This is a genomic window from Pseudorhodoplanes sp. (genome assembly GCA_032027085.1).
Classification (GTDB): Bacteria; Pseudomonadota; Alphaproteobacteria; order Rhizobiales; family Xanthobacteraceae; genus Pseudorhodoplanes.
Window position 1 is genome coordinate 1,781,509 of the sequence record JAVSMS010000001.1, and the last position, 226,202, is coordinate 2,007,710.

The window sequence follows — 226,202 nt, forward strand, 5'->3', positions numbered from 1 at the left end:
GACACGAAGGGAATCGCCTTGCCGTCCTTTGGCGGGCGCCCGGTCTGCAGCACGTTCAGTCCTTCGACGATGAGGATGTCGGGCCGGTCGATCTCAATCCATTCATGCGGCACAACGTCATAGACGATGTGTGAATAGATCGGTGCGCGCATCGGCGTCTTGCCGGCCTTGATGCCGGACAGAAACTTGAGCAGCTCCGGCAGATCATAGCTTTCCGGAAAACCCTTCTTCTCCATCAGGTCTTCCTGCTGCAGCACCGCGTTGGGATAGAGAAAACCGTCGGTGGTGAGGAGATCGACCTTCGGCGTGTTGGGCCAGCGTGCGAGCAGGGCCTGCAGCACGCGGGCGGTGGTCGACTTGCCGACAGCGACCGAGCCGGCAACGCCGATGACATACGGCACCTTGGCATCCTCGGTGCGCAGGAATTTCTGCTGCACGCGGAACAGCCGCTGCGATTCGGCGACATACATCGAGAGAAGACGCGACAACGGCAGATAGATTTCCTCCACCTCCGCCATGTCGAGACGATCGTGCATGGAGCGCAAGGTGGCGACTTCCGACGGACGCAAGGTCATCGGCGTGTCTTCGCGCAAGCTTGCCCATTCCTGACGCGAGAAAGTCTTGTAAGGCGAGACTTCAGGCTCGATACGCTTTTCCATGCGGGGCTTCTTTCAGTCCGGCTTGCGGGAGGCTTTTTCCTGCAGCCCGGATTGCGACATGCGCTGTTCCAGTTCCGCCTCGACTTCGGCGAGCTTCACGCCGCGCGCCTGCAGCACCACCAGAAGATGGTAAAGAAGGTCGGCTGTCTCGGCGATCAACTTGCTGCGATCCTCCGCAACGGCGGCGATGACGGTTTCCGCAGCTTCCTCGCCGAGTTTCTTGGCGCAATGCGCCACGCCCTTGTCCAGCAGCTTGCGGGTGTAGGAGACATCCGCGCTGGCGCCGGCGCGCTCCTGCACGCGGGCTTCGAGATCGGAGAGCGTCGGGGTCGTCTTGGTCGTCACGATTGGAGTTCCAGTCCTTGGCCGGCGGCCTTGTAGCATGATCGAAAAGCTCGCGCCGCACTCATTCACCCCTCCACGGGAGGATAAGGACGCGCGTCATCGCCCGTATTGTTTGAGGCGCCGGGATCGCCTTCCTGCTCTTTCCCTCACTTTCAATAAGTGAGGGGGATGGCGCGCCGGGCGGCGCAACCTTCCTTTTTCAGTGTGCGATCCCGTTTCCGGAACCGCCGCGTCGTCCGACGCGCCATCGCGGCGTTTTCACTACGATGCCGGGCCGCGCTTTCGTGGGTGATCCAGTGTGGGCCCACGGCAGCCAGCTCCTGGCGGAGGCCCATCAGTGGCCTCGGGCGGAGCCCCGGCATAGCCCGAGTGCGAGCTTGCGAGGCTCGCCCGCGGGCGCCGCACCGGCCGAGGCCCGGAATTACCGGGCGCCGTCCAGAAAGGTCCTGCGGCGCATCTCCGCCGCAGCCCTTCCTTCGTCCCGCCTCCATGACGCCTCATGAGAGCGCCCCTCGGCGGACGAGGTGATATGCTTATAGTCCTATCTAGGAATATTGTCAAGGGTTTTGTTTGGCCTCGTGTCCCGGGCGAGCGAAACAAAACACGGGCCCCAAAAGCGAAGCATGGCCGCGCAGGTGATTGTGGCCCGGCTGGCGGGCTGGGCGTCGCGGGATAGGAGCCTGTGTTTGCCACCACCCAAACGACCCTGCTATCTCCCCCGCATGCCCTTCCTGCCCGCGCCCGACATCCTCCTCGCCTTCACCGCCGCCTCGGTGCTGCTGATCCTCACGCCGGGGCCGGACATGACCTTCTTTCTCGGGCAGACGCTGACCGCGGGACGCGCGCGCGGTTTCGCCGCCTTGTTCGGCGCCATGACCGGCCTGTGCGTGCATTCAATGCTCGCGGCGTTCGGTCTGTCGGCGTTGCTGGTGGCGTCGGCGGAGGCCTTCGCGATTCTGAAAATCGTCGGCGTCGCCTATCTGCTCTGGCTGGCGCTGCAGGCGATCCGCCAAGGCACAGCGCTGACGCTCGCGCAAGGCGCTGCGAAACCGCAATCACTGCGGCGCGTCTTCCTGACCGGCGCCGGCATCAACCTGCTCAATCCGAAGATCGTGATGTTCTTCCTGACCTTCCTGCCGCAATTCGTCTCGGCGTCGGATCCGCAAGCGAGTGGCACGCTCTTCTTCCTGGGACTGTATTTCATCGTGCTGTGCCTTCCGATCTGCATCCCCATGATCCTGATGGCCAACCGCTTCACGGGCGCGCTGCGGCGCTCGCCGCGCATCATGCGCGCCTTCGACTGGCTGTTCGCCGGATTGATGGGTGCGTTCGCGGTGCGGCTGCTGCTGGCGCGCAGTTCGTAGGGTGGGTTAGGCGCGCAAGCGCCGTAACCCGCCATAGCTGGGTGCGGCCGGTGGGTTACGCGCCTTCGGCGCTAACCCACCCTACGTGCTGGCATTTGTAGCCCGCATGGAGTGAAACGGAATGCGGGGGACGGCACCCGGATTACGCTTCGCTTCTACGCTAGTTGCTGTCATTGCCGGACCTGATCCGGCAATCCATTCGTTTTTTGAAAAGATGGATGCGCGGATCAAGTCCGCGCATGACGAAACCTCACATATCCCCGACCGGCGCCTTCCACTTTCCGGCGCTGCGGCCGGCGATCAGCCAATAGACAAAGCCGCCGATAATGCCGGAGGCGGCGACCAACTGCAGCCCGAAGGCGACCGGCGGCATGTCGGTCGTCTCCTCGATCTGCACCGACATGTTGGTCCCGAACCAGGCGATGAGCCCAATCGCGGCGCCGCCGAGCGCGTAATAGAAGATCGATCGGATGTCGAAGGCTTCGGCAATTGCGATCAGCGCCAGCGCGGGGAGGAAGGCGTAAGCCCCGACCATGCTGGTGGTGAAGAAGCCGACGAAGAAGAAGGCGAAATGCTCGACCGGATCGGTGGTAACCGTCACCCAGTCGGGCACCATGACGCCGATCGCGAGCGCAAGACCCGCGGCAAGGATGGAGATCAGCAGGGCGAAGAGAATGACAATGAGGCGGAAGAAAAGGGACATGTTTTCAAACCAGTCGTTCCGGCCGAGCCAAAGCGAGAGTCGGAACCCATAATCACAGAGATTCGAACTTCGGCAAGGCCGGTGTTTCCGGTTTTAGCCGGCTTGTGAAATGCAAAATCCGATCTCGAGTGAAGCTCGGGGGCGACCGGTAAATCAGTCCGTCATCGCCATGGCGCGCAGCGTCATGCGTTCGCGTGCCGAGAGCTTTTCGGTAGCGCTCTTCAATTGCCCGCAGGCGGCAAGGATGTCGCGCCCGCGCGGGGTGCGCACCGGCGAGGCATAGCCGGCGTTGAAAACTACTTCGGAAAATTTCTCGATCTGCTCCCAGTCCGAGCACTCATACTTCGTACCCGGCCAGGGATTGAAGGGAATGAGATTGATCTTGGCCGGAATGCCTTTCAGCAAGCGCACCAGCTCCTTCGCGTCGGCGAGCGAGTCGTTGACACCTTTCAGCATCACGTATTCGAAGGTGATGCGGCGCGCATTCGACACGCCGGGATAGTTGCGGCAGGCGTCGAGCAATTCGGCGATCGGATACTTGCGGTTGAGCGGCACCAGCTCGTTGCGCAGATCGTCGCGCACCGCATGCAGCGAGATCGCCAGCATGCAGCCGATCTCCTCGCCGGTGCGCGCGATGTTCGGCACAACGCCGGAGGTGGAGAGCGTGATACGCCGGCGCGACAGCGACAGGCCTTCGCCGTCGCTCGCGACCAGCAGCGCATCGCGCACCGCCTCGAAATTGTAGAGCGGCTCGCCCATGCCCATCATCACGATGTTGGAGACGAAACGCTCGCCCTCGGTCGGCAGGCCGGGACCCTTCGCGTGCTCCTGCCCGAGAAAATCGCCGAGCCGGTCGCGCGCCACCATGATCTGGCCGACGATCTCGCCGGGCGTGAGATTGCGCACGAGGCGTTGCGTGCCAGTGTGGCAGAAGGAGCAATTCAGCGTGCAGCCGACCTGGCTGGAAACGCAGAGCGTGCCGCGATCGTTCTCCGGAATGTAGACGCATTCGACTTCGTGCGGGCGCTCACCCTGTGTGCCGGACGGCAGACGCAGCAGCCATTTGCGGGTGCCGTCGTTCGACACCTGCTCGGCGACGATCTCCGGACGCTCGAGCGTGAAATGATTTGCGAGCTCGGCGCGCAGGTCTTTCGACACCGACGTCATGTCGGTAAAGTCGCGAACGCCGCGTACATAGAGCCAGTGCCAGATCTGCTGCGCGCGCATCTTCTGCGCGCGCTCAGGCACGCCGATGCCGCCGAGCATCGCGGCAAGCTCGGCGCGCGAGGCGCCGACAAGCGAGGGCTTGTCCGGGGCGACGTATCGCTCCAGCGGGGTTTTTTCGAGCAGAGTCGTGGTTTCGGCGGTCATTGATGTCGTCAGGAATTGGCGCGGCTCTTAGCACAAATGGGGTTCGCCGCGCCAAATATCACGGGTCGTTCCGGCCGAGCGAAAGCGAGAGCCGGAACCCATAATCACCGGACGTGCGATTACGGAAATACTGGGATTATGGGTCCCGGCTCGCGCGCTGCTTCGCAGCGCTTGGCCGGGACGACGCCAATGTGAATTACCGGCATTCCTGCGCGGTGCGGTCGAGCGCCTGGGAAATGCCCTTCAGCGAGAAGGTATCGGTCGTCTTGGTGCCGCGGGTGGATTCGCCCTTGACGGTGACGTCGGAGCCCTTGCGCAGAGCCTCGACCAGCCGCGCCTCTTCCGCCGCGTTCTTCACCCAGGCGCCGTCATTCTGCGTGTACATGGCAAAGGTGGCGCCGCCGACCTCGACGCTGGCGTCGGCGTTCGGCTTCAGCGGATAGCCGATGATGACCGACACCTCTTCCTTCACCTTCTCGGCCGGGCGCGTGGACACGAACAGCCAAGCCGGATCGCGCGGGCGATTCGGCGGATTGGTGGCGGACGAGGTGGGCTTGGCGAGCGCGAAGCACACCTTCTTGCCGCCGGGCGAAGCCGTATAGGCGCCCCAGTCGCCATACTGGCCGAGCAACGTCGCGCCCGACGTGGGCGAGGCCTGGCCATAAGCCATGGTCGCCGCCACCGAGACGGCGGTCATCGTCCCACCAAACCCACCCAGTACCGGAATTTTCCGCAAGAATGTCATGCCCGCACCTTTTCGTTCCGGCGTGCGCCGAAGCGGCCCCGGTTCGCGAATAATAAGCCAAAATTGGCAATGTGAAGGCGATTTCCACTACAGATTGCCGCAGGCCGCATCCGTGATAGGAGACGCGCGGAAGGAAAGGCCTGCAATGAAAGCCATTCTCTGCACCAAGCCGGGCGGCCCGGACGACCTGCAACTCACAGATATTCCCGATCCCGTGGCCGGGCCCGGCGAAGCCGTGGTCAGGGTTGCCGCCGCCGGCCTGAATTTTTTCGATACCCTGATCATCGCCGACAGATATCAGGTGAAACCACCGCGCCCGTTTTCGCCGGCAGCGGAATTTGCCGGCACGATCGAGAGCCTGGGCGCCGGCGTGAGCGGCTTTTCCATAGGCGAGCGCGTGATGGGATACACGCGCTATGGCGCGGCGCGCGAACGCGTCGCCGTGAGCGTGAACAAGCTGGTGCACATTCCCGACGCGCTCGATTTTGATCATGCCGCCGGACTGAGCGTGATCTATGGCACGACCTATTACGCGCTGCATGACCGCGGGCGATTGAAAAGCGGCGAGACGCTGGCGGTGCTCGGCGCCGCCGGCGGCACCGGGCTTGCGGCGGTGGAGATCGGCAAGCTGATGGACGCGCGTGTGATCGCCTGCGCCTCCAGCGATGAGAAATGCGCCTTCGCGCACAAGCACGGCGCCGACGAGACCATCAATTATACGGCGCAGGATTTGAAGGCTGAATTGAAGCGGCTGGGCGGCGCACGCGGCATCGACGTGATCTACGATCCGATCGGCGGCGCTTATTCGGAAAACGCGCTGCGCGCGCTCGGCTGGGAAGGCCGCTTTCTGGTGATCGGATTTGCGGCGGGCGAGATACCACGAATTCCGCTCAATCTCGCGCTCTTGAAAAGCTGCGACATTGTCGGCGTCGCCTGGGGCAATTTTACCGAACGCTTTCCAGAGCAGAATGCGAAGAACATGCAGCAGGTTGTGCGCTGGGCGAGCGAGGGAAAGCTATCGATGCATGTGCACGCGGTCTATCCGCTCGCCGACACGTCACGCGCCTTGCAGGACATCGCCGCGCGCAAGGTGATGGGCAAGGCGATCATCCGGCCATAAAACATGCCACCTTCGCCACAAACTCCGTTCATTCCCGCGCAAGCGGGAATCCAGCGTTGCTTGACTCCGGGTCCCCGCTTCCGCGGGGACGAACGGAGGAAATACATGAAAGCGAGCTGAGGCGTGGAGCCCCTCTATCTGGTCATCGCCGTGGGCGCGGTGGTCGCCGGCTTCGTGCAGGGCCTGTCGGGCTTCGCCTTTTCGCTGACGGCCCTAGCCATCTGGGCCTGGGCGGTGGAGCCGCATCTTGCAGCCGTGCTCGCGGTGTTCGGCGCGCTGACAGGACAGATCGTCGGGGTGTTGTCGGTGCGCAGAGGCTTCGATCTCAAGCTGCTGCTGCCCTTCCTGCTCGGCGGCATTGCCGGCATTCCGATCGGCCTCTGGCTGCTGCCGCTACTCGACGCCAACCTGTTCAAGGCAATGCTGGGGCTGCTGCTCGTGGTGTGGTGCCCGATCATGCTGGCGGCGCCGCAATTGCCGAGCATCACTTTCGGCGGACGCATCGCGGATGGTTTTGTCGGATTGATCGGCGGCATCATGAGCAGCATCGGCGGGCTCGCCGGCGCGGTGCCGACCCTGTGGTGCAGCCTGCGCGGACTGAAGAAGGATGCCCAGCGCGCGGTGATCCAGAATTTCAATCTCAGCATCCTGGCGATGACGATGCTGACTTATGTCGCGACCGGCGTCATCACCCGCGACATGCTGCCGGCCTTCGCCATCGTCGCGCCGGCGATGCTGATACCGACCTTCCTCGGCACGCGGCTCTATATCGGAATAAGCGAAGCGACGTTTCGGATCATCGTGCTCGGCCTGCTCACTCTGGCCGGCATCGCGCTGCTCTTGTCCTCGCTGCCGCATCTCCTCGGCAGGATGTGACAATCAATCCTGGGACAATCTCTGCCGCGCCGCCTCGCGATGCTCGGGGCGGATGGAATCGATGACGAGCTTCATCGCGGCGGCAAGCATTGCCGCGTCGTCGGCGAAACCGAGCGCCGGCAGAAGGTCGGGCATGCCATCGAACGGGATGACGAAATAGGCGAGCGCGCCAAGCAGCACGGCGCGCACCTGCAGCGGCGTCTCCCGGTCGAAGGCGCAGTAATAGGCGGCGAGCAGATCCTCGGCGAAAGGCAGTTTGCCGGCGTGGCGCGTCAGCTTGCGCCAGAAGCCCGCGCGCACGACGCGCTCGTCCCCGGCTGCGTCCTGCGCGGCCCTGGCATCTTCGCCGAAATTCGCCCGTCCTGCCCACATGGCCCTTACCTCCACTCGACAGTCCAAGACCGCTAGATGGCCCCGGCAAGCCCGCCGCGCAAGCTTTATGACGCAGTTGACGGGCGGCCGGCCTACGGTGAACCTCCCCTGCAACAAGACTTTCGCAACAAACCGAGGAAACATCCGATGTCATCATTCTGCCGCCGCGCCTTTCTGGCCGCCTGTGTGTCTGTAGTCGCCTTTGCCGGCACCGCGGCGGCGCAGGATTTCCCGTCCCGCCCCGTGAAGATCGTGGTGCCGTATCCGGCGGGAGGTTCCAACGACATCATCGCCCGTATCATGGCGCAGAAGCTCTCGGAGCGGATGGGGCAGCAATTCTTCGTGGAGAATCGTGGCGGCGCCGGCGGCAATATCGGTGCCGAAGCTGTCGCGAGTTCCGACCCGGATGGCTATACGCTGCTGCTCGCCGCGCCGGGACCGCTGACCTCGAATGCCTCCCTGTACAAGAACCTGCCCTTCGATCCGGCCAAGGCGTTTGCACCGGTGGCGCTGATCGCGTCGGTGCCGATTGTGCTGATGGTGCATCCGACGATCGAAGCGAAGAACGTGAAAGATCTGATCGCGCTGGCGAAGGCGAAGCCCGGCACGCTGAATTTCGGTTCCTCGGGCATCGGTTCGACCAACCACCTTGCCGGCGAATTGCTCAAGAGTATGACCGGCATCAACATCGTGCACGTGCCCTACAAGGGCGCGGCGCCCGCGATGAACGATCTGGTCGCCGGGCACATCCCGATGATGTTCGACAACATGCCGGCGGTGCTGCCGCAGGTCGCGGGCAAGCGCGTGAACGCGATTGCCGTTGCAGGCGCGCAGCGCGCCAAGGCGATGCCCGACGTGCCGACCGTGGCGGAATCCGGCGTCCCGGGTTTTGATGCAGCCGCGTGGTTCGGACTTGTTGCGCCGGCCAAGACGCCGCCTGCGGTGCTGAAGAAGCTTGAAGGCGAGGTCGCCGCCGTTCTGAAAATGCCGGATGTGCAGAAGCGCTTCACCGAGCTTGGCGCCGAGCCGGGCGACGTAACAGGCGCCGCGTTCGGCAAATTCCTCGCCGACGAGATGACGAAATGGACGAAGGTGATCCAGGCGTCAGGGGCGAAAGTGCAGTAACACTGCGCCTTGTTCTGCGCCCTCTACCCAGGCAGAGGGCGCAGACGCAAGCGTCGCGCGTCAGGGCTTGATCCGATCAAAGAACGCGCGCACCAGCGAGGCGCATTTGTCCGGATCGGTGGCGGCGACGTGATAGGAATCTCCGGGCAGCACTTCGAGTTTCGAATTCGGAATCGTCTCCTGCCATGCCTTCACGGACTCGACGCTGCCGAGTCCTGACCCCGTCGTGGTGATCACGACGGCAGGGCATTTGATGCGCGGCAATTCGGCGGTGACATCCACCGTCGGCACCATCTGCAGGAACGCTTCCAGCGTCGAGGCCTTTGTCTTCGACATAAGTTTCACCCACCACTCGATGGCCGCCGGCGGCAATGACGTACCGAGCCGCCCGGTCGTGGTTTCGCGAACCCAGCGCTCGATACCTTCTTCGCGAATCTGTTTGCGCCAGGCCGGGGCACGGTCCACGAAAGACGTGAGCGAAGCCGGCGCGCCGACCGCCGCCAGCGCGACAACGCGCTCCGGATACGTCGCCGCGATATGCATCGCCAGCGTGCCGCCGATCTTGCCGCCGATCAGCAGCACGCGCTCAAGCTTCAAGGCATCGAGCAGCCGGATGATATCTTCGCCGAGCCGCGCGAAGCGGTAGGTGTAGTCGCCTTGCATCGGCGTCGAATCGCCATAGCCGCGCAAATCCGGCCGCACGACGAGATGATGCGTGGCGAAATAAGGCACCCACCGCCGGAACGCCTCGCCGCTTTCAGCGAGGCCATGCAGCATCAGCACTGGAGGCTTTTCTTCCCACGGTAGAGTGTAGTCGTCGAGGCGGACCGCAAGCTCGCAGTCGTCGCTGACACGGATTTTCGAAATTTCAGTCGCCATCAGATGCAACGCGTCCCACCGCCGTCGATGTTGATACAGGTGCCTGTGATGAAGGACGCGCGCTCCGAACACAGGAACGCCACCAGCCCGGATATTTCGTCCGGTCGCCCAACCCGTCCGAGCGGCACCGATGCAATGGCCGCGGCATTCACCGCGTTCGCGTCCTTGCCGGCAATCGCCGCGCCCTGCGCGATCAGCGTGTCCCAGCGCTCGGTCTGCACCGGCCCTGGATTGACGCCGGTGACGAGAACATTGTCGGGCGCGCATTCTTCCGCGAGCGCCAGCGTGAAATTGAGCAGCGAGGCATTCACGGCGCCGCCCGCCATGTAAGCCGCGCGCGGCTGGTGTCCGCTGCGGCCGATGATGTTGACGATGCGGCCCCAGCGTCGCTCGCGCATGCCGGGCAAGACGTCGCGGGCGCAGCGCACATAGCCGAGCAGTTTCAGATTAAGCGATTTTTCCCACGTCGCATCCGAGGTTTCGGCGATGCGCCCCATCGGCGAGGCGCCGGCATTGTTGACAAGAATGTCGATTCGGCCGAGCGCCTTGCACGCCGCATCCATCGCCTTTGTCACATCGGCAATCTGCGTCATGTCGCCGACGCAGGCGACCACGCGGCGGCCGCTTTGCGTTGAAATCTCCCGCGCCGCCGCTTCCAGCCGTTCGGCATTGCGCGCCACGATGACGACATCCGCGCCTTCAGCCGCTAGTTCGGCGGCGATCGCACGTCCGATCCCGATGCTGCCGCCGGTGACGACGGCCGCCTTGCCCGTCAAATTCAATTCCATGAAATATCAGCCCGCCAATTTATCCATTGCTGTCGCGAGCGTGATGTCCTTTTCGGTCAGCCCGCCGGAGTCGTGTGTCGAAAGCGTCACTTCCACCGTCTTGTACACATTCAGCCATTCCGGATGGTGGTCAAGCTTCTCGGCCAGGAGCGCCACGCGGGTCATGAAGCCGAAAGCCTCGTTGAAATCCTTGAACACGAATTTTCGGAAAATGGCGTCGCGGTCCATCAGCTCGGTCCAGCCGGGCAGAGTGGCGAGAGCGGATTTGCGGGCGTCTCCGGCGAGTTTCTGCGGCATGGCGCACCTCACGTTTTTGGCCCGGTTGCGGGCCTCGAAAAAGAACCCGACTGATATTAGCTTGTTCCAGAAGGCAGCGTCAGGGATTGCAGAACAGGCATTACGGACAGCGAGGATTATATGGGCTGGTCATTGAATATCGGATCGATCGCAGGCACCGCGGTCCGCATCCACATCACCTTCCTGCTGTTCCTGATCTGGATCTTCGGCGCCTCCTATGCCACCGGAGGCTCCGACGCCGCCTGGCGCGGGCTGATTTTCATGATCCTGATCTTCGCCTGCGTGCTGGCGCATGAATTCGGCCATATCTTCACCGCGCGCGCGTTCGGCGTCATGACGCCTGACGTAACGCTGCTGCCCATCGGCGGCGTGGCGCGGCTTGAACGCATTCCGGAAAAGCCGGCGGAGGAATTTCTGATCGCCGTGGCCGGCCCCCTGGTCAATGTGGTCATCGCGATTGCGCTCGTGCTTTTTCTCGGCGCCGACGCGACGAACGGCTCTGCCGCGCTGGTCGACAATACGCAGACGCCGCTGGTCGACCGGCTGGCGATGGTGAATTTGTTTCTTGCCATCTTCAACATGATCCCGGCCTTTCCGATGGACGGCGGCCGCGTGCTGCGCGCACTGCTCAGCGCCAAATTCGGCTTCGTGCGCGCGACCGAGATTGCCGCCTCGATCGGACAAGGTTGTGCCTTCCTGCTCGGCTTCATCGGACTGTTCTACAATCCGATCCTGATCTTCATCGCGATCTTCGTTTATCTCGCGGCGTCCTCGGAAGCGCACATGGTGGCCCTGCGGTCGGTCGCGCGCGGCATGCCGGTCGCGGCGGCGACGATGACGCAGATCGCGACGCTGACGCCGGAAGCGCAGATCGACGACGCGGTGCAGACCCTGCTGCAGACCAGCCAGAGCGAGTTTCCCGTGATCGATCACGCGCAAAAGCCGGTGGGCCTTCTGGGCCGCAGCGATATCATCCGCGCGTTGAAGGAACTTGGCCCGGACGCACGGGTGAGTGAGGCGATGAGCACTACGCTGCCGACGGTCGATCGCCGGCGTCCGCTGGACGATGCGGTGCGCCTGCTGCAGGAAAAATCGGCGCCCGCGGTCGCCGTGGTGGAAGCCGACGGGCGGTTCCTCGGCCTGATCACCACCGAGACCATGGGCGAATTGCTGATGGTGCGGGACGCCCTGCCCAGCGGCCTGAAAGTCGGGCCTTGGGGACGGGCGGCGTAGGGGTGTGGCCTCACAAGTTGAAACCCTCCCCTGCAAGGGGAGGGTCGGATCGCCGAAGGCGATCCGACGAGGGGTCATCGTAACTCCATCCAACCCTCACCCGGCGCGCCTTCGCCCTTCGGGCTACGGCGGGCGACCTCCCCCTTTCAGGGGGAGGTAAAGACCGGCCGCATTGCCAGCGGCCCTCGCCTCCCCTATATCCCCCGCCATCGCCCACAGTGCATTCGGATCGCGGCCCGGCTTCGGCCCGCCACGGCTTTTTGGACCCTGAAAGAATGAAGCTCCGCAACGTCGCCATCATCGCTCACGTCGACCACGGCAAAACCACGCTGGTCGATCGCCTGCTGCAGCAATCCGGCGCGTTCCGCGAGAACCAGCGCGTCGCCGAACGCGCCATGGATTCCAACGATCTCGAACGCGAACGCGGCATCACCATCCTCGCCAAGGCAACTTCCGTCGTCTGGAACGACACCCGAATCAACATTGTCGACACGCCGGGCCATGCCGATTTCGGCGGCGAGGTCGAGCGCATCCTCAACATGGTGGACGGCGCGATCGTGCTGGTCGACGCCGCCGAAGGCCCGCTGCCGCAGACCAAGTTCGTGGTCGGCAAAGCGCTGAAGATGGGCCTCAAACCCATCGTCGCCATCAACAAGGTCGACCGTCCGGACGCGCGCGCCAATGAGGTTGTCAACGAGGTGTTCGATCTGTTCGCCGCGCTCGACGCCACCGACGAGCAGCTGGACTTCCCGATCCTCTACGGCTCGGCGAAGGAAGGCTGGATGGCCGAGAAAGAGGAAGGCCCGAAAGACAAGGGCATGACGCCGTTGTTCGATCTGGTGCTGCGGCATGTGCCGGAGCCGAAGATCGAGCAAGGCCCGTTCCGCATGCTCGGAACGATCATGGAATCCAACCCCTATCTCGGCCGCATCATCACCGGCCGCATCACCTCCGGATCGGTGAAGCCGAACCAGACGGTGAAGGTCCTCGACCGCGACGGCAAGGTGGTGGAAGAAGGCCGCGTGTCGAAGGTGCTCGCTTTCCGCGGACTGGAGCGTCAGCCGGTCGATGAAGTGGAGGCCGGCGACATCGTCGCCATTGCCGGCCTGCCGGAGGCAACGGTCGCGCACACGCTCTGCGCGCCTGAGGTGGAGACGCCGCTCGCGGCGCAGCCGATCGATCCGCCGACGCTGGCGATGACCTTTCGCGTCAACGATTCCCCGCTCGCCGGCACCGAAGGCAGCAAGGTGACCAGCCGCATGATCCGCGACCGCCTGCTGCGCGAAGCGGAAGGCAATGTGGCTTTGCGCGTCTCCGAATCCGACGAGAAGGATTCGATGGAAGTCGCCGGCCGCGGCGAATTGCAGCTTGGCATCCTGATCGAGACCATGCGCCGCGAAGGCTTTGAGCTGTCGGTGTCGCGTCCGAAGGTCGTGCTCCGCCGCAACGACGCCGGGGAACTCGAAGAGCCGATCGAGGAAGTCGTGATCGACGTCGACGAGGAGCATTCCGGCGTCGTGGTGCAGAAGATGTCGGAGCGCAAGGCCGACCTCCTGGAGATGAAGCCGTCCGGCGGCAATCGCCTGCGCCTCGTGTTCCATGCGCCGACGCGCGGGCTGATCGGTTATCAGGGCGAATTGCTGACAGATACCCGCGGCACCGCGATCATGAACCGGCTGTTCCATGGCTATGCGCCCTACAAGGGCGAGGTGCAGGGCCGCCGCAACGGCGTGCTGATTTCCAACGAACAGGGCGAGGCAGTTGCCTATGCCATGTGGAAGCTGGAAGACCGCGGCCCGATGATGATCGAGCCGGGCTGGAAGGTGTATCGCGGCATGATCGTCGGCGAGCACACGCGCGACAACGACCTTGAGATCAATGTCCTGAAGGGCAAGCAGCTTACCAATATCCGCACCACCTCGAAGGACGAGGCGGTGCGGCTGACGCCGCCGATCCGGATGACGCTGGAAAAGGCGCTCGCCTATATCCAGGACGACGAACTGGTCGAAGTGACGCCGAAGTCGATCCGCCTGCGCAAGAAGCTGCTCGATCCGAACGATCGCAAGCGCGAGGAGCGGCGGAAGGAAGCGGAGGCGGTCTGAGCCGCTTCAGGAAGCAAACACCGTAAGATTCTGCCGCCGGTTCGGCAGGCCCGCATCCGCAAGGTCGATCGCATCGCGCAGGGCGGCGATATGCGGGCCGTGATAGCCGCCGTCGCCGGCGACATCCCAGTAATCGCGGTGTGAAAAGAAATCCGGCTCGTTCTGGTGGTTCTTGCAGACCGGCACGTCGAACACCGCCTCGCCGAATATGTCGCCCATCGGCCCGCCAATGGCGTCGCCCCAGAACAACTGCGATTTCGGAAAATAGAGATTGGTCCAGCGCGTCAGCGCAAAGATGGCGCCGTGATGGAAGCGGCGCTCATTCGAGCGGCTGTGCACATGGGTCAGCATGCCGTCGCCGTCGATCAGGCGCGGCGGGCAAGTCGGCAGTTCGCGCTCCATCACCTTGCGCCGGAAATCGGCTTCCAGCGCTGCATCGTCGTCGCCGCGGCAGAGAAAATAATGCGCGTGCGTGAGCGGGCTGCCGAGCGTGATGAAGTCGGTGACGAGCCATGCCTGCGTTTCCCGGTTGCCATTTGCCTGGCGGTCGCTCGCGACCTTCGCCATGCGCGCGATCAGCGCGCGGCCTTTCTCGCGCAAGGCTTCTTCATTCAGCGCGCCCGCGTCGATCTCCCCGATCAGGGGTTTCAGCTCCGCGGCATCCGCCGGAAGGTGACGGAACACGCGGCCGAAATAGGCGCGCAGCATGTCATAGGCGATGACGCTGCCGAGGCTGTGCGCGACGATGACGATGCGGTCGTATTTGCCGGACTGGTGCAAAGCCTCCAGCGTCGCCACCGCCTGGCGGCGGATCTCGCGGCGCACCGCGACGTTAGACGGCGCATTGCGGAAATAGCGCGCGGCGTCGCCGAGATAGGGCTGCAGGAACGCCGCGTTGATGGAGAGATAGATCGCGATGATGATCCAGGCAGCGAAGGCGCACCATTCCGAGGTCAGCGTCCAGGGCAGCCATTCCGTGCCGCCGGTAAGCACCTGGCGCAGCAATTCGAAGCTGAACGCCATCGCATAGGCGACGGCGAAGGCGGGCAGGCCCCACCGCGCCCCCATCAGGATAACGGTGGCCATGAGCGCCACGCCGGCCGGCAGCAGATTGGTAACGAACTGCTCGGTTTGCGGCGTCAGTGTTGCGGCGGCATAGACGACGGCAAGACCAAGCGTGAATGCGCCCGCCCATTTTGCAATCCGCATCGACCCCTGCATCATGAAGCCGATACAGGTCGCCACGCCGAGGATCAGGAACATCTGGATCGGCGCGATCAGCAGCGAGGCGGGCTGATCGACGATATGCGTCGAGCGCGCCACCGCGAGCAGCAGCAGCAGCGAGATCGACTGGATGACCAGCACCATGAAGATGGCGCCGGCCCACCACAGCTCGTTCATGCCGCGGTTGAGGCGCGGCCCCTTGCGCACAAGCTCGAACAGCCAGAACAGCACGGCAACCGCGCGCGTCTCGCTCATTAGGTGCGACCAGTACAATTCGTGGAAATCCGCGCGCCGGCCATCGGTGCCTGGAATGGCGCTGGTGGTGATTACCGGAAGGTCGATGTCGGCGCCCGACCGCTCGGGATGCGCCCAGATCTTCTTCCCGGCGCCGCTTTCGGCGCCACCGAGCCAGACCGCGTCGACGAGTTCGCGGACGGTGTCGAGCGGACGCTGCAGTCCCATGCCGTGGACGACGAGGACGGCAGTCCGTTTGCGGCCGCTGGTCTTGTCTTCAGTCATGTGAAACGGCCCCACCCGGCCGGTAATGTCATGAAAACCAAATGGAAAATGGGCCGCTGGCCGAACCTGCGGCCGCGGCTGGGCAATGCCCGCTCTTTTATCACTGTCGCTTCAGACTGATCAGAAGTTCATCGACGATGCGCGACCATTGGGGCAGGCCGTCGCGCGCTCCAAACAGGCGATGGCCATCTTCGCCGAAGGCCGGAAGCAGGCGATAATCCATGTTGCCGCCCGCCTTGCGATAGGCGTCAGCGATCTGCCGCGACAGCGCGGCGGAAAAGTAGGAATCATTTTCCGTGTAGACCGACAGCACCGGAATGCGCGCCGTCGATCCGAACAGAGCCGCAGCGGAAACAAGTCTGTCAGGCGCGCAATTGTTGTTGGGCCGGTTATGCACGCGTCCGCCGCGGCCGGCGCCGAAGGTCACGATCGCCTTGACGTTCTTCGGATTGCGGCTGGCGAGCGCCAGCGCGCCCCAGCCGCCAGCGGATTGACCGACAACGACGACACTGTCGCGTTTCACGAAGGATTGCCGGGTCATGTAGACGATCGCGGCCTCGATCGAATCCGCCACCGCCAATCCGGATCTGACATAATCTGCGCGCTCGCAGGGACCGTCGCGGCCTTCGAAATACGGTCCGCCGGTTTCGCCATGGCCTGGCCGCTGCGGCACGATGACCGCATAGCCCCGCCGCACGAAAAACTCCGCGCCGACCGCGAAGGTCGGCTGCAGGAATTTCCGGCGCTGCTCGGCATTCACCACCGAGCCGTGATTGATCACCACCAGCGGAAAAGGCCCGGCGCCTTGTGGACGAAAAACCGTCGTCCGCATCAGAACGGACTTGTCCTGAGATGGGACAAGCCAGAGCTGCCTCCGGTAGCGGCCCTCTTCCGGACCCTGCGGTCCGGCCGCGGCCGGGCGGGCGCCGTCCTGCGCCGGGACAGCCGCCGCGAAAATCACGAAAAATATCCCGAACAGGCCGGCGAAGAGCCGTTTCATCGCGGGAACCCCTGAAATTTATAGCTCTTCCAGACGTGTTCATAAACCGGTGCAAAAAATCCACACCGTTAACTGATCGTTAAATACGGTCTTGAAGCGCGACTCACCGCTTGCTCTTATGACCGCATGAGTACGGTCCTTATCGAGATCCGCCGCGCCAAGCCTACCGACGCTGTCGCCGTCGCGGAGACCCACGATGAAGCCTGGCGCAATGCCTATCAGGGAATCATTCCTGGCGCGGAGCTCGAAAAGCTGATCGCGCGTCGCGGTCCGGACTGGTGGGATTCGGCGATCCGCAAAGGCAGCCGTATCGCGCTCCTGCAATTCGGCGACCTGATCGCCGGCTACGCCAATTACGGCCGCAACCGTGCGCGCAGCCTGTTCTATGACGGCGAAATCTACGAACTTTATCTGAAGCCGGAATTCCAGGGGCTGGGCTTCGGCCGCCGCCTGTTCTCCGCCGCGCGCAAGGACCTTGCGCAGAGCGGACTGAAGAGCATGGTGATCTGGGCCTTGTCCGACAACGAGCCGGCGGTGGATTTCTACAAGGCGCTCGGCGGCCGGGCGGTTGCCCGTTCGTCGGAACGCTTCGGCACCAAGGTGCTCGACAAGGTCGCCTTCGCCTGGCGGGCGTGACATTGACTCGTCATTGCCGGGCTTGACCCGGCAATCCATCAAACAAGAAATGTCTTGCGAAGGGGATGGATGCGCGGGTCAAGCCCGCGCATGACGACAGTCGAAGCTATTCTGCTTTATCCACCCCGCACTTGAACATGCGCGCCTTTTCGTCCGCGAGCTTGCGCGCAGCTTCATTGGCGCCGGGCGTGCGCGCATCGACATAACCGACGTGACAGACGCCGCCGGGATTGAGCCGCGTGACAACCAGTGTCCGGCCGGTGGACTTGCCGTCGCCGCGCTCGACATCCTCCGCAGTCATCACATTCCAGCGCAGAATGGTGGCGAAGGGCCGCGTCTTGCCGTTCGGCAGCTTTTCGATGCGCCATTCGATGGTGCCGCGATAGACGCTGTTGAAGCCGGGGAATGTCTCTTCCGCGGCCAATTCATTTCCTGCCGCCTTGGCATTGCGGCCGAAGCTGACCCGCATGCGCTGGTCGCCGGCGCTCAGAAATACAATCAGCCCGCCATAGCCGGGACAGCGCCAGGAGCCGTAATCCTCGACGTCGCGGCCGCGCGTATGCTTGCAGGTCTTGTCAGTATCGAACGTCGTGTAAACGCTCGAAATTTCCTGCGCATGCGCAAGCCCAGCGCTCAGTGCAACGGCGGCAGCGCCAACTATTCCCAAAAATGTATTGCGCGTGAGGCAATTTTTCCCCGCAGTCATTTTCATTTGTCGGAGATACATCAAGACCGGTTCAGAACACCTTCGGCTCCGACAAACCGGCTCCCGCGCAAGCGGCGCGCAATGTGTTGAGGATGACGCAAGCGATGGTCATCGGACCGACGCCCCCCGGCACCGGGGTGAGGGCGCCGGCGACTTCCTTCGCTTCGGCAAAGGCGACGTCGCCGACCAGCTTTGTCTTGCCGGCTTCGCCCGGCACGCGATTGATGCCGACATCAATGACGGTGGCGCCCTTCTTGATCCAGTCGCCGCGCACCATTTCCGGGCGGCCGACGGCGGCGAACAGCAGATCCGCGCGGCGGCAGACATCCGGCAGATCCCTGGTTTTCGAGTGCGCGACGGTGACGGTGGCATTTTCCGCCAGCAGCAGTTGCGCCAAGGGTTTGCCGACGATGTTGGAGCGGCCGATCACCACCGCGTCCATGCCGGCGAACGAGCGATGAATCTTCTTCGCCATGATCACGCAGCCGAAGGGGGTGCAGGGCACCAGCGCGCGCTGGCCGGTGGCGAGACGCCCGGCATTCACGGGATGAAAGCCGTCGACATCCTTGCCGGGATCAATGGTGTTGAGGACGAGCGTCGAATCGATCTGCTTCGGCAGCGGCAACTGCACCAGAATGCCGTGCACATTCCTGTCCGCATTCAGGCGTTCGATCAGCGCGATCAACTCGGCCTGCGATGTCGTGTCCGGCAATTTGTGATCGAAGGAACGCATGCCGGCGTCGGTGACGGCCTTGGATTTCGAGCGCACATAGACTTCGCTCGCCGGATCATTGCCGACCAGCACCACCGCAAGCCCCGGCACGATGCCGCGCTCCCTGATCAAGGCCGCCGTCGCTGCCGCGATATTAGCGCGCAGCTCCTGTGCAATCGCCTTGCCGTCGATGATGGTTGCGGTCATGCATTTCTCTCCGTCGTCATGGCCGCACTTGTTCGGACAATCCGCGCCTTTCGGTTCCTGGCCGAGACGTGGATGCCACCGCGGGCATGACGTTGTTGTTAATTCTTGCCAATCACTTTCTCAAGCTTCGCCATCAGCGTCGCCACATCGCCCTCAATCACAACACGCTTGATGCGCGAGGTTGCGCCGGCCGCCAGATTCACGCTGCGCGGCGGAACGTCAAGCGATTTGGCAAGGAGTCTGACCAGCGCCTCGTTGGCTTCGCCCTCGGTGGGCGCGACCCGTACGCGCGCTTTCAGGACGCTGCGCCCATCCGACATGGTTTCGATCCCATCGATGGAATCGCGTCCACCTTTCGGTGTCAGACGAACAGCGACAACGACGCCGGTTGCCGTCGCAGACCAAGGACGCTGGCCCACGGTGCAATATCAGAAGACGTTGGGATAGATGTAGCGGACGATCACGCTCTGAATGAAGAAGATGATCAGGATCAGGATGACCGGCGAGACATCGATGCCGCCAAGATTGGGCATGAAGTTGCGGATCGGCCGCAGCACCGGTTCGGTGATGCGATAGAGGAAATCGCCGATTACCGCGACGACCTGATTATGCGTATTCACGACGTTAAAGGCGATCAGCCAGGACAGGATCGCAGCCGCGATCAGAAGCCACACATAGATTTGCAGAACGACAAGGATGACATCGAGGAGCGCGCGCATGTGCCGATTCGCTTGTTGGTGGGACCGCCCGGAAACGCATCAAACATGTACCGGGTCGCCGTGAAAGGAACAAGTCGGCTGTCGTCATCCTGACGTGGCGGCGAAGCCACCCTTAAAGGATGACGACGAAACAGGCCGTTCCCTTCGAGGCTCGCCTCGCTCGCATCTCAGGTAACGGTACTTTTCCCCTTATCCTTGACAGTCCCACCCCTGCGGCCTAAATGGCCGGCACTCAGGGATTGGGGCCGTAGCTCAGCTGGGAGAGCGCCTCGTTCGCAATGAGGAGGTCAGGGGTTCGATTCCCCTCGGCTCCACCATCCTCCGCTCTTCGAGCTGCGGATGGCAGGCCACCCGGAGATCGCGCGAAGGGTGCCTCCATAGCTTGGCGAAGGAGGGCCGCAAAATCGGACCGCCCTCCGCTGCTTGAATGGAATTGTGACCGGATGACATCCCCGCTCCTCACGCCGTTCCGGGAGCGCCGGCCGCAATGACCACCAAACCACCTGCCGATACCCCAATAGGTCGCCACCGCCCGTTCCAGCTCTTCTGGCTGGCGCGCGTCTTTGCGACCGTGGCGCTGCAGATGCAGGTGGTTGCGGTCGGGTGGCAAATCTATGCCATGACCGACAGCGCCCTCGATCTCGGGCTTGTGGGATTGGCCCAGTTCATTCCGGCCTTCCTGCTGGTGTTGATCGCCGGGCATGTCGCCGACCGCTACGACCGCGGTGTGGTGCTGCGTCTGTGCCAGATCATCGAAGGACTTGCCGCAGCGGGCCTTGCGCTCGGCACAGCATCGGGCTGGCTGACGCGTGAATGGATTTTCTTCTTCGTGTTCATTCTCGGCGCCGCCCGCGCCTTCGAGGCGCCAACCCTGCAGGCGCTGCTGCCCGGCATCGTGCCGATGCCGCTGCTGCCCAAGGCGGTGGCCGGATCGGCCTCCGCCAATCAGGCCGCCACCATCGCCGGTCCGGCCGTCGGCGGCCTGCTCTATGCGTTCAATCCCACGCTGGTCTACGCAATCTGCTGCGCCCTGTTCATTTCGGCAAGCTTCCTGATCTCGCTGATCAATGTCGCCCGCGCCGCGCCCAAGCGCGAAAAGATCAATCTGCAGGTGCTGTTTGCCGGCATCACCTTCATTAAAAAGAAACCGGTCATCCTCGGCGCCATCTCGCTCGACATGTTCGCGGTTCTGCTGGGCGGCGCCACCGCGCTGCTGCCGATCTATGCCAAGGATATCCTGCATGTCGGCCCGCTGGGCCTGGGCCTGTTGCGCGCGGCGCCCGCGATCGGCGCATTGATGATGGCCATCGCGCTGGCCCGCTGGTCGCTGAACAGGAACGCCGGACGCAAGATGTTCGCCGCGGTGGCGATCTTCGGCGTCGCGACCATTGTCTTCGCGCTCTCGACATCTTTCCTGCTGTCCATCGCGGCGCTGGTGGTGCTCGGCGCCGCCGACATGGTGAGCGTCGTGGTGCGGCAGACGCTGGTGCAGATGCAGACGCCGGATAACATGCGCGGCCGCGTAACCGCGGTGAATACGCTGTTCGTCGGGACTTCAAATCAGCTCGGCGAATTTCGCGCCGGCACCATGGCTGAATTCACCGGCGCGCTGATCGCGGTCATTGCCGGCGGCGTCGGCACGTTGCTGATCGTCGCGCTCTGGATGAAGATGTTCCCGGCTTTGCTGAAGGTGAACGATCTCACCCGCAGCGAGACGGCAACCGAGAAACCGAAACGCCAGCGCAGAAAGGCGCCTGCCAATGTCAAATCCGAAAAGCCCGCACGTGGAAGTGCTGCGCTCGAACGCAGTGCTGACGAAGGGCCTGCCGTTTCCTGACGGCGTGCGCGTCGGCGATCTCGTGATCCTGTCGGGCCAGATCGGCATCAGGCCGGGCACGCTGGAGCTGGTGCCGGGCGGCATCGAGGCGGAGACGCGGCGAACGTTCGAGAACCTGACGCTGGCGCTGGCCGCGCATGGCCTGTCGCTTGGCGACATCGTGCGGGTGCAGGTGATGCTCGCCGACATGGGCGAATGGCAGCGTTTCAATCAGGTCTATCTGGAATTCTTCCCGGACGCGGCGCCGGCGCGCAGCGCCTTCGGCGCGACCGGACTCGCGCTCGGCGCACGGGTGGAAGTGGAAGCTTTTGCTGTGAGGCGATAGCCTTCATGCTCCGCGAAAGCGGGGCACCCAGCAATCACCGGACTTCATGAGATACTCTGGATCGTCCATCACAAAGTCGGCTATAGCCGACTTGCGCACTTTAAAAACCGATTTGAGGTAAACCCGAGGTCGGGCGCGGCGATGACGGCAAAGAGCGCTGATAGCGCTATTCAAGCGCGCCACGCGCTCAGCGTCTTCTCCTCCTGCTCGTGCGCCGCCTCGCGCACATGCCGCAGCCAGTGATCGAGAAAGGCCGACAGCCATGCCCTCATGCCATGGTCATAAACCCAGCGGTCCTCGAAATGCGCGGCGCGCTGCTTTGCGCCCGGCAATTCCATGCGGTGCGCGCCGCGCACCACCCAGCGGCACATCATCGCGTGCGTGACCTCGGGATGAAATTGCAGGCCGAAAGCGTGGTCGCCATGGCGAAAGGCCTGGCACGGGAAGGTGTCGCCCTCCGCCAGCAGGACTGAGTCCGCGGGCAGATCGAAACCTTCGCGATGCCATTGATAGACGTGGTCCGGCCACATGACGCTGATCCGGCGCCCGGCTTCAGTCGGGCGGATCGGATAATAGCCGACCTCCACATGCCCCTCGTCGTGAAAGCCGACCTTGCCGCCGAGATTGCGCGCCATCATCTGAGCGCCGAGACAGATGCCGAGCAGCGGCTTGTTTTCCTTGAGCGGTACGGACATCCAGTCGATCTCGCGCCGGATGAAGTCGTCATTGTCGTTGGCGCTTTGCGGGCCGCCAAAGACGACGGCGCCGGAATGCTGCGCCAGCGTGTCCGGCAAGGGATCGCCGATGCAAGGCTTGCGGATGTCGAGCGGGTAGCCGCGCTGGCGCAGATAATTGCCGACGCGTCCGGGCGTCGAATTTTGCTGATGCAGGACAATGAGGACCGGCGGCTTCATTGCAACGTGGCCATCAGGTGAGGCGCTGGTAGTTTTGCTGTGATTCCACGATCTTAGCAATGTCGACGGCTGCAGGCCGGCCATGAGCGGGACGCCGCATCAGAGGCGCCGGCGCTGGCGGGCATAGACACCTTCCATCACCCAGGCGCGCGGCGCAAAGCGCGCAAGAACGGCGACAACCTTGGTCAGAAAGCCGGGCACGACGACACGCTTGCCCGCCATCAGCCCGCGATAGCCGTCCTCGGCGACGCGAGCGGCGTCCATCGTCAGAAGCCCGTTCTTTTCATCATTCGCCAGCCCGGCACGCGCCTGAAATTCCGTCGGCACAGGGCCCGGGCACAAGGCAGTCACCCGCACGCCCTTGCGCTTCAGTTCGCGATGCAGGGCCTCGGTGAAGGACAATACATAGGCCTTGCTGGCGTAATAGACCGCAGAACCCGGCCCGGGCAGAAAGCCTGCCACCGATGCGACATTGAGAATGCCGCCCTTGCGCCGTGCCAGCAGCTCGATCCAGCGCAGCGAAAAATCGGTGAGCGTGCGGATATTGAGATCGATCATGTGCAACTGCTCGGTGCGGTCGCGATCCTGCGCCTTGCCGATGAGACCGAAGCCGGCATTGTTGACAACATAGTGCGGCTCAAATCCGCGCGCTCTCAATTCCGCGTCGACCTTGTCGGCCATGCCGGGCTCTTGCAGGTCAAGCGCCAGCACCAGCGGTTCCGCACCGCCCGCCGCGACAATCTCACGGGCCAGCGCGGCGAGCTTCTCGCCGCGGCGCGCGATGAGGACAAGGCGATGACCATTGCGCGCAAAGACGCGCGCGAGCTCAGCGCCGATGCCAGCGGATGCGCCGGTGAGAATGACAACGGGTTCGCGCTCAGCCATCGCCAATATGGTTGCTCACTCTGGGTCTCTCCGTCACCTCGAGGTGCCTGCGCAAAGCGCAAGCCTCGAAGGGACGACGTTCTAGGAATTCAGAAGATGCGAGCCGTCCTCCTTCGAGGCTCCTCCCCGGCTTTCGCCGGGTCGCATCTCAGGATGACAGAGAAAGGACCGAGTAGCCATTCACGCGTCGTTATGCGGCTTGCTTGCGGCCGAAACATTGCGCCGCAGCTCCACGCGATCGCGCGCGGAAATGCCGAGCAGATCGGACGCGCGCCAGACGATGTTGTCCTCGAACTCGTTCATGCGGCCATCGGCAAAGACGATCTGCCACATCATCTCGACCACGCGGCGGCGGCCCCCCTCGTCGAGCGAGCGATTGAGCAGGCTGGTGAAGGAATAGAGATCCACGGCCTCGCGGTCGGCGGCGGTCGCAGCTTCGATCAGTTCCGCGGTCGCATCGTCGTCAAGCGCGAATTCGAGCTGCAGCATATTGCGCAGGCGTTCGCGCTCCCGCGGCGAAATCTCGCCGTCAACCAGACTGATATGAATCAGAAGCGCCGCCGCGGCGAGCCGGTAATCGCCGTCATCGAAGCGGCTTGCGGGCTTTTGTCCCGAGCCCACCTCGCCAAGAAATTCCTTCAGAAGATCGAGCATCTGCCTGTCCTGCCAAGTCCCCGGAATTTGGGGAGCGCGCGCGGCGATGTAAAGCCAAATGCGGCCGGGACCAAGCAGCAGCCGCATTACCTTTTGGCAATCATTCGGCCGGCAGTTCCGGGAGGATCACTGCGCGGCCTGTTTCTCGGCGAGACTCTGATCCAGCAAATCGAGATTGTTGCGGATATAGGGGTTGCCCGGGTCCTTGGCCTGTGCCTGCAGGAGGGTCGCGCGCGCTTTCCGGCGGTCGCCACGCAGCAGATAGGAATAGCCCTGGTTGTTCAGGATTTCCGGCGTCGGACCTGCGAGCCGGATCGCCTGGGCATAGGCGCGGTCGGCGAGATCGAAGCGGCGCAGCTTATCGTAGCTCGCGGCGAGCCCGATCCAGGCTTCCAGACTTTTCGGCCCCTTCTCGACGGCCCGGCGGAAATGCTGCTCGGCGAGGCCGAAGCTGTTCTGGCGATAGTGTTTCTTGCCGAGACTGAGATCGTCGTTGGGGTCTTCGCCGGTCAAGCCAGTGGAGGCCGGGGCCAAAGCCGGCGCCGGCTGCCCGATCGAGCCGGTCACCTCCCCCTCGCCTGCCGCGGTCGGGCTGTTGGGGGTTGTTTCACAGCCGGCGAGCCAGATCAGGCAGGCCGCCGTCGTCACCAAAACGCGGGGAACACGCATTCTACGCTCCGCGCGGCGAAGCAATCCCGCGAAAGCGAGCGCACGCACGCATACACACGGCCCCTACGCGGCCGCAGGCAGAGGTTATGAGATGGTGGTTAAGATTTTATCGATCCGCCCGGCGCCTGCAGCAAAATCGCTAATAGGTCCCGGTCATTACGCGGATCACGACCGGCAGCAGGATGACCACGAACAGGACTGGAAAGATGCAGACCATCATCGGCAGGGAGAGCTTGGCCGGCAGGGAATAGGCCTTCTCTTCCGCGGTCGACAGCCGCTGGTGACGCATATCGTCGGAATAGATGCGCAGCGCCTCGGTGATGCTGGAGCCAAGCTCCTCGGACTGCGCGATCAAGGTCGCGAAGGATCGCGCTTCGTCCAGGCCGAGACGGTCGGACAAATGTTCCAGCGCGTCAGTCATCTGCCGGCCGGCGCGGATTTCAAGATTGGTCATGTGAATATTGGCGGCGAGCGAGGGATAGGTGTCGCACAATTCGCGGCCCACACGATCAAGCGAGGCCTCCATGCTCAACCCGGCATCGGCGCAGACGACAAGCAGGTCAAGAAAATCGGGAAAGCCGACGCGGTGCTCCTGCTTGCGCCGCGCGATGCGGCGGTCGAGATAGAGGCTCGGCCCGAGATAGCCGGCAAGTCCTGCGCCGCCCACGATCAGCCAGTAGACGGATCCCTTGTCGGCCGGCACCAGCATCATCGCGGCTGCGGCAAGCCCGACGGCCAGACCCGTGCGCGCCAGAAAGAAATAGGCCACGCCGCGCGGATCATAGAAGCCGGCCACCACAAGGCGCTTGCGCAGCACCTTCATGTCTTTCGAATCCGACTCCCCGTAATGCTTCTGCGCATAATCGATGACGCGCTGTGCGACCCGCGAATCCTGCAGCGAGCGGCGCCCAGCACTGCCGCCGGCATCCAGGCTGATTCCGGCGGCGCGGCGCTTCATTGATCCGTGCAGGCGCAGCGAGACCATGACCGCAAATGCGAGCATGGCAGCCGCCATGAAGATCAAGAGCGTCAGCATCGTTGACGCGGCATCGCCGAACATGTCGAAAGCGGTATTCATCGCTCAGATCTTGAAATTGACCATACGGTACATGATGAGGATGCCGACCATCATCCACGAGACCGCGAGACCCAAAGCAATCTTGGTGGCGTCGAAATGCCAGACGCTGCGGTAGAAGTCGGGTGCGATGAGATTGATGATCAGAAAAATGCCAATCGGCAATGACGCGAGGATCATCGCCGACGCGCGACCTTCAGCGGCCAGTGCCTTGACCTTGCGCCGCATCTTGAAGCGCAGGCGGATCACCGCCGACAGATTTTCGAGAATCTCGCTCAGATTGCCGCCGGTTGAGCCCTGGATGGCAACCGCGGTGACGAATAAGGGCAGATCTTCCTGTCCGACGCGGAAATAGAGATTGCGCATCGCGGTTTCGAGATCGGCGCCATAGGCCACCTCGTCCGAGACAATTCCGAACTCGCTGCCGACCGGATCGGGCATTTCGCGACCGACCATCGAAATCGCGATCGGCACCGGATGGCCAGCGCGCAGAGAACGGACGATGATGTCGACGGCGTCGGGAAACTGGGCTCCGAATTTCTTGCGCCTTCGTCCGCGCAGGACCCGCAGCCACAGAAGCGGTCCGAGCGTGCAGCAGAACAGCGCAATTCCTGCCGCGTAAAGAATGTCACCGTGGACCAGCATCACGCCGGTGAAGGCGAGCGCGGCGAATATAGCGACATAAACGCAAAGTCGGCCGACACCGACCGACAGGCCCGACTGCAGGATCAGGCGGTTCAGCATCTGCAACGGCAGGCGCAGATCGCCGTCGCTGGTCAATCCACGCTCGCGGCGAAGCTGCACCAGCACGCTTTCGCGGTTGGCCTGATCTTTCATCAGATCGAGCCGCCGGTTGATGCGCTTGCGATAGGAGGCATTGGAAAAGAACAACAGATAGATCGCCTCGACGAACAGGATCACCGAGAGCGCCGCGAAGGCATAGAACACATACTGGCTGTCGATGTTGAACGACATGGTGCTCACAGCGGCTGGCTGGGATCGAAATAGCTGCCGGGAATCTTGATGCCCTTGGCCAGAAGATCGTTGAGAAAGCGCGGACGCACGCCGGTGGCCTGGAAATGGCCCTGCACGGTGCCGTCCTCGGCAGTGCCAGTGCGCACGTATTTGTAGATTTCCTGCATCTGCAGGATGTCGCCTTCCATGCCGGTGATCTCGGCAATGCTGGTGACGCGGCGTTTGCCGTCGGACAGACGCTGCAGTTGCACGATGACGCGAATGGCGGAGGCGATCTGGCCGCGGGTCGACGCGATCGTCATCGGCAGGCCGGCCATGCCGATCATCTGCTCGAGACGCGAAATGGCATCGCGCGGATTGTTGGCGTGAATGGTGGCCATCGAACCTTCATGGCCGGTATTCATCGCCTGCAGCATGTCGAAGGCTTCCTCGCCGCGGCACTCACCGAGGATGATGCGGTCGGGGCGCATGCGCAGCGCGTTCTTGACCAATTCGCGCTGGCGGATTTCACCCTTGCCTTCGGTGTTGGGCGGGCGCGTCTCCATGCGGCCGACATGCGGCTGCTGCAATTGCAGCTCGGCGGCGTCTTCGATGGTGAGCAGGCGCTCCTTCTCGGAGATGAAGGCCGAGAGCGCATTCAGCATCGTGGTCTTGCCGGAGCCGGTGCCGCCGGAAATGATCAGGGTGACGCGTGCTTTCACCGCGGCGGCCAGCAGCTCCGCCATCTGCGGCCGGATCGCGCCGATCTCGATCAGCTTGTTCAGGCTGAACGGCTTCTTGGAGAATTTACGGATCGAGACCAGCGGCCCGTCGACCGCGATCGGACGCACGGCGACGTTCACGCGGCTGCCGTCAAGCAAACGGGCATCGCACATGGGATGCGATTCATCGACGCGGCGGCCGACAGCGGACACGATCTTGTTGACGATGCGAATCAGATGCTGCTCGTCCTTGAAGCGCACCTGCGTGGGTTCCAGCATGCCGCCGCGCTCGACATAAACGCATTCGTGCCCGTTAATGAGGATGTCGCTGATGGTCGGGTCTTTCAACAGTGGCTCGATCGGACCGAGGCCGGTCATCTCGTCGATGATCTCGGAGACAAAGTCGTTCAGCTCTTGCGTGTTCAGCGCCAGCCGTTCATTGACCACATACTGGCCGACCAGCTTCTGCACATGCGCCCGCATGTCCGCCTCGGGCAGCTTTTCCAGCGCCTGCAGATTGATCTCTTCGATCAGCCGGCGGTGCAGCCGCACCTTGGCATCGAGCAGCTTGTCGGTAAGCAGCGGATTGGAGGCCGCCACTGGAAGATCGGGTGCGGGCTCGGCCTGCAGGATCAGTTGCGACGGCGCGTCAACCTCCGGAAGCGCCTGCCAGGAGGGCTCGTCGGCCGCCGGCGCAAGAGGATCAGCGGCGTCCTGTACGCGCTCAGCCGGCGCGCCGCGCATCGCCGAGAAGCGTCCGGCCATGGATTGAAAGCGACTCATGCGACCTGCCCTGTCACCGCGCCGCTGAGACGTTGAGAGGCTTGGGCCGCGCATCCGCCGCCGCCGGCGTCGCCCTGGCGGATTGCGCGAACAAGAGCTTCTTCAATTCGCGCGATATCTTGTTGCCGGGTTTGATTTCGTCGAGCGGCACGCCACGATCGATCGCCTCGCGCACCAGACGGTAGATGTTCGGGATCGCGGCGGTGAAATTCTGACCCAGAGCCTGTTCGATATCGTTCTTCTTGACGCCGGGCACGAACAGCCGCTCCTCAAAGCGGTTGACGATCACCTGTGGTTGCGGCCCATCCGGCATGCGCTCGCGGATCGCGCCGACCAGCTTGCGCGTGTATTTCAGGCTCGGCACCGTCATCTCGCTGACAATGTACAGCCGGTTGGAGCCAAGCAGCACGCTGTCGGTCCAGGAGAACCAGGTGCGCGGCATGTCGATGACGACATTCTCGAAATTCGACGCGACGAGATCGAGCAACCGCGTGACGAGGTCCGGATCAAACGAACGCATCTCCGCCGGCCTGTTGGGCGCCGCGATCACGGCAAGGCCGGAGGCGTGATAGTTCGTCATCACTTCAAGAAGCTGGCGGTCGAGCCGCTCGGGACGCGGCTCGATTTCGGACAGATCAAGGCGTGGTTCCAGATCGAGATAATCGGCGCAGGCGCCGTGCTGGAAATTGAGGTCGACCAGGCAGGTCGAGGCGCGCCGCTTCTGGCCGCTGCTGAGTAGGATCATCGCCGACTGGATCGCCAGCGTGGTGACGCCGGCGCCGCCGACCGCGGGCAGAAAGGTGTAGATCTGGGCGTCGATCTGCTCGGAAGCGGCCGGCTTTGTCACACGCGCGCAGGTGCGTACCAGTTCGATCGGCGGGATCGGCTTCACCAGACAATCGGCAACCCGCATCTGCAGCAGCGTGCGCGCGGCATGGGCGTCGAAATTCGGCGTCACCACAATCACAGGCGGCCAGTGTCCGATACGCAGCATCAGGCGTTCCAGCGCAGCCATGTCCTCGTCGCTGCCGGTGTCGAGATCGACCAGGATCACAGTGGCGCCCTGCGGGTCGATTTTGTCTGCGGCGGAGGTGATCGTCGCCGTCAGCACATGCAATTCGATCTGCTGGCTGGCGCCGAATGTCGTGCGCACGGATTCTTCAAGGTCCGAATCCGCCGTCAGCAAGACCACGTGGGTCTTGCCGTCGTCTGTTGATGTCCGGCCGAGGCGCATGCGTAGGGCCCGTTATCTGGTTTCGCCGGCCGGCGGCGCATCCGCATATTGCGGATCGAACTGGGGCTGGGATTGCGGCTGGGTCTGAGGCTGCGCCGGCGCCGATTTGGATGCCCAGCCCGAAGGCGCGTTGGATGACGTCGATGTCGAGTTGCGGGCCGTCTGCGCTGCATTGGCGACGGTTGCCGCCGCGCGGGCATAGGCGGCCGAGCTGGTGGTGGCGTTGACCGGCGGGATCACCCGGCCTTCGCGATACCGTTCCACCGCCTGCTGCATGACCTCACCGTTGAACGCGATGTTGCGGTTGGCGCTCGCGGCCGGCCAGGGATCGACCATGTGCGTCACGCGATTTGACGCCATGGCGTCGCCTGCATTCGGCACAATGTGCTCGCGGCGATCGAAGTAGATATCGGAACAACCCGATAGCGAAACGGCGAGTACGGTCGCGGCGAGGAAAATCCGCATGTCAGTTCCTGACCGACAGGACATGGCCAACCTCCTTCACCGTGACAGTTCCGAATTGCGGCATATCCAGCATGTGCCCGGTCAACACCCGCTGGGTTCCCGCCTCCAGCTTGGCGACCCGGCGCGGAATTTCCATCTTGCCCATGAGGAAGAGGTCGGCGTCGTTCGGCGGCAGTGAGCCGTCGAGGGGCGTCTTGAGGACATCGCCAGGGCGCGCCGGCCGCACCAGGCGCGGCGTCACGATGATGGCGAGATCTGTTTCCTTCTTCTGGTACGAGCGGCTGGCGAACAATGCGCCAAGAATGGGAATGTCTCCCAGCCACGGCAATTGCTGCGCGGCGCTCTCACCCTGGCTCTGCAACAGCCCGCCGATGACAAAGCTCTGGCCGTCGCGCAATTCCACCGTCGTGGAGGCGCGGCGCACGATCAGCGGCGGCACCGAAATGCCGGCGACCTGAACAGGATTCGACATATCGAGCTGGCTGACTTCCGGCTCGATCTTCAGGTTGACGAGGCCATCCGACAGCACCGTTGGCGTGAAGGCAAGGCCGACGCCATAACGCTTGTATTCAATCGACACCGTCCCAAGCGAGCCGGGCACCGGCACGGGAAACTCGCCGCCGGCCAGGAAGCTTGCAGTGTCGCCGGAAAGCGCCACCAGATTCGGCTCGGCGAGCGAGCGCGCCATGCCTTTCTGCTCCAGCGCATTGATCAGGATATCAGCGGACAACCCATTGGCGATCAGCTTGCCGATCATGAAGCCGAACGGCGCCACGCCGGACAGCACGCCGGCGGCGACCGCGGCGGGTGTCGCAAGGTCAGCGGGCCCGACCGGCAACTTGTTCGCGTCGACACGGTTGCCGATATTTCCGAGAAACTTGCCGTTATTGGAGAAGCTGTTCCACTGCACGCCGAAATCGCGGCCGGCCTTGCGATTCACCTCGATGAAGCGCACCTCGAGCATGACCTGCTGCGGCGACATCACCGACATCGAATTGATGACTTCCGGGCCGAACTGCCCGGCCAGGGTCATCGCCTTGTCCACCGTCACCGCATCGCTGACGGCGCCCGACAGCAGCAGGCGTCCATTGACCGATGATACCTTGATCTTCTCGTGCGGGAAACGGCGCGCAATCGCGGCCGAGATCAGCGACGTGTCCTGCACAATCTCGATATCGAAAATTCCGACCAACCTCTTGTCATCCGCATAGGCTGATACGCGGGTGGTACCCGGCTTGCGACCCAGGATCGAGACTGACTTGTCGGTCAACGGCTTGACGTCCGCCACTTCAGGATCGCCGACGACGAGCTCAACGAAGCTCGCGTCAGTGCGCACATCCTCGGTCTTGCCGACAGCCACCGTCAGCAGCGCGGTCTTTTTGGCCGCATTGATCTGCACGATACGCTGCGCCATTGCGACGCCGAAACCCAGCGGAAGCGCCGGCTCCATCATCAGCACCGCCACACCGGCGGCCAGCGCGCGGAATGTCCGCGCCCGCCGCCGGCCCGTACTCCTGTCCGAATGCCGCTTCTGCGGCATGTCGCATGTGATCTTCTTCACAGCACTCTCCCCCGATGATCCTGTCCTACCGGCGCCCGTCTTCCCCCGAAGCGGATCGCCGACCGTCTGTGCCCTCCACAGGCACCTGGTATTCTTGTCTGTTTGCGCCCCGTTGAACCGAGATGTTGGTGACGCTGCCGTCCCTGGTGCGCACCATGCGCGCCGGCTTACTGAGATCGTCCAGCGTCACACGCCGCGTCAGCTCAGCGGTGTTTTCACCTGCCTTGCGCAGCAGTAGCGAAAGATTTCCGACCGTTGCGGCGAGCCACACTTTCTGTGCGGCGACCGTATCCACCTCAAGCGTCACCGCCTTGGCGACCGACGGCTTGGAACTGCGTTCGTCGGCGCTCTGGTCGACCGCCAGCACGCGCGCATTCTGCAACACGACTTCTGTCGTGGCGTTACCCTTGTCGATCTGACGCGTCAGCACGACATCGACGCGGTCTCCAGGCAGCACGAAGCCACCGACGCCCTCAACATCGTTGACGCGCACGGTGACCGCCTTCATGCCCTCGCCGACCAGCGCCGACAAAGTCGCACGCTGTCCCGGACCGGTGACCTTCAAGGCGAGAACCGGTTCGTTCGGTTCGACCGGCGACAGCACCACGCGCTTGCCGGCACCGAGCAGATCCGACACTTTCGCGAAGGCGCCGCTCGGCAGCGCGTCGGACGGCCAGGCAATTTCCTTCAGATGGTTTTGCGCGAGCTCGGTACCATATTGCAGGCGCTCGGCTGCAACCACGATGGTGCTCGTCGGCACTACGGTCTTTTTCGCTTCAAGATTTTTCAGGCGATTGGCGGCGGCGTTGTTCAGCCAGCTCTGCGCGACAAACACCGCGAGCAGGCCGAACACGACGGCAAACGCAATCATCACCAAAGTCGACTTCCGCACGACGCCCGTTCCCGATGCAAACCCGATGCAGCGCAGTTGTTACGCGCACTATTGGAGGCGGGTCGTGTTCAATTGGTGAAGCAAATACCGCTTCTGCGTCTATGCTGAAGAGAGGTTGAATCGTCGTCGTTTATGAAAAATTGCCGCGCGCGCCGAAACGCAAGCTTAACCTTGACCGCGCGCGGCGCGTGTTTGCAAAGCGCCGATAACAGGGCATTTCTGATGACGGCCGCACATGCGCGGTCACAGCCGTTACCGGAACGTCACCGTTTGCGATTCATTCAAAATAAAGCACAAAACTCACACCTGTTTGCGTGCCGCTGCGACGAGCGACGCCGTGCAGAATTCGCGCAACACAGCGAGGTCGCGCTGCGCCTCCGGATCGCCCGCCACGCCGTCGGCTATGTGGCGATAAAGATCAGCAGTGCCCCGGTAGATGCCCTGCCCGCCGGGCGTGTCGCCGGTGAACGCCGCGATCTCTTCCATCTCGGCGATCCAGCGATAGGCCTTGGGAAACATGCCCGGCACCGACCGCTGCAGGAACGACAGGAAATGCGGCTGGCTTTCGGAAAGCTCGCGCGCAAGCACCTCCGAGACGCCCGCCTGTGACGCGCCAAGGATCATGGCCGTGCCGAGCGCGGTGAAGCCTTTGGTCAGCCCGGCATAGGACATCTTCAATGCGGACGCGGCGCCGATCGGGGCATCCAGCACGCGGATCGTCAGCCCATAGGGGGACAAGGCCGCAAACTCTGTCGCGGCGTCCCCAGACGCATAGAGGGTGGTCGCCGCACGCTGATTGTCGGACGGCGGCGGACCGATGATGCCGGCATCGACAAAGCGCGCGCCTGTCGACGCCACGACATCGGCAATCCGCTGCGCCGTAGCCGGAGCCACGGCATTGCAATCGACATAAAGCGGCTTGGGCGCGGCACGCTGAAATGCCGGGCTGAAACGCTCGGCGAGACCGAGCGCGTCCTTCGGAGGGACGATGGAAAGGAAAATGTCGCAGGCCGCGAGCACGTCATCGTCTGCAGCCGTCAAGCCAGCGCGCTTCGCCCGTTCAGCGCTGGCTGCACTGCGACCCTCAAGCGAAGTCAGCACAGTCAGTCCATGCTGAACAAGTTTTCGTCCGACGCCGCCGCCCATTTCACCGGCAGCGACAACCGCAACCTGCAAGCTCATTGAATCGCTCCGCACATTCATCCCGAACAGCGGCGGGAATCCGCCGGCAAAATCAGGCCGGCACGGTCGGCCGGCGTTGCGCCTGCTCGGCCCTTTCCTTCGCCATCTTCTGCAGTGTCAGCAGATCGACCTTGCCGGAGCCAAGCATCGGAAGCTTTTCCATATAGATCACTTCCGCCGGGATCATCAGCTCCGACAGATGGCGGGCGCGCACGAGCGCGATGAGATCGCCGCGCGTGGCGTCCTTCTTCTGCGTATACAGGATCAGGCGCTCACCCTTGCGCGCATCCGGCACTGCGACGACCGCGCAGACGGCATCCGGCCATTCGTCGGCGGCCACCATCTCCACTGCGGCAAGCGAAATCATCTCGCCGCCAACCTTGGCAAAGCGCTTGGCGCGGCCGAGGATATGGATGAAGCCCTGGTCGTCGATGCGGACGATGTCGCCGGTGTCGTGCCAGCCATGTGGGGGACGCTCCAGAACCCCGGGATTCTCCGCCCGCAGATAGCCGAGCATGACGTTCGGCCCCTTCACGTGCATGCGGCCGCCCTCGTCGACGCCCTCGACCTTTTCCAGCCGCGCCTCCATGCCGGGCAGCAGGCGGCCAACGGTGCCGAACTTGTTGAACATCGGCGTGTTAAGCGCGAGCGCCGGCGCGGTTTCGGTAACGCCATAACCTTCCAGAATGCGCAGGCCGAACTTTTCCAGATAGGTGCGGCGGGTGGTTTCCTTCACCGGCTCGGCGCCGGACAGGAGATAGCGGATGGAGCGAAAATCATACGGGTTCGCCGCCCGCGCATAGCCGTTCAGGAAGGTGTCGGTGCCGAACATGATGGTGGCGTTGATGCCGTAGATCAGCTCCGGGACCGTGCGGTAATGCAGCGGCGATGGATAAAGATAGATGCGCACGCCGGAGACCAGCGGCAGGATCAGCCCGACGGTGAGGCCGAAGGAATGGAACACCGGCAAGACATTGAACACCTTGTCGGTGCGGTTGAAATCGATGCGTGCCTTGGCTTGCGCGGCGTTGGTGAGAATATTGCGGTGGGACAGGACAACACCTTTCGGCATGCCTTCCGAACCTGAGGTGAAGAGAATCGCAGCCCTGTCGTCCGGCTTGCGCGGAACAAGCGGTGCCTTATAGCCAAACAGCACCCGCAGCTTGTCGAGGATATTCACCTTCGCGCGAACGTCCTCGAGATAGACGAGCGTCACTTCCTTCTGCAATTGCTCGACCATGGGCTCAAGCCGGCCGCGTTCGATGAAGGCGCGCGACGTGAGGATGGTGGTGACGCCCGAGGCGCGGCAGCCGGCAAGAATGTTGGTCGCGCCGGCGGTGAAATTGATCATCGCCGGCACACGGCCCGCCGACATCAGCGCAAACAGGGTGACGGCAGCGCCGTTGGCATTCGGCAGCATCATGCCGATCGTCTTACCGACCTCCGCGTAGGGCATCAGCTTGCGGCCCAACAGCTTCGTGCCGCGCAGCAGCTTCTTGTAGCTGAGCTCGCCGGTGACCGGGTCTTCGGTCGCCACGCGACCAAGGCCGTTCTTCTCTGCCGCATCGATCAAAGCCTGCACGCAGGTGCGGTTGGTGTTGAACGTGCGGTAGACCATGTCCGACATGATGTCGTAGAGCGCGGCTCCCGCGGCCTGCCGGCGCTTGCGGCCCTTCAATGCGGGATCGAGATTGAGCTTGGTCGGCTCCAACACGGTGACCGTCACCTTCGGGAACCAGCGGCGGCGCACCTGTTCCTTGGTCAGACGCGTGAACGGCGTCTGCTCAAGACCGTCGATATGCACCGGCACGATGGTGGCCTCGGACTTGTCGGCGATCAGGCCGGCGCCGTCATAGACCTTCATCAGCGAGCCGGTGACGGTGATCCGTCCTTCCGGAAAGATGATCAACGTTTCACCCGATTGCACGGCATGAATCAACGTGCGGGTCGCCATCGGCTTCAGCGGATCGATCGGCAAGGCGCGGGTCATGCGCATGAACGGCTTGACCCACCATTTTTTTGCAATCGCGGTATCGACGGCGAAAATCGGATCGCGGCCCAGGAGCGACAAGGCGATGCCGGCGTCGAGGAAGCTCACATGATTGAGCGCGATGATGACGTTCGGGCTCTTGATCTTGTTGAGATTGTCGAGCCCCTTCACTTCCACGCGGAACAGGCAGCGATAGAGAATCGACAGCGCGTCGTTGAACGGCCGGGTCGGCATGGTGAAGCCGATAAGAATCGCAACGGCAAAATTCAGAACGCCAAGCCCGATAAAGAGCTGCGGCGTGGTGATGCCGTTTCCCTGCAAGGCGGCGACAATCAATGTCGCGACCGTCATAAACAAGGCATTGAGGACATTCACGCCGGCCACCACGCGGGCACGCCGGTCGGCGCCGGCCCAGGCCTGCACCGCCGCGAAAGCCGGCACGATGAACAGGCCGCCGCCGATGGCGAGGCCGGCCAGCCCGATTGCGACATTGAGGCCGCGCAGACCCGAGAAGGTCTGGAGCGGACCAACCGCGGTCTGCACAGGCGCGACGCCATAAACGGAGAAACCGACAAACAGCGCCGAAATGCCGAGCAGCACCGCGCCGAACAGGGTCGGAAGCAGAATGATGCGGCCGCTGGCGAGCCAGGCGGCAAGGCCGGAGCCGATCGCCACCGCGACCGAGAAGATTGCGAGATAGGCGGTGACTGTTTCCTCGTTGCCGCCAACGAGATTCTTGACCAGCGGCGGCAGCAGCGACAGCGCGACGATGCCGACCAGCCAAAACCAGCTTGTGACCAGCGCGCCCCACCACAGGCGGCTGTCGCTGCGCAGATGCTGGATCAGCGACCAGGTGGAGGCGGCGATGTTCTTGTTGATCTGCAGATTGGGCGCGGCTTCGCCGGTGCGCGGAATGAGCAGGCTGCAGACCCAGCACAGCAATGCGAACACCATCACAAGGCCGGAGAAGGTCGCCGGATCGCCGCCATTGGCGGCGGCGAGGCCGCCGGCGATCGTGCCGAGCAGAATGGCGATGAAAGTCGCGCCCTCGACCAGCGCGTTGCCGGCAGGCAATTCGCTGCGCTGCAGATGGTCGGGCAGGATGCCGTATTTGATCGGACCAAATAGCGCGCCGATCACGCCGAAGCCGAACAAGGCCACGAACAGCAAGACGATGGAATGCACCGTGAATCCGGCAACCGCAATTCCCGCAACCACGATTTCAACGAGCTTCAGCCGCTGCGCCACCACCGCCTTGTCGAAGCGGTCGGCCATCTCGCCGCCGAGCGCGGACAGGAAGAAATAGGGCGAGATGAACGTGGCGCCGGCGAGCGTGATCAGCATCTCGGCGGTCGAGGCGTTGTCGGCGCCGACCCGGAACAGGATCAGGAAGACCAGGGCGTTCTTCAGATAGTTGTCGTTGAACGCCGAGAAGAACTGCGTCCAGAACAGCGGCGCGAACCGCGACGACAACATCAATGGTTTGTGGGAATGCGACATGGCCCCGCGTCCTTCGCCTCAGTTGGCGCCCTCATACTGGCGCATCGCGGCGGATGCCAGTCTGGACAGTCTAGCAGCAGACCGCGCCGATCGTTACCTTTCCGGCCCGCCCGTAGAAACATTCATTATATTCAATGGCTTATATCCGCCAGGGCTCAGGCCGCTTCGCGCAACAGCGCGGTCGGCTTCTTGCTGCATTCCTCATCCACGCCGTTATGCAGGTGGTACTGGCTGAAGCCCACATGGCTCGCCGGAGAACCGGATACCGCCACCTGATAACAGAACTCGGTGCGGTGGCGCTTGGCTCCGGGGAATATCTCGTCGTATTCGACCCAGCCCCAGATCAAAAGCTTGCCCTGCAGGTCGCGCACCTGGCGCAGAATTGCCGGCTCGAGATTGATGACCGGCGACAACGCCGTCGCCTTCGGTCCCACGATCAGCGGGCGATAGGCGTCGTAGGACAGGATGCGATTGCCGAGATCGTCGAAATCGGCAAAGTCGAAATCGGCCGGCACCGAGCGCTCGAAATATTTCCAGCTGACCTGGCTGCGGCCGTTCTTTGTCGGTGTGGTCCCGGTATTTTCCCAGATCGGCTGCAAGGTGCAGGTCTGGATTTCCTCGTTGATCGGATTCTTGGTCAGGCTGACCTCGATCGCCTTCAGAAAAACATAGGGCCGCTGCGCCGACATCAGCGCCTCGTCCGCCAGAGCCGCCGATTTCTCCGAGGCCCGCGCCGACTTTTCCGACGCCCGCAAGGCGGTGCGAATCCACAGGCTCTGGAAAAATCCGAAGAGAAGCAGGAACACCGCGCAGGCGAGGAAAGCGAGGTCTGTCGCCCTTATCCCGCACACGAAATTCCGCCACCACGGTCCCTGCGGCAGCGCCGGCGCCACGCTCTGCTGCACCAGGATGACCGCAGGTTCGATCGTGTCGCGGATATTCACCGCCCGGATGACATGACCGCCGCCGGGAAGCTCGACCCGAATCTGCGGCGCCTTCACGGCCGGTTGTGCCGGCGCCGCGGCGGTACTGGCGCAAACCCGCTCGAGTCCGAAAACCGATGCGGCGAAAACCGCAACCGCGACAATTGCGGAAATGAGGAAGGCTGCCGATGCTTTCATGTGAGAAAAATGAAACTTTGCAGCGACACTGGTTTCATATCCGTCCGATGCCGCCCGGAGAAAATTAGCCGCGTGAAGGCCGAAACAAGGGCAGAGAGCGGAAATTAGAGAGCGGTATCGTGTCAGTCAAACAATTCAGACTGTTGTCGACGCCGCAGGCCGCAGCATTGTCATAAAAGCCACATGCGACGAAGCTCCTGCGGCACGAGACCAGGCAGAGGGCATGGCTGCCGTTCCGCGCTGTGAATAGCCAGCGGCCCGGCGACGGCGTATGCCGGGCGGTCCATTCGCCGGAGCCTCTGCGTGCATTCACCTTCAGCCTCCTCATGGCTCTCGGTCAGAGTGATCGGCACGCTGTGCGGCGTCGCGGCGGCACTGTGCTGGGCGGCAGGCTTCGTGGCGGCGAAGCATGGCCTGTCCATCGGGCTGACCCCGATGGATCTGGCCTTTCACCGCTTCGTCTGGTCGGGCCTTTTTCTGCTGCCGGGCCTTCTCCGACTGGGGATGGCCGATCTTGGCGGCGCCGGCTGGTCTCGCGGCCTGACCATCCTTGTCCTGGCGGGGCCGCTGCAGGCGATCACCAGCTATTCCGGGTTTACCCTTGCCCCGTTGGGACACGGGGCGGTGATTCATCCCGCTGCTGCCACGCTGGGCGGGCTGCTGCTGGCCACGCTGGTGCTGAAAGAGCCGCTCAGTCGCGCCCGGCTGTTCGGCGTCATCGCCATTGTCGGGGGGCTCGTCGTGTTCGCGGGCGAGGCCGTCACCTCGATCGGCCTGCATGCACTGGGCGGAGATTCGCTGTTCGCCTCCGCCGGCCTGATGTGGGCGGTGTTCACGCTGTGCCTGCGGCGCTGGGGCATGAACGGTATGCATGCCGCCGCCATCGTCGGGGCGCTGTCGCTGTTGATCTACGCACCGGCGCATGCGCTGATCTTCGGCTTCGGCACCATGGTTGCGGCGGGCTGGATGGAAAACCTGATCCAGCTTGCGGTGCAGGGCGTGTTCGCGGGATTGCTGGCGCTTTTCCTGTTCGCGCGTTCGGTGAGCGCGCTTGGCGCCGGCCGCGCCTCGACCTTCCCGGCATTGGTGCCCGGCCTGACCATGCTGATCGGCTTCATCGCGCTCGGCGAAATCCCGACGCCGATGCAATTGCTGGGTCTGGCGATCGTTGTGGTCGGCTTCCGCTTCGCGATGAAGCCGTGAGACCACAGCGCGGACAGTTCACCGTCAGCTTGACTTGATCAGTTGGTTCTGCAGGTTGTCCACTTTGTCTTGGGACGCTTGAGCTGGGCTTCGCTGCCCTTGATCCAGAAAGTGACGCCGTTTTTCTTGTAGCGGGCGCCGGACGCCGAGATCCGCTGCGGCAGCGTAACCGACTTGCCGTCGAGCTGCAGATAGGCGGATTTCGATTGCGGAAAGAAGGCGGCGATGAAGCGGCTGCCATCGGCGCAGGTGTAGTTGAAGAACTTCTGCGCGGAGGCGGGCAACGCGCCGAGTGCAAGAAATATCAGCGCCAAGACAATCTTCGCATTTAGCATCATCAGCTCCGTCAGGCCGCTTTTCTGCTTGCAAGAAAATCCCCCATGCGCGCGAGCGCTTTCAGAATATTCTCGGTCGAATTGGCATAGCTCAGCCGCACATAACCCTCGCCCAGCACGCCGAAATCAGGCCCGCCGATGATGGCAACGCCCGCGTCTTCCAGAAGCGCGGAGGCCAAAGGTTTCGCCTGCCAACCGGTCTTCTTGGTATTCGGGAAAGCATAGAAGGCGCCCTTCGGCGTCGCGCAGGAGACGCCCGGCAATTTGTTCAGGCGCTCGACCACGACTTTGCGCCGCTTGTCGAATTCCGCGACCATGCGGTGCACCTCGTCCTGCGGGCCGGTCAACGCAGCTAGCCCCGCATATTGCGCCGAGGCATTCACGCAGGAATGCAAATTCACCGCGAGCTTGCGCGCATAGTCGTAAAGCTTGCCCGGCCACACCGCATAGCCGAGCCGCCAGCCGGTCATCGCATAGGTCTTCGACCAACCATTGAGCAGGATCAGCCGGTCGCGGATTGATGGATAGGACAAGAGACAGATATGCGTCTCGCCATCATACGTCATCTGGTCGTAGATCTCGTCCGACATAACCGCGACATCGGGAAACTTTTCGAGCCCCGCAACCAGCTTGTCGATCTCTGCTTTCGGCGTGACGCCGCCGGTCGGATTGGCCGGCGAATTCAGAATGAGCAGCCGTGTCTGCGGCGTGATCAGCTTCAGCGTTTCGTCGGCGGAAAATGCGAAACCGTTTTCCTCGCGGATCGGCACCGGAACGGGGCGCGCACCGGTGAACTCGATCATCGAGCGATAGATCGGAAATCCCGGATCGGGATAGAGAATGTCCGCGCCCGGCTCGCCGAACATCAGGATCGACATGAACATGGTCGGCTTGCCGCCGGGCATGATCATCACGCTGTCGGGCGAGACTTCGACCTTGAACCGCTTGTGCAGGTCGCCGGCCACGGCCTCACGCAATTGCGGGATGCCGGTCGCCGGCGTGTAGCCGTGGTGGCCGTCGCGCAAAGCCTTGATCGCGGCCTCGACGATATGATCGGGCGTGCGGAAATCCGGCTGCCCGATGCCGAGATTGATGATGTCGCGACCCTGTGCCGCCAGCGCATTGGCGCGCGCCAGAACAGCAAAAGCGTTTTCCTCGCCGATACGGTCGAACGCCGCGATGGTTTTGAGCATGGTTCTTCCTTTCAGCGTTTCCCGGTCACGCAAACTGGCAGCACGCCGCCATTACCTGTCACCAAACATGGCTAATTGACCGTATCGCCAGAATGAAATCAAACCATACGGCGGAAGCGGTTGCGGCGGGCCGCCGCCCCGTGCCAAACACAGCATTATGACCGTGTGGCTCGAACTGACCATCGTCGTGGGGCTGATTCTGCTCAACGGCTTTTTCGCCATGGCCGAAATGGCGATCGTCTCCTCCCGCCGCCTCCGCTTGCAACAGATGGCCGACGGCGGCTCGCGCGGCGCGGCGCACGCTCTGCGGCTTGCCGAGAATCCCGGCCGCTTTCTCTCCGGCGTACAGGTGGGCATCACCCTGATCGGCATTCTCTCCGGCGCTTTCGGCGGCGCGACGCTCGGCGCGCGACTCGGGGTTATCCTCAACGAAATTCCGGCGATCCATCCACGCGGACCCGAGATCGCATTCTTTCTGGTCGTTGTCGCGATCACCGCTTTGTCGGTGATCGTCGGCGAGCTCGTACCAAAGCGCATCGCTCTGCTGAGGCCCGAACGCATTGCCGCCATTGTCGCGCGGCCGCTGCAGGCCGTGGTCGCAGTCGCGCGGCCTTTGGTCTGGCTGCTGGAGAATGGAACGGCTTTGCTGCTCTGGCTGTTGCGGGTTCCGGAGCGCCGTTCCGACAATGTGACAGAAGAAGAGGTCAAGCTTGCCATTGCTGAAGGCACCGAAGCAGGCGTCATCGACGAGGTGGAGGAAGAGATGATCCACGGCGTGCTGGCGCTCGCCGACAATTCCGTCGCCTCGATCATGGTGCCGCGGCCGGACGTCTACTGGATCGACCTCGACGATGACAAGGAAGTGATCACCCGCGAAATCGCAGATTGTCCCTATTCGCGCATCGTGGTGGTACGCAGCGGCGATCTGGGGCGGCCGCTCGGCGTGCTGCAGAAGAAGGACCTGGTCGATGATCTGATGGCCGGCCGCGGCCTTCAGATCGAAAAGCACATGATCGATCCCGTCTTCGTGCCGGAGACGATGCCTGCGTTGCGGCTTCTGGAAACCTTCCGCAAGGTACGGGTGCATATCGCCTTCGTGGTCGATGAGTATGGCGACTTCCTTGGCATCGCGACACTGAACGACGTACTGGGAGGCATTGCCGGCGAACTGCCGGAGGAATATGCGCAGGTTTCCGAAGAGATCGTGTGGCGGGCGGACGGTTCATGGCTTGTCGATGGCCGCGCCTCGATTGCCGAACTCATCGAGAAATTGAAGCTGGAAAATGTCAGCGGCGAATTCCACACGGCGGCGGGCTTCGCCCTGGAACGTTTGGCGCGCATTCCCGTTGAAGGCGATGCTTTCGTGTTCGGCAGTTGGCGCGTCGAAATCCTCGACATGGACGGCAAGCGGATCGACAAGCTCTTGTTCACGCCGCACCACAGCGAGCAGGCCGATTAGCTGCGGCTGCTTCTATGTCGCGCTGGCGTTGCCGCAATGACGCTCTAGATTAAACGGGAGCAGCGGAGGACAGCCATGGCGAAGAAAAAGAGGACGGCGAAGGCGCGCGGACGCAGCCTGCGCTCGCAGCTCTGGTTCGACAATCCCGACAATCCCGGCATGACTGCGCTCTATCTGGAGCGGTATCTGAATTTCGGGCTGACGCTGGAGGAATTGACATCCGGCAAGCCGATCATCGGCATCGCGCAGACCGGCAATGATCTGAGCCCGTGCAATCGCCATCACATCGCGCTTGCCGAACGGGTGCGCGAAGGCATCCGTACCGCCGGCGGCATCGCCTTCGAATTTCCCGTGCATCCGATCCAGGAGACCGGCAAGCGCCCGACCGCGGCGCTCGACCGCAACCTTGCCTATCTCGGCCTTGTCGAAGTGCTCTATGGCTATCCGCTCGACGGCGTGGTGCTGACCACCGGCTGCGACAAGACCACGCCGGCCGCCATCATGGCCGCCTGCACCGTCAACATTCCCGCCATCGTTCTCTCCGGCGGGCCGATGCTGAACGGCTGGTGGAAGGGCGAACGCAGCGGCTCGGGGACCGTAGTCTGGCAGGCGCGCCAGGACCTCGCCGCCGGCAAGATCGACTACAAGGAATTCCTTGCCGTCGTGGCCTCGTCAGCGCCATCGATCGGCCATTGCAACACCATGGGCACGGCCTCCACCATGAACGCACTGGCGGAAGCGCTCGGCCTGTCGCTGCCCGGCTGCGCCGCGATCCCGGCACCTTATCGCGAGCGCGGGCAGATCGCTTATGAAACCGGAATCCGCGCGGTCGAGATCGTGCACGAGGATCTGAAGCCTTCCGACATTCTCACCCGCAAGGCTTTTGAGAACGCCATTGTCGCCTGTTCGGCGATCGGCGGCTCCACCAATGCGCCGATTCATATCAACGCCATTGCGCGGCATATCGGCGTGCCGCTGACCATCCAGGACTGGGAGGAGATCGGCTTTGACGTTCCGTTGCTCGTCAATATGCAGCCGGCCGGATTCTATCTCGGCGAGGAATATTACCGGGCCGGCGGATTGCCGGCAGTGATGAATGAATTGCTCAAGGCAAAGCGCATCCATGGCGATGCACTCACCATCAACGGCAAGACGATGGCTGAGAATGTCCGTCGCGCCAGGGTGCAGGATGCCGATGTGATCAAGCCCTACAGGAAGCCGATGAAGGAGAAATCCGGCTTCCGCGTGCTGCACGGCAACCTGTTCGATTCCGCGATCATGAAGACCAGCGTGATCTCCGACGAATTCCGCGAGCGCTATCTCTCCAATCCAAAAAACCCGAACGCCTTCGAGGGCCGCGCCGTCGTGTTCGACGGGCCGGAGGATTATCATCGCCGTATCGACGATCCTTCGTTGAAGATCGACGAGAACACGCTGCTGTTCATCCGCGGCGTCGGGCCGATCGGCTATCCGGGATCGGCGGAGGTGGTGAACATGCAGCCGCCGGCGGCGCTGATCAAAAAGGGCATCACATCATTGCCCTGCATTGGCGACGGGCGGCAATCCGGAACATCAGGATCTCCCTCGATCCTCAATGCCTCGCCGGAAGCGGCCGCCAATGGCGGGCTGGCGCTGTTGAAGACCGGCGACCGTGTCCGCATTGACCTGAACAAGGGGACGGCCAACATCCTCATTTCCAAGGCGGAACTGGCCGAACGGCGGGCGGCGCTGGACAAACGCGGCGGCTTCCGAATTCCCAAGAGCCAGACGCCATGGCAGGAAATCTATCGCGGCATGGTCGACCAGATGGCCGACGGCCAGGTGCTGAAACCGGCAGTCAAGTATCAGCGCGTGGCGCAGACCAGCGGCGTGCCGCGCGACAACCACTGAAACCCCGCCGTTTCGCAAATGCCTTTGCATTGCTGCCCTGCGGGCCATAGTTAACCGAACGGATTGACACTGCCCAGCATGGGCGTTCGACTGACGCCCCCGTGACCCAAGCCCAGCCGAGTTGATCCGTCATGCCAAGCATTGCCGACAAGCGCCGTGAATTCCGACGTCTGCATGAGAGTGGATGCTTCGTCATCCCCAATCCCTGGGACATCGGAACGACACGCTATCTGCAGCATCTCGGCTTCAAGGCGCTGGCGACGACCAGTCTCGGCTATGCGTTTTCGCAAGGCCTTCCTGATGGCGCGGCGTCGCGCGAAGCGACGCTCGCGCATATTGCCGAGATCGCAGCCGCGGCAGACGTGCCGGTCAACGCCGATTTCGAAGGCGGCTTTGCCGACAACCCGGAAGGCGTTGCGGAGAGCGTTCGTCTTTGCGTCGGCACGGGTGTTGCCGGACTGTCCATCGAGGACTCGACCGGCAACAAGGACAAGCCGCTCTACGATTTCGATCTCGCCGTTGAGCGCATCAAGGCGGCGCGCAAGGCGGTCAATGACACCGCTCCCGATGTGTTGCTGACGGCGCGTACCGAAGGCTTTATCCGCGGCCGGCCCGATCTTGCCGAGACGATCCGGCGGCTCAAGGCGTTTGCCGATGCTGGCGCCGACTGTCTTTACGCGCCCGGCATCAAGGGCCGCGAGGAAATCACCGCGGTGGTGCAGGCGGTGGCGCCGAAACCGGTCAATCTGCTGATGGGCTGGGCCGGCGCGCTGACGGTCGAGCAAATCGCCGAGCTCGGCGTGCGCCGCATCAGCGTCGGCGGCGCGCTGGCGCGCGCGGCCTGGGGCGGCTTTATCCGCGCCGCACGGCAGATCGCGATCGGCGGCAGCTTCGCCGGCTTTTCCGATGCCGCACCGGCGGCGGACCTGAACGCGCTGTTCCAGGACGACGTCAAGCGAAGGACGGCATCGTGAGGGGGGAACTGTCTCTCGGCGAGCCGGTCGACCCGACGCCCGCGCCAAGGCCGGGCGGCGTGCGTCTGCAGGGGCGCTTCGGCTGCGTCGATAGACTGAACGCACAGCGACACGGTCGTGATCTATGGCATGCAGTGCAAGGCCATGATCACATCTGGACCTACATGTCGGCCTACGGACCGTTCGAGACCGAAACGGCTTTCATCCAGTGGCTGCGAAGCCGGGAGATGCTGGGCGACCCACTTTCCTACGCCATCGTCGATGCCGCCGGACGCGCTGTCGGCATCGCTACGCTGATGGAAATCGTACCGGCCATGCGCCGGATCGAGGTCGGCCATATCGTCTATTCGCCCGCCCTGCAGCGCACCCCGCTCGGCACCGAGGCGCAATATCTGCTGGCACGCTATGTCTTCGAGACGCTCGGCTATCGCCGCTACGAGTGGAAATGCAACGCACACAATGCCGCTTCGAAGCGTGCTGCCCTGCGCTTCGGCTTCCGCTATGAAGGGGTGCTGCGGCAGCACATGATCGCGAAAGGTCGCAACCGCGATACCGCCTATTTTTCCATGCTCGACAGCGAATGGCCGGCGCGCAAGGCTGAATTCGAGCGCTGGCTGGCGCCGGACAATTTCGATGCCGATGGCCGGCAAAAAACAAGACTGGCGATGCCGATCATTGAAACCTGACGGAGCCATCGCATGGCGGCGATCATTTGGCTTCTTTCGCTCGTGCTGGTATCAGCCTCGCCATGTCCTCGGTTGTCGGAGCGCAGAGCTGCAAGCGCAGCGGTAACGCCGTGACCTTCGACGATCCGAATGCGCCGAACAAGCGCAATTGCGCCATCCTCGACGGCGTTCCGTATTGTCATTGAGGCCGATATGCACATTCTCATTACCGGCGCCGCCGGCATGATCGGACGCAAGCTTGTCGAGCGGCTCGTCCACGATGGCTCACTGAACGGCAAGCCGATCGAAGCGCTGACGCTCGCTGACGTCGTCGCGCCGGAGAAGCCAGGAAATTTCCCTGGCAAGATCGATATCCGAACGGTCGATCTGCCGGCGCCGGGCGTCGCCGAGCAACTCATCGCAGCGGAGCCGGATGTGATCTTCCATCTGGCCGGCGTCGTTTCCGGCGAGGCCGAAACCAATTTCGCCAAGGGCTATCGCGTCAACCTCGACGGCCTGCTGTTTCTGCTGGAAGCCATTCGCAAGACCGGTAACGACTACCATCCAAAACTGGTCTTCAGTTCCTCGATGGCCGTTTATGGCGCACCGTTTCCGGAATCCATTCAGGACGATTTCCATCTCACGCCACTCACCTCCTACGGCACACAGAAATCGATCTGCGAATTGCTGCTGGCCGACTACACACGCCGCGGCGTTCTCGACGGCGTCGGCATCCGTCTTCCCAGCATCTGCGTGCGGCCCGGCAAGCCGAACAAGGCCGCGTCCGGTTTCTTTTCGGGCATCATCCGCGAACCGCTGGCCGGACAGGAAGCGATTCTGCCGGTGTCGGACACGATCTTGCACACCCATGCCTCGCCGCGCTCCGCCGTTGGCTTCCTGCTGCATGGCGCGGCCCTGACCCGCGAACAGCTCGGACCGCGCATCAATCTCACCATGCCCGGCGTTTGCTGCACCATTGGCGAGCAGATCGCCGCCCTGCGGCGGGTCGCGGGCGACAAGGTCGCCGCCCGCATCCGCCATCAGCCCGACGAGATGATCATGCAGATTGTCGGCGGCTGGCCGCACCGGATGGATGCGAGCCGCGCGCGCCAGCTCGGGTTCCAGGTGGAAAATACCTTCGACGAGATCATCCGGATCCATATCGAGGAGGATCGGGGCGGCAGTTTTGTGCCTTAAGTCCGGCCCGCTTGCGCTCGGCGGTCGATTCCTTACATTGCGGCGAGATCATTGAGGATTTGCATGAGCTATGTGGAAGCTGCGCTTGCGCCCTTGCGCAAGACGGGCCAGATCAAACTGCACGGCGCCGAGGCTTTTGCCGGCATGCGCAAGGCGGGCCGCCTGGTCGCCGAATGTCTCGACATGCTGGTCGGCGAAGTGAAGCCGGGCATTCCGACCGAACGCATCGACAAGCTGGTCTTCGATTTCGCGATGGATCATCGCGCGCTGCCGGCAACGCTCATGTATCGTGGCTACCGCAAGTCGACCTGTACCTCGATCAACCACGTGGTCTGCCACGGCATCCCGAACGATAAGCCGCTGAAGGAAGGCGACATCGTCAATATCGATGTAACGCTGATCGTCGACGGCTGGCACGGCGATTCCAGCCGCATGTATGCGGTTGGAGATATCCCGCGCCGCGCCGAGCGACTGATCGACGTCACCTATGAATCCATGATGCGCGGCATCGCCGCCATCAAGCCCGGCGGCACCACCGGTGACATCGGGCATGCGATCCAGACCTATGTCGAAGGCCAGCACATGAGCGTGGTGCGCGATTTCTGCGGCCACGGGCTCGGGCGGCTGTTCCATGACGAGCCGAATATCGTCCATGTCGGCCGACCCGGCGAGGGCACGGTACTGCGGCCGGGCATGTTCTTCACGGTCGAGCCAATGATCAATCTGGGCCGCCCGCATGTGAAGGTGCTGTCGGACGGCTGGACCGCGGTGACGCGCGACCGTTCGCTGTCCGCCCAGTTCGAGCACACTGTCGGCGTCACCGACAAGGGCGTGGAAGTGTTCACGCTCTCCCCCAAGGGGCTCGACAAGCCGCCCTATCATTCCGCGGCGTAATTTTCGGATTTTCAAACGCCTGCTTTCGCGGCATCCTGACACCGCTCAGGGTGGCGCGGCGATGGCGGGGAAACGCATCAGCGGCAATGCGGGCACGGGCTTGCAGGATGCAAGCCCGCATTATCACGGCCATCGCGAACGCCTGCGCACGCGCTTTCGCGACGCCGGCATGGACGCTCTGTCCGATTACGAAATGCTGGAATTGCTGCTGTTCCGCGCATTGCCGCGCCGCGACGTGAAGCCGCTGGCCAAAGAGCTTCTCGCCAAATTCGGTTCTTTCGCCGAAGTCATTTCAGCGCCGGCGCCGCGTCTCGGCGAAGTGAAGGGGCTTGGCGCGGCCGCCATCACCGAGCTGAAGATCGTGCAGGCGGCGGCCAGCCGGCTGGCGAAAGGCGCGGTGCAGAAGCGGCCGGTACTGTCGTCATGGTCGGCGGTGCTCGATTATTGCCGCACGGCGATGGCCTTCGCCGAGAGGGAACAGTTGCGCGTGCTGTTCCTCGACAAGCGCAACCAGCTCGTCGCCGATGAAGTGCAGCAGACCGGCACCGTCGATCACACGCCCGTCTATCCGCGCGAGGTGGTGAAACGCGCGCTGGAATTGTCGGCGACGGCGATCATCATCGTGCACAACAATCCCACTCGATACCCCATCTGCATGCTCGATTACGATCCATCATTCTTAGATAGTGATTGAGCGTGATTCTTATTTTCCGTCGGATGATTCCCACAATATCGCCAAACGCAAGCGGCGCCTGTTCACGCCTGACGGACTATTCCGCGACTGGGACGTAGACAGTTGCTCTCCGAAGGTGGAGGCCGCACGTTCGCATCATGCGGTGCGCCAGCGACAAGCTGTTTCGTCAAATTTCATCGCAAGCGTCCAGCGTTCGTCGACGCAATGTTGCTGTGGCCGAGGCGGCGAAAGCCGCTTACGCGGCATGGATTGCGTTTGTGGCAAACGTTGCATGGGTGATCGCCACGGTGGTTCCTGCGGGACCCGCCACAGTCTCGACAGTAGCACCGAGTTGTTGGGCGAGCGCCTTCACGATGCCCGTGCCGAGCCCGGTTTTCGGTTGAGCAAAGACACCGTCCGGCTTGCCGACGCCATTGTCCGCGACCGAAAGCTTCCAGTTCGTCCCATGGACCTCATATGCGACGGAAATCCGGCAATCGATCTCATCATTTGGAAACGCGTGCTTCAGGGCATTCATGACAAGTTCGGTGACAATCAAGCCAAGACTCTCGGCCTGACGGGACGTCGCGTTGCCTGCCTCCCCGACCACTTTCAGCGAGACGGGCCGCGTATCACCGATCATCGACGTTGCGAGCGTGTCGCATAGCCTGGTCAGATAAGGCATCATCTCAATAGGTCCGCTGGCCCCGGATCCATGGAGTTGTCGCTGTACGGCCGCAACGGACATGACGCGCTTGTGGGCATCTTGCAGGTGGACGCGCGTCTCCTCAGACTCCACCGTCTTCGCCTTCATCAAGATGATGCTGGCGATGATTTGCAGGCTGTTTGAAATGCGGTGCTGAAGCTCATCAAGGAGCATGTCCTTCTCCCGTAGCAACTCGTCTTTCTCGCGCTCCAGGGCGCGTCGCTCCGTGACGTCTTCCATGCCGAGCAGAACGGTTGCTTGGGCACCACCCTCGTAGAACACTTGCCGGGCGCTTAAACGGATTCTGCGGTGTCCGAGATCGGGGAATTCATGCTCGACGTCGTAGCCTTCCATCACACCGTGCTGCGATATGACCTTTTCGAGCAATTCCCGCAGTTTTGGAATGTCCTATTGTCCGTCGCCCAAGGCATACAAATGCCGGCCTTGGGTGTTCTCCGGGCTGACCTTGAATGTCGAATAAAAGGAGCGGCTCGCGGCGACCACGCGCAGTTCATTGTCCAGTACGAGAATGGGCGCGCGGACGGTGTCGACGATGCCCTGAGCGAGCGCGCATGCGTCCGCGACATTGGTGAACTGATCTCTGAAGGCGATGGAATGCATAATTGTCGCAGTCCCCGTACACGCTGCGAAGCCCCGTGGCGACGCGACCGCGCCGGACCTTGCCGGATCAACGCAAGGGCTGACAAACCACCAAAACGTCCAGCAATTGAAGCGTAGCGTCGATGCCGACGGAGAACTGTATAATATTGCTCACGCCCATCGGGCGACGGGCGGAGCTACAAAAAACGTCTCGCCCGAATGCTTCAGGATCATCTAAAGTGCGGACAACATTCAGATTTCTGTCACGCGTCTCCAGTGTGTATGGGAGGCCAGGAAAGAGACCCCATCATGACACGGAAAGCAGAGCCCACGTTCGATCCCAAGGCCTTCCTCGCCAAGGCTAACGGGGGGCGGACCATCTCCAAGCACCAGATAAATCAAGTCATCTTTGCGCAGGGTGATCCGGCCGATTCAGTCCTCTATATCCAACACGGAAAGGTGAAGGTGACGGTGAACTCCGCACAAGGCAAGGAAGCGGTGGTAGCCATCCTGGGGCCAGATGAATTCTGCGGCGAAGGTTGTCTCGCGGGCCAGCCTCGGCGCATGGCGACTGCGACGGCAATGACGGACTGCGAGATCATGCGGATGGAAAAGAGCACCATGATCCGCGTCCTCCACGACGAGCCGGGCTTTTCCGAGATGTTCGTTGCGCATCTCTTGGCTCGAACCATTCGAGTCGAGGAGGATCTGGTTGATCAATTGTTCAATTCTAGTGAGAAGCGCTTGGCGCGGGCGCTCCTTCTGCTGGCCAATTTCGGCAAGGAGGGAAAACCCGAGCCAATCATTGCAAAGGTCAGCCAAGAAACGTTGGCGGATATGATCGGGACCACGCGGTCTCGCGTCAGTCATTTCATGAACAAGTTCCGGGAACTGGGCTTCATCGAGTACAATGGTACTTTGAAGGTTCACAGCTCGCTGTTGAGCGTCGTTCTGCATGATCACCCCCAGATCAGACGGGACGATGAGCAAGATTGACCAAACTGTGCCTGGCTATGTGTTATATTGGCGGATGCCATCGTAGCTCTGGCGTGGCGACGTGTCCTGAATGACACGGACCGCAATAGGCCTCAACCACGCGGTGCGGTAAAGCGCCGGCCCATTCGCGTTTCTCGGCCGGAGAGCGCCATTCAGCGGAAGCCATTAGCATGGATCAACGCGCGACCAATGTCCCCACGTCCGATTCCCGAGCCCTGGCCCGTGCAATGGGCCGCTATCGCGAACTGAATAGCGCGCGCAGCATCTTCGAGACCCTGATCACGGCAGTGCCGTTTTTCCTTCTGTGGGTTTTGATGTGGGCTGCTCTCGATGCCCGCTATTGGATTGGCCTTCTGCTGGCCGTACCGGCTTCAGGCTTCCTCGTACGCCTCTTCATGATCCAGCACGACTGTGGCCACGGATCATTCTTTCGCCATCGTCTCGCAAACGATTGGGTCGGACGCGTTATAGGCGTGCTGACATTGACGCCGTACGATTTCTGGCGGCGCACCCACGCGTTGCATCATGCAAGCTCGGGTAATCTCGATCGGCGTGGAATTGGGGACATCGACACGCTGACCGTCCGTGAATTCAAGGCGCTGTCCAGGGGGCGCCGGCTGCTGTATCGCCTGTACCGTCACCCAATCGTCATGTTCGGCATCGGGCCGGCGTATCTATTCATCTTGCGGCACCGGCTGCCGATGGGACTGATGCGCAGTGGTTGGCAACCCTGGGTAAGCGCGATGGCAACAAATGCTGCAATCGTGGTTTTGATCGCGCCGATGATGTGGCTCGTCGGCGTTGGTCCATTCCTGCTTGTTCAGGTGCCGATCACGCTTCTCGCCGCCTCGATCGGGGTCTGGCTGTTCTATGTCCAGCACCAGTTCGAAGATACATTCTGGGCTCACGAGGAGGGTTGGGATTTTCATGAAGCCGGATTACACGGCAGCTCGCATTATGATTTGCCAATCGTCTTGCGCTGGTTTACCGCCAATATCGGCGTGCATCACGTTCACCATCTATGTAGCCGGATTCCTTATTACCGCTTGCATCAGGTGCTGCGGGATCACCCGCAACTTTCTGCCGTCGGGCGGCTGACGCTCTTCCAGAGCCTTCGCTGTGTGCACAAGGTCCTTTGGGATGAGGATCGACATAAGCTTGTTTCGTTTCGCGAGATGACGTCTGCCTGCTAGCCCTTGTAAACGTTGGGATTGCGCGAGTGAGATGCCTCTTCTCCCGCTTAATAGCGGAACCGCAACATTGGTTAGCGCAGCCCGCGCCAAAGCGGACGCCAGCCGCTTCGTCTCAGCCGCCGGTTCCCCGCGCAAGGATCTGCACCGCCATTAGCCTTCAAGCAGGTGTCCCAAAGGCTTTAGCGGGCGCAGCCGATCGCTGACGATTTTTAGGACGGCCAGCATTGGAACGGCCAGGATCGCGCCTGGCACGCCCCACATCCAGAACCAGAACACCAGCGAGAGGATGACCAGCACGGGGTTGAAGGTGAAACGCCGCGCGAGAAGCATAGGCGTCAGCGTTTCGCCCTCGACGAGATGGATACCGAAATAGAGGGCCGGCGGGAGCAGAGCCCACCACAAGCTGTCGAAGCTCAACATTCCGGCCAGGAGGAAAATGATGGTTCCAAACAGCGGTCCCAGAATGGAACATAGTTGAGCATGAGAAATGTTGCAGATGTTCTAGAACCGGGGCAGTCGAGTTTTCGTTCCGATTATCGCGGAAGAAGCTGCATGTGCCGGAAGGGGCTGCCTGCTGTTCCCTTTGTACAAATTAACGCCACCCACGGGCGCTGTCGGATTTCCGCGTATCGGACCCACCAAACCTACCGCGATCTAGAAATGAACTTATCCATTGCGCCACTGTTGTCGGCATATCCAATGGAGAGTTTCATGCCTGATAACAACAACAAAAATCCGAACGAAAAACAGCCCGGCGAAAAACCGGAAGGCACGTATCACTTCAATCCGGGCAACCAGTCCGGCAAAAGCAAAGCCGTCCCCAAAGATCGATCTGAACCAAGTAACGACAGGGATGCGATTGAAACGAACGAAAAGCGCCCGCGAGAATAATCGTTCGGTGTCAGAAAGAAGCGAATTCAGCAAATGTGGATGAGGTTGGCGCGTCCAGCGTGGACGACCTTAGGCCGAAGCGTAAGACATTGACGCGAGCTGAATACCTTAGCAGCCAGAGACACTTGCGTCGCCTGGACATGAGCGGAGAAGCGACCGATCACGATTTCGACGACGACGACGTCCACCGCTGCAAGTTGATCCCTCTCACCGGGGTGGGTGAGCCTGCTCCTGGCCAGGCCGGAGATCGACAAAAGCGAGCCGATCTCCTTGTTTAGAACTCAGTCGAGGCCCATATAAATAAGGTTCGTTGATTTGGCCGATATGGCTTTTGCGGTGTCAGAGACCCGCCATCCTCTTACGAATGTTCGATAGCGAATGCATGCGCCATCCGGCGCGGCATGTCGCTCCATTCGATCTCTTGGACTGAACTCCGACGCTGACCACGAATGTACTGGCTGCTAGGAGAGCGTTCCGGTCCGAATGGGCACACCGGGCACGCGGTCATTCCGTGGCCCTGCGGAGACCCGCAACCATGGCCAACCGTACGACACAAGCCATCGTCCGCTTTACGAATGCGTTCCTGCTACCAGGCTCTAATAAACCACAACCGGCCGGGGACTATCGCGTCGACCATGACGAGGAGTCCATTGAAGGCGTCTCCCGACTGGCGTGGCGCCGCGTTGGCTCATTTATCCATTTGCCTGGGATCGGCGTGAAAATATCGACTCATCAGATGGTGCCGATCAATGCAGCGGACCTCGATGCCGCACTCGAAAAGGACAACAAGACATCATGAACGATCCGAATCTTTCCCGACGTATCACCCGTCCGATGCGCGCTGACGCCCCGACCCATCTTTACGCCGTGGGGCAGGCAGTCCGGCTAAAGGGCGGTTTCGTGCGGCGGTCCCTAGGCGCCAGCATTTATCACATTACCGGTACCTTGCCGTCGCGTGGAGAGCTTCCGCAATATCGTATCCGCAACGACGACGAACGTCACGAACGGGTGGCGACGCAGGACAGCCTCGAGCCGGTGAGCACTTCGTCTGGTAGCGAAGGCGACACTCTCATCGAGAGAACGTTCGGTCATGGCTAAGGGACAGAAGCGCGGCAATCGCGAGGCCAAAAAGCCGAAGCAGGAGAAGGCCGCCCCTAAGTCAGCGGACCCGTTCGCCAGCCAAACCAGACTCGCCGCGAATACAAACACCAGGCGCGCCAAAGGCAAAGCGCGGTGGTCGTGACGCTGTGTGGCGTCGGGAATCAGCGATGAAGATCGTGATCGAGTTCTACCGTATCCGCGAAACGGACAACGCGCACGCTGTCATTGGCCAGGAGACTGCAGACGCCGCAAATCTCGATGATGCAATCGAGATTGCACAGCGGCTTGCAAAGACTCTCAACATGCCGCAGCAGCCAGACGCCATGTCGATCAGCGATAGCGACGGAAACGAGCTTTATGTTCACAGGTTCCGCGTATTTTAAACACCGGATGAAAGGTCACTACCATGAACGCTCCCGGGACGGAGACCGAACTCGGACGGCATGCCCTCGCGATTGGCGTTTGGGAAAATGAGGGCGGAGCACCGGCGCCCGACACGCTTGACCATCAAGACGGTTGGAAGATAGAGGCGGATCGATCCCGGACGCTCCAGCCCGTGTTCCCCCGCGTAGATGCGCCTCGACTCACGATGACGGCCCTCTGGCGTTGGGCAGTGAGCGATAACCGTTTGTCGCTCGCCGAACGCTACGCTAGCTGCAGAAAGGACCGCAGTGGGCTACCAACGGCCGCCTTGATGCCGGTTATAGCCGCGTGCCGATCATGACACTGGCTTTCCTCAATCCGAGCCGGAGCTTCGATGAGGCGCGCAATGCGGTTGTCTTCTTCGGTCATGACGGCATGTTCGAGATACGGTTTTTTGTCGAGATCGCGGCACTCGCAGGAGGCCAGCCACGGGGCGCGCGAATGTCGGAGGCGCAATATCTTTCGGCGTTCGATGCAATGCGTGCATCCATCCATGATGTTGCACGCAAGGCGTATTCCCACAGCCGCCGCACTTCGAACACCCTGACCGCCACCGATTTCCGGTAGGGCGGTGCGATGCTGATCCGCTACGGCTACGAGATCACCCTGACCTGCACACAACCGACCGCGTTGGTGTGCCTGTTGTCAGTCCATGAGGATCGCGCGGACGAGATCAGGGTTCCCGAGACGACCTTCACGACACCGGATGTGCCGGTGTCGACCTATCGCGACCTCTTCGGCAACCGGTGCCGGCGGCTTGTCGCGCCGGCTGGCGACCTCATGATCTGGGGCGACGCCACGATCGAGGACGATGGCAAGCTTGACCCCGTGGTGCCCGAGGCCCGGGAAACTCCCGTGCCGGATCTGCCGGACGAGTGCCTCGGCTACCTCATGGGCAGCCGCTATTGCGAGACGGATCGTCTCAGCCAGATCGCGTGGGATACATTCGGAAAGATTCCGCCCGGTTGGGGCCGGGTGCAGACCATCTGCGACTTCGTGCAAGCCCATATTCGTTTCGACTATATGCAAGCTCGCGCGACACGCACGGCGTTCGACGCCTTCCATGAGCGTGTCGGGGTCTGCCGCGACTTCGCGCATCTGGCGATCACCTTCTGCCGCTGCCTCAACATCCCTGCACGTTATGTGAATGGCCATCTGGGCGACATTGGTGTGCCGGTCGTCGATCCGATGGATTTCAGCGCCTGGATGGAGGTTTTTCTCGACGGTGCGTGGCATACATTCGATGCGCGCAACAACGTTCCAAGAATTGGCCGGATCGTCGTCGCGCGTGGGCGCGACGCCGCCGACGTCCCTCTCATCAATTCATTCGGACCTCATGTCCTGAAATCCTTCCGAGTCTGGACCTACGAGGTGCAGGCTCCGCTTTAGCTGCAGAACCAGACCGCCGCCGCCGACAAGCAAAGGGCATTTGAAATGAACGAGAGTCTCTCCCGACTCCCGAAAGTGCCTGCCGATCGGCTGACCAAGCCATTCATGCTTTTCCTTCGCATCGAGGCCATGGCCGGCGCCGTTCTGTTGCTGAGCACCCTCGTGGCGCTCACGCTCGCCAACTCGTCGTGGTCGTCTTCGTTTCTCGCCCTGTGGGATATCCACGCCGGGATCAATCTTGGCGGCCTGGAGATATCGCGATCGCTGAAGCATTGGATCAACGATGGGTTGATGACGCTCTTCTTTTTCGTCATTGCGCTCGAGCTGAAACGTGAACTGGTGCTGGGCGAACTGCGCGATCCCCGAGCGGCCTTATTGCCTGTCGCCGCAGCGATCGGCGGGATGGTCGTGCCAGTCAGCGTATTCCTACTGATCGTAGGCGGTGGCCCTGGAGCAAGCGGCTGGGGCACCGTGATGTCAACCGACACGGCCTTCGTGATCGGCTGCCTGGCGGTTCTCGGTTCGCGCATTCCGGAGAGTTTGCGGCTGTTCCTGCTCTCGCTCGCGATCTTCGATGATGTCGGTGCCATCCTGGTCGTGGCGGTCGGCTATGGCGGCGCCTTGAACTGGCTGGCTCTCGGCGCGGCGGGAGCAGGATTGGTCGCCGTGGCCGCGATCGCACGCTTGGGCGTGCGCAGCATCCCAGTCTATTTCGCTATGGGCGGCGTTATCTGGCTCGCGTTCGATGCTTCCGGCATCCACGCGACCCTGACGGGGGTCATCCTCGGATTGATGACGCCGGCGCGGAGCTGGGTGAGCGACAGGCGTCTCCATGCTATTCTTGATCGGGTCGTTGCCTATCCGCCTGGTGACCATTGGAGCAACGACACAGCCGCTCGCGATGATCTCAACAAGGCGGGCATCGCAACGCGCGAGGCGCTGTCCCCGATCGAGCGCCTTGAGATTGCGCTCCATCCTTGGGTCGCATTTGGCATCTTGCCTCTTTTTGCCTTGGCCAATGCGGGGGTCCCAATGATCGCCGCAAAATTCGACCCTACGCTTACGACTGCAATCTTCGCCGCTTTCGTTGCAGGCAAGCCGGTTGGCGTGATCCTCTTCAGCTTCCTTGCTGTGAAATCGCGCCTCGTCATTCGTCCGAGCGAGTTGTCGTGGGGTCTGCTGGCAGCAGGAGGATTGCTGACCGGCATCGGTTTTACGATGGCGCTATTCATTGCCGAACTGGCTTTCGATTCGGCCCTTCTGAACTCGGTCAAACTCGGCGTCATGGTCGCCTCGGTCATCTCGGCCGCAGCGGGATTCCTGGCGTTGATCTGGCTAACGTCCTCTCGCAGGCAATAAGGCGCGTCGAATTGCCTCAGCGTCGGACTTAGGGCGATTGTGACTCTTGCTGTGATCGGCGGAACGTCGCGTGATGCATCTATGAAACGACACGAACCTCGACCGACATGCCAAGGAAGGCGTCGCTCATCCCCACGAAGCTGCCGGCTACGGGGGTCACCTGCCGGATGTCTCGCCCCACTGCAACGGGAATGAGATTGACACCGCCGACGCTGCGGTTCGTCGGATCGAAGGTGATCCAGCCCGCGCCCGACAGATAGACTTCCGCCCAGGCATGGGTTGTGCCTGCCCCGTCGGATCCGACGATGTCCTGAGCCGGATTGTGGAGATAGCCCGACACGATCCTCGCTCCGAATCCGAGCGTCCGAACCGCCTCGATGAAGAGGACCGCGAGGTCGCGGCAGGAACCCCATCCGCGCTCCAGAGTCTGCACGGGTGACTGCGTGCCCTCCTCCTCGCGACCCTGGTAGGAGACCCATGCCAGGATGCCGGCATTGATATCCTTGAGAAGTGAAAGCGTGTCGGTCGGATTGCTGCGGACAAAGGCTTGAACCCATTCTCGCAATCGTCTCATCGGATCGGGATGCTGCGGAATTGCCAGAGCCCCAAGGTCCGTCCATTCATCGTCGCTGTATCGAAATGGATAGAAGATCGCAGACGCCGCGACATCGAAAACCGGCCATGCAACGGCATCGAGCTCCAATTCGGCAACGCTATCGATGATCAGCCTCTCGGCCATGCTCTGGAATGTGGCTGTCGCGACCATGTTGCCTGCAACGTCCTGCGCCCAGGTCACGAACGCATGTGGTTTCACACTCAGTTCCATTGACAGCAGACGGAGTTCGCCGCTCTCCCGCGGCCGAAGCATGAGGCGATGCGGGCGCAGGCTAACGAGCTTGCCATAGCGATAGGTTGTCCTGTGGCTGATTCTGAACTTGATCATAATTCTCTTTCAACCGGGGTACCGCTCCGTTTTCCTTTGCACGGGCAAGCCTGCAGTCGCCGCCCACAACCGCTCAATGAGCATGTCTGATCGTTCTATGGCCGCCGATGCTTTCGGAGCGGATCGCAACCATATCACGGCATATTGCCCTGCATGGCGATCATCCGGCCTGCGAGATTGACCCCAAGAACGGGCGGTTGGCTTCCCAATTTGACCCCTTCATTTGCCACGATCGCAGGTTGTTCGTCATTGATGAAGGAGATGGCCCGGGGATGAAGAGCTTGGACACGATTGGACTTATCCGTCGCTGCTTTTTGAACGGGAGAGTCGGCATCGTAGTTAGACCAGGGCGTCTACTTTGCCCTCTCGGGCCGCCACCTTGGATGGAACAAACCGTCGATTTTGGAACCGGTCTGGTGGGCGCAGGTCAGCATGTGAGACCGTGCTGATTTCTACCGGTCGCCAGCCCTATCATGCAGAACAAATCTTCGCTGACTCTGGTGGACCACCATGCGATGACTGCACTTCTGTGGATAGCAAAGCGACGCCGTCATCACCATATGTTCATTACGAGTGGCCCAGAACTCCCTCACATCAGCCACTAGTCGAGGAGGCCCCTATGCGAGGCCAACGCTTCGGAAGCAAGATCAAGCTCCCCTCAACCATAGCAATCAAACATCAACTTCTGACGATGATGTTCGAGGACGAGATCAGGGCGATTCCACCTGGTGGCGCTTTCAATGAAAACAAATCTCCAGCGCTCGCCATGTTGAAACGACTCAGAGGTTCGCCCCTCGCGCGCGCCCGCTAGCTGAGGGCAGTCATTCCCCTCGCCACCGGCTTTCGTTCTTGGAAACTGCGACGGCGATGCGTCGATGGCGGGAGCGTCAGCTTTCGGGCCGCGCGTTCTTGGAGTGAGCGCTGGCGAGAGTATACGTGGGTGCACTGGTCAATTTTGCACAGATCAAATTACTCGCGGCGCTAACTTAGGCCAGCGGGGCCGGCTCGACCGCTCCGAGGCTCGACGCGTCTGCTCAATGGAGGAAGCCGGTGAAAGTTGTGTGTGCCTTCATGGCAGCGGGTTTGATCATCGTTCCCACAGTGCAGGTCGCGGCCGCAGCAAGCGGTACTGGGGCAAGGCAACGTGTCCTGCAGGACATGGAGTTCCGATCGCAATAGTAGTGAAGCCTCTGCCCGCGTCGCTTGGATTCTCGGCTTCATTACGGCGTTCCACCAGTACGGGCCACGTCCCGAGCGCGACGTCTCCTCCGGTAGCAGTACCCAGCAAATCACTGAGTTGGTCGACCATCATTGTACCCAGCACCCTACCGACGATGTGTATCGCGCGGTGCTTGCGGTGATCGACGAGTACAAGCGTATCCGGAACTAGGCCGTGGACTCATTAACGCGCAGCGATAGCGGCATTGACGCCAGTTGAATAACGGCGAGGTAGTTCGCAGCGAGATAGTCGTAGCGCGTCGCGACTCGACGACGCTGCTTGATCTTGTTGAAGAACCGTTCAACCAGATTGCGCGCAGGGTAGAGAAGCAGACCGAAGCATAGCGCATCGGTGCGCTTCGTTTATTGGTGGGCTACTCGCCCACACGCCGGCTCGCCGCCAGCGAACGAAGCGATTGTAACAAGTGGTGCGCGGACCGAAGTTGACCGGCAGATCACGCCACGGTGCCCCAGATCGCAAGAGACCTAGAAGATGCCATTGAGGACGGGACGGTCGTTCTCCCGCGGCACTCCGCGCGGTTTATTGGCAGCAACGGCCTGATGCCAGTCCGTTCCTCGTCGGTGAGTGCGTAGCGCATGATTTGGCCCCTTCGGTTGGGGCTTGAATCACCGTTCGGCAGGCGGGCTCAACATCCGCGGCCAAGGAACGCTTTGGTCCCGATGCGCCCGAAGCGGACTGGTTATGCTCCCATTGAGTTTTGTCCGTGACCCAAGTGGCCTTGAAAGTCGCCTCCTGACATCCATATACCATCCAACCAGATGGTTATTGGATGGAAGCGCTATGCCCGACAATGTCCGCGAACTCCGGTCGAAGCCCCCCGAGACCGAAAAAATTACGATCAATCTGGGTTATGTCGACTTGGGTCACGTCGATCTTATGGTGCAGGAAGGGTTCTACTCGAACCGGACCGATTTCATTCGGACGGCGATCCGCAACCAGCTCGAACGTCACGCCGACGTCGTCAAGCAATCCTACGCCCGGAAAAGTCTGGACCTCGGCCTGCGGGATTACAGCCGCGAGCAACTCGAAGCGGCGCGGCGAGCCGGTGAGATGTTGCACATCAATGTTCTGGGGCTTGCAAGCATCGGCCACGATGTCACGCCCGAACTCGCTCGCGCGACCATTGCCTCGGTCTCGGTGCTGGGAGCATTGCACGCCAGTCCCCTGGTAAAGGCCGCTCTCGCCGACAGGATGAGGTGAAGACGATGCTCAACCAAGACGCAATTCGCGAAGCCACACGCCTCACGCGCGAGGGCCAACTCGCCGAGGCCACGGCGCTCCTTCAGCGCATGCTGCGCGGTGAGAGCACGCCACCGCGTACGAGCGGGCGCACCGCTCTTCTAGAACGCGAGCCGCCAACCATTGACGCGAAGGCCGATCCTTTCGATGGGCCGGATAGTCCGCACCTCGGGCGGGCCACACCCGCCCAGCCGTCCGTGCTTCGCCCGCTGCTCGACCGCGCGCAGATGCGCCCGGGATTCTCTTTGCGGGATGGGGTCAAGCGCGCCCCGCCGTCCATACGCGACATCGTGCCCGAGGGCGCAAGGTTCATCGAAGGGACCTATAGTAACGCGGCGGGAAGCCGTGCCTACAGGCTCTTCATCCCCAGCCATTATCAGAAGGGGCAACCACTTCCCTTGGTCGTCATGCTGCACGGCTGCACCCAGTCGCCGGACGATTTCGCGGCCGGCACAAGGATGAATTTCATCGCAGAAGAGCAGACATGCTTCGTGGTCTATCCTGCACAGCGCAGCGACGCCAACCACGCGAAATGCTGGAACTGGTTTCGTACGGCCGACCAGCAGCGGGACAGCGGCGAGCCTTCGCTGATCGCGGGTATCACGCGCCAGATCATGCGCGACTATTCGGTTGATCCAAAGCGAGTCTACGTTGGTGGACTGTCGGCCGGAGGCGCCGCTGCCGCCATCATGGGAGCAACGCACAACGATCTGTACGCGGCAATTGGTGTGCATTCCGGCCTCGCCTGCGGGGCCGCCATTGATCTCCCCTCCGCGTTTGTCGCCATGCGGCAAGGCGGCAGGTCCGATGACATGGTCATTCCCGGTGACCGGCTTCCTGTCCCGACTATTGTTTTTCACGGCGATCGCGACACGACGGTCCATCCCAACAATGTCGATCAAATTCGTAAGCTGGTCCTGAGAGCGACGGGCACGCAAAAGAAGGTGCATCGCGGGCAAGTACCGGGGGGGCACGCCTATACCCGCACGATCCATGCCGACGCGGCTGGGCGTGGCATCTTTGAGCACTGGAATATCCACGGAGCTGGACACGCATGGTCGGGAGGCAGCCCTGCAGGGTCCTACACCGATCCGCGTGGGCCAGACGCAACGAGGGAAATGATGCGCTTCTTCCTAGTGCATTCGCTATCACTGCAGCGGGGCTAGATTTCGTCCGATCGTGGCCTTGTCAGAAGTTTGGCGATGTCCGGTTTTGCGCCGCTGTTGGGGGACAAGGACATCAAACGAGCGTCATACGGCTCCGCCGTTATGAGTACACGACCTAGTGAATTGCGCAGCCGGAGCTTGCGGCACCGGAGCACGTCCGGTCGTTTGGCTCCATAGCGGCGCGACTTTCCGCCGGAACTCTCCTGAAGCGCTGTAGATTACGACATTGCGTTCCTTGTCCCGCAGCTACGCGCGCGGCTGCAACCTTTGCCAGGTGCTGCTTGACCATCGATCAGGTTATTGTCTTCGCGGTCATCGCTGGGCTGATGGTCCTCTTCATCTCGGAGAAAATCCGCTACGACTTGGCGGCACTGTTGGGCCTCCTCGCCGCCGTGGGCACCGGGATAGTGCCCGTCGACAAAGCCTTCGGAGGTTTCGGCGACCAAGTCGTCATCATCGTCGCTTCCGCGCTCATCATTAGCGCGGGCGTAAGCAAATCGGGCGTCATCGCGCGCCTGATCAGGAGGGGGGAGCCCTACATGAGGACGCCCGGCACCCAGGTCTTTGTTCTCGCAACCTCCGTCGCTCTGCTCTCATCATTCATGAAGAACATCGGTGCGCTCGCGATCTTTCTTCCCGTCGCTCTGCAAATCGCGCGTCGGAGCGGCACGTCTGCGTCGACACTGCTGATGCCGATGGCCTTCGCCTCGTTGATCGGCGGCGTCGTCACTCTCGTCGGAACCTCGCCCAATATACTGGTTTCTCGGATCCGCCAGGAGGTTCTTGGTAAGCCGTTCGAGATGTTCGACTTCGCCCCGGTCGGGCTCGGCATTCTTGTCGCAGGTCTCGGTTTTCTGGCCTTTGGCTGGCGCCTCCTGCCAGCAAGCCGGGGTGCACAGGCTTCAGCGCAGGACGCTTTCCAGGTTGACGCCTATATCATCGAAGCATCAGTCCCCGCATCTTCCCCGTTTGTCGACAAGACGGTGGAGTCGCTCGAAGCTCTTGGCGACGGTGAGGTGAGCGTTACGGCGATCATCCGGGAGGGCGGGCGTCGCTATATCCCTTCCGGCCACTGGTGGATTTTTGCGGATGACGTGCTCGTCTTGCAGGGCGATGCCCATGCGGTGCGGGAGCTCGCGCAGGAGGCGCGGCTCGATGTGGTCGGCACGGCAAAGACGCCCGACGAGACGCTCGCTCCCGCGCAGATCAGCGTCGTGGAGGCTGTTGTTATGGCCGACTCGCAGCTTGTTGGCCGCACGCCTTCAGACCTGCGGCTGCGCGACCGATTTGGGGTAAATCTGCTTGGTATTAGCCGCCCCGGGCAAGCAGGCAACGCCCGGTTGGACCGGACGCCTTTCAGGGTCGGCGACGTCGTCATCCTGCAGGGAAGCACCGTGGGCACACCGGACATCCTAAGGGATCTTGGCTGCCTTCCCTTGACAGACCGGGCAACGGGCTTTGGTTCCTCCCGTAGAGATTATCTGCCACTCGTGATCCTCGCGATCGCGATCGTCCTCATCGCGGCAAAGCTCGTTCCCGTTACGGCGGCCTTTTTCGGTGCAGCGGTTTTGATCGTGCTTTTACATGTACTCACGCTCGGCGAAGCATACCGCGCGCTCGACCCTCCGATCCTGGTCCTCCTAGCTTGCCTCATCCCGATTAGCGATGCCGTCAGCAGCACCGGCGCGGCAGGCATCGCGGCGGGCGCGCTCTCGGCCGTGGCGGGAGAACTCTCGGCGACCGGCACGGTGGCGCTTGTACTCGTCGCTACCATGGCGATGACGCCCTTCCTTAACAATGCTGCCACAGTCCTCATCATGGCGCCGATCGCGGTCGGCGTAGCCAGAAATCTTGACCTTAATCCTGATCCGTTCCTGATGGCGGTAGCCATTGGAGCGGCATGTGATTTCCTGACGCCGATTGGGCACCAGTGCAACACGCTCGTAATGGGGCCGGGCGGCTATCGGTTCGGTGACTATTGGAAGTTAGGCCTACCGCTCTCCGTTATCGTTATCGTGTTGGCCGTCCCACTGATCACGTTGGTCTGGCCATTGTGAACGGTTCTGATCGATAAGCGTGGTTCGCCGCAGCTTTTCTGAGAAACTGGCAAGCGGCGCTTCTGACAAGTCGCGATCGACCCCGTAGGCAGTCTGCCTGAACTCCGCCCCGTCGAGCAGGCCCTGGATGAAGCCGGATATTGTGTCTGCCGCATACGACCGCGATGTCTGGCGTGTGGATAACGGGCATCGTTTGCCGAGCGATGCATCACTAAGGGCCTGATACTCTTTGTGACTACTGGTTGGCCTACAGTGCAAGCACGGCCGACGGTCCGAGTGATTCGCCTATTTGGAAATATCAGAGCCGGCGTGATGCGTCGAAAGACGTCGCCCAGGTAGCATATCAGCCCACCCAGCTTAGCCGGCTGCCAAGCTGGCTGGGCTGTCTTCCTTTTCCGCGATGACCCGGGGCTCCTATTCTTCGTGATGATCAACCCAATCGTGCAACAAGCTGTTGCACGATTGCAGCTACAAGGAGCGTCCGTGTCGAGTCCCGCCTACCTGACGATTGATGAAGTTATAGAGCGATACCGTGGCCAAATCAGCGAAGGCACGTTCCGCAACTGGCGATCTCTGCGAGTCGGACCGTCATTCATCAAGATCGGCAGAGTGCCTCTTTATCCGATCGAGGAGCTCGATCGCTGGGATCAATCGAACCTGGTCGTTTGCCGACGATCACAAACCTTTCGAACGAACCAGTCAGCCATTACAGAGCTCGAAGCATCCAGCTTTTGAGCATTTCGCTCGAATGGTGTAGAGTTGTTGGTGACCCAACGTGTTCACCGCATCCTCAGAATGACTAGACGTTGTCGAGGATGAAGAACACGTTGGATCACAGACTACCGGCCCCAAACCCATACCCCAGCGATTTCTCGACTTAGCAAGAATTCCTTTTGGTTCAATGCGATATCTTCCGAGGGAATACTGCTGCACAACCATCCTTCCGGCGACCCGACGCCCTCGCGCGCCGATATCCAGATGACGCAATCCATCATCGATATCGCGCGCCCGCTCGGCATCGAGGTGCACGATCATATCATTGTCGGCAAGGAGGGGCATACGAGCTTCAAAGGGATGAAGCTGATCTGACAATTGACCCTATCAGCGACCAGACAGCACTCTACCAATGACATCCGTTGCCGCGCTGCAAATGCTGCTGCGTCGCTTGGGGTACTTTCCAGGCTGGTCGCCACCCCTATAGTGTGAGCAGCGGCGCACCGGATTGAGCAATCCGAAGGGAGGGATCGTGCAGATCGGCCTTCACGGCAAACGGGTTCTGGTGACTGGTGGAAATTCGGGTCCTGGCGCCGCGACGTCGCCGGTTACATGACCGGTACTACCGTATTTGTCCACGGCGGCATGACCGACTATGCCAATTTCATGAGCGGTGGCTAGAGCGAAAGCGAGGGAGGAGCGATGTCGGAGCCGCTGGAGCAATATGGGTTGATCGGCAACATGATTTCCGCGGCCCTGGTCGGGGCCGACGGCTCCATCGACTGGCTGTGCCTGCCCCGGTTCGATTCCCCGGCGTGTTTTGCAGCGCTGCTGGGAACGCCCGACAACGGACGCTGGCTCATCGCACCACAGGATGCGTCCTATCGGGCAACCCAATGCTATCTGCCAGGGACGGCGGTGCTGGAGACGCATTTCGAAGGTCCGGACGGGGCCGTCACCCTGACCGATTTCATGCCGCTGACACATGACGAACAACGCGTCGATCTGGTGCGCATGGTGCGCTGCGCCCGCGGCGAAGTCGTCATGCAGATGGATCTGACGTTGCGATTCAACTACGGGCAGATCATTCCCTGGGTCAGACGGCGCGACTACGGACTGAGCGCGGTTGCAGGACCCGATGCGGTCGAGCTGCACACCCCGGTGCCGCTGGTCGGCCGCAACATGAAAACCATGGCGGAATTCACCCTGCGCGAGGGCGACACCGTCCCTTTTACTCTCTCCTATCATCCATCGCACAAGGACCCGCATTTTGTGCCGGATCGAAGCGAAAGCTTGGCGCGCACGGTGGCCTGGTGGCGGGAATGGAGCGGCCGCTCCACATTTCCGGATGAAGAGCCGCGCTGGCATGACGCGGTCACACGCTCGCTGATCACGCTCAAGCTGCTAACCTTTGAGCCGACCGGCGGCATCGTTGCCGCCCCGACCACATCGCTGCCGGAAGCAATCGGCGGTTCGCGCAACTGGGACTACCGCTATTGCTGGCTGCGCGATTCGGCATTGACGCTCTACGCATTGGTCAATTCCGGCTACCGTTCGGAAGCGGAGTCGTGGCGGCAATGGGTTTTGCGCGCGACGGCCGGCCACCCCAAGCAGTTGCGCATCATGTACGGCATTTCCGGAGAGCATTGGCTGCCGGAGAACGAGATCCCCTGGTTGCCCGGCTACGAAAACAGCCGGCCGATACGCGTCGGCAATGCCGCCTCCGATCAAATTCAGCTCGATATTTATGGTGAAGTCGCCGAGACGCTGTATGCGGCACGCCAGGCCGGCCTCGGTCCAATCGATACCGGACAATTCGAATTGGTGACGCTGCAGCACCTGGAAGGAATCTGGCAGACGCCCGATCACGGCATCTGGGAAATGCGCGGTCCGAAGCGTGATTTCACCCATTCGCGCGTGATGTGCTGGACCGCATTCGATCGCGCAAGCCAAATCGCGGAACAGTTCGGATTGTCGGGACCAATCGATCATTGGCGCGCGCTGCGTGATAGGATCCACGCAGAGGTGTGCGAAAAAGGCTTCAACGCGTCCCGCAACAGTTTCACGCAATATTACGGAAGCACAGCCGTCGATGCGAGCCTGCTCCTGCTACCGCAAGTCGGATTCTTGAAGCCGGATGATCCGCGCATCATCGGCACGATCAGGGCAGTAGAACAGGACCTGCTGCATAACGGGCTTGTGCTGCGCTATGCGACCGACGAGGTTGATGACGGCGTTGACGGAAGCGAAGGACCCTTTCTCGCCTGCAGCTTCTGGCTCGCCGATGCCTACGTCCTGAGTGGCCGTTATGAAGCTGCAGTCGAACTTTTTGAACGGCTGCTCTCGCTGCGAAACGAGCTCGGGCTGCTGGCGGAAGAGTACGATACCGTTCGCAAACGCATGACCGGCAATTTTCCGCAGGCCTTTTCCCATGTCGGCCTGATCAACACGGCACACAATCTGGTCAGACGGCGAGGCCCGGCGCGCCAGCGCGCGGAGCGCATGCCGGAGGCAGCTGTTCAGACGGCTACGTAATCATTTCGCGCCAAGAGACGTTATTTCCGACTCATGGTCAGGCCGCCGGCCGATTCCGGCACCCGCTGCCATTTGTTCGGTTCGAATTCCTCAAAGCGCAGGCTTTGGCCATTGGCCGAGGACAGAACGAGCTCGCCGCGGTCCATGCGCCACACATTCGGGTTGAGACGCGCGATCGCGTCGTCGCAGCCTGCGTGAACCCGTAGCGTAAAACTCATTTCGCCGCCGGCGCCGCTATTGGTCAGCGACAGCGTGCAAATCGTTTTTCCGGCGCGCGCGACCGTCCAGTCGCCGAACATGTCTTCGGCGGTGCGCGCCGTCGGGGGCGTGGCCGATGCATGGCTCTGCAGAAAATAGAGACCTTCGTTCGCACGTTCAGCCTCGTACATTCCGCTTTCCACTTCGGTGAATTCAAATACTGTGCGGCCGCGCGCATCGAGCAGCCGCAGATCGTCCTTCACCAGTGCCCACGCCTCGACATCTTTGGTCGACGGGAAAACCGTGGCGCAGGATTTGTCGAATTCGACTTTGAAGCCGCCTTTCACCGGGTCGGTCTTGAAGGTGAGGTTGCAGGCCTTTTCACGATCGGCGGTGGAGATTTCCCAACCCCCGACGATCGCCTTGACGGCGTCGCTCGGCGTCTGCGCTGCGGCTTGCAGTGGCAACAGCACCATCAGACCAATCGGTAAAATTCTACGCATTCCGACACCCCTCGCGGGGCGGGAACGCTAGCATATCCTGCGAAGCCGTCACCCGCGCTTTTGCGGCGGATAGGGCGTTTCCGGCACCGGCGTTAACGGCGGCTTGCCGGAGAACCAGGCGAGCAGATTGTCCACCACGAGCTGATCCATCGCTCGGCGCGTATAGTCTGACGCCGAACCGAGATGCGGAAACAGAACCACATTGTCCATCGCGATCAGCTCCGCCGGAACATGCGGCTCGTTGACGAACACGTCGAGCCCTGCCGACATGATTGTCTTTGACTTCAGCGCCTCGATTAGCGCCGGCTCATCCACCACCGAACCGCGCGCCATGTTGATCAGGATACCGTCGGGGCCGAGCGCTTCCAACACCTGCTTGTTGATGAGATTCTTTGTGGCGGGGCCGCCTGGCACGATCACCATCATCGTGTTGACTTCGCGCGCCATCACGACGAGATCGGAATAATATTTGTAGCTCACGTCCTTCTGCGGATTACGCGAATGATAGACCACCGGCACGCCGAAAGCGTCGAGGCGCCGCGCAATTGCCCTGCCGATACGGCCCATGCCGACCATGCCGACGGTGCGGTCGCGCAGAGTGGCCTTGCTCAGCGGATAGCCTTTTTCCGCCCATTTGCCGGCGCGCACATAGCGGTCCGCCTGCGGGAACTCGCGCACGGTGCAAAGCAGAAGGCCCAGCGCCGTATCGGCGACTTCCTCGTTCAGGACGTCCGGTGTGTTGGTGACGATGATGCCGTGCTCGCCCGCCCATCTGGCGTCGACATGATCGTAGCCGACGCCGAAGCTCGACACGATCTCCAGCTTGGGAAAACGCGACATGAAAGCGCCGTCGACCCTGTTGGCGGTATAGGCGATGGCCAGACCGCGCACCTTCGGCGCGATCTCGGACAGATAGGTTTCACGGTCTTTCTGCTCGAACAGCTTGTGCAGATTCGTGTGCGGCGACAGTCCGTTGACGATCACCGGCTTGGACGCGCCGATCAACACGATGTCGGCCTTGTCTGCAGCCATTCGTAGTCCTCCCTCAAAGTTCGCGAAACCTGACGCAACTGTCGGTCTTTACCCAAAACCGATTAGCATATGTACGCCTTGTGGTAAGCCCCCGTCCCGACTAGACACAAGCCGCATCGGCTCTCTCAATCATCCGATCGAAACCATGAATATCGCCGCCGTCCAGACAATCCGGAAAATCGTGCTTTTCGCCGCGATCGCGCTCGGGGTCTTGGTTTTTGCCGTGACAAATTCGCGCCACGCCAGCGACGGCACCATTCATGAAATGATTGAATGGATCGGCATTGTGCTGATCGTCGCCTGCATTCTCGGCCGCACCTGGGCCTCTCTCTATATCGGCGGCCGCAAGATCGACGCGCTCGTCATGGACGGGCCATATTCCACTATGCGAAATCCGCTTTATTTCTTTTCGTTTCTCGGCGCCGTCGGCGCCGGCGCGCAGACCGGAAGCGTCGTCATCGCACTGATCTGCGGATTGATTGCCTTTGCCGTGTTCTACATCGTAGTGTTACAGGAAGAAAAACTGCTGCTTGAACGCTATGGCGCGCCTTACCGCGACTACATGGCGCGCGTCCCGCGGTTTCTGCCCAATCCGGCGCTCTGGAAAGACGAGCCGATGCTGACCATCCGGCCGCCACGCGTGCTCATGACATTTGCCGACGCCCTGGTGTTCCTGCTGGCGGTGCCCGCCGCCGAAGGATTTGAATATCTGCAGGAGACCGGCGTTTTCCCCGTTCTCTTCCTGCTACCGTAACCTAACCGCCTCTCACGACGCGCTCGCGGTAGAGCAAATACAATCCCGAGGCCACGACGATAGCGGCGCCCGCCAGCGTCCAGCTGTTCGGGATGTCGCCGAAAATCAGGAAGCCGAGCAGCGTCGCCCAGGCGAGTTGGGTGTAGATGAAGGGTGCAAGGATCGACGCCGGCGCCAGCCGATGACCGACGATCAGAAGATAGTGGCCGAAACTTGCGAAGGCGCCAAAACCTGCCATCAGGAAAATCAGCCACCAGCTATCGGGCGTGGTCCACACAAACGGCAACACCGGCATCATGGCGAACACACCGACCAGATTGGAATAGAACAGCGTCGTTTCCGATGAATCGGTGCGCGAGAGCACGCGCGTGGTGATGATGTAGACCGCATAGCAGAGCGCGCTGGCGACGGAGTAAAGCGCCGCCCAATGGATGCCACCGTAACCCGGGCGCGTCACCAACAGCACACCGGCAAAGCCGACCAGAATCGCCAGCCAGCGCCGCCAGCCGATCCATTCGCCCAGAAACGGGCCGGCCAGGATTGCCACCAGGAACGGCGTTGAAAACATGATCGACAACGCCTGATCGAGCTGCAGATAGCGGAAGGCCAGAAAATTGAACAGGGTCGATCCCAGCAACAGCGCCGAGCGCACGATCTGCAGCACCGGACGCGAGGTCCGCAGCAGGCCGGGATGCGAAACGGGGTTCGAAATGATCAGTGCCAGCACGAAGGCGCTTGCATAGCGCGCCCATACGACCTGCAGGGTATCCATGTGGCCGTTCAGATACTTCGCGGTGGCGTCGAGCACCGCAAAACTCGCAACCGCGCCGCACATCAAGGCAATGCCTGTCATCCGATGCCGGCGCCGTTTATGGGCTTCGGTTTCGGCATGCTGCTGCGGGTCGGATGTCATCTGGCGGCAAACTAGCGAAGGACGACGCGGGATGCGAGCTTCGGGCCGGAAGAGCAGCCCTGTCGATGGAACCATTGAAGGAGCCTGCCGATTGCGCTAGCGTTTGCGTGCGGGGCCTGTGACGGTCGCCCCGCTTCCCAAGGCACGCCACGCCCAAGAACCGTCTCCTTCGCGCATCAAGCGCAGATGGAGGAGACTATGCGTGCTGCACGTTTCTTCATTTCCCCGCAGGAACTTTGGATTCTTCTTGGCGGCCCCGAGGCGCCGCGCATCATTGATACGCGCAGGCACGAGGTCTTGAGCGCGTCGCCGGGCGTTTTGCCAACTTCGTCCTGGCGCGATCCGAGCGATGTCGCATCATGGATGCCGACGCTCGACCGTGATCTGCCTGTCGTTCTCGTTTGCAAGGAAGGTCACGCACGCAGCCAGACCGCGGCCGCTTTTCTGCGCGAACAGGGGTTCGAAGCTTCCGTCCTGTCCGGCGGCTACGAGGCATGGATCGAGGCCGGATTGCCACTGGTGTCCAAAGCCGCACTTGAGCGTTTTGTATTGAAGCGGCCCAGCCTGTGGGTGACGCGCCGGCGCCCGAAAATTGACCGCGTAGCCTGCCCCTGGCTGATTCGTCGCTTTATCGATCGCGATGCGCGGTTTCTTTTCGTCGAACCGCCGGACGTCCGGGCCGTCGCGCAAGAGACGGGCGCGGTGCCGTTCGACATCGAGGGTGTCGAACTCTCGCATGAGGGCGAGCGCTGTTCATTCGACACCCTGCTCAAAGCATTCGGCCTCGAAGACCTACCTGCGCTGGCGCGGCTGGCTTTAATCGTGCGCGGCGCCGATACCGCGCGGCCTGATCTCGCGCCGGAAGCCTCGGGATTGCTCGCGGTGTCGCTTGGCTTGTCCGCCCTGGCCGACGATAACGATCACGGGCTGCTGGAACGCGGCTTCGTCGTCTATGACGCGCTCTATGCCTGGCTGCGCTTTGCAGCGGAAGAGCGTCACAACTGGCCGGCAAAGGCAGCATGATCGAAAAGCCGACCTTCGCAGAGGCTTTCCGGACCTGGTTCAAGATCGGCTGTCTCGGCTTCGGCGGGCCGGCCGGCCAGATCGCGCTGATGCATCGCATTGTCGTCGACGAGAAGAAATGGGTCGACGAGCCGCGTTTCCTGCATGCGCTGAATTTCTGCATGCTGTTGCCGGGGCCGGAGGCGACCCAGCTTGCCACCTATATCGGCTGGCTCCTGCATGGCGTGCGCGGCGGGCTGGCCGCCGGTGTCCTGTTTGTCCTGCCCGGCGCCTTCGTCATGCTCGGTCTGAGCCTGCTCTATTCGCTTGGCCGCGGCGTTCCGCTCATCGACGGCGCCTTGTTCGGCATCAAGGCCGCGGTGCTGGTGATCGTGGTGGAAGCATTGATCCGCATCGGCCGGCGCGCTTTAAAGACGCCGCTGCTGGTTGGGCTCGCGGCGGCGGCCTTTATCGGCATCTTTTTCTTCGATCTGCCGTTTCCGCTGATCGTGATTGGGGCGGCGCTGATCGGCTATGTTGTGGCGCAGGCGGCGCAGGCGTGGCTCGCACTCGCCATGCATCACGGCGCGAACGATGCCGCCGTGGCAGGCCGCTGGCGGCACGCAGGGGCCTCGCTGTTTATTGGACTGGTCGTTTGGTGGGCGCCGGTGGCGCTCGCGATCCTGGTTCTGGGCTGGCAGCACGTCCTCGTCGGCATTGGCACTTTCTTTTCGAAGCTCGCCATTGTCAGCTTCGGCGGCGCCTATGCTCTGATGGCGTACATGGCGCAGCAGGTCGTGGAGACGAATGGCTGGCTGACCGCCGCCGAAATGGTGGATGGCCTCGGGCTTGCGGAAACAACGCCAGGCCCGCTGATCCTGGTCACGCAGTTTGTCGGCTTCCTTGCGGCCTTCCGCGAAGCGGCGCCGTTTACGCCAATCCTCGCGGGTATGCTCGGCGCGGCGATGACGCTATGGGTGATCTTCGTGCCGTCGATGCTGCTGATCTTTGCCGGCGCACCTTTCATCGAGCAGTTGCGCGCCAATCGCCAATTGACGGGTGCGCTCGCCGCGATCACCGCGGCGGTGGTCGGAGTGATCCTCAATCTCTCAGTCTGGTTCGCGCTGCACGTGCTGTTCGGTGAGGTGCAGGAAACACGATTCGGGATTCTGCGATGGTACGCCTTCGATCCGGCCAGTATCGATGCTATGGCGGCGGCACTTGCCGCCATCGCCGCCATGCTCGCATTCCGTTTCCATGTCGGACTGGTGGCGCTGGTCGGCATCATGGCGGCGCTGGGAATCGCCGTCAGACTGATCCCAGGCGCATGACCTTTATGCGTCCTGCTCGGCGGCGCTCTCATGCCAGCGCCGCAGCAGCAGATGCGAGAGCCACGACAGCAGCGCGAAGATGACAATGCCGGTGACGGACAGCAGCAGCAAAGCCGCGAACATGCGCGGGATGTTCAGGCGATAGCCCGATTCAGCGATGCGATAGGCGAGCCCGGAGCCGGCGCCGGCCGAGCCGGCGGCGATCTCGGCAACCACCGCGCCGATCAGCGACAGCCCGCCGGCGATCTTGAGACCGCCCAGGATGTAGGGCAGGGCCGCCGGAAGCTTCAACTCCCATAACACCTGCCAGCGCGACGCCCCGTAAAGCCGAAACAGTTCAGCCAGATTGCGGTCGACCGAATTCAGGCCCAGCGTCGTATTCGCCAGCACCGGAAAGAAGGCGACGATCCACGCGCAGGCCAGCACTGCGGCATGCTGCGGCAGATAGATCAGCAAGAGCGGCGCAATCGCGACCACCGGCGTGACCTGAAGGATCACCGCATAGGGGTAAAGCGAATATTCGACCAGCCGCGACTGGTTGAACAGGATCGCGAGACCGACCCCGCCGAACAGCGCCAGCGCCAGTCCCTGGAAAGTCGTGTTCAATGTCGAGAGCAGCGACGCGAACAGTATGCTCCAGTCGTCGATCAGAGTCTTGAAAACCAGCGCCGGGCCCGGAAGCACATAAGGTGGCAAACCCTTGAGCCGCACGACCAGGTCCCAGACGACAAAACCCAATGCCAGCGCAAGCACGGGAAGCGCGGCGCGCAGCAGCCGCTCGCGGCGGGTGCGTTCGCGGCTTTCCTCCTCCCGCTGGCGCCGAGACTTTCTCATGCCGCCTTGTCTCCGGCCATAGCCTGCGCCAGCGCGTCCGACACGCGCCGGCATAAGGCTGCATATTCCGCCGATGTGCGGAACGATTCAGCGCGCGGATAGGGCGCATCGATGTCGATCTCGGCAAAGACCCTGCCCGGGCGGGGCGTCATGACCAGAACGCGGTTCGACAGGAACACCGATTCGAAGACCGAATGGGTGACGAACACCACTGTCTGGTCCGACGCGTGCCACAGCGCCAGCAGATCGTTGTTGAGCTTGAACCGCGTGATCTCGTCCAGCGCGGCGAAGGGCTCATCCATCAGCAGCAATTGCGGCTGCGTCACCAGAGCGCGCGCGATCGAGACGCGCATCTTCATGCCGCCCGACAGTTCGCGGGGATAGGCCTTGGCGAAATCCGACAGGCCGACACGCTGCAAGGCCTGCGCGATCTGCGGCCGCGCCTGTACGACGCCGACACCCGTCAGCTTCAGCGGCAGATAGACATTCGCTGCGACGGTGGCCCAGGGCATCAGGGTCGACTCCTGGAATACGAAACCGATCGCGCCCGGCGCGCCCTGCCGCTCATCATGCCAGACGACATCGCCTGCCGACGGCTCGCTCAGGCCGGCCAGGATGCGCAAGGCGGTGGACTTGCCGCAGCCGGACGGACCGAGCAGCGACACGAATTCCCGGCGCCGGACATTGAAACTGGTGCCGCGCAAGGCGGTGACGCGATTGGCGAAGATCTTGTCGACGCCTTGCAACGACACAATCGACTCACTCCTGGCCTGCGATTGGATCACCAGCAATCTCTCATGACCGTTGATCGGGCGGAGGTAGTCATCTCGATCTTAACCCCCTTGTGGGGAGGGTTGAGGAAAGCAACAGCGTTGCTTTGACACGAGGCCCCCAACCCCTTCCCCGCAGTCGACGTCGTGTGTTTCCGACTTCGGCCAGTGAATTGGTGGCAGAACCCGGGCAAGCCCAAATTCTGTTGGGGATGGAGGGCACGCGGAGTTCGCTGCAAGGCATTGCATCAAGCCAACCGAAAGCACGCTATTTCGGTCGCAGGTTGACTCCCACGCCCTTGTTCACAAATTGCAGCGTGTAGGATTTTTTATAATCGATATTCGCCTTCACGACGCCGGCACGCACCATCTTGTCATAGAAAGCCTTGATGCGCGCGTCGGTCATGGCGCCGATGCCGAGCTTCTCCGTGTCGCCGGAATCGACAATGCCGTATTCCTTCATTTTCGCGATCGAATAGGCGATGCGCGCGTCATCCATCTCCGGGTTGTCGCGCTTGATCAGCGCATTCGCCGCCCTGTTGTCGCCGTAGAGATAAATGGTCCAGCCGATGATCGAAGCATCGACGAAGCGCTGCACAATGTCGGGCTTCTTTTCCACGAGATCACGGCGCGTTTCGATCAGCGTCGAATAGGCGTTGAAGCCCTGATCCGCGACCAGAAAAATTTTCGGCTTGAACTTGCCGACTGTCTCGATGGCATAAGGTTCGGACGTCACATAGCCCTGCATGGCGCTGCGCTTGTCGGCAAGAAAAGGCTGCGGATTGAAAGTGTAAGGCTTCACCTGCTTGTCGGTGAATCCGAATTCCCGCTTCATCCATTGGTAGTAGCTGGCGATGCCTTCCTTGGAGATGAACAGCGTCAGCTTTTTCAGATCATCGAATGTCTCAATGCCCTGACCCGGATGCGCCAGCAGCACCTGCGGGTCCTTCTGGAACATGGCCGCGACAATGAGCGTCGGAATCTTCTGCTCGACCGCGTCGAAAGACTGCAGCGTGTTCGCGCTCATGAAGAAATCGATCTTGCCGACCGGCAGCAGAATGCGATTGTTCACATTCGGACCGCCCGGCACGATGGTGACGTCGAGGCCGTATTTCCTGTAGGTGCCGTCGGCGACCGCCTGGTAGAAACCGCCGTGTTCGGCCTGCGCCACCCAATTGGTGCCGAACGACACCTTGTCGAGCGATTGCGCGGCTGTGCCCGACAGCACCCAAGCGGTCAGGATGGCGCCGGCGAGGCGGCAAATCTTAAAAGGCATGTCGCGGTCCCTGCTCTCTTCCGGCGATTCGCAGGATAAGCAAGTCGGGCGCCGATGCCCAGCGCCCTCACGCCTTGGTCAGATGCCGGCGGACATTCTCCGCGGTGATCCGATTGGTGCGGTCGTCGGATTCGACCGTGACGCCCGCCACATGCGGGCTGAGCAGCAGGTTGGGAGCGTCCTTGAAGGGCGCCGCGGTCTCGGCCGACAGCGGCTCATTGACAAAGACATCGAGCATGGCGCCGCCGAGCTGACCGGATTTCAGCGCCTCCACGACGGCGGCTTCGTCGACGATGCCACCGCGCGCGGGATTGACCAGCAGCGCCCCGCGCTTCATGCGGCCGATCGCCTTGGCGTCGATCAGGTTCTTTGTCTGCGGCGTCACCGGCAGGTGCAGCGAGATCACGTCCGACGTTGCGATCAGCGGGTCGAGGTCGGCCTTGGTGACGACACCGATGCGATGCGTCCAGGCGGCATCGCTCGCCGGCACGTTCGGATCGTAGGCGACGACATTCATGTCGAAGGCGAGCGCGCGAAACGCGGTCTTGCGCGCGTTGTTGCCGTAGCCGATCAGGCCGAGCTGCTTGCCGGAGAGATCGCGCCCCATCAGCTCGTTGCGCATCCATTTGCCGGCCAGCACACCTTCCGTCGCGGCATAGACGCCCTTGCGCATCATCACCAGGATCGCGCCCATGACATATTCGGCGACCGTAACCTCATTCGCGCCGATCGCCGGATAGACCGTGATCCCGCGCGCCTTGCAGGCGCTGAGATCGATATTGTCGAGGCCGACGCCGAGGCGCCCGACGCATTCGAGCCTCGGCGCGGCTTCCAAAATGGCCTTGGTGACCTTGGTGCGATTGCGAACGATCAGCGCACGCGCATCGCTCAGCAGCGGTGGAATCTTCTCCGGATTGTCGACCAGCGTCTTGTCGTAGTGGACGTCAAAACCGGCGAGAAGCTCGTCGATCGCTTCTTTTTGCATGAATTCGGTGATGACGATGTCGCTCATGAGTCCTCAATGCGGCGCAGCGCGCCGCTGGTTCATCGCAAAAGATGATTGCCCGAAGACGACGCCGTCCACAATACAACGGTTGAAAAAATCCGGGCGTAAATCTCGATGTCGCACCGTCAATCCGTGAAGGCGAGCGGACGCGCCACGCTCTCCAGCGGCTTGCGCTCCGCATTGACCGAATAGCGAAGCGCGACAATGGCCGCGGCAATCATCAGCAAGGCGGCGAAGGCATAGCCGGCGAAAACGCTGGCGCGGGAGCCGGTTTCGATCAGCAAGCCGAAGACAGACGGTCCGATAACACCGCCGATGCCGGTGCCGACGGCATAGAAGACGGCGATGGCGAAGGCGCGGGTTTCCAGCGGAAAGGTTTCGCTGACGGTCAGGTAAGCGGAGCTCGCGGCGGCCGACGCAAAGAAGAAAACGATCATCCAGGCAATGGTCTGAGTCAATGCCGTCAACCATCCGAGCATGAACAGATAGCCGCTCACCGCCAGAAGAAGGCCCGACACGATGTAGGTAAATGCGATCATGCGCCGGCGTCCGATGGTGTCGAACAGACGGCCGAGAAAGACCGGCCCGAGAAAATTTCCGGTAGCAAAGGGGAGGATGTACCAGCCGACATGACTGGCGGCGATCCCGTAGAAATCCGTGAGCATCAGCGCATAGGTGAAAAAGATCGCGTTGTAGAAAAACGCCTGCGCCGCCATCAAGGCGAGACCGACATAGGCGCGGCTGCGATGCGTGTTGAACAGCGTCTCGAACACTTCGGACAGCGGCGTGAAGAAGCGCGTGCGCAAGCGGACTGTCGGTTGCGCCGCCGGCGAGGGCTGCACACCGGACCGTTTTTCGATTCCGGCGACGATGGCTTCCGCTTCATCCACGCGGCCATGCGTCATCAGCCAGCGCGGGCTTTCCGGTATCCACATCCGCATCAGGAAGACAACGAGGCCAAGCGCCGCGCCGATCAGGAAGGCGAGACGCCAACCGATTTCCGGATCGATCACCGCCGCATCGAGCAGCACGATCGCGGCCACGGCGCCGATCGCCGCACCCACCCAGAAACTGCCGTTGATGACAAGATCGGTCCAGCCGCGCACCCGCGCCGGCACGAGCTCCTGGATCGTGGAATTGATGGCGGCGTATTCGCCGCCGATGCCGGCACCGGTGAGAAACCTAAACAGAGCAAAGCTCCAGATATTCCAGGACAGCGCGGTCGCGGCCGTGGCGGTCAGATACACGGACAGGGTGATGAAGAAGAGCTTCTTTCGTCCTAGCCGGTCGGTCAGCCACCCGAAGAACAGGGCGCCGAGAACTGCGCCGGCCAGATAAACGCTTCCTGCGATACCGATATCGATATTGCTGAATTGCAGAACCGGGCTTTCCTTAAGCGCGCCGGACAGCGCGCCTGCCAGCGTCACCTCCAGTCCGTCGAGAATCCACGTGACGCCCAGCGCAACGACGACAAGCGTGTGAAAACGGCTCCAGGGAAGGCGGTCAAGGCGCGCCGGAATGTCGGTTTCGACGATGGTATCGCGCTGACCTGAATGTGATGCCATCGCAATCAATGCCGACTGGGCATTTCGGTTCCCATACGATAAGGCGCGCCTATGCCGCCTTGACCAATTTGAACATATTGGCCGGGTATTGCATGAGCTCTCCCTCGAGTCCCGACATGAATTCGCGTCGCACCTCCGGACTTGCCGCTATGCCAAAGGGCATCCTGGCCGTGCTCGCGGCCGGCGGAATCGTGCTGTCGCTGCTCATGGCGCGGGTCGATACCCAGCAATATCGCGCAATCGAAAGACTGCGAATTGGCGAAGCGGTCGATGCCCATTTCACGGAAGTGACCGACTATCTGACCACGCGCGAAAATCTGGCCGCTACCATTGCGAGGCTGTTCAGGCCGCCTCCCTTATCGGCGCCGCGGCCGCTGGCGCAGTTGGGCACGAAAATTCTGGCGCTGGCCCCCGATATATCTTCCATGGGGTGGCTTCCGCAGGTTGGCCCGAAACAGGTCGAAGATGCGGTGCGTTCGATGCGCGCATCCGGGCTGGAGAGCGCCGCAATCCGCGGCGCTGACGGCAAGCCCGTTGACGTGCAGAATATCGAACGGCAACTCTATCCGATCATTGATGTTGTTCCTGACAGCGCACGCTCGGTCATCGGGCTTGATGTTGCGACATTGCCCGAACGGCTGGCCGCCATCCGGCAGGCACAGCAGACACGCGCGGTCGCCCGCACCGCGCCTACCCCTCTAAGACAGGATGAAGGCTCGCGCGCATTTGTTCTTTATGCGCCGGTCTTCGGCGATGATGACGGTTTTCTTGGCGTCATCGGCTTTGGCTACAAGATCGAGGAACTGATTGGCGGAGCGCTGAGCACAAAGCGCGGCAACCTGCAGTTCAGCGTGCGTGTGGTATCGATGAACGATAACCAGACATTGTTCGAAAGCCCAAAGAACGGACTTGTCGACGCGAATGCGCAAGACATCACGTCCATGCAGCGCACAAGCACTTTCGGCGGGCGTGACCTGACGTTTGTCTATTCTGTTCAGCGCAACCTCACACGTGAGAGTCTGCTGCGCGGAATGTGGGTGGCGGTCGCGGGATTCTGCCTCACCGGTGCCGCCATTCTATTCCTGGGATTCATGGCGAATCGGGCGGCGGCGCTGGCGCAGGAAGTGGCATCGCGGCGCGATGCGGAAGACCGCCTGAAGATCGTCATCCACGAACTCAATCATCGTGTCCGCAACGTGATGACGGTCGCGCAGGCGGTTGTACGGCTGAGCTTCACCTCCGGCTACAATCTTGCGGATGTGCAGAAAACCTGCGAGGGCCGTCTACAGGCGCTGTCGAATGCGATGACGCTGCTCACCGCCAGCGACTGGCGCAGCGTCGGCCTGCGGCAACTTATCACCGACGACATCATTCCTTTCGCGGAACGCATCACCGTCAGCGGTCCGGATATCTCGTTGCGCCCGCGTGCGGCGCAGACTTTCGCCCTGCTATTCTATGAACTCGCAACAAATGCCGCCAAGCACGGTGCGCTGTCGATGCCGCTTGGACAGGTGCATTTGACATGGACGATCGACCATACCGCCGAAGAACCGCTGTTCAAAATGACCTGGCGCGAAACCGGCGGCCCGCCCGTCAATGCGCCAAGCCGGCGCGGTTTCGGCGAGCTGCTGGTGCGGCGCATCGCCCCGCGCGACGTGGCCGGTCGCAGCACGGTCAATTACAACAGCGAAGGGTTTCAGTACGAGCTGGAAGCGCCCTTGAAGGAACTGATCGATCCGAAGGGGGACAAACCCGCATGATGCGCGTGACGTGAAAAGTGGTGCCGCAAGAGGGATTCGAACCCCCGACCCCCTCATTACGAATGAGGTGCTCTACCAACTGAGCTATTGCGGCCAACGCCAGATGCGGAGAAGTGGCCTCTGATACCGGGCAAGCCCGGCCTTGGCAAGCGAGGCTCGGAAAACCGCCTCACCACGTGAAAAACCGCCGCCAGCCGGACGTCACCGGTTCCGGAACCGGTTCCCGTTCCAGATCTGGGTCGGGGCCAGGATCGTCAGGCGCGGGCACCGTGGGAAGCACGATGTCGTCATTGCGGGGCCGAGCGGCGGCTCGCGCCGGACGATTGTCGGCCGATGAAACAGGGGCGGAAGGCGCCGCTGCAGCTTCCGGAGCCGGCTCCGCGGCAAGCGGCGGAGCGACAGGCTTTTCCTCGACAAGGATCGGCGCCTCTTTTGGCAGATCAAGCGCAAGATCGAGGGCGGGGCTTTCCTGTGCAATCTCCGCCAGTGGCACCTTCCATTCGAAGGCGTCGATGCGCCCGCTGACCGGTGACACTGGCATCCAGCGCTCCGACACGATGCCGTCCGCCGTCCAGCGCGGATCGCGGGCGGCGCGCAAGGCGCGCGCGGTCCATTCGCGAGCGCGGCCTTCGTCGCCGAATTCAGCATGCTCCAGATTGGCCATGAGCACGGCGATGCGTTGCGTCGGCTGATCGAGATAGGGAAACAACGCTTCGCGCGCCTGTATGAATTCGCGCGCATCGATGGCCGCACGCGCCAGCGCGATGGCACCTTCCGTGTTAAGCGGCGCTTTCTCATTCAGCCGCTTCGCGCGCGCGAGGCGCTCGCGCGCCGAATCGCCGAGCCGCACATGAATATAGGCATCCGCGAGATCGGGGTGCGGCTGCGTCCGCCAGGCATTCTCCAGCATGCGCGACGCCTTGCGGATGTCGCCCGCCTCGGACAGAAACCGCACCGCCAGCGCCACCGCCGGCACCAGATCGGGCGCGAGCTTGACCGCTTCCAGCACGGCGGATTTTGCCGCGTCGCGATCGGTTTCCTCAGAGGCCATCGCCTGCGCGGTCAACAGCACCGCCCGCTGGCGCCGGTAGGTGTCCTTGTCGATGGCGCCGCTTGTCCTGTTGCGCTCGACAATATCCAGCGCGCCGGCCCAGTCGCCTCGTGCCGAGCGGATTTGCAGCACCGCCTGCCCCGCCCAGGGCAATGACGGATCGAGCCGCGCGGCTTCCTCCGCATAAAGATGCGCGCCGGCGATGTCATCGCGGCGCTGCGCCTCGACATAGAGGCCGCGCAACCCGAGCAGGCGTGTCTCGTCCCGCTCCGTCATCTCGCGAAAGCTGCGCTCGGCCGCCGCGCGGTCGCCGGACAATTGCGCCGCCTGCGCGCCGAGCAGCAAGGTCAGCGGCTCCTGCGATGCGAGCCGCTTTGCTTCATCCGCATATTTCCGCGCCAGACCGGCATCGCCTGCGCCGACCGCCAGCAATCCCCGGGTGATGGCAAGATGCCCCTGCCCGCTGCGCCGCCTGCGCCAGAATTCGGAAATCTGGCGCGGCGAGCGCACGATGCCGCGCAGGATCGACCACAGCAGGATGGACACGGCCAGCAAGGCGACAAAGGCCACGACCGTCACCGTGACCGAGGTCTCGATGCGCAGGCCTTGCCAGGTGACTGCAACCTCACCCGGTCGATCGGCAAACCAGGCGACGCCGAGCGCGAGGAGCCCGACCAGAACAAGATAAAGTGCGACGCGGATCATCGGCGCTGCGGCCTCACGAGTTCGGCTTGCCGATGACGGCAAGCGCGCCGGCGGAAAATTGTCTGGCGGCCGCGAGCGCCGCGTTGCGCGCCTTCATCTTGCCGGCCCAGGCGTCAGCCGGCGCGCGCAGCTGCGGCGGCAATTTCGACAGCTCAGCGAGAGCGCCTTCCAGGTCCGACGCGTTTGCCTTTGCCTCAAGGCGCGCGATGACATCCAGCGGCTTGTCGCCTGTTGTCTCGCCGACGGGTCGGATGCGCACAAGGCGCTCGGCGCTCGCTTGCAGCTTGTCGAGAAAGCCGCCCTCGCGCGGCGCCTCGCTGTCCGCCGCTTTCAGCATCGCCGGGGTGACGGCGGCAAGTTCGCGGGACAAGGCGCGTGCGCTCGGCACGCCGTTCGGTGCGAAAGCGTCGAGGGGCGCCAGCGCCTTCGCGTCCGGCGCCAGCGCTTTCGCGGCGGCAAGCTCGGCCGTGAACGGCGCGCCGCGCTCCACAGCGGTGAGCAGAATCGAGGCCACGACAGCCACGCGACTCTTCCTGTCGTCGGCGGCGCTCGCCGTTCTTCGCGCGAGTTCGGCTTCTGTCGTCTTCAAAGCCTGCTCCAGCGCCGCGATGCGCTGATTGAGCGCATCAACGTCGATGTCCGCGCCCGCGGGCGAAGTCCCGCCTGACAATTTTTGTGCCGCCTCCGCGGAGGCTGCCGCTGCATCGGCACGGCTGCGCGTTTCGCGCACAAGTCCGGACAGCTCCTCCGCGCGGCGCTCCAGGGCGGCGGCATTTTCTGCGGCAAGCTTCGCCGCTGCTTCCGCCGCCGCGATGCGGCTCATCAAGGCTGCATCCGGCGTCCGCGGCGCCGACAGCGCCGTTTCGATCTTCGTCATCCGCTCGCTCAGCTCGTCGATGGCTTGCAACCGGTCGAGCCGCGCGTCGGCAGCGAACTCACGGCCGACAAACAGATATGCCACCGCAAGGCCAAGCAGGAAGAATGCGATGCCGGCCGCAACGGCTGTCCCGATCAGCGGCAATGACAATCCGCCGGGAAGCTGATCCCATATCGGACGTTTGGATTGAGGGGCGCGCGGCGGCACGCTGTCGGCCTTCGCGTCGGATGTCGACTGCGGTGTTTCGGGTTTCGTCGCGCTCTCGGATGCGGCAGCTTGCGCCGGCTCGTCAGCGGGACCGCGCTCGTCTGCAACCGGCTCGTTGGCCAGCTCCGTCGCCTTCAGATCTATGGTCGGCGGGCGGCGCGCGGACGATGACGGTTTCTTCGGGCCGGAGCCCGAACCCTTGTCACCCGTGTCGCTTGTCATGACATGCCGTCTCCTGTCTGGAACGGGAAGCCCGAGTCACGGGATTCGATTCAAGGCCGCCGACATTATCCGATACTGCGTCGGTATTGGGGCGGCAAGCACAGCTTAAAAATGCAGCAAAAGCTCGATTAACGCCTCCTCGTCAGGCCGGCGCGCGATGCGAATATCTGTCGCGCCTATCTCGCGCAGCGGCTCTGCTGCGCGTTGTGACAGACAGAAATGCGTCAAGGCTTTGATCTCGGACAATAACTCGCCGGATTGTCCGCACGCGACAAAGATTGCGCTGCTGCGGCGGGAATAGTGCAGAACGCCGTCGATGCCGCCTTCGCGCATGGCGAGCTGTACCTCCTCGGTGAAAGCATTCGCCGCCGTGGCGCGATATAACACAACCGTCTCAACCTTGACCCCGTCCTTTGCCAGATCACCGGCAAGGTTGCGGGCGACATCGCTCCCCGCGAGATAGAGCAGCGGCCGATCCCGATGCGGCATCCGCTTGCTGATCAGGCGGACCAGATCGCCGCTGTCGCCGTCTGACGAGATCACTTCGGAAAATCCCGCCACTTTCGCCGCTGCGGCGGTCTGGCGGCCAACGGCAAAAACCGGCAGCGCGATGATATCCGAGCAAAGTGCATGCGCCATCAGCGCGCGCGCCGCATTGCCGCTGGTCATCACGATGGCGCTCCAGGGTCCGCGGCCCAATGGGGCGTCGCTGATCAGCTCGATGCGCAGCAGCGGCGCGATCACCGTTTCGTGTCCGAGCGTGCGTAATCTGTTTGCCGTGCGTTGCGCTTCGTCGACCGGGCGCGTGATCAGAATCCGCACGATCTATCCCTGCACAAAGAAGCGGGCACCGCCGCGCCGCTTCAATTCAGCGCCGGCATCCGCTCCGAGCGCGGCCGCATCGGCGACCCCGCCGTCCCGCGTTGTCTCGTGACATTCGCTGCCGTCCGGTTTCAGGATCATGCCGCGAAATCGGATTTGCGATCCGTCGATGATGGCGTGCCCGCCGATCGGCGTGCGGCAGGACCCATCGAGCACAGCGAGGAACGCGCGTTCGGCCGTCAGCGCAATCGACGTATCGGCGTGATCGATCGCGGCGAGATGTTGCCGCGTCCGCTCGTCTTTCTCGCGCGCTTCAAGCACGATGGCGCCCTGCCCGACCGCGGGAAGAAAATCGTCGGTATCGAGGATCGCCGTCGCCGCGTGTTCCAGGCCCAGCCGCCGCAGCCCGGCCAGCGCCAGTAAGGTGGCGTCGAAATCGCCCGCATCGAGGCGGCGCAAACGCGTCTCGACATTGCCGCGCAGAATCTCGACCTTAAAGTCGGGGCGCAGCCGCTTGGCCATGGCCTGCCGGCGGAGCGATGCGGTTCCCAGTCGGGCGCCGCGCGGAAGATCGGCGACGGATTTGGCGATACGGCTCACCAGCACGTCACGCGGATCTTCGCGTTCAAGGCACGCGACCAGCGCCAGCCCTTCGGGCAGCACGGTCGGCATGTCCTTGGAGGAATGCACGGCGAAATCGATCTCGCCGGCCAGCAGGGCCTCTTCCAGTTCCTTGGTGAACAGCCCCTTCCCGCCCGACTCGGCGAGTGAGCGGTCCTGAATACGGTCGCCGGTCGTGCGAATGACGCAGATTTCAACGGCTTCGGGCGCAAATCCGTGTGCGGCCGCAAGCTGCGCCTGCGTCATCCTCGCCTGCGCCAGCGCCAGCGGCGAGCCGCGCGTGCCCAAACGCAGAACGGAAGTGGCGGAGGATTGCACCATCGGACCTCACAATGCTACGCCGGTTCCACGAGACACGGCTGCCAACGGACATGGTTGTACTCGGAATCGAAACGACATGCGATGAAACTGCGGCCGCTTTGGTGGCGCGGGAGGCGGATGGACGCGGCCGGATTCTGTCGAATATCGTCCTCTCGCAAACCAGCGAGCATGCCGCTTTTGGCGGCGTCGTCCCGGAAATCGCCGCACGCGCCCATGTCGAGGTGCTGGATCTTCTGATCGCCCAGGCGATGCGCGAGGCGAGCCTCACGTTTGCGGAGATCGATGGTGTGGCCGCCGCCGCCGGACCGGGCCTGATCGGCGGCGTCATCGTCGGTTTGACCACCGCCAAGGCGCTGGCCTTGGCCAATGACAAGCCACTGATCGCCGTCAATCATCTTGAGGCGCATGCACTCACCGCCCGACTGACCGACGCCGTGCCTTTTCCCTATTGTCTGTTCCTGGCCTCGGGCGGCCACACCCAGATCGTCGCCGTTCGCGGGGTCGGGGACTATGTGTTGCTTGGGAACACCCTCGACGACGCCATCGGCGAGGCTTTCGACAAGACGGCAAAGCTTCTGGGTCTCGGCTATCCCGGCGGGCCGCAGGTGGAAGCGGAAGCCGCACGCGGCGATGCGAAGCGCTTTGCTTTGCCGCGTCCGATGCTCGCGCGCCATGACGCGAATTTCTCCCTGTCCGGCCTGAAGACCGCCTTGCGTCTCGAAGCCGAGAAGGTCGCGCCGCTGAGCGATCAGGATGTCAGCGATCTCTGCGCGTCGTTCCAACAGGCGATTGTCGACATGGTGCTGGATCGCCTGCGCGCCGGATTGCGCATCTTTCGCGAGCGCTACGGCGCGCCGACGGCGTTGGTCGCGGCCGGAGGCGTCGCCGCCAATCAGGCGATCCGAAAAGCGCTGAACCGCAGCGCCTTCGAAATCGGCACCCAGCTTGTCCTGCCACCGCCGGCGCTTTGCACCGACAACGGCGCGATGATCGCCTGGGCCGGCGCCGAGCGGCTTGCCGCCGGTCTGACCGACGGTCTGGAGATCGCGCCGCGGGCGCGCTGGCCGCTGGAAGAGGTGGTCGGGTTGCGGGCGATGGTCGAACCGCCCCATACGCGGCGCGCCTGATCCAGCCGGGGCAGGTCATGTCATTCAACCATATCGCTGTGCTTGGAGCCGGGGCCTGGGGGACAGCGCTCGCCAATGCCGCCGCGCATTCCGGTCGCCAGGTCACGCTCTGGACCATCGACAAGACGGAAGCCGACACGATTGCGGCGACGCGCATGTCGCCAATGCTTCCCGGTGTGAAAATAAATCCCCGTGTCGGCATTACCATGTCGCTTGCGCAGGCAGCGGAAGCCGAAGCGATACTTGTTGTTGTCCCGGCGCAGGCATCGCGCGAGGTTCTCACCAAGGCGAGGTCCGTCATCAGGCCCGGTACGCCGCTCGTCACTTGCGCCAAGGGCATCGAACGCGGCACCCGCAAATTCATGACCGAGGTGATCGCCGAATGCGTGCCGGATGCAGTGCCGGCGATCCTGTCCGGTCCGAGCTTTGCCGCCGATGTGGCGCGCGGATTGCCCACGGCCGTGACCCTCGCAGCGCCCAAGGAGGAGATCGCGGCCGCGCTGTCGCAGGCGCTGGGCTCTCCGAGCTTTCGCCCTTATCACACGACCGACATCCGCGGCGTCGAGATCGGCGGCGCGGCGAAGAATGTTTTCGCCATTGCCGCCGGTATCGTCGCCGGCCGGGGTCTCGGCGACAGCGCGGCGGCGGCCCTGACGACGCGCGGCTTCGCCGAACTTGTGCGTTTCGGCAAGGCGCATGGCGCACGAACCGAGACGATGATGGGACTATCCGGACTCGGCGACCTGATCCTGACCTGCTCGAGCCCCCAGTCGCGCAACTTCTCGCTGGGCGTCGCGCTCGGCCGCGGCAAGTCTCCGCTGGAGGCGCTGGGCGCATCCAAGCTGGCGGAAGGCGCGTATACTGCCTCGGTGCTCACCGACATGGCCCACCAGCGTGGCATTGAGATGCCGATCGCCGACGCCGTTGCAGCCGTGCTGGACGGCAGCGCGAGCGTCGAGGAAGCCATTGAGAAGCTGTTGGCGCGGCCGATCGGATCGGAGATCTGACATGGCCTATTGGCTGCTCAAAACCGAGCCGGAAGAGTTTTCCTGGGACGATCAAGTCAAGCGCGGCGCAAAGGGAGAGCCATGGACCGGCGTGCGCAACTTCACGGCGCGACGTTACTTGACGGAAATGAAGAAGGGTGAGCGCGCATTCTTCTATCATACCGGCGACGAGAAGCAGATTGTCGGTATCGTTGAGATCATACGAGAGAGCTACGTTGATCCGACCGACGAGAAGGGCGTTTTCAAGTCCGTGGACGTCAGGGCGCGCGAGCCGTTCATCACCCCGGTCACGCTGGCGGCGATCAAGGCGGACAAACGCTTCAAAGACATGGCGCTGGTGAAGTTCGCTCGGCTTTCAATCCAGCCCGTCACGGAAGCAGAGTGGAAGACCATCTGCAGAATGGGCGGAATAAAGTAAATTGGCCCGCAAACTGCGGCTGTGGTGCCGAGCAAGGCCGGCTTTCGCGGTGCCATGCCACCAAAGTGGCACGCCTGCCGCCTTGCCGGAGCCCGGCCGGGGCCGCATATTGCGGCAAATCAAGAAGTTGGCAGGCTCGCCGGGCGATCCTGCGTCTAGCGTGGGGAGAGGATCACAGCGATGTCCGACAAGGTTTACGACGTTCCGGCCGAATGGAAGAGCCGCGCTTTTCTGGACGATGCCAAATACAAGGAAATGTATGCCGAATCCGTTTCTGATCCGGATGCATTCTGGGCCAAGCACGCTCTGCGACTCGACTGGATGCGACCTTTTGCCAAGGTCAAGAATACGTCCTTTGCTACGGACAATGTCTCGATCAAATGGTTCGAGGACGGCACGCTCAACGCCGCCTATAATTGCATCGACCGCCATCTGCCGAAGCGCGCCAATCAGACCGCTATCATCTGGGAAGGGGACGATCCGAAAGATTCAAGACACATCACCTACCAGGAACTGCACGACGAGGTCTGCCGCTTCGCCAACATCCTGCGCAACCGGAATGTAAAGAAGGGCGATCGCGTCACGATCTACATGCCGATGATTCCGGAAACCGCCTATGCGATCCTCGCCTGCGCGCGCATCGGGGCGATTCATTCGGTGATCTTCGGCGGCTTCTCGCCGGATTCAATCGCCGGGCGCATCGAGGACTGCAAATCGAATTTTGTCATCACTGCGGATGAAGGCGTGCGCGGCGGCCGCAAGATTCCCTTGAAAGCCAATGTCGACGCGGCCATCGCGAAAGTCGGCGGCGTGGATCATGTCGTTGTCGTGCGCCGCACCGGCGATCCGGTGAACATGGATCCGGTGCGCGACGTCTGGTACCACGAAGCAAGAGACATGGTGACCGCCGAATGCCCGTGCGAGGAAATGAACGCGGAAGACCCGCTGTTCATTCTCTACACGTCGGGCTCGACCGGAAAGCCGAAAGGCGTTCTGCATACCACCGGCGGTTATCTCGTTTTCGTAGCGATGACGCATCAATACGTCTTCGACTATCATGACGGCGACATCTACTGGTGCACCGCCGACGTCGGCTGGGTGACGGGACACAGCTACATCCTCTACGGACCGCTGGCGAACGGCGCGATCACGCTGATGTTCGAAGGTGTGCCGAATTACCCAACCAACTCCCGCTTCTGGGAAGTCATCGACAAGCACAAGGTCAACACCTTCTACACCGCGCCGACCGCCATCCGCGCGCTGATGCAGGCCGGCGACGAGCCGGTGAAGAAGACCTCGCGCAAATCGCTGAAGCTGCTCGGCTCGGTCGGCGAGCCAATCAATCCGGAAGCCTGGGAATGGTATCATCGCGTCGTTGGCGACAGCCGCTGCCCGATCGTCGACACCTGGTGGCAGACGGAAACCGGCGGCATCCTGATCACGCCCTTGCCCGGTGCGACAAAGCTCAAGCCCGGCTCGGCGACGCGGCCTTTCTTCGGCGTCGCGCCGCAGCTCGTGGATGCCGACGGCAAGGTGCTTGAGGGCGCGGCCAGCGGCAATCTCTGCCTCACCGAATCCTGGCCCGGCCAGATGCGCACGGTCTACGGCGATCACGCGCGCTTCATCGAAACCTATTTCAAAGCCTATCCGGGCAAATATTTTACCGGCGACGGCTGCCGCCGCGACGAGGACGGCTATTACTGGATCACCGGCCGCGTCGACGACGTGCTCAATGTCTCCGGTCACCGGCTCGGCACCGCGGAAGTTGAAAGCGCATTGGTCGCGCATCCGAAATGCAGCGAAGCGGCCGTCGTCGGCTATCCGCATCCGATCAAGGGTCAGGGTATCTACGCCTATGTGACGCTGATGGCGGGCGAGCAGCCGAGCGAGGAACTCAAGAAGGAACTCGTCGACTGGGTGCGCAAGGAGATCGGCCCGATCGCGTCGCCCGATCTTCTGCAATTCGCGCCCAGCCTGCCGAAAACGCGCTCCGGCAAGATCATGCGCCGGATTCTGCGCAAGATCGCCGAGGATGAATCCGGAAACCTGGGCGACACGACCACTCTGGCTGATCCCTCGGTTGTCACCGATCTCGTGAACAACCGGCAAAACCGGACGCATTAGTCACGAGTCCGTGAACAGAACGCGGCCGGCATTCACCGGCCGCGTTGCCGTTTTTCAACACTATTTACATTACTTCTGGCGACACTTCCCGGCCTGTAGGGCCTTGCGGTAATTTCGCGAGGTCGCTGGATTCGGCTGGGGTTTTTTTCATGCGGATTGCACGCTTCTTCTTGGCGTCGCTGGGCGCGCTTTTCCTTGCGGCGCAGACCGACGTCGCTTTTGCCCGTGAGAGCGTTCGCTTCGATACCGACGTGTCGCCCGGCACGATCGTGATCAAGACCAATCAGCGCCGGCTGTACTACGTCATGCAAGGCGGACGGGCGATGGTTTACCCGGTCGGCGTCGGACGCGCCGGCAAGACCTGGACCGGCACCAAATACATCAACGGCATGTATCGCAATCCGGCATGGTCGCCGCCGGCGGAAGTTCGCCGTGACAGGCCGAGCCTGCCGGCTGTCATTCCCGGCGGTGCGCCAAACAATCCGATGGGGGTCGCCGCGCTCACATTGTCGGGCGGCGATCAATACGCCATCCACGGCACCAACAATCCGGGGTCAGTCGGCGGCTTTGTCTCATACGGCTGCATCCGGATGCACAACCGCGACATCCTGGATCTGCTCGGCCGCGTCAGCTACGGAACGCCGGTGATCGTGACGCGCTGAAAGCGCGTGGCCAGGGCCGTTTCTTAAATTCGCGTAATGATTTAGCCTCGGCACTGCGGGGTCCGCAGCGCCTTGAATGCGCCCGCATGCATCCCCATTCTTTCAGCCGGAGCCTGGCGCGCATCTGCCATGCGTAAAGGGCGGAGGAGAAAGAGATGAATTATTTCAAGACGGCGATCCTGCTGGCGGGCATGACGGCCCTGTTCATGGGCGTCGGCTATCTGATCGGCGGCCAGAGCGGCGCGCTGCTGGCGCTCCTCGTCGCCGGCGGAATGAATATTTTCGCCTACTGGAATTCGGACAAGATGGTCCTGTTGATGAACGGCGCACAGGAAGTCGACGCGCGTTCGGCGCCGGATCTTTACAACATGGTGGGCGAGCTTGCTGCGCGCGCGCAGCTGCCGATGCCGCGCGTCTATCTCATGAACAATCCGCAGCCGAATGCCTTCGCCACCGGCCGCAATCCGCAGAATGCCGCGGTGGCGGTCACCACCGGTTTGCTGGAGCGGCTGTCGCGCGAGGAAGTGGCGGGCGTCGTCTCGCACGAGCTCGCTCATATCAAGAACCACGACACGCTGATCATGACCATCACCGCCACCATTGCCGGCGCGATCTCGATGCTCGCGCAGTTCGGCATGTTCTTCGGCGGCAACCGCGACAACAATAGCGGCATGGGCATGATCGGTACTTTGGCGATGGTGATCCTCGCGCCGATCGCCGCGATGATCGTGCAGATGGCGATCAGCCGCACGCGCGAATATTCGGCAGACAATCTCGGCGGCCGCATCGTCGGCAATCCGGACTGGCTCGCCTCGGCGCTGGTGAAGATTTCCAACGCCGCGCATGCGATCCCCAACGAAGCCGCCGAGCGCAATCCCGCCACCGCGCACATGTTCATCATCAATCCGCTGTCCGGTCAGCGCATGGACAACCTGTTCTCCACCCACCCGGCAACGGAAAACCGCATCGCCGCGCTGCAGGAATTATCGCGCGAACTCGGTCAGGGGGGCGGCTATTCCCGCGCCGGCCGGCCGTCCGGCAGCGTCCCCGCCACCGGACCATGGTCAGGCAACCGCCGCACCGGCCCCTGGGGCTAAACAGACCTGCAGTCATTCGAAATGACGGCGGAGGCGCCTCTCGCCTCCGCCGTTTTGTCATGTCATGTGAAGGCCGATGACACGTCCTCAACAAAACTCTGTAATCGAACCTCCCGGCCTTGCAACACGCAGGATCGCGGCCGAAATTCTGGAAGCGGTCCTGCGCAACCGGCAGCCGCTTGACGAGCAATTATCCGGCAAGATGGCGCATGCCGGCTTTCTTGCATTGGATGACCGCGACCGTGCGCTGACCCGCAATATCGTCGCGACGTCGCTGCGCCGCCTCGGCAGCATCCGGCACATCCTCAATCTGTTTCTCACCAAGGGATTGCCGCCGGAAGCGCCGCAACTCGAATTCGCGCTGATGATCGGCGCCGCGCAGATCCTGTTTCTCGACGTCCCCGATCATGCTGCCGTCGATCTGTCGGTGCGGCTGGTGCAGGCCAACAAATATCAGGCGCATTACGCGGGGCTGGCGAATGCCGTGCTGCGGCGGATCGTGCGCGAAGGCAAGGCGGCGCTGGCAAAGGCCGACACGACGACACTCGACACCCCCGCGTGGCTGCTGCAGCGCTGGAGCAAAGCCTATGGCGCCGATACTGCGCGCGCGATTGCCGTCGCCAACGGACGCGAAGCCGCACTCGACCTCACCGTAAAGAGCGACCCGGACACATGGGCGGCGCGTCTCAACGGTCAGGTGATGCCGAATGGAACCGTCCGTCTGCTGGCGCAAGGGCCGGTGCCGGCCTTGCCCGGCTATGACGAAGGCCAGTGGTGGGTGCAGGACGCCGCGGCGGCGTTGCCGGTCCATCTGTTCGGCGACGTGAGCGGCATGACCATCGTCGATCTCTGCGCCGCGCCGGGCGGAAAAACAGCGCAGCTTGCACAGGCCGGGGCGAAAGTCATGGCGGTGGATCGTTCCAAGGTGCGGCTGGCGCGGCTGCAGGATAATCTGCAACGCTTGAATCTTGCGGCAGATGTCGTCGTCGCCGATGCGACGGCCTGGGAGGGCGGACCCTTCGACGCCGTGCTGGTGGACGCCGCCTGTTCCGCAACGGGCACCATCCGGCGGCATCCGGATATCCCGTGGCAGAAGCAGCCAGCCGACATCGCGAAACTGTCCGCCTTGCAGCAGCGCCTGCTCGACAATGCCGCGCGAATCACCAGACCGGGCGGCACGATCGTCTATTGCACCTGTTCGCTGGAGCCAGAGGAAGGCGAGGCCGCGATTGCCGCATTCCTCGAGCGGACGCCGGCAGTCGGCCGAAGGCCGATCACGCCCAATGACATTTTCGGCCAGGCCGCGTTCCTCACGGCGCAAGGCGATCTGCGGACTTTGCCCAGCCATTGGCCGAGCGCCGACCCTCGCATGGGCGGTCTCGACGGCTTCTTTGCTGCGCGGCTGACAAAGCAATAGCGCGATCAGGAAATGTGGGTGCCGGTTTTCCGCCAGAACGCGGGCTAAACCATTAACCTGCCGTCTGATCTTCCAGGGAAGATCAGACGGTAGGCCATTGGCCGAGTTGGCGAAGTTGTGAAGCCTTGCAGTTGGCCGCGTTCCGGCGCTTCGTTATATGATTCGCTTGGGAACGGGACTTGAGCGGGACGTGGGGCCCGTCACCAGCCAAAAGGGCAAAGCCGGAATGTCCGTGTCACTCGCGGAGCGAAGCAAGCTATCGATGCTGCTGGTGCGCCGCGGGCTTCGCCATGCCGGCGGCCGGCTCAACGCCCATCCGCTGCTGCGCTGGCGGTTTTTCCCGGCCAAGACCGATCGCCTTGTCATTTCTCCGCAGGACCTGCGCACCGCCGACCCGACCCGGGCGAGTGAAATCTATGCCGGCCGATTCGCCTTCGCCGGCAAGGTCGTGATCTGCGACGGCCGCTCGCCCTTCGAAATGATTCCGCCTTCCGACGAGTGGGCTGCACTCTTGCTTGGCTTCGGCTGGCTGCGCCATCTGCGCGCCGCCGAATCGGGCATCACCCGCGCCAATGCGCGCGCGCTGATCGACGAGTGGATATCGTTGCAGGGCTCGTGGCATCCGCTCGGCTGGCGTCCGGATATCCTCCCGCGCCGGATCATGTCCTGGATCAGCCAGGCGCCGCTAGCGCTGCATGACGCGGACGTTCATTTCTACCGCCGCTTCCTGCGCAGCCTGACCCGGCAGGTCCGCTACCTGCGGCACAATTACAAGAATGCGCGCGAAGGCGCGCAGCGCCTGCAGGCCGCCACCGCGCTCATGTATGCGACGCTGTGCATGGCCGGACAGACACGGCATTTGAAGAGTGCAACCAAGCGGCTGGAAGAGGAGCTCGGCTGGCAGATCCTGCCCGACGGTGGGCATGTCAGCCGCAATCCGGCGGTTCTGATCGAGGTGTTGCTGGATCTCCTGCCGCTGCGGCAGGCTTTTTCAGCGCGCAACGTGCCCCCACCCGCCGCCTTGCTCAACGCCATCGACCGCATGATGCCGATGCTGCGCTTCTTCCGGCATGGCGACGGCAATTTCGCATTGTTCAACGGGATGGGCCCGACGCCGGCCGATCAGCTTGCGACAATACTCGCCTATGACGACGCGCGCGGTGCTCCGGTGACGAATGCGCCGCATTCCGGCTATCAGCGCCTGGTCTCGAAGAGCATGCTGGTGATCGTCGATACCGGCACCGCGCCACCGCTGGCGGTCAGCCAGGAAGCGCATGCCGGCTGCCTCGCTTTCGAATTGTCCGCCAACGATCATCGCATCGTGGTGAATTGCGGCATGCCCGCCAACAATCGCGAAAGCTGGCGTCAGGTTGCGCGGGCAACTGCCGCGCATTCCACGGTGATCCTGAACGACACCTCGTCCTACAAATTCCGCGCCGGGGACAGCTTCAAGACACTGATCGGGATTCCGGTCATGGGGGGGCCGAGCCGCGTCAATGTCGCGCGCGAGGACTATGGCGATGACGTGAGGTTGCGGGCCTCGCATGACGGCTATGCCGACGATTTTGAAGTGATCCACCAGCGTTCGCTGATGCTGTCGGCGGACGGCCTGCGGCTGGACGGCGAGGACGTCTTCGTGCCGGCGCACGGCGACGGCCTGCGCCCCGGCGTGCCCGACGAATTCGCCATTCGCTTCCACCTGCATCCAAGCGTAAACGCCAACCGTCTGACCGACGGCCATGGCGTGATGCTGGTTCTCCCCAACCGCGAGGTCTGGACCTTCGACGCGCATACCGATCAGGTCGAGCTGGAAGAAAGCGTGTTCCTCGCCGGCCTTGATGGCCCGCGCCGGACCGTGCAAATTGTGATCTATGGGCAGGCCCGCCGCGTACCGCGGGTTCACTGGACTTTTGCGCACACCTCAACCGGTCAGAGCACGCAACGCCGCGCTGAACCGGCAACCCGCAAAACAGCGCAGGACGAACCTGAACTGCCCCTCTGACAGGACCTCAAATGTCTGAAAATCTTCGCCGCCTCACCCGCGCACTCATTTCCGTTTCCGACAAGACCGGACTGGTCGATTTCGCCCGCAGCCTTGAAAAACACGGGCTCGAAATCGTCTCCACCGGCGGCACCGCCAAGGCGCTGACCGATGCGGGGCTGAAGGTGGTCGATGTGTCCGACATCACCGGTTTCCCGGAGATGATGGATGGCCGGGTCAAAACCCTGCACCCCAAGGTGCATGGCGGTCTGCTCGCTATCCGCCACAACACGGATCACGCCGCGGCCATGCAGGCGCATGGAATCAAGCCGATCGATCTTTTGGTGGTCAGCCTCTATCCATTCGAAGCGACCGTGGCCAAGGGAGCCAGCTACGACGACTGCATCGAGAATATCGACATCGGCGGGCCGGCGATGATCCGCGCAGCGGCGAAAAATCATGGCGATGTTGCCGTGATCGTGGACGCTCACGACTACAAGACGTTGCTCGACGAACTGGCCGCGCAGAACGGCGCGACCTCGCTGGCCTTGCGCAAGAAGCTCGCCGCCAAGGCCTATGCCCGCACCGCCGCCTATGACGCGGCGATCTCCAACTGGTTCGCCGGCCAGCTTGGCGATACCGCGCCGGCCTTTCGCGCCTTTGGCGGCAAGCTGGCGGAGGCGCTGCGATACGGCGAGAACCCGCATCAGAACGCAGCCTTCTATCGCTCGGGAGAGCAGCGGCCGGGCGTCGCCACCGCGCGGCAATTGCAGGGCAAGCAGTTGTCCTACAACAACATCAACGACACCGACGCGGCCTATGAATGCGTCGCCGAGTTCGATCCGAAGCGCACCGCCGCCTGCGTGATCGTCAAGCACGCCAATCCCTGCGGCGTGGCCGAAGGCGATACGTTGCTCGACGCTTACAAGAAGGCATTGGCCTGCGATTCGACATCAGCCTTCGGCGGCATCGTGGCGCTGAACCGCACACTTGATGCCGAGGCGGCCCGCGCCATCACCGAGATCTTCACCGAGGTGATCATCGCTCCCGAGGCGACGGACGAAGCGATTGCGATCGTCGCCGCGAAGAAGAATCTCCGCCTGCTGGTCGCCGGCGGGCTGCCCGATCCGCGTGCATCCGGCGTGACGGTCAAATCGGTGGCCGGCGGCTTGCTGGTGCAGTCCCGCGACAACGCGGTCGCCGACGACATGGACCTGAAGGTTGTCACCCAGCGCGCGCCGACCAACGCGGAATTGCGCGACCTGCGTTTCGCCTTCCGCGTCGCCAAGCACGTGAAGTCGAACACCATCATCTACGCGAAGGACAATGCCACAGTCGGCATCGGTGCCGGCCAGATGAGCCGCGTCGATTCCGCGCGCATCGCTGCCCGCAAGGCACAGGACGCGGCGAAGGAAGCGGGGCTCGCCGAGCCGCTTACCAAGGGTTCGGTCGTCGCGTCTGACGCCTTCTTTCCGTTTGCCGACGGCCTCCTGGTCGCGATCGAAGCAGGCGCCACGGCAGTGATCCAACCCGGCGGTTCGATGCGCGACGACGAGGTGATCAAGGCGGCGGACGACGCCGGCATCGCCATGGTGTTCACCGGAACGCGGCATTTCCGGCATTGAGCCCTTACCCTCCCCTTGTGGGGAGGGTCGCCCGCTGGGGCGGAGCGAAAGCGGGCGGGGTGGGGGTCACTCTTGAATTCACCGTGCCACCTCCACCCGGCTCGCTCGCTCGCCACCCTCCCCACAAGGGGGAGGGTAAAACTCACTTCCCCGCCAGATCCCCCAACAGGCTCGCCGCCACCGACAGCTTCGACAGCGTCAGCCCGCTGTCGGCAATCTCATGCACCGCGGTCCGGATGCGCTCGACATCGCCCTGATGCGTTGCGACCCAGGCATCAACCGCGGCCTGCCCCGGTTCGCCGGCATTGAGCATTTCTCCGGTGAGCCGGCGCATGGCCTCGCCCAAGGCGCCGCGCGCCCGATCGAGCGCCAGCCGGTCGAAATAATCCGATACCGCGATCTCACGCGCTGCGTTCGTGATGCGGTCAAGCTTGAAGAAATTGCGCGCTGCGAAATAAGTCAGAGCCACATCGGCGATGGCCTTGCCGGTCCGCTCCGCCACCAGAACGATGTCGGGCGCCGCCGACAACGCCGGCAGATTCGCCATCCGGCGCGCCAGCGCATCCGGTACGCCCGCGGCCTTCAGTTCGGCGGTCCGCGTCGAACGGGCGCTGACACCTTCTTCCGACAGGGCACGCTCCAGCAGAGCTTCGATTTCGGTAATGCCCTTGCCGAAATGATCGATCGTCTCTTCGAGGCCCCTCTCCAGATCGACGTTACGCAGGAACCAGACCATGCGATCCAGAAGAAGGTTCTGAGCAGCACCATAAAGTTCGAGTTGCACCGCGCCGGCGATCTTGTTGTCGAGCGCGTCGATCTCGCTGTTCAGCGCGACCATGCCGTAGCTGTCACGCACCACCGCGAAGGCCTTGGCGATCTTTTCCGCCGGCGCGCCGGTTTCGTCGGTCATGCGGGCAATCAGCGCCGGGCCGCCGCGATTGATCATCGAATTGGTGAGATGCGTTGCGATGATCTCGCGCCGCAGCCGGTGCTGCTTGAGCGCATCGGGAAAACGCTGCGACAGCTCTTGCGGGAAATAGCGCAGCAGATCGCGGCCGAGATAGGGATCGTCAGGCACTTGTGTCCTGATCAGGTCCTCGAACAGCGTGAGCTTGGCATAGGCCAGAAGAACCGCGAGCTCCGGCCGCATGAAGGCTTGCGAACGGCGGCGGCGGTCGGCGATTTCTGCATCATCCGGCAAAAATTCCACGACCCGGTCGAGGGCGCCGCGCGCCTCCAGCATCTGCATCAGCCGCTGCAGGAAACCGACTTCCTCCAGCCCGCGTCGCTCCGTCAGCGAGATTGCCAGCGTTTGCTGATAATTGTTGCGCAGGACGAGCTGCGCCACCTCGTCGGTCATCTGCGTCAGCAAAGCGTTGCGCTGCTCCAGCGTGAGCTGCCCGGTGCGGACCGGGTTACCCAGCGCAATCTTGATATTCACCTCGACGTCGGAGGTGTTGACGCCGGCCGAATTGTCGATGGCGTCGGTATTCAGCCGGACGCCGCGGAACGCCGCTTCGATGCGGCCGCGCTGGGTCATGCCGAGATTGGCCCCCTCGCCGATCACCTTGCATTGCAGATCGGCACCGGTGACACGGATGGCGTCATTGGCACGATCACCGACGGCAGCATCGGTTTCCGTTGAGGCGCGGATGTAAGTGCCGATACCACCGAAGAACAGAAGATCAACCTGCATCTTCAGGATGGCGCGCATGACCTCTTGCGGGGTCGGCTTCGACGACTCGATCCGCAGCATCGCTCGCGCTTCCGGCGACAGCGGCACTTCCTTGGCGTTGCGCGGATACACGCCGCCGCCTTTTGAAATCAGCGACTTGTCGTAATCCTGCCAGCTCGAGCGCGGCAGATCGAACAGCCGCTTGCGCTCGGCGTAGCTCTTCACCGGATCGGGGTCGGGATCGATGAAGATATCCCTGTGATCGAACGCGGCGACGAGCCGAATGGTCTGCTCGCGCAGCATGCCGTTGCCGAACACGTCGCCCGACATATCGCCGACGCCGGCCACCGTGAAAGGCGTCGTACCGACATCGATGTCCATCTCGCGGAAATGCCGCTTCACCGCTTCCCAGGCGCCGCGGGCGGTGATGCCCATCTTCTTATGGTCATACCCGGCCGAGCCGCCGGAGGCGAAGGCATCGTCCAGCCAGAAATCGCGCTTCTGCGAAATCTCGTTGGCGATGTCGGAAAAGGTCGCGGTGCCCTTGTCGGCGGCGACGACGAGATAGGGGTCATCGTCGTCGTGCCGCACGACCTGCGGCGGCGGCACGATGCCGTCGGTCGAGAGATTGTCGGTGATGTCGAGCAGGCTTTCGATGAAGAGCTTGTAGCTGGCGACACCTTCCGCCTGCACAGCCTCGCGCGGGCCGGCCGGCGAACGTTTCGGCACAAAGCCACCCTTGGCGCCGACCGGCACGATCACCGCGTTCTTCACCTGCTGTGCCTTGACCAGACCAAGAATCTCGGTGCGGAAATCCTGTGGCCGGTCCGACCAGCGGATGCCGCCGCGCGCCACCTTGCCGAAGCGCAGATGCACGCCTTCGACGCGCGGCGAATAGACAAAGATTTCATAAAGCGGACGCGGCGACGGCAGCGTCGTCAGCTTGCGGCTCCGATACTTGATCGCGATCAGAGTTTTTGGCTGGCCGTCCTTGTCGAGCTGGTAGAAATTGGTGCGCAGCGCACTCTGTACCGCATTCACGAAATGGCGCAGGATGCGGTCCTCGTCGAGACTCTCGACCTTGGCGAGCGCGGATTCGATTTCGGCCGCGATCTCCGCTTCATGATGGCCGCGCTCTTCCATCGAGATGTCGAGCCTCGGATCGAAGCGAACCCGGAACAGCCCCAGCAGTCGCGCCGCGATTGCCGCGTGGCGATACAGCGTCTTCCACATGTAGTCTTGGGAGAACGGCACCTGCACCTGGCGGAGGAACCGCGAGATGGCGCGCACCAACGCGACGTCGCGCCAATAAAGCCCGGCGCCGAGCACGAGCGCGTTATAACCGTCATTCTCGGCCACCCCGGTCATCACCACCAGGAAACAGCTTTCCAGAGGCTGCCGCAGGCGTTCGAGATCGACCTTTCCACCATCGGCGCGTTCCAACACCATGTCGTGCAGGAAAACAACGCCGCCGTCGGGCGATGCCGGTGTGATCTCCGAGGTCCGCTCCTCCACCACCCGGAAACCCATATTCTCCAGTACCGGCACGCGTTCCGACAGCGGCAGCGGCCGGTCATAACTCAGGACTTTCAGGCCGACATTGTTCGCTTCTTCATCGTGCGGTGCGACCGGAAGCGAGTGAAAATCGACGGCCAGCGGTCGACCGGCAGACAGTCCCTCGAGCACCCGGATGTCGGAGATGGCGGCGGCCGGCGAATAGCGGCTGCGATATCCGGGCGAAAAGGCGTCCTGATAGCGGATCAGCAGATCCTTCGCCTTGGCGGGGTCGAAATTGAGCGCGAGCTGCTCCATCAGGGCGTCGTTCCAGGTGCGCACAATGGCGCTGACGCCATATTCAAGCGTTGCGCGATCCGGCGCCGCGGCCGGCTCGGTGTTGTTCTGTCCGCTCAAAGCCACGATGAAATGCGCGCGCACCAATGCGCTTTCCGGCAGGAACAGGCTGAGGCCGCCGATATGTCCCTGATAGATGTCGCCGAAGAAATCGCCGATCAATTGGATGACGTCGCTGGTGGCGCGATCGCGCGGCAGGAATGCCAGTATGGAGACAAAACGGCCGAAACGGTCGCGCCGCGACAGCACGCGAACGCGCGGACGCTCGTCGAGCTGCATGATGGCGAACGCGAATTCAAAGAGGGTCTTATCGTCGATCTGAAACAATTCGTCGCGCGGATAGGTTTCCAGCACATTGGCCAGCGCCTTGGCCGAATGGCCGCTGCTGCTGAAACCGGCGCGTTCGATCACCGCATTCACCTTGCGGCGGATATAGGGAATGGAGCGAGTCGAACGCGTATAGGCGGTTGAGGTCAGCAGTCCTACGATCCGCAATTCGCCGATGACACGGCCGTCGCCGCCGAAACGCTTTACCGACACATAATCCATGAAGACGCGGCGGTGCACCCGCGAGCGCAGGCTCGCCTTGGCGATCATCAGGACTTTCGGCTCTTCGAGAAATGCGCGCATCTCGCGCAACATCACGTCCTGACCGGCGACTGCCTTTAGCTCGCTGACATCAGGATTGCGCAGCGTTCCGAGCCCGCTCCCGGCCACAGGCTCGGGATCCCCGCTTGTGGTGAAGCGGTATTCGCGCGCGCCCAGGAACGTGAAATTGTCCGCCACCAGCCATTCCAGAAATTGCACCGCCTCATCGATTTCGTCGGCTGGAAGCGCGGGTGGTGTCGCTTTCAAGTCGGCGATCATGCCGCCGACGCGGTCGAGGATCGCCCGCCAGTCGGCAACGCTCACGCGGACGTCGGCGAGCGTCTGTTCAAGTCCCTGAACCAGATCGTGCCGGCGCGCTTCGTCGTCATCGCGATCGACATGGATATGGATGAAGCTCTCGCGCGCGCCGGCGCGCTTGGCATCGGACGCAAGCGACAGCAATTTTCCGGATGCGTCGCGCTCCACGCCAAGCACCGGATGCGCGACCAGCCGGACCGAGACATTGCGCGCCGCCAGTTCGGCCATGACCGAATCAACCAGGAACGGCATGTCGTCATTGACGATCTCGATCACCGATATCGCCTTCAGCTTGTCGCTGTTCGCCGGCGCTTCGACAAAACGGATCTTCGGCGCGCCGGGCTTGCGGACGGAGAAAAATGCATAGGCGCGATCCGCGAGGACGGCGAGATCCTCCGGCAGGTAGCCGGTGAGGTCTTCCGGTGCGGCTTGCGCAAACAGGGCATCGACCAGCGCCGCAGCCTTGCCGCCATCGTCGCCCGAGATCATCGCCGCCGCCTGTTCGATCAGCCGCCGCGCCGACCGCTTGCCGTCCGCCGGAAATCCTTCAACCCGCATCTGCCTGTCTCTTGCCGCTCGCCCCGCGCCAGTCTTCCCGACCCTGCCGCTGTCGTCGAGAGCCCTGATCGCGCGAGCATCGCGACGTTTCGAAGACAACGACAATGAATGCCGTTCCCGGCAGCTTCACGACCCTGTAGGCTTGCAGCAACACATTTTTCCGGGAGTCAGCCATGCCTAAGGACAAGAAAAAGCCCAACAAGAACAAGAAGAAAGACAAAATAGCGGCGCTGCGCGCCGGTGCCGCCAAGAAGACCGCCCCGGTCGGAGACCTGGACCACGGAACGGATGACGATGTCGTTTTTCTCGCGCTGTCGTTGCCCGACGCGAAACGCAGTCCCTCGATGGAGGCCTATTTCCAGAAATGCGAGGAAAAGCTTGGTTTCGTGCCCAATGTGCTGAAGGCCTATGCCTTCGACATGGCGAAGCTGGAAGCTTTTGTCTCCATGTACAACGACCTCATGCTCGGCCCCTCGGGCCTGAGCAAGCTTGAGCGCGAGATGATCGCCGTCGCCGTCTCCTCTCACAATCGCTGCTATTACTGCCTGGTGGCGCACGGCGCCGCGGTCCGGCAATTGTCGAACGAACCCCAGCTTGGCGAATTGATGGTGATGAACTACCGCAGCGCGCGCTTGTCGAAGCGCCAGCGCTACATGCTGGATTTCGCCGTGAAGCTGACATCCCAGCCGTGGCTGGTCGAGGAGCCCGATCGCGAGAATCTGCGCCGCGTGGGATTCTCCGACCGCGACATCTGGGACATTGCGGCGGTCGCCGGCTTCTTCAATATGACAAACCGCGTCGCCTCGGCGACCGATATGCGCCCCAACACCGTTTATCACGCGCAAGCGCGCTGACATCGGAACTGATCTGTTGCGTATTCTCTTTCTGGCCCTTGTGGCGCTGCTGATTCCACAGGGAATCGTCAGCGCGCGCTCACCAGACATTCAGCCTGTCCAGGCCGTCACCGCACGCCACGGCATGGTGGTGGCGCAGGAGGCCATCGCCGCGCGCGTCGGCGCCGACATTCTCAAGGCGGGCGGCAATGCGGTGGATGCCGCGGTCGCGACCGGCTTCGCGCTGGCCGTCACCTATCCGCGCGCGGGCAATCTCGGCGGCGGCGGTTTCATGGTGATCCATCTCGCCAAAGGGCACCGCAACATCGCCATCGATTACCGGGAAACTGCGCCGGCCGCGATCACCCACGACAGCTTCCTTGATGACAAAGGCGAGGCCGATCCCGAAAAATCACGCAATACGGGGCTCGCCGTTGGCATTCCAGGCACAGTGGCGGGATTGGCACTGGCGCACAGGAAATACGGCAGCGGCAAGTTTACACTGGCGCAGTTGATCGGACCATCCATCACGCTGGCCCGCGACGGCTTCGTGATCGATGGCGACCTTGCCGATACCTTGCCTTCGGCGCGGCGATTGTTTGCCCGCTCGCCCTCATCGGCGAAGATATTCATGAAACGCGACGGCCAGACCCTCGGTGCCGGCGACCGTCTGGTGCAAAGCGATCTCGCCAGCACGCTGCAGGCCATCGCCCGGAAAGGGCCCCGCGCTTTTTACGAGGGTCCTATTGCGGATAAAATCTCCGCCGCCGTGCGCGAGGCCGGCGGTGTCATGACCGCTGCCGACCTGAAGGCTTATCGCGCGATCGAGCGCAAGCCGGTCATTGGCCGTTATCGCGGATTCCGGATCGTTTCCATGCCGCCGCCATCCTCCGGCGGCGTTCATCTCATCGAAATCCTGAACATCCTCGAAGCCTACGATCTGAAGAAGCTCGGCGCCGCGAGCCCGGATACCGCGCACCGTCTGATCGAGGCCATGAAGCGCGCCTATGCCGATCGCGCCGTCTATCTCGGCGATCCGGATTTCGTGAAGGTGCCGGTGCAGGCGCTGATGTCAAAAAAATATGCGGCGCATCTGCGCAAATCCATCAGCGAGCGCGCAACGCCATCGCCGGAAATCCGCAACGGCCATCCGCTGAAAGCCGAGGGCGACAACACCACGCATTATTCGGTGGTGGACCGTTTCGGCAATGCCGTGGCGAACACCTACACGCTCAATCTCAGCTACGGCAACGGACTGGTCGCCGAAGGAACCGGCATATTGCTCAACAATGAGATGGATGACTTCGCCGCCAAGCCGCTGGCGCCGAATGCTTTCGGCCTGGTCGGCGGCGAAGCCAATGCGCCAGCGCCGGGCAAAAGACCGCTGTCGTCGATGACGCCAACCATCGTCCTGAAGAACGGCAAGCCGTTTCTGGTTACAGGCAGTCCCGGCGGCAGCCGCATCATCACCACCACGTTGCAGGTGATCCTGAACGTCATTGATCACGGCATGTCACTGTCGGATGCTCTTGCCGCACCGCGCCTGCATCATCAATGGCTGCCGGATCAGGTTTTCGTCGAGCCGGGCTGGCCGCAGGGAATGCTCGATGACCTGAAAACGCGCGGCCACGTGATCGAGCAACGGCCGCCCGCCACGTCGGCGAACTCCATTCTTGTCATGCCGAAGGGCTTTGTCGGCGCAGCCGATTCGCGCACGCGCGGGGCGCTGGCGGCTGGATATTAGCCGACACCTTCAGATTTCGACCAGCTTGTCGGGCAATTCGTTCGGGTTGAGCGCGCCCGGAGGGAAATGCGCAGCCAGTACCGCGCCGCATTTGTCGATCGCCGCGACTAAGCCATCGGCCGCGCAGTCGCGTTTGATGTTCTCAATCAACGCAGCGACCGCTTCATCCCATACGGCCTGTGACACCTTGGCATTGATTCCGACATCCGCAACGATTTCGGCATAATGCTCGGCGGCCGAGACAAAGATGAGAACGCCGGTGCGCGCGTCGGTCTTGTCGAGGCGCTGCGCAAAAAACTGCCGCATCGCTTCGGCATGCGCGTATCTGTATTTGAGCCATCGCGGAACGACGCGGATCCGGATCGGCGGAAGCGATAACACCAGTGAAAAGCCGATGAAGGCGGCAAGCTGGGCCAGGTAGATGGTTTGCGCCGGCCAACGGGTCAGATACAGCAGCGCATATGGCAACGCCAGCGCGATGGCCGCCGCCCATATGACCGGTACCAGCCGGTAATCGCCCGATTGCCGCGCAATGACGCAGAAGATTTCACCGGAGGTGCTGCTCTCGGCCGTACGGATCGTGGCGCTGATGCGGTTCTTGTCGCTGTCGCTGATCATCATCTCACCAGCTCCCGGACGAGCCGCCGCCACCGAACGAGCCGCCGCCACCCGAGAACCCGCCGCCAGAGGAAGAGCCGCCGGACGACCAGCCACCGCCCGATGACGGGCCGATGATGACCGGGATGCTGTCACCCCAGCGGCCGCGCCGCCTCTTGCCAGTCCCGCCTTGCAGCACACCGGCGAGGACATTCAGGATGATGATGGCGGCGATGAAAAGGAAGAACGCGATAACGATGGCGTCTTCCACGCTCATCGCGCGCTCCGGCGATCTGCTCGCCCGTTCCCTGTATTCCTCGGCGTCGCCCGAGAGCACCTGCGCGACGTCCTCGATGCCGCGCCGGATGCCGCCGGCGAAATCTCCCGCCTTGAACCGGGGCAGGATCGAATTCTGCACGATGTAGCTTGAGATCGCGTCGGTCAGCATGCCTTCAAGGCCGTAACCGACTTCAATCCGCACCTTGCGTTCGTTCGGCGCAACGATGAGCAGCACGCCGTTGTTCTTGCCCTTCTGGCCGATCTGCCAGTGCCGTCCTAGCTGATAGCCGTAATCCTCGATAGAGGTGCCTTGCAGGGATTTGAGTGTCACCACGACGAGCTGATCCGTGGTCTTTGCTTCCAGGTCGGCGAGTGTCTGCTCAAGCTGCGCGTGTGCCGCCGCATCCAGCAACCCGGCCTGGTCGACGACGCGGCCGGTGAGCGTCGGAAAGGTCAGCGATTGTGCAAAAGCCGTCGCGCTGAAAACGATCAGCGTGAGGAGGATCGCAGCCAGTCGGCGCATGAGATCAAAATGCAGGTCAGAATTTCACGCTGGGTGGCGTCTGCGCACCGTCAGCGGCAGTGAACGTTTCCATCGGCTTGTGATTCCGATAAACGGTCGACGCCCAGATGATGCCGGGCCAGGTCCGCATTTCGGTGTTATAGGCGCGCACCGCCTCGATATAGTCGCGCCGCGCCACCGCGATGCGATTTTCCGTGCCTTCGAGTTGTGATTGCAGCGCCAGGAAGTTCTGGTTCGATTTCAGATCCGGATAATTCTCCACCGTCGCGATCAGGCGGCCAAGTGCACCCGACAATTGAGACTGCGCATCCTGGAATTTCTTGAAGGTTTCGGGATCGGTCACCGTGCCGGCATCAACCTTGATCTGGGTCGCGCGGGCGCGCGCGTTGATCACCGCCTCCAGCACCTGCCGCTCCTGCGCGGCATAGCCTTTGACGGTCTCGACCAGATTTGGGATCAGATCGGCGCGGCGCTGATACTGGTTCTGCACGTCGGACCATTTGGCCTTCGCCTGTTCCTCAAAGGTCGGGATATTGTTGATGCCGCAGCCGGACACCAGAAGGCCCAGCAAAATCGCGAAAAAAGGCATTGCACGGAAAATTCGAAAACCTGCCGCCGCCACAACCATTTCGCCCTCCAATGCTGGCCGCAACCGTACTGGCCCGCCGACCCTAAAATGAGGCCGCCAGCCTGCGCCGGCTCATCCCGACCCGCAAGCCGGGCAAAAACCCGGCATTGCGCGCTAAAACTATCGAAAATCGTTGAAATTGGAGCGGGCGAAGGGATTCGAACCCTCGACCCCAACCTTGGCAAGGTTGTGCTCTACCCCTGAGCTACACCCGCATCCGTAGGGCTGGCAGCGAGCGGCCGCCAAGGGCCACCCTATGCCAAATGCAGTCCGGGATTGCAACCGCGATGCCGACAGCCGCCCTAAACTCTTTGCGACTGCACGGTTAATCCGGTTGCCTCGCTTGCCTCTCCCGGAAACGCTGCCTAGAAAACCGTCCGTCCATGCCCGCCACCCCCGACGATCTTTTTGCATTTCTTGACCGCCTCGGCATTGCGCACAAGACCGTGAGTCATCCACCGCTGTTCACGGTCGACGAATCGCAGGCCTTGCGCGGCAAGATCCCCGGCGGTCACACCAAAAATCTGTTCCTGAAGGACAAGAAGGGAGCTCTGTTTTTGGTGGTGGCGCTGGAAGATGCGGTCATCGATCTGAAGTCGCTGCACCGCCGGCTCGAGGCCAGCGGCCGGTTTTCATTCGGTTCGGCCGATACAATGCGCGATACGTTGGGGGTCACGCCCGGCTCGGTGACCCCTTTCGGCCTGATCAACGACACCGGACGGCGGGTCAGTGTGGTCCTGGATGGGGCCATGATGGAACAGCCGGAACTGAACTATCATCCGCTGGTCAACACCATGACCACCACCATTGCCAATAGCGGCCTGGTCCGCTTCATCGAAGCCACCGGACACACCCCCCGGATAGAAGCCGTTTCCGGCCTGGATATCACCGGGTAGATTGCAATTGCTCCTTTTGTCGCCATTTATTGACGTCATCAGGTAATGTTTGGCGGTTTCGAAGCCCCGGTCAGGGGCGTAGGGATTATTGAAATGTTTCAGGACTCGGGTACGGCAACGGCCGCGGCGGCGGACAATCTTGTTGTCGAGACCACCACCCAAGGCTTCATGAAGGACGTCATCGAGGCGTCGCGCAGCCAGCCGGTCCTGGTGGATTTCTGGGCCCCCTGGTGCGGGCCCTGCAAGCAACTGACGCCCATCATCGAGAAGGTGGTCCGGGCCGCGAAGGGCAAGGTCAAGCTCGCCAAGATGAACATCGACCAGCATCCCGCCATTCCGGGACAGCTCGGCATCCAGTCCATCCCGGCGGTGATCGCCTTCGTCAACGGCCAGCCGGTCGACGGATTCATGGGCGCGTTGCCGGAGAGCCAGGTCACCGGTTTCATCGAGCGGCTGATCAAGGACAAGGTCGGCGGCGAGGAACAGGATTTGGTAAAGGCCGGCGAGGAGGCGCTCGCCGCCAAGGATTTCGCGGGCGCCGCCGACATTTTCGCGAATGTGCTGGCGCAGGACAGTTCCAGCATTCCGGCCTTGGCTGGGCTCGCGCGCAGCCATGTGGGCGCCGGCAATCTCGAACAGGCAAAGCGCACACTGGATCTCATTCCACAGAGCAAGCACAACGACGCGGCCTACCTCGCGGCAAAAGCTGCGCTCGATCTTGCCGAACAGGCGTCCAATGTCGGCCCCATCGCCGAGCTCGAAGCGAAAGTCGCCGCCAATCCCACGGATCATCAGGCGCGTTTCGATCTTGCGGTGGCTCTCAACGCCAAGGGCAATCGCGAAGGCGCCACCAACCATTTGCTGGACATCGTCAAGCGCGATCGAAAATGGAACGACGACGGGGCGCGCAAGCAGCTCGTGCAACTGTTCGACGCCTGGGGTCCAACCGATGAAGCGACGATCGAGGGACGCCGCCGCCTGTCATCGATCCTGTTCGCGTGAACGCATTGAGCGCGCCGACCCATGGCGTCGGCCGTTGAGTGAGTGCGGAGAGCAGCCATGCCGATGAACGAGATCTACAAGGGGCCTGAAGATCTCGCGGGCGTCATCCCAATTTTTCCCCTGCCGGGCGCGTTGCTGTTACCGCGCGGTCAAATGCCGCTGAACATTTTCGAACCCCGCTATATTGCGATGGTCGATGCCGCGCTGATGTCCGGCAACCGCCTGATCGGAATGGTGCAGCCCGATCCCGCGCATCCTGGCTCCGAGGACCATCCCAATCTCTACAAGGTCGGCTGCGTCGGCCGCATCACCCAGATCGCTGAAACCGGCGATGGCCGCTATCTGATGCAACTCACCGGTATCAGCCGTTTTCGTATCGAGGAGGAATTGCCGGTCACGACGTTGTTCCGGCAATGCCGTGTGACCTACGCGCCTTTCATCGACGACTTCATCGCCCGCAAAGGCGAGGAGCATGTCGATCGCAAGGCAGTGCTGCAGGCGCTGTCGGATTTTCTGAAAGCCAACAATCTGAAGACCGACTGGGAAGGCATCGAGAACGCGCCGAATGAAGCGCTGGTGAATGCGCTGGCGATGATGTCGCCCTACGGCACCGCGGAAAAGCAGGCGATGCTGGAGGCGCCCGATCTGAAGACGCGCGCCGAAATCCTGGTCGCGGTCACCGAGATCGAGCTCGCCAAGAACAGCACTCCCGGCGAAACGCCGTTGCAATGACCCACCGACCGATTACAACCCTGTCGCCGGCAAGAACTGATGCGTCGGCCGCGGATTTGCTTTGGAGTTGATCATGACCGAAACCGATCGCCCCGCCGGCAGCGTTGATCCGAAGCTGCTTGAAATCCTCGTTTGTCCCGTCACCAAGGGACCACTGGAATACGACGCCGCGCGGCAGGAGCTGATTTCGCGCGCGGCCAAGCTCGCCTATCCGATCCGCGACGGCATTCCGATCATGCTGGCGGAAGAGGCGCGCCGGCTCGATTAAGAACTTCAACAGTTTGGGAAAAAAAGCATGCTGAAAATCTGGGGGCGCAATACCTCATCCAATGTGCAGAAGGCGATGTGGGCCGTCGGCGAAATCGGACTTGAACATCAGCGGTTCGATATCGGCGGCGCCTTCGGCAAGAACCGCGAGCCCGCCTATCTCGCGATGAATCCGAACGGACTCGTGCCGACGCTGCAGGATGGCGACTTCATCCTCTGGGAATCCAACGCCATCGTGCGCTATCTCGCGCGCGAATACAGCGCAGGCAAGCTCGAGCCGGCTGATGCGAAAGTACGGGCGCGCGCAAACCAGTGGATGGACTGGCAATTGTCAGTGGTCGGACCGGCGATCACACCCGCCTTCTGGGGACTGATCCGCACGCCGCAAGAGAAGCGCGATCTCGCCGCCATCGCCGCGTCGCAATCCAAGACTGCCGAAGCGATGAAAATCCTCGATGCTCAGCTTGCCAAGACGGCGTTCGTCGCGGGCGACCAGTTCTCCATGGGCGACATTCCGCTCGGGGTGATGGCGTATCGTTTCCGCCAGCTTTGCCCGGAGCGTCCGGAGATGCCGTGTCTCGAGCGCTGGTATGCCGACTTACAGAAGCGCAAGGCGTTCAGGGATCACGTCGAGTCAATTCCGCTGAGCTGAGCATTTTGCTCATATCAAATGCATCCACATACTCCGTTCGTTCCCGCATCGGTATTTTCGCGCCTTGGTCCTTATTCTCGCGGGAACGAGCGGAGGTGATGTAACGCAGCCCGATCACACAAATCACGTGGCTAAAGCGCCTCACCCTTCAGCAGCTTTGGCGCTTCACCCGTAATGCCGGCAGCCTCGCGGATGAAGAAGCTTTTCAGCGACGGAATGCGGTCGACTATTCCCAAGCCCGCGTCGCGCAGCAGCCGCAGCACGTCGGAGTGGTTGGAAAACAGCCGATTGAGACCGTCCGTCGCGACGCCCATGGTCATGGTGTCGAAGCGCCGCCAGCGCTGGTAGCGATCAAGCACGCTCGCGCCGCCGATATCGAGGCCGAGCCGCGCCGCATCGACAATCGCTTCGGCGAGCGCCGCGACATCGCGCAGACCCATATTCAGCCCCTGACCGGCGATTGGATGAATGACGTGGGCGGCGTCGCCAACCAGCGCGATGCGGTCCGCGACAAAGCTGCGAGCGACCATCAATCCGAGCGGATAGGCGCGGCGCGGCCCGGCAATCTCGATCTCGCCGAGATGCAGGCCGAAGCGTTTCTCAAGCTCGGCGTGGAACTCCGCATCCGGCAATACGACAAGGCGTTCGGCTTCTTCTCGCGCTTCAGTCCAGACGATCGATGATCGATTGCCTTTCAGCGGCAGAATCGCAAAAGGTCCGGCCGGCAGGAAATGCTCTTCGGCACGCCCATGATGCGCGCGCTCATGCGCCACTGTCGTGACGATGCCGGACTGCTCGTAATCCCAGCCAAAGCTCGCAATGCCCGCCTGCTCGCGGAGCGCCGACCGCGCGCCGTCGGCAGCCACCAGCAGCCGCGCCGCGACTTTGCTGCCGTCCGACACCCGCACAGCAATCACGCCGTCTTGCGTATCAAACACGGTCACCGATTCTGCACGCAGGTCAATGCCGATCGCGCGCGCCTTCTTGAGTAGCGACGCGATCAACGCATTGTTCTCGATCATGTGCGCGAAAGGTTCGCCCGGCGCTATCTCGCCGTCGAAGGTGAGGAATCTCGGGCGCATGGCATCGTCCAGCCGAGAATCGGTGACGATCATGTCAAGGATCGGCTGCGCCTGCGCAGCGACTTCATCCCACACGCCGATGGTTTCGAACAGTCGCCGTGCAGCCGCTGCAATGGCCGAAGCGCGCGCATCGCCCGCGGACCGCTCAAGCGCCGGATCGACGACCACGACCGAAAACGTGTCGCCGAGTGCATCCCGCAGGGCGATGGCGAGGGCGAGGCCGGCCAATCCGCCGCCGCCGATCACAATATCGGCCCGGTCCATACCGACTTGAGGCTTCTTTGACATGGCCGTCTTATTATACTTCATAGTCCCGCCTGTCTGCCCATTCAGGGAAATCCATGTCATCCGCTGTTCAGGACTTGTTGACCATCCTCGACCTTGAGCCGCTCGAGGTGAATCTATTCCGCGGGCGTTCACCGCAGGTTGGTTGGCAGCGTGTGTTTGGCGGCCAGGTGATCGGCCAGGCTTTGGTCGCCGCCTGCCGCACCGTCGAAAATCGCCTGCCGCATTCCATGCATGCCTATTTCATCCTGCCCGGCGATCCGAGCGTACCGATCATCTATGAAGTCGAGCATCTGCGCGACGGAAAGAGCTTCACCACCCGCCGCGTGAAGGCGATCCAGCACGGTCATCCGATCTTCGCGATGTCGGTGTCCTTTCACGTACCGGAGGTCATCGCCTTCGATCATCAGTCGCCGATGCCGGACGTGCCGCCGCCGCACAAGCTGCCGAGCGACGCCGAACTGCGCGAGCGCATCCTGCCGAGCATGCCCGATCCGGTGCGCCGCTATTACGAGCGCGAACGCCCGATCGAGCTGCGGCCGGTCGAATATGACCGCTACACCGGCAAGAAGCTGCCGGAGGGAAAATTCAACGTCTGGATCAAGACCACCGAACGGCTGCCGGACGACCCGGCCATTCATCAATGCGTGCTGGCTTATGCGTCCGACATGACATTGCTCGACACCGTCATGGTGCCGCATGGCCGCACGCTGTTCGAAAAGGATTTCATGGCGGCGAGTCTCGATCATGCGCTGTGGCTGCACCGGCGCTTCCGCGCCGACGAATGGCTCCTCTACGCGCAGGACAGTCCCAACCTGCACGGCGCCCGCGGCTTTGCGCGCGGCCTGATTTTCAAGCAGGACGGCACGCTGGTGGCCTCGGTCGCCCAGGAGGGCCTGGTGCGCGAGCGCATCCAGGCGCCGAAGCCGTAGCCGGACCGAAAAGCGTGAACAACGCTGCATACAAAATATGCATCTGCGCGCCTTTGAGGCACGCCTTCGCCGGCTTGGCAGGCATCCGACGCGCCGCTCGCTAAAAATCGCAGTTTTTTCAATGCCCAAACCGTGCCTAATGCATTGGCACAAAGATTGAATTGCAGGCTTCCGGTGCGCCGGGCACCGGCCGCGACCTGCGAGGGTCCCGCGGCGACATGATAATTTTGGCCGGCGATACCCAAGGAGGAAGCCGGTCATGAAACTTGTCACTGCCATCATCAAACCCTTCAAGCTCGACGATGTCCGCGAAGCGCTGAACGCACTTGGCGTTCACGGCATGACGGTCACCGAGGTGAAGGGCTATGGCCGCCAGAAGGGCCATACCGAAATCTATCGCGGCGCCGAATACGCGGTGAATTTCCTGCCCAAGCTGCGCATCGAGATCGTCGTGGAATCCGGCCGCGCCGACAAGGTCGTTGAAGCGATCACGTCGGCCGCCAAGACCGGACAGATCGGCGACGGAAAAATCTTCGTCACCGACGTCGAACGCGCCGTGCGCATCCGCACCGGCGAAACGGACAACGACGCTCTTTAGGCGTCAGGTCACTCAGGGGGAACAGGAATGCTTACATCATCACACCGCCGGCTGCTGGCTGCTTTTGCAGTTGCAGGTCCGATTGCGATTTCCGCACCGCCCGCTTTCGCGCAGACGGCGAAAATCGACCCGGCCGACACGGCCTGGATGATCACAGCCACGGCGCTGGTGCTGATGATGACACTGCCCGGACTTGCCTTGTTCTATGCCGGCATGGTGCGCAAGAAGAATGTGCTGGCGACAATGGCACAGAGTCTTGCTGCGCTGATCATCTGTTCGCTGCTCTGGGTGGTCATCGGCTACACGCTGACCTTCACCGGCGAAGGCCCCGTCATCGGCACCATGGATCGCTTCATGCTCATGGGCATGACGATGGATTCGGCGCATGCCTTGGCGAAGACAATTCCGGAAGCGCTGTTCATGGTCTACCAGATGACGTTCGCGGTGATCACGGTCGCGCTGGTGTCCGGCTCGGTGGCGGAGCGCATTCGTTTTTCCGCTTTCGCATGGTTCTGTGTGGGATGGCTGCTGCTGGTCTATGTGCCGATCGCGCATTGGGTCTGGGGCGGCGGTTTTCTCGGCGCCGCCGGCGTGCTCGATTTTGCCGGCGGGCTTGTGGTCCATCTGAATTGCGGCGTTGCCGGCCTTGTCGCCGCCTATATGCTTGGTACGCGCCGCGGCTACGGCACGGAGAATCTTGCACCATTCAATCTCGGGCTTGCCGTGGTCGGCACCGGTCTGTTGTGGATCGGCTGGTTCGGCTTCAATGGTGGTTCGGCACTGGGCGCGAATTCGCGCGCAGTTTATGCGCTGGTCGCGACGCATCTTGCGGCGAGCGCCGGCGCGCTGTCATGGATGTTGTTGGAATGGTGGACACGCGGCAAGCCGTCGGTGCTCGGCATGATCTCCGGCGCGATCGCCGGACTCGGCACCATCACTCCCGCCTCCGGCTTCGTGCTGCCCTGGCATGGCATCGTGATCGGATTGATCGCCGGCGCGGTCTGCTTCTGGGCCTGCACCAAGCTGAAGCACAAATTCGGCTATGATGATTCGCTCGACGTGTTTGGCGTGCACGGCGTCGGCGGTCTGACCGGAACGCTTCTGACCGGCGTCTTTGCCACGGCGGCGATTTCAGCAACAGCGGACGCTCCCGGCGGCTTGCCCGGGTTGCTGGAAGGCAATGCCAACCAGTTGCTGATGCAGGCTTACGGTGTTGCGGTCACGATCGTGTGGAGCGGCGGCATCACCTGGCTGCTGCTCAAGGTGATCTCGTTCATGGTGCCGCTGCGGGTCAGCCAGCAGCAGGAACTCGAAGGCCTCGACATCACCCAGCACGGCGAAGCCCTGCAGATCTGACAAAGCACCATCGCTTCCACAGAAGAGAGCCCGGCCCTCCGGGCTCTTTTTTTGTCTGCAGGACGATATCGCCATTCGCCGCACCGCTATGACCAGGAACTAGGCAGAACTGGTGACTCTTTGTGCGGCGACACCGGCCCGTACCTTATGCCCGCACCGAGGCGCGGCAAATTGTTCGCTTTTTCAAAGATGTAGGCGCCGGATCCCGGACTGGCACGGCGCTTGATTCTCTTTCCTCCGGCGAGGCGCGCGGAGGCGACTTTGCGTCGCCCGGCCGAATGAGGATGCCCGCATCTGCATCGTGCGTGTGACGGGCCAACGGGGATCGAACCAAAATGAAAATCGTCATGGCCATCATCAAGCCGTTCAAGCTCGACGAGGTTCGCGACGCGCTAACCGCGATCGGGGTGCACGGCATGACCGTCACTGAGGTCAAGGGCTACGGGCGTCAGAAAGGGCACACTGAAATCTATCGCGGCACTGAATACGCCGTGAGTTTCCTGCCCAAACTCAAGATCGAGGTCGCGGTCGCTACCAATCAGGTCGACAAAGTCATCGAAGCCATCACCGGCGCCGCCAAGACCGGGCAGATCGGCGACGGCAAGATCTTTGTCTTCGGTCTGGATCACGCCGTGCGCATCCGCACCGGCGAGACGGACGCATCAGCCCTCTAAACCCGACCCAACAAGTATTCGGACAGGAGCTCACAAAATGTCATTCAAGATTCCGTGCCGGGCCGGGTTCATAACCGCCCTTCTGGCGTCGATGGTAACGACGACGTCAGCCTTCGCGGAGGCCGCGGCCGAAGCGCCCAAGCTCGACACCGGCGACACCGCGTGGATGCTGACATCCACCGCGCTCGTTCTGATGATGACCATTCCCGGCCTTGCGCTGTTTTACGGCGGCATGGTGCGTCAGAAGAACGTGCTCGCCACGATCATGCAGAGCTTTGCAATTTGCTGCCTGGTCACCGTTCTCTGGATGGTGCTCGGATACTCACTCGCCTTCACCGAAGGCGGCGAAGGCATGAACGCCTATATCGGCAGCTTCTCCAAGGCGATGCTGGCCGGCGTGAACAACGGCACGGTGAATTCGCTCGCCGCGACGATCCCGGAATGGGTGTTCATCACCTTCCAGATGACCTTCGCTATCATCACGCCTGCCCTGATCACCGGCGCCTTCGCCGAACGCATGAAGTTCTCTGCCTTGATGTGGTTCATGGGCCTGTGGCTGATCTTCTGCTACGTCCCGATCGCACATTGGGTCTGGGGCGGCGGCTTCCTCGGCGGCGCCGGCGTGCTCGACTTCGCCGGCGGCACTGTCGTCCACATCAACGCCGGCGTTGCGGGCCTCGTGGCATGCATCATCATCGGCAAGCGCAAGGGCTTTGGCTCGTCCAATCTCGCGCCGCATAACCTGACCTGGTCGCTGATCGGCGCCTCTCTGCTGTGGGTCGGCTGGTTCGGCTTCAACGCGGGCTCGGCGGTCGGCGCCAATGCGCTGGCGGGCGCGGCCATGGTCAACACCCAGGTTGCCACCGCTGCCGCGGCGCTGGGCTGGATGTTCTGTGAGTGGATCGTGATCAAGAAGCCGAGCCTGCTCGGCATCATTTCAGGCGCCATCGCCGGTCTGGTGGCGATCACGCCGGCGGCTGGCTTCGTCAACCCGACCGGTGCGCTGATCATCGGCGCTCTTGCCGGTGTCGGCTGTTACATCGCGGCCGTCCACGTCAAGAAGGCGCTCGGCTACGACGACTCGCTTGATGTATTCGGCGTCCACGGCGTCGGCGGCATCATCGGCGCGATCCTGACCGGCGTGTTCGCGGATGCAGCGATCAACGAACTCGGCAAGGACGCCAGCGTGATGACGCAGATCTACGGCGTCGCAGTCACGATCATCTACACCGCCATCGTCACCGCGATCATTCTCTTCATCGTCAAGATCGTGATCGGGCTGCGCCCGACCGCGGCGGAAGAAGAAGAGGGCCTCGATCTGTCACTGCACGGCGAGAGTGTGCAGCACTAGGACCTTCGTGCGGCGGGGCGAAAATACCCGGCACCGCCCCTCGCCGAATGGAGGCCCCGGTCCCCGGACCGGGGCCTCTTTCTTTATCTTCGCTGCTGTGTCTGCTTTTGCGAAACGCGGCGCGCAAGCAGATTCAGCGCCTCGATCGCCACCGAGAATGTCATCGCCGTGTAGACGTAGCCCTTCGGCACATGCGCGCCGAAACCTTCCGCGATCAGCACCGTGCCGATCATGATCAGGAATCCGAGCGCCAGCATCACGACCGAGGGATTGGCCGCGACGAAGTTCGCGAGCGGCGTCGCCGCCAGCAGCATCACGCCGACCGCGACCAGCACCGCGATCACCATGATCGGCACATGTTCGGTCATGCCCACCGCGGTGATGATGCTGTCGATCGAGAAGACGAGATCAAGTACGAGGATCTGTCCGATCACCGAGGCAAAGCCCGCGGTCGCGGGCGCCGCGTCGAACATGTCGGGGGCGTGATTGGCATAGACGTTATGGTGGATTTCCTTGGTCGCCTTCCAGACCAGGAACAGTCCGCCAGCGATCAGGATCAGATCGCGCCACGAGAACGGATGTCCGAACAGCGTGAAAATCGGCTGACGCAGTTGGACGATGATGGCGATGGTCCCGAGCAGCAACAGCCTGAAGATCAGGGCCAGCCCGATGCCGATCCGCCGAGCGCGCTCGCGCTGATGCGGCGGCAGCTTGTTGGTGACGATGGAGATGAAAATCAGGTTGTCGATGCCAAGGACGACTTCCATGGCGATCAGGGTGGCGAGCGCCGCCCAGACCACCGGGTCCACCGCAAGCGCAATCAAATAGGCGAGCGAAAAGTCCAAAGACCCCTCCTCTGGTGACACCATCTGCCGGACGGAACCGGCGGTGATTGGCTCGACATCACGATCATTGAGATCGCCAGAGGGGCCCGAACCGGGGCCAGCATTTAGGGATAATCGCAGCCCTTTCAAGACGCCGCTTGCCGCCCCCCGCCTCGGCCGATGGTTAATCGGACCTTAACCTGCCCCCTCTAGTGTGGCGGAAACCCCTGTGTCATCGGGATAAACCGCCCTTTCTGATGTTCATGACCGTCGCCGATCGCGTCTCGCCGCCATCCCCCGCCCGGGCTTCCGACGCGCGGTCTCCTTTCGCGCGGCTGAACGATCTTTTGGCGCTGATCACGCCCGGCAAGACTCCCATCAATTGCGCAGTCGGCGAGCCGCAGCATCCCGTGCCATCCTTTGTCGGACCGACACTGGCCGCCAATATCGGCGATTTCGGCCGCTATCCCGCCAACAAGGGCACCGACGAATTCCGCCGCGCCGTCGTGCGCTGGCTGTTCTGGCGCTACCGCCTGCCGCGCCCGCTCGATCCTGAGCACGACGTGCTGGTGCTCAATGGCACACGCGAGGGTCTTTTTCTCGCGGCCATCGCCGCCAAGCATTTCGTCGCACCGCGCAAGGGCATGCCTGCGATCCTGGTGCCCAATCCCTGCTACGCCGCCTACACCGCCGGTGCGCGTGGCGCTGAATGCGAGATCATGTATCTGCCGGCGACCGCAGCATCCGGTTTTCTGCCAGACCTCGACGCGCTGAGCGAGGACCTGTTCGCGCGCACGGTCGCCTTCTATCTGGCGACGCCCGCCAACCCGCAGGGCGCAGTGGCCGATGAAAACTATCTCGCGCGTCTGGTCGCACTGGCGCGCCGCTTCGGCTTCCTCGTCTTCGCCGACGAATGCTATTCCGAAATCTACTCTGGCGACCCGCCGCCCGGCATGCTCGAAGTCGCGGGGCCCGACTACGCGAATGTGGTCGTGTTTCATTCGCTGTCGAAACGATCGAGCCTGCCGGGGCTGCGCGTCGGTTTCGCCGCCGGCGACCGCAATTTTCTCACCCGCTTTCTTGACATGCGCAACACTGCCGCACCGCAGGTTCCAATGCCGGCGCAGGCGGTCGCCATCGCCGCCTATGGCGATGAAACGCACGTCGAAGAAAACCGTCGGCTGTATGCCGAAAAATTCGATCTTGCCGATCAGATCATCGGTACTCGCTTCGGCTATCGGCGCCCCGCCGGCGGATTTTTTCTCTGGCTCGACGTGTCCGCGCAGGGCGGAAGCGTAAAGGTCGCCGAAAGATTGTGGCGCGAGGCCGGCCTCCGCGTTCTGCCGGGCGGGTATGCGGCGCAGACCGACGCGCAAGGCAACAATCCCGGCGCCGACTACATCCGGATTGCAATGGTGCACGACAAAGACACAACCGCCGAAGCCCTGCGCCGGCTGATCGCGGTGCTCGGGTGAGAGGCCGCGTCATGCCAGCGATCGACCGTTCTCTCCACAATATCGATTTCCTGTCCGACGATTTCCGCGGCGCCATTCGCCGCCGGCTCGGCGAATTGTGCGGGCTGGTGCTGATTGTCGTATCGGTCACGCTCGCCGCCGCGCTGGCAACCTGGTCGGTGCAGGATCCGAGCCTCAGTCACGCCACCGACGCGCCGGTGCGCAATCTGCTCGGTGCACCGGGCGCCATCGCTGCCGATCTGCTGATTCAGCTCTTCGGCCTCGCGGCCCTTGTCGTCGTTCTTCCGGTCGCGGTCTGGGGCTGGCGGCTGCTGACGCACCGGCCGGTCGAGCGCGAATGGCTGCGGCTCATCCTGTGGTTTGCCGCCGTCATCACGGCCGCAGCTTTCGCGTCGGCGCTGCCGCGGATCGCCACCTGGCCGCTGCCGTCAGGACTTGGCGGCGTCACCGGAGACGCCATGCTGCGGCTGCCGCTCGCTTTTCTCGGTCCGCTGACAGGCGTGACGCGGTTTTTGCTCGCTGCGATATGCGGTTGCCTGGCCCTGGCTGCTTTCATCGGCGCCGTCGGGTTCGGCTGGCGCTCGCCCGAAACGCTTGCCGACGACATCCACCGCGAGGCCGAAGAATTCGAGGAAGAGGACGAACGCACCGCGATCTCGCTCGGCTGGATTGTGCATGCCTTGCTCAGCCTGAAGGCGCGCATTGGCCGCATGCTGGCACGCCGCGAGCGCCCGGCGAAAATGTCGCGCGACAGCCTGCGTAGCCGCGCTGAGCCCCGTCTAACCGGGCGGCGCGCCGCGGCGGAAGAAGACGAATACGAGGAAGACGTCGAGGCGGACTACGAGGAGGACGAGGAAGACGAAGAGGAGGAGCCGCGGCCGCGCCGCGCCAAGGCCGCGCCGCAGCCGAAGCGCCGGTTGAACATTGCCGGAGCATTCACGCTTCCCTCGCTGAACCTGCTCACCGCCGCGAAAGCCTCCGACCGCGCAACCCCGAGCACCGCCGAAATTGAGGAAAACGCCGAGTCGCTCGAAAGCGTGCTGGAGGATTTCGGGGTGAAGGGCGACATCATCAATGCCCGGCCCGGCCCTGTCGTCACCCTCTATGAGCTCGAACCGGCGCCCGGCATCAAATCCTCCCGCGTGATTGGCCTCGCCGACGATATCGCGCGCTCGATGAGCGCGGTGTCGGCGCGTGTCGCCGTCGTCGCCGGCCGCAACGCCATCGGCATCGAGCTGCCGAACGAAGTCCGCGAAAAGGTCTATCTGCGAGAATTGCTGGCCTCGCAGGACTACTCCAACTCGCCAACCAAGCTGCCGCTCTGCCTCGGCAAGACCATCGGCGGCGAGCCGGTCATCGTCGATCTCGCGCGTATGCCGCATCTGCTGATCGCCGGCACGACCGGCTCCGGCAAGTCGGTCGCGATCAACACCATGATCCTCAGCCTGCTCTACAAGCTGACGCCGGATCATTGCCGGCTGATCATGATCGATCCCAAGATGCTGGAATTGTCGGTGTATGACGGCATTCCGCATCTCCTCACGCCGGTCGTCACCGACCCGAAGAAAGCCGTCGTTGCGCTGAAATGGGCGGTGAAGGAGATGGAAGAGCGCTACAAGAAGATGTCGAAGCTCGGCGTGCGCAACATCGACGGCTACAATGCGCGCCTTGCCGAAGCGAAGTCGAAGCGTGAGACGCTCACCCGCACGGTGCACACCGGCTACGACAAGGATACGGGCGAGGCGATCTACGAGACAGAAGAGCTGTCGCTCGAGCCGCTGCCGTTCATCGTCGTCATCGTCGACGAAATGGCCGACCTGATGATGGTCGCCGGCAAGGACATCGAAGGCGCGATCCAGCGCTTGGCGCAGATGGCACGCGCAGCCGGCATCCATGTCATCCTGGCAACGCAGCGCCCGTCCGTCGACGTCATCACCGGCACCATCAAGGCGAATTTCCCGACCCGCATCTCGTTCCAGGTCACATCGAAAATCGACAGCCGCACCATTCTCGGCGAACAGGGCGCCGAGCAACTGCTCGGCCAGGGCGACATGCTCTACATGGCCGGCGGTGGCCGCATCAGCCGCGTGCACGGACCTTTTGTCTCCGACGAGGAGGTCGAGAAGGTGGTTCGCCACCTCAAGTCGCAGGGCGCGCCCGAATATCTTGAAGCCGTCACCCGGAGCGACGAGGAAGACGAGGACGGTTCGGTCTTCGACAATACCGAGATGGGCAGCGCCGGCGGCGCCGACGATCTCTATCGTCAGGCGGTGCAGATCGTCATGCGCGACCGCAAGGCCTCGACCAGCTATATCCAGCGCCGTCTGCAGATTGGCTACAATCGCGCCGCCACCATCATGGAGCGCATGGAGGCGGAAGGCGTGGTCGGGCAGCCCAATCACGCCGGAAAGCGTGAAATCCTGATCGAGGAAGGCGCGTAACTCTGTTGAGAATCAAGGATTTGGTATTTACTTGACCCGGGCGGCGGACGGGTCGCGAAATCGCCACAGGCGGCTTCTAGCGACATCACTCAGACCGATAACGGAGTGGAACATGGTAAAGGGGCTGCCGGCCTTGCTGGGCGCATTCTTGATTGGGCTCGTGGTGCCAGCAATGGCATCTGCCCAGCCGGTGCCTTTGCCGAATCCCGCCCCGCAACCCAAGACCAACAGCACCGACATGGCGCCTCCGGCGCCGGTGGCGGAAGCGCGCGGCCCCGCGGCCGGCTTGGGCAGCATTTTCAATCGCGCCAAGGCTGGCGAGACGACCGCTTTCGACGCCAACCAGCGCGCTTTGGTCGACAAGATCAGCAATTATCTCACCGGCATTCGCACCTTGGTCGGCGATTTCGTGCAGGTCGGTCCCGATGGCAGCAAGACCGAAGGCCAGATTTACCTGCAGAAGCCCGGCCGCGTCCGCTTCGAATATGCCCCGCCCTCTCCGATCGAACTGGTCGCCGACGGCCAGAGCCTTGTTGTGCGCGACCGTAAGCTCGCAACGCAGGACCTTTATCCGCTCGGGCAGACACCGCTGCGTTTCCTTCTCGCCGATCGCGTCGATCTCCTGCGCGACACCAATGTCGTTGGCGTCTATTCTGACAATATTTTCACCACTGTCGTGATCGAGGAAAAGAAGACCCTCGGCGGAACGCATAAATTGATGCTGATGTTCGGCGCACAGGATCTGGCGCTCAAGCAATGGACCGTCACCGATCCGCAGGGCTACGACACCACCGTCGCGATCTACAATCTCGACATGACCAAGCGGCCCGATCCCGGTCTGTTCAAGATCAATTACGAGCGGATTCAAAATCCGGCGAACTGATCAGCCGCGCACCGCGCCGAAACGTCAGATAGCTCCACAGCCAGGTGAGAGCGACGACGAAGCGGTTTCTGAGCCCGATCAGAAAATAGATGTGGGCCACGCCCCAGAACCACCAGCCGAGAAAGCCGGTCAGTTCGAACCGCCCGAGCTTCACCACCGCCGCCTTGCGTCCGATGGTGGCAAGATCGCCGTAGTGGCGATATCTGAACGGCTTCGGTTCCGCCCGGCCGGCCACGCGGGCGGCGATGACGCGGCCGGCATACCTGCCCATCTGCTTCGCGGCCGGCGCAATTCCGGGAACGGCATGGCCGGCTTCATCGCGCACGGCAGCGAGATCTCCGGCGATAAAGATATTTGCCCTTCCGGGCACAGACAGATCGGGCTCGACGAGAATCCGGCCGGCGCGGTCATGCTCGGCACCGATCCATTGCGCCGCCGGCGAGGCGACAACGCCCGCCGCCCAGACAATGGTGCTGGCGTCGATGCGGTTGTCGCCAAGCGACACACCATGATCGTCGCAGCCTGTCACCTTGGTCCTGGTCAGAACTTCGACGCCCATGCGCTCCAGCGACGCCTGCGCATAGCGCGACAGATTTTCCGGCAAGGCAGGCAAAATACGCGGCCCGGCCTCGATCAGAACGATGCGCGACATGCGCGGATCGATACGGCGAAAATCATCTTGCAGCGTCTTTTTGGCGACCTCGACCATCGCCCCCGCCATTTCGACACCGGTCGGACCGCCGCCGACGATGACGAATGTCAGAAGATTGTGGCGCTCGCTTTCGGTCTCGGCGATCTCGGCGCGTTCGAAGGCCAGAAGAAAGCGCGCCCGAATATCACGCGCATCTTCGATGCTCTTCAGTCCGGGCGCGGCTTTTGCCCATTCGTCATGGCCGAAATACGAGTGGGTGACGCCGGATGCGATCACAAGATAGTCGTAGGGCACCTTCAGCGCGCCGGCATGGACAACGCGTGCAGTGGGGTCGACGCCCGACACCTGCGCAAGAAATACGCGGACATTTGCCTGCCGCCGCAGGATGAAGCGGATCGGCCAGGCGACATCGGCCGGCGACAAGGCCGCCGTGGCGACCTGATACAGCAGCGGCTGGAAACAGTGATGGTTTTGCCGGTCCAGCAGAATGATGTCGACCGGCGCATGCGCCAGCGCCAGCGCCGCTTCAAGCCCGGCAAAACCGCCGCCGATGATGATCACCTGCGGACGCGTGGATTTCTGCAGCACTGGCAGTCCTTGCAGGAACCGCAATAACTCCAGATATTCGATCCCTGCGGGCTTGACCCGCGGGTCCATCTTCTAAAAAACAAGACTCCGCCTGATAGGTTGCCGGGTCAAGCCCGGCAATGGCATGTCGAACTTTAAGACGCCGCATGAAGCTGAAAATCACGACCTGGAACGTCAATTCGGTCCGTTTCCGCATCGATCTGGTGGCAAAATTCATCAAGGCCGCACGACCCGATATTCTCTGCCTGCAGGAAACCAAATGTCCGGACGACGCTTTTCCGCTGAAGCGGTTCAAGCGGCTCGGTTACGAGCATGTCGCGCTCAACGGCCAGAAAGGTTACCACGGTGTCGCCGTGCTCTCGCTGAAGCCGTTCGAGACGTTCAGCAAGCGCGCCTTTTGCGGCCTCGACGACACGCGTCATGTTTCGGTGGTATTCGGCGAGAAGGCCGGTCTGAAAGACCCGATCACGATTCACAATCTCTATGTTCCGGCCGGCGGCGACCTGGCCGATCCGACGGTCAACCCGAAATTCGCGCACAAGCTGTCGTTCCTCGAGGAAATGCACGATTGCAAGGACGTGCATGTCAACGGCAAGGAACGCGCGATCCTGCTCGGCGACCTGAACGTCGCGCCGCGCGAGCACGACGTCTGGAGCCACAAGCAATTGCTGGACGTGGTGTCGCATACGCCGGTCGAATGCGACAAACTGGAAACGGCGCGCAAGAAGGGCGGCTGGGTCGACGCCATGCGCGAACTCGTGCCTGAACCGGAGAAGCTCTACACATGGTGGAGCTATCGTTCGCCCGACTGGAAATCAGCAGATAAGGGCCGGCGTCTGGATCACATGTGGATGGCGCCGATGCTGATGGACCGGCTCGAAAACATCAGAATCAGCAAGGATGCGCGCGGCTGGACGCAACCGTCCGATCATGTGCCGGTGACGGCGACATTCGATATCTGAAACATTGGGAAGTTATCAGGACTTGGCGCCGGCCGGATTGAGCGCCATCCTGAGCCGCGCGATCTCGCTGATCGTTTGCTCGGTCCGCGCCGCCATATGATCGCGCAGGCGCAAGGCCGCGTCCGGATAGCCGTCCAGCATCTTGATGAACAAGGTGCGGGGAATCCGGATCACCGTCGACAATTCGAGTGCGGTCACCGGCGAGGGCCGTACCGTGTCGCTGATCAGCACCAGTTCCCCGAGCAATGCACCCGGACCCGCGATGAAAGCCGGGTCGGCTTCACGCGCGCCGCGCAGACCGAACCGTCCATTCTTCACGACATAACCGGCATCGACCACGTCGGGATCGTCGAAAAGAACCTGGCTTTCGTGCACGATTTGCGTTTCCGCGCCCATGGCGATGACGCGCAGCGGCGCACGCCCGACGAGCCGGAAGAGCGGAACTGCTTCGAGGAAAGTGATATCGTCTTCGATGCTCATGCGCCGGCTATAGAGCGAACTTCGGATTCGGAGGGTACTAGCAAATTCAAGGTTTCAGTGCCGTCTGGTTCAGAAATTCGCTTGCAGGACCCGCAGCAATGATGAGGCAAATTTCCGGAGCAAGCGACACTAGGGCACCAGCTTGTAGCCGCCCGAATCGGTCACCAGTATCGACGGATTGGCGGCATCCTGCTCGACCTTCTGCCGCAAGCGATAGACATGCGTCTCCAGCGTGTGCGTGGTGACGCCGGAATTGTAGCCCCACACTTCCTGCAGCAGCGTTTCGCGCGAGACCGGCTGCTGCCCGGCGCGATAGAGATAACGCAGGATCGCGGTTTCCTTTTCCGTCAGCCGCACCTTGCTGCCTTTAGGCGTCGTCAGAAGCTTCGAACTGGGACGGAATGAATAGGGTCCGATGGTGAAGACGGCATCCTCGCTCGCTTCGTGCTGGCGCAATTGCGCGCGGATGCGGGCGAGCAACACCGCAAAGCGGAACGGCTTGGCAACATAATCGTTGGCGCCCGATTCCAGGCCGAGGATGGTATCGGAATCCGTATCGGCGCCGGTCAGCATGATGATCGGTGCCTTGAAGCCATTCTTGCGGAGGATGCGCACGGCCTCCCGGCCGTCCATGTCGGGCAGGCCGACGTCCATGATGATCAGGTCGACCTGGCCGGCCTTGGCGATCTGCATGCCCTTGGTGGCGCTTTCGACCGCGCTGGCCTCGAATTCCTCGTGCAGACGAAGCTGTTCCAAGAGCGCGTCGCGCAGCTCGGCATCATCGTCCACGATCAGGATCTTGCGGATATTCGACATCTCGTTCCGGGTCCCCGAAGCATGAGCTTACTATTTTCCGGCGAATTAGGGCATTAAGGGCAAAAAGGGCAACACCAAGTCGCACCCGGAAAGTTCGCACAAAACAATGCGCCGCCAGACCTTAGCCATGATTCGCGTCCGGTCACGCCCCGGTCTTCCAAGCCAGGGTTGGCTGCGCGCTGATACCATGTACCTGCCGGTCGCGCTCGGGCGGTCCGGCATCAAGGCTAACAAGCGCGAGGGCGACGGAGGCACCCCCCGCGGCACCTTCCGGCTGAAACGCCTGTGGTGGCGAAAAGACCGCCTCCCGCGGCCATTAACGACCCTGCCGGTACGCCCGATCGGCCGCCAGGACGCCTGGAGCGAGGATCCGCAAGACCGCCGCTATAACCGCCCCGTCCGGCGCCGTGCGGGGGAGCCGGGAGACCGGCTCTGGCGCGAGGACCACCTCTATGACCTGATCATCGAAATCGACCACAATGACCGCCCGCGCGTCGCCGGCCGCGGCAGCGCCGTCTTCATTCATCTGGCGCGGTCAGGTTTCGCGCCGACCGCGGGCTGTGTCGGCCTGCAAAGGAATCGGCTGCTGCGCCTGCTGACGCGGCTGGGGCCGACGACCCGCATCGACATCAGGTAGCGGGGAACAGCCTCCAGTTGGTGAGTTGCACCGCCAGCCGGCCATTCTTCTGAACGTCAACATCAAGCGGCACGTCGATCTCGAAACGATGCCGCGCCAGTCCGGTCTCCAGCTCCAGCCGCCGGATATCGCCGATGCGCCGCGAGCCGCTGACAATGCCGGTGATGGCGCCACCCTCCTGACCGGCGATCTTCACGTGGCCGGGACGGAAGAAGAGCGTCGCTGCACCATCGCGATGCGCGCGGGCGTCGATGGAGAGAGGCAGGTCGTCGAGATAGACATGCCCCTTGTCGACGGTGACCGGCAGCGCGCTGGAATCGCCGATGAAGTCGAACACGAACGGCGTCGCCGGGCGATCGTAGATATCGTCGGCGCTGCCGACCTGCTCGATGCGGCCCTGATTCATCACAACCACCCGGTCGGCGAGCTCCAGCGCCTCTTCCTGATCATGCGTGACAAACACGGTCGTGTGCCCCGTGCGGTCGTGAATTTCGCGAAGCCAGCGCCGCAATTCCTTGCGCACCTTCGCATCGAGCGCACCGAACGGCTCGTCGAGCAGCAGAATGCGCGGGGCGATGGCCAGCGCACGCGCCAGCGCGACGCGCTGCCGCTGTCCGCCGGACAATTGCACCGGATATCGTTTTTCCAGTCCCCCGAGTTGAACCAGTTCCAGCAACGTCATCACGCGCTTGCGGATGACCGCTTCGTCGGGCCGCGTCGCATGCGGACGCACGCGCAGTCCGAAGGCGATGTTCTCGAACACCGTCATGTGCTTGAACAGCGCGTAGTGCTGGAACACGAAGCCGACATTGCGTTCCTGCACGCTCTTGGCGGAGGCATCGTCCTCGCCGAACAGGATGCGGCCGGCGGACGGAAATTCGAGACCTGCGATCAGACGCAGCAGCGTCGTCTTGCCCGAACCCGACGGCCCGAGCAGCGCAATCAGCTCGCCCCCGGCGATGTCGAGCGACACACCGTGCAGAGCCGGCGTGTCGCCGAAGGCTTTGACGAGGTTGTCGATGGTGACAGTCAATTGATCCCCGCGCAGCTTTTCGGTCACCGCATGCGGGATTTCATCCACGCCCGCGAGAACATGATCGATGTCCCTATGGTAATGCGCAAGCGCGTTCATAGTGCCCCCTTGCCGGCGGTTGCCGCAAGCTCGCCGCCGAAACGCCACTCGATGGCGGATTTGATGATGAGCGTCAGCAGCGCCAGAAGCGCCAGCAGAGACGCGACGGCGAAAGCGGCCGCCCATTGATAGTCGTTGTATAGAATTTCGATATGCAGCGGCATGGTGTTGGTCAGGCCACGGATATGGCCGGACACAACCGACACGGCGCCGAATTCGCCCATGGCGCGCGCATTGCACAGCAACACGCCATACATCAGGCCCCATTTCACATTCGGCAATGTTACCCGCCAGAAGGTCTGAAAACCGCCGGCCCCGAGCGAGATGGCGGCTTCCTCGTCCTGCGTCCCCTGCTCCTGCATCAGCGGAATCAGTTCCCGCGCCACAAAGGGGAAGGTGACAAAGATCGTCGCCAGCACGATGCCGGGCACGGCGAACACGATCTGCAACCCATGGCTTTGCAGCCACGTGCCGAGATAACCCTGAGTGCCGAACAGAATGACGTAAATCAGCCCGGCAATGACCGGCGACACCGAGAACGGCAGATCGATCAGCGTGATCAGCAGCGCCTTGCCGCGAAACTCGTATTTTGCGATCGCCCAGGCGGCTGCGACGCCGAAGACAAGATTGGCGGGAACCGCGATGGCCGCCACCAACAGCGTGAGGCGAATCGCCGCGCGCGCATCCGGCTCCACCAGCGCCGCGAAATAGGCGCCGAGGCCTGCATGCAAGGCCTCGACAAAAACGACCAGTACCGGAAACACCAGAAACAGGCCGAGGAACCCCAGCGAGATTGCAATCAGAACCGCCTTGGTCGACCGCTTTTCGCTGGTCGGCAAATGCACCCGCTCGCGCTGCGCTGTTGGAAATGCGAAATCAGACATCGCCGAATCTCCTGCGCGCCCAGGCCTGGATCAGATTGATGGACAAGAACATCACGAAAGCGATCGCCAGCATGATGGTGGCGATGGCGGTGGCGCCGGAATAATCGAATTCCTCCAGCCGGATGACGATCAGAAGCGGCGCGATCTCGGTGCGGTAGGGAATATTGCCGGCGATGAAAATGACCGAGCCATATTCCCCGACCGCGCGTGCGAGCGCGAGCACGAAGCCGGTCAGCAACGCCGGCAGCAGCGTCGGCATGATCACCTTGACAATGGTCTGGCGGCGCGTGGCGCCGAGCGTCGCGGCGGCCTCTTCGATCTCCCGGTCGATTTCCTCGATCACCGGCTGCAGCGTGCGCACCACAAAAGGCAGGCCGATGAAGGTGAGCGCGATGACAATGCCCGCCCAGTTATAGGCGATCTTGATGCCCAGCGGCTCGAGGAATTGTCCGATCCAGCCGGTTTGCGCGAAAATGGCGGTGAGCGCGATGCCGGCAACGGCGGTCGGCAGCGCGAAGGGCAGATCGACAATGGCGTCGAGGACGCGCCGGCCCGGAAAACGATAGCGCACAAGCACCCACGCCACGATCAAACCAAAGACGGCGTTGATCGTCGCGGCGGCGAACGAGGCGCCGAAGGACAATCGCAATGCCGCAACCACGCGCTCGTTGGTGGCAATGGCCCAGAACTGCTCCCATGACAACTCGGTCGTGCGCAGGATCAGCGCGGCGATCGGAATCAGCACGATGAGGCTGAGATAGGTCAGCGCGAAGCCGAGCGTCAGCCCGAAGCCGGGGATGACGCTCGGCCGCCGCCACGTCCAGGTTGCGCTATCGGTCATTGCGCGAGGATACGCGAATCAGCGCTTGAAGATCTGATCGAAAACGCCACCATCCCCGAAATGTTCGGGCTGTGCCTTGACCCATCCGCCGAACAGTGGGTCGTCGATTTCGATCAGCTTGACGCCGGGAAAGCGCTTGGCGTCTTCGGGATCGGCATGCTGCGGCTGATTGGGCCGGTAGAAATTCTTTGCCGCAATCTTCTGTCCGACAGGGCTGTACAGATATTCGAGATAGGCTTGCGCCAGCGCCCGCGTTCCCTTCTTGTCGACATTGACATCGACAACGGCCACCGGCGGCTCCGCCTTGATGGATATGGACGGCACCACAATGTCGAGCTTGTCCGGTCCAAGCTCCTTGATCGCAAGGAAGGCTTCGTTTTCCCAGGCCAGCAGCACATCGCCAATGCCGCGCTTGACGAACGTGGTCGTCGACCCGCGCGCGCCGGTATCGAGGACAGGCACATTCCTGTAGAGCGTGCCGACGAACTCCTTCGTCTTCGCAACATCGCCGCCGAATTTGCCGTGGGCGAAAGCCCAGGCTGCGAGATAATTCCAGCGGGCGCCGCCCGACGTCTTCGGGTTCGGCGTAATCACCTGCACACCCGGCTTGACCAGATCGTCCCAATCCTTGAGCCCCTTCGGGTTACCCTTGCGCACCAGGAACACGATGGTTGACGTGTAAGGCGCGCTGGCATTGGGCAGGCGCTTGCGCCAGTCAGGCGCAATCAGTTTTGCATTCTTCACGATGGCATCGATATCGGCTTCGAGCGCCAGCGTCACCACATCCGCCGGCACGCCGTCGATCACCGCGCGCGCCTGCGGGCCCGAGCCTCCGTGTGATTGCTGCACGGCGATTGTGTTGCCGGTCTTTTCCTTCCAGTGCTTGACGAAGGCTGCGTTGAATTCGCGATACAGCTCGCGCGTTGGATCATAAGACACGTTGAGCAGCGTTTGCGAGAACGCCGTGATCGAGAGGATCGTTGAAAACGCCGCGGCCAGCGCGAACGGAAGAAGGAATCGCCATAAACGCTCGCTGGAACCGATGCTCGTGTGTCGCATGAATGCGCGCCCCGTCTTGAAAACCTTGCCCCCATTCACGTTCGAAGGGCCAACGTTGTCAATTTCAAACAAATTCGGATCGGGAGCATGATGTTCCAGACGCGTTGCGCCCGCGAGCATGACCTTGCCGGTTATGCGCGTGACCAATGGACGCGGAACTAGTCTAGAAATCTCAGCGATTTAGAACGATCGTGGTGTTCCGCCGCAGCAAAAACATACCGCGGCGATGGTGCCGCAGAGCAGGATCGCGACGATTTTCAGCGCGTCGCGTTCATTTTGTGTCCGCAGCGGCGAGCGCGCGTTCACCAAATATCGCCGAGCCAACCCGCACATGCGTCGCGCCGAATTCGATGGCGATTTCAAAATCGGAACTCATGCCCATCGAGAGCAGCTTCAGTCCGTTGCGTGCCGCGATCTTCGCGGTCAGCGCGAAATGCGGCGCCGGCGCTTCCTCAAATGGCGGGATGCACATCAGGCCGTCGATGGTCAGGCCATAGGTGTCACGGCACGCGCGCAGGAATGCGTCGGCATTTTCCGGCAAAATTCCCGCCTTCTGCGGCTCGGCGCCGGTATTGATCTCGACAAACAGCCGCGGCGCGCGGCCCTGCTTGACAATTTCCTTCGCCAGCGCCTCGCAGATGCTCGGCCGGTCGACCGAATGAATCGCATCGAACAAGGCCACCGCTTCCTTCGCCTTGTTGGATTGCAGCGGCCCGATCAGATGCAATTCCAGATCGGAATATTTTTCGCGCAAGGACGGCCATTTCGCCTTGCTTTCCTGCACGCGGTTTTCGCCGAACACTTTGTGGCCTGCAACGATCGCCTGTTCGACGACGTCGGCGGGAAATGTCTTGCTCACCGCGATCAAGGTCACCGTCGCCGGATCGCGTCCGATCTCGCGGCAAGCGTCTGCGATCTTGCGTTTCACGCCGGACAGCGCGGCGGCAATGGCATTGGACTCTGGCATCCGGCGTCTATAACGGCCAGCGCATCACGATGCAAAAGCCTGACGGAAAAGGCCCGGCTTTGCAGCCGGGCCTTTTCTCCATCACGCGGGAAAAATCAGGCCGATTGCCATTGGCTCATGGCTTCATCGGAGGCCATGGTCAGATGCACCTGGCTGTCGATGTGATCCACCCATTTGAGCGGAATCAGGTGGTGCTCGCCTCCGGCTTCCGGATCGTTCTTGGTCAGCTTGATCCACTTTGCGCCTTCCATGTGGTCCACGGTACCGACATGCGTGCCGTCCGACCCCACAATCTCCATGTGATGGTGGATTTCGCGTGCTTTCACCATTGTCTCCTCCTGTGATGGCTGAAAAACCGGGAGCCGGGGGCGAAAGTTCCGAGAAAATCCTTATCTTGCGGTCGGAGCGCCGCCGCAGGCTTGCGATATGCCGTTGACCCGACAGGCGTTTTCGTGTCCTTTCGCCGCGATCCAAATACCAGAAACCGAAGATTTCCGGCCTGACGTGTCCATGACCAACGAGCGCTACAACGCCCGCGACGCCGAGCCCCGCTGGCAGAAAGTGTGGGACGAGCGCGGCATCTTCGCGACGAAGAACGACGACCCGCGTCCGAAATATTACGTGCTCGAGATGTTCCCCTACCCGTCCGGGCGCATCCATATGGGGCACGTGCGCAACTACACGATGGGCGACGTCGTTGCGCGCTACAAGCGCGCTGCCGGCTTCAACGTGCTGCATCCGATGGGCTGGGACGCCTTCGGCATGCCGGCGGAAAACGCCGCGATGGCGAACAAGGTCCATCCGAAGACGTGGACCTACGAAAACATCGCGACGATGAAGAAGCAACTCAAGTCGATGGGACTCTCTCTCGACTGGGCGCGCGAGATCGCAACCTGCGATCCGTCTTACTACAAACATCAGCAGCGGATGTTTCTCGACTTCCTCAAGGCGGGGCTGGTCGAGCGCAAGCAGTCGAAGGTGAACTGGGACCCGGTCGATCAGACCGTGCTCGCAAACGAGCAGGTGATTGATGGACGCGGCTGGCGAAGCGGCGCGGAAGTCGAGCAGCGCGAACTGACGCAATGGTTCTTCAAGATCAGCGACTATTCGCAAGAGCTGCTCGACGCCATCGATACGCTCGACCGCTGGCCGGACAAGGTACGGCTCATGCAGCGCAACTGGATCGGCCGCTCGGAAGGCCTGCTGGTCCGTTTTGCGCTCGATGCGAAGACGACGCCGAACGGCGAGAGCGAGCTGGAAATCTTCACTACGCGCCAGGACACCTTGTTCGGCGCCAAGTTCATGGCGCTCTCTCCTGACCATCCTTTGGCGCAGGCGGCGGCGGCCAAGAATCCCAAGCTCGCGGCCTTCATCGCCGAGTGCAAGAAGCACGGCACCGCGCAGGAGGTCATCGACAAGGCGGAGAAGCTCGGCTTCGACACCGGCATCAAGGCGGTGCATCCCTTCGATCCGAACTGGACGCTGCCGGTCTATGTCGCGAATTTCATCCTGATGGATTACGGCACCGGCGCGATCTTCGGCTGCCCGGCGCACGACCAACGCGACCTCGATTTCGTCAATAAATACGGGCTCGGCAACGTGCCGGTGGTGTGCCCGGAAGGCCAGGACCCGAAGACCTTCGTGATCACCGATACCGCCTATGATGGCGATGGCCGCATGATCAATTCGCGCTTTCTCGATGGAATGACCATTCCGGAAGCGAAGGAGGAAGTCGCGAAGCGGCTGGAAAGCGAAACGCGCGGCAACCAGCCGGTGGCGCAGCGGCAGGTGAATTTCCGCCTGCGCGACTGGGGCATTTCGCGCCAGCGCTACTGGGGCTGCCCGATCCCGATCATTCACTGCGAGGCCTGCGGCGTCGTGCCGGTGCCGGTGAAGGACCTGCCGGTGACGCTGCCGGAGGACATCGAGTTCGACCGGCCCGGTAATCCGCTCGACCGCCATCCCACATGGAAGCATGTCGCCTGTCCGCAATGCGGAAAGACGGCGCGGCGCGAGACTGACACCATGGACACCTTCGTCGACTCGTCCTGGTATTTCGCGCGCTTCACCGATCCCTGGATAGACGCGCCGACCGACCGCGAGGCGGTCGATTCCTGGCTGCCGGTCGATCAATATATCGGCGGCATCGAGCACGCGATCCTGCACCTGCTCTATTCACGCTTCTTCACCCGCGCGATGAAGGAGACCGGCCACAGCGGTCTCGACGAGCCCTTTGCCGGCCTGTTCACGCAGGGCATGGTGGTGCACGAGACCTATCGCACCGTCGACGGCAATTTCGTCACGCCGGCGGAAGTGAAGATCGAAGGCACCGGCGACCAGCGCCACGCGGCGTTGATCGCAACCGGCGCGCCGGTGGAGATCGGCTCGATCGAGAAGATGTCGAAGTCGAAGCGCAACACCGTCGATCCGGACGACATTATCGAGACCTACGGCGCCGACACCGCGCGCTGGTTCATGCTGTCCGACTCGCCGCCCGAGCGCGACGTGATCTGGACCGAGGAGCGCGTGCAGGGCGCCTCACGCTTCGTGCAGCGGCTGTGGCGGTTGATCAACGAATGCAATGAAGTCGCGAAATCGGCGCCCGCGGAGCGCCCGGCGGAATTCGGCGAGCCCGCGCTGAAGCTGCGCAAGGCGGCGCATGGCGCGCTGTCCAAGGTCTCCAGCGAGATCGAAAAGCTGCACTTCAACGTCTGCCTCGCGCATATCCGCGAATTCGCCAATGCGCTGAGCGATGCGATCGAGACGGTCGCCGAAGGCAAGGCCTCGCCCGACCTCGCCTGGGCGGTGCGCGAGGCGGCCGATATCCTGGTGCCGCTGTTCCACCCGATGATGCCGCACCTCGCCGAGGAATGCTGGGCGGCGCTTGGCCACACCACGCTGATCGCGCAGACCCCCTGGCCGCAGATCGAGGCCGCCCTGCTGATCGAGGACACCATCACCCTGCCGGTCCAGGTCAACGGCAAGAAACGGGCGGATGTGACAATTGCCCGCGATGCCGCAAATTCCGACATTGAGGCTGCCGTCTTAACCCTTGATGCGGTAAAGAAGGCGCTGGACGGGAAGGCTCCCAAAAAAGTCATCGTTGTCCCGCAGAGGATCGTGAATGTGGTGGCGTGAAATGGGCTTGGGACGGGTGAGGATCGCGCTGGCGCTGCTCTGCGCCGGGCTGGTCGGCGGCTGTTTCCAGCCGCTTTACGGCCAGCGCTCTACCGCGGGCGGCCCCTCGATCGTCAGCCAGCTCAGCGCCGTCGAAGTCCAGCCGATTGACGCAGCCAACGGCACCCCGGAAGCGCGCCTTGGCGTCGAAGTCCGCAATGCCCTGATCTACGATCTGACCGGCGGCAGCGGCGGAACGTCGCCGACGCACAGGCTGAAGATTCAGCTTTCCGCCAGCCGCCAGCAGGTGATTGTCGACATCACCACCGCGCGCCCGGACGTGGAAAATTACGGCATCGATGCGACCTATACCCTTGTCGAACTGGCGACCGGGAAGGTCGTCGTGACCGGCCGCACCTTCTCGCGCGTGTCCTACGATATTCCCGGCCAGCAGCAGCGCTTCGCCCGCCAGCGCGGCCTGCGCGACGCCGAGAACCGCGCCGCCTCTGTGATTGCCGAGAATATCAAGTCGCGCCTGGCGTCGTATTTTGTGACGGGCGGCTAGGGCGGTTACAGCAGCATGCTCTGCTCAATATCCGTCACCCTGAGGCGCGAGCGAAGCGAGCCTCGAAGGGCGGCGGCCCGTGCTCCTCATCCTTCGAGGCCCACGTTACGCGCGAGCACCTCAGGATGACGGAGAAAGACATCAGTCGCGGTATGTCATGGTCGCACTGAAGAGCCGGGACGCTGACGCCTTTCTCGCCCGGCCGGATGCCGCGCGGTCGGTCGTTCTGATCTACGGCCCCGATGCCGGCCTTGTGCGCGAGCGCATCGACACGCTGGTGAAGCTCTCGGTCAACAATGCCGACGATCCCTTCTCCTTCGTCCGCATCGATGGCGACGATCTCGCCTCCGACCCGCAGCGCCTGATCGAGGAGGCCTCGACCATTCCGCTGTTCGGCGGACGGCGTGCGATCCTGGTACGGACCGGCAGCCGCAACATCGCGCCGGCGGTCGAACCCCTGCTCTCTTCGCAGATCACAGATTGCCGCGTTCTGATCGAAGCCGGCGATCTCAAGCGCAACGCGCCGTTGCGCACCTTGTGCGAGCGCGCCAAGACCGCCGCCGTCATCGCCTGCTATGCCGACGACGATCGCAGTCTCGGCCGCTTGCTCGACGACGAATTGCGCGCCGCGAAACTCACCATCGCCCCCGATGCGCGCGCCGCTTTGCTGCCGCTGCTTGGCGGCGACCGCCGCGCCACGCGCGGCGAGATCCAGAAGCTCATCCTGTATGTCACAGGCCGCGACCGCGTGACACTCGATGACGTGCTCAACGTCATCGCCGACGCCTCGGCGGAAGCGCTCGACGGCATCGTCGATTCCGCTTTCACTGGAAAGCTTGCGGATGTCGAAACCGAATTCGCCAAGGCGCGGGCCGCCGGCACGCATCCCGGCGTGATCCTGTCGGCAGCGTTGCGGCAATTGTCGCAGGTGCACAAGCTGCGGCTTGCCGCCGATGCCGGACAGGGCATTGCCGCCGCCGTTGAAAGCGCCCGGCCGCCGATTCATTTCAGCCGCAAGGCGCAGGTTGAAATGGCAGTGAAGAGCTGGAGCGGCGAGAAACTGTTGCAGGCGATGCAGCAGCTCGCGCGCGCCGTGCTCGACAGTCGGCGCCAGCCCATGCTCGCCGAAACGATCGCGCAGCGCACCTTGATGTCTCTGGCGACGGCCGCGCGGCAGCGGAAATAGCATCCTGATTTGGCCAGCGCGTTACATCGACGACAGAGCCAGCCCATCCGCGCATTCCTCCGGCGTGCCATTCCAGTGACCATAGCTTTCGGCGGCTTCCACGCAAACGTCTGATGGTCTGACGAGCGGCGTTCCCGCCGCTATCGGCGTGCCGACGTCGCGAAAGAATCGGCCCTGCCTGGACGTGCTGATCACAATCATGACGGCCGGTTGCCGGGCACGATTCCGAAAGGCGTGCTTGGCGCCGGGCGGTATATGAAAGACGTCACCGGCTTTGATCCGCACCCACTGCGGCGTCTCGCCCATCGCTACCTGGTGTCGCTCGCAATGACATCGCGGCGAAAATAGAGGCTGTCAATAACCGGACAGAACGTTCAGGTGGCGAGGCGCTCGCAAGCCACCGACAGTCTTATGCTGAGACCTTCCGGCTTCCAGTCCCGAACGATATCGCCTGCCAATGCATGCTGTACCGTGTTTCGGCTCAGCAGCGTACCGAATCCCTCGATATTGCCCCGAACGACACGCGGACCGCCGTGTTCGCTCCAGAGGAGGACGCAATGCTCTTCGTCCTTTGAGGACTCGATTTTGATCCGGCCCGTCGCCGTCGACAAGGCTCCGTACTTGGCTGCGTTTGTGGTAAACTCATGCAGCAACAGGGCCATGTTGGTCGCCGCGCGGGGTCCAATGCAAAAGTCGACTCCACTGATCGTGACGCGCGAGTGATCGGGATCGTAAGGCGAAACGATCGCTTTGATGAGCGCATGCAGCGCCGTCTCTTTTTCTGTCGTTGCCGCTTCGAACGTGCGCGGCAAAGTGAGCTCGTGTGCACGCGCCAGCGCGGCCAGCCGGTCCCGCACCGCGGATGCCAATGCTGCCGGCGTTTTCGCTGAGCGCGCGCTCAGCGTGACCAGGCTGCTCGCAAGCGTCATCAGGTTCTTCACCCGGTGATTCATTTCCCTCAGCAGCAAATGTTGCTGCTCTTCCGACCGCCGCCGTTCGCTGATGTCGCGGGCAATCTTCGACGCGCCGATGATCCGGCCGTCGGTGTCCTTCACCGGCGAAACCGTCAATGAAATGTCGATGAGGCGCCCATCCTTGCGCCGGCGGACCGTCTCATAATGATCCACCCGTTCGCCGCGTTGGATGCGAGCGAGAATGCGCGGTGCTTCGTCCTTGCGGTCGTCCGGATACAGGATCGTCACCGGTCTGCCGACCACCTCTTCGGCCGCGTAACCGAAGAGGTGCGCCGCACCGTTGTTCCAGCTTTGGATAACGCCGTTGAGGTCTTTCCAGAAGATTGCGTCATCGGACGATTCGACAATGGCGGCGAGACGCTGGGCCGTCAGGTCTGCCCGGCGGCGCTGCTCCAGCTCGGTCTCTGCGGAGCGAAGGAGCGAAGCGTTTTCGGTCGCCAGCGTCGCAAGCTCATCAGCCTGTTGGCGCAGCATCTGCTCCGACTGCTTGCGGTGCGTGATATCCACCAACATGTTTACGGCGCCGATCAGTTCGCCGGAGCTGTCGAATATCGGCGTCGGATACGGAATGAACAACACGCGCGTGCCGTCCGGACGCTCTGCGACGGCTTCCACTCCGCGGATAGGGCGCCGTTGCTTCAGCGCCATCGCCGTCGGGCACCCGTCGTGCGGCATTGGCGTGCCGTCCGGCCAATAGAGCTTCCATGAGCCGCACCATTCGTTGGTGCCAAGCTCCGGGCGATGTCCCCACAGGTCTGCCGCGGCTTCGTTGTAGTAGGTGATGCGACCGTCTGCGTCGGTCATATAGACGGCAGCCGGCAATGCATCGAGAACGTCGCTGAGCCCCCGCTCGTCCTCGCGGCGTCGCGCCGTTACATCCGAGATGAAAAGCCCGCCCATTCGGCCTCCATGTATGCGAAGCTCTTCCGCGAATGGGCTACCCGAAACTGAGTGACCTGGAAAGATGTAATATCGACCGGCTCAACCATCAGTAGCGGCCGACGCCCCCTGCGGTAACGCAGCCCGCCGAAGTGAGTTCCCAGTCAGTTTCGCGAGTGCAGCCTGCAAGCGGGACTTCACATTACCTATGCAGCAAGTCGGCGCGGGCAACACTCTTCGTGCGCTCTCTTCGTGCGCTACCGGCCGGATTTCCCCGCATCCAGCTTGCCCAGGACAAGTTTACGCTTTGGTCGAGTGCCAGGGTTGGCTGGCCGGAACCGCGCTATCCCCCACCCTCCAGCCGCTTGATCACTTCATCAAGCTGCTCCAGCGTCTTGTACTTGATCTGCACCTGGCCGCCGCGCGAGCCGTGCTTGATCTCAACCGCGAGCCCCAGCGCGTCCGACAACCGCTTCTCGGCCGCCGCGGTGTCGGCATCCTTGCGCGCCTTTGCCTTGCTTTTCTTCGGCGCCGCCTTGGCATTGTCCTGCCGCAGGGCTTCCGCCTGCCGCACATTCAGCCCGCGATTGACGATGTCCTGCGCCAGTTCTTCCGGGTTGGGCTGGCCGACCAGTGCGCGTGCGTGACCCGCGGACAGCTTGCCTTCTGAAATGAAGATCTTCACGGAGTCCGGCAGTTTCAGCAGGCGCAATGTATTGGCGACGTGGCTGCGGCTCTTGCCGACGATGGAGGCGATATCGTCCTGGCTGTGCTTGTAGTCAGTCGCCAGCGATTGATAGCCAGCCGCCTCTTCCAGCGGATTGAGATCGGTGCGCTGCACGTTCTCGATGATCGCGAGTTCAAGCGCCTCGGCGTCGCCGACATCAAGCAGCACGATGGGGACGTCATGCAGGCCGGCTTTCTGCGCGGCGCGCCAGCGGCGTTCGCCGGCGATGATCTCGTAGGCGTCCTTGCCGCTCTTCAGCGCGCGCACCACGATCGGCTGGATGATGCCGCGCTCCTTGATCGATTGCGACAGCTCGGTGAGATCGTCATCTGCGAAGGTACGGCGCGGATTGCGCGGGCTTGGCGTGATCTGTTCGATCGGCACGCGCCGCGGCGTGCGCGGCCCTGTGCGCTCGGTGACGGCGGATTCGGCTCCGACGTCGCCCATCAGCGCCGCCAGTCCGCGCCCCAGACGTGATCGCGTTTCTTCGGCCATTGCAGCCGCTCCTGCCAGCTTGTTCACAGCGAGCCTCTCCGTTCACTTTCTTCTTCGTCATGCTTGCGATGACAAGCGGGCATGACGTGCCCAATAAAATATTGTCGAGGTCAGCTCGCCGCACAGAGCTCCTTCTCGCGTTGAATGATTTCGGTCGCGAGCCGCAGATAGGCTTCGCTGCCGACGCACTTGAGATCATAAACGAGAACCGGCTTGCCGTAGGACGGCGCCTCGGAGATGCGCACGTTGCGCGGAATTATCGTATCGTAAACCTTGCGGCCCATGAATTCGCGCACGTCGGCGACCACCTGGTTCGATAAATTGTTGCGCGAGTCGAACATGGTCAGCACGATGCCGTGGATACTGAGATCGGGATTGAGCGTCTGCTTCACCTGCTCGACCGTCTGCAGCAATTGCGACAAACCTTCGAGCGCGAAGAACTCGCATTGCAGCGGAACGAGAATCGCGTTCGACGCCGCCATCGCATTCACGGTGAGAAGATTGAGCGAGGGCGGACAATCGACCAGCACATAAGTGTAGTCGCTCGTCCTGTTGCCGCTATTGAGCGCCGCGATTGCATTGCGCAGGCGGAAGGCGCGGTCGCGCGCGGTCGAGATTTCAAGCTCGATCCCGGACAGATCCATGGTCGAGGGCGCAATATGCAGACGCGGCACCGCCGTGTGCAGGATCGAGTCGCGCAACTGCGCTTCGCCGATAAGCACATCGTAGGTCGAGCATTCGCGGTTGCGGCGATCAATGCCGAGACCGGTCGACGCGTTGCCTTGTGGATCAAGATCGATGATCAGCACCCGCTCGCCGATGGCGGCCAGTGCCGTGCCCAGATTGATCGCGGTTGTGGTCTTGCCGACCCCGCCCTTCTGGTTGGCGAGCGCCAGGATGCGAGGGCTCTTCACTTTTTCGTGATCGAGGCCGGCGGCCATGCCGGGTGTCTCCAGCTCGGGGGAGAGGGGCGCATCATCGTCTATCATCATGGCGAATTCCGACCGGATCGCTAGGAAATTTGGGCGAGCTTTCGGACCACGACAATCTGACCGTCCGGATTGGTCAGACTCGGGACCAAGTCATGCTCAAATTTCCAATATTTAGAGGCTTGGGTCAATTCCGCACCTACATCTTGACCTTTGGGAAAGAGGCCGACCGCACCGGTTTTCAACAGCGGATAGGCCAGTTCCAGCAGGTCGGCCAACGGAGCGAGGGCGCGTGCCGATACCACATCCGGGCGCCCAGAAAAGTCGTCCGCAAAATCCTCGATTCGCATCGCATGCACTTTGGCCGGCGCGCCGGTGACGCGGGCGGCCTCCCGGAGGAAGGCCGCCTTCTTCTGATTGCTCTCCACGAGGTGAACTTCCGCGCCCGCATGCTCGGCGAGCGAGCATGCGATGATCATGCCCGGAAAACCCCCACCAGAGCCCAGATCAACCCAGAGGATCGGGGTTTCTATGAGCATTAAAAGCTGCAGCGAATCGGCGATATGGCGCGTCCAGAGCTTCGGAAGCGTGGACGGCGCGACCAGATTTATGGAGTTTTGCCAATGGATTAGCAGCTCCACGAAGCGGTCCAGCCGCATCAGTGTTTCATGTGAAACAGGGGTCAGTTCCAGCGCCTTGATCCGGTCCGCAGCCAGTTCCAGAGTGAAATTCGGCTTTGTTTTCATGCCTTTGCGGCATTGCGCCGGCTGTTCCGGCGCAGATGCGCGGCAACCAGTGTCAGCGCGGCCGGCGTCATGCCGTCAATGCGGCCAGCATGGCCGATGGTGCGGGGGCGGTGGGTCTGAAGCTTCTGGCGGGCTTCGTTCGACAGGCCAGTTATGGCCGCATAATCAAGGTCATCCGGCAATTCGAAGGACTCGTCTCGACGATAGGCAGCGACATCCGCCGCCTGGCGCGACAGATAAACGTCGTATTTGGCGTCGATTTCAAGCTGTTCGGCGATCTTGGGCGGCAGCTCGTCAAGCTGCGGCCAGATCCGGACCACATCCGCCAGCACGATATTTGGGTAGGACAGAAGCTCGAAGGCCGTGCGGCGATGGCCGTCTTTCTTGAGCGAAAGTCCGTACTTATCGGCCTCTGACGGAGATACCGAGACCGAGCGGGCCAGCGCCCGTGCAGCGTCCAACGCACAGGCCTTGGCGCGATAATGGTCCCGGCGCGCCGTGCCGACGCAGCCAATCGCAATGCCCTTTTCCGTCAGCCGCTGATCGGCATTGTCGGCCCGCAGCGCCAGACGATATTCGGCGCGCGAGGTGAACATCCGGTAGGGCTCGCTGACCCCGCGGGTGACCAAATCGTCAATCATCACACCCAGATAGCCTTCGGCGCGGTCAAAAATGATCGGAGCGCTGCCGGACGCGCGGGCGGCGGCGTTTAGCCCCGCGACTAGCCCCTGCGCCGCGGCCTCTTCATAACCGGTGGTGCCGTTGATCTGACCGGCCAGGAAAAGCCCCGTCACCACGCGGGTTTCCAGTGTCGGGTTCAGCTCGCGCGGATCCACGTGGTCGTATTCGATGGCATAGCCGGGCCGGATGATGTGGGCCCTTTCCAGTCCCGGAATCGAGGCCACCACCGCACGCTGGACATCCTCCGGGAGCGACGTGGAAATCCCGTTCGGATAGACGGTGTGGTCATCAAGTCCTTCTGGCTCGAGGAAAATCTGGTGCCCGTCGCGCTCGCCGAAGCGCACGATCTTGTCCTCGATCGAGGGGCAATAGCGCGGCCCGCGGCTTTCAATTTGCCCGGAATACATGGGCGAGCGGTGCACATTGGCCCGGATCACCTCATGCGTGGCGTTGGTTGTGCGGGTGATGCCGCATTCGACCTGTGGCGTGGTGATGCGCTCGGTCAGGGTGGAGAACGGCTCCGGCGGCTCGTCGCCGGGCTGCATCTCAAGCGATTTCCAGTCGATGGTGCGGCCATCGAGGCGAGGGGGCGTGCCCGTCTTCAGGCGGCCGAGCCTCAGGCCAAGCCGTTCCAGCGACAGCGAAAGCCCGAGGGCAGGGGGTTCGCCGACCCGCCCGGCCGGGATTTTCTGCTCACCAATATGGATCAGACCACGCAAGAACGTGCCCGTGGTCAGCACCACGGCCCCGACTGAAGCTGTACGCCCGTCGGCCAGCCTGAGACCGGTCACACGGCCATGTTCGACCAGGAGATGCTCCGCTTCGGCCTCAACCACCGTCAGATTGGGCGTTTCCTGGATCGCCCGCTGCATCATCGCCGCATAAAGTCTGCGATCGGCCTGTGCACGGGGCCCACGCACCGCCGGGCCCTTGCGGCGGTTTAGGACCCGGAACTGAATGCCCCCCTGATCGGCCACCCGGCCCATCAGGCCATCCAGAGCGTCGATTTCCCGCACCAGATGGCCTTTTCCGAGCCCGCCGATGGCCGGATTGCAGGACATGGCGCCGATGGTCGTGAAACGATGGGTGATGAGGGCCGTGGACACGCCCATACGCGCGGCCGCAGCGGCTGCTTCACAGCCGGCGTGGCCGCCGCCGATCACGATGACGTCGAAACGCAGATCCATCAGATGCCTCGAATGGCGCCTATTTACGCGAGGCTTTCGTTGCGGTCAAAAGTGGACGTTTCACGTGAAACGCCGCTGTGTAACGCCTGATTAACCATAAAAAGCGGCTTGTTCCACCCGTCGTGCCGCCGCCTCCTGGCGATCCCGGCTCGTCCAGTGCATTTTCGACGGCAGCTCGCTTCCACGCCGGAAGAGATAAGGCGCCCGATGAGCCGATCCATCCCCGATCCCAGGGTCAGAGTTTGGATGCGGCGAGATTGAAAGCGCCTAGGTGCAGTTTGGCTGGCGTGGGCCGTTTCCATCAGTGCGGCATGGCTGACCCCACCCCACCCTCCCCTTTTATTGGGAGGGAGCCGACCGCCGTCGCGGGCGAAGTCTCGACCGACGGTGGCAAAGGTCAGAGCCGGTACGTCGTCCTAAAGCCGCCCCAATGCTTGCCGTTCACCCGGATCGGCGCGTCGATCTCCTGCATCATAATGGTGATGCCGTTGCCCATGTCGCGCAGATAGTTCTGGATCAGATAGGGCCGGGTGTTGCGGGCGGCGGCGAGGCCTGCACGGTCGTCAAAAATACGCCGATTGCGGCTGTTCGCCGTATTCCAGGCAGTGTCGCCCGGCCGTTGCGGGTGCGAATAGACTTTGTTGTGGACAGGCAAATAGGCGTTCCGGTCGACCGCCGCGCAGAGAATCATACGCTCGTCACTCGCACGCAGCGGCTCCTGGATTTCGGGCAGCACCGTTTCCATCCAATCGAGAAAACGCGTGCGATACTGCTGCGGATTTGTGCCCTCGATCGGCATGTAGGCGGTGTCGAAAAGCTGATCCTCGGTGATGACGCCGCGCGCGAGACCATCCTCGAAGACCGCGGAAATCCGTTTCGCGGTCGCAATCGCGCGTTCGATGAATTCCCGGTTCTCGCTGCGGATTGCTTCCAGCTTGTTGTTCAAAGCGGCGCGCGCATTTGGCGCAAGATCAACAAAGCGTAGATGCAGTCCGAGATGCGAGTGATTGACGACCTCGACATCACAGCCACCAAGCCCGGCGATCTCCGCTCTGACCTTGTCGCCGGCGACAATCGCATGCGCATCAGCAAGCCGCATAAGCGCGCCGCCTTCCGATAGGTCGGCGGTCCGGCCCTCGATGGCGCCTGAGCGTCCCTGCAGGTTGATGGCAAGATCGCATGGCAGACGATCGTGACGGCGCCGGTCGCCGATTTCCGTCTGGCGCAGAAAGATCACGCAGCGTGTTTTCAGTTTTTCCGCCAATGTCAGCACTTCCGTTCCGGACGCGTCGGCGTTGGCGGCGTGCGCCATCGTGTCCGCAGTCGACGCCTGGATATCGCTCGCGCCATCGGCGACCATCGCAACAAAACTCGACGTCTCGCCGGCGCTGGTGGACAGATTGTTGGCGGTGACGATCTGCTGCTCGACGGCGCCTGCGACCGCGCTGAACATGGGCCTGATCGTATCGATGATCTGCGCGATACGCTGAACAGCGTCGATCAGAGCCGCCGCATCATTCTGCAGCATGCTGATCTTGCGCTTGATGTCGTCGGTCGCCTGCTGCGTCTGCACCGACAGCTCCTTCACCTCCGCCGCGACGACGGCAAAGCCCTTGCCGATATCGCCTGCGCGCGCAGCTTCGATTGTCGCGTTGAGCGCGAGCAAATTGGTCTGCTTGGTGATCCTCTCGATCAGCGCCACAACCTGGCCAATCTGGGCCGAAGAGGAGCGAAGCCCGTCGATCGTCTGCGTCGCCGCCGACGTCGCCGCGCCGGCTTCGCCCGCCAGGGCGTCGGCCTCGCGCACGCGCCGTCCGACTTCATTGAACGATTGCGCGAGCTCTTCGCTGGAGTGAGCGAACTGGACTGCATTGAACTTGGCGTCCTGCGACTGCGCGACCAGCGTTTCCGTGCGGCCGCGAATGGTGTTGAGCGACTCCGCGGACGCGCGCGCGCCAAGGCGCACTTTTTCGGCGGCCTGTTCGACGGCGCGGATCATCGTGCCAAGATCGATTTCAAGAAGATCGACTGTCTCGCGAATCGCCCACAGACGATCGGAAACGACCGGCGCAATCGGCGCATGCTGCCCGATCATATCGGTCGCGTTGGTGTCTACCGCATGCCGCTGTGCGGTCATGGCAGTCGCCTCCATTCAACGCCACGACGGTTCTGCGATCGTTCGAAGCGTTGTGCGATTCGTATCCCGGCGCAAACCTACCGGACTTCAGATGCCGGTACCATCGCACTAAGGACGCAGGTCTCGTTGCAAGGCGATCATTATTTGCCGATGCAGAAATCGCGGAAGATCACGTCGAGAATATCCTCCACATCGACGCGCCCGGTCAGCCGTCCCAATGCACGCGCCGCCATCCGCAACTCTTCGGCAAAGACATCCTCACGCACCGCATCGGCGATGGCGCGCTCAAGTGAGGACGCCGCTTCTTCCAGCAATCGGCGCTGACGTTCGCGCGTCACCAATGCCGGCTCAAGCGCGCCCATATTGTCCCGCGCGAACACAGTGAGCGCCGAGAGAAGTTGCGCCATGCCTTCGCCGGTTTCCGCTGACAGCCGGTATTCATGCGGGCCCGGTCTGGTGTCGCCGGGAGGCAGAATGTCGATCTTGTTGCGCACAAGCCATTGCTGCGCCGCGCCGGGCGCGGCTCCGGCATCAGTCATCGGGGCTCCGGTCTCGGTGACCCAGAGCACCAGATCCGCCGCGGCCGCTCTTGCACGCGCGCGGGCAACACCCTCGCGTTCGACGGGATCGTCTGTGTCGCGGATGCCGGCGGTATCAAGCAAGGTCACGGGATAACCGTCGAGATCGAGGTGCACTTCGATCACGTCGCGCGTCGTACCAGCATAGGGCGAAACGATCGCAGCCTCGCGGCGCGCGATGCGGTTGAGCAAAGTCGACTTGCCGGCATTGGGCGGACCCGCGATTGCCACCACCAACCCTTCGCGCAAACGCTCGCCCCGCTTCGCGTCAGTGAGCGCGTCACGCATCTCGCGCGCGAGCTCGCGCACCATAGCCAGCGAACGTTGTTGAACATCGCTGGCGACGTCGGCCTCGTCGGAAAAATCGATGCCGGCCTCGGCCAGCGCCTGCGCCTCGATGATCCGCTTGCGCCAGGTTTCGGCGCGGTTGCCGAGCAGCCCCTGCAACTGCCGCAGCGCCTGACGCCGCTGCGCCTCAGTGTCGGCGTAGATCAGATCGGCCAGGCCCTCGACGCCGGTAAGGTCCAGCTTCCCGTTCTCGAATGAGCGCCGCGTGAATTCGCCGGCCTCGGCCGGCCGCAGCCCTTCAAGCTGCGACAGCGCATCGAACACGGCGGCAATCACCGCGCGTCCGCCATGCACCTGCAATTCGGCAGTATCCTCGCCGGTTTCGCTGCGCGGCGCCGGAAAATACAGAACCAGGGCGTCGTCGATATTGCCGCCGGTACGCGGATCGCGCAGCCGCGCGAATTTAGCCTGACGCGGCTCCGGTACCTTGCCGGCCAGCGCCCGCAACGCGTCGCCGGCGCGCGGGCCAGAAATGCGAATGACCGCAACCGCCACCGGTGGCCGGCCGGAGGAAAGGGCGTAGATGGTGTCGGCTGCAGGCACGCGCTGGCTCCGATACAGGATTATTTTCCTTTCACCGGCGGCCGTGTGCAGTTTCGAACGATCCCCCGGCTGCGCGGTTAACCTGCCATAGCACCAAGAGGCCGCCATGGCACATCCGCGCAAGTCCACCGCAAAGAACACGTCATCACGGAGGAAGTCATCTGCGCGGAAAAAGACATCCGGGCGAAAATGGTCGGCGCGCGTGACGCAGCGGAGCGACGCGCTTGATCTGGAAGATAAGGTGTTCACGCAGCGGCCGCGCGAGATCGCACGTTCGCTCAAGCGCACGGCCGAACGCAGCCGGCGCCGCAAATCGTCGCCCTATCGTTCGGCGATGTCGATGCTGACTTTCTACATCAATCGCGGCGGCAGAAATCTCAGCGCGGCGAAGCGCCGCAAACTGGAAGCGGCGAAGGATGAACTGCGCGATCTGTTCGGGCGCGCGTGATGTGAGGCGCGGCGCTTGTTGTGCGGGCGCCACAATGCGCTTCACAACGTCACGCTGTACGCTGGGCGCGTTCCCAAGCCACCCGGGCGATGTCCGGACGGCGGATGCCGATCAGAGCCAGTGCGCGATCGTCAAGCCGGGACAGCCTGCACAGATTCACGTCATAGGCACGCCACTGGCGGAAAAAATGCGAAAAGCTGATCGGAAACATATCTAAAGCCTCGTAGACTTGGACAGCCGGCCTGCGGCTTTCAGCCCGATAAACCCGTCGAACGTCCCTCTGGTTCACCCTACTGGTATCGATGCTGACACAAACCCATGCAGCTTTATTTGAAAAAACATTTTGAATTTTATTGGAGGCGATCGCGCCGACGGCCTGTGGCCCATGACCGGCATCCATCCGCCGGTCCGGGTTCGGATGGCGCCCAATGCTGCAACCCTTTAGGACCCAATGCATGACGACAGCAGCAAACGCCCACGAAAACCGTCTGGCGCATGAGACGAGCCCATATCTGCTGCAGCATAAGCACAATCCGGTGGACTGGTGGCCCTGGGGACCTGAGGCACTCGCCGAGGCGAAGAGCGCTAACAAACCAATTCTGCTGTCGGTCGGATACGCCGCCTGCCACTGGTGCCATGTGATGGCGCATGAAAGTTTCGAGGATGCGGCGACCGCAGCGGTGATGAACGACCTGTTCGTCAACATCAAGGTCGACCGCGAGGAACGTCCCGACATCGACCAGATCTACATGTCGGCGCTGCATCACCTGGGCGAGCAGGGTGGCTGGCCGCTGACCATGTTCCTGACGCCGGACGGCGAGCCGGTCTGGGGCGGCACTTACTTTCCGAAAGACTCGCGCTATGGCCGCCCCGCGTTCACCGACGTGCTGCACGAGATTTCGCGCCTTTTCAAGGAAGACCCGGGCCGCATCGAACAGAACCGCGATGCGCTGATGACCCGGCTGGCGGAACGCGCGCGGCCACCGCAGCGTGTGGTCGTCGGACGGCAGGAGCTCGATCAAGTGGCGCTGCAGCTCGGCAGTGCCATGGACCCGGTGCATGGCGGCTTGCGCGGTGCGCCGAAATTTCCGCAATGCACAATGTTCGAAAATCTCTGGCGCGCGGGCTTGCGCACCGGGGAGGCGCGTTTCCTCAATATCTCAGACCTGACGCTGGAGCGTATATGCGAAGGAGGCATCTACGATCACCTCGGCGGCGGCTTCGCCCGCTACTCGGTCGATGCGCAGTGGCTGGTGCCGCATTTCGAGAAGATGCTCTACGACAATGCCCAGCTTCTGGAATTGCTGGCGCTGGCCTATCGGCGGTCCGCAAACAGCCTTTTCCTCCAGCGCGCCCAGGAAACGGTCGGCTGGCTGACCCGCGAAATGAGCACGCCCCGCGGCGGCTTCTGCTCCTCCCACGACGCCGACTCGGAAGGCGAGGAGGGCAAGTTCTACGTCTGGTCGCTGGACGAAATCACCCGGGTTCTTGGGCCGAAAAATGCTGCATTCTTTGCTGCACATTACGACGTGACGGCCCAAGGCAATTTCGAGGGGCAGAATATCCTTAATCGTCTCAAAGGCTTACCGCGCAGCAAAGATGATGAGGCGCGGCTCGCGATGCTGCGCTCAATGCTGCAGAAAGAGCGCAATAAACGCGTGCGGCCGGGGCTCGACGACAAGATTCTGGCCGACTGGAACGGCCTGATGATCGCGGCTCTGGCCAATGCCGGGGCCATGCTGGGCGAAACGGAATGGATCGCCCTGGGCCGGCGCGCCTTTGATTTCGTCCTCCGAGACATGACCCGCGGCGATCGGCTGGGCCATTCCTGGCGGGACGGACGGTTGCTCTATCCCGGCCTTGCCTCGGATTTTGCCGCCATGATCCGGGCAGCGCTGGCGCTGCATGAAGCGACGGGAGAGCAGGGCTATCTCAACCAGGCGCTCGCCTGGCAGGCGGCACTGGATCGCCATTACGCGAACCCGTCGAATGGAGGCTATTACCTGACCGCCGACGACGCGGAAGGTCTGGTGGTGCGGCCTGCCAGCACGGCCGATGACGCCACACCCAACCCGAACGCGCTGGCCGCGCAGAACCTGATCCGACTTGCCGCCTTCACCGGCGACCATGCCTGGCGCGAAAAAGCCGACCGTCTGATCGAAGGCATCCTCGCCTCGAGCGGCGACAATCTTTTTGCGCATATCGGCATTCTCAACGCCGTCGACATGCGGCTGAATGCGGCGGAGATCGTGGTCACAGGCGAGGGCGCCGACGCCCTGATCGAGGCGGCGTTGCAGCTGCCGTTCCTGAACCGCATGGTCTTGCGCGCGCGGACGGCCGATGCGTTACCGGTGTCGCATCCCGCGCAGGATAAACTTAGAGCAGCGCGCGGCGCCGCAGCGTTTGTTTGTGTGGGAGAAACGTGCTCGCTGCCGGTGACGCAGCCTGAGGATATTGTGACAGCGATCGACGAGATGCAGCCGGCGCAGGCGACGGCTTGAATTACACTTCAAACATTCCAGCGCAGGGCCGCCGCCGATGGGCCGACAAGCTGGAACGTCCGACCGGAAAATCCGCCAGCTCGCGCGCCGCCGCGAGATAGTGTTGCGGCTGCAGACTTTCGCCGCCGGGAACGCGCCAGATCGCGCCAGATCGCGCCATCAGCAGCAAACAGGATGTCGCCGCGATCGACATGGACCCATTCGATCATGCGCAAGCCACTTGCTTGCGGCGCGCGTTCAGTTCGTCAAACCGCGCCTGCTGGTCCAACGGACGGCGGTCCAATGACCATAGGCAGGCCAATGCGCCAGCGCGGTGAAATAGGGGACCGTGCTGATGGCCGTCCGCGAGACGATGCGCTAGGACGCCTCTGCGAAAAGCCTGCCCTTGGAAGTGCCCTGCCACTGGCTCCACGGCTCCGGCGGCACGAGGCCGCCACTATTCCACACCGGCAGGATCTCACCGTTCGCGGTGATGCGGCCAATGAAGGCCGGCTTATGCAAGTGATGATTGCGTTCATCCATGCGCACGACAAAGCCGCTCGGCGCTTCAAACGTCAGCCCGGCCAGCCACGCACGGACCGCGTCGACCTCGGTGCTTCCCGCCTTTGCCACCGCCTGCGCCCACAGCCGGAAACCAATCAGCGTCGATTCCATTGGATCATTGGCGACCGCGGCTTGATTGCCCGTGAAGCTGCGCCACTGGCCGAGGAAAGCGTGGTTAGCTGCGCCCTCGATTGCGCCCAGATAACTCCAAGCCGCCAGATGTCCCTCGATGTCCAATCCGGCCAGCGCCGGCAATTCAGCCTCGCCGATGGAAAGCGTCATCACCGGCAAGTGAGCAGCACGAATGCCTTGCTGCGCGAATTCGCGGAAAAAGTGGACGTTGGAATCACCGCTGATGGTGGAAATGATTGCCGCGTCCGTGCGCGCGCCGAAGCGACGCATCCTGCTTACCGTCTCGCGCCAGAACTTCTCACCAAAAAATTCCGCAACCGCGTCAGCCTTGATTCCACGTAGGGCCAGGTAGCCCTTGATGATCGCATTGGTCGTGTGCGGATAAACATAGTCGGTGCCGACCAAACAGAACTTCTTGCGCCCTTGCGCCAGCAGATAATCGATTGCCGGCAGCGCCTGCTGGTGCGGCGTGGCGCCGAGGTAATAAACGTTTGCGGATTCCTCTTCGCCTTCATACTGGCTTGGATAAAACAGCAGGCCATTCTCGCGCTCGACCACCGGGATGACGCACTTGCGCGACGCCGAGGTCCAGCAACCGAAAATGGCTGCAACGCCATGTTGCTTGAACATGGTGCTGGCCAGTTCGGCATAGTTTTCCGCCTTCGAGCCCGGGTCCAGGATGACCGCTTCTACCGGCCGTCCCAGCAGGCCGCCGGCATTGTTCAGCTGCTCGATCAGCATCACCAGCACCTGCTGCAGCGGCCGTTCGCTGGCAGTTAGCGTGCCGGACAGCGAATGCAGAATGCCGATCTTGATCGCATCGTGATCGAGGTCAGCAAAATACCGTTTCACCGAAGCCACCAGCGATTGCGAGCGGCCGGCCAGTTCCTCGGCCGTCGCCAGGACCTCCGCGCCAGCCTGCGCGACATCGGCAATGGCGGTTTGAATGTCGGGAATGGCGCGGCTCACCGTGGTGGCAACGCCCGCCGCGTCGTCACCGATATGATCGAGCTCGGCAATCTGCCGCTCAAGCATGGCATTGAGGTCGCGATTGACGACGCTCGTGGCATTGACGCTTTGCGAGACGGCGGCGATGGCGGCAGCCGTTTGCTGTACGGCGGTCTGAATCCCGTGAATCTGCTCGCGCACCTGGCCCGTGGCATAGGCCGTCTGCTGCGCCAGTTCCTTCACTTCGCCGGCCACCACGGCAAAGCCGCGGCCGGCCTCGCCGGCGCGGGCCGCTTCGATCGTGGCGTTCAGCGACAGCAAAGAGGTTTGCCCGGCGATCTTTTGAATCAGATTAATGACGGCATCGATCTTCTGCGCCGCGTCCGACAGGCTGCGGACGGCTTCGTCGGCACGCCGGAGTTCCTCGATTGTGCGTTCGGTCGCCTTGCGCGCGGCGGCGACATGATCGCCTGAATCCGACACAATCTCCCGCACGCCCTGCGCCGCAGCAGCAACATGCGCGGCATTGTCGGCCGCCGCTTCGGCCGATCGGGCGGCGCTGGCCACCCGCTCCGACATGTCTTCATTGCGCGTCGCAAGCTCACTCGCGGTTACGCGGATGCGTACATCGGCTTGGGTGAATGCATGCACAACATCACCGACGGCGCGCTGAAACCGCCGGGTAATGAAAACCCGGCCTGCGTGATGCAATTTCGATTCGGTTACGCGCCGATCACGATCGACCGTGACTGCATCAGCATCGACAAGCGCGGCACGCATAGCCTCGGCAGCATCGGTGAAAAGCTGAACCGCCCCGTCGCCGACCTGCGGCACGTTTGCGTAGCGGTCGCCGCGTGCGATTCGCAGCAGGGTGGTGACGATTGCGGAGAGCCTATATTCGACCAGAAAACCAAGCGCCAGGGCGCCGCCCAGGGCCATGATCAGAGCCAGTTTGATGCCACCCTGTGTCCCCAGGAAACCGGCGGCGGCGGCGATCGCAAATGCCGGGATGGTAACCCAGAGGGCCGGTCTTCGTCGCTTTACTTTCATGGCCGTGCGCGCGGAAACCCATTCTGGCGCCGTGCCAAGGTCCCCCGCTCGCATTGCTTCGCATGCCATCGGTTGCCAAAAACTTTCAAATAAGCCGCTGAAGCGGCACCAATAATTTGCACGGGCGCCCAAATTTTAGGCGCTTGCCGTGTTCGCTTCATACCGACAAAAAACAAAGGCCGGAGCACCGCCCCGACCTCTGCAAACCTGCGTATCGCCAAACGGTCTTATGTGTTCATCGACTCGAAGAACTCCGCGTTGTTCTTGGTGTTGCGAAGCTTGTCGAGCAGGAAGTCAATGGCGTCCATGGTGCCCATCGGATTGAGGATGCGGCGCAGGACATACATCTTCTTGAGCTGATCGGGCGGAGTGAGCAGCTCTTCCTTGCGGGTGCCGGAGCGGGTGATGTCGATCGCCGGGAAGGTGCGCTTGTCGGCCACCTTGCGGTCGAGAATGATTTCCGAGTTGCCGGTGCCCTTGAACTCTTCGAAGATCACTTCGTCCATACGCGAGCCGGTATCAATCAGCGCGGTCGCGATGATGGTCAGCGAGCCGCCTTCCTCGATGTTGCGGGCGGCGCCGAAGAAGCGCTTCGGCCGCTGCAAGGCGTTGGCATCAACACCGCCGGTCAGCACCTTGCCGGAGGACGGCACGACAGTGTTGTAGGCGCGGCCGAGGCGCGTGATCGAATCGAGCAGGATCACGACATCGCGTCCGTGCTCGACCAGGCGCTTGGCCTTCTCGATCACCATCTCGGCGACCTGCACGTGGCGCGAGGCCGGCTCGTCGAAGGTCGAGGAGACTACCTCACCCTTCACCGAACGCTGCATGTCGGTGACTTCTTCCGGGCGCTCGTCGATCAGCAGCACGATCAGATAGCATTCCGGATGATTGGCGGTTATCGAGTGCGCGATGTTCTGCATCAGCACGGTTTTGCCGGTGCGTGGCGGAGAGACGATCAGCGCACGCTGGCCCTTGCCGATAGGGGAAACGATGTCGATGACCCGGGCCGAGAGATCTTTCTTGGTCGGGTCCTCATACTCCATCTTCAGCCGCTCATTTGGGTAGAGCGGCGTCAGGTTATCGAAGTTGATCTTGTGGCGCGCCTTGTCAGGGTCTTCGAAGTTGATCGTGTTGACCTTGAGCAGCGCGAAATAGCGCTCGCCTTCCTTCGGCGAACGGATATGACCTTCAATGGTGTCGCCAGTGCGCAGGCCGAAGCGGCGGATCTGCGAGGGCGAGACATAGATGTCGTCGGGGCCGGGCAGATAGTTCGCTTCCGGCGAGCGCAGGAAGCCGAAGCCGTCGGAGAGCACTTCGACGACGCCTTCGCCGATGATGTCGATTTCCTTACTGGCGAGCTGCTTGAGGATCGCGAACATCAGCTCCTGCTTGCGCAGGGTGCTGGCGTTCTCGATCTCGTGTTCCTCCGCAAAGGCAAGGAGTTCAACGGGGGTCTTGGATTTGAGGTCTTGTAGTTTCACTTCCCGCATAGGGGGATAGTCCTGTTGGAAAATCCGGTGGCGCTGAGTGGGATTGCGGGCGACAGCGGATCAGAGAGGAAGAAGTTGAATTTGCAGGTCTTTTGGCTGTGGAGAGTAGGCTCCCCCGGCCCGATGCCGACGCCATCCGGGGATACGGATCGAGTCTCGCTGCATCCGCCTGCGTTCGGGGGAATGGCGATAAGATACTGACGACCTTGCCATTCCGCAAGAGAACAATATCCAGCGCCGCCAATCTTTCCTGTTCAGAACGGCTTCACGATCACCAGGATCACGATCCCGACCATCAAAGCCGCGGGTATCTCATTGATGATGCGGTAGAATTTCTGGGTTCGCCGATTGCGGTCGGCGGCGAAGTCGCGCACGCAGCGGCTGAGCAAGCCATGCAGGGCCGACAGCGCAATGACCAGGAGCAGTTTCGCGTGAAACCAGCCCGAGGTGAAAAACCCGCCGGTCCAGGCCAGCCACAGCCCGAGCGCCCAGGCCAGGGTCATTGCCGGGTTGATGATGACATTCATCAGCCGGCCCTCCATCAGCTTGAAGGTTTCCGACTGTTTCGACCCAGGCTCCGCCTCGCAGTGATAGACGAACAGGCGTGGCAGATAGAGCATCCCCGCCATCCAGGCGATGATCGCAATCACATGCGCCGCCTTCATCCAGAGATAGAGCCAATCCGGATTCCAGTAGACGAGCGCTGCGAAGATCGCCGCGACGATAACAAGTCCGGCAATGGCGCGCACAAGCGGCGTCTTGCCTGCTTTGCTCATGATCCTCCCCTGCGCACCCGGCTGATCATGCGCTCCACATGCGCGATCGGGGTTTCCGGCGTGATGCCGTGACCGAGATTGAAAATGAAAGGCTTGGGCGCAAACGCATCCAGCACGGAATCGACCGCGGCATCCAGCGCTTCGCCGCCGGAGATCAGCACCAGCGGATCGAGATTGCCCTGCACCGCGACATGGCTTTGGATGCGCTCACGCGCAAAATCCTTGTCAATCATCCAGTCAAGTCCGACGGCATTCAGCGGCAAGTCTCTGGCATAGCGCTCGAGCATCGTTCCGGCACCGCGCGGAAATCCGATGATCCTGGCATCGGGAATCTCCTTCCGCACCGCTGCAATGATTCTGGCGGTCGGCTCGATCGACCAGCGCACAAACTGATCGGGCGGCAAAATGCCCGCCCAGGTATCAAAAATCTGCACCGCGTCGACGCCAGCGCGAAGCTGCTGCACGAGATAGGACGCCGATGCCTTCACCAGAAGGTCGATCAGATCGGCAAACGCCTCGGGGTGGGCGTAAGCGAAAAGCCGCGCCGGCGCCTGATCAGGCGTGCCATGACCCGCAATCATATAGGTCGCAACCGTCCAGGGCGCGCCACAGAAGCCGAGAAACGTCACTCCGGCGGGCAGCTCTGCCTTCACGCGCCTGATCGTTTCATAGACGGGCGCAAGAGCGGCGTGATCGACCTCTTTTCTGATCGCATCGATCGAAGTCGGATCATTTATCGGATCAAGTTTCGGTCCTTCACCAGTGACAAAATCCACTTTCCGTCCGAGCGCATGCGGAATAACCAGGATATCGGAAAACAAAATTGCACCGTCGAAGCCGAACCTTCTGACGGGCTGCAGCGTTACCTCGGCGGCTAGGTGAGGCGAGAAACACAGATCGAGAAACGAACCGGCCTTGCTGCGGACAGCGCGATATTCGGGGAGGTAGCGCCCGGCCTGGCGCATCATCCAGATCGGAGGAATCGATTGCCGAAAGCCGCGCAGAACATCGAGCAGAGGTTTTTTCACAGGAACGGTGGCCACGGCTTGTCTTCAAATATCATCTAGATTCTTAAAGATTGTAGAGTCTTTATGGCGGTGGATTGGACTCGCACAATTGCATCCACAACCCGCGCCGTCTTTGCACACATATCCCCAATGTTACCACCCCCGTACGGCGTCTTTTTGGGATCGCTTCAATTGCCAGTAAACGGGCTGTGGCGGGCGCTGTACTCACATTCTGTCCTGTGAGCTCCGGGTTAGAGCCCGCAATTTGCCAGGACGTGCTTTTATTGTCCCGGCGGGCGTCTGTGTGGACGGCTGATGGCCATTTCATCCAGGCAAGCTTGCACTGGCCGCCAAGGCGTGGCCTCCTCCCCAGGCGTCCACATGCCGTCCCGTGTAAAACCCTCTTTCGATCAACCATGTCCGAGCCCGGCCCGAGCTACTTTCATCTGCATCTGATCTCGGATTCGACCGGGGAAACGTTGACGACCGTGGCGCATGCGGCGGCGGCGCAATATTCCAATGTGACGCCGATCGAGCACGTCTATCCGCTGGTGCGCACGCAGAAGCAGCTTGACCGGGTGCTTGCGGAAATCGAGGAATCGCCCGGAATCGTCCTTTACACACTGCTCGACGAAGTTCTGATCGAGCGGTTGGAAGCAAAATGCAACGAGCTCAGCTTGCCCTGCCGCTCCATTCTCGGGCCGGTCTTGCGGGTGTTTCAATCCTATCTCGGGGCCGCCTACATCCACCGGGTCGGCGCCCAGCACACCCTGAATGCCGAGTATTTCAAGCGGATCGATGCATTGAATTACACAATGCTGCATGACGACGGCCAGCACACCGAAGACCTGGAAAATGCCGATGTGGTGCTGGTGGGTGTGTCGCGCACGTCCAAGACGCCGACATCCATCTATCTCGCCAATCGGGGCATCAAGACCGCCAATGTGCCCCTGGTGCCGGGCGTGCCGCTGCCGCCCACGGTTGAGATATTGACCAAGCCGCTGGTTGTCGGTCTCTATGCCAGCCCGGAGCGCATTGTGCAGATTCGGCAGAACCGTCTTTTGGGGCTGCATGCACATCGCGATGACACTCAGTATATCGACAAGCAGGCGGTGGCTGGAGAAGTGACCTATTCGCGTAAACTCTGCGCCAGACATAACTGGCCATCGATCGACGTGACCCGCCGCTCGATTGAGGAGACCGCCGCGGCTGTCTTGCAATTGCTGGCGGAACGCCGCCGGCAGCCGGCATTCTGATGCCGCTCTGGCGTTCACCGCATCCATTGGTGCTGGCGTCCAAGAGTCTGGCGCGACGCCATATGCTGGTCGCGGCAGGCATTCCCGTTGAGGCGACCCCTGCGGATATCGACGAGCGGGCCGTCGAGGAAACGCTTCACGATACTAAGAGCGCCGGCGACATCGCGCTGCATCTCGCGCAGGAGAAGGCGAAAGCCGTCGCGGCCCGCATGCCAGAACGGCTTGTGATCGGCGCCGACCAGACATTGGCGATGGGCACGCAACGTTTCAGCAAGCCTGCCGATATCGACGACGCGCGGGCGCAACTGCGGGCACTGCGCGGGAAGACGCATACATTGTATTCAGCCGTCGCGCTGATCAGGGACGGCGAACTCCTGTTTCAGCATGAAGAGGCCGCGAGCCTGAAAATGCGTGCGGTCTCGGATGCATTTCTCGAAATCTATCTTGAAGCGGCCGACGCTACGGTGACGGAAAGCGTCGGTGGCTATCAGCTCGAACGCACCGGCATCCACCTGTTTGAACGGGTCGAGGGCGACCACTTCACGATTCTCGGCATGCCGCTGTTGCCATTGCTCGACGCGCTGCGGCGTCTGGGCTTTCTGGCCGGGTAGACAAGATGTTCATCCTGGGCCTGACCGGATCGATCGGCATGGGGAAAACCACGACCGCACGCCTGTTCGCGGAGGAAGGCGTGCCGGTCCATGACGCGGATGCCGTCGTGCATAAGCTTTATGAAGGTGAGGCGGTGCCGCTGATCGAGACGGCGTTTCCGGGGACCACCCAGGCCGGGCGCGTGGATCGTGAGCAGCTCGGCCGGCGCGTGGTCGGCGATGCGGCTGCGCTCAGGCGGCTGGAAGCGATTGTGCATCCCCTGGTACGCCAGGCCGAGGAGCGATTTCTGGCGGAGGCCAAGGCGCGCGATACCAAGGTCGTGGTGCTCGACATCCCGCTGCTTTTTGAAACCGGCGGGGATACGCGCGTCGATGCGACGGTGGTGGTGACGGCGCCGGCGGATGTGCAGCGTGCCCGCGTGTTGGAGCGGCCAGGCATGAGCGCCGAGAAGCTTGATGCTCTTCTCGCCAAGCAGATGCCCGACGCGGAAAAGCGGCGGCGCGCCGACTTCATCGTGGATAGCGGGCAGGGCATCGAGCACGCGCGGACGCAGGTGCGGCAAATCCTGGCGCGGATTGCTAATATGTCGAAACGCTGATTCTATCGCCGGACGAACGGGGTTTCCACAATAAGCCATGCGCGAGATCGTTTTCGACACCGAGACCACGGGCCTCGATCCGGTGCAGGGGCATCGCCTGGTCGAGATCGGCTGCATCGAATTGCTCAACCGCATTCCGACCGGCAATACGTTCCACCGCTATCTCAATCCGGAACGCGACATGCCGCAGGAGGCATTCGCTGTGCACGGCTTGTCGGCGGAGTTTCTGAAAGAGCATCCGCTTTTCACCGCGGTGGCGGACGAGTTTCTCGACTTCATCGGCGATGCGCCGCTGGTTGCGCATAACGGCTATTTCGATCTCGGCTTCATCAATGCCGAGCTGGGCCGGGTGCCGAGACCGGTCATCGGCCGCGAACGCATTGTCGACACGCTGATCCTTGCGCGGCGCAAGCATCCCGGCGGGCAGAACAAGCTGGACGACCTCTGCGCCCGCTACAAGATCGACAATTCGCGCCGCACCAAGCACGGCGCCCTGCTCGACGCGGAATTGCTTGCGGAAGTCTATATCGAGCTGACCGGAGCGCGGCAGGCGCTGCTTGGTCTGTCGCATGTGACGACGGCGGCGATCAGCGTCGGCCGGAAGGCGGCGCTGCAGCCCCGGCCGCAGCCGCTCCAGCCCCGGGTCACGGACGGAGAGCGCGAAGCCCATCGCGCTTTTGTCGCGACGCTGGGAGAGAATGCGATCTGGCAGAATTATCTGCCGGCCGAATAGGTTGTTAACCCTCATTCGTCATTGCGCGCGGGGGTCAGCCCGCGAACCCTGAACCCAACGGCTATCTGGCGCGTGGGGCCGGATTTCCGATCCGCGCGTTTCACGCGCATCCCGGAATGACGAACGCCGCAAACAGGCGTCAGCTCGGCGTCGCCGAGGTCTGCGCCTGCGCTTCCGCAATCTTCTGGCGGTAGAGGCCGACAAAATCGATCGGGTCGATCATCAGTGGCGGGAAGCCGCCATTGCGCACCGCCGCGGCGACGATTTCACGCGCAAACGGGAACAGCAGCCGCGGGCACTCGATCATGACGATGGGATGCACGTCATTCTGCGGAACATTCTGAATGCGGAACACGCCCGCATAGACCAGATCGAAGACAAACAGCACGGTGTCAGGGGTTTCCGCCTTGCCCTCGATCTTCAGTTCCACCTCGACGTCGTTGCCGGCGAGCGTGTTGGCGTTGACGTTGATCTGGAGATTGATCGATGGCTGCTGCTGCGAGGGCTGCAGCGAACGCGGCGCGTTGGGATTCTCGAACGAAAAATCCTTGATGTATTGCGCGAGAACATTGAGTTGCGGAGCGGCGCCGCCGGTCGGGCGCGGTTGGTCACCGCCGTTACCCTGGGTGCCATTGGTGGAATCTGCCATCATCACATCCTATGGCCGCAAGGCCGGTCACATTTGGCGGTGTGGCTAACACAGCCCCCGGACGCGAACAAGGATCGCAGCCGCCCACCTCCGGAGCGTCGGTGCAAGAGCCGTCGAGCCGACCGCAAATCGTCGGCATGGTGAATCACGGCCCAGAGCCGCGGGTGGTCGGCGCCGGACAGGATACCATCTCCGCCATACCGAAGCCCCAAAGGCAGGCCAAGCTGGCAATCAAGCGAGATCAGGCGCATTTGAGGTTTCCAGCCGTGTTGGCGTCCCCGGTCGGATCGTCTAATGTCATGTCCGACAAGCGGTTTTTTTGATCCGTACCAACTATGGATAAGCGGGATCGCGTGCTTAGATTGATGGCGGCGAGTCCCGGTTTCGCATCTTGGCGGGTCGGGCCGGCGGCTCGCCGCTTTCGGCATCCAGAATTCTAGAGGCAGCGCGACGTGTTCGATATCTACACCATCATATTCCTGGCGCTGGCGATTTTCATTTTCCTGCGTCTGCGTAGCGTGCTGGGACAGCGGACCGGGCGGGAGCGTCCGCCATATGACCCCTATTCGGCCCGCGACGCCCGCGCCTCGGCCGGCGACAAGGTGGTCACACTGCCCACGCGAAATGCCGAAACCACGCCAAAGACCATCGAGGCTTTGGAGCCGTCGGAACGCTGGAAGGGCATTGCCGAGCAGGGCACCCCGGTTGCGGCCGGACTGGACGCCATCGTTGCGGCCGAACCGAATTTCGACGCCAAACAGTTCGTCGCTGGCGCGCGCGGGGCCTATGAAATGATCGTAGGCGCATTCGCCACCGGCGACCGCAAGGCCCTGAAGGGCCTGCTGTCCAAGGAAGTCTATGAGGGCTTTGACGGGGCCATCCGTGAGCGCGAGGCTAAGGGAGAAACGGTCGAGAATCGTTTCGTCTCGCTGGACCATGCCGACATCACCGGCGCCGAGCTGCGCGGCAACACCGCGCACATGACCGTGCGCTTCATTTCACAGCTTATTACCGCAACGCGCGACAAATCCGGCAACGTGGTCGACGGTAGCCCTGACAAGGTGACGGAAGTTACCGACGTCTGGACCTTCGCCCGCGATGTCACCTCGCGTGACCCGAACTGGAAACTGGTGGCCACCGAAGCTGGGCAATGATCTGGACGCGGATGTCACGGTCCTGTGTATCTGCGTCGCGATCATTGAAGGTCGCGATCTGCGGGCTTGCGATCGCAATAAGCCCGCTCGCGGCATCGGCCGCAGCGAAAAAGCACACGCTGCCGAATCCGCTGAAGATTCCCAACAGCCAGTTTGAGCCGCTCGCCTGGCATCAGATCGACGGCTGGATGAAGGATCATCACGCCGAGGCCTTCGCAACCTTCCTTGCTTCCTGCAAGCCCATCCTTCGCAGCACGCAGAAAGCGCGGGCGTCGCGATCCGCGGCCTATAATGCGCTCTACGACGTCTGCGGCCGCGCGGTCGACGCCGTTCCGGTAAATGATGCTGGTGCGCGCGCTTTTTTCGAGAAAAATTTCCGCGCCGTCCGTCTCTCGCCGCTCGGGGAGCAGGCCGGCTTTTTCACCGGGTATTACGAGCCGATCGTCGAAGGTGCGCGGCTTCCGAGCGACAAATATAGCGTGCCGCTCTACCGTCGGCCGCCCAACATGATCACGCAGCGGCTGCGTCTGTCGGGCAAGAAGGGAAAAGCCGGCAAGCGCACCGTCAAGCGGACCGCGCCGTTTTATGACCGCGCCCAGATCGAGGACGGCGCACTGGCCGGACGCGATCTTGAAATCGTCTACCTGAAGGATCCCATCGACGCCTTCTTCGCCGAAATCCAGGGCTCGGTGCGCGTGCGGCTGGAAGATGGATCCGTCATCAGGTTGAATTACGCGTCCGGCAACGGGCATGCCTACACGGCCGTCGGCCGATTCCTGATCGAGCGCGGGATCGTCTCGAAGGAAGAAATTTCGATGCAGAAGATTCGCGAATACATGGAAGCGAATCCGGAAGAAGGGAAGAAGCTGCGCCGGCTTAACAGGTCCTATGTGTTTTTCCGCGAAACCGATCTCTCCGAATATGAGGAGGCGATCGGCGCGCAGGGGATGCCGTTGACAGCGGCGCGTTCTATCGCAGTCGACCGCAAGCTGCACACTTATGGCATGCCGGTTTTCGTGGACGTCACGCTGCCGATCCAGTCGGAAAAGCCGGATACGCGATTCAGTCGCTTGATGATCGCCCAGGATACCGGCGGCGCGATAGTCGGCCCGGCGCGCGCGGACATCTATCTCGGCGCCGGCGAAGAGGCGGCGCGCGCGGCCGGAAGGTTCAAGCATTACGGGCATTTCGTGATGCTGGTCCCGAACGAGCTCGATCCTGCCAATCAGGCGCGCTCGGTGCCGCTGCCGCACCCCAAGCCGAGGGATGAAACGGCCAAGGTGGCAAGCCGATCTGACGATGAGGTTGCCGGCAGCGCGGGGAAGGTTTCGCACGGCAAGGTCAAATCCGCCGCTTCAGCGAAATCGGCCGCGCCGGTTCCGCTGCCCAAGACGAGGCCGGCGAAACGCAGTTCGGGAAAACCGGATTCATGAGCTCAGGCGGGGGCCGGAAGGGGCGGCGGCTTTCCGAGGATGAGCATGCGTTGTGGGAGGCGGTCACGCGTTCGGTCAAGCCGCTGCGCAAGCGCGCCGCAAAGCCGACACCGGAAATGGCCGGCGACAAGCCGGCGCTGCGTCTGCTCCGCAAGCCCGCCGCCAAGGCCGACATTTCGTCGCAATCACCCAAAGCTGCGGCGTCGCCGCCACTCGCAACCATCGACCGCCGCACCAGGCAGAAGATTGCGCGCGGCAAGCATGAGATCGACGGCCGCATCGATCTGCATGGTTACACCCAGAACGAGGCTCACGCCGCGCTGCTCCGGTTCCTGCGCGCGGCGCAGACCAAGGGCGGCAAGGTGGTGCTGGTGATCACCGGCAAGGGTGTGAGGGGCGAGCATGGCCGCGAGCGCGGCGTGTTGCGGCGGCAGGTGCCGCTCTGGCTCGCGCTGCCGGAATTCCGTGACTATGTGGTCGGCTTCGACGAGGCGGCGATCGGCTATGGCGGCGAAGGCGCGCTGTATGTGCGGCTGCGAAAGCGGCGGAGTTAACGGTTATGCGCGGGCATAGCCGTCGAAGACGGCGTCGTTGACGCCTTTTGACCCGCGCATCCACCTTTCTCGAATGATCGATTGCCGGGTGAAGCCCGGCAATGACACAAGTGTTCAAAACCTCACTTTCGCAAACACGCGAAAATTCCGTCCCGGCTGCAGGATCTCGTCCTTGCGGAACGCGACGTGGTTGCGGATGTCGTCATTCAACAGATTGCTGCCGGCAACGCCCCACACGAACTCCTGCGCGCCGAAATCCGACGGTTTGAACTTCTGCGTGTAGCTGATCTCTGCATTGAGCAGATCGTAGCCGGCTGTCGGCGTTTCATTCGCGGCGATCTTGTTCTGCGCATAGGCCTGCAACAGGTGGACCCGTGCGAACCAGTTCTCATGTCGCCAGAACACGCCGCCGCCCAAGCGTTGCGGCGGAATGCGCGGCACGTAGCTGCCGTCGCTGAACCGCGCATCGACAACGTCATACTGGCCTTCGACACCGAACATGCCGCCCGCAATCGGAAGCACGTCGAACTGTGCGGCTACCTCTGCACCCTTGAAGGTCGCATCGCGCCGGGCATAGGCGATCTGCTGCAATTCCTCACCGTCGCCGACGACGCAGGAATCGAATTCCTCGCCGCAGCTATTGCCGGTGAATTGCTTGAAGATGAAGCCCTTGTATTTTGTGTAATAGGCTGTGGCATCGAAACGCAGCGGGCCTTCCTTGCGGCGCAGGCCGAATTCAACGCTGGTTGCCTTTTCCTTGTCGAGATTTGGATTGCCGATCTCGAAGGTGCCGGTCGCCTCATGCACGCCCTTGGCGAACAATTCCGCCGCGGTCGGCGCGCGCTCGACATATTGGCCGGTGAGGCTGGCAGCCATGCCCCACGGCAGTTGCTGGATGAGGCCGGCGCTGACGCTTGCGGGAAGAAAGCTGCGTTTGCGGCGATCGAGCAGCGGCTCGTCGCCGGGCCCGACGGGCAGGAAATCGGATGTAAACAGGCCGGCCGTGCCGTCGACCGTGGCGCGTTCGATGCGCCCCGCTGCCTGGAATTTCAGGTTGGGATTGATGTTGTATTGCTCGAACAGATAGGCGGCGGCGTTCTGCGCATGCGCGGGCAGCAGGAATTCCTCCGCTTCGCCGTCGGTCGCGACCTTCTGGTTGCCGTACTGGAAACCCACCGCGCCGTTCCAGCCCGCAACCGGCGCGTGCTGCAATTCGACGCGCGCCTCCTGCTGCTTGTTCTTGAAGGTCGACATGATCTGGTGCGCGCCGTCGACCAAGGCCTGCTCGTCATGCTGATATTTGGTCGCGCCGAACCAGAAGCGCACCGCTTCGATCACGTCGGAATCGGGATGGAATTCGCCGCGGGCATTGAACTTGGTCTGGTCGAGATCGATGCGCGTGCCGTTCTCCGCCGCCTCGCCGCCGGAGATGCCGTACATGGACAGATTGCGGCTCACCGACATCCCGAGAAAGCCCTGATCGAACACGAACGAGCCACCCATCGACTGACCTTTTGCATTTACCCAGGAATTTGTCTGCTTCTGCCCGCCCGGAATATCGTAGTCGAACTGGCGGCGATCAAACGCGTCGACATGCATCGCAAAATTCCTGGCCCCGGCTTCAAGCACGCCCGAGCCTTCACGCCCGTCGTCGCCCGTGGTCGCGGCGCCTTGGAAGCGCGCGCTGAAGCCATTAGGGATGGGTGTGGTCGGAATGCGGTTGTTCGTCACGCTGACCACGCCGCCGATCGCCTGCGAACCGTAACGCAAGGTGGCGGGTCCGCGAATGACCTCGATCTGGTCGGCGGAGAGCGGATCGATCGGCACGCCGTGATCCTCGCCGAGATCGGAAAGATCATGCGAGCCGACACCGTTCTCTTGGATACGCACCCGGAAATTGTCGAGACCGCGGATCACCGGCCGGCTGGCGCCGGGAGCGTAAGTGGAGGAGGTGATGCCCGGCTTGCTGAACATGACGTCGCCGAGCGTGGCCGCGCCATTGCTCAAAATCTCCGGGTTGGGAATGACTGTGACCGGCGCGAAGACGTTATCGACGACGGGCAGGATCCCTGTTTGCAGGCCGGCAATTTGGCCGGGCGAGCGTCCCGCCAGAATGGGGCTTGGTGCGGTGATGACGATCTCGGGAAGCTGTGTCTGCGCCGCGACCGTCTGAAAACTCAAGAGAACTAAAGATATAGCCTTTGAAGCCAGCCACACTCCACGATGCAATCCCATTGCTAATCCCTGATATGTTATATTATAACATATCACTTAAGGATGGATCGGGAGTCAACCTGTGTTGCGGCCATCGCCTGGCGAGAACGAACGCGGTCAGAGAATGAAGCGGCTGAGGTCGGCGTTCTTGGCGAGGTCGCCGATCGACTTGCGCACATAGTTGCCGTCGATTGTCAGCGTCTCGCCGGCACGGTCGGTGGCTGTGAAGGAGATGTCATCGAGCACGCGCTCCATCACCGTCTGCAGGCGCCGCGCGCCGATATTCTCAACGCTCGCATTCACCGCCACCGCAATATCGGCGATGGCGTCGATGGCGTCATCGGTGAAGTCGAGCGTGACGCCTTCGGTCTTCATCAGCGCGATATATTGTTTGATCAGCGATGCTTCCGTGTCGGTGAGGATGCGGCGGAAATCCTCGCGCGTGAGTGCGCGCAGCTCGACGCGGATCGGCAAGCGACCCTGCAATTCCGGCAAGAGATCCGATGGCTTGGAAATGTGGAATGCGCCGGACGCAATGAACAGGATGTGATCGGTCTTCACCGGTCCGTGCTTGGTCGACACCGTGGTGCCTTCGATCAGCGGCAACAGGTCGCGCTGCACGCCCTCGCGCGACACGTCGCCGCCCATGCGGCCCTCGCGCGCGCAGATCTTGTCCAGCTCGTCGAGAAATACGATGCCGTTATTCTCAACCGCTCTGATCGCATCCTGCACCAGCATTTCCTGATCAAGCAGTTTGTCGGATTCCTCGTTGATCAGAATTTCGTGCGATTCGGCGACAGTGACACGACGGGTCTTCGGTCGGCCGCCGAGCTTGCCGAAAATGTCGCCAATAGAGATGGCACCCATCTGCGCACCGGGCATTCCGGGGATATCGAACAGCGGCATGCCGCCGCCGCTCGATTGCACCTCGACTTCGATTTCCTTGTCGTTCAGCTCGCCGGCCCGCAGCTTTTTGCGAAAGGATTCCTTGGTGGCAGCGCTGGAATTTTCCCCGACCAGGGCATTGATGACGCGTTCTTCAGCGGCCAGTTCGGCGCGCGCCTGTACGTCCTTTCGTTTTCTTTCACGTGTTTGCGCGATGGCGACTTCGATCAGGTCGCGCACGATCTGCTCGACGTCGCGGCCGACATAGCCGACCTCAGTGAATTTCGTGGCTTCCACCTTGATAAACGGGGCCCCGGCGAGCTTCGCCAGACGCCTTGAAATCTCGGTTTTTCCGACGCCGGTCGGGCCGATCATCAGGATGTTCTTCGGCAGCACTTCCTCGCGCAGCTTCTCGTCGAGCTGCAGGCGTCGCCAGCGATTGCGCAGCGCGATAGCCACCGCGCGCTTGGCGTCGCCCTGGCCGATGATGAAGCGGTCGAGCTCGGAGACGATTTCGCGGGGAGAGAAGTCGGTCATGTTATCTCATTTGCATTGGGATCGTGCTGCATAATCAGCACGTCGCCGGTGCGTCCTTCCAGATGAGGCACGGACCGGAAGCCGGCTTTTTCATAGGCACGCACGGCCCGCGCGTTATTGGGGTCCGGATCAATGATGATGGTCTGGTGACCTTTCTCACGCAGTGCGGAGACGAACGCAGCCAGCGCTTTTGATCCGATGCCCTTTGAGATTTTCTCCGGGCGCCCGATCGACAGATCGACGCCGATGGTCTCCGACGGCAATTCAGCGAGCCATGGATGATCCTTGATCCATTGTTCGTTCTGATGATGGCCGATGAACCAGTACTGGATGTAACCGATGGGATCGCCTTCCAGCGCGATCAGGAACGGCCGGGTCGTGTCGCGTCCTTCCACCATGTCGCGGATGTAGCCGAGTTCGGTGTCGGGATCACCCCACCATTCCCGCATATGCGGTTCGCCAAGCCACTTCTGGAGCAGGGGACAATGGCGCGGCTCCACCGGAACAAAGCTGATCTGGTCCGGATCATGCGGCATTGATGGTTTCGATGGTCACGTTGCGATTGGTGTAGACACAGATATCGGCAGCGATATCAAGCGATTTGCGGACGATGGCTTCGGCGTCCAGCGGACCGTCGAGCAGCGCCCGTGCGGAGGCGAGCGCATAATTGCCGCCGGAGCCGATGCCGGCGACGCCCGCTTCCGGCTCCAGCACATCGCCGGTGCCGGTCAGCACCAAAGTGACGTCCTTGTCGGCAACGATCATCATCGCCTCCAGCCGCCGCAGATAGCGGTCGGTGCGCCAGTCCTTGGCAAGCTCGACGCAGGCGCGGGTGAGCTGGCCGGGATATTGCTCGAGCCTGGTTTCCAGCCGCTCGAACAGGGTGAAGGCGTCGGCGGTGGCGCCGGCAAAGCCACCGATCACGTCGCCCTTGCCGAGGCGGCGGACCTTCCTGGCGTTTGCCTTGATGATGGTGGCCTGGAGCGAGACCTGGCCGTCGCCGCCGACCGCGACCACGCCGCCCTTGCGGACGGTCAGGATGGTGGTGCCGCGCCAAGAGGGTATTGAGGCCATTTCGGAGGAGGACATTCGATATTAACCCCGTGCGGGCAGTGATTTAGGGACTGCTGCGTGTGTTTGCAAACCGCCCGGGCCGGAGGTGGCGGAAGCCTGAATCCCCTGATAAAAGGCCCGCATTCTCCAACCGGAAAGCCCAATAATCATGCGCAAGGCCGAGGTGAAGCGCACCACCAAGGAAACCGACATTGCCGTTGCGGTCGATCTCGACGGCAAAGGCCAGTCGTCGATTGCGACCGGCATCGGCTTCCTCGACCATATGCTTGACCTGCTGGCACGCCATTCCCGGATGGACATCACCGTCAAGGCCAAGGGCGACCTGCACATCGACTACCACCACACCGCCGAGGATGTCGGCATTGCGCTCGGCCAGGCGGTGAAGCAGTCGCTCGGCGACATGAAGGGCATCACCCGCTACGCCGACGTGCATGTTCCGATGGACGAGGCGCTGACGCGTGTTGCGATCGATGTCTCCGGGCGGCCGTTCCTGGTATTCAAGGTCAAGTTCATGCGCGACAAGATCGGCACCTTCGACACCGAGCTGGTCAACGAGTGGTTCCAGGCTTTTACGATGAATGCCGGCATCACGCTGCATGTCGAGACCTTGTACGGCTCGAACGATCACCACATTTCCGAATCATGCTTCAAGGCGCTGGCGCGCGCGTTGCGTGCCGCCTTGGCGATCGATCCGCGCGCGGCGAATGAAATTCCCTCGACCAAGGGATCGCTCGGCGGGTGACAAAGACAGTGACAAGCTGTGTGTATCAGTTTTTCTCCGTCGCCCTGAGGTGCAACCCTGGCGAAAAACCGGCGCAGCCTCGAAGAATGACGGCCGCCACCCTTCGAGGCCATCGCGGCGCGATGGCACCTCAAGGTGACGGAATGAACTAGGCTAAATGTATGGCGGTCTATACGGTGCATCAGCCGCCGCTGCGCAAAGGCGAAACCGCTCCCGACCCGGATCGTTTTGTGCTGGTGCGCGACGGCTTTTATTTTTGGGCATTCCTGTTAGGGCCGCTCTGGATGGTCTGGCGGCGGCTGTGGCTGGTGCTCGCGCTTTACATCGCAGTCATGGTCGGCGTCGGGTTCGCGCTGCAGCTCGTGAGTGCATCGACGGGCCTGCGGGTGTTCGTGCTGTTGGCCATGGCCATTCTTGTCGGACTTGAAGCGGGAACGCTGCGTCGCTGGACGCTCGGTTGGCGCGGCTGGAAGAATGTCGGCGTGGTCGTCGGCGACGATCGTGACGCGGCGGAGCGCCGCTTCTTCTCGGAATGGATCGATAGCGGCCAGAAAATGACACGTGCCGAGGCGATCAAGCCGCGTACGGGCGGCGTTCGCATGCCGAAAGGAAACAGCCCCGACGTGATCGGCCTGTTTCCGGAAGCGGACAAACCGCGATGACGACGGCGATCGTCGATTACGGCTCCGGCAATCTGCACTCCGCCGCCAAAGCCTTTGAGCGCGCGGCGCGGGACGCGGGGCTTGCCGAGCAGATTGTTGTCACCAACGATCCGGCGACGGTGGCGCGCGCGGATCGCGTGGTGCTGCCCGGGGTTGGCGCCTTTGCCGATTGCCGGCGCGGTCTCGATGCGGTTTCGGGCATGATCGATGCGCTGCAGGACAATGTCATCAAGCGCGGCAGCCCGTTCTTCGGGATCTGCGTCGGCATGCAGTTGATGGCCGAACGCGGCCGCGAATACGAGGTGACGCCGGGTTTAGGCTGGATCAAGGGCGAGGTTGATCGCATCGCGCCGTCGGATGCGGCGCTGAAGATTCCGCATATGGGCTGGAACACGCTGGATATGCGCAAGCCGCATCCGTTGCTCGAGGGCATTGCGACCGGGAAGAGCGGACTGCACGCCTATTTCGTGCATTCCTATCAGCTCAAGGTGGAAGACAAAGCCGATCTGATTGCGGAGGCCGAGTATGGCGGTCCGGTGACGGCGATCGTCGGGCGCGACAACATCGTCGGCACGCAGTTCCATCCGGAAAAGAGTCAGAAGCTCGGACTGGCGCTGATTGCGAATTTTCTGAAATGGAAGCCGTGATGATCTTCGGAATGCGACATCCTTGTCACCTCCCCCTGAAAGCGGGAGGTCGACCGCGAAGCGGTCGGGAGGGGGTCATTGCGCGCTTGAGCGGGGAAGGCTCCGACCCGTCGAACTTCGTTCCAAAGCCGCCGCAAAGCGGCGGCGTCTGTGGCGTGAAGAACGTCGGCCGGAGGCCGACTATGCCTCCCCCTTTCAGGGCGAGGTAAGGACCGACAGCATGATCCTCTTTCCCGCCATCGATCTCAAGGACGGTCTGTGCGTTCGCCTCGAACAGGGCGACATGGCGCGCGCGACCGTGTTCAACCGCGATCCGGCTGAACAGGCCTATGCCTTTGAGCGCGCCGGCTTTGAATATCTGCACATCGTCGATCTCGACGGCGCGTTCGCCGGCAAGCCGGTGAACGCCAGGGCGGTCGAGCGCATCCTGGAAGCGACCAGCATTCCGATGCAGCTCGGCGGCGGTATCCGCGACATGGCGACGATTGAAGGCTGGCTCGATAAAGGCGTCACCCGCGTCATCATCGGCACCGCTGCCGTGCGCGATCCGGTTCTGGTGCGGAAAGCGGCGGCGCAGTTTCCGGGCAAGGTGGCGGTCGGGCTCGACGCCCGCGACGGCAAGGTGGCGGTGCAGGGCTGGGCGGAAAGCTCCGAGCTATCGGCTCTCGATACTGCACGCCGCTTCGAGGATGCCGGCGTCGCGGCGATCATTTACACCGATATCTCGCGCGACGGCATGCTCAAGGGCCTCAATCTCGACGCCACCATCGCGTTGGCAAATGCGGTGTCGATCCCGGTGATTGCCTCCGGGGGGCTCGCTTCCATCGCAGACATCAAGGCCATGTTGGAGCCGCTGGCGCGAAAGCTTGAGGGAGCAATTGCAGGTCGCGCGCTGTATGATGGACGCCTGAATGCCGCCGAGGCTCTGAGCCTGATCAAGTCTGCGCGAGGCTCGAACGCTCGTGTTTAAGGTTCGCGTCATCCCCTGCCTCGACGTCAAAGACGGCCGTGTCGTCAAGGGCGTCAAGTTCCTCGACCTGCGCGATGCCGGCGATCCGGTGGAAGCTGCCATCGCCTATGACGCGGCCGGTGCCGACGAGCTTTGCTTTCTCGACATCACCGCCAGTCATGAAAACCGCGGGACCATTCTCGATGTCGTGCGCCGCACGGCGGAAGCCTGTTTCATGCCGCTCACGGTCGGTGGCGGCGTCCGAACGGTCGACGATATCCGCACGCTGCTGCAATCGGGCGCCGACAAGGTGTCGATCAACACCGCGGCGGTGAACCGGCGCGCTTTCGTGAAGGAGGCGGCGGAAAAGTTCGGCGACCAGTGCATCGTGGTCGCGATTGACGCAAAGAAAGTGTCGAATTCGGGCGAGAAAGACCGCTGGGAAATCTTCACCCATGGCGGCCGCAATCCGACCGGAATCGACGCAGTCGAATACGCAAAGGAAGTCGTGTCGCTTGGCGCCGGCGAGATCCTGCTCACATCGATGGATCGCGACGGCACCAAGTCAGGCTTTGACATCGGATTGACGCGCGCCATTGCGGACAGCATCAGCGTGCCGGTGATCGCTTCCGGCGGCGTCGGCAATCTCGACCATCTGGTTGCGGGCATCCGCGACGGACACGCGATGGCCGTGCTGGCGGCGTCCATCTTCCATTTCGGGGAATATTCGGTGCGGCAGGCCAAGGAATACATGGCTGCAGCGGGCTTGCCGATGCGGCTTGATCCGTAACGCGAATTTAAAGGCCCCGGCCGCTGGGACCGGGGCCACCGAATGGCGGGGAAGATGGGACGAATTGATCCCGCGCACCCGGCATCAATCCAATTCGCGGCAGTCAATCGCCGTTCCTGTCACTAAAACAAAATCACCGGAACAAGGCTCCGAGGATTTTGGGCGATCATTCGATCGCCTTCCGACTTGTCACTCAGTTTCGCGTCGCCCCTTTTTAACGCAGAGACGCCAGTCAGGCTCCCTTGGCGCTCGCCCAGGCCAAAGCCGCTTCCAGCCGATCATTGCCCCAGAACAGCTCGCCGTCCTGCGTCGTGAAGCTTGGCGCGCCAAAAATGCCGAGCCTCTGCGCCTGCTCGGTCTGCGTGCGCAGTTGGGCCTTGATCGCGTCCTGCTGCGAGGCATCGAAGACGCTCTTGGGATCGCGCTGCAGCGACCGCAGGATACCCTGGATGACCGCGGGGTCGTGGATCAGGCGGCCTTCCGCGAACTCGGTACGATAAACCGCCTGCACAAAATCCTCGCCCCATCCTTCGCTGAGCCCCACAAGCGCGACGCGTGCGGCCAGCAAACCATTCTGCGGGAAGACGGCGGGCTTCCGAAACGGAAGGCCGTACTCCTCGCAAATCCGGGCGAGGTCCCGCCACATGTACCGACCTTTCGCCTCGTAGATATTGAACGGCGAATTATTCCAGCCTTGCGCGCTGAAAATCGGACCGAGCAGAAAGGGACGGTAATCGACGGCAACGCCCAGTCTGCCCGCCAGATCGCGAATCCGCATCGCGGCGGGATAGGAATAGGTGGAGGCGAATTCGAACCAGAAGGTCAGGCGGGGACCGGACATGACGGACAGTCTCGACGGAACGCTGGGACAGGTTCATGATTGTGTTTGGACGGGAGCGCAAGGTCGGCTTGTTGGAGGTCTTATGCGATATGTCCTGACTGCCGGTATTCTGGCTGCGGCGCTTCCGCTTTTGTCGGCGACGGCACAGGCTCGGGAATATCCCTGGTGTGCCCGCTACGACTGGTCGACCTACAATTGCGGGTTTGTCAGTTTCGAGCAATGTCTCGCGACGGTCAGGGGCATTGGCGGCATTTGCGAGCGCAACCCTCGCTACGCCGGGCCGCCGCCGCAACAGAAGAAGCGCCCGGTCCGCTAGACAGCCAAGCCCCGCAAAATCAGGCTTTTTGCTCGGCCGGCGAGGCTTGCGGCTTGAACCGCGGGGCCATCCGCCTATAGTCCGCGCGATTTTTTCCTGCCACCTGGACTTCCCGACATGACCCAGAGCGGCCCAAAAAAGGGCGACGTCAAGAAAGTGGTGCTGGCCTATTCCGGTGGGCTCGACACCTCGATCATTCTGAAATGGCTGCAGACAACCTATGGCTGCGAGGTGGTGACCTTCACGGCCGATCTCGGCCAGGGCGAGGAGCTGGAGCCTGCGCGGAACAAGGCGCTGCTGCTGGGGATCAAGCCGGAGAATATCTTCATCGAGGATCTGCGCGAGGAATTCGTCCGCGACTACGTCTTCCCGATGTTCCGCGCCAACACAGTCTATGAGGGGCAATATCTGCTCGGCACGTCGATTGCGCGTCCGCTGATCGGCAAGAAGCAGATTGAGATCGCCGAGAAGGTCGGTGCTGACGCAGTGTGTCACGGCGCCACCGGCAAGGGCAATGACCAGGTGCGCTTCGAGCTGGGCTATTACGCGCTGAAGCCCGACGTGACGGTGATCGCGCCGTGGCGTGAATGGGACCTCACCTCGCGCACCAAGCTGATCGACTTCGCCGAGAAGCATCAGATTCCGATCGCGAAGGACAAGCGTGGCGACGCGCCGTTCTCGGTCGACGCCAATCTTCTGCATGCCTCGTCGGAAGGCAAGGTGCTGGAAGATCCGAGCCTGGAAGTGCCGGATTATGTCTATTCGCGCACCGACGATCCGGAGAAGGCGCCGGATACGCCAACCGTCATCACCGTCGATTTCGAGAAGGGCGATGCGGTTGCTATCGACGGCAAGAAGATGTCGCCGGCGACATTGCTGGCGAAACTCAACGAGCTCGGCAAGAAGAACGGGATTGGCCGTCTCGATCTCGTGGAGAACCGCTTCGTCGGCATGAAGTCGCGCGGCATGTATGAGACGCCAGGCGGCACCATCCTGCTCGCCGCGCATCGCGGCATCGAGAGCATCACGCTTGATCGCGGCGCGGCGCATCTCAAGGATGAGCTGATGCCGAAATATGCCGAGCTGATCTATAACGGCTTCTGGTTCTCGCCGGAGCGCGAGATGCTGCAGGCGGCGATCGACAAGAGCCAGGAATTCGTCACCGGCCGCGTGACACTGAAGCTCTACAAGGGCAGCGCCTGGGTGATTGGCCGCGAAAGCCCCTATTCGCTCTATGACCAGGAGCTCGTCACCTTCGAGGAAGGTGCGGTCGCCTATGATCATCGCGACGCGGCGGGCTTCATCAAGCTCAACGCGTTGCGCCTGCGCACGCTGGGCCAGCGCAAGAAGAAGCTGAAGCTCTGAGAGGAAAGGCGACTATCCGCCTGCCGTATCGCTAATGAGTTGGGGTTTGCTCAGGCGGCGCAGCAGCGACCGTCGCGGCGGGCCTCGGCTCGGGGACGAGCGGATCGCCACGCCGTTTCTTCTCGGCGATCTCCTGACTTGTTTTTTGCATTAGCAGAAAGCGTTCGGGCGATGTCGGGTGCAGGCCGGCATAGAAGATATTCTTCGGATTCTCCTGGGCCATTGCGCGCCACACGCGCTCCACCCCGGAAATGTCATAGCCGGCGCGGGCCGCATAGTAAGCGCCGACGTAATCCGCTTCTCGCTCGAAATTCGTGTAATTGACTTGCGCACCTGCATTACCGAATTCACGCGTGAACGTGCCGCCGGTATTCACGCCGAGCAGTGCGAAGCCAAAATCGACAACGATTCCGCTTATCTTGCCGGCCAGCCGGTTCTGCTCGCTCTTCTCCAGATGTCCCATCGTGACGTGCGCAAGCTCATGACCGACGATGGCCGCAAGCTCGTCATCGGTTTGCGCCATCCGCAGCATGCCTGAAAAAATGACGATCCGCTCCCCGTCGGTAAATGCATTCGTATTCGGCTCGGCCGCCAGAAGTATCGGTATTGAGCACCTTTCCACGGGCGTAATGACACGGGCTTCTATTTGCCCCGCTCGCCGTAATTCGATCCGCACCGGCTGGCCTTCGTTCTTGATGAGAAACAGTGCGATCCAGTCCGCTGGTTTGGTTCGTGGAACGCGGCGGCCGTTGAATGAAACCAGCTCATCGCCGACTGCAACGCCGGCTTGTGCGGCCGGACTGCCTTCGGCGACTGAAATGACGGCCGAGGTGCCGGCGTCCAGCCCGAGCGCTTCGACCGCCATCGCTTTTCGTTTTTCAGACAGATCATTCGGCGCGATGGTCGAAAAGCCGAAGTCGTACGCCACTTTCTCCTTGCAGTCGGCGCGACCGGCATGCGCGATCCGATATGCGACTCTTTTCAGTCGGCCGAGCTGCGAGAAATAGGTTTGGATTTGAAGCAGCACCTCTTTGCGGCGCTCAGACGCAATTTCGTCGGGTGACACGTCTGGAATCGTGGTGCTGGGTCCTGCGCAGGCCACGCAGGACGCCGCAAGGACGCAGCCGACGACGCGACGAGACCAGCCCACAGCACGTCTCCCCGGGGGAAGAGTGCATGGATACCGTCATCGAATCAAGCGTCGGTAGAATAAAACCAATACACAACCTTGGAATGTGGTGCAGTGAAGAGCCCGCCCCAGTGCTGGGGACGGGCTCTTCCCTCCGAATCAGCGCGGCGGCGGGGCTCCGGCCTGATTTTCTCCCTGAAGCAGCGGCGTAATCCGCCGCGTTGAGACACGGCGGTTCTGCCGCTCCGGCCCGTCGGTCGGAATTTTCAAATATTGCTCGCCATAGCCCTGCGTCGTCAGGTTTTCCGGCGGGATGCCGAAATGGTCGGTCAGCAGGTTGGCGACCGATTCCGCGCGGCGGTCGGACAGCGAGAGATTGTCGATATCGGACCCGACCGCATCGGTATGGCCTTCAATCAGGAACACCTCGTCCGGATTGCGCTCGATCGCCCGCCGCATCGCGTCCGCAATAGGTGCCAGCCGGTCAGCCTGATCGGCGGACACTTCCCATGAACCGGTGTCAAACGTAATCGTATCGACGTCGACGCGCGGCATGCGGTCGCGCAGTGGCGCGCTGTAGCGGACTTCGTCGAGGGTGTAGCGGCGACCGATCCGCTCGACCGGCGGCGCGATCAGGGTTTCGTAGATCAGCGTCTCGTCGGCGCGATCGGCTTCCACGATATATCGCTCACGCGGAATGCGGATGACCGGCGGCGGCAGATGCACGAAGAAGCCGTCCGCTCGGCGCGGACCGCGCGGGCGGTTGTCGATAATCATGACTTCGCGCCCGCGCTGGTCGCGGCGGACGCGGCGGATCAGGCGGCCTTCGGCGTCGGTGACGGTCACGATCTGACCGCCGCCGGGGCGCGCCGAAATGATGAAGTTCTCATTCCCGCGCCGCTCAATGCGGGCATCGCGTCCGCCACGATTGCGGAACCGGTCGGCCTCGTCGCGTCGGATGATTGTGCGGTCTCCTTGCCGGATGATGGTGCGGTCGCCTTCGCGAATGAAAGTGCGGTCGCCGCGACGTTCCTCACGGCGCTCCTGTCGCAATTCCTCGATGCGTCGCGGCTGGGTGGCCGTTGGTGATCGACGCGTGTCCGGTGCCGGCGTTTGCGATTGCTGTGGAGCCGGCCGGCTGGCTGGCGCCTGTGGTTTGTCAGGGGGAGGCGCACTCTGGGAATCAGACGGTGCGGGGCGCTCCTGCGCGGCAGGCGGAGGCGTCGTCGGCGCCGGTGCCGGTTGCTGCGGCCGGACTCGCTGGGCCGGCCCCGGTGTAGGCATGTCACGACGCGGCGCAGGTGGTTGGGCAGGCGCAGTTTGAGCGGGGGCGGGCGCCGGTTGCGGCGTTGCTCTTGAAGGTGGAGGCGTCTGAGGTGCCTGCCGTTGGAGCTCGCGGCGGTCCTGCGGCGGCTGTGCGGTTGGCCGCTGCGGCGCCTCGCGGCGTTGCGGCGGCTGACTGGTCGGCGCTTGCGGCTGACGCGCGGCCGGGGGCGGCGGTGGCTGATCAGGCTTGCGTGGCTGGGCGGCGGCCGGCGGCGCTTGTCGCGTTGCCGGGGGCATGGGTTTCGCCGGCGCCGCCGGTTGCTGCGGCTGCCGCTGCGCCGGAGCGGATTTCGGAGCTCGCTTCGCGGGTGGCTTGCCTTCGGGGTTCTTTTCAGGTTCGGGCGCCGCCTGCTGCGCCAGGATCATGCGCGACTCATTCTGTGGCGCGCCAATCGCGGTCCACGCGCCGAAAGCAGTCAGAATGGTGGTGGCAAGCAGCAGGCGTTTCAGCGTCGTCATGGATTTCCGTCTTTTGAGTGAAAACGTGGCGGGCGGGGCAGCGTGCAGATCGCAAAGGGCGCCGATTTGTCGTGACCATGGCCGATCTGCGGCCTGCCGCTAAACGGGCGTTCATCGCATCATTCCCACATGATGCAAGTCTACGCGCCCGACAGCAGGCCGGAGCGAAAACGACTCAACAGCAAAATGGTTCCGTCAGGCCGGTGCGTGACAGACAGCCTCGATGTTGTGTCCGTCGGGATCGAGGACGAACGCGCCGTAATAGTTGGGATGGTAATGCGCGCGAATGCCTGGCGCTCCGTTATCCCTGCCCCCGGCAACAAGCGCGGCCGCATAAAATGAGTCAACCGCCGCGCGACTCTTTGCGGCGATGGCGACATGCAGCGGACGATCGAGCCCACCTTCGCCGCCGATCCAGAAATCAGGCTTGCCGCCTGTGCCAAAACCGGCGGCAGGAGCGTCATTCAAATCCTGCTGCACTTCCTTAATCAGCGTGTAGCCGAGGGGCGCGAGCGCTTTTTCGTAGAATGCTTTCGAGCGCTTGTAGTCGGAAACAGGAAAGCCGACATGATCGATCATGGCTGTATCCCTTCATTGTCATTCCGGGGCGCGAGCGCAGCTCGCGAACCCGGAATCCAGAGACAGGATATGCGATTGCATCTGGATTCCGGATAGGCACGCTATGCGTGGCTTCCGGAATGACGGCTAAGGAATCACACCTGCCGCTCGACCATCGCCTTCTTGATTTCGGCAATCGCCTTCGCGGGATTAAGTCCCTTCGGGCAGGCCTTGGAGCAATTCATGATGGTGTGGCAACGATAGAGTCGGAACGGGTCTTCGAGAAAATCCAGGCGCTCGCCGGTCTTCTCGTCGCGTGAATCCACGATCCAGCGCTGCGCCTGCAACAAGGCGGCCGGCCCCATATAGCGGTCGCCATTCCACCAGTAGCTCGGGCAGGAGGTGGTGCAGCAGGCGCACAGGATGCATTCGTAAAGTCCGTCCAGCTTTTCGCGGTCTTCCTTGCTCTGCTTCCATTCCTTTTGCGGCACCGGCGTTTCGGTCTTCAGCCAAGGCTCGATCGCCGCATATTGCGCATAGAAATTGGTGAGGTCAGGCACGAGATCCTTGACCACAGGCATATGCGGCAGTGGGTAGATGCGCACACCGCCCTTGATCTCGTTCATGCCGCACGTGCAGGCGAGCGTGTTGGTGCCGTCGATATTCATCGAGCACGAGCCGCAGACGCCTTCACGGCAGGAGCGGCGGAAGGTCAGTGTGGGATCGACCTTCGATTTGATCCAGATCAGCGCGTCGAGCACCATCGGCCCGCAATCGTCGAGGTCGACATAATAGGTGTCGATGCGCGGGTTTTGTCCGTCTTCCTGATTCCAGCGATAGATGCGGAATTCGCGCTCGCGCCGGGCGCCCGGATTGCGCGGCCAGACCTTGCCTTCGGTGACGCGGGAATTTTTTGGAAGCGTGATTTCGACCATGATGCGTCTTGCTTTCTCTCCTCGTCATTGCCGGGCTTCACCCGGCAATCCATCTCGCGAAAAAGATGGATGTGCGGGTCGCACCCGCGCATGACGCTTCGATTTAATAAACCCGGACTTTCGGCTCGATATAGGCGATGTCGTTGGTCATTGTGTAGGTGTGCACCGGCCGGTAATCGATCGTGACCTTGCCGGTCTTCGGATCGAGCCAGACGAGCGTGTGCTTCATCCAGTTCTTGTCGTCACGATCCGGATAATCCTCGCGCGCATGCGCGCCGCGGCTTTCGGTGCGGTTGCGCGCCGCATCCATGGTCACCACCGCCTGCGCGAGCAGATTGTCCAGTTCGAGCGTTTCCACGAGATCGGAGTTCCAGACCAGCGAGCGGTCGGTGACGCGCACGTCTTGCATTTGCTCATAGACTTGATGAATGAGCTTGTGACCCTCGTCCAGAATTTGGCCGGTGCGGAACACTGCGCAGTTGTTCTGCATCACCTTCTGCATCTCCAGGCGCAGGTCGGCAGTCGGCGTGCCGCCGGAGGCGTTGCGGAACCTGTCGAGCCGTGACAGTGCCAGATCGGCAGAGTCTTTCGGTAGTTCGGCGTGTTTGCCGTTCGCCTCGACCGTTTCGGCACAGCGAAGCGCTGCCGCGCGTCCAAATACGACAAGGTCGATCAGCGAGTTGGAACCGAGGCGATTGGCGCCATGCACCGACACGCAGGCGCCTTCGCCAATCGCCATCAAGCCCGGCACCACCGCATCAGCATCGCCGTTCTTTTTGGTGAGCACCTCGCCGTGATAATTCGTGGCGATGCCGCCCATGTTGTAATGCGCGGTCGGCAGCACCGGGATCGGTTCCTTGGTGACATCAACACCGGCGAAGATGCGCGAGGATTCCGAAATGCCGGGGAGCCGCTCGGCCAGCACCTCCGGCGCGAGGTGATCAAGATGCAGATAGATGTGATCCTTGTTTTTGCCGACGCCGCGGCCTTCACGGATTTCGATGGTCATCGAGCGCGAGACGACGTCACGTGAGGCGAGATCCTTCGCAGACGGCGCATAGCGCTCCATGAAACGCTCGCCTTCGGAATTGACCAGATAGCCGCCTTCGCCGCGCGCGCCTTCGGTGATCAGGCAGCCGGCACCATAGATGCCGGTCGGGTGGAACTGCACGAATTCCATGTCTTGCAGCGGCAAGCCCGCGCGCAGCACCATGGCGTTGCCGTCGCCGGTGCAGGTATGCGCCGAGGTCGCGGAGAAATAGGCGCGGCCATAGCCGCCAGTCGCCAGCACGACCATGTTGGAGCGGAAGCGGTGGATCGTGCCATCATCGAGCTTCATCGCGATGACGCCGCGGCAGCGGCCCTCCTGATCCATGATCAGGTCGAGGGCGAAATACTCGATGAAAAATTCCGCCGAATGGCGCAGCGACTGCGAATAGAGCGTGTGCAGCATCGCATGTCCGGTACGGTCGGCGGCGGCGCAGGTGCGTAGCGCCGTGCCCTTGCCGAAATGCGTGGTCATGCCGCCGAACGGACGCTGATAAATCTTGCCGTCGTCGGTGCGCGAGAACGGCACGCCCCAGTGTTCCAGTTCGTAGACGGCTTCCGGCGCGTTGCGCACCATATATTCGATGGCGTCCTGGTCGCCGAGCCAATCCGACCCTTTCACCGTGTCGTACATGTGCCAGCGCCAATCGTCCTCGCCCATATTGCCGAGCGAAGCGGCGATGCCGCCCTGCGCTGCCACCGTGTGCGAGCGCGTCGGAAACACCTTGGTAATGCAGGCAGTCCGCAGGCCTGCCTGCGAGCAGCCGACCACCGCGCGTAGCCCGGAGCCGCCAGCCCCGACCACCACGACATCGAAGGTGTGGTCCTCAATCGGATAGGCCTTGCCGTTGATCGCAGGCGCCGCACCGTTATGTCCGTTCGCCGCCATGTCAGACTCCAAAAGACAGCTTGAGGATCGCGTAGATGCAGCAAAGCGCGATCGTGAAGCAGAAGAAGGTGTTCAGCATCAGCCAGGTGAGCTTGGACTCCGAATGGATGTAGTCGACGATGATCTCCTGCATGCCGAGCCACATATGATAGACGGACGTCAGCACGAAAAGGATCATCACGATGGCGACGAAGGGTGATCCGAGAATCTGCGCCGCGGCGGCGTGATTGCGGCCGATCAGTCCGACCACGATCAGCACGAAGGCGATGGTCAGCGGTATGAGCGCAACCGACGACACGCGCATATGCCAGAAATGCTCTGTGCCGGATTTCGCCGAACCCAGAAAGCGGACGCGGGCGAGCGGCGTGCGCATGCTTTGCTGTTTGCTCATCCTGCGCCTCCCGTCACCAGAAAACCGACAATCCAGAGAATGAGCGTCAGCCCGATCGAGCCGATCAGGCCTGCCAGCACCAGCCATTCACGTTCGGCCGGGCCGAAGCCGCGGCCGGTGTCCCAGATCAGATGGCGGATGCCGCCGAGCATGTGATGGATCAGCGCCCATGTGTAGCCGAACAGGACCAGAAGGCCGATCCAGCTCTCCATCACCCACTGAAACTTGCCATAGGCGGTGGGGCCGGACGCCGCAGCGAGCAACCACCAGGTCAGCAGCAAAGTGCCAAAGAACAAGGCTGCGCCGGTGATGCGATGCACGATGGACATCACCATCGTCAGCATCGGCTTGTAGATTTGCAGGTGCGGCGACAGCGGCCGCAGCCCGGCTGCGGTAGTCTTCGGTTCGGCCATGATGCGCTCCCTAACGATCCCCGGAGAAGCGGTGAGCAGGCTTAGGCAGAAATCCTGATCCCGGCTTTGCGATCCCCAGGAGCATCCGGCGGCAATAAATACCGCCACTTGGCTGACTTCTAAACTTCGCCAACAGCGAAGTACCACCAGGAAAACAGGCCTCACAATCACTATTTTACGTAGTTTGCCTTCGTGAAACTAGAAGGCTATGTATAGTGCATGCGGTTCGATCTGCCTGATCTGAATCTTTTTCGCCACGTTGTAGAGGCGGGCAGCATAACCCATGGTGCGGCCCGGGCGCATCTAGCGCTGGGCGCAGCCTCAACCCGCATCCGCAGCATGGAAGACGAGCTCGGGGTGCCGCTTCTGCTGCGCGGGCGGCTGGGTGTGAAGCCGACCCAGGCGGGCCGAACCCTGCTGCAGCATGCCCGGGCAATGTTGGCGCAGGCCGAGCGCATGCGCGAAGACCTCGGTGTCTATGCCGGCGGCTTCGCCGGGCAGATCACCCTTCTGTCCAACACCAACGCGCTCACCGAGTTTCTGCCGGAGACGCTCAGCTCGTTCCTGACCGCCCACCGCAATATCAGCATCGATCTCGAGGAGCGGCTGAGCGACGAGATCGTCGACATGATCGCGGAAGGCGTCGCGGATATCGGCATCATTGCTGGCACGGTCGATCCCGGACGGCTGACGACCTATCCGTTCCGAAGCGACCGCTTTGTGCTCGTGGTATCGCGCGATCATCCGCTCGCGAACCAGTCGCGGATCGGATTTGCCGATGTGCTGGATTATGATTTTGTCGGTCTCGATCGCGCCAGCGCCCTGCAACGCTTCCTTGCGGTGAAGGCGAACCGGATCGGGCGCCCGCTGCGTCTGCGCATCCAGTTGCGCAGCTTTGACGCCGTCTGCCGACTTGTCGAGCACAATGTCGGCATCGGCATCGTGCCGGAGACGACGGCCCAGCGCGCCGCGAAGACGATGGCGATCGAGGCGGTGGCGCTTGATGACGCCTGGGCGCCGCGTGACCTCACCATCTGCATCCGCGACTACGACGCGTTGCCGCCTTATGCGCAGCAGTTGGTGGATCATCTGCGCGCGGCGAATGAGTAGAGATCTCCGGGGCTGACCTCTCCCTGGAAGGGGAGTGGCCCGCCGCAGCGCGTAGGCGCGAAGGCGGGCGAGTGGGGGTCGTTACCAATCGCACGAAAGAGAAGACCCCTTCTCCATCCCTCCCGCTTTCAGGGGGAGGGGCGCGCTGAGTTTGCGGTAGCATAGGTGACTATTCACCGCGGGATCAGCACCCAATAATCGAGGTCGAGAATAACCGACGGATCATCCTGATCTCCTGCCTTCAGCGGAAAATCCGCGCAAAAGCGGTTTTTGGTCGCCACGGTCCGCAGCCGCAATGCGCCGAGATCAGAACGTCGCGGCAATTCCGCCTTCGCCAGGATTTCCGACCAGGCAAACACGGTATCGCCTGCGAAGAGCGGCGCCACATGCCGCCCGCCATTGATCGCCGCGATATGAAATGCGTTGGCGAGACCGTTGAACGTCAATGTACGCGCCAGCGAAATCACGTGCCCGCCATAGATGAGCCGGCGGCCGAAGCGGCCCTTGCTCTCGACGAAAGCGTTGAAATGGATGCGCGCCGTATTCTGATAAAGGCGCGTCGCCATCTGGTGCTCGGCTTCCTCGACGGTGACGCCGTCGACATGATCTATTTTCTCGCCGACATGGTAATCGCCGAACTTGTGCGGAGAGCCAGACAAGGCCAGGTCGAAGGCGTCCACATTGATCGGCGGGCAGGCATCGCCGAGAAGGTTCGGCTCGACCGCCGTCGGCAGGCGTGGAATGTGGTCATCGGGCGTTGCGGCGGCCTCGTCGCGTTTGCGCACCATCACCCAGCGCACATATTCCAGCACCAGGCTGCCGTCCTCCGCAAAGCCGCTGGAGCGCACGGTGACAATGCCGGTCTTGCGGTTGGAATTTTCCTTGAGTCCGATCACTTCCGAAACAGCGCTCAGGGTCTCGCCCGGATAGACCGGCTGCAGAAAGCGGCAATTGGCATAGCCGAGATTGGCCACCGCGTTGAGAGAGATATCCGGCACGGTCTTGCCGAAGACGACGTGAAAGACCAGCAGATCGTCGATCGGCGCGCGCTCATATCCGATCGCTTTTGCAAAAGCGTCTGACGACTGCACGGCGAAGCGCGGGCCGAAAATGCCGTTGTAGATCGCGACATCGCCGACGGTGACCGTGCGCGGCGTCGCGTGCCGGATCGTCTGCCCGAGCCGGAAGTCTTCAAAGAAATTGCCTGAACTGGTCTTCATCATCATCGCCATCTTCTGAACCCCTCGAAATCCGGCGCCTCTATAGCGTGCCTGCCGGGTTTCACGAAGCCGTGAGATCAGCCATCGCCGGAAACCCGCGCGCACAGGGTCCGTAGCTCCCGCTGACGATGCGACAAACAGGCCCGTTCGGCGGGTCAGAGCGCCTCGTCTGTCCCGGCGGCATGCCGCCTTCATCACTGTCAAGGAAGGGAGCTATCCAATGTCCAAGCGTGTCACTCTTCTGGCTGCGGTCGCCGCGTTCGCCCTGGCGGCACCGGCCTACGCCCAGAACCAGAATCCGATGGTCGGCGGGGCGCCGATGTATTCGACCAAGAATATCGTCCAGAACGCCGTCAATTCGAAGGATCACACCACCCTGGTTGCCGCCGTGAAAGCAGCTGGCCTGGTGGACACCTTGTCGGGCAAAGGCCCGTTCACCGTGTTCGCGCCGACCAATGCCGCCTTCGCCAAGCTGCCGGCCGGCACGGTCGAAAACCTGGTGAAGCCCGAGAACAAGGCGACGCTAACCAAGATCCTGACCTGTCACGTCGTTGCCGCGAATGCGCTGTCGACCGCGATCAACAAGATGATCGCCGACGACAACGGCACGCATCCGGTGAAAACTGTCGGCGGCTGTGTCCTGCAGGCGAAGAAGAACGGCAGCAAGATCACGCTGACCGACGAGAAGGGCGGCATTGCCACGGTGACGATCGCCGATGTGCGTCAGTCGAACGGCGTCATCCATGTGATCGACAAGGTTCTGCTGCCCGCCAGCTAACCTGCAGCAGACGGATGCGCCGGGATGTCCCGGCGTATCCGTCCCTTTTGGCAACTCAAATCCGGTAGCCCTCGCCATGAGCGTGACCCTTGCCACTCCGACGATCAAATCCGGCGCCGCGCGTGCGGTGATCCATCCGCGGTGGGTGCGCATCACACACTGGATCAACGCGATTGCGATGGTCGTGATGATCATGTCGGGCTGGCAGATTTACAACGCGGCCCCCCTGTTTTCATTCGTCATCCCGCGCGAAATCACGCTCGGCGGCTGGCTCGCCGGCGCGCTGCTCTGGCACTTCGCGGCGATGTGGCTGCTGGTGATCAACGGAATCGTCTATGTGACGCTCGGCATTCTGACCGGACGTTTCCGCCGCAAGTTCTTTCCGCTCAGCGCAGGCGCTGTTTTTGCTGACATGACGGCGGCGCTGACGTTTCGCCTCTCGCACGACGATCTTTCCATCTACAACGCCGTGCAGAAGTTGCTCTATCTCGGCGTCATCGCTGCCGGCTTCGTTGTCGTGCTGTCGGGCCTCGCGATCTGGAAGCCGGTGCAATTGCAGACCTTGACCGCGATCTTCGGCGGCTATGACGCGGCGCGCTATGTCCATTTCGCTGCGATGGCGGCCATTGTCGGATTTCTTGTCGTGCATGTGCTGCTGGCGCTGCTCGTGCCGAAGAGTCTGCGCGGCATGATCAAGGGCCGCTGAGGAGGCGAAGATGAAACGCCACGGACTCATTCCCGGTGTCGACGCAAGACTCCTGATCAGGGAGGCGGCGAAGCTCCGCCCCGATCTCGCGCGGCGCGCGTTCCTGCGCGGCATGGCCAGTCTCGGCACACTGACATTTCTCACGGGCTGCGACATCGTGGATGGTTTCTCTGCGGAAAAGGTGTTGCGCAAGATTTCCGAATTCAACGATGCGGCGCAGGCCGCCTTGTTCGATGCCAATCAGCTCGCGCCGGAATATCCCGACAGCGCGATCACCCGGCCGTTTCCGTTCAACGCCTATTACCCGGAAGAGGATGCACCCGAGGTCGATGCAGAGGGTTTCAAGCTGGAGGTCGGCGGTCTGGTCGACAGCGAGACGTCATGGACGCTCGATGAGCTTTATGCGCTGCCGCAGGAGAGACAGATCACGCGGCATATCTGCGTCGAAGGCTGGAGCGCGATCGGAAGCTGGACCGGCGTTCGCTTGAGCGAATACCTGCGGCGCGTCGGCGCCGACACCCGCGCGAGATATGTCTGGTTCCAGTGCGCCGAGGGTTATTCCACCACCATTGACATGGCGACGGCCTTGCATCCGCAGACGCAACTGTCGTTCAAGTTCGACAACGACATCCTGCCGCGCCGCTACGGCTTTCCGATGAAATGCCGGATGCCGACCAAGCTCGGCTTCAAGAATCCCAAACACGTCGTCGCCATCCATGTCACCAACGATGACCGCGGCGGCTATTGGGAGAACCAGGGCTATAACTGGCATAGCGGGCTGTAGCCGCTTTCCCCGACAAGGCGTGGATCGCCTTGCCAATCGCGCCGCCGCCCTTTAGCACTCGCCCGGCATTTAACAGAACGAGGCGCGGTGATGGCGACCCAGAAGCTCCTTCTTCTCCCCGGCGACGGCATTGGTCCGGAAGTCATGGCCGAGGTGAAGAAACTGATCAAATTCTTCAACGACAAGGGTTTGGCCCGCTTCGAGACCGAGGAAGGCCTGGTCGGCGGTGCCGCCTATGACGCTCACAAGGTGGCGATCAGCGAAGCCGACATGGACAAGGCCAAGGCCGCCGATGCCGTGATCTTTGGCGCGGTCGGCGGACCGAAATGGGACGGCGTGCCCTATGAGGTGCGCCCGGAAGCCGGGCTTCTCCGTCTGCGCAAGGACCTCGCGCTCTACGCCAATCTGCGTCCCGCGGTGACCTATCCGGCGCTGGCCGAAGCCTCCTCGCTCAAGCGTGAGCTGGTTGAAGGCCTCGACATCATGATCCTGCGCGAGCTCACCGGCGGCGTGTATTTCGGCGAGCCCAAGACCATCACCGATCTCGGCAACGGCCAGAAGCGCGCCATCGACACGCAGGTCTACGACACCTACGAGATCGAGCGCATCGCGCGCGTCGCCTTCGAGCTGGCGCGCAAGCGCCGCAACAAGGTCACCTCGATGGAAAAGAACAACGTGATGAAAAGCGGCGTTCTCTGGAAGGAAGTGGTGACGCAGGTGCACGCGCGCGAATTCAAGGACATTGAGCTTCAGCACATGCTGGCGGATGCCGGCGCGATGCAGCTCGTGCGCAATCCGAAACAGTTCGACGTCATCGTCACCGACAATCTGTTTGGCGACGTCCTGTCGGACGTGGCGGCAATGCTGACCGGATCGCTCGGCATGCTGGCCTCGGCCTCGCTCGGCGAGACCGATCCGAAGACGAAGAAGCGCAAGGCGCTGTATGAGCCGGTGCATGGTTCGGCGCCGGACATTGCCGGCAAGGGTGTCGCCAATCCGATCGCGATGATCGCGTCCTTCGCGATGGCGCTGCGCTATTCGTTTGGCATGATCAGGGAAGCCGACATTGTCGAGCAGGCGATTGCCGCCGCGCTTGCCAACGGCCTGCGCACCGGCGACATCGCGGGCCCCGGCACCAGGACCGTCGGCACTTCGGAAATGGGCGATGCGATTATCGCCGAGATCGAGAAGCTTGCTGCGTAGCTCAAGCGTCATGTCCCGCGAAAGCGGGGCATGCAGTAATTACTGAAGCAACCAATCTGAAAAGCAGTTCGCTGATTGGCCGGCTGGTGATGACTGGATCGTCCGCTTTCCGGACGACCGCCAGGGAAAACAAAACGCGCGGCTCGGGCCGCGCGTTTTGTTTTGTGTTCCATCAATCAGAATAGCGTCACCAACCGTAGCGGTGCGGCACGTCCCAATAATCGTTAAGCGGCCGGCGGTCCCAGCCGAAGCTCGGCCCGAGCACGGTGCTGATGGCCGAGTAACCGGGAGGAATGGCATAGTCCGTGTATTTGCGCTCGCCCGGCAGTACTTCCGTGCCGGCGTCGAGATACGATCGCGGCCGCACCGCGATGCGTGCGCGCGGCGCGGTGCGGACGGTATAAAGCCGATCGCCGGTGTAATATTCCACACGCTGCCTGCGCTGAGCTTCGGCCGGACTCGCCATTGTGGTCGCCATCAGGCCGGCCAGTCCCGCGGCAGCCAAGGCAAACTTCAGAATGCGCATGAAATCCTGTCCTCGCTAATTCCTTCGATTCAAACGCACAATATGCACTTTTGGTTCAGCCCGCCAATAACTTCCGCGTTTGGTGCCGGGGGTTCCGGCCCGCGGAAGCGCGAATCTGTTGCAGATTGACCACGCCCGCCAACGCATTAGGATTATTGAATACGTCGCGCGGAGGCGCGGCCAAAACTCATAAAGCGCAGCATGGTGATGCTGTGCACAGGGAGAGTGGGCAATGTCCAAGATCGAGCGGACAGTTGAGGAGCTTTATGCGGACGATCCCGAGCGGGCGGATGCGGTGGTCTTTGGCCGCGGAACGGGCGTCCATCGCCGCGGTTTTCTGGGGGGCGCCAGCCTTGCCGCGATGGGCGCGGCGGTGGGTGGCGCGATACCATTCGGAAGTAACATGCCCAACGGACTGATCCCGGCAGCCTTTGCGCAAGACAAGCCGGCATCTTCCGCCGCAGCCAAGGGACCGCAACCGCTCAACTTCCCCGGCAAGGACTCCAGGCTTGTCGTGCTGGGCGACCGGCCGCTGGTCGCGGAGACGCCGGCCGAGTTGCTTGACGATCCGATCACGCCGATCGGGAAATTCTACATCCGCAACAACGGTCAAATTCCGGAGGAAGCCAAGGATCCGGAAAAATGGGAAATCACCATCGACGGTGAAGTGAACAAGCCGCTGAAGATCACGCTTGGCGAACTGAAGGCGAAATACAAGCCGCAGACCCTGCGCTTCGTTCTGGAATGCGGCGGCAACGGACGCTCCGGATTCTCGCCGCCGGCGCGCGGCAATCAATGGACCAATGGCGGCGCCGGTTGCGCGGAATGGACAGGTGTCCGACTGGCCGATGTTCTGAAAACTGCGGGCGTGAAACCATCGGGCATCTACACCGCGCATTTTGGCGCCGATGTGCATCTGTCCGGCGACGCGACGAAGCAGCCGGTCTCCCGCGGCGTTCGCATCGCCAAGGCCATGGACCCCAACAGCATGATCGTCTGGGGCATGAACGGCCAGCCGCTGCCGAATATCCATGGCGGACCGGTGCGCCTGATCTATCCTGGCTGGGCCGGATCGGCATCGCAGAAATGGCTGACGCGCATCTGGATTCGCGACAAGGAGCATGACGGTCCCGGCATGACCGGCTTCTCCTATCGCACGCCGATCAAGCCGATGGTCCCCGGCGACAAGGGCGACCCGAAAAATTTCAAGATTCTCGAATCGATGCCGGTGCGCTCGATCATCACCAATCCTGCCAACGGTACGAAACTCGCGGCCGGCACGCGCAAGCTTGAATTGCGCGGCGCCGCCTGGGCCGGCGACAATTCCGTGCGTTCGGTGGAAGTCTCCACCGACTACGGATCGAGCTGGAAGACCACGAAACTCGGCGATCCGCGCAATCGCTATGACTGGCAGCGCTGGACCGGCAGCGTCAATTTCCCGACCGACGGCTATTACGAAATCTGGGTGCGCGCCACCGATTCACGCGGCAACCGGCAGCCGCACATCACCGGCAACTGGAATCCGCAGGGCTATGGCGGCAATGCCATGCACCGGATCGCGGTGCTTGTCGGCTGATCATGAAGGGATCGCCGCGTATCTCAGGGGCCGCCGCGCGCGTTGCGCGGCGGTTGTGTTTTGCCGTCACCGCAATGATCCTCGCCAGCGGTCTTGCATTTGCACAAACACCGCAGGGCTTCAATCCGAGCGAGGAGACGCCGGAAGAATTTCCGGCGGGTCCCGGCCGCGAACGGACATTTTATACATGCGTCGCCTGTCACAATTTCAAGCTGGTCGCCGCACAGGGGATGAGCCGCCGGCAATGGGAGGAGTCGCTCGAGCTGATGGTCCAGCGACACGGGATGCCTCCGCTCGACGACGCGGACCGCAAGGTGGTGCTCGACTATCTGGAAAAAACCTATCCGCCGCGCGCGCCTGCGGCCGGCGGTGGCTGGCAGAATCCGTTTTTGAAGCGGTAGGCCTCACCACACCGTCATGCCCGCGCACTCCGGCCCGGCCGAAGGCCGCCTGAGTTTAGACTTGTCGCGGGCGTCCACGTCTTTCTTGCTTCGACATCGTCACGACGTGGATGGCCGGACAAGCCCGGCCATGACGAGTCAGCCATTCAATGCCGGGGAAATTGCGCTATCGCATCAGCCGACCGCGCAAGGTCGTCGCCAGCGGCTTCACCGGTTCGATCGAGCGTCGCGGCGTCGCATGCAGGATCGGATCGCGCTGTCCGCAGAAATTGCGCTTGAGCTCGGCTTGGGCGAAAAGTTTCGCGATATCGGGGTCGCTGCCGGCCGACATCAGCGTCAGGCGATCGATCGCGCAGGCCATCGCCGAGCGGTCAACGAGGGCGTCGCTGTTGCAGGACAGGCCGGAAATCTGCATGCGCGGTTCGTCGAAGGTGCGCACGAAACCGACGCAATGCCCGGCGCCCGACCGGCCAATATTGAAATCCACCGTTGCGACCGGACCGAATTTGGTGTCGATCGGCAGCGACTGTCGCATCCGCGCCGTTGTTGCATATCCCGCTGCACGCAATTCTATTTCTGCGATGGGTGTTGAGAAGCCGTCGAGCTCGCTGCCCGGACGATAGATCTCAACCAGGAAATGCCGAGCGGATTGGCCAGGCTCGCCCCAGCTCATGGTGTCCTTGCGGCCGCCGCCCTCGCTGTGCCGACGGATCGTATATTTTTGCTCGTCCGTCGTGTCCGGCAGGTTGAGGTGAAATGCCGGAAAAGGCTTGCCGACAGTGATCCATTCCTGACGCGCCACAGGTTCGACCGCAGCGACGACCGGCGCGGACTGAAACAGCTCGGCGGCGACAAATGACAGCACCGCGATGCCGCAGACATAGGCGAGAAACCTGACAAAAAGTCCGCGCCAGGATTGCGCCATTGCGTCGAGCAGCGGATTGGACGGCACAGGCGGCCGGCGCCGGAACTCGATCGACCGGAATGCCGCCGCGAAAGCGGCGGCGGATCTGCCGATCGCGACCAGGCCCGCAAAGGCCATGCGGCTCAGGGGCGCGCCGGCGCTGGCGAGCGCAGAGAGCCAGGCCGCGATCGCGCTGGCCATCGGCCGCGCGGCCTGGGTGGCCTCCTGCAGGTGTCCCTGCTGAATATCGACCTGCGATCGGGCCCGGACCTGAGCCGGATTCTCCGGCGCGGGGGCGGGCGGCAGGGACGGGGGAACCCGACGGCGCCCGAACGGCCGGGGGTGAACGGCGAGCAACGCGGCCTCCACAACAGCTTCCTGTCAGCTTTCTCGGCCGGCCCGTTCTAGGCCGGCGTTGTAATTGCCGCATTTCTCGCTTAGAAGCCGCTGCGTTCCGGTTTCCGACAGCTCGGTCCCGGTACGATTTTCCGGCGGAGAGTCAAGAATGGGTTACAAAGTCGCGGTTGTCGGTGCCACGGGCAATGTGGGCCGCGAGATGCTCGAAATTCTGGCCGAACGGCGTTTTCCCGCCGACGAGGTGGTCGCGCTGGCGTCGCGGCGCTCGCAGGGCGTGGATGTCTCCTATGGTGAAAAAACGCTGAAGGTCAAAGCGCTCGAGCATTACGACTTCTCCGATGTCGACATCTGCCTGATGTCGGCGGGCGGCGCGGTGTCGAAGGAATGGTCGCCAAAGATCGCGGCGCAGGGCGCGGTGGTGATCGATAATTCGTCGCAATGGCGCATGGACCCGGACGTGCCGCTGGTGGTGCCGGAAGTGAATGCAGCGGCGGTTGCCGATTTCCGCAAGAAAGGAATCATCGCCAATCCGAATTGCTCGACCGCGCAGCTCGTTGTCGTGCTCAAGCCGCTGCACGACAAGGCGAAGATCAAGCGTGTCGTGGTCTCGACCTATCAATCGGTGTCGGGCGCCGGCAAGGACGCGATGGACGAACTCGACCGCCAGACAAAGGCGATCTATTCGCTCGGCGAGATCGAGATGAAGAAGTTTCCGAAGCGCATCGCCTTCAACGTCATTCCGCAAATCGACGTCTTCATGGACGACGGCTCCACCAAGGAAGAGTGGAAGATGGTGGCCGAGACCAAGAAGATTCTCGATCCCAAGATTAAGTTGAACGCCACTTGCGTGCGCGTGCCGGTCTTCATCGGCCATTCGGAAGCGGTGAATATCGAGTTTGAGAATCCGATTTCGACCGACGAAGCCTATGAAGCGCTGCGCGGTGCGCCGGGTGTTCTGGTTGTCGACAAGCGCGAGCCGGGCGGTTACGCGACGCCCTATGAAGCGGCGGGCGAGGACGCGACCTATGTCAGCCGCGTGCGCGAAGACCCGACCGTTGAGAACGGTCTCGTGCTGTGGTGTGTGTCAGACAACCTGCGCAAGGGCGCGGCGCTGAATGCGATCCAGATCGCGGAAGCGCTGATCAACCGCAAGCTGATCGAAGCGAAGAAGAAGGCGGCGTAGTTTCCTCTCCCCGCAGGCGGGGAGTGGTGAAAACCTCAAAACCTCGGCTCCGCAAACACCTGCGCATGTTCCTCCTGCGCGACGTGGCGGAATTCGCCGCTGTCTTCGTCGAACACCGACAGCGCGCCGGTGCCGACGCCAAAATACGCGGCGTGCAATTGCAGCTTGCCGCGCTCGACCAGGATCTTCACGCAGGGGAAGGTCATCAGATTGTCGAGCGTCTTGACGACTGAGGCTTTCTCAAGCCGCGCAAGATATTCGGCCATCGGCTGATCGCCGCGCGGGCCGACCGCCTTGGCGGCGGGCGCGATCAGCGACATCCAATGACCGATGAAATCGCCCGGCGACAGCGGTGCCGCTTCTTCCGCGAAAGCGCGGATGCCGCCGCATTGCGCATGCCCCAGCACCACGATGTGCTTCACCTTCAGCGCCTGCACGGCGAATTCAAGCGCGGCGGAGACGGCGCGCTGCGCGCCGTCCGGTGTGTAGGGCGGCACGAGGTTGCCGACATTGCGGATCACGAACAATTCGCCAGGGCGGGCATCGAAAATGACCTCCGGCGAAACGCGGGAATCGCAGCAGCCGATCACCAGGATCTCCGGCGATTGCCCGCTTTCTGCGAGTTCGCGGAAACGGTTCTGCTCCTCCGGCAGCCGGCGAGCCAGGAACGCGCTGTAACCTTCGAGCAGCCTTTGCGGAAATGCCATCACCCCGGACTCTTGCTTGACGCCGCGCGCCCGGATTAATCACGCCCAGATCGCCATCGGCAAGCCGCAAGAATCGCGCGGCGGCGGATCGGGAAAGGATTGCGCGGAACCTGCATGAATCCGCCGTGCAACGGCCGCGCAGGCGAGCGCGTCCAGGAGGTCGTCCGGGCCGGCGCCCTCCGGCGGCGCCCCGGCGATGATGGAGACCGGCAGCCCGGCGGAGGCCAGCAGGTTGCGCCGCAGGGCCAGGCCGGGCTCGTAACATCTGCTCTTGATCTTCTTCGGCTCGTGCAAGGGCCGTTCCCCGTTCAGCCGCCAGAACGCGACTTCCGGATGCACCTCGAAGACGCGCCGTGCGAGAGCGGCGTCCGCACGCAAGTTCTCATCCACCTCCCGAATTTTCGACGCGATGTTGAAGAGCTGCTTGGCGACACTCTTTGGCGGGTCGGACGTGGTGAGCGCAACCTGGCGCGCCTCGTCATAATCTTTTGTGTAGACGGCGGAACGCGACGGCACGGAAAACACCGAGGATTGCCGCTGGCCGAGCAGTGGCCGCACCGCATTTTCCGCCGCGCGCCCGCCCGGGCCGGCACGGTCCGGCAGCCCGATCGGGATGTCGACGGCGATGATGGCGGACGCCTCGGGCAATCCGGCGACATCGGCGAAACGGGCAAAGGTGCGAATGCGCACTTCATTGCCGTCAGGCCGGATGAAAACGGCAATCCAGCCGGCCGGACAACCGTCAACACCTGCAAGCCAGACATTCATTGTGTGTCATGCTCCGCGAAAGCGGGGCATCCAGTAACCGAGAGCAGTGCAATTTGCATATCGGCATTCCCAATTGGAACCTTTGTGTATACTGGATCGTCCGCTTGCTCTTTCGCTAAAGCTTCGGAGGGCTGCTGTCATACCCGTCGATATATTGACGAAGACGGCGCGCGGGCGATGACAAGTGTTGTATCGAGGAGTGATCATGACCATTCGTCCGCGCCGTTCCGTTCTCTATATGCCGGGCTCGAATGCCCGTGCCATCGAGAAGGCGCGCACGCTGCCGGCTGATGGCGTCATCCTCGACCTCGAAGATGCTGTAGCGCCCGACGCCAAGGAGACCGCGCGCAAGCAGGTGGCGGAGGCAGTGAAAGCGGGCGGCTTCGGGGCGCGCGAGATCTTCATCCGCGTCAATGCCATCGATACGCCCTGGCATGCCGAGGATCTTAACGCGGCAGCGCATGCGGCGCCGGACGGCATTTTGGTGCCGAAGATTTCCAATCCGGGTCAGCTCGAAATGCTCGGCCAGCGTCTGCTCGACATGGGAACCGACCACAGGACGCGGCTCTTGGCGATGATCGAGACGCCGATCGCCATTTTCAACATCCAGTCGATCGCGGCCTGCGCCAAGGATTCCGAAACGCGACTGTCGGGCTTCGTGCTCGGCACCAATGATCTCGCCAAGGAGACCGGCACCCGTCTTGTCCCCGGCCGCTGGACCATGCTGCCCTGGCTCACCACGTGCGTGCTCGCCGCGCGCGCCTACGGCATTTCCATCCTCGATGGCGTCTACAACAATCTCAGCGACGCGGAAGGCTTCGCCGAGGAATGTGCGCAGGCGCGCGACCTGGGCATGGATGGGAAGACGCTGATCCATCCCAACCAGATCGGACCGTGCAACGAAGCTTTCTCTCCCGGCGCGGAGGAAGTGGCGCAGGCGAAGAAGATCATCGCCGCCTTCGATCAGCCCGAGAATAAGGACAAGGGCGTGGTGCAGCTCGAGGGCCGTATGGTCGAGCGCATGCATGCCGACATCGCGCGGCGGACGGTGGCGATTGCGGACGCGATCGCGGCGCGGCAATGATTTCTCTTTACCTCCCCTTGCAGGGGAGGGAGAACAGCCTTCGTGCGTTGCCAGCTAATGGGAAGCAACCGCCATGTCCCTCGAATTCTATCTCACCTATGTCGCCGCCTGTATCGTTATCGTCATTGTGCCGGGTCCGACAGTGACGCTGATCGTCGCCAATTCCCTGCGCTATGGGACGAGCGCCGGACTTCTCAACGTCGCCGGTACCCAACTCGGCATTGGCGTCATGATGCTGATTGTCGCGGCGGGACTGGCGTCGCTGATGGCCACCATGAGCATCTGGTTCGATTGGGTGCGGCTCGCCGGCGCGGCTTATCTGGTATGGCTTGGGATCAAGATGTTCACTGTATCGGGTTCATTGCAGGCCGCGGGCAAAACCGAGCGGCCGCGTGGCGGTTTCCTCCTGCAAGGTTTCCTCGTGCTGATGAGCAACCCGAAGGTGCTGCTGCTGTTCGGGGCCTTCATCCCGCAATTCGTGGATCCCAAAGGTGACTATGTCGGACAGGTGATCTTGCTCGGCGTCACCGCGATGGTGACGGCGGCGATTTTCGACAGTATTTACGCGCTATTGGCGGGCCGTGCCGGGCAAGCTCTGTCGCAATCGCGGGTGCGATTGGTCTCGAGGGTAAGCGGCATGTTCCTGATCGGCGGCGGCATCTGGATGGCGCTGGCGCGTAGCCGCTAGCGGAGGGGGCCGGTGAACCCGGCAGTCACTGCGGCGTTATTTCTCCCGAGAACAGGAGGACGCCGCCATGCCCGATATCCGCGAGAATAGCGGCATCGTGACCCAGATCACGACCGTCAAACTGCCTCCCGGCAATCAGGACGAAGTGCTGCGACTGATGGCCGAGCGCGCTCGGTTCATGTCGTCGCAACCGGGCTTCGTTTCAATCAGCCTGCACCGCAGCCAGGACGGCAGCCATGTCGTGAATTATGTTCAATGGGAAAGCGCCGAGGAACTGACGGCCGCCCATCACGCGCCCGAATTTCGCAAGAAGTGGCCGCATTTCGGCAAGCTGGCGGACGAAATTGAGCCGTCTCTGTACGATGTGGTGCACGTCGAGGCCGCGAGTCCGCGAACCTGATTCATTCCGGCAAGGTATAGACGAAGACCGGACCACGCCGGTAGCCGGCGTGCAGGCAAATGAAGCGGACTTGCTTCGGCCCGCTGCCGGCCTCGTAGATCGCTTTGCCGTGATAGATAGTCGACACAAATTGCTGGCCGACCTGATCGACAAATTTGTCGTCAACGACGCTTGACCGGTCGATCAGAAAGCGGCGAAAGGACGGGTTCTGCTTGCGGAATTGCAGCGCGCCGAAACGCTCGCATTGTCGCAGCCCGTCGAACTTGGTGCGCTGTGCCGACGCTGCCGACGGCAGGATCAGCGAGACCGCCAGTGTCGTGAAAAGGGCAGCTTTCACGGACGCGCCCGCTTACAGCCAGGGCCGTTCGGCTTGCGCCTTGCTTTCGAAAGTGTCGATCTTGTCCTTCTTCACCATCGTCAGCCCGATATCGTCGAGGCCGTTGAGCAGACAATGCTTGCGGAAAGGATCGACGTCGAACTTGATAACGCCGCCGTCAGGGCCGCGGATTTCCTGCTTCTCGAGATCGATCGTCAACGTGGCGTTGGCGCCGCGTTCGGCGTCCTCGAACAGTTTTTCCAGCTCTTCCGGGGTGACGCGGATCGGCAGGATGCCGTTCTTGAAGCTGTTGTTGTAGAAGATGTCGCCGAACGAGGTCGAGATCACGCAGCGGATGCCGAAATCGAGCAGCGCCCAGGGCGCGTGCTCGCGCGAGGAGCCGCAGCCGAAATTGTCGCCGGCGACCAGAATCTTGGCATTGCGATAGGCCGGCTTGTTGAGCACGAAATCCGGGTTCTCGCTGCCGTCGTCCTTATAGCGCTGCTCCGAGAAAAGGCCTTTGCCGAGACCGGTGCGCTTGATGGTCTTCAGATATTGCTTGGGGATGATCATGTCGGTGTCGACATTGACCATTTTGAGCGGCGCGGCGACGCCTTCCAGCACGGTAAACTTGTCCATCGCTAAGGTCCTTTGCGCCGTCAGGCGCCTGCCTTCCTCTAGGCGGGCGGGCCGCCGCCGGTCAAGGTGGCAAGCGGCTGAATCTATAGCCCAAATGGCTGCCCTGCGGGCGGCGCGCGGGTGTGTCAGGTGAGCGCGTTCAGACCGGCCTGGGCGATTACTTCGTCCTCATGTGATTGCACGCCGGAGACGCCGATCGCGCCGACGCACTCGCCCTGATAGATGATGGGCAGCCCGCCCTGGATCTGCAGCACGCCCGGAAAGTTCAGGAAACCCGGCCGCTCCTTGATCCGCTCCTCCCAGAATTTGCTCGGCCGCCGGCTGATGGCGGAGGTGCGGGCCTTGCCGACGGCGACTTCCGCCGTGGTCGAGGCCGCCCCGTCCATCCGCTCCAGATAAAGGGGAATGCCGGCGTCATCGACGATGGCGATGGTGACGTTCCATTTGTTCTTCTCGGCTTTCGCTTTGCACGCGGCGGCCATTTTCAGAACGTCGGACGATGTCAGGCACGGTTTGGTTCGCATGGGTCCCCCTTTTCAATATGACAGTGGCTTCATTCGACGCTGGCTTCGATCGCCTCCATATCGTCGTCGGACAAGCCGAAATGATGCCCGATCTCATGCACCAGCACATGCGTGATGATGCTGCCCAGGGTTTCCTCGTGCTCGGCCCAGTAATCCAGGATCGGCCGGCGATAGAGCCAGATCATGTTCGGCATGCGCGAGGGATCCGAGGTCGACTGGAATGGCAGGCCGATGCCCTGAAACAACCCGAGAATGTCGAACTCGCTCTGCAGCCGCATCTCCCGCACCACGTCGTCGCCCGGAAAATCGTCGACCTGGATCACGACGTCGCGGCACAACGCGCGGAAGGTCTCCGGCAGGCGCTGAAAGGCTTCTTCCGCGATGGCTTCCATCTCGGCGAGCGAGACCGCCTTGACCGAGCGCCAGGCGAGGGCATTTGTCAGAACGTCATTGCTCATGGAACAGGTTTCACCTGACATAGATCCAGAACAGATACAGGCAGATCAATATCACGGCGATCAGACTCAGGCCGCGGCCGATGCGGGCGCCCCACATTTCGACGGGATCGTCAGTCTGCGCAGCGCGGGGCGCAAACCAGCGCGCGAAAAATCCGCCAAGCGCGTCGCGCTCATGCCGCAATGCCTCAAGCGTGCGCCGGGCTTCTTGTTCGGAATCGCGTCGGCGATCGGTCATGCCGCCAACATAGGGCGGGACCGGCGGTGCCGCTATCGGGTTGACCTGACCGGTGCGATGGGGGAGCTTGGCGGCGACGAATGGAGCGGGACGCGCATGCGCATCTTCTGGGCAAGCCTTGCGGCGGTTGTGGCGTGCAGCGCCCTTGCGCCGGCCTTCGCGCGCGATGCCGGTCTGCGCGCACCGACTGAATTTTCCGCCCAGGAGCGGCAGCGTCCCCGCATTCGCGTGCAGCCGCAGCCGCCGGCCTGGGCCTATCCGCGGCCCGACGATTATTCCTGGCCGGCGCCTGGCCCGGCCTACCGGCAATGCGAGGACTGGTACCTGACCGAATACCGCCCCAGCGGCACGGTCATAACGCCGCAGATGCGCTGCCGCTGGGTGCGCGGTTACCCGTAAGCCCTTCTTTTATAACGGCGCTCGATATGCCCGCTGGGAGCCGAGCGGTGCGATAGACGCGTTTTGGCGCGGGCGCTTTTTATAACTGCGAAGAAGTGGCAGCGGCACTATCGGCGTTTTGGCGCGTTGATCGTGGCGGAGGCGGTGGTCGAGCCTTGGAGAATGCCGATGACAAAACTATTTGCAGCTCTCTCGGTTCTTGCAGTTCTGATTCTGTTCACTCCATCGCCATCCTCGGCGGCGTCGAGGACGGATGGAGCACGCAATCTCGATCAACATGAATTCAGTTCGCAGCGGCGATATCACCGGCGTCATGTGCGCGTGCGGCACGTATACCGGCCTTGGCGGGGCCATTGGGGGCCGCGCTGGGGTTGGCGTCGGGCTTATTGGGGGCCGGCCTATGGATATTACCGGCCTTGGCGACCCTATTACCGGCCATGGGGCTGGGGTTATCGGCCATGGGGCTGGGGTTATCGGCCGTGGGGCTGGGGTTACCGGTCCTATGCTTGGGGAAGGCCATGGGGTTGGGGTTATCGACCCGGCGTCACCGTCAGCTTCGGATTCGGCCGTGGTGGCTGGTGGTAGCTTGAAAACTTGAAAATATGAAAAGGCCCGCGGCTTGGCGGGCCTTTTTCTTAAAATCTTGGAAAAATGACGCGGTCGCTATTTCCACTCGCGCACGTCGACGAAGTGGCCGGCGATCGCCGCCGCCGCCGCCATCGCCGGCGAGACAAGATGTGTGCGGCCGCGATAGCCCTGACGGCCTTCGAAGTTGCGGTTCGAGGTCGAGGCGCAGCGTTCGCCCGGCTTGAGCTTGTCCGGGTTCATCGCGAGACACATCGAGCAGCCCGGCTCGCGCCAATCGAAGCCGGCCTTGATGAAGATCTTGTGCAGGCCTTCGGCTTCCGCCTGCTCCTTCACCAGCCCCGAGCCTGGAACGATCATCGCATTCACGTTCGCATTGACGGTGTGGCCGTTCACCACGCGCGCGACTTCACGCAAATCCTCGATACGCGCATTGGTGCACGATCCGATGAACACGCGGTCAAGCTTGATATCGGTGATCTTCGTGCCCGGCGTCAGGCCGATATAGTCCAGTGCGCGCTTCTTCGAGGCGCGCTTGGTCTCGTCGGCGATGTCATCCGGATTGGGCACGACACCGGTGATCGACACGACGTCTTCCGGCGACGTGCCCCAGGTGACCAGCGGCGGCAGTTTCGCGGCATCGAGCCTGATCTCATGATCGAAATGCGCGCCATCGTCGGAATGCAGCGTGTCCCAATGGCGGCGCGCCGCATCCCATGCATCGCCTTTCGGTGCTTTCGGACGATCCTTCAGATACGCATAGGTCTTCTCATCCGGCGCGACCATGCCGGCGCGGGCGCCGCCCTCGATCGACATGTTGCAGATCGTCATCCGGCCTTCCATCGAGATGGAGCGGATCGCTTCGCCGGCATATTCCAGCGCATAGCCGGTGCCGCCGGCGGTGCCGATCTCGCCGATGATGGCGAGGATGATGTCCTTCGCGGTGACGCCGGCCGGCAGCTTGCCGTCGACGATCGCGCGCATGTTCTTCGATTTCTTCTGCAGCAGCGTTTGCGTCGCCAGCACATGCTCCACTTCAGACGTGCCGATGCCGTAGGCGAGCGCGCCGAACGCGCCATGCGTCGCGGTGTGGCTGTCGCCGCACACGATCGTCGTGCCCGGCAGCGTGAAGCCCTGCTCCGGTCCGATGATGTGGACGATGCCCTGGCGCTTGTCGAACTCGTTGTAATATTCAACGCCGAAATCCTTGGCGTTCTGTGCCAGTACCGCGATCTGCTCGGCGCTTTCCGGATCCGGATTGGGCAATGAGCGATCCGAGGTCGGCACGTTGTGGTCGACGACGGCAAGAGTCTTCTGCGGTGCGCGCAGCTTGCGTCCGGTATTGCGCAGACCCTCGAAGGCCTGCGGCGATGTCACCTCATGCACGAGATGGCGGTCGATATAGAGCAGGCAGGTGCCGTCCTCCTGCTGCTCGACGACGTGGTCGTCCCAGATCTTGTCGTAAAGAGTACGCGGTTTCATGAATCGGTCTCGAATGTATGTCGTTGATCGGACGGGTTGCGGCGCTCCGCGCCGTGCATGGTCAGAGCGGCTCAGAGGCCCGCCTGAATCGCCGCCGTCATCCGCCCGAAGAACCGCCAGGGCAGGCGCGCGTGATCGTCCAGCACGATCAGGTGCGGCGGCGTTGTGTCGGTCTTGGTCCAGCGGAATGTCATGGCTTCTATGTAGCAATTCCAGTCTTGCCGGACAATGAATGTCCGGCATGCGCGAAAGCTTGCCAACGCTCCGTCATTCCGGGGCGCGCCGAAGGCGCGAAGCTGCAATCCAGCCGCATCGATTGCGATTGTATCTCGATTCCAGCTCGCGCCCGATACCCGATGCTCCGGCATGAAAAAGGGGCCGCGAAGGCCCCTCTTTCGCCTGATCCTTGGACGCGAATTTACTTCGCGGCAGTTTTCTTGGCGGGGCCGCCTTCTGCGGCGCCTTCGCCGTGATGCGTCTGCACCTCGGCGATGCGTGCCTTCTTGCCGCGCAGCGAGCGCAGGTAATACAGCTTGGCGCGGCGGACCTTGCCGCGGCGCACGACCTTGATCGAGTCGATCATCGGCGAGTAGAGCGGGAACACACGCTCGACGCCTTCGCCGTAGGAAATTTTGCGCACCGTGAAATTCTCGTTCAGGCCGCCGCCGGAACGCGCGATGCAGACGCCTTCATAGGCCTGCACGCGGCTGCGCTCGCCTTCCTTGACCTTCACGTTGACGAGCACGGTGTCGCCCGGCTCGAAATCCGGAATCTCGCGGCCGGCAGACAGCTTCGCCACCTGTTCCTGTTCGAGTTGCTGAATGAGGTTCATGGCGAAATCTCCATCTGCGCGCGCTCACGGGGCGCCGCGCTCCGTCTGCCAGTGTCAGGATTTGGCGCGGTTCTAATGCAAAGACTCAGGTTTGTCACCTTTTTGGATGGTTTTTCTTGTCCGACGGTTGCCGGGCGTCATAGGCGGCCCAGAGGTCCGGCCGGCGTTCCCGGGTGAGCCGTTCGGCCTCCTCCCGGCGCCATTTGGCGACCTTCCCGTGGTCGCCCGATACCAGAATGTCCGGGATCGGCCGGCCTTCGAAGACGTGGGGCCGGGTATATTGCGGATATTCCAGGAGCCCCCCGGCAAAGCTCTCCTCGGCCCCCGAGGCCTCCTTGCCCATGACCCCCGGAAGCAGGCGGACGCAGGCGTCGAGCACCGCCAGGGCGCCGATTTCTCCGCCGGACAGCACATAGTCGCCGATCGAAACCTCCTCGAGATCGCGGGCCGCGATCAGGCGCTCGTCCACCCCTTCGAAGCGGCCGCAGATGATCACCGCCCCTTGGCCCTGCGCCAGCTCCGCCACCCGGCTTTGGGTCAGCGGCTTGCCGCGCGGGCTCATCAAGAGGCGCGGGCGGCTGTCGGCGGCGCGGGCGTCGATCGCCGCAGCCAGCACATCCGCCTTCATGACCATGCCGGGGCCGCCGCCGGCCGGCGTGTCATCGACGGTGCGATGCGCGCCGATGCCGAAGTCGCGGATGTCCACCGTCTCCAGCGCCCAGGTCTCGTTAGCCAGCGCGCGGCCGGCCAGACTCATGCCGAGCGGGCCAGGAAACATTTCGGGGAAGATGGTGAAGACGGTCGCGCGCCACATGGTCACGATTCCGATGCGGATGCTGTTCGCTCTTCCGCTTCGCTGCCGGTTTCCGTTGGAGGCACGATGATCATGCGGCCGGCTTCGATGTCGATCTCCGGCACCACCGCCTCATTGAACGGAAACATAACAGTCGAGTTGTCCGCGCGGCGCACTTCAATGATATCGCCGGCACCGAAATTCTGCACGGCCACGACGTCGCCGATTTTCGATCCGTCCGCATCGAACGCCGCGAGGCCGATCAGGTCGGCGTGATAGAACGTGTCGTCATCCTCGGTGTCGGGCAGACGATCGCGCTCGATATAGAGTTTCGTGTTGCGTAACGCTTCCGCCGCGTTGCGGTCATTGACGCCGTGCAGCTTGGCGATGAAGCAATCCTTCGCTGCGCGCAGGCTGGAAATTTCCAGACGCCGCGATCCGTCCTCGGTTTCGAGCGCGCCATATTGCGCGACCGCCGACGGATCTTCGGTGAAGGACCACAGGCGCACCTCGCCCTTGAGTCCATGCGCGGCGCCGATTTGCGCCACGCAGACTCGTGTCTCGCGCCCGTCTTTCGGACGCGACGCCATGCGCGATTAGCTCGCCGCCGGCGCAGGGGCGGCAGCGGGACCCTTGGCGGCTTCTTCCGCCATCGCCTTGCGCTGCTTGCGCGGAATCGCCTTCTCCGGATTGTTGCGCTTCTCGCGCTTCATTACGCCGGCGGCATCGAGGAAACGCAGCACGCGATCAGACGGCTGCGCGCCCTTGGCGATCCAGCTTTTCATCTTGTCCAGGTCGAGCTTCAGGCGCTCGGCATTGTCCTTCGGCAGCAGCGGATTGAAGAAGCCGAGCCGCTCGATGAAGCGGCCGTCGCGCGGCGCGCGCGAGTCCGCGGCGACGATGTGATAGAACGGGCGCTTCTTGGTCCCGGCGCGGGCCATGCGGATGACGACAGGCATTTTCAGTTTCCTTTCTTGATGAATTTGTCCGGAATCACGGTGTTGGTGGTGCAGGTCATTTCTTCTTGCCCAGGCCGGGCAAGCCTGGCAGGCCGCCCAGTCCCGGCATTTTCCCGCCCGGAAGCCCGGGGAAATTTGGCGGCAGGCTTGAAGGCATGCCCGGCATGGTCGGCGGCAAGCCGCCGCCGGCGCCCTTCATCTGCTCGGCCATCTTCGCCATCTCTTCCGCCGACGGCATGCCGCCGCCGAAGCCCATGGCATTGGCGATTTGCGCCATCGGGCCGCGCTTCGCGCCGCCCATCGCCTTCATCATGTCGGCCATGGTGCGGTGCATTTTCAGCAGCTTGTTGATTTGTTCCGGTGTTGTGCCGGAGCCGGCGGCGATGCGTTTCTTGCGGCTCGCTTTCAGGATGTCGGGATTGCGCCGCTCCTGCGGTGTCATCGAATCGATGATCGCGCATTGCCGCTTCAGGAGCGAGTCGTCGAGATTGGCGTTCGCCATCTGCGCCTTCATCTTGGCGACACCCGGAATCATGCCCATCAGCCCGGACATGCCGCCGAGCTTCTGCATCTGCGTCAGCTGCTCTCGCAGATCGCTGAGATCGAAGGCGCCCTTGCGCATACGCTCGGCTGCGCGCTGCATCTTCTCGGCGTCGAGATTCTGCGCCGCCTTCTCGACCAGCGAGACGATGTCGCCCATGCCGAGGATGCGGCCGGCGATACGCGCGGGATCGAAGGTCTCGAGCGCATCCATCTTCTCGCCGGTGCCGATCAGCTTGATCGGCTTGCCGGTGACGGCACGCATGGACAGGGCGGCGCCGCCGCGGCCGTCGCCGTCAACGCGCGTCAGCACGATGCCGGTCAGCCCCACGCGTTCGTCGAACGCGCGCGCGAGATTGACCGCGTCCTGGCCGGTGAGGCTGTCGGCGACCAGCAGCACTTCGTGTGGCTTGGCGGCAGTCTTCACCTCCGCCGCTTCCGCCATCATCGCTTCGTCCAGCGTGATGCGGCCGGCGGTGTCGAGCAGGACCACGTCAAAGCCGCCGAGGCGGCCGGCTTCGAGCGCGCGGCGCGCGATCTGCGTTGGTGTCTGGCCTTCGACGATCGGCAGGGTGTCGATCGCGACCTGCTTGCCGAGCACGGCGAGCTGCTCCATCGCCGCCGGGCGGCGCGTGTCGAGCGAGGCCATCAACGCCTTCTTGTTGTTCAGAGTCGCGAGTCGTTTGGCGAGCTTGGCGGTGGTCGTGGTTTTGCCGGAGCCCTGCAGGCCGACCATCATGATCGCAACCGGCGGAGGCGCATTGAGATCGACCGCCTGCGCGTCTGAGCCGAGCGTGGCGATCAGTTCATCATGGACGATCTTCACCACCATCTGGCCCGGCGTGACCGACTTGATCACTTCGGCGCCGACCGCGCGCGTCTTCACGCGCTCGATGAAGGCGCGTGCGACATCGAGCGCGACGTCTGCCTCCAGGAGCGCGCGGCGTACCTCGCGCAAGGCCTCGTCAACGTCTGCAGCCGACAGCGCCCCGCGTCGCGTCAGGCGGTCGAGAATTCCAGATAGCCGTTCCGACAGGTTGTCGAACATGAGGTTATTGGCCTCCTCAGGATGAGGCTTGAAAAACACATCAGCGCCCGAGGGCGCATCGCGCTGTCGGGCGGGGGCCTCCGGCCTCTGGGACCGGTCGGCGGGTGAAGCGTCACATCTCTTGCGAGAGCGGGCGGAAACTAGGGACGCGGCCTGAACACGTCAAGGAAATAAAATAACGAAGCAATACCAGTCTGTTAATTGAGGTATTATTTCACCGGCACCAGGACATTAATGACCAGCTCGCTTTCCGCCGTGGTGCGGGGGTCGGTCACATATTCCTCGATAAACATGTCCTGCGACTCGATGTTCTTCTCGTCGAAGAAATTGGTGATGGCCTCGTAGGTATTCTCCATCGCGTCGTAGGACCCGCGATGCACGAATTTATAAGCCTTGCCGGAGGGCGCCATCCCGACGGCGATGTCGCCCTTGGGCGGATTTTCGGGCGCGGCGGAAAGGGGCACCGCCGCCTGGAAGGTGAAGCCGCTGTCGTCGGCAGAGGTATAGATGATCATCGGCTCGCCCGCCGGCTGCAGGCCTGCCTTTTCCATGAAGGCGTAAACTGTCTTGAGCGCATCGACCAGCGTATCAAAGGCCGAATCCCAGGTGCCGCTTCCTGTCAGGAACACGATCGTCTTTTCCGGCAGCGTGATTTCGACGCCGAATTCGCTCGACGCGCGCGGCGCGGCCGCTGGCGCGTCGGGTCCGGGCCCCTGCGCGAATGTCGTGGCGAGTCCGAGCCCGAGCGTCAGCGCGAGCGCCGCAGCAAGGCCGGCGCGCAGTACGGTCATTCCAATCCCCTTCATCCCCGCTGGCGGCTGACCCGCGTTGTGTAACACGAGACAACGCCGCCTTTGTGCCGGTATTCGGCCAGTGCAGCTGGAAAAGTCGGCGCTGGCCAATCGGCCGCGCTATCCCATATATACTGGCGACTTTGCCGCAGATATTCCGATGAGCGCTCTCGCCAACCACGCTTTTGTGAAGATGAACGGTCTCGGCAACGAGATCGTGGTCGTCGACATGCGCCAGTCACCGCACGCGATCTCAGCCGAGGATGCACGCGCGGCGGCGGCACCTGCGGGCGCTCCCTACGACCAGATGATGGCGCTCTATCCGCCGCGCACGCCCGGCACCGAGTCCTTCGTGCGCATCTACAACAACGATGGGTCGGAGGCCGGCGCCTGCGGCAACGGCATGCGCTGCGTGGCCTCGCTCGTCTTCGCCGAAGGCGACAAGTCCGCGCTGACTTTCGAGACCAAGGCAGGTCTTGTGAATTGCTGGAAGACCGACGATGCGGCGCGCTTCACCGTCGATATGGGCAAGCCGCAATTTGCCTGGAGCGAGATTCCGCTGGCGGAAGAATTCCGCGACACCCGCGCCATCGAATTGCAGATTGGTCCGATCGACAAGCCGGTGCTGCATTCGCCGTCGGTGGTGAACATGGGCAATCCGCACGCCATCTTCTGGGTCGACGATCCTTACGCGCACGATCTCGGCAGGTTCGGACCGCTGCTCGAGAACCATCCGATCTTTCCCGAGCGCGCCAATATCACGCTCGCCGCGATCAAGGCGCGCGACCACATCATCATCCGCACCTGGGAGCGCGGCGCCGGCCTGACCAAGGCTTGCGGCTCGGCCGCCTGCGCCACGGCGGTCGCCGCGGCGCGGCTGAAGCGCGCCGACCGCAAGGTGCGCATCACCCTGCCGGGCGGCGATCTGTTGATCGAATGGCGCGAGAGCGACGATCATGTGCTGATGACCGGTCCGGTCGAGTTTGAATTCGAGGGCAAGTTCGATCCGGCGTTGTTTGCCGCCGTTGCAGGCGCCTAACATGAGCGTCGACGTCGTCACTTTCGGTTGCCGGCTCAACACCTACGAGTCGGAAGTGATCCGGCGCGAGGCGGAAGGCGCCGGGTTCGACGACGCCGTTGTCATCAACACCTGCGCGGTGACCAACGAAGCGGTGCGGCAGGCGCGGCAAGCGATCCGGCGCATGCATCGCGAGCGTCCCGGTGCGCGCATCGTCGTCACCGGCTGTGCCGCGCAGACCGATCCGAAATCCTTTGCGGCCATGCCGGAAGTCGATCGCGTGATCGGCAACGGAGAAAAGTTGGACGCGAAGACCTGGCAGGATGTGCAGGCAAATCTGTCAGGGCCATCCGCCTTCGGTCTCGACGCGGAAGAAAAAATCGTCGTCAACGACATCATGGCGTTGCGTGAGACCGGTCTGCATCTGATCGAGAGCATCGAAGGCCGTGCCAGGGCCACCGTGCAAATCCAGAATGGCTGCGATCATCGCTGCACCTTCTGCATCATCCCGTATGGCCGCGGCAATTCACGTTCGGTGCCGATGGGCGAGATCGTCTCGCAGATCCGCCGGCTCGTCGGCAATGGCTATCGCGAAGTGGTGCTCACCGGCGTCGATATCACGAGCTATGGCAGCAACCTGCCCGGCGCGCCGAAACTCGGCACGCTGGTGAAACAGATTCTGAAGCACGTGTCGGAGCTGGAAAGGCTGCGTCTGTCGTCCATCGATTCCGTCGAGGCCGACGACGACCTGCTCGATGCCATCGGCAACGAAGAACGGCTGATGCCACATCTGCATCTGTCATTGCAGGCCGGCGACGACATGATCCTGAAACGCATGAAGCGCCGGCATTCGCGCGCCGATTCGATTGCGTTCTGCGACGAGGTGCGGCGTCTGCGGCCGGACATGGTGTTCGGCGCCGACATCATCGCCGGCTTCCCGACCGAAACCGAAGACATGTTTGCGCGTTCGCTGGCGCTTGTCGACGACTGCGGCATCACGCATCTGCATGTATTTCCGTTCTCGCCGCGCCCCGGCACGCCGGCGGCGCGCATGCCGCAGGTCCATGGTACCGTTGTGAAGGAGCGCGCACGGCGCCTGCGCGAGAAAGGCGCGGCCGCGTTGCGGCGGCACCTGCAAGGCGAAATCGGCGCGCGGCGTCAGGTGCTGACCGAACTGAACGGCATCGGCCGCACGGCGCAATTCACGCCGGTGCGGTTGCCGCTTGCAGCGGCGCCCGGCCAGATGATGGAATTGTCCATCGCCGCGCATGACGGCCGTCAGCTCATTGCGGCTGCGGCGTGATGGTTATTTTGGGGCGCAGGCGAAAGCCCGCGAACCCGGAATCCAGCCACACACCCAGGGTTCGTCGCTTGATTCCGGTACGCGCCTTGGTGCGCCCTAAATGATCAACGAAAGTGCAGCTTTATTGCCGCCAGATTTTCCGCACATCTGCGGCTAGGATCGTCCGAATGAAAGTAAAGCCCGGCGAAAAATTTTCCGAAACCATCCAGCTCACCCCTGAGGATGCCAGCGCCTTTGCGCTGGCGGCGCGGGATCATAATCCGATTCATCATGATCCGGCCGCCGCGGCGCGCAGCCGCTACCAGCGTCTGACCGCCAGCGGCGCGCAGACGACGGCGCGGCTGATGGCGCTGACCGCGACGCATTTCTCGAAGCTCGGCGACATGGTGGGGCTGGAATTCTCGGTGAAGTTTCACCGCCCGGTCTATGCCGATGACACCATCCTGCTGGAATGGGAAGTGCTGTCGGTGGAGAAATCGCTGTTTCTCGGCGGCGAGATCGTCGATCTGCGCGGCCGCGTGAACAACGGCAACAGCGAGAAGGTCGTCAGTGCGACGGGCCGGGTGCTGGTGATGGAGAAGACGTAGTTTTGCCGGCACCCATTGATATGCCCTCTCCTCGAGGAGAGAGGGCACAGCTACGCGCGCTCTGCCTGCGGCAACCTTCCGATCTCGGTTTCCTTCTCCAACCCATCCCAGCCGCACGCCGTCAGCATCTCGCGCATATGCTGCGGCACCGGCGCAGTCATCGCAATCGCGTCCTTGTTCTTGTAAAGCGGCACCACGATCTCGCGCGCGAGCAGATGCAATCCCGGCCCTCCGGTGCGCGGCGCATGGCCGTAAATGCTGTCACCATAAATCGGCCAGCCCATCGCCGCGCAATGCACGCGCAATTGATGCGTGCGTCCGGTGACCGGTTCGAGCCTGAGCCAGGTGTTGCCGTCGGCGCGCCCCATCACCTTCCATGTCGTGACCGACGGCAATCCGGCCGGGTCGACCTTCATCCACCAGCCGCGCGTTTCGTCGCGGCGCGCCAGCGGCAGTTCGATGCAGCCTTCGTCGACGTCGGGCCCGTTTTCCACCACAGCCCAGTAGGTCTTGCCGATCTTGCCGTTCTTGAACAGCTTGCCGAGTTGGTCCAACGCCTTGCGGTGGCGGCCGAGCACAAGGCAGCCGGAAGTCTCGCGGTCAAGCCGGTGCGCCAGCGCCGGCCGGCGTGGCAGCCCGAAGCGCAAGGCGTCGAAATGGTCCTCCAGACTTTCGCCACCTTTCGGGCCTCGATGCACGGGCAGTCCGGCTGGCTTGTCGATGACCAGCATCAGGCCGTCGCGGTACAGCAGCCGGGAAACCATCTCTTCCGGTGTCATGCGGAAAGGGCTATCACGCCGCAACTACGCCAACCACTCTCGTCATGCCCGGCCTTGTGCCGGGCATCCCGCTTAGGGGACGCGGTGCCCCTCTAAGCGGGATGGCCGAGACAAGCCCGGCCATGGCGAATGAAAGGCAGTAAATGAAAGCAACCGAGTCCGAAAAGAAAAGCTGGTGGCAGCGTCTGACAGGCGGACTGAAGCGCACATCCTCTGCGCTCGGAACCGCCATTTCAGATCTGGTCACCAAGCGAAAGCTTGACGGCGCCATGGTCGAGGAGATCGAGGAGGCGCTGATCCGCGCCGACCTCGGCGTCGCCGCCGCCGCGCGCATCGCCGCCGCAGTAGGCGAAGGCCGTTACGACAAGGATGTCTCGCCGGACGAGGTGAAGGCGATTGTCGCCGCGGAAATCGAAAAGACGCTGGCGCCGCACGCCGCTCCGCTCACAATCGGCCGCGCAAACCCCTTCGTCATTCTCGTCACTGGCGTCAACGGTTCGGGAAAAACCACGACCATCGGCAAGCTGGCGGCGAAATTCGCAGGCGAAGGCAAGAAGGTGATACTGGCCGCGGGCGATACGTTCCGCGCTGCCGCCATCGATCAGCTCAAGATCTGGGGGCAGCGCACCGGCGCGCAGGTGATCGCGCGCGAGCCGGGATCGGACGCGGCGAGCCTGGTCTTCGAGGCAGTGACTGCGGCGAGAAACGAGAAGGCGGATGTCGTGCTGATCGACACCGCCGGCCGCCTGCAGAACAAGACCGAATTGATGAACGAGCTGGAGAAGATCGTTCGCGTGATGAAGAAGGTCGAGCCCGACGCGCCGCATGCGGTGCTGCTGGTGCTCGACGCAACGGTCGGACAGAATGCCCTGTCGCAACTCGAAGCGTTTCAAAAGACCGCGGGGGTCACCGGCCTCGTCATGACCAAGCTTGATGGCACCGCGCGTGGCGGCATCCTGGTGGCGCTGGCGGAAAAATTCCGCATCCCGATCCACTTCATAGGCGTCGGTGAAGGCGTTGACGATCTGCAGTCGTTCGACGCAAAGGATTTCGCGCGCGCGGTGGCGGGGATTGAGGAATGAGGCTTGGTCAAATCTCCATCCGTCATCTTGACGTGCAGCAACCTCTGAAGTCGTTCCCGCGCAAGCGGGAACCCATAAACGCCTTGATAGCAATGTGGCTATGGGTCCCCGCTTTCGCGGGAACAACTCGGAGAAAATTGCAGGCGCTGGCAGAACAGAGAATCTGAATGTCCGAAAAAACCCAGCTCAACCCCTTCGCCAAGCTCGCGCTCGATCTCGGGCCGCTGATCCTGTTCTTCTATGCCAATTCGCGCCCCGGACTGTTTCTGCCGCTGGTCCGGCCATTCTTTCCGGCGATCGCCGCCGACGCCGAGCGCTCCGGCATCTTTGTCGCGACGGCGGTGTTCATGGTCGCGGTCGTGGTGTCGCTGATCGTGTCATACGCACTGATCCGCCGCCTGCCGCTGATGCCGGTGGTGTCGGCGATCATCGTCGTGGTATTCGGCGGGCTGACGCTGTTCCTGCACAACGACACCTTCATCAAGATGAAGCCGACCATCATCTATGTGTTGTTCGGCGCGGTGCTGCTGGGCGGTCTGATTCTGAAGAAGCCGCTGCTGGAGACGGTGTTCGATTCCGTGTTCCATCTGAGCGAAGAGGGCTGGCGCATTCTCACCATCCGCTGGTCGGCGTTCTTCTTCGTGATGGCGATCCTGAACGAGATCGTCTGGCGCATGGCCAGCACCGACACCTGGGTCACGTTCAAGGTGTTCGGCGTGATGCCGCTGACCTTCGTGTTCGCCATGCTGCAATATCCGGTGCTGACCAAATACGCGGTCGAGCCGGAGAAGAAGTAGAGCAGCACTTCCTCGCGCGCGCGATGCCTGTCCGGCGCCAGGATGTCGGGAACATGCGCGCTTCGCTCCGAGGATGGCGCTGAATGTGCACGAGCAACGATGTTCGCGCACGAGGATCGCGAATTCTACGAGCATGACAATCCCGCAGCGGTGCGGCGATTATAGGAATTGTTTCACATGAAACGCGGCCGGCGCCGCCGCCATTTTTATTGTGCTTTCAAGGCCTTCTCGATCGCAGGCTTCAATACAGCCACGAGGTTCTGCTCGGTGATCGGCCCCACCAGCTTGTAGGCGATGCGGCTGTCTTTCCCCACCACGAAGGTTTCCGGCACCCCATAAACGCCCCAGTCGATGGCCGCGCGCCCATTCGGATCGGCGCCAACAGCAACGAAAGGATTGCCGTAACGGCCGATGAAGCGCCGCGCATTATCGGGTTGATCCTTGTAGTTGATGCCGACGATCTGGAAACGCGTATCTTTCGCGAGTTCGTGTAGCAGCGGCGCCTCGTCATGGCACGGCACGCACCACGACGCCCAGACATTCAGCAGCGTGACCTTGCCCTGGAAAAGCGCCGGGAATATTCCGGGTACCGGCTTGCCGTCCTGCAGCAATCCCTCAACCGCCGGCAATTCAGTCTGCGGCACCTCCCGCCCGATCAGCGCCGACGGAATGCGGTTCGGATCGCCGACGCCGAGCCGGAAGAAGAACAAGGCCGCCAGCGCCAGGAAGGCGACAAGCGGCACCAGCAGAAGCGCGCGTCGTCTGGAGGTTTTTGCTTCAGCGGCTGTCGTCATCGGTCAGCTCTTGCGCTCATTGGAGCGGCGCGTCACGCCCTGCTTCTCCAGAGCCGACAATGTACGCTTCAGGGCGCGGTGGTCGAACACGATCCACCCTACCAGAACGATCAAGATGATGATCGCCGCCGCGTAGGACGACATGATGAAAGCGGCGTGAGGTCCGAGATCCATGCTCAGTGTCCCGGCGCGGCCTGCGCCTGCATGAGCTGCATCGTCCGCACGCGCCGGCGCAGGATTTCATTGCGCATGGCGGCGAGGTGCAAGGTGATGAACAGCAACGTGAAGGCGAGCGCCATGATCAAGAGCGGGATCAGGATTGACGAGTGAATGGTCGGCCCGTCCAGCCGCATGACCGAGGCCGGCTGATGCAGCGTGTTCCAGAACTCGACCGAATATTTGATGATCGGAATGTTTATTGCGCCCACCAGGGTCAGGATTGCGACGACGCGGCCGGCGCGGGTCGGCTCCTCAATCGTGCGCCAGAGCGCAATCACGCCGAGATACATTAAGAACAGTACGAAAACCGAAGTCAGCCGCGCATCCCACACCCAATAGGTGCCCCACATCGGCCGGCCCCAAAGTGAGCCGGAAATCAGGCAGAGCAAGGTGAAAGCCGCCCCGATCGGCGCCGCCGCCTTGGCGGCGACGTCGGCGAGCGGATGCCGCCAGACCAGTGTCCCGAGAGCGGAAATGCTCATCACGGTCCATCCAAACATTGCCAGCCAGGCCGATGGCACGTGCAGGAACATGATCTTCACGGTCGCGCCCTGCTGATAATCATCCGGCGCCAGCGAGCCGAAATAAATGCCGATGCCAAACATGATTGCGGTCACACCGGCCAGCCACGGCAAGGCGCGATCGGTGAACGTCAGAAATCGGGACGGATTGGCAAGATCGATCAGACCCATCGGCACTCCTTACGCCGCGCCTCATGCCTCGGCCCGGTCGCTTCAGCCACACAAAATGTTCGGCGGCAACAAGGCCGGTTCCATGCGAGGCACAGCATGCGATCCTGCCTCTAGTCCTGTCCCTGCCGCAGCGCCAGCGCCGCGGCGAAGGGCCCGAGCACCAGGCTCACCAGGGTCAATGCGCAAAGAATTGTGAAGGGTGTGCCAAAGGGTAAAGGGCCGACGATGGCAGCATTGGACGCGGCGACGCCGAAAATTAGTAGCGGAATGGCGAGCGGCAGCACCAGCACGCTGAGCAGAATGCCGCCGCGGCGCAAGGTCACGGTCAGCCCGGCGCCGATCAGGCCGATAAAGGTCAGCGCCGGCGTTCCCGCGAGCAGGGTTAGCGCCACTGCCGCCGTCGCCGTCAGGTCGAGATTGAGGAACAGGGCGAAAACCGGCGTAGCGATGACCAGCGGCACGCCGGTCGTAATCCAATGCGCGAGCGCCTTTGTGGCGACTGCCAGTTCCAGCGGCGTGCCGCTCATCAGCAGAAGATCAAGCGAACCGTCCTCCAGATCGGCCGAAAGGAGGCGATCCAGCGCCAGAAGGCTGGCCAGCAGTGCTCCGATCCAGAGGATGGCCGGCCCGATTCGCTGCAGCAGCGCGAGATCCGGCCCAATGGCGAATGGCATCAGCGCCACCACGGCGAGAAAAAACAGCACCCCGATCATGGCGCCGCCGCCGACGCGCACGGCGATGCGGAGATCGCGCAGGAATAGAGCCAGCAGCGCTTTCATGCCGGCGCTCCGAGCCGCAATTCGCGGGTATTTTGCAGCGCAAAGCTTTGATGGGTCGCAGCCACGAGGAGGCCGCCAGCCCCAAGATGCCGCTGCATCAGCTCCAGCAACATGGTCTGGGCGCCGGCGTCGAGCGCTGCGGCCGGTTCATCCAGCAACCAGAGAGGCCGCTCGATCGCGACCAGCCTGGCGAGCGACAGTCGCCGCTTCTGGCCGGCGGAGAGATAGCCGGCCGGCAGATCGGCCAGCGATCCGATGCCGACCGTTTCCAGCGCCGACCGCGGCTGCACTTTGCCGCCCAGATAGCTGATCCAGAAGGACAGGTTCTCGAGCACCGTCAGCGACGGTTTAAACGCGTCGAGATGGCCGAGATAATGCGCCTGTTCCGCGATGTCGTGGTCGGGGTGGCCGCCGGTCAATGCGAGGTGGCCGCCTGCAATGCGCAGCAGTCCGGCGATCATGCGCAGCAGCGAGGATTTGCCGGCGCCGTTGCGTCCGGTGAGCAGCAGCCCTTCGCCGGATGCAACCGCGAAACTGACGTCGCGAAAGACCTCGCGTCCGCCACGCCGGCAGATCAGGTCGGATCCGGAAAGTTTAATTGTCCCAGCCACTTAAATTTATCCTGCGTGCCTGCCGGCTTTCTTATGCCGCTTCTGTCACGCTGTTGAAGGCTTTTGTTCATATGGCAGAACAGCAAAAAAGACCCTATAAGCCGCACCTTAGACCGCTTCTTGGCAGATTCCCTGCGCGGCTTGCGCTTGAAATGTAATGCGTTCTCAACGCATTAGATCGAATCGCCCAGCACTCGGACCGGTGAGACAGGAACAGACTCCATGACTTCGCTCGACAGCTTTCGGTGTTGCCGCACGCTCAAGGTGGGCAGCAAGACATATGCCTATTACAGCCTGCCAGTCGCCGAAAAGAATGGGCTTAAGGGCATTTCGCGGCTGCCTTTCTCGATGAAGGTGCTGCTGGAAAATCTGCTCCGCAACGAAGACGGTCGCACGGTCACCAAGGAAGATATTCTGGCGGTCGCGGCCTGGCTGAAGAAGAAATCCTCCGACCGCGAAATCGCTTTCCGTCCCGCGCGAGTGCTCATGCAGGACTTCACCGGCGTGCCGGCGGTGGTCGATCTCGCAGCGATGCGCGACGCCATGAAGCTCCTCGGCGGCGACGCACAAAAGATCAATCCGCTGGTGCCGGTCGATCTCGTCATCGACCACTCGGTGATCGTGAATTTCTTCGGCAACAATTCCGCGTTCAAGCTCAACGTGGAAGAAGAATACAAGCAGAACCAGGAGCGCTACCGCTTCCTGAAATGGGCGCAGAAAGCGTTCAACAATTTCCGCGTGGTGCCGCCCGGCACCGGCATCTGCCATCAGGTCAACCTTGAATACCTGTCGCAGGTGACCTGGGCCGCGAAGACCAAGCTTAAGGTCAACGGCAAGTCCGTCAGCGAAGTCGCTTATCCTGACTCGCTCGTCGGCACCGACTCGCACACCACCATGGTCAACGGTCTTGCGGTGCTCGGCTGGGGTGTCGGCGGCATCGAGGCGGAAGCCGCGATGCTGGGCCAGCCGCTTTCCATGCTGCTGCCGGAAGTGATCGGCTTCAAGCTGAATGGCAAGCTGAAGGAAGGCGTGACTGCGACCGACCTGGTGCTGACCGTCACCGAAATGCTGCGCAAGCGTGGCGTGGTCGGCAAATTCGTGGAGTTCTTCGGCCCTGGCGTGCTCGACTTGTCGATCGCCGACCGCGCCACCATCGGCAATATGGCGCCGGAATATGGCGCGACCTGCGGCTTCTTTCCGGTCGACGAGCAGACCGTCAAGTATCTGCGCGATACCGGCCGCAAGGATGACCGCGTGAAGCTGGCGGCCGCCTATGCCAAGGCGCAGGGCATGTATCTCACCAAGGTGACGAAGGACCCGGTTTTCACCGATGTGCTCAGGCTCGATCTCGGCAAGGTGGAGCCGTCGCTGGCCGGTCCGAAGCGTCCGCAGGATCGTGTGGCGCTCAAGTCGGTGAAGGCCGAATTCGCCGGGGCGATGGACAAGGAATTCAAGAAGGCGGCGGAGATCGGCAAGCGTGTCCCGGTTGAGGGACGCAAGCACGATCTCGGTCATGGCGACGTGGTGATTGCCGCGATCACCTCCTGCACCAACACCTCGAATCCGAGCGTGATGATCGGCGCCGGCCTGTTGGCGCGCAAGGCGGCGGCCAAGGGCCTGACCGTGAAGCCATGGGTGAAGACCTCGCTCGCGCCTGGTTCGCAGGTCGTCGGCGAATATCTCGCCAAGTCCGGCCTGCAGAAGGATCTCGACAAGCTCGGCTTCAATCTCGTCGGTTATGGCTGCACCACCTGCATCGGCAATTCCGGTCCGCTGCCGGAGGAGATTTCCAAGACAATCAGCGAAAATGATGTGGTCGCCGCGGCCGTCCTGTCGGGCAATCGCAACTTCGAAGGCCGCGTGAATCCGGACGTGCGCGCGAACTATCTGGCGTCGCCGCCGCTGGTCGTCGCCTATGCGATTGCCGGCTCGATGCAGGTCGATCTGCTGAAAGACCCGCTCGGCGTCGACAAGAACGGCAAGAAGGTCTTCCTCAAGGACATCTGGCCCACCACAAAGGAAATCAACGCCTTCATCCGCAAGAACGTCACCAAGCAACTCTTCGTCAAGAAATACGCGAATGTGTTCAAGGGCGACGCCAACTGGCGCAAGATCACGGTGTCGGGCGGCCTGACCTACGGGTGGGATGCGAATTCCACTTATGTGCAAAATCCGCCCTATTTCGTGAGCATGCAGCCGCGTCCGGCCGCGCTCGAGGATATCATCGATGCGCGCGTGCTGGGGCTGTTCCTGGATTCGATCACGACCGACCACATCTCGCCGGCGGGTTCGATTAAGCTCAATTCACCGGCCGGAAAATACCTCGTCGATCACAAGGTGAAGCCGGTTGATTTCAATCAATATGGCACGCGGCGCGGCAATCACGAGGTGATGATGCGCGGCACGTTCGCCAATATCCGCATCAAGAACCAGATGGTGCCGGGTGTTGAAGGTGGCGTCACCATTCACTATCCCTCCGGCGAGCAGATGCCGATCTATGACGCGGCCATGCATTACAAGCAGGACAAGGTTCCGCTTGTCGTCTTCGCCGGCAAGGAATACGGCACCGGCTCTTCGCGCGACTGGGCCGCCAAGGGCACGATTCTGCTCGGCGTCCGCGCCGTAATCGCGCAGTCCTTCGAGCGCATCCATCGCTCAAACCTTGTCGGCATGGGCGTGCTGCCGCTGGTGTTTGAGGATGGCACCTCCTGGCAGTCGCTGGGCCTGAAAGGCAGTGAGCGGGTCACGATTCGCGGGGTGCAGGGAGAGCTGAAGCCGCGGCAGAAGCTGACGGCAGAAATCGTGATGGCCGACGGCGAGCTCAAGCGCGTGCCGCTGATCTGCCGCATCGATACGCTCGATGAGCTCGAATACTTCAAGAATGGCGGCATCCTGCACTATGTGCTCCGCCAGCTTGCGGCATGACGGGTGATGCGCTGATCGCCGTTCACGCTGATCAGAATTCCTGAAAGCGATCATTTCAAACGATAATGCCACTCACCGCGAAGTGAGTGGCATGTCGTGGCTGCGCGCCGTAGTGTGCTGGCCGCTCGAACCCGTCTCCAAACGACATCATGGAAAAAGACGTGGGACTTCGCCCATTGGCGCTCTCTTTTTTCGTTTCCGCGGCATGTGCGGCATGCGTGGCATTGCTGCCAGGGCGCGCGGTCGGTGGAGAGGTTCGCGCAGTGGTCGAGTTATTCACCAGTCAGGGCTGTTCGTCCTGCCCTCCCGCCGACAGGCTTCTGGGCGAACTTGCGAAGGATTCGTCCATCGTGACGGTGACCCTGCCGGTCGATTATTGGGATTATCTCGGCTGGAAGGACACGCTTGCCAATTCCCGCTATTCCGCGCGTCAGCGCGCTTATGCGCGCGAGCGCGGCGACCGCGAAGTTGCCACGCCGCAAGTCATTGTGAACGGTGTCAGGGCCGTTGTCGGAAGCGACAGGGTCGCCATCGAACGTGCGATCCAGGCGACGCGGAATACGGCAATGATCGCTCCCGTGTCCGTTGCCGTGGATGGCGACAAGCTGACCGTGAATGTTGCCGCGGCTGAAAACGATCAGAAGGGTGAGGTTTGGCTCTGCGCCATGACGCGAGCGGTGCCGGTGACGATCGGTCGCGGCGAGAATACCGGCCGCTCGATAACCTATCACAATGTCAGCCGCCGCTGGTTGAAAGTCGGCGACTGGAAGGGGAAGGCCGCGACCTGGTCGATTCCATTGAGCGATATCAAGGGCGAAGATGTCGATGCCGCCGCCGCTATCGTGCAGAGCGGCACATCGGAGAAGCCAGGCCCCATGCTGGGTGCAGCTTTCGCCAGCCTGCGCTGACCTCAAGAAAACGATTGGTAAAAAAAATCGGGCCGGCAAATGCCGGCCCGAAGCATTGGGGGATTGAACCGTACTCGGAACTCTACTCAAAACTTTGGCCCGGCTCGTATGAGCCCCGGGGGGCTGGGGGGCTGAGGAATCCGGAACTCTCCGAACCGGGCCTGAACCCTCCATATCGCAGCCCATAGGGGCAAGCGCAGGACCGAATTTGGGCGTTATTATGGTCCGTTTAACGAAGCCGTGAGGGCTTGCACGCTGTTGAGCGTTTGATTTCGTTCAAGTTTTCATCTCACCGCAGAAATGCGTGGCGTGCGCATCGCGCTTGCGGTCGCAGTCCGGCAAGGCGATCATATATTTGTTATGCAAGGAGGCGCCGCATGAGCTTTACGCCCGGCGAGACTGAACCCAGCGCGTTTCGCGGGGGCGAGAACTCGGGCTCCTGGTCCGCCGCCCCCGAACATCAGGTAGCCTTCGATCGGCTGGAGCTGGACCGCATTCTCCGGCTCTACGGCAGAATGGTTGCTGCGGGTGAATGGCGAGATTACGCCATCGACTTTCTAAAAGACCGCGCGGTGTTTTCCATTTTCCGGCGCGCGTCGGAAGTGCCGATCTATCGGATCGAGAAAAATCCGAAGCTGGCGCGCCGCCAGGGCGCCTATAGCGTGATCTCGGCAACGGGATTGATCATGCGGCGCGGTCATGAGCTCGACCGCGTGCTGCGGGTCTTGGACAAGTCGCTGAGTGTGGTTGCGGGGTAGTCAGGGGTTGGTCGTCGCGCCGGGCCCCAGATCGCGTTGCATCAGAACCGAGTCGAGCCAGCGGCCAAACTTGTAGCCGACATTCTCGATCGTCCCAATCATCCGGAAACCCAGCGACCGGTGCAGCTCGATCGATGACATTTGGGCGGAATCGCCGATGACCGCGATCATCTGGCGAAAGCCCCGCTGCTCTGACTCGACAATCAGCCGTTCCAGCAAGGCGCGGCCGATACCGCGGCGTTGGACGTTTGGATTGACATAGATGCTGTCTTCCACGCTCCAACGATAGGCCGGCCGTGTGCGATAGGGTCCGGCATAGGCATAGCCGGCAATCCCGCCGTCATTCTCGGCCACAAGATAGGGAAATCTGCCGTCCAAAAGGCTCTTTTGGCGCTGCGCCATTTCGGCCTCGCTTGGCGGCTCTATCTCGAAGGAAGCGGTCCCGTGCCGGACGGCATGGGCGTAGATTTCGGTAATGGCAGGAATGTCGGCGGGAGTGGCGGGACGGATTTGGATCGGCATGGGGTTTTGCGTGCAGGAGATAAAATCAGTTTAGCAAAAGAAAACGCCCCGGTTCTGCCGGGGCGTTCATGATTGGCATTCCACTTTTGCTGATCGCGCGCTAGCGGCGATCGCCGAAGAGCCGCAGCAACATCAGGAACAGGTTGATGAAGTCGAGATAAAGCGACAGGGCGCCCATCACCGCCTTGCGGCCGGCCACGCTGCCGTCGTCGGAGGCGCTGTACATCTCCTTGATCTTCTGCGTGTCCCAGGCGGTCAGGCCGGCGAAGACCAGGACGCCGACGACCGAAATGATCCAGTCGAGGCCGCTCGATTTCAGGAAGATGTTCACGAGGCTCGCGATGATCACGCCAATTAGGCCCATGATCAGGAAGGAGCCGAAGGCCGACAGGTCGCGCTGCGTCGTGTAGCCATACAGGCTCAGCGCACCGAAGGCGGCGGCCGAGACGAAGAAGACCCGCGTAATCGACGTCGCCGTGAAGGCGAGAAAGATCGTCGCCAGCGAGATGCCGAGAATACCGGCGTAGACGAAGAACAATAGCCGCGCGCTGCCGGCGTCCAGGGTCTGAATGCGGAAGCTGAGGAAGAACACCAGCGCCAGCGGCGCCAGCATCACGACCCACATCAGCCAGCTTCCGAAGAGTGCCTGGCCGAGCGGCGTCAGCCCGACGATCGCGCCAGCCTCGTTGGCTACGGCCGAAAGCTGAAATGTAACCCAGGCTACGACACCAGTGAGCGCCACAGCCGCGGCCATGTAGTTATAGACGCGGATCATGTGTGCGCGCAGGCCGGCATCGATGACGGCGGCGCGATCGGCATAACCGCTACGGGCTGCGACATTCCGGTCAAAATCGGACATCGGAATTCCCTCTTTCAGATGCCCGGACGCTGCCGGGCCAGTTCGGACCCGGATCACACCGGGCGGCCGAGATGGCGCAAATGTAGGGGCAGGACCGGGCATTTTCCAGCCGCCCATATTCTGCCGCCCCGGGCGACCGGCCCGATCTTAACCCTGAGCCAAAAGAAAAAGCCCCGGCGTACCGGGGCTTTCCTGAGCGGCTATCCCGCCAATCGGCCTATTCCTCGCGCTGCCCGAGCAGTTGCAAGAGCAGAGTGAACAGGTTGATGAAGTTCAGGTACAGCGACAGCGCGCCCATGATGGCGGAGCGTTCGGCGGTTTCGCCTTCCAACGCGCCGTAGACGTATTCGTTCTTCAGACGCTGGGTATCCCAGGCGGTGAGGCCGGCAAAAACCAGCACGCCGACGATCGAGACGATGAATTGCAGCGCCGAGCTCGCCAGGAAGAGGTTCACCAGCGAGGCGATGATCACGCCGAACAGGCCCATGATCAGAAATGAGCCAATGCCGCTCAGGTCGCGCTGGGTCGTGTAACCCCACAGGCTCAGCGCGCCGAACGAGGTGGCGGTGATGAAGAACACCCGCACGATCGACGTCTGGGTGTAGATCATGAAGATCGACGCCAGCGAGATGCCGATCAGCGCCGAGAAAACCCAGAACAGCAATTGCGCCACCGGCGGCCGCAGGCGTTCAATGCCGAAGCTCAGCACGAAAACCAAGGCGAGCGGCGCCAGGATGACAGCCCATTTGAGCGGGCTGACAAATAGTGCGTAACCAAGCGGGGTGAGGAACACGCCGCCGCGGATCTGCGCAGGCATTTCGACACCGTTGCGGAGAACCTTTGCAGCCGACGCGGCATCGCCGGTCATCGACAGCATGTAGATGCCGAGAGCGGCGAAACCGGTGATCGCCAGCCCGAGCACCATGTAATTGTAGATGTGAAGCATATAGGCCCGCAGACCTTCGTCGACGACCGCAGTGGTCCTGCTGGTCGCCTGGCCGAAGCGGCTGGCCATCGCATCACGATTCAAGTCCGACATTGCCGAACTCCTGTTTGATTGTTGTCGCCCGCCCGGACGCAAGATCGCATCCGGGCAACCGGATATAAGTTACACTCAATTACGGCAAAACAATCCAGACCCGACGTCGCAGTTTCACTGTATAGCGCGGCTGAATGTCGCGAATTCTACAGATTCCTCAATACCGGGGCGGGCTTTTGGCCCAAGGCGCCATAGGTCCCGACCAGTCCAAACGCAATTGTGACAATGAGGGCGGAACAAGCGGCGATTGCGGCCGGAATGGGGAGCCAGACAAAGGCAAGGTTCATGACCTTGCTGACCACCATCCACGCCGCCACCGACCCTGCGGCCACGCCAACCAGCGCCGTGGCGGCGCCCAGCATGGCATATTCCAGCGCATAGGCGGCAATCAGCCGCCCCCGCGTGGCGCCAAGCGTCTTTAGGATGACGGCGTCATAAACCCGGCTGTGATGGCTGGCCGCCAGCGCGCCGGCGAGCACCAACACCGCTGCCAGCAGCGTGACCACGCTGGCGCCGCGAATGGCTAAAATAAGATTCGAAACCACCGAACCGACCGTATCGAGCGCATCCTTCACCCGCACGGTGGTCACCGTCGGGAAGTCGCGGGCGATATCCTTCAGCAACGCTGTTTCCTCTTGCAGGGTCGAATCGCGCGGATAGGTGAGCGTCGCAATATGTGTATGCGGGGCGCCGTGGAAGGCGCCGGGCGAATAGACCAGCACAAAATTGATGCCAAGATTCTGCCAGTCGACTTCACGCAGATTGGCGACGGTGGCGGTGATGTTGCGGCCGAGCACATTGACCGTGACCGGGTCGCCGATCTTGAGGTCAAGTCCCTTGGCAATCCTCTTCTCAAAAGACAGGAGCGGCGGGCCCTGATAGTCCGCGCCCCACCATTTGCCTTCGACGACACGCGAGCCGAGCGGAATGTTTCCGTCATAGGTGATGCCGCGATCGCTCTGCAGAACCCAGGCTGCATGGGGCGGCGGTTTCAAGTCTTCCGCCTTGACGCCGTTTGCGGCGACGATGCGCCCGCGCAGCATGGGTACGCGTTCGAGCTTCGCATCCGGCGCGCGGGATCTAATGAAGCTGTCGAAACGCTCGGCGTCGGCCGACTGGATGTCGACGAAATAGAAGGCGGGGGATTTGTCGGGCAGGGCCTGCTGGAACTGGCGCCGCAGATTGCCGTCGATCTGGACCACCGTGACCAGCAAGGCGACGCCAAGCCCCAGCGACAGGACGATGGTGGAGGTGAGCGCGCCAGGGCGGTGGATGTTGGCGACGGCCAGCCGCAGGACCGTGCTGCGTGCCCGTGGCGCACGCTTCGCCGTCCACATGATCAGCGCGGCGATCATGCGCAGGGCAACGAATGTCGTCGCCGCCGAGCCAACGAAAATCGCAGCGATGCGGCGATCATAAGCCAGCATGACCGCAAGCCCGGCGAGAAGGAGCGCAACGGCGGCGGTCGCAACCACATAGATCGTCCGCGGCCAGCGGTTGTCGGACGCAACTTCCTCGCGGAACAGCGCCGACACCGGAATGTCGTGCGCTCGCCCGAGCGGCCACAATGCAAAAGCCAGCGCCGTCATGAGCCCGTAAAGCAGCGCCAGGCCGAGTTGCAGCGGCTGCAGCGCCGGGTCGATGGGCAGCGGCAGGATGCCGCCGAAGACGCGTGCGATGGCGAAGGGCAGCGCGGCGCCAAGCGCGAGACCGATACAGGCGCCGGCCGCGGACAAGAGCAAAACCTGCGTCAGATAGAGCGAGAAAATGCGGCCGCCGGTCGCGCCCAGCGCTTTCATTGCCGCGATGCTATTGCGCCTGCGGGCGAGGTGACCTTTCACCGCATTGGCGACGCCGACCCCACCCACCAGCAGCGCGGTCAGTCCGACCAGCGTCAGATATTGGGTGAAGCGCTCGACATTGCGTTCGAGTTGCGGGGACGCGTTGTTCCGGGTGCGGATATCCCAGCCGGCATCGGGGAATTGTTTCTCTGCCGCCGCAACAAGGGCGTCGGTGGCGCGATCGCCTGTGTCATTCTCTGGCATTCGCACGCGATAGTGCCAGCGCACCAGACTTCCCGGCTGCAACAGGCCTGTGGCGCGGAGTGCCGTCTCGCTCAGCAGCAGGCGCGGCCCAAATCCAATGCCGCCGGCCAGCTTGTCGGGCTCGGTGCGGATTACGGCGCGAATTTCGACGCGCGCTGTTCCGACCGTGATCTCCTCGCCTGGCTTGAGATCAAGGCGTATCAATAAAGCCGGGTCGGCGGCGGCGCCGAAGGCGCCATTGCGTTCCGCCAGCGCGGTGTCGAGCGGCACGGCCGGATCCAGACCGGCATTGCCGTAAAGTGGATAAGCGGAATCGACCGCCTTCACCTCAACCAGGGCGCTGCGTTCGCCGGAGGCGCGCGCCATGGCGCGCATGGTTGCCGCGGTCGAAAGCTGTCCGCGGCTTGCGAGGAATGCGCGCTCTTCTGCATTAGCTTCGCGCTGGATCAGCGAGAAGGACACGTCGCCCCCGAGTATTGTGCGGCCTTCGCGGACAAGGCCGCCGGTCAGGCTTTCGGAGAACGATCCGACACCCGCAATCGCCATGACGCCAAGCGCAATACAGGCGATAAAGACATAGAAGCCGCGCAATCCGCCGCGCAACTCGCGCAGCGCGAAACGCAGCGGCAGGAAATGCAATGCGCGCTGCGGTGCGGCAGGAGAAACGCTGGCGCTCATGCCTGCACAGCCTTGATGGCAGGCGTGTCGTCGATGCGACCCGAACGCATCCGCACCACGCGGTCGCAACGCGCCGCAAGGCCGGGATCGTGCGTCACCAGCACCAGTGTCGTTCCACGTGTGCGGTGCCCCGCGAAGAGCAATTCGATCACCTGCTGGCCGGTCGTCTCGTCGAGATTTCCGGTCGGCTCGTCGGCCACCAGAATCGAAGGATTGGGCGCCAGCGCGCGGGCCAGTGCGACGCGCTGCTGTTCGCCGCCGGACAACTGCGCCGGGTAGTGATGCAAACGCTCCTTCAACCCGACGATCGCCAATTCTTCTTCCGCGCGGGCATAGGCGTCACCGGCGCCGGCGAGTTCGAGCGGGACCGCGACATTCTCGATCGCCGTCATGGTCGGAATGAGGTGAAAGGATTGAAACACGATCCCGACATTGCCGCCGCGGAAACGGGCCAGGGCATCCTCGTCGAGCCGCGTCAAATCCTGACCGGCGACGACGATCGTTCCACTGTCGGCGCGCTCCAGGCCGGCCAGGACCATGAGCAAGGTGGACTTGCCCGAGCCGGACGGTCCGACCATTCCGATTGCCTCGCCCCGTCCTATATGCAGATCGATGTCCTTGAGAATATGCACACGGGCGGCGCCGCGGCCGAGCGACAGATTGACGTTCCGCAGGGAAATGGCCGATTCCCGAATGGGACTGGAATGATGCATGGTGCCGTTGTGTCGACGGGGATTGTGATCAAAAAGAGCCTGCCCGCTCATATGGGAAGATTTCACGAATGGTCCATAAATTGATCGTGACCGCGGTGGTTCTTGTGAGCTTGTTTGCGCTGCCGGCAAGCGACCTGCAGGCCTTGGCCGCCGAGCGCCCGCTAAGGATTGTCGCGCTCGGAGATTCGCTGACGGCGGGCTACGGGTTGTCGGCGCAGGATTCATTTCCGGCGCAGCTCGAACGCGCGCTGAAGGCGAAAGGCCATGCCGTCGAGATCGAGAATGCCGGCGTGTCGGGCGACACCGCGTCCGGTGGTCTGGCGCGGCTCGACTGGGCGGTGCCTGACGGTACCGACGCCGTCATCGTTGAACTTGGCGCCAACGACATGCTGCGGGGCGTCGATCCGAAAACGACGCGCGCCGCGCTCGATAATCTGCTTGGCCGGCTGAAGCAGCGCGGCGTCGAAGTTCTGTTCGCAGGCATGCGTGCGGCGCCGAATCTCGGTGCCGAATACGGACATGCTTTTGAAAAACTTTTTGCCGATCTCGCCGCCAAATACGATGTGGTTTACTATCCGTTCTTTCTGGATGGCATCGCGGCCCAGACCAAACTGGCGCTGCGCGACGGCATGCACCCGAACGTAGACGGCGTAAAAGAAATTGTGACAGGCATATTACCGAAGGCGGAAGAATTGATTGCACGCATCAAGGCGAAACAAAACGGCTGAAGGCCTTGCGCCGCTGGACCGAATCCTTTTCAGTCTGGAGAGCGCTTTCACGGTTTAACGGAGGTGTCTCGATGCCACGCATTTTCACTGGGCTCGAGATTCCCGCCGAGGTTGGACAGAGCCTGTCCCTCTTCCGCGGCGGATTGCCGGGCGCACGCTGGATCGATCCGGAAAACTATCATCTCACGTTGCGGTTTATCGGCGATGTCGACGATTCCATTGCGCATGAGGTAGCGTCGCTGCTGCACCGGGTGAATCGCCAGCCGTTCGATTTGCGGTTCGATGGATTGTCGTCTTTCGGCGGAAGAAAACCACGTGCGCTGATCGCGACCGTTGCGCCGTCGCCGCCGCTTCTGGAATTGCAGGCCGAACACGAACGCCTGATACAACGCATCGGCCTCGCTCCCGAGGGGCGCAAATACACGCCGCATGTGACGCTGGCGCGCCTGCGCGACACGTCGAACCGACAGGTGGCAGACTATCTCGCCGCGCGTGGCTATTTTCCGCCGCTGCCGTTTCGTGCAGAGCGTTTCATGCTGTATTCGTCCCGCGCCTCGATCGGCGGCGGGCCGTATGTGATCGAGGCGGAATTTCCGCTACAGCGCGATCAGGAGGAACGCAGCCGTCAGGCGCTGCGCGCCATCTGATATTCGGGATGTCCCGGCATCACTTCGACGCCGCAAAAATGAATTTCGGTGAAGTGGTGCTTGCGCGCTTCTTCCGCCGCACACGAGATCAGTGACTGCATCAGCGCATGCGATTGAAAGCCTTGTTCCGCGGTGACCACCGCCTGCGCGCGCTGCGCATTGCGGTCGGGGATGATCTCGACGCCGGCACGCTGTGTGCCGTCGATATAGGCGGCGACCAGAATAGCGCGCTGCGACATCAGCCGCAGGCAATGCGCATCGATGGCACGGTCATCGTTGCCGCTGGCGAAATGCAGGCAGCGATCGAGATAGTGCAAACGCAATAGATGCGCATGATGATCCTCGATGCGGCCGAGGCCGGCGATCTGAATGCCGATGGTATGGCTGCTCATGGCGTCCCCGCATAGTCCCTGTCGCGATGTTAGGCTCGAAGTGGTACCGGGGAGTTAACGTCAGCCCGGCTTCAGCATCTGCGATTGGGCGTCGAGAAAAGCGGCGGCGACGCCCTGGCTGTCATCGATCATTTCACGCATCAGCGACAACGGTGTCGGACGCGTGGTTTCGAGTTCGCCGACCGCCCCGTCGAAATCGAAGGACAGTTCGGCGTCGAATTTGCGCGCAAGCTGCTGCATGCGTTTGTTGTCGGCGAGGCAGGTCAGATGCAGAAATTTTACGCCGCGATTGCGCGCGGCAAGCAAGATGCGCTCCAGAAGCTCCGATCCGACCCCGTAGCTCTGCCAGGGCGCTTCGACGCTGAATGCGGCTTCCGCTTCCCGGCTCAGCAGCCGCAAGCCGAAAATGCGCAATTCGGCGGCGCCGCGCAGGACGCCGTCGACGAAGAAGCCATACAACACCGCATCGAAGCCCTTCGTGCCTTCCACGTGATTGCGAATATGCTGATCTGAGACACTGCCGCCGAAGCGCCGTCGGCGGCTCTCCTCATCGAGGCGCAGTAAATGATCCCGGTATTTCCGGGTTTCGCCCGGCCACAATTTTCGGATGACACCGTTGCCAGAAATCAATTCGTGCATCTCAGGTCTCCAGACAACATGTTGGAAAGACCTCCGGCCATCTCCTCCTGAGAGACGGGCGGGTCGCAATGGACCCGCACGATTCAGCCAGTGCATTTAATGCTGCGATGCAACATTTTTTAGACCGAACCAAGGCTAAACAGGAGAAAATCAAGGTCAAATTATTGATAACACAGTTAAAAATCTGTGTATTAACTCTATGTCGGCTAAGCTTGCTGCAGCTTGCGTTGCGGCTATCACGGGGTCTATGGCTGGCCGACAGTCTCCCGTCTATCCCGCAGCCGATCTCCCGAAATGTTCGACACTGTCAGCGCCCGCTACGCCGCCCTGGTGGCCGAGGGCCGCATCGAGTCTGATCCGGCGCAGGAGCATGCGGTGCGGCGGCTCGCGGCGCTGGAAACGCGAATTGCGCAGCACCGTCTCGCACGTAAATCATCGTCGCTCGGCTGGCTGTTCGGCAAGCGTGACAAGCCTTCCGGGACCAAGGGACTTTACATTCACGGCAGAGTGGGCCGCGGCAAGACCATGCTGATGGATCTCTTCTTCGAGACATCGCCGGTCGCGCGCAAGCACCGTGGACATTTCCATGAATTCATGTCCGATGTGCATGAGCGCGTGCACGATTTCCGCTCACGCCAGAAGAACGGCGACAAGAATGGCGAGGACGCCATCCTGTTGGCGGCGTCCGCCATCGCAGAGGAATCATGGTTGCTGTGTTTTGACGAGTTTCACGTGACCGACATCGCCGATGCGA

At 62.4% G+C, this 226,202-nt stretch carries 223 protein-coding genes, 3 tRNA genes and 3 pseudogenes (2 of these 229 only partly in view); 107 read left to right on the top strand and 122 right to left on the bottom strand.

The features are described 5' to 3' along the window. Positions 1-659 carry the 5' portion of a type I pantothenate kinase gene (gene coaA, locus RO009_08675; GenBank protein MDT3685103.1) on the bottom strand. It extends 295 nt beyond the left edge of the window, so only the first 659 of its 954 coding nucleotides appear in the window; the start codon lies at positions 657-659; its stop codon lies off the left edge, out of view. Between the two features lie 12 nt (positions 660-671). Then, on the bottom strand, positions 672-1,004 hold the full coding sequence (locus RO009_08680) for a phosphoribosyl-ATP diphosphatase (protein ID MDT3685104.1): 333 nt from the start codon (positions 1,002-1,004) through the stop codon (positions 672-674). A 722-nt stretch (positions 1,005-1,726) separates the two neighbouring features. Here RO009_08680 and RO009_08685 point away from each other — a divergent pair. Then, entirely contained in the window at positions 1,727-2,368 is a 642-nt protein-coding gene (locus RO009_08685; protein MDT3685105.1) for a LysE family translocator, read from the top strand. 250 nt (positions 2,369-2,618) lie between these two features. On the opposite strand, the gene RO009_08690 is transcribed toward RO009_08685, so the two are convergent. The 3 genes from RO009_08690 to RO009_08700 all read right to left on the bottom strand — a co-directional run bounded on the left by RO009_08690 (position 2,619) and on the right by RO009_08700 (position 5,112). Next, entirely contained in the window at positions 2,619-3,071 is a 453-nt protein-coding gene (locus RO009_08690) for a hypothetical protein (GenBank protein ID MDT3685106.1), read from the bottom strand. A 153-nt stretch (positions 3,072-3,224) separates the two neighbouring features. After that, the gene (rlmN, locus tag RO009_08695) at positions 3,225-4,442 is read right to left on the bottom strand and encodes a 23S rRNA (adenine(2503)-C(2))-methyltransferase RlmN (GenBank protein MDT3685107.1); all 1,218 of its coding nucleotides are present in this window, start codon (positions 4,440-4,442) and stop codon (positions 3,225-3,227) included. A 196-nt stretch (positions 4,443-4,638) separates the two neighbouring features. Beyond that, positions 4,639-5,112, bottom strand: a complete 474-nt coding sequence (locus RO009_08700) for an invasion associated locus B family protein (GenBank protein MDT3685108.1) — start codon at positions 5,110-5,112, stop codon at positions 4,639-4,641. A gap of 220 nt (positions 5,113-5,332) precedes the next feature. Here RO009_08700 and RO009_08705 point away from each other — a divergent pair, with 220 nt between their 5' ends. Next, positions 5,333-6,307: an NADPH:quinone oxidoreductase family protein gene (locus tag RO009_08705; protein MDT3685109.1), complete on the top strand. Its 975-nt coding sequence runs from the start codon at positions 5,333-5,335 to the stop codon at positions 6,305-6,307. A gap of 123 nt (positions 6,308-6,430) precedes the next feature. After that, the gene (locus RO009_08710; protein MDT3685110.1) at positions 6,431-7,183 is read left to right on the top strand and encodes a sulfite exporter TauE/SafE family protein; all 753 of its coding nucleotides are present in this window, start codon (positions 6,431-6,433) and stop codon (positions 7,181-7,183) included. Between the two features lie 3 nt (positions 7,184-7,186). Here the strand turns inward: RO009_08710 and RO009_08715 are convergent, their stop codons facing one another. Continuing rightward, positions 7,187-7,555, bottom strand: coding sequence for a YkvA family protein (locus RO009_08715; protein MDT3685111.1), 369 nt, complete (start codon positions 7,553-7,555; stop codon positions 7,187-7,189). A gap of 147 nt (positions 7,556-7,702) precedes the next feature. On the opposite strand from RO009_08715, the gene RO009_08720 reads away from it, so the two are divergent. Next, complete coding sequence (locus RO009_08720; GenBank protein MDT3685112.1) at positions 7,703-8,680, top strand: tripartite tricarboxylate transporter substrate binding protein; 978 nt, start codon at positions 7,703-7,705, stop codon at positions 8,678-8,680. Positions 8,681-8,740: 60 nt separating this feature from the next. Here the strand turns inward: RO009_08720 and RO009_08725 are convergent, their stop codons facing one another. From RO009_08725 to RO009_08735, 3 genes are read right to left on the bottom strand one after another with little or no spacing between them, the layout of a single operon-like run. Next, a complete protein-coding gene (locus RO009_08725; protein MDT3685113.1) occupies positions 8,741-9,559 on the bottom strand; it encodes an alpha/beta hydrolase in 819 nt (272 codons plus the stop codon). Then, complete coding sequence (locus RO009_08730; GenBank protein ID MDT3685114.1) at positions 9,559-10,347, bottom strand: SDR family oxidoreductase; 789 nt, start codon at positions 10,345-10,347, stop codon at positions 9,559-9,561. Before RO009_08730 ends, RO009_08725 begins: the two co-directional genes overlap by 1 nt. 6 nt (positions 10,348-10,353) lie before the next feature. Continuing rightward, the gene (locus tag RO009_08735; GenBank protein ID MDT3685115.1) at positions 10,354-10,656 is read right to left on the bottom strand and encodes a 4a-hydroxytetrahydrobiopterin dehydratase; all 303 of its coding nucleotides are present in this window, start codon (positions 10,654-10,656) and stop codon (positions 10,354-10,356) included. Between the two features lie 108 nt (positions 10,657-10,764). On the opposite strand from RO009_08735, the gene RO009_08740 reads away from it, so the two are divergent. Together RO009_08740 and typA are read left to right on the top strand one after the other, a co-directional pair. After that, on the top strand, positions 10,765-11,877 hold the full coding sequence (locus tag RO009_08740) for a site-2 protease family protein (GenBank protein MDT3685116.1): 1,113 nt from the start codon (positions 10,765-10,767) through the stop codon (positions 11,875-11,877). A gap of 275 nt (positions 11,878-12,152) precedes the next feature. Then, on the top strand, positions 12,153-13,979 hold the full coding sequence (typA, locus tag RO009_08745; protein MDT3685117.1) for a translational GTPase TypA: 1,827 nt from the start codon (positions 12,153-12,155) through the stop codon (positions 13,977-13,979). A gap of 6 nt (positions 13,980-13,985) precedes the next feature. Here the strand turns inward: typA and RO009_08750 are convergent, their stop codons facing one another. Beyond that, entirely contained in the window at positions 13,986-15,722 is a 1,737-nt protein-coding gene (locus RO009_08750; GenBank protein ID MDT3685118.1) for a hypothetical protein, read from the bottom strand. A 100-nt stretch (positions 15,723-15,822) separates the two neighbouring features. Continuing rightward, entirely contained in the window at positions 15,823-16,722 is a 900-nt protein-coding gene (locus RO009_08755; GenBank protein ID MDT3685119.1) for an alpha/beta fold hydrolase, read from the bottom strand. A 126-nt stretch (positions 16,723-16,848) separates the two neighbouring features. On the opposite strand from RO009_08755, the gene RO009_08760 reads away from it, so the two are divergent. Next, on the top strand, positions 16,849-17,358 hold the full coding sequence (locus RO009_08760) for a GNAT family N-acetyltransferase (protein ID MDT3685120.1): 510 nt from the start codon (positions 16,849-16,851) through the stop codon (positions 17,356-17,358). A gap of 106 nt (positions 17,359-17,464) precedes the next feature. Here the strand turns inward: RO009_08760 and RO009_08765 are convergent, their stop codons facing one another. The 4 genes from RO009_08765 to RO009_08780 form a co-directional block, all read right to left on the bottom strand. Continuing rightward, a complete protein-coding gene (locus RO009_08765) occupies positions 17,465-18,064 on the bottom strand; it encodes a hypothetical protein (protein MDT3685121.1) in 600 nt (199 codons plus the stop codon). A 31-nt stretch (positions 18,065-18,095) separates the two neighbouring features. Next, positions 18,096-18,983, bottom strand: a complete 888-nt coding sequence (folD, locus tag RO009_08770; protein MDT3685122.1) for a bifunctional methylenetetrahydrofolate dehydrogenase/methenyltetrahydrofolate cyclohydrolase FolD — start codon at positions 18,981-18,983, stop codon at positions 18,096-18,098. A 98-nt stretch (positions 18,984-19,081) separates the two neighbouring features. Continuing rightward, positions 19,082-19,402, bottom strand: a complete 321-nt coding sequence (locus tag RO009_08775; protein ID MDT3685123.1) for a DUF167 family protein — start codon at positions 19,400-19,402, stop codon at positions 19,082-19,084. Positions 19,403-19,411: 9 nt separating this feature from the next. Further along, a complete protein-coding gene (locus RO009_08780; GenBank protein MDT3685124.1) occupies positions 19,412-19,702 on the bottom strand; it encodes a YggT family protein in 291 nt (96 codons plus the stop codon). A 241-nt stretch (positions 19,703-19,943) separates the two neighbouring features. Here RO009_08780 and RO009_08785 point away from each other — a divergent pair. From RO009_08785 to RO009_08795, 3 genes are all read left to right on the top strand, one after another. After that, a tRNA-Ala gene (locus RO009_08785) sits at positions 19,944-20,019 on the top strand. Positions 20,020-20,189: 170 nt separating this feature from the next. Next, entirely contained in the window at positions 20,190-21,539 is a 1,350-nt protein-coding gene (locus RO009_08790) for an MFS transporter (GenBank protein ID MDT3685125.1), read from the top strand. Further along, the gene (locus tag RO009_08795) at positions 21,463-21,864 is read left to right on the top strand and encodes a Rid family hydrolase (protein MDT3685126.1); all 402 of its coding nucleotides are present in this window, start codon (positions 21,463-21,465) and stop codon (positions 21,862-21,864) included. The genes RO009_08790 and RO009_08795 overlap by 77 nt, the downstream gene beginning before the upstream one ends. A 170-nt stretch (positions 21,865-22,034) precedes the next feature. Here the strand turns inward: RO009_08795 and RO009_08800 are convergent, their stop codons facing one another. From RO009_08800 to RO009_08865, 14 genes are all read right to left on the bottom strand, one after another. Further along, a complete protein-coding gene (locus RO009_08800) occupies positions 22,035-22,778 on the bottom strand; it encodes a glutamine amidotransferase (GenBank protein MDT3685127.1) in 744 nt (247 codons plus the stop codon). A 99-nt stretch (positions 22,779-22,877) separates the two neighbouring features. After that, on the bottom strand, positions 22,878-23,663 hold the full coding sequence (locus tag RO009_08805; protein MDT3685128.1) for an SDR family oxidoreductase: 786 nt from the start codon (positions 23,661-23,663) through the stop codon (positions 22,878-22,880). Positions 23,664-23,843: 180 nt separating this feature from the next. Continuing rightward, on the bottom strand, positions 23,844-24,317 hold the full coding sequence (locus RO009_08810) for a TerB family tellurite resistance protein (protein MDT3685129.1): 474 nt from the start codon (positions 24,315-24,317) through the stop codon (positions 23,844-23,846). A 126-nt stretch (positions 24,318-24,443) separates the two neighbouring features. Next, positions 24,444-24,986, bottom strand: coding sequence for a tetratricopeptide repeat protein (locus RO009_08815; protein MDT3685130.1), 543 nt, complete (start codon positions 24,984-24,986; stop codon positions 24,444-24,446). A gap of 139 nt (positions 24,987-25,125) precedes the next feature. Beyond that, positions 25,126-26,064, bottom strand: coding sequence for a type II secretion system F family protein (locus tag RO009_08820; protein ID MDT3685131.1), 939 nt, complete (start codon positions 26,062-26,064; stop codon positions 25,126-25,128). 3 nt (positions 26,065-26,067) lie between these two features. Continuing rightward, the gene (locus RO009_08825) at positions 26,068-27,036 is read right to left on the bottom strand and encodes a type II secretion system F family protein (protein ID MDT3685132.1); all 969 of its coding nucleotides are present in this window, start codon (positions 27,034-27,036) and stop codon (positions 26,068-26,070) included. A 5-nt stretch (positions 27,037-27,041) separates the two neighbouring features. Next, the gene (locus RO009_08830) at positions 27,042-28,520 is read right to left on the bottom strand and encodes a CpaF family protein (GenBank protein ID MDT3685133.1); all 1,479 of its coding nucleotides are present in this window, start codon (positions 28,518-28,520) and stop codon (positions 27,042-27,044) included. A gap of 13 nt (positions 28,521-28,533) precedes the next feature. Further along, entirely contained in the window at positions 28,534-29,754 is a 1,221-nt protein-coding gene (locus tag RO009_08835; GenBank protein ID MDT3685134.1) for a response regulator receiver protein, read from the bottom strand. A gap of 12 nt (positions 29,755-29,766) precedes the next feature. Beyond that, positions 29,767-30,219, bottom strand: coding sequence for a hypothetical protein (locus RO009_08840; GenBank protein MDT3685135.1), 453 nt, complete (start codon positions 30,217-30,219; stop codon positions 29,767-29,769). A gap of 1 nt (position 30,220) precedes the next feature. Then, the gene (locus tag RO009_08845) at positions 30,221-31,780 is read right to left on the bottom strand and encodes a type II and III secretion system protein family protein (GenBank protein MDT3685136.1); all 1,560 of its coding nucleotides are present in this window, start codon (positions 31,778-31,780) and stop codon (positions 30,221-30,223) included. 25 nt (positions 31,781-31,805) lie between these two features. Beyond that, the gene (cpaB, locus tag RO009_08850; GenBank protein MDT3685137.1) at positions 31,806-32,672 is read right to left on the bottom strand and encodes a Flp pilus assembly protein CpaB; all 867 of its coding nucleotides are present in this window, start codon (positions 32,670-32,672) and stop codon (positions 31,806-31,808) included. Positions 32,673-32,972: 300 nt separating this feature from the next. Then, a complete protein-coding gene (locus tag RO009_08855) occupies positions 32,973-33,854 on the bottom strand; it encodes a DUF1932 domain-containing protein (GenBank protein ID MDT3685138.1) in 882 nt (293 codons plus the stop codon). 52 nt (positions 33,855-33,906) lie between these two features. After that, positions 33,907-37,344 carry an acyl-[ACP]--phospholipid O-acyltransferase gene (locus tag RO009_08860; protein ID MDT3685139.1) on the bottom strand — a complete coding sequence of 1,146 codons (3,438 nt, stop codon included), beginning with the start codon at positions 37,342-37,344 and terminating at the stop codon, positions 33,907-33,909. Positions 37,345-37,499: 155 nt separating this feature from the next. Next, the gene (locus RO009_08865) at positions 37,500-38,465 is read right to left on the bottom strand and encodes a hypothetical protein (GenBank protein MDT3685140.1); all 966 of its coding nucleotides are present in this window, start codon (positions 38,463-38,465) and stop codon (positions 37,500-37,502) included. Between the two features lie 303 nt (positions 38,466-38,768). Here RO009_08865 and RO009_08870 point away from each other — a divergent pair, with 303 nt between their 5' ends. Next, the gene (locus RO009_08870) at positions 38,769-39,668 is read left to right on the top strand and encodes a DMT family transporter (protein MDT3685141.1); all 900 of its coding nucleotides are present in this window, start codon (positions 38,769-38,771) and stop codon (positions 39,666-39,668) included. Positions 39,669-39,706: 38 nt separating this feature from the next. On the opposite strand, the gene RO009_08875 is transcribed toward RO009_08870, so the two are convergent. Both RO009_08875 and RO009_08880 read right to left on the bottom strand, forming a co-directional pair. Beyond that, positions 39,707-40,003 (bottom strand): MliC family protein, encoded by a 297-nt coding sequence (locus RO009_08875; protein MDT3685142.1) that lies wholly within the window; start codon positions 40,001-40,003, stop codon positions 39,707-39,709. 11 nt (positions 40,004-40,014) lie between these two features. Next, the gene (locus tag RO009_08880) at positions 40,015-41,196 is read right to left on the bottom strand and encodes a pyridoxal phosphate-dependent aminotransferase (GenBank protein ID MDT3685143.1); all 1,182 of its coding nucleotides are present in this window, start codon (positions 41,194-41,196) and stop codon (positions 40,015-40,017) included. Positions 41,197-41,353: 157 nt separating this feature from the next. On the opposite strand from RO009_08880, the gene RO009_08885 reads away from it, so the two are divergent. The 8 genes from RO009_08885 (at position 41,354) to radC (ending at position 48,969) form a co-directional block, all read left to right on the top strand. Then, complete coding sequence (locus RO009_08885) at positions 41,354-42,655, top strand: hemolysin family protein (protein ID MDT3685144.1); 1,302 nt, start codon at positions 41,354-41,356, stop codon at positions 42,653-42,655. 75 nt (positions 42,656-42,730) lie between these two features. Then, positions 42,731-44,545 (top strand): IlvD/Edd family dehydratase, encoded by a 1,815-nt coding sequence (locus RO009_08890; GenBank protein MDT3685145.1) that lies wholly within the window; start codon positions 42,731-42,733, stop codon positions 44,543-44,545. A 131-nt stretch (positions 44,546-44,676) separates the two neighbouring features. Further along, positions 44,677-45,519 carry an isocitrate lyase/phosphoenolpyruvate mutase family protein gene (locus tag RO009_08895; protein ID MDT3685146.1) on the top strand — a complete coding sequence of 281 codons (843 nt, stop codon included), beginning with the start codon at positions 44,677-44,679 and terminating at the stop codon, positions 45,517-45,519. Further along, positions 45,516-46,205: a GNAT family protein gene (locus tag RO009_08900; GenBank protein ID MDT3685147.1), complete on the top strand. Its 690-nt coding sequence runs from the start codon at positions 45,516-45,518 to the stop codon at positions 46,203-46,205. The genes RO009_08895 and RO009_08900 overlap by 4 nt, the downstream gene beginning before the upstream one ends. Positions 46,206-46,267: 62 nt before the next feature. Beyond that, complete coding sequence (locus tag RO009_08905; GenBank protein MDT3685148.1) at positions 46,268-46,390, top strand: hypothetical protein; 123 nt, start codon at positions 46,268-46,270, stop codon at positions 46,388-46,390. 7 nt (positions 46,391-46,397) lie between these two features. Further along, positions 46,398-47,381 (top strand): SDR family oxidoreductase, encoded by a 984-nt coding sequence (locus tag RO009_08910; GenBank protein ID MDT3685149.1) that lies wholly within the window; start codon positions 46,398-46,400, stop codon positions 47,379-47,381. Between the two features lie 63 nt (positions 47,382-47,444). Further along, positions 47,445-48,275 carry a type I methionyl aminopeptidase gene (gene map / locus RO009_08915; GenBank protein ID MDT3685150.1) on the top strand — a complete coding sequence of 277 codons (831 nt, stop codon included), beginning with the start codon at positions 47,445-47,447 and terminating at the stop codon, positions 48,273-48,275. A 61-nt stretch (positions 48,276-48,336) separates the two neighbouring features. Then, the gene (gene radC / locus RO009_08920) at positions 48,337-48,969 is read left to right on the top strand and encodes a DNA repair protein RadC (protein MDT3685151.1); all 633 of its coding nucleotides are present in this window, start codon (positions 48,337-48,339) and stop codon (positions 48,967-48,969) included. Between the two features lie 235 nt (positions 48,970-49,204). Here radC and RO009_08925 read toward each other — a convergent pair whose 3' ends face one another. Beyond that, positions 49,205-50,008, bottom strand: coding sequence for a sensor histidine kinase (locus tag RO009_08925; protein ID MDT3685152.1), 804 nt, complete (start codon positions 50,006-50,008; stop codon positions 49,205-49,207). Positions 50,009-50,062: 54 nt separating this feature from the next. Continuing rightward, positions 50,063-50,275 carry a PAS domain-containing protein gene (locus tag RO009_08930; GenBank protein ID MDT3685153.1) on the bottom strand — a complete coding sequence of 71 codons (213 nt, stop codon included), beginning with the start codon at positions 50,273-50,275 and terminating at the stop codon, positions 50,063-50,065. A 288-nt stretch (positions 50,276-50,563) separates the two neighbouring features. Here RO009_08930 and RO009_08935 point away from each other — a divergent pair, with 288 nt between their 5' ends. Then, the gene (locus RO009_08935) at positions 50,564-51,250 is read left to right on the top strand and encodes a Crp/Fnr family transcriptional regulator (protein MDT3685154.1); all 687 of its coding nucleotides are present in this window, start codon (positions 50,564-50,566) and stop codon (positions 51,248-51,250) included. A 170-nt stretch (positions 51,251-51,420) separates the two neighbouring features. Next, positions 51,421-52,443, top strand: coding sequence for a fatty acid desaturase (locus tag RO009_08940; protein ID MDT3685155.1), 1,023 nt, complete (start codon positions 51,421-51,423; stop codon positions 52,441-52,443). Between the two features lie 150 nt (positions 52,444-52,593). Here RO009_08940 and RO009_08945 read toward each other — a convergent pair. Further along, positions 52,594-52,908, bottom strand: a pseudogene (locus RO009_08945) (AI-2E family transporter). Positions 52,909-53,154: 246 nt separating this feature from the next. Between RO009_08945 and RO009_08950 the strand changes: the two are divergent. The 7 genes from RO009_08950 (at position 53,155) to nhaA (ending at position 57,606) form a co-directional block, all read left to right on the top strand. After that, complete coding sequence (locus tag RO009_08950; protein MDT3685156.1) at positions 53,155-53,334, top strand: hypothetical protein; 180 nt, start codon at positions 53,155-53,157, stop codon at positions 53,332-53,334. 535 nt (positions 53,335-53,869) lie between these two features. After that, positions 53,870-54,133 carry a hypothetical protein gene (locus tag RO009_08955; protein ID MDT3685157.1) on the top strand — a complete coding sequence of 88 codons (264 nt, stop codon included), beginning with the start codon at positions 53,870-53,872 and terminating at the stop codon, positions 54,131-54,133. After that, a complete protein-coding gene (locus RO009_08960) occupies positions 54,130-54,432 on the top strand; it encodes a hypothetical protein (protein MDT3685158.1) in 303 nt (100 codons plus the stop codon). Before RO009_08955 ends, RO009_08960 begins: the two co-directional genes overlap by 4 nt. A 170-nt stretch (positions 54,433-54,602) precedes the next feature. Then, on the top strand, positions 54,603-54,818 hold the full coding sequence (locus RO009_08965) for a hypothetical protein (GenBank protein ID MDT3685159.1): 216 nt from the start codon (positions 54,603-54,605) through the stop codon (positions 54,816-54,818). Positions 54,819-55,155: 337 nt separating this feature from the next. After that, complete coding sequence (locus tag RO009_08970; GenBank protein MDT3685160.1) at positions 55,156-55,425, top strand: DUF1488 domain-containing protein; 270 nt, start codon at positions 55,156-55,158, stop codon at positions 55,423-55,425. Between the two features lie 9 nt (positions 55,426-55,434). Continuing rightward, positions 55,435-56,247 carry a transglutaminase family protein gene (locus RO009_08975; protein MDT3685161.1) on the top strand — a complete coding sequence of 271 codons (813 nt, stop codon included), beginning with the start codon at positions 55,435-55,437 and terminating at the stop codon, positions 56,245-56,247. Between the two features lie 45 nt (positions 56,248-56,292). After that, a complete protein-coding gene (gene nhaA, locus RO009_08980) occupies positions 56,293-57,606 on the top strand; it encodes a Na+/H+ antiporter NhaA (GenBank protein ID MDT3685162.1) in 1,314 nt (437 codons plus the stop codon). A gap of 79 nt (positions 57,607-57,685) precedes the next feature. On the opposite strand, the gene RO009_08985 is transcribed toward nhaA, so the two are convergent. Both RO009_08985 and RO009_08990 read right to left on the bottom strand, forming a co-directional pair. Continuing rightward, positions 57,686-58,549 (bottom strand): transglutaminase family protein, encoded by an 864-nt coding sequence (locus RO009_08985; GenBank protein MDT3685163.1) that lies wholly within the window; start codon positions 58,547-58,549, stop codon positions 57,686-57,688. A 1,386-nt stretch (positions 58,550-59,935) separates the two neighbouring features. Beyond that, positions 59,936-60,366, bottom strand: a pseudogene (locus RO009_08990) (transposase). A 203-nt stretch (positions 60,367-60,569) separates the two neighbouring features. On the opposite strand from RO009_08990, the gene RO009_08995 reads away from it, so the two are divergent. From RO009_08995 to RO009_09020, 6 genes and pseudogenes are all read left to right on the top strand, one after another. Then, a complete protein-coding gene (locus tag RO009_08995) occupies positions 60,570-60,989 on the top strand; it encodes a CopG family transcriptional regulator (protein ID MDT3685164.1) in 420 nt (139 codons plus the stop codon). 5 nt (positions 60,990-60,994) lie between these two features. After that, positions 60,995-62,194 (top strand): PHB depolymerase family esterase, encoded by a 1,200-nt coding sequence (locus tag RO009_09000; protein MDT3685165.1) that lies wholly within the window; start codon positions 60,995-60,997, stop codon positions 62,192-62,194. Between the two features lie 326 nt (positions 62,195-62,520). Next, the gene (locus tag RO009_09005; GenBank protein ID MDT3685166.1) at positions 62,521-64,251 is read left to right on the top strand and encodes an SLC13 family permease; all 1,731 of its coding nucleotides are present in this window, start codon (positions 62,521-62,523) and stop codon (positions 64,249-64,251) included. 483 nt (positions 64,252-64,734) lie between these two features. After that, entirely contained in the window at positions 64,735-64,986 is a 252-nt protein-coding gene (locus RO009_09010; protein MDT3685167.1) for a DNA-binding protein, read from the top strand. Positions 64,987-65,172: 186 nt separating this feature from the next. Then, a pseudogene (locus RO009_09015) lies at positions 65,173-65,340 on the top strand (JAB domain-containing protein). A 327-nt stretch (positions 65,341-65,667) separates the two neighbouring features. Further along, entirely contained in the window at positions 65,668-67,500 is a 1,833-nt protein-coding gene (locus RO009_09020; GenBank protein MDT3685168.1) for a glycoside hydrolase family 15 protein, read from the top strand. Positions 67,501-67,520: 20 nt separating this feature from the next. Here RO009_09020 and RO009_09025 read toward each other — a convergent pair whose 3' ends face one another. Then, positions 67,521-68,201, bottom strand: a complete 681-nt coding sequence (locus RO009_09025) for an AprI/Inh family metalloprotease inhibitor (protein MDT3685169.1) — start codon at positions 68,199-68,201, stop codon at positions 67,521-67,523. A gap of 48 nt (positions 68,202-68,249) precedes the next feature. Continuing rightward, a complete protein-coding gene (locus RO009_09030) occupies positions 68,250-69,233 on the bottom strand; it encodes a 2-hydroxyacid dehydrogenase (protein ID MDT3685170.1) in 984 nt (327 codons plus the stop codon). A gap of 145 nt (positions 69,234-69,378) precedes the next feature. Between RO009_09030 and RO009_09035 the strand changes: the two genes are divergently transcribed. Next, entirely contained in the window at positions 69,379-69,987 is a 609-nt protein-coding gene (locus RO009_09035; protein ID MDT3685171.1) for an isoprenylcysteine carboxylmethyltransferase family protein, read from the top strand. Between the two features lies 1 nt (position 69,988). Here RO009_09035 and RO009_09040 read toward each other — a convergent pair whose 3' ends face one another. Further along, positions 69,989-70,840, bottom strand: a complete 852-nt coding sequence (locus tag RO009_09040) for a DMT family transporter (protein ID MDT3685172.1) — start codon at positions 70,838-70,840, stop codon at positions 69,989-69,991. Positions 70,841-71,098: 258 nt separating this feature from the next. Here RO009_09040 and RO009_09045 point away from each other — a divergent pair, with 258 nt between their 5' ends. Beyond that, complete coding sequence (locus RO009_09045) at positions 71,099-71,923, top strand: chromate resistance protein (GenBank protein ID MDT3685173.1); 825 nt, start codon at positions 71,099-71,101, stop codon at positions 71,921-71,923. Next, a complete protein-coding gene (chrA, locus tag RO009_09050; protein MDT3685174.1) occupies positions 71,920-73,233 on the top strand; it encodes a chromate efflux transporter in 1,314 nt (437 codons plus the stop codon). The genes RO009_09045 and chrA overlap by 4 nt, the downstream gene beginning before the upstream one ends. A gap of 3 nt (positions 73,234-73,236) precedes the next feature. Here chrA and RO009_09055 read toward each other — a convergent pair whose 3' ends face one another. From RO009_09055 to RO009_09075, 5 genes are all read right to left on the bottom strand, one after another. Then, positions 73,237-74,067: an ABC transporter permease gene (locus RO009_09055; GenBank protein MDT3685175.1), complete on the bottom strand. Its 831-nt coding sequence runs from the start codon at positions 74,065-74,067 to the stop codon at positions 73,237-73,239. Beyond that, entirely contained in the window at positions 74,064-74,822 is a 759-nt protein-coding gene (locus RO009_09060) for an ABC transporter ATP-binding protein (protein ID MDT3685176.1), read from the bottom strand. Before RO009_09060 ends, RO009_09055 begins: the two co-directional genes overlap by 4 nt. Before the next feature lie 283 nt (positions 74,823-75,105). Continuing rightward, a complete protein-coding gene (locus tag RO009_09065) occupies positions 75,106-76,113 on the bottom strand; it encodes an ABC transporter substrate-binding protein (GenBank protein ID MDT3685177.1) in 1,008 nt (335 codons plus the stop codon). A 67-nt stretch (positions 76,114-76,180) separates the two neighbouring features. Next, positions 76,181-77,125 (bottom strand): hydroxyacid dehydrogenase, encoded by a 945-nt coding sequence (locus RO009_09070; GenBank protein MDT3685178.1) that lies wholly within the window; start codon positions 77,123-77,125, stop codon positions 76,181-76,183. A gap of 119 nt (positions 77,126-77,244) precedes the next feature. Then, positions 77,245-78,684, bottom strand: coding sequence for an MFS transporter (locus tag RO009_09075; protein MDT3685179.1), 1,440 nt, complete (start codon positions 78,682-78,684; stop codon positions 77,245-77,247). 116 nt (positions 78,685-78,800) lie between these two features. Between RO009_09075 and RO009_09080 the strand changes: the two genes are divergently transcribed. Then, a complete protein-coding gene (locus RO009_09080) occupies positions 78,801-80,444 on the top strand; it encodes a CHASE domain-containing protein (GenBank protein MDT3685180.1) in 1,644 nt (547 codons plus the stop codon). A gap of 18 nt (positions 80,445-80,462) precedes the next feature. Here RO009_09080 and RO009_09085 read toward each other — a convergent pair. The 5 genes from RO009_09085 to hemC all read right to left on the bottom strand — a co-directional run bounded on the left by RO009_09085 (position 80,463) and on the right by hemC (position 85,270). Then, positions 80,463-80,538 (bottom strand) — tRNA-Thr (locus RO009_09085). Between the two features lie 75 nt (positions 80,539-80,613). After that, complete coding sequence (locus RO009_09090; protein MDT3685181.1) at positions 80,614-82,200, bottom strand: heme biosynthesis HemY N-terminal domain-containing protein; 1,587 nt, start codon at positions 82,198-82,200, stop codon at positions 80,614-80,616. Positions 82,201-82,213: 13 nt separating this feature from the next. Continuing rightward, entirely contained in the window at positions 82,214-83,506 is a 1,293-nt protein-coding gene (locus RO009_09095; GenBank protein MDT3685182.1) for a hypothetical protein, read from the bottom strand. A 105-nt stretch (positions 83,507-83,611) separates the two neighbouring features. Continuing rightward, positions 83,612-84,328 (bottom strand): uroporphyrinogen-III synthase, encoded by a 717-nt coding sequence (locus RO009_09100; GenBank protein MDT3685183.1) that lies wholly within the window; start codon positions 84,326-84,328, stop codon positions 83,612-83,614. 3 nt (positions 84,329-84,331) lie between these two features. After that, positions 84,332-85,270 (bottom strand): hydroxymethylbilane synthase, encoded by a 939-nt coding sequence (gene hemC / locus RO009_09105; protein MDT3685184.1) that lies wholly within the window; start codon positions 85,268-85,270, stop codon positions 84,332-84,334. Between the two features lie 50 nt (positions 85,271-85,320). On the opposite strand from hemC, the gene tsaD reads away from it, so the two are divergent. From tsaD to purH, 9 genes are all read left to right on the top strand, one after another. Then, on the top strand, positions 85,321-86,397 hold the full coding sequence (gene tsaD / locus RO009_09110) for a tRNA (adenosine(37)-N6)-threonylcarbamoyltransferase complex transferase subunit TsaD (protein MDT3685185.1): 1,077 nt from the start codon (positions 85,321-85,323) through the stop codon (positions 86,395-86,397). Positions 86,398-86,414: 17 nt separating this feature from the next. Further along, positions 86,415-87,404 (top strand): NAD(P)H-dependent glycerol-3-phosphate dehydrogenase, encoded by a 990-nt coding sequence (locus RO009_09115; protein ID MDT3685186.1) that lies wholly within the window; start codon positions 86,415-86,417, stop codon positions 87,402-87,404. 1 nt (position 87,405) lies between these two features. Next, positions 87,406-87,822 carry an EVE domain-containing protein gene (locus tag RO009_09120; protein MDT3685187.1) on the top strand — a complete coding sequence of 139 codons (417 nt, stop codon included), beginning with the start codon at positions 87,406-87,408 and terminating at the stop codon, positions 87,820-87,822. A 180-nt stretch (positions 87,823-88,002) separates the two neighbouring features. Then, positions 88,003-89,946 (top strand): acetate--CoA ligase, encoded by a 1,944-nt coding sequence (gene acs / locus RO009_09125; GenBank protein MDT3685188.1) that lies wholly within the window; start codon positions 88,003-88,005, stop codon positions 89,944-89,946. Positions 89,947-90,095: 149 nt separating this feature from the next. After that, positions 90,096-90,608: a L,D-transpeptidase gene (locus RO009_09130; GenBank protein ID MDT3685189.1), complete on the top strand. Its 513-nt coding sequence runs from the start codon at positions 90,096-90,098 to the stop codon at positions 90,606-90,608. A 155-nt stretch (positions 90,609-90,763) separates the two neighbouring features. Continuing rightward, complete coding sequence (htpX, locus tag RO009_09135) at positions 90,764-91,705, top strand: zinc metalloprotease HtpX (protein MDT3685190.1); 942 nt, start codon at positions 90,764-90,766, stop codon at positions 91,703-91,705. A gap of 76 nt (positions 91,706-91,781) precedes the next feature. After that, positions 91,782-93,122, top strand: a complete 1,341-nt coding sequence (locus RO009_09140; protein MDT3685191.1) for a transcription antitermination factor NusB — start codon at positions 91,782-91,784, stop codon at positions 93,120-93,122. A 226-nt stretch (positions 93,123-93,348) separates the two neighbouring features. Continuing rightward, positions 93,349-95,124: a heparinase II/III family protein gene (locus RO009_09145; GenBank protein MDT3685192.1), complete on the top strand. Its 1,776-nt coding sequence runs from the start codon at positions 93,349-93,351 to the stop codon at positions 95,122-95,124. 11 nt (positions 95,125-95,135) lie between these two features. Then, positions 95,136-96,728, top strand: coding sequence for a bifunctional phosphoribosylaminoimidazolecarboxamide formyltransferase/IMP cyclohydrolase (purH, locus tag RO009_09150; GenBank protein ID MDT3685193.1), 1,593 nt, complete (start codon positions 95,136-95,138; stop codon positions 96,726-96,728). Between the two features lie 142 nt (positions 96,729-96,870). Here the strand turns inward: purH and RO009_09155 are convergent, their stop codons facing one another. Next, a complete protein-coding gene (locus RO009_09155) occupies positions 96,871-101,718 on the bottom strand; it encodes an NAD-glutamate dehydrogenase (protein MDT3685194.1) in 4,848 nt (1,615 codons plus the stop codon). 173 nt (positions 101,719-101,891) lie between these two features. Between RO009_09155 and RO009_09160 the strand changes: the two genes are divergently transcribed. Then, a complete protein-coding gene (locus RO009_09160) occupies positions 101,892-102,572 on the top strand; it encodes a peroxidase-related enzyme (protein ID MDT3685195.1) in 681 nt (226 codons plus the stop codon). A 64-nt stretch (positions 102,573-102,636) separates the two neighbouring features. Next, on the top strand, positions 102,637-104,295 hold the full coding sequence (gene ggt, locus RO009_09165; GenBank protein ID MDT3685196.1) for a gamma-glutamyltransferase: 1,659 nt from the start codon (positions 102,637-102,639) through the stop codon (positions 104,293-104,295). A 9-nt stretch (positions 104,296-104,304) separates the two neighbouring features. On the opposite strand, the gene RO009_09170 is transcribed toward ggt, so the two are convergent. The 4 genes from RO009_09170 to RO009_09185 form a co-directional block, all read right to left on the bottom strand. Further along, positions 104,305-104,916, bottom strand: a complete 612-nt coding sequence (locus tag RO009_09170) for a hypothetical protein (GenBank protein MDT3685197.1) — start codon at positions 104,914-104,916, stop codon at positions 104,305-104,307. Position 104,917: 1 nt separating this feature from the next. Next, on the bottom strand, positions 104,918-105,694 hold the full coding sequence (locus tag RO009_09175; GenBank protein ID MDT3685198.1) for a YgcG family protein: 777 nt from the start codon (positions 105,692-105,694) through the stop codon (positions 104,918-104,920). A 16-nt stretch (positions 105,695-105,710) separates the two neighbouring features. After that, on the bottom strand, positions 105,711-106,283 hold the full coding sequence (locus RO009_09180; protein ID MDT3685199.1) for a LemA family protein: 573 nt from the start codon (positions 106,281-106,283) through the stop codon (positions 105,711-105,713). 179 nt (positions 106,284-106,462) lie between these two features. Next, positions 106,463-106,537, bottom strand: a tRNA-Gly gene (locus RO009_09185). 168 nt (positions 106,538-106,705) lie between these two features. Between RO009_09185 and RO009_09190 the strand changes: the two genes are divergently transcribed. The 5 genes from RO009_09190 (at position 106,706) to RO009_09210 (ending at position 109,871) form a co-directional block, all read left to right on the top strand. Next, the gene (locus tag RO009_09190) at positions 106,706-107,218 is read left to right on the top strand and encodes a prolyl-tRNA synthetase associated domain-containing protein (protein MDT3685200.1); all 513 of its coding nucleotides are present in this window, start codon (positions 106,706-106,708) and stop codon (positions 107,216-107,218) included. A gap of 93 nt (positions 107,219-107,311) precedes the next feature. Then, a complete protein-coding gene (gene trxA, locus RO009_09195) occupies positions 107,312-108,220 on the top strand; it encodes a thioredoxin (protein MDT3685201.1) in 909 nt (302 codons plus the stop codon). Positions 108,221-108,277: 57 nt separating this feature from the next. Then, positions 108,278-108,952, top strand: a complete 675-nt coding sequence (locus RO009_09200) for an LON peptidase substrate-binding domain-containing protein (protein MDT3685202.1) — start codon at positions 108,278-108,280, stop codon at positions 108,950-108,952. Positions 108,953-109,022: 70 nt separating this feature from the next. Further along, positions 109,023-109,220, top strand: a complete 198-nt coding sequence (locus RO009_09205; GenBank protein MDT3685203.1) for a Trm112 family protein — start codon at positions 109,023-109,025, stop codon at positions 109,218-109,220. A 27-nt stretch (positions 109,221-109,247) separates the two neighbouring features. Continuing rightward, positions 109,248-109,871 (top strand): glutathione S-transferase, encoded by a 624-nt coding sequence (locus RO009_09210; protein ID MDT3685204.1) that lies wholly within the window; start codon positions 109,248-109,250, stop codon positions 109,869-109,871. A 131-nt stretch (positions 109,872-110,002) separates the two neighbouring features. Here the strand turns inward: RO009_09210 and RO009_09215 are convergent, their stop codons facing one another. Continuing rightward, positions 110,003-111,217, bottom strand: coding sequence for a ubiquinone biosynthesis hydroxylase (locus tag RO009_09215; GenBank protein MDT3685205.1), 1,215 nt, complete (start codon positions 111,215-111,217; stop codon positions 110,003-110,005). Positions 111,218-111,294: 77 nt separating this feature from the next. Between RO009_09215 and tesB the strand changes: the two genes are divergently transcribed. From tesB to RO009_09240, 5 genes are all read left to right on the top strand, one after another. Beyond that, a complete protein-coding gene (gene tesB, locus RO009_09220; GenBank protein ID MDT3685206.1) occupies positions 111,295-112,170 on the top strand; it encodes an acyl-CoA thioesterase II in 876 nt (291 codons plus the stop codon). 259 nt (positions 112,171-112,429) lie between these two features. Continuing rightward, positions 112,430-112,768, top strand: a complete 339-nt coding sequence (locus RO009_09225) for a P-II family nitrogen regulator (GenBank protein MDT3685207.1) — start codon at positions 112,430-112,432, stop codon at positions 112,766-112,768. 27 nt (positions 112,769-112,795) lie between these two features. Beyond that, complete coding sequence (locus RO009_09230) at positions 112,796-114,124, top strand: ammonium transporter (GenBank protein ID MDT3685208.1); 1,329 nt, start codon at positions 112,796-112,798, stop codon at positions 114,122-114,124. A 335-nt stretch (positions 114,125-114,459) separates the two neighbouring features. Next, the gene (locus RO009_09235) at positions 114,460-114,798 is read left to right on the top strand and encodes a P-II family nitrogen regulator (GenBank protein ID MDT3685209.1); all 339 of its coding nucleotides are present in this window, start codon (positions 114,460-114,462) and stop codon (positions 114,796-114,798) included. A gap of 91 nt (positions 114,799-114,889) precedes the next feature. Further along, on the top strand, positions 114,890-116,149 hold the full coding sequence (locus RO009_09240) for an ammonium transporter (protein ID MDT3685210.1): 1,260 nt from the start codon (positions 114,890-114,892) through the stop codon (positions 116,147-116,149). Between the two features lie 83 nt (positions 116,150-116,232). On the opposite strand, the gene RO009_09245 is transcribed toward RO009_09240, so the two are convergent. Beyond that, the gene (locus RO009_09245) at positions 116,233-116,916 is read right to left on the bottom strand and encodes a TerC family protein (protein ID MDT3685211.1); all 684 of its coding nucleotides are present in this window, start codon (positions 116,914-116,916) and stop codon (positions 116,233-116,235) included. Between the two features lie 314 nt (positions 116,917-117,230). Here RO009_09245 and RO009_09250 point away from each other — a divergent pair, with 314 nt between their 5' ends. The 3 genes from RO009_09250 (at position 117,231) to RO009_09260 (ending at position 121,772) form a co-directional block, all read left to right on the top strand. Beyond that, a complete protein-coding gene (locus tag RO009_09250; protein MDT3685212.1) occupies positions 117,231-118,448 on the top strand; it encodes an aminotransferase class I/II-fold pyridoxal phosphate-dependent enzyme in 1,218 nt (405 codons plus the stop codon). Positions 118,449-118,459: 11 nt separating this feature from the next. Beyond that, positions 118,460-120,889, top strand: a complete 2,430-nt coding sequence (locus RO009_09255; protein MDT3685213.1) for a DNA translocase FtsK 4TM domain-containing protein — start codon at positions 118,460-118,462, stop codon at positions 120,887-120,889. A 112-nt stretch (positions 120,890-121,001) separates the two neighbouring features. Further along, positions 121,002-121,772, top strand: coding sequence for an outer-membrane lipoprotein carrier protein LolA (locus tag RO009_09260; GenBank protein MDT3685214.1), 771 nt, complete (start codon positions 121,002-121,004; stop codon positions 121,770-121,772). Here the strand turns inward: RO009_09260 and RO009_09265 are convergent. Further along, a complete protein-coding gene (locus RO009_09265; GenBank protein MDT3685215.1) occupies positions 121,738-123,012 on the bottom strand; it encodes an NAD(P)/FAD-dependent oxidoreductase in 1,275 nt (424 codons plus the stop codon). The genes RO009_09260 and RO009_09265 overlap by 35 nt on opposite strands. A gap of 146 nt (positions 123,013-123,158) precedes the next feature. Here RO009_09265 and xth point away from each other — a divergent pair, with 146 nt between their 5' ends. Then, positions 123,159-123,974, top strand: coding sequence for an exodeoxyribonuclease III (gene xth / locus RO009_09270; protein ID MDT3685216.1), 816 nt, complete (start codon positions 123,159-123,161; stop codon positions 123,972-123,974). 15 nt (positions 123,975-123,989) lie between these two features. On the opposite strand, the gene RO009_09275 is transcribed toward xth, so the two are convergent. Further along, positions 123,990-124,454 (bottom strand): Crp/Fnr family transcriptional regulator, encoded by a 465-nt coding sequence (locus tag RO009_09275; GenBank protein MDT3685217.1) that lies wholly within the window; start codon positions 124,452-124,454, stop codon positions 123,990-123,992. 129 nt (positions 124,455-124,583) lie between these two features. Beyond that, positions 124,584-125,270 carry a response regulator transcription factor gene (locus tag RO009_09280; GenBank protein MDT3685218.1) on the bottom strand — a complete coding sequence of 229 codons (687 nt, stop codon included), beginning with the start codon at positions 125,268-125,270 and terminating at the stop codon, positions 124,584-124,586. A gap of 106 nt (positions 125,271-125,376) precedes the next feature. Here RO009_09280 and RO009_09285 point away from each other — a divergent pair, with 106 nt between their 5' ends. Continuing rightward, positions 125,377-125,907: a L,D-transpeptidase family protein gene (locus RO009_09285; GenBank protein MDT3685219.1), complete on the top strand. Its 531-nt coding sequence runs from the start codon at positions 125,377-125,379 to the stop codon at positions 125,905-125,907. Here the strand turns inward: RO009_09285 and RO009_09290 are convergent. The 6 genes from RO009_09290 to RO009_09315 form a co-directional block, all read right to left on the bottom strand. Then, positions 125,900-127,039, bottom strand: coding sequence for a sulfate/molybdate ABC transporter ATP-binding protein (locus RO009_09290; protein ID MDT3685220.1), 1,140 nt, complete (start codon positions 127,037-127,039; stop codon positions 125,900-125,902). The genes RO009_09285 and RO009_09290 overlap by 8 nt on opposite strands. Beyond that, positions 127,036-127,923: a sulfate ABC transporter permease subunit CysW gene (gene cysW, locus RO009_09295; protein ID MDT3685221.1), complete on the bottom strand. Its 888-nt coding sequence runs from the start codon at positions 127,921-127,923 to the stop codon at positions 127,036-127,038. The genes RO009_09290 and cysW overlap by 4 nt, the downstream gene beginning before the upstream one ends. After that, positions 127,916-128,764, bottom strand: coding sequence for a sulfate ABC transporter permease subunit CysT (gene cysT / locus RO009_09300; protein ID MDT3685222.1), 849 nt, complete (start codon positions 128,762-128,764; stop codon positions 127,916-127,918). Before cysT ends, cysW begins: the two co-directional genes overlap by 8 nt. A gap of 18 nt (positions 128,765-128,782) precedes the next feature. Then, the gene (locus RO009_09305) at positions 128,783-129,823 is read right to left on the bottom strand and encodes a sulfate ABC transporter substrate-binding protein (GenBank protein ID MDT3685223.1); all 1,041 of its coding nucleotides are present in this window, start codon (positions 129,821-129,823) and stop codon (positions 128,783-128,785) included. A 271-nt stretch (positions 129,824-130,094) separates the two neighbouring features. After that, the gene (locus RO009_09310) at positions 130,095-130,790 is read right to left on the bottom strand and encodes a YggS family pyridoxal phosphate-dependent enzyme (protein MDT3685224.1); all 696 of its coding nucleotides are present in this window, start codon (positions 130,788-130,790) and stop codon (positions 130,095-130,097) included. A gap of 95 nt (positions 130,791-130,885) precedes the next feature. Continuing rightward, entirely contained in the window at positions 130,886-131,119 is a 234-nt protein-coding gene (locus RO009_09315; GenBank protein MDT3685225.1) for a DUF2171 domain-containing protein, read from the bottom strand. A 181-nt stretch (positions 131,120-131,300) separates the two neighbouring features. On the opposite strand from RO009_09315, the gene leuS reads away from it, so the two are divergent. From leuS to holA, 3 genes are all read left to right on the top strand, one after another. Next, the gene (gene leuS, locus RO009_09320) at positions 131,301-133,928 is read left to right on the top strand and encodes a leucine--tRNA ligase (protein ID MDT3685226.1); all 2,628 of its coding nucleotides are present in this window, start codon (positions 131,301-131,303) and stop codon (positions 133,926-133,928) included. Further along, positions 133,915-134,472, top strand: a complete 558-nt coding sequence (gene lptE, locus RO009_09325; GenBank protein ID MDT3685227.1) for an LPS assembly lipoprotein LptE — start codon at positions 133,915-133,917, stop codon at positions 134,470-134,472. The genes leuS and lptE overlap by 14 nt, the downstream gene beginning before the upstream one ends. Positions 134,473-134,629: 157 nt before the next feature. Further along, complete coding sequence (holA, locus tag RO009_09330) at positions 134,630-135,658, top strand: DNA polymerase III subunit delta (GenBank protein ID MDT3685228.1); 1,029 nt, start codon at positions 134,630-134,632, stop codon at positions 135,656-135,658. A 374-nt stretch (positions 135,659-136,032) separates the two neighbouring features. On the opposite strand, the gene RO009_09335 is transcribed toward holA, so the two are convergent. The 7 genes from RO009_09335 to mnmE all read right to left on the bottom strand — a co-directional run bounded on the left by RO009_09335 (position 136,033) and on the right by mnmE (position 145,882). After that, positions 136,033-137,532, bottom strand: coding sequence for a PAS domain S-box protein (locus RO009_09335; protein ID MDT3685229.1), 1,500 nt, complete (start codon positions 137,530-137,532; stop codon positions 136,033-136,035). A 322-nt stretch (positions 137,533-137,854) separates the two neighbouring features. Continuing rightward, positions 137,855-138,733: a ParB/RepB/Spo0J family partition protein gene (locus RO009_09340; protein ID MDT3685230.1), complete on the bottom strand. Its 879-nt coding sequence runs from the start codon at positions 138,731-138,733 to the stop codon at positions 137,855-137,857. A gap of 110 nt (positions 138,734-138,843) precedes the next feature. Next, entirely contained in the window at positions 138,844-139,674 is an 831-nt protein-coding gene (locus RO009_09345) for a ParA family protein (GenBank protein MDT3685231.1), read from the bottom strand. 71 nt (positions 139,675-139,745) lie between these two features. Beyond that, on the bottom strand, positions 139,746-140,408 hold the full coding sequence (rsmG, locus tag RO009_09350) for a 16S rRNA (guanine(527)-N(7))-methyltransferase RsmG (protein MDT3685232.1): 663 nt from the start codon (positions 140,406-140,408) through the stop codon (positions 139,746-139,748). Continuing rightward, on the bottom strand, positions 140,405-142,276 hold the full coding sequence (mnmG, locus tag RO009_09355) for a tRNA uridine-5-carboxymethylaminomethyl(34) synthesis enzyme MnmG (protein MDT3685233.1): 1,872 nt from the start codon (positions 142,274-142,276) through the stop codon (positions 140,405-140,407). The genes rsmG and mnmG overlap by 4 nt, the downstream gene beginning before the upstream one ends. Before the next feature lie 397 nt (positions 142,277-142,673). Continuing rightward, on the bottom strand, positions 142,674-144,413 hold the full coding sequence (locus RO009_09360; GenBank protein ID MDT3685234.1) for a methyl-accepting chemotaxis protein: 1,740 nt from the start codon (positions 144,411-144,413) through the stop codon (positions 142,674-142,676). 140 nt (positions 144,414-144,553) lie between these two features. Next, the gene (mnmE, locus tag RO009_09365) at positions 144,554-145,882 is read right to left on the bottom strand and encodes a tRNA uridine-5-carboxymethylaminomethyl(34) synthesis GTPase MnmE (protein ID MDT3685235.1); all 1,329 of its coding nucleotides are present in this window, start codon (positions 145,880-145,882) and stop codon (positions 144,554-144,556) included. A gap of 106 nt (positions 145,883-145,988) precedes the next feature. Here mnmE and RO009_09370 point away from each other — a divergent pair, with 106 nt between their 5' ends. Continuing rightward, entirely contained in the window at positions 145,989-146,330 is a 342-nt protein-coding gene (locus tag RO009_09370; protein ID MDT3685236.1) for a DUF3175 domain-containing protein, read from the top strand. 49 nt (positions 146,331-146,379) lie between these two features. On the opposite strand, the gene RO009_09375 is transcribed toward RO009_09370, so the two are convergent. Continuing rightward, positions 146,380-146,730: a hypothetical protein gene (locus RO009_09375; protein MDT3685237.1), complete on the bottom strand. Its 351-nt coding sequence runs from the start codon at positions 146,728-146,730 to the stop codon at positions 146,380-146,382. A 55-nt stretch (positions 146,731-146,785) separates the two neighbouring features. Between RO009_09375 and RO009_09380 the strand changes: the two genes are divergently transcribed. Then, on the top strand, positions 146,786-148,831 hold the full coding sequence (locus RO009_09380; protein ID MDT3685238.1) for a thioredoxin domain-containing protein: 2,046 nt from the start codon (positions 146,786-146,788) through the stop codon (positions 148,829-148,831). An 8-nt stretch (positions 148,832-148,839) separates the two neighbouring features. On the opposite strand, the gene RO009_09385 is transcribed toward RO009_09380, so the two are convergent. Both RO009_09385 and RO009_09390 read right to left on the bottom strand, forming a co-directional pair. Then, a complete protein-coding gene (locus tag RO009_09385; protein MDT3685239.1) occupies positions 148,840-149,040 on the bottom strand; it encodes a hypothetical protein in 201 nt (66 codons plus the stop codon). Between the two features lie 148 nt (positions 149,041-149,188). After that, entirely contained in the window at positions 149,189-151,033 is a 1,845-nt protein-coding gene (locus RO009_09390) for a transporter substrate-binding protein (GenBank protein MDT3685240.1), read from the bottom strand. Here RO009_09390 and RO009_09395 point away from each other — a divergent pair. Continuing rightward, complete coding sequence (locus tag RO009_09395) at positions 150,971-151,597, top strand: hypothetical protein (protein ID MDT3685241.1); 627 nt, start codon at positions 150,971-150,973, stop codon at positions 151,595-151,597. The two genes, RO009_09390 and RO009_09395, sit on opposite strands and share 63 nt — an antisense overlap. A gap of 134 nt (positions 151,598-151,731) precedes the next feature. On the opposite strand, the gene rho is transcribed toward RO009_09395, so the two are convergent. The 3 genes from rho to hemE form a co-directional block, all read right to left on the bottom strand. Further along, entirely contained in the window at positions 151,732-152,997 is a 1,266-nt protein-coding gene (gene rho / locus RO009_09400; protein ID MDT3685242.1) for a transcription termination factor Rho, read from the bottom strand. 254 nt (positions 152,998-153,251) lie between these two features. Then, entirely contained in the window at positions 153,252-153,773 is a 522-nt protein-coding gene (gene hemJ / locus RO009_09405) for a protoporphyrinogen oxidase HemJ (protein ID MDT3685243.1), read from the bottom strand. Then, positions 153,770-154,801, bottom strand: a complete 1,032-nt coding sequence (gene hemE / locus RO009_09410) for a uroporphyrinogen decarboxylase (protein ID MDT3685244.1) — start codon at positions 154,799-154,801, stop codon at positions 153,770-153,772. Before hemE ends, hemJ begins: the two co-directional genes overlap by 4 nt. 395 nt (positions 154,802-155,196) lie before the next feature. Here hemE and RO009_09415 point away from each other — a divergent pair, with 395 nt between their 5' ends. Genes RO009_09415 through dnaQ form a run of 4 tightly spaced genes read left to right on the top strand, consistent with a single transcriptional unit; the run spans position 155,197 to position 157,979 of the window. After that, on the top strand, positions 155,197-156,036 hold the full coding sequence (locus tag RO009_09415) for a pyruvate, water dikinase regulatory protein (protein MDT3685245.1): 840 nt from the start codon (positions 155,197-155,199) through the stop codon (positions 156,034-156,036). Continuing rightward, positions 156,036-156,647 (top strand): Maf family protein, encoded by a 612-nt coding sequence (locus RO009_09420; GenBank protein MDT3685246.1) that lies wholly within the window; start codon positions 156,036-156,038, stop codon positions 156,645-156,647. The genes RO009_09415 and RO009_09420 overlap by 1 nt, the downstream gene beginning before the upstream one ends. Before the next feature lie 5 nt (positions 156,648-156,652). After that, positions 156,653-157,246 (top strand): dephospho-CoA kinase, encoded by a 594-nt coding sequence (gene coaE, locus RO009_09425; GenBank protein MDT3685247.1) that lies wholly within the window; start codon positions 156,653-156,655, stop codon positions 157,244-157,246. Positions 157,247-157,283: 37 nt separating this feature from the next. Then, the gene (gene dnaQ / locus RO009_09430) at positions 157,284-157,979 is read left to right on the top strand and encodes a DNA polymerase III subunit epsilon (protein ID MDT3685248.1); all 696 of its coding nucleotides are present in this window, start codon (positions 157,284-157,286) and stop codon (positions 157,977-157,979) included. Positions 157,980-158,118: 139 nt separating this feature from the next. Here dnaQ and secB read toward each other — a convergent pair whose 3' ends face one another. Continuing rightward, positions 158,119-158,628 carry a protein-export chaperone SecB gene (secB, locus tag RO009_09435; GenBank protein MDT3685249.1) on the bottom strand — a complete coding sequence of 170 codons (510 nt, stop codon included), beginning with the start codon at positions 158,626-158,628 and terminating at the stop codon, positions 158,119-158,121. 452 nt (positions 158,629-159,080) lie between these two features. Here secB and RO009_09440 point away from each other — a divergent pair, with 452 nt between their 5' ends. Genes RO009_09440 through RO009_09450 form a run of 3 tightly spaced genes read left to right on the top strand, consistent with a single transcriptional unit; the run spans position 159,081 to position 161,769 of the window. Beyond that, positions 159,081-159,782, top strand: coding sequence for a Tim44/TimA family putative adaptor protein (locus RO009_09440; protein ID MDT3685250.1), 702 nt, complete (start codon positions 159,081-159,083; stop codon positions 159,780-159,782). Positions 159,783-159,826: 44 nt separating this feature from the next. Beyond that, a complete protein-coding gene (locus tag RO009_09445) occupies positions 159,827-161,215 on the top strand; it encodes an MltA domain-containing protein (GenBank protein MDT3685251.1) in 1,389 nt (462 codons plus the stop codon). Next, positions 161,212-161,769: a Smr/MutS family protein gene (locus RO009_09450; protein ID MDT3685252.1), complete on the top strand. Its 558-nt coding sequence runs from the start codon at positions 161,212-161,214 to the stop codon at positions 161,767-161,769. Before RO009_09445 ends, RO009_09450 begins: the two co-directional genes overlap by 4 nt. Positions 161,770-161,883: 114 nt before the next feature. Here RO009_09450 and RO009_09455 read toward each other — a convergent pair whose 3' ends face one another. The 4 genes from RO009_09455 to hslV form a co-directional block, all read right to left on the bottom strand. After that, entirely contained in the window at positions 161,884-163,950 is a 2,067-nt protein-coding gene (locus RO009_09455; protein MDT3685253.1) for a TonB-dependent receptor, read from the bottom strand. Positions 163,951-164,100: 150 nt separating this feature from the next. Next, on the bottom strand, positions 164,101-165,405 hold the full coding sequence (hslU, locus tag RO009_09460) for an ATP-dependent protease ATPase subunit HslU (GenBank protein MDT3685254.1): 1,305 nt from the start codon (positions 165,403-165,405) through the stop codon (positions 164,101-164,103). Next, on the bottom strand, positions 165,402-165,941 hold the full coding sequence (locus tag RO009_09465) for a GNAT family N-acetyltransferase (protein ID MDT3685255.1): 540 nt from the start codon (positions 165,939-165,941) through the stop codon (positions 165,402-165,404). The genes hslU and RO009_09465 overlap by 4 nt, the downstream gene beginning before the upstream one ends. Then, entirely contained in the window at positions 165,931-166,494 is a 564-nt protein-coding gene (hslV, locus tag RO009_09470) for an ATP-dependent protease subunit HslV (protein ID MDT3685256.1), read from the bottom strand. Before hslV ends, RO009_09465 begins: the two co-directional genes overlap by 11 nt. 133 nt (positions 166,495-166,627) lie before the next feature. On the opposite strand from hslV, the gene hisB reads away from it, so the two are divergent. From hisB to hisF, 5 genes are all read left to right on the top strand, one after another. Continuing rightward, complete coding sequence (gene hisB / locus RO009_09475) at positions 166,628-167,221, top strand: imidazoleglycerol-phosphate dehydratase HisB (protein ID MDT3685257.1); 594 nt, start codon at positions 166,628-166,630, stop codon at positions 167,219-167,221. Positions 167,222-167,382: 161 nt separating this feature from the next. After that, positions 167,383-167,883 (top strand): DUF2628 domain-containing protein, encoded by a 501-nt coding sequence (locus RO009_09480; GenBank protein MDT3685258.1) that lies wholly within the window; start codon positions 167,383-167,385, stop codon positions 167,881-167,883. After that, complete coding sequence (gene hisH / locus RO009_09485) at positions 167,880-168,530, top strand: imidazole glycerol phosphate synthase subunit HisH (protein ID MDT3685259.1); 651 nt, start codon at positions 167,880-167,882, stop codon at positions 168,528-168,530. Before RO009_09480 ends, hisH begins: the two co-directional genes overlap by 4 nt. Before the next feature lie 220 nt (positions 168,531-168,750). Further along, positions 168,751-169,500: a 1-(5-phosphoribosyl)-5-[(5-phosphoribosylamino)methylideneamino]imidazole-4-carboxamide isomerase gene (hisA, locus tag RO009_09490; protein ID MDT3685260.1), complete on the top strand. Its 750-nt coding sequence runs from the start codon at positions 168,751-168,753 to the stop codon at positions 169,498-169,500. Continuing rightward, positions 169,493-170,269: an imidazole glycerol phosphate synthase subunit HisF gene (hisF, locus tag RO009_09495; GenBank protein ID MDT3685261.1), complete on the top strand. Its 777-nt coding sequence runs from the start codon at positions 169,493-169,495 to the stop codon at positions 170,267-170,269. Before hisA ends, hisF begins: the two co-directional genes overlap by 8 nt. Before the next feature lie 232 nt (positions 170,270-170,501). Here hisF and RO009_09500 read toward each other — a convergent pair whose 3' ends face one another. Continuing rightward, positions 170,502-171,110 carry a 2-hydroxychromene-2-carboxylate isomerase gene (locus RO009_09500; protein MDT3685262.1) on the bottom strand — a complete coding sequence of 203 codons (609 nt, stop codon included), beginning with the start codon at positions 171,108-171,110 and terminating at the stop codon, positions 170,502-170,504. Positions 171,111-171,192: 82 nt separating this feature from the next. Between RO009_09500 and RO009_09505 the strand changes: the two genes are divergently transcribed. Both RO009_09505 and RO009_09510 read left to right on the top strand, forming a co-directional pair. Next, positions 171,193-171,426 carry a DUF3551 domain-containing protein gene (locus RO009_09505; protein MDT3685263.1) on the top strand — a complete coding sequence of 78 codons (234 nt, stop codon included), beginning with the start codon at positions 171,193-171,195 and terminating at the stop codon, positions 171,424-171,426. Between the two features lie 117 nt (positions 171,427-171,543). Continuing rightward, the gene (locus RO009_09510; protein ID MDT3685264.1) at positions 171,544-172,791 is read left to right on the top strand and encodes an argininosuccinate synthase; all 1,248 of its coding nucleotides are present in this window, start codon (positions 171,544-171,546) and stop codon (positions 172,789-172,791) included. Positions 172,792-172,822: 31 nt separating this feature from the next. Here RO009_09510 and RO009_09515 read toward each other — a convergent pair whose 3' ends face one another. The 7 genes from RO009_09515 to sdhC all read right to left on the bottom strand — a co-directional run bounded on the left by RO009_09515 (position 172,823) and on the right by sdhC (position 179,938). Then, positions 172,823-173,656 carry a M48 family metallopeptidase gene (locus RO009_09515; protein MDT3685265.1) on the bottom strand — a complete coding sequence of 278 codons (834 nt, stop codon included), beginning with the start codon at positions 173,654-173,656 and terminating at the stop codon, positions 172,823-172,825. Between the two features lie 423 nt (positions 173,657-174,079). Beyond that, positions 174,080-174,973 (bottom strand): OmpA family protein, encoded by an 894-nt coding sequence (locus RO009_09520; GenBank protein ID MDT3685266.1) that lies wholly within the window; start codon positions 174,971-174,973, stop codon positions 174,080-174,082. A gap of 927 nt (positions 174,974-175,900) precedes the next feature. Next, positions 175,901-176,284 carry a VOC family protein gene (locus RO009_09525; protein MDT3685267.1) on the bottom strand — a complete coding sequence of 128 codons (384 nt, stop codon included), beginning with the start codon at positions 176,282-176,284 and terminating at the stop codon, positions 175,901-175,903. A gap of 134 nt (positions 176,285-176,418) precedes the next feature. Further along, positions 176,419-177,198, bottom strand: coding sequence for a succinate dehydrogenase iron-sulfur subunit (locus tag RO009_09530; protein MDT3685268.1), 780 nt, complete (start codon positions 177,196-177,198; stop codon positions 176,419-176,421). A gap of 103 nt (positions 177,199-177,301) precedes the next feature. Next, positions 177,302-179,134 carry a succinate dehydrogenase flavoprotein subunit gene (sdhA, locus tag RO009_09535; GenBank protein ID MDT3685269.1) on the bottom strand — a complete coding sequence of 611 codons (1,833 nt, stop codon included), beginning with the start codon at positions 179,132-179,134 and terminating at the stop codon, positions 177,302-177,304. A gap of 1 nt (position 179,135) precedes the next feature. Then, positions 179,136-179,525: a succinate dehydrogenase, hydrophobic membrane anchor protein gene (gene sdhD, locus RO009_09540; GenBank protein MDT3685270.1), complete on the bottom strand. Its 390-nt coding sequence runs from the start codon at positions 179,523-179,525 to the stop codon at positions 179,136-179,138. Next, entirely contained in the window at positions 179,522-179,938 is a 417-nt protein-coding gene (sdhC, locus tag RO009_09545) for a succinate dehydrogenase, cytochrome b556 subunit (GenBank protein MDT3685271.1), read from the bottom strand. The genes sdhD and sdhC overlap by 4 nt, the downstream gene beginning before the upstream one ends. Positions 179,939-180,157: 219 nt before the next feature. On the opposite strand from sdhC, the gene RO009_09550 reads away from it, so the two are divergent. Further along, positions 180,158-181,048: a LysR family transcriptional regulator gene (locus tag RO009_09550; GenBank protein MDT3685272.1), complete on the top strand. Its 891-nt coding sequence runs from the start codon at positions 180,158-180,160 to the stop codon at positions 181,046-181,048. A gap of 173 nt (positions 181,049-181,221) precedes the next feature. Here RO009_09550 and RO009_09555 read toward each other — a convergent pair whose 3' ends face one another. After that, positions 181,222-182,268 (bottom strand): MaoC family dehydratase, encoded by a 1,047-nt coding sequence (locus tag RO009_09555; protein MDT3685273.1) that lies wholly within the window; start codon positions 182,266-182,268, stop codon positions 181,222-181,224. 220 nt (positions 182,269-182,488) lie between these two features. On the opposite strand from RO009_09555, the gene RO009_09560 reads away from it, so the two are divergent. From RO009_09560 to leuB, 4 genes are all read left to right on the top strand, one after another. Next, a complete protein-coding gene (locus tag RO009_09560; GenBank protein ID MDT3685274.1) occupies positions 182,489-183,046 on the top strand; it encodes a fasciclin domain-containing protein in 558 nt (185 codons plus the stop codon). Positions 183,047-183,122: 76 nt separating this feature from the next. Continuing rightward, the gene (locus tag RO009_09565; GenBank protein MDT3685275.1) at positions 183,123-183,752 is read left to right on the top strand and encodes a cytochrome b/b6 domain-containing protein; all 630 of its coding nucleotides are present in this window, start codon (positions 183,123-183,125) and stop codon (positions 183,750-183,752) included. A gap of 10 nt (positions 183,753-183,762) precedes the next feature. Continuing rightward, positions 183,763-184,536 carry a molybdopterin-dependent oxidoreductase gene (locus RO009_09570; protein MDT3685276.1) on the top strand — a complete coding sequence of 258 codons (774 nt, stop codon included), beginning with the start codon at positions 183,763-183,765 and terminating at the stop codon, positions 184,534-184,536. Positions 184,537-184,626: 90 nt separating this feature from the next. Beyond that, positions 184,627-185,739 carry a 3-isopropylmalate dehydrogenase gene (gene leuB, locus RO009_09575; GenBank protein MDT3685277.1) on the top strand — a complete coding sequence of 371 codons (1,113 nt, stop codon included), beginning with the start codon at positions 184,627-184,629 and terminating at the stop codon, positions 185,737-185,739. Between the two features lie 187 nt (positions 185,740-185,926). On the opposite strand, the gene RO009_09580 is transcribed toward leuB, so the two are convergent. After that, on the bottom strand, positions 185,927-186,265 hold the full coding sequence (locus tag RO009_09580; protein MDT3685278.1) for a hypothetical protein: 339 nt from the start codon (positions 186,263-186,265) through the stop codon (positions 185,927-185,929). Positions 186,266-186,497: 232 nt separating this feature from the next. Here RO009_09580 and RO009_09585 point away from each other — a divergent pair, with 232 nt between their 5' ends. After that, on the top strand, positions 186,498-187,841 hold the full coding sequence (locus RO009_09585) for a sulfite oxidase (GenBank protein ID MDT3685279.1): 1,344 nt from the start codon (positions 186,498-186,500) through the stop codon (positions 187,839-187,841). A 2-nt stretch (positions 187,842-187,843) separates the two neighbouring features. Continuing rightward, positions 187,844-188,242: a hypothetical protein gene (locus RO009_09590; protein ID MDT3685280.1), complete on the top strand. Its 399-nt coding sequence runs from the start codon at positions 187,844-187,846 to the stop codon at positions 188,240-188,242. Positions 188,243-188,408: 166 nt separating this feature from the next. Here the strand turns inward: RO009_09590 and RO009_09595 are convergent, their stop codons facing one another. Continuing rightward, positions 188,409-189,347, bottom strand: coding sequence for a hypothetical protein (locus tag RO009_09595; protein ID MDT3685281.1), 939 nt, complete (start codon positions 189,345-189,347; stop codon positions 188,409-188,411). Between the two features lie 304 nt (positions 189,348-189,651). On the opposite strand from RO009_09595, the gene RO009_09600 reads away from it, so the two are divergent. Beyond that, a complete protein-coding gene (locus RO009_09600; GenBank protein MDT3685282.1) occupies positions 189,652-190,686 on the top strand; it encodes an aspartate-semialdehyde dehydrogenase in 1,035 nt (344 codons plus the stop codon). Positions 190,687-190,721: 35 nt separating this feature from the next. Here RO009_09600 and RO009_09605 read toward each other — a convergent pair whose 3' ends face one another. Then, on the bottom strand, positions 190,722-191,393 hold the full coding sequence (locus RO009_09605; protein ID MDT3685283.1) for a carbonic anhydrase: 672 nt from the start codon (positions 191,391-191,393) through the stop codon (positions 190,722-190,724). A 39-nt stretch (positions 191,394-191,432) separates the two neighbouring features. Beyond that, positions 191,433-192,161, bottom strand: a complete 729-nt coding sequence (locus tag RO009_09610; protein MDT3685284.1) for a DUF429 domain-containing protein — start codon at positions 192,159-192,161, stop codon at positions 191,433-191,435. Positions 192,162-192,366: 205 nt separating this feature from the next. Here RO009_09610 and RO009_09615 point away from each other — a divergent pair, with 205 nt between their 5' ends. The 3 genes from RO009_09615 to RO009_09625 all read left to right on the top strand — a co-directional run bounded on the left by RO009_09615 (position 192,367) and on the right by RO009_09625 (position 194,333). Beyond that, positions 192,367-193,245 (top strand): CoA ester lyase, encoded by an 879-nt coding sequence (locus RO009_09615; protein MDT3685285.1) that lies wholly within the window; start codon positions 192,367-192,369, stop codon positions 193,243-193,245. 73 nt (positions 193,246-193,318) lie between these two features. Continuing rightward, positions 193,319-193,933, top strand: a complete 615-nt coding sequence (locus RO009_09620; GenBank protein MDT3685286.1) for a LysE family translocator — start codon at positions 193,319-193,321, stop codon at positions 193,931-193,933. Between the two features lie 67 nt (positions 193,934-194,000). Continuing rightward, the gene (locus RO009_09625; GenBank protein ID MDT3685287.1) at positions 194,001-194,333 is read left to right on the top strand and encodes an antibiotic biosynthesis monooxygenase family protein; all 333 of its coding nucleotides are present in this window, start codon (positions 194,001-194,003) and stop codon (positions 194,331-194,333) included. Position 194,334: 1 nt separating this feature from the next. On the opposite strand, the gene RO009_09630 is transcribed toward RO009_09625, so the two are convergent. The 5 genes from RO009_09630 to RO009_09650 form a co-directional block, all read right to left on the bottom strand. Beyond that, positions 194,335-194,670, bottom strand: coding sequence for a hypothetical protein (locus RO009_09630; protein MDT3685288.1), 336 nt, complete (start codon positions 194,668-194,670; stop codon positions 194,335-194,337). A 12-nt stretch (positions 194,671-194,682) separates the two neighbouring features. Next, positions 194,683-195,288, bottom strand: a complete 606-nt coding sequence (leuD, locus tag RO009_09635) for a 3-isopropylmalate dehydratase small subunit (protein MDT3685289.1) — start codon at positions 195,286-195,288, stop codon at positions 194,683-194,685. A 125-nt stretch (positions 195,289-195,413) separates the two neighbouring features. Beyond that, positions 195,414-195,812, bottom strand: a complete 399-nt coding sequence (locus RO009_09640; GenBank protein MDT3685290.1) for a heme-binding protein — start codon at positions 195,810-195,812, stop codon at positions 195,414-195,416. Positions 195,813-195,841: 29 nt separating this feature from the next. After that, entirely contained in the window at positions 195,842-196,270 is a 429-nt protein-coding gene (locus tag RO009_09645) for a metallopeptidase family protein (protein ID MDT3685291.1), read from the bottom strand. A 10-nt stretch (positions 196,271-196,280) separates the two neighbouring features. Next, the gene (locus RO009_09650) at positions 196,281-196,505 is read right to left on the bottom strand and encodes a hypothetical protein (GenBank protein MDT3685292.1); all 225 of its coding nucleotides are present in this window, start codon (positions 196,503-196,505) and stop codon (positions 196,281-196,283) included. 57 nt (positions 196,506-196,562) lie between these two features. On the opposite strand from RO009_09650, the gene RO009_09655 reads away from it, so the two are divergent. Further along, positions 196,563-196,904 carry a hypothetical protein gene (locus tag RO009_09655; GenBank protein ID MDT3685293.1) on the top strand — a complete coding sequence of 114 codons (342 nt, stop codon included), beginning with the start codon at positions 196,563-196,565 and terminating at the stop codon, positions 196,902-196,904. 663 nt (positions 196,905-197,567) lie between these two features. On the opposite strand, the gene leuC is transcribed toward RO009_09655, so the two are convergent. The 8 genes from leuC to RO009_09695 all read right to left on the bottom strand — a co-directional run bounded on the left by leuC (position 197,568) and on the right by RO009_09695 (position 203,934). After that, positions 197,568-198,971 (bottom strand): 3-isopropylmalate dehydratase large subunit, encoded by a 1,404-nt coding sequence (gene leuC / locus RO009_09660; GenBank protein MDT3685294.1) that lies wholly within the window; start codon positions 198,969-198,971, stop codon positions 197,568-197,570. A 71-nt stretch (positions 198,972-199,042) separates the two neighbouring features. Next, on the bottom strand, positions 199,043-199,165 hold the full coding sequence (locus RO009_09665; protein ID MDT3685295.1) for a hypothetical protein: 123 nt from the start codon (positions 199,163-199,165) through the stop codon (positions 199,043-199,045). A gap of 224 nt (positions 199,166-199,389) precedes the next feature. Beyond that, positions 199,390-199,803, bottom strand: coding sequence for a 50S ribosomal protein L19 (gene rplS, locus RO009_09670; protein ID MDT3685296.1), 414 nt, complete (start codon positions 199,801-199,803; stop codon positions 199,390-199,392). 94 nt (positions 199,804-199,897) lie between these two features. Then, positions 199,898-200,617, bottom strand: a complete 720-nt coding sequence (gene trmD, locus RO009_09675) for a tRNA (guanosine(37)-N1)-methyltransferase TrmD (GenBank protein ID MDT3685297.1) — start codon at positions 200,615-200,617, stop codon at positions 199,898-199,900. 2 nt (positions 200,618-200,619) lie between these two features. After that, positions 200,620-201,186, bottom strand: coding sequence for a ribosome maturation factor RimM (rimM, locus tag RO009_09680; protein MDT3685298.1), 567 nt, complete (start codon positions 201,184-201,186; stop codon positions 200,620-200,622). 6 nt (positions 201,187-201,192) lie between these two features. Next, positions 201,193-201,555 (bottom strand): 30S ribosomal protein S16, encoded by a 363-nt coding sequence (gene rpsP / locus RO009_09685; protein MDT3685299.1) that lies wholly within the window; start codon positions 201,553-201,555, stop codon positions 201,193-201,195. A gap of 55 nt (positions 201,556-201,610) precedes the next feature. Then, positions 201,611-203,143, bottom strand: a complete 1,533-nt coding sequence (gene ffh, locus RO009_09690) for a signal recognition particle protein (GenBank protein ID MDT3685300.1) — start codon at positions 203,141-203,143, stop codon at positions 201,611-201,613. A 209-nt stretch (positions 203,144-203,352) separates the two neighbouring features. Beyond that, positions 203,353-203,934: a GyrI-like domain-containing protein gene (locus tag RO009_09695; GenBank protein ID MDT3685301.1), complete on the bottom strand. Its 582-nt coding sequence runs from the start codon at positions 203,932-203,934 to the stop codon at positions 203,353-203,355. Between the two features lie 160 nt (positions 203,935-204,094). Between RO009_09695 and dapF the strand changes: the two genes are divergently transcribed. From dapF to RO009_09710, 3 genes are all read left to right on the top strand, one after another. After that, positions 204,095-204,973 (top strand): diaminopimelate epimerase, encoded by an 879-nt coding sequence (gene dapF / locus RO009_09700; protein ID MDT3685302.1) that lies wholly within the window; start codon positions 204,095-204,097, stop codon positions 204,971-204,973. Position 204,974: 1 nt separating this feature from the next. Further along, positions 204,975-206,255 (top strand): tRNA (N(6)-L-threonylcarbamoyladenosine(37)-C(2))-methylthiotransferase MtaB, encoded by a 1,281-nt coding sequence (gene mtaB / locus RO009_09705; protein ID MDT3685303.1) that lies wholly within the window; start codon positions 204,975-204,977, stop codon positions 206,253-206,255. Positions 206,256-206,422: 167 nt separating this feature from the next. Continuing rightward, positions 206,423-206,842: a MaoC family dehydratase gene (locus RO009_09710; protein MDT3685304.1), complete on the top strand. Its 420-nt coding sequence runs from the start codon at positions 206,423-206,425 to the stop codon at positions 206,840-206,842. A 50-nt stretch (positions 206,843-206,892) separates the two neighbouring features. Here RO009_09710 and RO009_09715 read toward each other — a convergent pair whose 3' ends face one another. Continuing rightward, complete coding sequence (locus RO009_09715) at positions 206,893-207,621, bottom strand: RNA pseudouridine synthase (protein ID MDT3685305.1); 729 nt, start codon at positions 207,619-207,621, stop codon at positions 206,893-206,895. A gap of 143 nt (positions 207,622-207,764) precedes the next feature. Here RO009_09715 and ftsY point away from each other — a divergent pair, with 143 nt between their 5' ends. After that, positions 207,765-208,703, top strand: coding sequence for a signal recognition particle-docking protein FtsY (ftsY, locus tag RO009_09720; GenBank protein MDT3685306.1), 939 nt, complete (start codon positions 207,765-207,767; stop codon positions 208,701-208,703). Positions 208,704-208,870: 167 nt separating this feature from the next. Beyond that, the gene (locus RO009_09725) at positions 208,871-209,500 is read left to right on the top strand and encodes a septation protein A (GenBank protein MDT3685307.1); all 630 of its coding nucleotides are present in this window, start codon (positions 208,871-208,873) and stop codon (positions 209,498-209,500) included. Between the two features lie 206 nt (positions 209,501-209,706). Here the strand turns inward: RO009_09725 and RO009_09730 are convergent, their stop codons facing one another. The 5 genes from RO009_09730 to ccmA all read right to left on the bottom strand — a co-directional run bounded on the left by RO009_09730 (position 209,707) and on the right by ccmA (position 212,583). Beyond that, positions 209,707-210,294, bottom strand: coding sequence for a DsbE family thiol:disulfide interchange protein (locus RO009_09730; GenBank protein MDT3685308.1), 588 nt, complete (start codon positions 210,292-210,294; stop codon positions 209,707-209,709). Positions 210,295-210,297: 3 nt separating this feature from the next. Beyond that, positions 210,298-210,468, bottom strand: a complete 171-nt coding sequence (ccmD, locus tag RO009_09735; GenBank protein ID MDT3685309.1) for a heme exporter protein CcmD — start codon at positions 210,466-210,468, stop codon at positions 210,298-210,300. Positions 210,469-210,470: 2 nt separating this feature from the next. Next, positions 210,471-211,205, bottom strand: a complete 735-nt coding sequence (locus RO009_09740; GenBank protein ID MDT3685310.1) for a heme ABC transporter permease — start codon at positions 211,203-211,205, stop codon at positions 210,471-210,473. A 110-nt stretch (positions 211,206-211,315) separates the two neighbouring features. Beyond that, the gene (gene ccmB, locus RO009_09745) at positions 211,316-211,984 is read right to left on the bottom strand and encodes a heme exporter protein CcmB (GenBank protein MDT3685311.1); all 669 of its coding nucleotides are present in this window, start codon (positions 211,982-211,984) and stop codon (positions 211,316-211,318) included. Further along, positions 211,981-212,583 carry a heme ABC exporter ATP-binding protein CcmA gene (ccmA, locus tag RO009_09750; protein ID MDT3685312.1) on the bottom strand — a complete coding sequence of 201 codons (603 nt, stop codon included), beginning with the start codon at positions 212,581-212,583 and terminating at the stop codon, positions 211,981-211,983. Before ccmA ends, ccmB begins: the two co-directional genes overlap by 4 nt. A 234-nt stretch (positions 212,584-212,817) precedes the next feature. Between ccmA and acnA the strand changes: the two genes are divergently transcribed. The 3 genes from acnA (at position 212,818) to RO009_09765 (ending at position 217,186) form a co-directional block, all read left to right on the top strand. Then, the gene (acnA, locus tag RO009_09755; protein ID MDT3685313.1) at positions 212,818-215,520 is read left to right on the top strand and encodes an aconitate hydratase AcnA; all 2,703 of its coding nucleotides are present in this window, start codon (positions 212,818-212,820) and stop codon (positions 215,518-215,520) included. A 149-nt stretch (positions 215,521-215,669) separates the two neighbouring features. Beyond that, a complete protein-coding gene (locus tag RO009_09760) occupies positions 215,670-216,428 on the top strand; it encodes a DUF1223 domain-containing protein (GenBank protein ID MDT3685314.1) in 759 nt (252 codons plus the stop codon). A gap of 377 nt (positions 216,429-216,805) precedes the next feature. Beyond that, positions 216,806-217,186, top strand: coding sequence for a DUF2794 domain-containing protein (locus RO009_09765; protein MDT3685315.1), 381 nt, complete (start codon positions 216,806-216,808; stop codon positions 217,184-217,186). On the opposite strand, the gene RO009_09770 is transcribed toward RO009_09765, so the two are convergent. The 5 genes from RO009_09770 to RO009_09790 all read right to left on the bottom strand — a co-directional run bounded on the left by RO009_09770 (position 217,187) and on the right by RO009_09790 (position 223,042). Then, a complete protein-coding gene (locus RO009_09770; GenBank protein ID MDT3685316.1) occupies positions 217,187-217,708 on the bottom strand; it encodes a GNAT family N-acetyltransferase in 522 nt (173 codons plus the stop codon). Between the two features lie 100 nt (positions 217,709-217,808). Then, a complete protein-coding gene (locus RO009_09775) occupies positions 217,809-218,567 on the bottom strand; it encodes a Bax inhibitor-1/YccA family protein (GenBank protein ID MDT3685317.1) in 759 nt (252 codons plus the stop codon). A gap of 217 nt (positions 218,568-218,784) precedes the next feature. Continuing rightward, a complete protein-coding gene (locus tag RO009_09780) occupies positions 218,785-219,606 on the bottom strand; it encodes a Bax inhibitor-1/YccA family protein (GenBank protein MDT3685318.1) in 822 nt (273 codons plus the stop codon). A gap of 146 nt (positions 219,607-219,752) precedes the next feature. Then, complete coding sequence (locus RO009_09785) at positions 219,753-222,329, bottom strand: ABC transporter permease (GenBank protein ID MDT3685319.1); 2,577 nt, start codon at positions 222,327-222,329, stop codon at positions 219,753-219,755. Then, on the bottom strand, positions 222,326-223,042 hold the full coding sequence (locus tag RO009_09790) for an ABC transporter ATP-binding protein (protein MDT3685320.1): 717 nt from the start codon (positions 223,040-223,042) through the stop codon (positions 222,326-222,328). Before RO009_09790 ends, RO009_09785 begins: the two co-directional genes overlap by 4 nt. Before the next feature lie 68 nt (positions 223,043-223,110). On the opposite strand from RO009_09790, the gene RO009_09795 reads away from it, so the two are divergent. Then, positions 223,111-223,770 (top strand): arylesterase, encoded by a 660-nt coding sequence (locus RO009_09795; protein ID MDT3685321.1) that lies wholly within the window; start codon positions 223,111-223,113, stop codon positions 223,768-223,770. Between the two features lie 71 nt (positions 223,771-223,841). After that, positions 223,842-224,417: an RNA 2',3'-cyclic phosphodiesterase gene (thpR, locus tag RO009_09800; GenBank protein MDT3685322.1), complete on the top strand. Its 576-nt coding sequence runs from the start codon at positions 223,842-223,844 to the stop codon at positions 224,415-224,417. Here the strand turns inward: thpR and RO009_09805 are convergent. After that, positions 224,396-224,809: a hypothetical protein gene (locus RO009_09805; protein ID MDT3685323.1), complete on the bottom strand. Its 414-nt coding sequence runs from the start codon at positions 224,807-224,809 to the stop codon at positions 224,396-224,398. The two genes, thpR and RO009_09805, sit on opposite strands and share 22 nt — an antisense overlap. A gap of 60 nt (positions 224,810-224,869) precedes the next feature. Beyond that, positions 224,870-225,448 (bottom strand): GNAT family N-acetyltransferase, encoded by a 579-nt coding sequence (locus RO009_09810; protein MDT3685324.1) that lies wholly within the window; start codon positions 225,446-225,448, stop codon positions 224,870-224,872. A 294-nt stretch (positions 225,449-225,742) separates the two neighbouring features. On the opposite strand from RO009_09810, the gene zapE reads away from it, so the two are divergent. Then, a protein-coding gene (gene zapE, locus RO009_09815; GenBank protein MDT3685325.1) for a cell division protein ZapE crosses the window boundary here: on the top strand, positions 225,743-226,202 show its 5' portion. The gene runs 710 nt beyond the window's last position; 460 of the gene's 1,170 nt are visible here — the first part of the coding sequence; its start codon is at positions 225,743-225,745; its stop codon lies beyond the right edge, outside the window.

What these genes read in the sequence shown, in the direction of transcription:
- RO009_09005 (MDT3685166.1), top strand. Translation starts at nt 62,521, where the DNA reads ATGGTCCTCTTCATCTCGGAGAAAATCCGCTACGACTTGGCGGCACTG.
- RO009_09775 (MDT3685317.1), bottom strand. Translation starts at nt 218,567, where the DNA reads ATGTCCGATTTTGACCGGAATGTCGCAGCCCGTAGCGGTTATGCCGAT.
- RO009_08700 (MDT3685108.1), bottom strand. Translation starts at nt 5,112, where the DNA reads ATGGCTTATGGCCAGGCCTCGCCCACGTCGGGCGCGACGTTGCTCGGC.
- rplS (MDT3685296.1), bottom strand. Translation starts at nt 199,803, where the DNA reads ATGAACCTCATTCAGCAACTCGAACAGGAACAGGTGGCGAAGCTGTCT.
- RO009_08950 (MDT3685156.1), top strand. Translation starts at nt 53,155, where the DNA reads ATGCCTGATAACAACAACAAAAATCCGAACGAAAAACAGCCCGGCGAA.
- RO009_08795 (MDT3685126.1), top strand. Translation starts at nt 21,463, where the DNA reads ATGTCAAATCCGAAAAGCCCGCACGTGGAAGTGCTGCGCTCGAACGCA.
- RO009_09305 (MDT3685223.1), bottom strand. Translation starts at nt 129,823, where the DNA reads ATGCGACACACGAGCATCGGTTCCAGCGAGCGTTTATGGCGATTCCTT.
- RO009_09340 (MDT3685230.1), bottom strand. Translation starts at nt 138,733, where the DNA reads ATGGCCGAAGAAACGCGATCACGTCTGGGGCGCGGACTGGCGGCGCTG.
- RO009_09075 (MDT3685179.1), bottom strand. Translation starts at nt 78,684, where the DNA reads ATGGCATCACATTCAGGTCAGCGCGATACCATCGTCGAAACCGACATT.
- RO009_08955 (MDT3685157.1), top strand. Translation starts at nt 53,870, where the DNA reads ATGGCCAACCGTACGACACAAGCCATCGTCCGCTTTACGAATGCGTTC.
- RO009_09765 (MDT3685315.1), top strand. Translation starts at nt 216,806, where the DNA reads ATGAGCTTTACGCCCGGCGAGACTGAACCCAGCGCGTTTCGCGGGGGC.
- sdhC (MDT3685271.1), bottom strand. Translation starts at nt 179,938, where the DNA reads ATGGCCGAACCGAAGACTACCGCAGCCGGGCTGCGGCCGCTGTCGCCG.
- RO009_09770 (MDT3685316.1), bottom strand. Translation starts at nt 217,708, where the DNA reads ATGCCGATCCAAATCCGTCCCGCCACTCCCGCCGACATTCCTGCCATT.
- dapF (MDT3685302.1), top strand. Translation starts at nt 204,095, where the DNA reads ATGAGCGCTCTCGCCAACCACGCTTTTGTGAAGATGAACGGTCTCGGC.
- thpR (MDT3685322.1), top strand. Translation starts at nt 223,842, where the DNA reads ATGCCACGCATTTTCACTGGGCTCGAGATTCCCGCCGAGGTTGGACAG.
- RO009_08905 (MDT3685148.1), top strand. Translation starts at nt 46,268, where the DNA reads ATGTCCTCGGTTGTCGGAGCGCAGAGCTGCAAGCGCAGCGGTAACGCC.
- chrA (MDT3685174.1), top strand. Translation starts at nt 71,920, where the DNA reads ATGATCGAAAAGCCGACCTTCGCAGAGGCTTTCCGGACCTGGTTCAAG.
- RO009_09000 (MDT3685165.1), top strand. Translation starts at nt 60,995, where the DNA reads ATGCTCAACCAAGACGCAATTCGCGAAGCCACACGCCTCACGCGCGAG.
- RO009_09555 (MDT3685273.1), bottom strand. Translation starts at nt 182,268, where the DNA reads ATGAAGACCAGTTCAGGCAATTTCTTTGAAGACTTCCGGCTCGGGCAG.
- holA (MDT3685228.1), top strand. Translation starts at nt 134,630, where the DNA reads ATGGTCGCACTGAAGAGCCGGGACGCTGACGCCTTTCTCGCCCGGCCG.
- RO009_08835 (MDT3685134.1), bottom strand. Translation starts at nt 29,754, where the DNA reads ATGCGCCTCGGCCGGACATCAACAGACGACGGCAAGACCCACGTGGTC.
- RO009_09650 (MDT3685292.1), bottom strand. Translation starts at nt 196,505, where the DNA reads ATGACCGATCGCCGACGCGATTCCGAACAAGAAGCCCGGCGCACGCTT.
- RO009_09790 (MDT3685320.1), bottom strand. Translation starts at nt 223,042, where the DNA reads ATGCATCATTCCAGTCCCATTCGGGAATCGGCCATTTCCCTGCGGAAC.
- RO009_08985 (MDT3685163.1), bottom strand. Translation starts at nt 58,549, where the DNA reads ATGATCAAGTTCAGAATCAGCCACAGGACAACCTATCGCTATGGCAAG.
- RO009_08780 (MDT3685124.1), bottom strand. Translation starts at nt 19,702, where the DNA reads ATGCGCGCGCTCCTCGATGTCATCCTTGTCGTTCTGCAAATCTATGTG.
- RO009_08875 (MDT3685142.1), bottom strand. Translation starts at nt 40,003, where the DNA reads ATGCTAAATGCGAAGATTGTCTTGGCGCTGATATTTCTTGCACTCGGC.
- RO009_09280 (MDT3685218.1), bottom strand. Translation starts at nt 125,270, where the DNA reads ATGTCGAATATCCGCAAGATCCTGATCGTGGACGATGATGCCGAGCTG.
- RO009_08750 (MDT3685118.1), bottom strand. Translation starts at nt 15,722, where the DNA reads ATGACTGAAGACAAGACCAGCGGCCGCAAACGGACTGCCGTCCTCGTC.
- ccmB (MDT3685311.1), bottom strand. Translation starts at nt 211,984, where the DNA reads ATGAAAGCGCTGCTGGCTCTATTCCTGCGCGATCTCCGCATCGCCGTG.
- cysW (MDT3685221.1), bottom strand. Translation starts at nt 127,923, where the DNA reads ATGTCTGATTTCGCATTTCCAACAGCGCAGCGCGAGCGGGTGCATTTG.
- RO009_09655 (MDT3685293.1), top strand. Translation starts at nt 196,563, where the DNA reads ATGGGGGAGCTTGGCGGCGACGAATGGAGCGGGACGCGCATGCGCATC.
- RO009_09345 (MDT3685231.1), bottom strand. Translation starts at nt 139,674, where the DNA reads ATGGCCGCCGGCCTCGATCACGAAAAAGTGAAGAGCCCTCGCATCCTG.
- RO009_09505 (MDT3685263.1), top strand. Translation starts at nt 171,193, where the DNA reads ATGCGATATGTCCTGACTGCCGGTATTCTGGCTGCGGCGCTTCCGCTT.
- RO009_08805 (MDT3685128.1), bottom strand. Translation starts at nt 23,663, where the DNA reads ATGGCTGAGCGCGAACCCGTTGTCATTCTCACCGGCGCATCCGCTGGC.
- RO009_09740 (MDT3685310.1), bottom strand. Translation starts at nt 211,205, where the DNA reads ATGGGTCTGATCGATCTTGCCAATCCGTCCCGATTTCTGACGTTCACC.
- RO009_09080 (MDT3685180.1), top strand. Translation starts at nt 78,801, where the DNA reads ATGAATTCGCGTCGCACCTCCGGACTTGCCGCTATGCCAAAGGGCATC.
- leuB (MDT3685277.1), top strand. Translation starts at nt 184,627, where the DNA reads ATGGCGACCCAGAAGCTCCTTCTTCTCCCCGGCGACGGCATTGGTCCG.
- RO009_08930 (MDT3685153.1), bottom strand. Translation starts at nt 50,275, where the DNA reads ATGCATTCCATCGCCTTCAGAGATCAGTTCACCAATGTCGCGGACGCA.
- RO009_08685 (MDT3685105.1), top strand. Translation starts at nt 1,727, where the DNA reads ATGCCCTTCCTGCCCGCGCCCGACATCCTCCTCGCCTTCACCGCCGCC.
- RO009_08995 (MDT3685164.1), top strand. Translation starts at nt 60,570, where the DNA reads ATGCCCGACAATGTCCGCGAACTCCGGTCGAAGCCCCCCGAGACCGAA.
- RO009_08940 (MDT3685155.1), top strand. Translation starts at nt 51,421, where the DNA reads ATGGATCAACGCGCGACCAATGTCCCCACGTCCGATTCCCGAGCCCTG.
- ccmD (MDT3685309.1), bottom strand. Translation starts at nt 210,468, where the DNA reads ATGGATCTCGGACCTCACGCCGCTTTCATCATGTCGTCCTACGCGGCG.
- RO009_09565 (MDT3685275.1), top strand. Translation starts at nt 183,123, where the DNA reads ATGAGCGTGACCCTTGCCACTCCGACGATCAAATCCGGCGCCGCGCGT.
- RO009_09805 (MDT3685323.1), bottom strand. Translation starts at nt 224,809, where the DNA reads ATGAGCAGCCATACCATCGGCATTCAGATCGCCGGCCTCGGCCGCATC.
- hisH (MDT3685259.1), top strand. Translation starts at nt 167,880, where the DNA reads ATGACGACGGCGATCGTCGATTACGGCTCCGGCAATCTGCACTCCGCC.
- RO009_08855 (MDT3685138.1), bottom strand. Translation starts at nt 33,854, where the DNA reads ATGAGCTTGCAGGTTGCGGTTGTCGCTGCCGGTGAAATGGGCGGCGGC.
- RO009_09780 (MDT3685318.1), bottom strand. Translation starts at nt 219,606, where the DNA reads ATGTCGGACTTGAATCGTGATGCGATGGCCAGCCGCTTCGGCCAGGCG.
- RO009_09625 (MDT3685287.1), top strand. Translation starts at nt 194,001, where the DNA reads ATGCCCGATATCCGCGAGAATAGCGGCATCGTGACCCAGATCACGACC.
- RO009_08815 (MDT3685130.1), bottom strand. Translation starts at nt 24,986, where the DNA reads ATGCGTGTTCCCCGCGTTTTGGTGACGACGGCGGCCTGCCTGATCTGG.
- RO009_09570 (MDT3685276.1), top strand. Translation starts at nt 183,763, where the DNA reads ATGAAACGCCACGGACTCATTCCCGGTGTCGACGCAAGACTCCTGATC.
- RO009_08720 (MDT3685112.1), top strand. Translation starts at nt 7,703, where the DNA reads ATGTCATCATTCTGCCGCCGCGCCTTTCTGGCCGCCTGTGTGTCTGTA.
- xth (MDT3685216.1), top strand. Translation starts at nt 123,159, where the DNA reads ATGAAGCTGAAAATCACGACCTGGAACGTCAATTCGGTCCGTTTCCGC.
- RO009_09615 (MDT3685285.1), top strand. Translation starts at nt 192,367, where the DNA reads ATGACCATTCGTCCGCGCCGTTCCGTTCTCTATATGCCGGGCTCGAAT.
- rlmN (MDT3685107.1), bottom strand. Translation starts at nt 4,442, where the DNA reads ATGACCGCCGAAACCACGACTCTGCTCGAAAAAACCCCGCTGGAGCGA.
- RO009_08800 (MDT3685127.1), bottom strand. Translation starts at nt 22,778, where the DNA reads ATGAAGCCGCCGGTCCTCATTGTCCTGCATCAGCAAAATTCGACGCCC.
- RO009_09260 (MDT3685214.1), top strand. Translation starts at nt 121,002, where the DNA reads ATGGTAAAGGGGCTGCCGGCCTTGCTGGGCGCATTCTTGATTGGGCTC.
- tesB (MDT3685206.1), top strand. Translation starts at nt 111,295, where the DNA reads ATGTCATCCGCTGTTCAGGACTTGTTGACCATCCTCGACCTTGAGCCG.
- rsmG (MDT3685232.1), bottom strand. Translation starts at nt 140,408, where the DNA reads ATGAAAACAAAGCCGAATTTCACTCTGGAACTGGCTGCGGACCGGATC.
- RO009_09155 (MDT3685194.1), bottom strand. Translation starts at nt 101,718, where the DNA reads ATGCGGGTTGAAGGATTTCCGGCGGACGGCAAGCGGTCGGCGCGGCGG.
- lptE (MDT3685227.1), top strand. Translation starts at nt 133,915, where the DNA reads ATGTGGTGGCGTGAAATGGGCTTGGGACGGGTGAGGATCGCGCTGGCG.
- RO009_09645 (MDT3685291.1), bottom strand. Translation starts at nt 196,270, where the DNA reads ATGAGCAATGACGTTCTGACAAATGCCCTCGCCTGGCGCTCGGTCAAG.
- RO009_09665 (MDT3685295.1), bottom strand. Translation starts at nt 199,165, where the DNA reads ATGACATTCCGCTGGACCAAGACCGACACAACGCCGCCGCACCTGATC.
- tsaD (MDT3685185.1), top strand. Translation starts at nt 85,321, where the DNA reads ATGGTTGTACTCGGAATCGAAACGACATGCGATGAAACTGCGGCCGCT.
- RO009_08975 (MDT3685161.1), top strand. Translation starts at nt 55,435, where the DNA reads ATGCTGATCCGCTACGGCTACGAGATCACCCTGACCTGCACACAACCG.
- typA (MDT3685117.1), top strand. Translation starts at nt 12,153, where the DNA reads ATGAAGCTCCGCAACGTCGCCATCATCGCTCACGTCGACCACGGCAAA.
- RO009_09465 (MDT3685255.1), bottom strand. Translation starts at nt 165,941, where the DNA reads ATGCCGCATGATCCGGACCAGATCAGCTTTGTTCCGGTGGAGCCGCGC.
- RO009_08840 (MDT3685135.1), bottom strand. Translation starts at nt 30,219, where the DNA reads ATGCGGATTTTCCTCGCCGCGACCGTACTCGCCGTTTCGCTATCGGGT.
- RO009_09045 (MDT3685173.1), top strand. Translation starts at nt 71,099, where the DNA reads ATGCGTGCTGCACGTTTCTTCATTTCCCCGCAGGAACTTTGGATTCTT.
- RO009_09215 (MDT3685205.1), bottom strand. Translation starts at nt 111,217, where the DNA reads ATGGACCGGGCCGATATTGTGATCGGCGGCGGCGGATTGGCCGGCCTC.
- RO009_09450 (MDT3685252.1), top strand. Translation starts at nt 161,212, where the DNA reads ATGAGCTCAGGCGGGGGCCGGAAGGGGCGGCGGCTTTCCGAGGATGAG.
- RO009_09020 (MDT3685168.1), top strand. Translation starts at nt 65,668, where the DNA reads ATGTCGGAGCCGCTGGAGCAATATGGGTTGATCGGCAACATGATTTCC.
- acnA (MDT3685313.1), top strand. Translation starts at nt 212,818, where the DNA reads ATGACTTCGCTCGACAGCTTTCGGTGTTGCCGCACGCTCAAGGTGGGC.
- secB (MDT3685249.1), bottom strand. Translation starts at nt 158,628, where the DNA reads ATGGCAGATTCCACCAATGGCACCCAGGGTAACGGCGGTGACCAACCG.
- folD (MDT3685122.1), bottom strand. Translation starts at nt 18,983, where the DNA reads ATGACCGCAACCATCATCGACGGCAAGGCGATTGCACAGGAGCTGCGC.
- RO009_08740 (MDT3685116.1), top strand. Translation starts at nt 10,765, where the DNA reads ATGGGCTGGTCATTGAATATCGGATCGATCGCAGGCACCGCGGTCCGC.
- hemJ (MDT3685243.1), bottom strand. Translation starts at nt 153,773, where the DNA reads ATGAGCAAAGCAGGCAAGACGCCGCTTGTGCGCGCCATTGCCGGACTT.
- RO009_09795 (MDT3685321.1), top strand. Translation starts at nt 223,111, where the DNA reads ATGGTCCATAAATTGATCGTGACCGCGGTGGTTCTTGTGAGCTTGTTT.
- RO009_09235 (MDT3685209.1), top strand. Translation starts at nt 114,460, where the DNA reads ATGAAAATCGTCATGGCCATCATCAAGCCGTTCAAGCTCGACGAGGTT.
- RO009_09290 (MDT3685220.1), bottom strand. Translation starts at nt 127,039, where the DNA reads ATGAACGCGCTTGCGCATTACCATAGGGACATCGATCATGTTCTCGCG.
- RO009_08725 (MDT3685113.1), bottom strand. Translation starts at nt 9,559, where the DNA reads ATGGCGACTGAAATTTCGAAAATCCGTGTCAGCGACGACTGCGAGCTT.
- rho (MDT3685242.1), bottom strand. Translation starts at nt 152,997, where the DNA reads ATGCGGGAAGTGAAACTACAAGACCTCAAATCCAAGACCCCCGTTGAA.
- RO009_09210 (MDT3685204.1), top strand. Translation starts at nt 109,248, where the DNA reads ATGCTGAAAATCTGGGGGCGCAATACCTCATCCAATGTGCAGAAGGCG.
- RO009_09525 (MDT3685267.1), bottom strand. Translation starts at nt 176,284, where the DNA reads ATGATCGATCATGTCGGCTTTCCTGTTTCCGACTACAAGCGCTCGAAA.
- RO009_09225 (MDT3685207.1), top strand. Translation starts at nt 112,430, where the DNA reads ATGAAACTTGTCACTGCCATCATCAAACCCTTCAAGCTCGACGATGTC.
- RO009_08825 (MDT3685132.1), bottom strand. Translation starts at nt 27,036, where the DNA reads ATGTCGTTCAACATCGACAGCCAGTATGTGTTCTATGCCTTCGCGGCG.
- RO009_09175 (MDT3685198.1), bottom strand. Translation starts at nt 105,694, where the DNA reads ATGCGCCGACTGGCTGCGATCCTCCTCACGCTGATCGTTTTCAGCGCG.
- RO009_08865 (MDT3685140.1), bottom strand. Translation starts at nt 38,465, where the DNA reads ATGAAAGCATCGGCAGCCTTCCTCATTTCCGCAATTGTCGCGGTTGCG.
- RO009_09420 (MDT3685246.1), top strand. Translation starts at nt 156,036, where the DNA reads ATGCCGCTCTGGCGTTCACCGCATCCATTGGTGCTGGCGTCCAAGAGT.
- RO009_09710 (MDT3685304.1), top strand. Translation starts at nt 206,423, where the DNA reads ATGAAAGTAAAGCCCGGCGAAAAATTTTCCGAAACCATCCAGCTCACC.
- RO009_09730 (MDT3685308.1), bottom strand. Translation starts at nt 210,294, where the DNA reads ATGACGACAGCCGCTGAAGCAAAAACCTCCAGACGACGCGCGCTTCTG.
- leuS (MDT3685226.1), top strand. Translation starts at nt 131,301, where the DNA reads ATGACCAACGAGCGCTACAACGCCCGCGACGCCGAGCCCCGCTGGCAG.
- sdhD (MDT3685270.1), bottom strand. Translation starts at nt 179,525, where the DNA reads ATGAGCAAACAGCAAAGCATGCGCACGCCGCTCGCCCGCGTCCGCTTT.
- dnaQ (MDT3685248.1), top strand. Translation starts at nt 157,284, where the DNA reads ATGCGCGAGATCGTTTTCGACACCGAGACCACGGGCCTCGATCCGGTG.
- RO009_09145 (MDT3685192.1), top strand. Translation starts at nt 93,349, where the DNA reads ATGTCCGTGTCACTCGCGGAGCGAAGCAAGCTATCGATGCTGCTGGTG.
- RO009_08895 (MDT3685146.1), top strand. Translation starts at nt 44,677, where the DNA reads ATGCCAAGCATTGCCGACAAGCGCCGTGAATTCCGACGTCTGCATGAG.
- RO009_09600 (MDT3685282.1), top strand. Translation starts at nt 189,652, where the DNA reads ATGGGTTACAAAGTCGCGGTTGTCGGTGCCACGGGCAATGTGGGCCGC.
- RO009_09190 (MDT3685200.1), top strand. Translation starts at nt 106,706, where the DNA reads ATGCCCGCCACCCCCGACGATCTTTTTGCATTTCTTGACCGCCTCGGC.
- RO009_09065 (MDT3685177.1), bottom strand. Translation starts at nt 76,113, where the DNA reads ATGCCTTTTAAGATTTGCCGCCTCGCCGGCGCCATCCTGACCGCTTGG.
- RO009_09560 (MDT3685274.1), top strand. Translation starts at nt 182,489, where the DNA reads ATGTCCAAGCGTGTCACTCTTCTGGCTGCGGTCGCCGCGTTCGCCCTG.
- RO009_09035 (MDT3685171.1), top strand. Translation starts at nt 69,379, where the DNA reads ATGAATATCGCCGCCGTCCAGACAATCCGGAAAATCGTGCTTTTCGCC.
- mtaB (MDT3685303.1), top strand. Translation starts at nt 204,975, where the DNA reads ATGAGCGTCGACGTCGTCACTTTCGGTTGCCGGCTCAACACCTACGAG.
- RO009_09250 (MDT3685212.1), top strand. Translation starts at nt 117,231, where the DNA reads ATGTTCATGACCGTCGCCGATCGCGTCTCGCCGCCATCCCCCGCCCGG.
- RO009_09695 (MDT3685301.1), bottom strand. Translation starts at nt 203,934, where the DNA reads ATGACCGTACTGCGCGCCGGCCTTGCTGCGGCGCTCGCGCTGACGCTC.
- RO009_08960 (MDT3685158.1), top strand. Translation starts at nt 54,130, where the DNA reads ATGAACGATCCGAATCTTTCCCGACGTATCACCCGTCCGATGCGCGCT.
- RO009_09620 (MDT3685286.1), top strand. Translation starts at nt 193,319, where the DNA reads ATGTCCCTCGAATTCTATCTCACCTATGTCGCCGCCTGTATCGTTATC.
- RO009_09275 (MDT3685217.1), bottom strand. Translation starts at nt 124,454, where the DNA reads ATGAGCATCGAAGACGATATCACTTTCCTCGAAGCAGTTCCGCTCTTC.
- RO009_09550 (MDT3685272.1), top strand. Translation starts at nt 180,158, where the DNA reads ATGCGGTTCGATCTGCCTGATCTGAATCTTTTTCGCCACGTTGTAGAG.
- RO009_08730 (MDT3685114.1), bottom strand. Translation starts at nt 10,347, where the DNA reads ATGGAATTGAATTTGACGGGCAAGGCGGCCGTCGTCACCGGCGGCAGC.
- RO009_09130 (MDT3685189.1), top strand. Translation starts at nt 90,096, where the DNA reads ATGCGGATTGCACGCTTCTTCTTGGCGTCGCTGGGCGCGCTTTTCCTT.
- RO009_09090 (MDT3685181.1), bottom strand. Translation starts at nt 82,200, where the DNA reads ATGATCCGCGTCGCACTTTATCTTGTTCTGGTCGGGCTCCTCGCGCTC.
- purH (MDT3685193.1), top strand. Translation starts at nt 95,136, where the DNA reads ATGTCTGAAAATCTTCGCCGCCTCACCCGCGCACTCATTTCCGTTTCC.
- RO009_08830 (MDT3685133.1), bottom strand. Translation starts at nt 28,520, where the DNA reads ATGAGTCGCTTTCAATCCATGGCCGGACGCTTCTCGGCGATGCGCGGC.
- RO009_08765 (MDT3685121.1), bottom strand. Translation starts at nt 18,064, where the DNA reads ATGACTGCGGGGAAAAATTGCCTCACGCGCAATACATTTTTGGGAATA.
- RO009_09315 (MDT3685225.1), bottom strand. Translation starts at nt 131,119, where the DNA reads ATGGTGAAAGCACGCGAAATCCACCATCACATGGAGATTGTGGGGTCG.
- RO009_09605 (MDT3685283.1), bottom strand. Translation starts at nt 191,393, where the DNA reads ATGGCATTTCCGCAAAGGCTGCTCGAAGGTTACAGCGCGTTCCTGGCT.
- ffh (MDT3685300.1), bottom strand. Translation starts at nt 203,143, where the DNA reads ATGTTCGACAACCTGTCGGAACGGCTATCTGGAATTCTCGACCGCCTG.
- radC (MDT3685151.1), top strand. Translation starts at nt 48,337, where the DNA reads ATGGCGGGGAAACGCATCAGCGGCAATGCGGGCACGGGCTTGCAGGAT.
- hslV (MDT3685256.1), bottom strand. Translation starts at nt 166,494, where the DNA reads ATGTCCTCCTCCGAAATGGCCTCAATACCCTCTTGGCGCGGCACCACC.
- RO009_09160 (MDT3685195.1), top strand. Translation starts at nt 101,892, where the DNA reads ATGCCTAAGGACAAGAAAAAGCCCAACAAGAACAAGAAGAAAGACAAA.
- RO009_09095 (MDT3685182.1), bottom strand. Translation starts at nt 83,506, where the DNA reads ATGACAAGCGACACGGGTGACAAGGGTTCGGGCTCCGGCCCGAAGAAA.
- hisA (MDT3685260.1), top strand. Translation starts at nt 168,751, where the DNA reads ATGATCCTCTTTCCCGCCATCGATCTCAAGGACGGTCTGTGCGTTCGC.
- RO009_09390 (MDT3685240.1), bottom strand. Translation starts at nt 151,033, where the DNA reads ATGTCGGAGCGGGTGGCCAGCGCCGCCCGATCGGCCGAAGCGGCGGCC.
- RO009_09725 (MDT3685307.1), top strand. Translation starts at nt 208,871, where the DNA reads ATGTCCGAAAAAACCCAGCTCAACCCCTTCGCCAAGCTCGCGCTCGAT.
- RO009_08820 (MDT3685131.1), bottom strand. Translation starts at nt 26,064, where the DNA reads ATGAATACCGCTTTCGACATGTTCGGCGATGCCGCGTCAACGATGCTG.
- RO009_08810 (MDT3685129.1), bottom strand. Translation starts at nt 24,317, where the DNA reads ATGCTCGATCTTCTGAAGGAATTTCTTGGCGAGGTGGGCTCGGGACAA.
- RO009_09230 (MDT3685208.1), top strand. Translation starts at nt 112,796, where the DNA reads ATGCTTACATCATCACACCGCCGGCTGCTGGCTGCTTTTGCAGTTGCA.
- RO009_08885 (MDT3685144.1), top strand. Translation starts at nt 41,354, where the DNA reads ATGACCGTGTGGCTCGAACTGACCATCGTCGTGGGGCTGATTCTGCTC.
- RO009_09500 (MDT3685262.1), bottom strand. Translation starts at nt 171,110, where the DNA reads ATGTCCGGTCCCCGCCTGACCTTCTGGTTCGAATTCGCCTCCACCTAT.
- RO009_09115 (MDT3685186.1), top strand. Translation starts at nt 86,415, where the DNA reads ATGTCATTCAACCATATCGCTGTGCTTGGAGCCGGGGCCTGGGGGACA.
- htpX (MDT3685190.1), top strand. Translation starts at nt 90,764, where the DNA reads ATGAATTATTTCAAGACGGCGATCCTGCTGGCGGGCATGACGGCCCTG.
- acs (MDT3685188.1), top strand. Translation starts at nt 88,003, where the DNA reads ATGTCCGACAAGGTTTACGACGTTCCGGCCGAATGGAAGAGCCGCGCT.
- RO009_09715 (MDT3685305.1), bottom strand. Translation starts at nt 207,621, where the DNA reads ATGACACCGGAAGAGATGGTTTCCCGGCTGCTGTACCGCGACGGCCTG.
- RO009_08790 (MDT3685125.1), top strand. Translation starts at nt 20,190, where the DNA reads ATGACCACCAAACCACCTGCCGATACCCCAATAGGTCGCCACCGCCCG.
- coaE (MDT3685247.1), top strand. Translation starts at nt 156,653, where the DNA reads ATGTTCATCCTGGGCCTGACCGGATCGATCGGCATGGGGAAAACCACG.
- RO009_09610 (MDT3685284.1), bottom strand. Translation starts at nt 192,161, where the DNA reads ATGAATGTCTGGCTTGCAGGTGTTGACGGTTGTCCGGCCGGCTGGATT.
- RO009_09385 (MDT3685239.1), bottom strand. Translation starts at nt 149,040, where the DNA reads ATGATCGAATGGGTCCATGTCGATCGCGGCGACATCCTGTTTGCTGCT.
- leuD (MDT3685289.1), bottom strand. Translation starts at nt 195,288, where the DNA reads ATGGACAAGTTTACCGTGCTGGAAGGCGTCGCCGCGCCGCTCAAAATG.
- RO009_09530 (MDT3685268.1), bottom strand. Translation starts at nt 177,198, where the DNA reads ATGGTCGAAATCACGCTTCCAAAAAATTCCCGCGTCACCGAAGGCAAG.
- RO009_09810 (MDT3685324.1), bottom strand. Translation starts at nt 225,448, where the DNA reads ATGCACGAATTGATTTCTGGCAACGGTGTCATCCGAAAATTGTGGCCG.
- RO009_09245 (MDT3685211.1), bottom strand. Translation starts at nt 116,916, where the DNA reads ATGGAAGTCGTCCTTGGCATCGACAACCTGATTTTCATCTCCATCGTC.
- ftsY (MDT3685306.1), top strand. Translation starts at nt 207,765, where the DNA reads ATGAAAGCAACCGAGTCCGAAAAGAAAAGCTGGTGGCAGCGTCTGACA.
- nhaA (MDT3685162.1), top strand. Translation starts at nt 56,293, where the DNA reads ATGAACGAGAGTCTCTCCCGACTCCCGAAAGTGCCTGCCGATCGGCTG.
- RO009_09070 (MDT3685178.1), bottom strand. Translation starts at nt 77,125, where the DNA reads ATGAGCGACATCGTCATCACCGAATTCATGCAAAAAGAAGCGATCGAC.
- rpsP (MDT3685299.1), bottom strand. Translation starts at nt 201,555, where the DNA reads ATGCCTGTCGTCATCCGCATGGCCCGCGCCGGGACCAAGAAGCGCCCG.
- RO009_08925 (MDT3685152.1), bottom strand. Translation starts at nt 50,008, where the DNA reads ATGGAAGGCTACGACGTCGAGCATGAATTCCCCGATCTCGGACACCGC.
- hisB (MDT3685257.1), top strand. Translation starts at nt 166,628, where the DNA reads ATGCGCAAGGCCGAGGTGAAGCGCACCACCAAGGAAACCGACATTGCC.
- RO009_09030 (MDT3685170.1), bottom strand. Translation starts at nt 69,233, where the DNA reads ATGGCTGCAGACAAGGCCGACATCGTGTTGATCGGCGCGTCCAAGCCG.
- RO009_09785 (MDT3685319.1), bottom strand. Translation starts at nt 222,329, where the DNA reads ATGAGCGCCAGCGTTTCTCCTGCCGCACCGCAGCGCGCATTGCATTTC.
- RO009_08890 (MDT3685145.1), top strand. Translation starts at nt 42,731, where the DNA reads ATGGCGAAGAAAAAGAGGACGGCGAAGGCGCGCGGACGCAGCCTGCGC.
- RO009_09360 (MDT3685234.1), bottom strand. Translation starts at nt 144,413, where the DNA reads ATGACCGCACAGCGGCATGCGGTAGACACCAACGCGACCGATATGATC.
- RO009_09120 (MDT3685187.1), top strand. Translation starts at nt 87,406, where the DNA reads ATGGCCTATTGGCTGCTCAAAACCGAGCCGGAAGAGTTTTCCTGGGAC.
- RO009_09170 (MDT3685197.1), bottom strand. Translation starts at nt 104,916, where the DNA reads ATGATGATCAGCGACAGCGACAAGAACCGCATCAGCGCCACGATCCGT.
- RO009_08705 (MDT3685109.1), top strand. Translation starts at nt 5,333, where the DNA reads ATGAAAGCCATTCTCTGCACCAAGCCGGGCGGCCCGGACGACCTGCAA.
- RO009_09140 (MDT3685191.1), top strand. Translation starts at nt 91,782, where the DNA reads ATGACACGTCCTCAACAAAACTCTGTAATCGAACCTCCCGGCCTTGCA.
- RO009_09585 (MDT3685279.1), top strand. Translation starts at nt 186,498, where the DNA reads ATGTCCAAGATCGAGCGGACAGTTGAGGAGCTTTATGCGGACGATCCC.
- leuC (MDT3685294.1), bottom strand. Translation starts at nt 198,971, where the DNA reads ATGAAACCGCGTACTCTTTACGACAAGATCTGGGACGACCACGTCGTC.
- RO009_08935 (MDT3685154.1), top strand. Translation starts at nt 50,564, where the DNA reads ATGACACGGAAAGCAGAGCCCACGTTCGATCCCAAGGCCTTCCTCGCC.
- RO009_08965 (MDT3685159.1), top strand. Translation starts at nt 54,603, where the DNA reads ATGAAGATCGTGATCGAGTTCTACCGTATCCGCGAAACGGACAACGCG.
- RO009_09040 (MDT3685172.1), bottom strand. Translation starts at nt 70,840, where the DNA reads ATGACAGGCATTGCCTTGATGTGCGGCGCGGTTGCGAGTTTTGCGGTG.
- RO009_09255 (MDT3685213.1), top strand. Translation starts at nt 118,460, where the DNA reads ATGCCAGCGATCGACCGTTCTCTCCACAATATCGATTTCCTGTCCGAC.
- RO009_09025 (MDT3685169.1), bottom strand. Translation starts at nt 68,201, where the DNA reads ATGCGTAGAATTTTACCGATTGGTCTGATGGTGCTGTTGCCACTGCAA.
- RO009_08755 (MDT3685119.1), bottom strand. Translation starts at nt 16,722, where the DNA reads ATGAAACGGCTCTTCGCCGGCCTGTTCGGGATATTTTTCGTGATTTTC.
- RO009_09285 (MDT3685219.1), top strand. Translation starts at nt 125,377, where the DNA reads ATGCGCCGCCAGACCTTAGCCATGATTCGCGTCCGGTCACGCCCCGGT.
- RO009_09590 (MDT3685280.1), top strand. Translation starts at nt 187,844, where the DNA reads ATGAAGGGATCGCCGCGTATCTCAGGGGCCGCCGCGCGCGTTGCGCGG.
- trmD (MDT3685297.1), bottom strand. Translation starts at nt 200,617, where the DNA reads ATGTGGCGCGCGACCGTCTTCACCATCTTCCCCGAAATGTTTCCTGGC.
- cysT (MDT3685222.1), bottom strand. Translation starts at nt 128,764, where the DNA reads ATGACCGATAGCGCAACCTGGACGTGGCGGCGGCCGAGCGTCATCCCC.
- RO009_09510 (MDT3685264.1), top strand. Translation starts at nt 171,544, where the DNA reads ATGACCCAGAGCGGCCCAAAAAAGGGCGACGTCAAGAAAGTGGTGCTG.
- RO009_08970 (MDT3685160.1), top strand. Translation starts at nt 55,156, where the DNA reads ATGACACTGGCTTTCCTCAATCCGAGCCGGAGCTTCGATGAGGCGCGC.
- RO009_09240 (MDT3685210.1), top strand. Translation starts at nt 114,890, where the DNA reads ATGGTAACGACGACGTCAGCCTTCGCGGAGGCCGCGGCCGAAGCGCCC.
- RO009_09595 (MDT3685281.1), bottom strand. Translation starts at nt 189,347, where the DNA reads ATGGCCAGCGCGATCGCGGCCTGGCTCTCTGCGCTCGCCAGCGCCGGC.
- RO009_09200 (MDT3685202.1), top strand. Translation starts at nt 108,278, where the DNA reads ATGCCGATGAACGAGATCTACAAGGGGCCTGAAGATCTCGCGGGCGTC.
- RO009_09480 (MDT3685258.1), top strand. Translation starts at nt 167,383, where the DNA reads ATGGCGGTCTATACGGTGCATCAGCCGCCGCTGCGCAAAGGCGAAACC.
- RO009_08910 (MDT3685149.1), top strand. Translation starts at nt 46,398, where the DNA reads ATGCACATTCTCATTACCGGCGCCGCCGGCATGATCGGACGCAAGCTT.
- RO009_09335 (MDT3685229.1), bottom strand. Translation starts at nt 137,532, where the DNA reads ATGGGCGGGCTTTTCATCTCGGATGTAACGGCGCGACGCCGCGAGGAC.
- RO009_09580 (MDT3685278.1), bottom strand. Translation starts at nt 186,265, where the DNA reads ATGCGCATTCTGAAGTTTGCCTTGGCTGCCGCGGGACTGGCCGGCCTG.
- rimM (MDT3685298.1), bottom strand. Translation starts at nt 201,186, where the DNA reads ATGGCGTCGCGTCCGAAAGACGGGCGCGAGACACGAGTCTGCGTGGCG.
- RO009_08860 (MDT3685139.1), bottom strand. Translation starts at nt 37,344, where the DNA reads ATGTCGCATTCCCACAAACCATTGATGTTGTCGTCGCGGTTCGCGCCG.
- sdhA (MDT3685269.1), bottom strand. Translation starts at nt 179,134, where the DNA reads ATGGCGGCGAACGGACATAACGGTGCGGCGCCTGCGATCAACGGCAAG.
- RO009_08760 (MDT3685120.1), top strand. Translation starts at nt 16,849, where the DNA reads ATGAGTACGGTCCTTATCGAGATCCGCCGCGCCAAGCCTACCGACGCT.
- trxA (MDT3685201.1), top strand. Translation starts at nt 107,312, where the DNA reads ATGTTTCAGGACTCGGGTACGGCAACGGCCGCGGCGGCGGACAATCTT.
- RO009_09395 (MDT3685241.1), top strand. Translation starts at nt 150,971, where the DNA reads ATGCGCGGCATTGTCGGCCGCCGCTTCGGCCGATCGGGCGGCGCTGGC.
- hslU (MDT3685254.1), bottom strand. Translation starts at nt 165,405, where the DNA reads ATGACCGACTTCTCTCCCCGCGAAATCGTCTCCGAGCTCGACCGCTTC.
- RO009_09415 (MDT3685245.1), top strand. Translation starts at nt 155,197, where the DNA reads ATGTCCGAGCCCGGCCCGAGCTACTTTCATCTGCATCTGATCTCGGAT.
- mnmG (MDT3685233.1), bottom strand. Translation starts at nt 142,276, where the DNA reads ATGGATCTGCGTTTCGACGTCATCGTGATCGGCGGCGGCCACGCCGGC.
- RO009_09515 (MDT3685265.1), bottom strand. Translation starts at nt 173,656, where the DNA reads ATGGCGGTCGAAGCGCTCGGGCTGGACGCCGGCACCTCGGCCGTCATT.
- RO009_09370 (MDT3685236.1), top strand. Translation starts at nt 145,989, where the DNA reads ATGGCACATCCGCGCAAGTCCACCGCAAAGAACACGTCATCACGGAGG.
- RO009_09760 (MDT3685314.1), top strand. Translation starts at nt 215,670, where the DNA reads ATGGAAAAAGACGTGGGACTTCGCCCATTGGCGCTCTCTTTTTTCGTT.
- RO009_09380 (MDT3685238.1), top strand. Translation starts at nt 146,786, where the DNA reads ATGACGACAGCAGCAAACGCCCACGAAAACCGTCTGGCGCATGAGACG.
- RO009_08880 (MDT3685143.1), bottom strand. Translation starts at nt 41,196, where the DNA reads ATGCTCAAAACCATCGCGGCGTTCGACCGTATCGGCGAGGAAAACGCT.
- hemC (MDT3685184.1), bottom strand. Translation starts at nt 85,270, where the DNA reads ATGGTGCAATCCTCCGCCACTTCCGTTCTGCGTTTGGGCACGCGCGGC.
- RO009_09180 (MDT3685199.1), bottom strand. Translation starts at nt 106,283, where the DNA reads ATGCCTTTTTTCGCGATTTTGCTGGGCCTTCTGGTGTCCGGCTGCGGC.
- RO009_09310 (MDT3685224.1), bottom strand. Translation starts at nt 130,790, where the DNA reads ATGCCAGAGTCCAATGCCATTGCCGCCGCGCTGTCCGGCGTGAAACGC.
- RO009_09640 (MDT3685290.1), bottom strand. Translation starts at nt 195,812, where the DNA reads ATGCGAACCAAACCGTGCCTGACATCGTCCGACGTTCTGAAAATGGCC.
- RO009_08715 (MDT3685111.1), bottom strand. Translation starts at nt 7,555, where the DNA reads ATGTGGGCAGGACGGGCGAATTTCGGCGAAGATGCCAGGGCCGCGCAG.
- map (MDT3685150.1), top strand. Translation starts at nt 47,445, where the DNA reads ATGAGCTATGTGGAAGCTGCGCTTGCGCCCTTGCGCAAGACGGGCCAG.
- RO009_08690 (MDT3685106.1), bottom strand. Translation starts at nt 3,071, where the DNA reads ATGTCCCTTTTCTTCCGCCTCATTGTCATTCTCTTCGCCCTGCTGATC.
- RO009_09375 (MDT3685237.1), bottom strand. Translation starts at nt 146,730, where the DNA reads ATGGATGCCGGTCATGGGCCACAGGCCGTCGGCGCGATCGCCTCCAAT.
- RO009_09055 (MDT3685175.1), bottom strand. Translation starts at nt 74,067, where the DNA reads ATGAGAAAGTCTCGGCGCCAGCGGGAGGAGGAAAGCCGCGAACGCACC.